Raw genomic sequence first — 228,967 nt, forward strand, 5'->3', positions numbered from 1 at the left:
AATATACCGAGTTGAAACAACCGGGGCCCTGAACCAATTGTCACACGGGGATTTTTCACTCCAAATACAATACTTACAATCAGATAGCCCATTTCGCGTAAAAAAACGACTGTGGGTAATATGATAAATGCCGAGATGGCTAATGAGAATAAGTCGGCTAAGCCGAACATCCAATTCCTCCTAAACATTATCTGCAGATGTACCCATTTAGAATGCCCGAGTTGCCGATGAACAAATCAGATTTATACAAATTAACTGGAAACAGTACAAGCGACAGAAGAAATTCGACCGCTTTTGTTGTATAGTTATTTAAAATATTACCTGCTTAGTTATCCTTTCCGAAATGAAGCAGAAAGCATATTCAAAACAAGCAAGATGAAAGTAGATGGAGGCGTTTACACGATAATGATTGTAAATTGATGGAGGGATTCGTAGCGGAATTTTTAAGTATGATGGCTGGTTTACCCTGTTATTAGGAGTTATTCTGCCGTTATTATACTTATTCCCGCCAATATAAAAATGATTTGGAGTGGAAATGAATGGCGCATATCATAATGGATATCGGTGTTTCAAATGGCCGGCTTGTGGTAAAAAACGGCAAGAATGAAAACCTTAGAAAGTTATTGGTAAAAATGCAGCGAAAACCAATTCCATTTTCTTACATAGGTCGATTTTCTTTGCATATATCTATCTGAAAAGGGAATAGAGGTATTGGATTGAAAAAATAGGATTGGAGTGAAGAATGATGAAAAAAAGGACATTAGGATTACAAGGTCTGGAAGTTTCTTCTCTTGGTTTAGGCTGCATGGGGATGTCGGATTTTTACAGTGGGCGTGATGATGAGGAATCAATCAAAACCATTAAGCATGCATTGGAGCTTGGTGTGACTTTTTTGGATACAGCTGATATGTACGGAGTCGGACAAAACGAAGAACTGCTTGGACAGGCAATAAAAGGCCGACGGGATCAGGTCATTATCGCCACAAAGTTTGGAAATGTGCGCGGTGAAGATGGTGCCTTTTTAGGTGTAAATGGAAGACCGGAGTACGTAAAAGAAGCATGTGAAAAAAGTCTGCGCCGGTTGGGAACAGATTATATCGATTTGTATTATCAGCATCGTGTCGATCCGAATATCCCAATTGAAGAAACAGTGGGTGCGATGGCAGACCTTGTAAAAGAAGGCAAAGTGAGATATTTAGGTCTTTCTGAAGCAGCGTCTGATACGATTCGAAAAGCACATGATGTACATCCTATTTCTGCCCTTCAAACAGAATATTCTTTATGGAGCCGTGATGTGGAGGATGATATTTTACCGGCAGTTCGGGAGCTGGGAATCGGATTTGTTCCATACAGCCCGCTTGGCAGAGGTTTTCTGACAGGCCAGATTCGAACATTTGACGATTTGGCAGAAGATGATTATCGCCGCTTTTCACCAAGATTTCAGGGAGAGAACTTTGACAAAAATATTGAACTTGTGAAAAAAATCGAAGAGATGGCAAAAGAAAAAGGATGCACGACTTCACAATTAGCACTTGCCTGGCTGCTTGCCCAAGGGAATGATATTGTGCCGATCCCAGGAACGAAAAAACGCAAGTATTTAGAAGAAAACGTAGAAGCGGTAAATGTGGCACTCTCAAAACAGGAGCTTGCTGCAATTAATGATATTGCGCCAAAAGGAGCGGCTGCCGGCCTTCGTTATCCGGAAAGCGGAATGAAAGGTGTTAATTTATAAAAGCCGATATTTCAATTAAAGATAGTATGAGATCACAAGAGAAGGGAAAGATAAGCTTGAATATGTACGAACACTTAGTAACGTTTAAATTTAACGAGCACATCACAGATGGAAAGCAGCAGGAGCTTCTTCAGCAGCTGTTAGCATTTAAAGAGAAGATCGATGGAATCGTCGAACTGACGGCTGGTTTAAATACCACCGAAGAAGTGGAGCAAATTCAAGGATACACGCTTGGACTGCGTATCACGTTTGAAAGTAAGAAAGCGCTTGACCGTTATTTGCCGCACCCGCTGCACCAGGCGTTTATTTCCTCTCTGGATGGTGTCATTGAGAATGTTATTGTTGTGGATTATGAGATTTTATAAGCCTGTTTGATCTTGATCAGCACTTAAAGAAATGGGATGAGATTGAGAAAATTCAAGTGAAGAAGCGTGAAAATATAAATGATACTGACATGTATGAACTAAAAAAGAAGAAGCTGTCTCCGTTTCGGAGGCAGCCTCTTTTGTATTTCAACGTTCACTTGAGTCGGATGAATATAAGGCGGCCAAACTCAAATGACGACGTATGGCACATTGAGTAAAAGAACGACTTTCTTAAACATTGACGGTACAAATTACAAAGTATTTTCTTCTATAGTAATATCGCTTTTCGCTCGTTCAATTCTGCGTTGTTTCAGTGTACCAGCGAGCAAAATGCCGGCAACAACAACAAGTTCGAACCCATACTTTACAAATGGATTGGTGAAATAATCATGCATAAACGGTTCTCCGACGATCATTTTAGACGCTGTCCAGCCGAGAATGCCGGCACCGATTGTGATGATAATTGGATACCGTTCGATCATTTTTAAAATAATGGTGCTGCCCCACATAACAATAGGGATTGAAACAAGCAGGCCGATCATGACAAGCAGGAAGTTTCCGTGAGAAGCGCCTGCAACAGCAAGAACATTATCAAGCCCCATTAATGCATCTGCAATAATGATCGTTTTAATGGCGCCCCATAATGAATCAGCGGCTGTTACTTCATGCTCTTCTTCCTCAATAAGAAGTTTGTAGGCAATCCAGATAAGCAGGATACCGCCGACTAAACGCAGGCCGGGAAGTTCTAATAAATAAACAACCAACAGTGTGGCAATCATGCGGATGATGATCGCACCGACTGCTCCCCAAAAAATCACCTTTTTTTGCTGTTCTTTTGGGAGTTTCCGCGCAGCGAGGCCAATTAAAATGGCATTGTCACCGGCGAGAACGAGGTCAATCATTATAATGGCAAATAAAGCGGTTAAAAATTCTGTTTCCATTCTCCCAGCTCCTTTTTTTCTCCAAAATAAAAGAGACCTCTGCCACATGAAATATGGCAAAGGTCTCGCTAAACACTAAATAAATTAGGTCAATAAAGCCGGCGGAAGGTATCCCACGTAATGACGACTTTATTTCAGTTCTCTGACGCTACTCCCCTTTACGGATGAAGGCGATATTCAGTTGGTTATACTTTATCTGTTTTATTATAGCAGGTGAGGGACAGGAAAAAAAGTATCTTTTTATTTGTTTTTATGTCTGGTGCTCATAAATTTACTGCTTTTTGCAGCTGTTGCTTGACTTCTTATATAATTTATTTTTATAATAAGTTACATAAAGTAACTAAAATAAAAAAGGTAACAAAAAGGAGAATCAAGCATGGATCGTTTTCATGAAAAACCGAATGTATTTGTTGGGGAAGTGAATATAAACGTGACGGATTTGGCACGTTCAATTGATTTTTATACAAACGTCATTGGATTAAATGTATTAAACCAATCGGAGCGGCAGGCTGTGTTGACCGCGGATGGACAAACGGTACTTGTAACGCTGGAGCAGCCGCACGGCGTTCTGCCGAAGCAGGGACGGACAGCCGGCTTGTATCACTTTGCAATTTTGCTGCCGGAACGGAAAGATTTGGCTGTCTTTTTGCGCCATTTGCTGCAAACGGGCCAGCGATTTGGCGCGGCGGATCATTACGTGAGTGAAGCGATTTACATTGATGATCCCGACGGCAATGGTATTGAAATTTATCGCGACCGGCCGTCTTCGGAATGGACGTGGAACGATGGATTTGTGGATATGGCAACGGTTCAGCTTGATGGGGACAGCCTTTTAGCGGAAAGCGACGAAGAATTTATCGGTCTTCCGGAGGGTACAATCATCGGGCATATTCATCTGCATGTCTCGAACATTTCAGAAGCGGAAAACTTTTATATAAAGGGGCTTGGGTTTCAAGTGGTCAGCCACTATCCGCAGGCGATTTTCACGTCAACGGGCGGCTACCATCATCACATTGCCTTGAATACGTGGCAAGGCGTCGGTGCTCCGCGTCCAGCCCAAAACAGCGTTGGACTGAATTGGTACACGCTTGTGTTTCCGAGTGAAGAAGCAAGAGAAGAAGCGGTGGCAAGGCTCAAAGGAATAGGAGCAGCCGTGACCGAGTATGTTACGGAAGATCCGTCCGGCAACCAAATTCACCTGATTGTGTAAGAAAAAGGTTCCTCCCAGCGGAGGAACCTTTTTATAAGGAAAGCAAGCATGTGCCATTAGACTTACCAAGAAAGACAAGTTTATAATGGGGAAAATAAAATAATAAGGAGCCTAATTAAGTTGGCTGGAAAAGAGCATGGAAGAATGAATGTGGATTACATTCTTTTAACGAGCAAGGAGAGAAACGAATGAAGAATTCTGGACATGTTTCACAGGCAGGCTTTCAGGATACAGGTATGATTTTTAAGTTTATACGTAAAAATAACGAATTTATCCATACATTTTCTGAAGGTGAATTACTTTATAAAATAAATTTTCATCCAGAAGGTCTTATTGGAAAAACATTATATGAATTGTATTCAGACAACATTGACATTGCCAATTCATTAATTACATATTACAAAAAAGCTTGGAAGGGTCACTTTGTCGAATATGAAAGTAACTACAAAGGGATACAGTACGTGACATATTTGAGGCCTTTGTTTTCAGAAGGAAAAGTCATTGAAGTAGTTGGAACTTGTATTGATATTACAAAAAGAAAAAAGATGGAAGAAGACATTTGCCAAAAAGAAAATTTATATCGCACAGTGCTTGAAACGATGTCTGAAGCGGTACTGATCGAAACAGGCGGCAAAATCACTACACTCAATGAAAGCGCAAACAAAATATTCGGGATTGAAATAGGTGATTTTACTGAAGCTTCTATGGCAGGATTAGAGCGGGAGTATATAAAAGAAAATGGCATTCCGATTCCTTATGCAGAGCTGCTAGATGTCATTACTCAGAAAGATGGCATTCCTGTTGAAAATTTTGTATTAGGAGTGAAAGATGAAAATAATGGAACACAGTGGTTTTCTGTCAATTCAAACCCGCTTAAATTACCGGATAAGTACGAGGAAGCAGCTCTTGTGACACTTTCCGAAATTACACTTCAAAAAGAACAGGAAAGAAAGTTAATAGATTCGTACGCTTTTCAGCGCAATTTGATTGATCAGCTGGACAGAGGAGTCATTGTGACAGATCGGGATAAAAAGATTAGCCTCATGAACAAAAAGTTTTATGAACTGTTCAGGTTAGAAGGCGGGATTGATTTATATATTGGACAGTATGCTCCGGATTTACATTCTCTTTTTGACAAAGAAATGGAAGAGGTGGAAATTGAAAAGCGCGGGGGTCAGCCAAGAATAACAAAAGAAATTGAAATCAACAAAAATACCATACTGTGCTACAACTGTGTTCCACTTAATGAGGGAAACGGGAATGGTGGATACTTGTGGGATTTTGAAGATATAACCGAGAGTAATAAAATGGAAAAAATGATTATCCATGCAAAAGAAGAAGCCGAAAAAGCAAATGCAGCAAAATCGGACTTCCTGTCTAAAATGAGCCATGAGCTTCGTACGCCGCTAAATGGCATTCTTGGCTTTGCGCAGCTTCTGGAAATGGAAGAGGACTTGACCGAAATACAGCATGACTTTGTACAGGAAATTTTGAACGGAGGAAGACATTTATTACAGTTAGTAAACGAAGTATTGGATGTATCGAGAATCGAAACAGGAAATTTGAAAGTTTCTATAGAGGAGGTTAACCTTCTTGCCGTTATGAACGAATGTATCAATATTGTCCAGCCGCTGGCAAAGAAAAAGAACATAAGTATAGATAACCAAATAAATCCCTTTCAAAACACCTTAGTTCATGCTGATCCGATTCGTCTTAAACAAATCCTTCTTAACCTTCTGGACAATGCCATTAAATATAATAAGGATTATGGAGAAATAAGCATCGCCTGCTGGCAGGAAGGCAGCGAGCAGGTTGTGCATATCGTGGATACAGGTATAGGGATTTCAAAAGAAGAATATCAAAAAGTATTTGTCCCATTTTATCGAATTCGAGACACAAAGGAAGCAGGTACAGGTATCGGCTTGTCTCTCGTTAAACAGCTCGTACACTTAATGGGAGGAGAAATCAGCGTGACAAGCACAAAAGGAAAAGGCAGTGACTTTTCTTTTTGTCTGCCTGTTCCCCCTAATTTAAAAGCTGTTATGCGGTGGGATGAACAGGTGGAACCTCCTGCAGCGAAAGATGAGAAGACAGATCACTATCGCTTGCTCTATATTGAAGATAACGAGGCCAATTTTCAGTTAGTGAGCAACATCATAAAATCGCAGCCGTCCTTTACGCTCCTATCAGCCCTTACTGGAAAAAAAGGAGTAGAAATGGCAGCGAAGGAAAAAGTGGATTTGGTTTTGATGGATATTAACCTCCCCGATATTCATGGGTACGAAATTTTTGACATGCTAAAAAGGAATGAACAAACAAAAGATATTGCCGTTATTGCTGTAAGTGCCAATGCAATGCCGCAGGATATTCAATATGCGTTAGCTAAGGGATTCGATAACTATGTGACGAAGCCTATAAATATAAAAGAGTTTTTGACAGTCATACGGGAAACGTTAAATAAAACAATTTATCAAAATATCCCGGATCATAAAATTTTAAGCACTGGACCGTATGGAGAAGAGGCTGTCTCAGCAAAAACACTTCAATTATCTTTAGAAGACTTGAAAAAAATTAAGGAAAAGAAATATAAGGCAGCCATCGCAATGCACTATGCCCGAAGTGATTGGTCAAGGTCTCAAGTGGAAGGGGTGAAAGCCACTTTTGAAAAAATGGGGATTAAGATCACAGCTGTAACGGATGCGCAATTTAATTGGGAACAGCAAGTAGCTGATATTGAAAACATTTTAACCAAAAAGCCGGATATTCTTGTGAGTATTCCTGTAAACCCGGCACGGATGGCAGGCATATATAAAAAAGCAGCTCAAGCCGATATAAAGCTGGTGTTCATGGACAATATACCAAAGAACCTGCAGCATGGAAAAGATTACGTTAGTGTTGTGTCCGCTGACAACTATGGAAACGGCATTGAATCGGCTCATGTTATGGCTGGAAAATTAGGTGGAAAAGGAATTGTTGGGGTTATTTACCATAAATATGATTTTTTTGCAACCAAACAAAGAACCGAAGCATTTGAAAAAACGATACAAGAAAAATATCCCGAAATTCAGATTGTGGAGCGTGTCGGAATTGAGGGGCCGAATGATGGGCAAAAAGCGGCTTCTGCCATGATTGTTAAACATAAGGATTTGAATGGTATCTTTGCTGTATGGGATGTACCAGCGGAAGGAGCTTTAGCAGCGGCCCGTGCTGCAGGAAGAAATGATTTGGTCATCACGACGGTCGATTTGGGCCTGAATGTGGCAGCAGAAATTGCCCGCGACGGACTAATCAAGGGATTGGGTGCGCAGCTTCCATACCAGCAGGGAGTCGCTGAAGCCATCCTTGCAGGGTATGCGCTTATTGGAAAAAAGGCGCCGTCCTATGTGGCAGTACCAGCTTTAAGAGTAACGAAAGAAAATGTCCTGGACGCCTGGAAACTAGTTTATAACGAAGAGGCGCCACATATCATTCAAAAAGCTGCGGATCAAGGAAATGCTTAAGAAAAAGGGGATTACCAGATGAAAGTATTAATCGCTGACGATGATGCTGCCTCCAGAAAACTGTTAAGGTATTTCATCGGCAGTTTACCTAATTATAAAATTATTGGAGAAGCCGCGAACGGTGAAGAGTTAATAAAGTATGTGACGAAAGAAAAACCGGATGTCGCTTTAGTGGATATTGGAATGCCTTTATTGAATGGGATGGAAGCAGTGAAAGCATGTAAAGAACTTTTTCCATCCTTGCAGGTTATTTTTATTACTGGCCATGATGATTATGCACTCGAAGCATTTAGTGTAAGGGCTGTTGATTATATTTTAAAGCCAATTGAGCGAAATCGTTTATATAGTGCTTTAGAGAGGGCCGCACAAGCTGGGAATATAAAAGCTGATAAAGAGCAGTCTGTTAAAAAGAATTTAATGATTAAACAACAGAAAAATATCCTTTTTATTCCGCTTGATGACATTATTTTTATAGAAAGAATAGACCGTAAATCTGTCATTCATACAAAGAACAATAATTTCGAAACAAATGAAGCGTTAGCCAGCCTGGAAGGGGCCCTTGACTCCAGATTTATCGCATCTCATAGATCCTATATCATTAACGTGGGGCTTTTAACCAAAATTGAAGCAGCGGGTCAAATGTATAAAGCATATTTTCAAGATTATAACAATACGGCAAGGGTTTCAAAGCACAAAATCGATGAATTGCAACGATATAAGTCATTATGAACCAATCAACTCAGCACACGCTGCTGGGTTTTTTTATTTTTTTAAATTTTTTGCTTTTTTTGTTTAAAAGGATAATTTTTAAGTCTGAAACTAGAAAATATCTTGTCGAGTGGAAGAAAATCATGTCTGAAAGCGGTTAGACACTAAATTTGAATGCGGTTACAATTCGGTTATAGCTAAATAAACAGCAACAAAAAAGAAAAGAGAATCCTAATATGTCAGGAATAAAAGAGGTAGCTAAACAGGCAAATGTTTCAATTGCGACTGTCTCAAGGGTGTTAAGCAAGCCAGAATCGGTAGCGGAAGAGACGATCAAAAAAGTATTAGAAGTCATTGAAGATTTAAACTATCAGCCTAATGCAGCAGCCCGCCAGCTAAGAATGTCCGAAACAACAACGATTCTAGTGGTTGTCCCGGATATTACGAATACATTCTTTTCCGATGTGCTGAGAGGGATAGAGTGTGTAGCTCTTGAAAATGGTTACCAGGTTTTGCTTGGTGACGCAGGCAATAATCTTGAACAGGAAAAAGGGTATTTGAACATACTTCGTCAAAAGAAAGCAGCAGGAATGATTTTACTGACCGCAGGAATTGAAGCGAACATCGTAGAAGAGATAGCCGCCCAATATCCGGTCGTTCTTGCATGCGAATACTTAGAGGGCGTCAATGTTCCGACAGTTTCAATTGACAATGTCAGCAGTGCACGAAAAGCAACCGAGTATTTGATTAATCTCGGGCATAAGAGAATAGGCTTTATCTCAGGTCCTATGAATAGCGTACTTGGCAGAGACAGGCTAAAGGGATTTTATCAGGCGATGGCACAATATAATTTGAAGGTTGAGCCCGACTTAGTGCAGGAAGGCAATTTTTCTTATAGAAGCGGCTTTAATATGATGCTCAAACTTTTAGCGTACAGCCACACACCTACAGCAGTGTTTGCGGCAAATGATGAGATGGCCTTTGGTGCCATCAATGCAATTGAACAAAAAGGATTAACTGTTCCGCAGGACATATCGGTTATCGGGTTTGACAATATAAAGTTTTCATCCATCTTCAAACCGGCACTAACGACGATCTCACAGCCCACTTTTGACATAGGCACAAAAGCGATGGAATTGCTGATAGGCCTCATGACAAAGCAGGAAATGGAGAAAACACAGTTCATTTTAGAGAACAAGCTTGTTCTCCGAGATTCATGCTATAAATGCAGCCGTTAAAAAATGAATTTTTAAAAGATGATGTAAACGTTTACGGAACGGATAAAAGAGCGTCAGTCATTGTTTTGCTTATAAGAGCTTTGATATACAGAAAAGCAGTAAAGCTGCAAATAAACTTTACAGATGATGTAAACGTTTACGGTGTGAGTAAAGCTTGAAAATAATTTATCCACAAGTTAGTTCGAAGTAAGAGGTTAAAAGAAAAGCAGAATTTAAAAAAGCAGACGATATGTAAACGTTTACGAGAGATTCTTTAATGAAAATTCTTGGTAATCCCGGGCTGCTCACTTTAAGGAGGTGGTGGAGCCACATTCGCAATCGATGTTGTACTTTTGAAAAATATTTCAAAACGGGGGAGAAACAATGAAACTTGGATATCAAACAAATACGTGGGGCGGGGTTGTAGGTCATCCTGCCGGAGTCACTTCGATAAAAGATCTTTATTACCTGGCGAACGGCTCGACCGAGGAAGCCTTGAAAGACATCGCGGAAGCAGGTTATGAAGGCTTTGAAATTTTCGATGGCAACTTAATGCAATATAAAAGCAATAAAGAAGAATTTAAGGAATTGCTGAAAAAGTACAAGTTAACATTGATCGGTGTCTACACGGGAGGAAACTTTATTTATCCAGATGTTTTGCAGGAAGAATTAGCGAAAATTGAGGAAGTCGCTGCCTTTGCTGCTGAACTTGGCGCCCGCCACCTTGTGATTGGCGGAGGAGCTGTCCGTTCGGGGGGTATTTTAGAAAGCGATTACGAAAATTTAGGAAAAGCATTGGATCAAGTAAAGGAGATTGCGGAAAAACACGGATTGATCCCAACGTATCACCCGCATCTTGGAACGACTGTTGAAGCACCGGATCAATTAGATAAGCTGATGCCGCTCACAACAATTGGTTTGTGTCCCGATACAGCCCATATTGAAGCAGGCGGGGGTGATCCGGTAGAAGTTGTGCGCAAATATGCGGACCGGATTAAATATATTCACTTTAAAGATTATGCGGATGGTGAGTTTCTTCCATTAGGAAAAGGCCATCAGAAATTTGATGAAATGCTCCACCTTTTAAATGAAGCCGGTTACGATGACTGGATTACGGTTGAGCTGGACAGCTATGATGTGCCAAAACAAGGAGCGGAAATAAGCCGCAGCTTTTTATCGTCATTTGAAAAATAATTGATGCCAGATTGAATGTAAAGGGGACGGAATGATGAAAAGAAAAGCTCCATTATTAACAGGTATGTTATTGAGCGGAAGCCTTTTGCTGGCAGCGTGTGGGGGGCAGCAGGCTGCGACAGATAAAGAACCAGCGAATAAAACAGTGGAAATGCCGGACACAGGTTCTTTAACGATTAATCCTGAAATTGAAGATAAAGAGATCCTGGGCAAAGGTCCTTTTGGTGAACAAGCTGTTTCAGCGAAAACATTGGAATTAACGGAAGAAGATATTGCGAAAATTAAAGAGGGCAGTTACACAGCAGCACTCGTCATGCATTACTCTGGCACTGATTACATGACTGCGCAGACAGATGCCCTAAAAGCAAGCTTTGAACGCATGGGTGTTGAAGTCATTGCAGTAACAGATGCTCAATTTAAAGCAGAAAAACAAGTTTCTGATATTGAAACAGTCACTGCGAAAAAACCGGATATCATTGTCAGTGTTCCTGTAGACCCTGTATCGACAGCAGCGGCTTACAAAAAAGCAGCTGACGCGGGCATTAAATTAGTCTTTATGGATGGTACCGCACAAGGACTGGAGCCAGGAAAGGATTTTGTCAGTATTGTATCAGGCGATAACTATGGAAATGGTGTAGAAGCTGCAGAGGTAATGGCGAAAGAGCTTGATGGCAAGGGCAAGATCGGCGTAGTCTTCCACGATGCAGATTTCTTTGTAACAAAGCAGCGTCAAACCGCTTTTGAAGAAACAATGAAAGAGAAATACCCAGATATTGAAATCGTCGCACATGGCGGCATTACAGGTCCGAATGATGGTGAAAAAGTAGCATCGGCTATGTTGACACAGCACCATGATTTAGACGGAATCTTTGCCATCTGGGATGTGCCGGGAGAAGGGGTTGTTTCAGCAGCGCGTACAGCAGGAAGAGATGATCTTGTTATTACAACAACGGACTTGGGTACAAACGTTGGGTTGGAAATGGCATCCGGAGGCACAGTAAAAGGACTTGGCGCACAGCTCCCATACGATCAGGGAATCGCTGAAGCTATTTTAGCTGGGTATGCTTTGCTTGGTAAGGAAGCGCCTTCATATGTAACAACACCAGCAGTGCAGGTAACAAAAGATAATTTGGAAGAGTCTTGGAAGCTTGTTTACCGCCAGGATGTTCCGGAATTAATTCAAAGCGCGATTCAATAATAAATTACACAATTAATGGAGGGTTATAAAATGAAAAAACTTAATGTAGGTATGATTGGCGGAGGATTTATGGGGAAAGCGCATGCACTTGCTTATGCAGGTATGCCAATGTTTTTTTGGCCGGCACCGGTTGTTCCGCATCGTCACACTGTAGTAGATGTAACAGATGAGCTTGCGAAAGATGCAGCTGCCCGCCTTGGGTTTGAACACTATTCGACTGACTGGAGAAAAGTAGTGGAAGATCCGGAAATCGATATTATCGATATTGTCACACCAAATGATTCTCATGCGGAAATTGCCATCGCAGCCGCAAAAGCTGGAAAGCACATTATTTCTGAAAAGCCGCTTGCGCGTGATGCAGCTGAAGCGAAAACAATGCTTGATGCAGTAAGAGAAGCAGGCGTAAAGCATATGGTTGCGTTCAACTATCGCAGAACACCAGCTGTTGCGCTGGCGAAAAAATATATTGAAGAAGGCAAACTAGGCAAGATCTTGAATTTCCGCGGTACGTATTTGCAGGATTGGTCGGCTGATCCGAATTCACCACTATCATGGCGCTTTCAAAAAGACCGTGCCGGCTCTGGCGCTTTAGGAGATATTGGTACACACGTGATTGACTTTGCACGCTATCTTGTCGGAGAGATCTCTGATGTAAATGCGGTCGCGAAAACGTGGATTGGCGAACGCCCAATTCAAAGCGGCGGCGTCGATAAACTCGGAACAGTAAAAGCAGATGTCGATGTACCAAAAGCGGCAGTTGATGTTGATGATGAATTTATGACACTCGTTAAATTTGAAAATGGTGCTGTTGGAAGTATTGAAGCAACACGCAACGCCTGGGGCCGCAACAACTTCTTAACATTTGAAATTCATGGTGAAAAAGGTTCTCTCGTCTTTAACTATGAACGCCGTGACGAACTTCAGGTGTGCTTCTCAGATGATCCAGGCGACAGCCGCGGCTTCAGAACCGTATACACAGGTCCGGCTCACCCATACGGAGAAGGCTTGTGGCCAATCCCGGCACTCGGTATTGGCTATGGTGAAACGAAAATTATTGAAACATATGATTTTATGAAATCTATTGCGGAAGATACAAAAGTTTCGCCTGACTTTGAAGACGGCTACCAAATCGCAGTTATTTCAGATGCGATTCTGGAATCAGCCCAAAAAAGCGAGTGGGTGAATCTTTCAAAACAAGGCGAAATGGTGAATCTTTCGAAATAAAGAACTTGAAAAAATAGATGGAGGCTGCAGCAGCGGCCTCTGTTATAAAGAAGGTGAATGAGATTGGAAAAGCCAATGCTTTCAATGAAAAATATCTCAAAAGCGTTTAATGGAATTACAGTACTGGATTCAGTCGATTTCTCTGTTGAAAAAGGTGAAGTTCATGCGCTTATGGGTGGAAATGGAGCCGGGAAATCAACATTGATGAAAATTTTAACCGGGGTTTATTCAGCTGATCAAGGCGAAATTTACATTGATGACCAGCTCGTTGAAATTAAAAATACAGATGATGCAAGAAAAAATTATATCTCAATGATTTTTCAGGAGTTTAGTTTAATTCCTACGTTAACAGTGGCACAAAATATTTTTCTTACTAGAGAAGATAAAACGTCATTCGGATTATTGAACGATAAAGAATGTGTTGAAAAAACAAGAAAGCTGCTTCAGGAGCTAGAGGTCGATATTGACCCGGACGAACTTGTCGGAAACCTCGGTGTAGGGTACTGGCAAATGACCGAAATCGCCAAAGCATTATCACAGGAAACAAAAATTCTCGTCATGGACGAGCCAACCGCTTCTTTAACAAAAAAAGAAACAAAAATTTTATTTTCATTTATTAATCAATTGAAATCAAAAGGCTACGCGATTATTTATATTTCGCATCGCATGGATGAGATTCTTGAAGTTTGTGACCGCGTTACCATTTTACGCGACGGAAAACATGTCGCTACTGAAGATTGCAAACAAATCGATCTCGATATGGTTATTCAGTACATTGTCGGATCGAGTATGAATAAAGCGTTTGAATGGAAAGAACGGGAGTATGCGACAGACGTTGCGCCCGTACTGGAAGTAAAGAACTTATCACTTGGATCAAAAGTGCAGGATGTGAATTTTAACCTGTACCCGGGTGAGATCGTTGGCATCGCAGGATTAATGGGAAGCGGCCGGACTGAAACAGTAAGCGCTATCTTTGGGACAGGTCCAAAAGACAGTGGCGATATTAGTGTAAATGGCCAGCCTGTAACAATTAAAAATGCAACGGATGCTATAAAAGCAGGATTGGCTCTTATTCCGGAAGACCGGCGTGTGCAGGGTCTTGTTCTGGAACATAGTGTAAAAGATAATATCATTCTTCCAATTTTATCAAAAATGCAAAAAGGTCTATTTATTGATAATAAAAAAGCCGATAAAGTGGCGAATGATTTTGTGAAAAAACTAAACATTAAAACAGATGATATTTATAAAACAACGAATCTATTGTCTGGGGGAAATCAGCAAAAGATCGTTTTAGCGAAGTGGCTGGCGAATGACCCGGCTGTACTTATGCTTGATGAACCGACTATTGGTGTTGATATTGGTGCGAAAACAGAAATTGTGGATGTTGTGCGAGAACTCGCAGACAGCGGAAAAGCCATTTTGGTCATTTCTTCGGAGCTTCCTGAGCTTCTTGCATTGAGTGACCGTATACTGGTCATGCATGAAGGACGAATAATCAAAGAAATGCAGAGACGTGAGGTTAACACAGAGGAGGAATTACAACATGCAATCCAAGGATTCTAATCTAAACGACACAGTTGTGGTGGGAAGCCACACGGTTTCACGCAAGAAAACGTTTGATTGGCGCAACTATATTGTTTATTTTGCTTTTATCGGCGTGATCATTTACTTCTCGGTCACTTTACATGATCAGGGGTTTGTTTCAACAGACAACTTGCTGAATATCATTCGCCAAACAGCGATGATTTCTTTAATGGGTCTTGCGATGACATTTGTTATCAGTACAGGGGAAATTGATTTGTCTGTCGGTTCGATTGCAGCGCTTTCTTCTTTAACAGCAGCGCTTGCACTTCAGGCGGGTTATGGAATGATCGGCGGGGTAGCTGTTGGTCTGGGAACAGGCCTTCTTGTTGGTTTAGTAAACGGATTACTATTAACAAAGTTAGGGATCCCATCCTTCTTGGTGACACTTGCTACGTTAGGAACTGTCGGCGGTCTCGCGATGTGGATTACTGATACAGCACCAGTACCAATTGTCGATGCAACGTTTAACTTCGTTTTTGGTTCAGGTGATATCGGCCCAATTCCGATCTTGTTAATCTGGACGATAGTGGCAACGATTATTGCCCACCTTTTATTACGTAAAACATCATTTGGAAGACAGACACTCGCAACAGGCGGGAATGAAAGTGCTGCAAGATTCTCAGGTGTTAATACACAGCGTATTAAGCTTCTTGTTTTCCTTGGTTCAGGTTTCATGGCCGGTTTTGCAGGCTTGCTTTATGCGGGCCGTATGCACGCAGGCCGTTTCACATTTGGTCAAGGCGATGAGCTTTCAGTTATTGCCGCGGTTATTCTTGGCGGAACGAGCCTTTTTGGCGGCGTGGGCACTGTAATTGGGACGGTAATCGGTTCATTAATGATTGGAACAATTAACAATGGATTGATCATCATGGGGCTGGATGTCAGCCAGCAAATGATGATTAAGGGATTGATTATTATTTTGGCTGTCGCATTTGGCAGAAAAGCGATTAAGCGATAAGTCAGGCAGGAGGGACACGGATGAAGAGAATAAAAGTGGGCGTGATTGGCACCGGCTTTATTGGACCCACTCATATTGAGGCGGTTAGACGGCTTGGTTTTGTCGATGTGGTTGCGATTGCCGCGCACGGACAGAAGTCGGCCGAACAAAAAGCCGAAGAGCTCGGGATTCCAAAAGCGTACGGTGACTATCGCGATATGCTAAGAGACGATGAAGTGGACGTGGTGCATAACTGTACACCGAACCAGCTTCACTTTTCGATTAATAAAGAGATTATTTTAGCTGGAAAACATGTGTTGTCGGAAAAACCGCTGGCGATGTCCAGTGCGGAATCGGCAGAACTTCTTGCTTTGGCAAGAAAACATAATGTTGTCCATGGTGTTAATTTTAATTACCGACAGTTTCCGATTGTGAAACAGCTTAATTCGATGATTCAAAAAGAAGAGCTGGGCAAAATCAATCTGGTGCATGGCAGCTACTTGCAGGACTGGCTATTATACGAAACAGATTTTAATTGGCGTTTAGCTCCGGAAGTGGGCGGGAAATCACGTGCAGTTGCGGATATCGGCTCGCATTGGTGCGACACGGTTCAATATGTAACAGGCAAAAAAATCGTCGAAGTGTTTGCAGATTTAGCGACGGTTATTCCGGTCAGAAAAAAACCGTCTTCAACACCAGAAACATTTGGCGGCCAAGCATCAAAAGAAGTCGAATATGAAGATGTTCCGATCAACACAGAAGATTATGCCTCAGTGCTTGTCCGCTTTGAAGATGGGACCAGAGGTGTTTTCACCGTCTCACAAGTGAGCGCGGGCAGAAAAAACAGGTTAAGTTTCGAAGTGAATGGGAGTAAGCACTCCGCCCAATGGAATCAGGAAGAACCTGAGAAACTTTGGATTGGCCACCGTGATAAACCGAATGAACTGATGCTGGCAGATCCCGCGTTATTTACATCGGAAGCAAAATCAGCTATACACCATCCGGGCGGGCATAACGAAGGATGGCCGGACGCACTGAAAAATATGATGATTAATTTTTACAGCTTTATCCGCGACGGCAAGGATGCTCACCGTGATGAAACACAATTTGCCACATTTGAAGATGGGCACATTTCCATGTGCATTACCGATGCTATTCTGAAAAGTCATGAACAGCAAAAATGGATAAAAGTGGAGTCACTTAGGGAGGTTTCATTGTGAAGCTAGGTGTGTTTACCGTTTTATATCAACAGCTGCCTTTTGAAGAAATGCTCGATAAACTAAATGAAATGGGCGTTGAAGCTGTGGAGCTGGGAACCGGAAATTATCCAGGAAACAGCCACTGTGATCCAGATGAGCTTTTAAGCAGTCCAGAAAAAATAAAGGCATTTAAAAAAGCAGTAGAAAGCCGGGGAATGACAATAAGCGGGTTAAGCTGTCACGGCAACCCGCTTCACCCGGACAAAAAATTCGCGGCAGAATCTCATGCCGTTTGGCAGAAAACCGTGAAACTTGCAGAACGTCTGGAAATCCCGGTTGTGAATGGGTTTTCCGGCTGTCCCGGTGATCATGCAGAGGCCAAATTTCCAAACTGGGTGACTTGTTCCTGGCCGCCAGAGTATGCGGAAATGCTGGACTGGCAGTGGAATGAAGTCGTTATTCCATATTGGAAAGAAGAAGTGAAATTTGCACAGTCGCACGGAATCAATCAAATTGCACTTGAAATGCATCCGGGTTTTGTTGTTTATAATCCAGACACTTTACTGAAGCTGAGAGAGCATGCAGGAGAAGCAATTGGTGCCAATTTTGACCCGAGTCATCTTCTCTGGCAGGGAATTAATCCGGTAGAAGCGATTAAAAAGCTTGGAAAAGAGAATGCAATTTATCACTTCCATGCAAAAGATACGTATTTAGATAGAGCGAATATTGATGTAAATGGCGTTCTTGATACAAAACACTACAGTGATGTTTTAAACCGTGCCTGGACGTTCCGTTCTGTCGGATATGGACAAAATGAAAAAATGTGGAAGGATATCATGAGTACTCTGCGAGCGGTTGATTATGATTATGTCGTTTCGATTGAGCACGAAGACATGCTTGCTTCTATTGATGAAGGTTTGGGAAAAGCGATTTCTTTATTAAAAGATGTCATGTTTAAGGAGCCCGTCGGCGAGATGTGGTGGGCGTAATTTTTATAAAGTAAGTGGAGGAGGGATATTAATGACAATGCAAGCGGTTATATTTCCAGGAGATAAAAAAGTAGAAATCCAGCAAGTTGATATTCCAACACCCGGTCAAGGCGAAGTACTTATTCAATTAAAAGCGTCAGCTATTTGCCGAAGTGATATGAGCTTGTATTATGGAACATCGGTTTTTGGCGACGGCAATAAAAAAGCAGCTATTATTCCGGGACATGAACCGGCGGGTGTAATTACAAAAGTTGGAGATGGCGTTACAACATATAAAGCGGGCGATCGCGTTGCTGTTTATTTAGCACTTGGGTGTGGTGAATGTGCATACTGTAAAAGTGGCTATAAAATGTTTTGTAAAGAATTTAAATGCATCGGCTTTGATGCCCACGGCGGAGACGCAGATTACATGGTGGCACCGGCTGAAAACTGCATGAGACTGCCGGATGATATGGACTTTGTGACAGCGGCTGTTTCTACAGATGCTGTTGGAACACTGTACCATGCTCAAAAACGTTTGAATATTTCCGGAAGAGATACACTCGTTATGTTTGGTCTCGGACCAATGGGCAATGCCGGGGTCATGATTGCAAAAGGTCTTGGGGCAACAGTTATTGCGGTCGACATGCTGGATGAGCGTTTAGAAATGGCAAAAGAATTAGGTGCTGACTACACGATTAACGGAAAAGATGCCAATGTATTAGAAGAAATTGCCCGTATTACAAACGGTCAGGGTGCAGATGCAGCCATTGATTGTTCAGGAAGTCCTTATGCAGAAAATGATGCGTTAAGCTGCGTAAGACCTCACGGGCGTGTAGCATTCATTGGTGAAAGTAAAGAAACAACGATTAAACCGAGTGAACAATTGATTCGTAAACAAATTACGGTAATGGGCTCATGGTATTTCCCAATCCATGAATATGATGAAATTGCGGATTTTATCGTGAAAAAGAATCTGCCTGTTGATAAGCTGGTTACACATACATTTCCACTGACAGAGGCAGAAACAGCGTTCCGTTTGTTTGACGAAAGAAAAACAGAAAAAGCCGTATTTATTTGGGAATAAAGAATAAGGAGCGAGATAAGATGAAAGGCATTTCTTTTAACACGTGGCCATATAGCGGTTTTCCGGTTTGGGTACCTTCCTATCCGCTGGATGACGTCATTAACCGAATCTCATCATTTGGTTATGATGCGATTGAAATCGGATGTGCAAGTCCGCATGCTTGGCCGGACTATTTGTCTCAAGAAAGAAGAAAAGAAATTGGCGCGCTGCTTAAGCAAAAGAATTTAGCTGTATCCGCTATGCTTCCTGCACCGGGCGGCGGACCGGGTGTGAATGCAAGTTCTCCTCTTGCTGAAGAACGTGCATTTACGGTCAACCATTATAAAGAAGTTGTCCGGCTGGCGAGTGAATGGGAATGCCCGACAGTAATCTGGGTAGCTGGATGGGTCGTTCACGGAACATCGCAGCAAGATGCATGGAACTACAGCCTTGAAGGTTTGGGGAATGTAGCAAAATATGCAAAAGAACTTGGCGTTACAATGGTCGTTGAACCAACGCCTGCTGACAGCAATTTAATTGAAACAGCAGATGACGCATTGCTTCTAAGTGAGCAAACAGGTGCATCAAACGTGAAAGTAATGTTTGATACATTCCATGCACTCTACCGAAATGAAGTGGCAAGCGATTATGTGTACCGGATGGCGGACAAGCTGCATCATGTTCATATTGCTGATAGTGACCGGCTGCCGCCAGGGCAAGGCCGATGTGATTTCCCGGCGGTCTTAAAGGCACTAAAAGAGATTAAGTACGACGGCTATTTATCAATGGAAGTTGGTTTCCATACACGCCAGGCTGAGCCAGATTGGTATGCGAGAACGTCTATTGAATATTTAAAAGCAGAATTAGCAAAGCTCGATTAAATTAATTTGAATCTGAAGAGTGAAGCCATGGGCAGCTATGGCTGCTCTTTTAGATAAAACAGAAAACGGTTACAAAATAAAAAATGGAGGAATTAAAATGAAAAAAACGTTTTTATTGTTCATCACAGTACTGTTAGGTACTTTTCTTGCTCTGGCGGGATGTGGAAATCAAAGCACGGGTACAGGTGAGGGAGAAACAAAACAAAAAGCAGCGGAGATTCCAGATTCAGGTGCTTTAACAATTAGTGAAGATATTCCAAGCGGCACGACGATTTTAAGTAAAGGACCGAATGGCGAAGAAGCGATTTCAGCCAAAACACTTAATTTATCAGAAGAAGATATTGCAAAAGTGAAAGAAGGAAAGTATAAAGCCGCAATCGTTATGCACTATGCGGGCAATGACTGGTCTAAAGCACAAATTGACGGGTTAGAGGCCGCGTTTAAACGGATGGGAATCGAAGTTATTGCCGTGACAGATGGTCAATTTAAAGCTGAAAAGCAAGTGTCTGATATTGAAACAGTTTTAGCGAAAGATCCCGATATTATCGTAAGTATTCCAGTAGATCCTGTTTCAACAGCCGAAGCGTATAAAAAAGCAGCGGCAGCAGGCGTGAAATTAGTCTTCATGGATAACGCACCACAGGGATTAGTAGCAGGAAAAGATTATGTCAGCGTTGTATCTGCTGATAACTACGGCAACGGTGTAGAAGCGGCAGAAATTATGGCTGCTCAGCTTGAAGAAAAAGGAAAAATTGGTGTTGTATTTCATGACGCAGATTTCTTTGTTACACGCCAGCGTACAGATGCATTTGAAAAAACGATTAAAGAGAAATATCCAAACATTGAAATTATTGCACGCAGCGGAATTACAGATCCAAACACAGGTGAAAAAATCGCATCTGCTATGTTAACAAAAAATCCTGACTTAGATGGGATTTTCGCTGTCTGGGATGTGCCGGCTGAAGGGGTGCTTTCTGCAGCCCGTACAGCAGGAAGAGATGATCTTGTTATCACAACCATTGATCTTGGGACAAACGTTGCGCTTGATATTGCGCAGGGTGGAATTGTAAAAGGACTTGGTGCACAGCTTCCATACGACCAAGGGATTGCTGAAGCGATTTTAGCAGGGCACGCATTACTTGGAAAAGAAACACCGCCATATGTGGCAGTACCTTCATTGAATGTAACACAGGAAAACATCTTGGAATCTTGGAAAATGGTTTACCATGCAGATGCACCAGATGTTATTCAAGAAGCAGCACAATAAATTTTAAAACAAAACAGGACCGACCCAAAGTCTATTCTCACTGCCTTTGGGTCGGTCCTTTGCTTTTCATCCTTTTATTTTTCAATATTTATCCTGAAAATACAGGGATTTAAATATTAGGATGCATAGTTGTAGTTACCAGGCTAATACGCTTACATTTATATTGGGTATTATGATATAATACAAAAAGACTACGATGTATGGATGGTGAAAATATGCCGAAGAAAAAAACACGCTTGCCCCGCAAGGAAAAAGAAGTAAAGGTACGAACAAAGAAAGGTGTTTCTTTTTTTAAAAATAAACGCATCAGCCAAAAATACGGTTCCGTTCTTGCAATCGTTATTTTACTATTTATTACTGCGACCGCTATCACATCATTTATTTTAAACGATTTGACGAACAAACTGGACGAGCTCGATCAAAAAGGAAACAATGCTCTTGCCCTCAGTGAAATGGCATCGTTATTTCGCCAAAAAGATATTCGGATAAGCGACTATATTTTATTGGAGGATCAAACGGCCATTGATCAGTATAATGAACAGAGCGAACAGTTAAATACATTAATAGAACAAGCAAGAGAGGCAGCGCCCGCCTCAGCGCGCAGCACATTGGACCAGGTTAAAGCGAATGACAGTGAAATGAATCGTATTTTTCTCGATCTGATTATTCCTTCTGTTCAACTGGGCAATGAAGAAGAAACGTTTTCTTCAAAACAACTGTCGGCTTATCTGCGGTCTCAGACAATTGACCATATTGACAGCCTTCAAGAAGATCTAGAAAATGATTATTCAGCTTCTGTTCAAGAAGCAAAAGAAGCGGCAAGACAATCCCTTGTTCTGCTCATTCTATCTGTAATCGTTGCATCCCTCGTGAGCATCATTTTCTCTAAATGGATCAGCCGTGTTGTTGAATTGAATTTGAAAAAAGTCGTACATGTCAGCACAAGTATTGCCCAGGGCAAATTAAATGTTGAACCGATCGATTACGACGGCAAGGATGATATTGGACAGCTTGCAGAATCAGTAAACAAAATGGCTGATAATTTACGATCGATTGTTTCACAACTCCTTACCGTTTCACAGCAAGTTGATACACAAAGCGGTACTTTATATTCAATGGCTATTGAAGTAAAAGACGGCAGCGAGCAAATTGCGAGCTCAATGGATGAATTGGCTCAAGGAGCAAAACAGCAGACAGGTGCCGCCTCCTCCATCAGTGAACTCATTGAATCCCTGAATCATCAAATTGCGGATACCCATAAAAGCGGCATTCAGCTTTCCGAGACATCAAACAGTGTACTCCGTGTTTCGGAGGAAGGCCGGATTCAAATGGAACAAACCGCCGGACAGATGCAGCATATTACTTCCCTCGTATCAGAGTCTGTTGAAAAAGTACAAGGACTTGAAAAAAGGACTCTTGAAATCTCTCATTTGGCAAATGTCATTCAGTCCATTTCAGCTCAAACAAACCTGCTGGCTTTAAATGCGGCCATCGAAGCAGCACGTGCAGGGGAACATGGCAGAGGTTTTGCGGTTGTTGCGGATGAGGTGCGAAAACTCGCTGTGCAAGTAGATGAATCCGTTACAGAAATTACCGGCATCATTAATGGTGTACAAAGTGAAACAGCCGATGTTGTTACATCACTTAATAATGGGTTTAATGAAGTACAAAAAGGCAGCCAGGCAATGCAGCGTACGACGAAAACATTTGCGGATATTATTCAGTTTGTCAACGAAATGTCAGGAAGTATTCAAACCATCTCCTTACGCCTTGATTCGATCAGCGAAGGAAGCGATAAAATCAGCTCCTCCAGCCAGGAAGTTGCTTCTGTCTCTGAGGAGTCTTCCGCAAGTGTAGAAGAAACGGCCGCGGCTTCCCGCCAATTAAATGCATCGATGGAAGAAATCAGTGAAAGTGCGCAGTCACTCGCTAAATTATCGAAAGACCTTGAACAATCCGTCAAACAATTTACACTGGCATAAAGAAGACTATCTTCGAAAGTACATGGGCTTTGTTTTTGGTATATTATGTATATGGATGACACGCGTCTTGCCGGGATGATACGGCGCGCCGATTATTACCGCAAGCTGCCGGTCGTTGGGAAAAAGCAGTGGAAGGGGATGGCCCGGCTTGTTTATTTTACGGTGTACGGAATTGAGAGTAATGTACGCGAACAGACAGCGCATGTGACGGTGGGAAATTCCGATCGATCTGCACGTTGTCGAAGCGAAAGCAGTCGATGTCTTTTCACCACGATCCATCCTATGAACAAAAGCTAGTGTCATTCATCCGAAAAGGGAGCGTTCGTAAAGTGAAAAAAATCGTTCAGACCGGTCCGGAAGATGGCGGGGTTCATCTGGAAATGGCGTATACGCTTAGCGATGTGTACATTCAGCGTCTAGAAGAATTGTCTGAAGTAATACAAGTGGAGCACCTGCTTCAAGATGCACTCTGCGCGTTTACAGAACGGGTGCAGCGGGCGAAAACATCATCTCTCTCGCCAATAATCGTCAAGTGTCAGCGTTATATTATCCAGCATGTTTACGATGAACTCAGTCTTGAGCGAATCGCTCACTATATAAAATTGTCTTCTTCATATGTCTCAATCCTTTTTAAAAGTGAAACGGGAATTACGATCAATGAAGCCATTCAAAGAGCGCGCATAGAGGAAGCGGAAAGTTTACTGCTGCTTTCTTCTCATCCGATCGCCGTTATTAGCGCCTGGCTGCACTTTACCGACCAAAGTCATTTTACGAAAGTATTTAAAAAGCATACCGGCCTGACGCCGAAGCAGTACCGCCAGTCTATTCGCACTAAGTAGACTGGTTTTTTGTATTTTCATTTGAAATACAGGGAAAATAGTCTTGAAATGTGCTTTATTTTTTAAAAAATGCCAAAATGATAGACCTGAAATGATTTATTGAAATAGACGACATGAAGTTTGATCACGTACGATGAAATAATGAGGAAATAAAGTAATTTCACTAATAAATGAAAGTTTTTTTCCATCATTTACCCTCATCGTTTCACGCTCAACCGGAGTAAAATGAAAGGAAATGTTTCGGATGGAGAGGGGCCTTTGGGTGTGACTTCATTTTCATTATTAATTGCGGATGCCAATGAAGCATCGCTGAGTCTGCTTCAGTCGTATATAACCGATCATCCGGATTTTCTGATCGTGTCGGTCTGTACAACAGAGCAAGATATTATCAAACAAACAGCCATAACTAAACCGGACGCTATTATTATGTCGATTTACATGCGGGAGCGGAGCGGGCTTGACATAATTGCGGCCTGTCAGCAATTTCATTCGAATGTGAGCGTCATTTTTATGGCGGATAACCGTGATTTTGCGGCAGATGCTTTTACGCTGTCAGCCGCGAACTACATCATCAAGCCGATTCAGCCGGAACGTCTGTATATGGCACTTGAAAAAGTGAAAAAAACGCTTTGCACAAGAACGGTTACAAACAAAAAGCTGCCGCTTAAATTTAACGGAACGAGCTACTACGTGCCGTTTCAAGATATTTTATTTATTGAAAAAAGCGGCAAGAAATGTTTCGTTTATACGAAGGAAGAAACATATGAAACGTATGAAAAGCTGACGGATTTGTTTGCCTGCTTGGATCAGTCGTTTTATTTGGCACACCGTTCCAATATCATTAATTTGGATAATGTGTTTTCCATTAAACCGAAAAACGAGACGTATTTTTTAGACTTTCCTAAACATGCACATATTTCTAGATTAAAAATAAAAGAAGTACAAAGAGGGATTGAGCAGTTATGTTAACCAATAATTTAAGAAAAATTTGGTGATAAATGATGGCAATCGTGATTGTGTGCAGCTTGCCTGCGGCACTGGCATATATGTTTTATTTACATAAGTCGATTGTGAGAATGGAAAAGCAGCTTCGAAAAGAATCTCTTTACCACCTGGCAGCGTCATTTGGGCATGAAATGCGCCAGCCGCTCACAGTCATCAGGGGAATGCTGCAGCTAATTCAGGAAGAAACGATCGATAAACAGCAGCGGGAATATATCGAAACAGCAATGGCTGAGCTGGAACGATCGGAACGAATGATCCGTGACTACCAATTGTACGCAAATCCATTTGGGGGGGAAATGGAGCCTGTACTGATTCGGGCAGAAATTCAAGATGTGCTCAGCCGGATGCAGCCGCTTATGGAACGGAATAATGTAGAGACACGTCTGCAGCTTGAATATGGTGCTGTTCTTGGAGAGCGCCTGCGGTTGAATCAGTGCTTCTGGAATATTTGTGAAAATGCAGTAGAATCAATGAAGAACGGCGGGACATTGGACATTTCCGTGCAGATGAAGACAAAAAGAATGGTTGTCACATTCTCAGATTCCGGTGAGGGGATGACAGAGGAGCAGCTCAAGCGTCTTGGGGATCCATATTTTAATTTAACGGAAAGTAAAGGAACCGGGCTCGGAATGATGACAGCCTGCCGCACCGTCGAAGGGATGGGAGGGCGCGTGCTTATTACAAGTGAAAAAGGAAAAGGGACGGTTGTGAAAGTCATGCTGCCGTCTAATGGGCCTGTCGAATGATTTTATCATGCGGCAGGCTTTTTTCGTGATATGATTGAACAAATTGTGAAAAGAACCCAAAAAAGACCGGATGAAGAGAGCAGATGAAGAGCATTTTAGATGAGACTATTTTATACTAAAAAGACATTGTGAATATTTTCACGTATTGAAAGGTGGATATAATAAATTCATGAATGAGCTTCGAAAATGGGCATCTGAACAAAAAGGAATCATGGCAGCGCTTTTGGGCTTATCAGTATTAATGGGAGCGGTGATCGTGGGCCAGGCATACTTTTTGGTCAACGTTGTGGATAGGGTTTTTTTGCAAAATCAATCGTTTGGAGCGGTTGTGCCGATGCTTGGTTTTCTCTTTGGGCTGATGGTTATCCGAGCAGGCATTACATATGCTAATGCCCGACTCGGTGTTAACATGGCGTCAAAGGTGAAGCAGCGCGTCCGTTCAATTTTGCTCCAAAAGTGGACGCAGAACCCAATCCAGACAGCCATTCAAGGCCAGTCTGGCGGAAAAGTGACGGTCATGATGGAAGCGGTCGACGGCATTGACAGCTATTACCGCGAGTATATGCCGCAAGTGATGAAAGCATCTATTGTACCGCTCATTGTCTTAGCGGCTGTATCGTATACACACATTTGGAGCGGGTTGATTATGATGGTGACCGCGCCGTTTATTCCGCTTTTTTATATTATTATCGGAATAAAAACACAGAAAAAATCGGAAGAACAGCTCGATAAGCTGGCAGCGTTCTCAGGACAATTTTTGGATACATTGCAGGGACTTCAAACGCTAAAGTTATTTGGCCGGGCGGGACGGCAGCGGGACGTGATCCAAAAAAGCAGCCTCGGATTTCGGGAAGCGACGATGGATATATTGAAAATCGCGTTTACCTCAACACTGATGCTCGAGTTTATTTCGACGCTCAGTATTGGGCTGATTGCACTTGAAATCGGCCTGCGTCTCGTTGTATTTGACAGCATTTCGTTCGTATCGGCGTTTTTCGTGCTCGTTTTGGCACCGGAATATTATACGGCACTGAAAGAGCTCGGTGCCGCGTTTCATACTGGAAGGGGAAGCCTCGGGGCGGCGGAAAAGATTAAAGCAGAGCTTGCAGCAGATGAGCAGCCGGTAAAGTGGGGCGATAGAGAAGTGCCGGCGCGGCCGTCTGTGGAACTGAAAAACGTGCACTTTCAATATGGAGAAGGTTTTTCATTGAAAAACGTGGATGTTCACATCCCATCTTGTGCACGTACGGCGATTGTCGGCGCGACCGGATCCGGCAAAACAACGCTGTTAAATGTGGCGGCAGGACTGTTTGATCCGCAGGAAGGAGACGTGTTCATTGACGGCCGTCCACGTGCTTCGTTCAGTGAATCGTCTTGGTTCCGGGAAGTGAGCTACATTTCGCAGCACCCTTATTTGTTTTCTGGAACGATTGAAGAAAACATCCGTCTTGGCGCGCCTGGTCATCCGGCGCGTGCGGAAGTCGAAGCAGCGGCAGAAAAAGCTGGATTGACGGAGTTGATTCGTGAGCTTGAAGACGGGCTGGATACAAAAGTCGGCGAGTCTGGACGCGGTCTTTCAGGCGGGGAAAAACAGCGTGTGGCGCTCGCTCGTGCGTTTTTAAAGAAGCCATCGTTTGTCCTGTTTGACGAGCCGACGACCGGGCTTGATTTAAAAACGGAGCAGATTTTGCAGCGGTCGATCAATGAACTGGCCCAAACGGCTTCGGTCATGACTGTCGCCCACCGCCTGCATACGATTCAACAGGCGGACGTCATTTTCTTGATGAACAACGGGGAAGTCGAAGCCGCGGGTACACACATGGAATTAATGAAATCGAGCGAGTCGTACCGCGCGATGGTGCAAGGAGGTGCAGCAGGGTGAAGAGGCTTGTGTCCATTATGATGGAAGAAAAGCGGGATATTTGGTTGTCCGTGCTGTTCGGCGTCCTTGCCGGATTAACGTCAGTAGCGCTGTTTGGTCTTAGCGGGTTTATGATCTCAAAATCTGTCCTGCAGCCTCCACTGTACATTATTACGATTATGACGGCGCTGTTGAAATTGTTCGGTGCGGCGAAAGCAGGGAGCCGCTATGCGGAGCGGTACGTTTCCCACCGGGCGACGTTTACGATATTAAGCAATTTGCGCGTGTCGTTTTATGAAAAACTAGAACCGCTCGCGCCGCAGATTTTCGGGAAATACCGAAGCGGGGACTTGCTGGCACGCATCGTTGGGGATGTCGAAACGCTGCAAAACTTCTTTTTGCGTGTTTTTTATCCGCCACTTGTGCTCGTTATTGTGTTTTTAAGCACTATCTTTTTTACGCTCTTTTACTCTGTCTGGATCGCGCTTGTGCTATTGGGTGGATTAGTACTGACCGGTTTTGTCATTCCTGGGTTACTTGCACTGCAGCAGCGGAAAGTAAAGCAGGGTGTCCGGGAACGACGCGCCGGTTTGTCAACGGAAGTGACCGAGCTATTATATGGATTTCGAGATTTAAAGCTGCACCAAAAGCTGGATGAAAAAGAAGAAAAGCTTTTGCAAATAGCCGACGCTTATGTACAAGAGCAAGAAAAAGAAAGCGTGCAGGCGGCTGCGAGCCAGTCGTTGAATGCCGCAGCTGCCTTGAGTGTTGCGTTTGTTGTGCTCGCACTCGGCGCCTATTTTGTCACGATTGGAGAGCTTAATGGCTTGTTTTTAGCGATGCTCGTGATGATTTCTTTAACAATCTTTGACAACGCGGTGCCGATGGCGGTTTTCCCAGCGCATCTCGAAGACACGAGACAAGCAGCAGGCCGGCTGTTTTCCGTTGTCGATGAAGAACCGCCAGCGCCAAAAATGGGCATGATCGAGCGGGATGACGCCTTTTCGATTGAATTGAAAGACGTGACATTTAGGTACCCTGGTGAAACGCGTCCAGCGCTTCAAAACGTCTCAATTTCCATTCCTGCCGGTTCGAAAACGGCAATTGTCGGGCCGAGCGGTTCAGGAAAATCGACCGTCATGCAGCTGCTTTTGAATATGTATACGGTGAATGCCGGAACAATTTTGCTTGATGGAAATTCAATGGGTGAGATTCAGGCGGAAAACATATGGTCGAAAACGAATGTCGTGCTGCAGGAGAACCACTTTTTCTATGGCACAGTGCGGGACAATTTGAAGATCGCAGGTGATGGTTTGACGGATCGCGAAATGGAAGACACACTGCGGCTCGTTGAACTGCCGTTTTCATTGGATGATCCGGTGCTTGAAAAAGCAGAAAACCTGTCGGGCGGCGAAAAGCAGCGGCTCGCGATTGCGCGGGTATTATTAAAGCGGGCGCCAGTCTGGCTGCTCGATGAACCGTCATCGTCACTCGATGTGCTGACCGAAAAACGGATCTTTGGCCATTTGCATGAGGCAGCACAAAAAGATACGCTTGTGCTGATCAGCCACCGGTTGACCGGGCTTGAAAAAATGGACCAAATTGTCGTCATGGAGCGTGGAAATGTGGTCGAAGCTGGAACGTTTAATGAATTGATGGAGAGAAAAGAATATTTTTATGAAATGAAGCAAATTGAAAAAAATGTGTTAGCGTAACGATAAAAGCAGAACCAAATAGCGAAAGAATGTTTGGTTCTGCTTTTTTACACCATTTTAGGCAGACTTGAATATTGTAAGGGTGAAGTTAAAATGTGAGGGAGGCTTTTGTGTTGATCGATCAGCCTGCAAACAATGAAGAGCAGTTTGGAATGCCTTTGGAACAAGGTTATGATGATGCATTAGAAGTGCAGCATCCGTATCCATACCCGTATTACCCGTATATGAGACCGCCATTTTCACCATTCTTGCCGTTATTTCCATTTTTTCCGTATCCTCCGTTCCATCCATATTTTCGCTACTATTGATGTGAGAGATAGGAGTGGGTCTCATGATTCAAAGGGCTGCCGGAAACAACGGCAGCCCTTTTTTAAAAACATTACGGCGACTTTAAAAGTGTTGAGATACTTTCTAAGCAAGCCTGCTTATAGAAATCATGCAAATCATCCTGACCGCACATGAGCCATTGAATTAAGCAGCCGTCAATCACGGCGCGCATCATTTTGGCTGATTTTTCAACGTCCAGATCGGAAGAAAAGATGCCTTCTTTTTTGCCGAGCGTAATAATTTCACGCCCAATTCCCCAGCAGTTTTCGTAAAAATGATAGTTGATCTCCTGATAGAGAGGATTCCTGCTCGCCTGCGCTAAAAAATCCATGTAGACCCGGTAAAATTTCTTGTTTTTCTCCGGTGAAAGAAAAACAGAATGAACGTAGGCATTTAATTTTTCAAGGGCTGTTTGTTTTTCGGTAATCGCCCGATGTTCTGCTTCATAAATTTTCGCTGTAATCGACTGCAATAATTGAGACAAGATCGTTTCTTTGTTTTGAAAATAATAATGAACGACCCCTTTGCTGACACCGGCCTGATCCGCAATATGCTGCAGGGTGACCGCATCAAAGCCATGGTCGGCCACTGCCTGAAAGGCCGCTTTTAATACTTGATCCTTTCGTTCTTCCGCTTTCTTTTTCATAAAAACCCTCCGCTTTTTGATTTAAATAAGTATACAACAAACGAAAGATTCGTTAAAATTATTCTGACCGGTCAGAATAATTTTTTTGAGCATACTACATACAAAGGGGATGTTGGCATGAACGAACAGTTTCACGCATTAATCGTGGATAAAACGGAAGATGATTTTTCAGTGGGTGTAAAAAAAATAGGGCTGGAAGAGCTGCCTCAAGGGGAAGTGTTGATTAAAACCGCTTATTCAGGGATTAATTACAAAGATGGTTTGGCCAGTATTCCAGATGGGAAAATCGTTCGGTCATATCCGTTTATTCCCGGAATTGATTTGGCAGGCGTCGTTGTCTCCTCATCGGATACCCGTTTTCAAGAAGGAGACGAGGTCATTGCCACAAGCTATGAAATCGGCGTTTCGCACTTTGGCGGATATAGTGAATACGCGCGCATTCCGGCTGATTGGGTCGTTCCGCTGCCGAAAGGTCTCACATTGAAAGAAGCAATGATCTTTGGCACAGCCGGCTTTACAGCAGCTTTGTCTGTGCAGCGCCTGGAGGAAAACGGACTGCAGCCTGATCAGGGAAATGTTCTTGTAACGGGTGCGACAGGCGGCGTCGGCAGTTTTGCCGTCTCGATGCTGGCCGGACGCGGGTACAATGTTGTGGCAAGTACGGGAAAAGATTCAGAAAAAAACTATTTGACAAAACTGGGCGCGAAAGAAATCGTCTCCCGCGAAGACGTCTACAACGGCAAATTAAAAGCACTAGATAAAGAACAGTGGGCGGGAGCTGTTGATCCGGTCGGCGGCGAGACGTTAGCCGCTATATTAAGCAAAATCAGCTATAAAGGCTCCGTTGCTGTCAGTGGATTAACAGGTGGGACAAATGTGCCGACGAGTGTGTTTCCTTTCATCCTCCGCGGGGTCAACTTGCTTGGTATTGACTCTGTGAATTGCCCTATGGAAACGAGACAGAAAACGTGGGAGCGCATGGCAACAGACTTAAAGCCGGAAGATCTCTCCACATTTGTACAGCAGATGGCGTCTCTTGAAGAACTTCCTGACATTCTCCCAACTATATTACAAGGGAAGATGCGGGGAAGGGTGATCGTAAGTCTTTAAATAGGTGAACACCTGAGTATATAGAGACAAATTCAAGAGAGTGTTTGTGAAAGTAGTCACCGCTGTTTTCAATACAGTACAGTAAGATTTTGTAAAAGCTGAGGCGCTTTAATGGCCTCAGCTTTTTGTCTGTAAATAAAAAGAAAAAAACGTAATTATATAACGTACAAATCGTATAGAGCTAAGAAAATTTAGAATTGTATAACTGGGTATAGGTAGGGTATTATCTTTTTAATTGTTAACCTAATTATTTTCAGGTTAACAATTAAAAAGATGGGAGTGTGAAGACAGATGTAAAAAGAAAAGCTAAGTTATGAAGAGTTAGCGGAAAAGAACAAGAAATATGTATGGCATCTCTTTACACAAATGAAAGAGTACGTGGAGGATGACCCGATTATTATTGCCAGTGGCAACGGACGGAAACTTCAAGATGCCCGCGGTAACGAATACTGGGATGGCGTCTCGTCTATTTGACTTAATGTCCATGGCCACCGCGTACCTGAATTAGATCGGGCAATCCACGATCAATTGGATCAAATCGCCCACTCGACATTGCTCGGAATGGCAAATATACCTGCGATCCTGCTGGCAGAAAAACTCATTTAATTAATGCCTTTAGGCTTAGCAAAAGTGTTTTATTCTGATTCTGGTGCAACGGCTGTTGAAATCGCGATTAAAATGGCCTTTCAATATTGGCAGCATAAAGGGAAGCCTGAGAAGCAACGATTTATTACGATGAAAGGTTGCAAATGCTCCATTTGTACGGGCTGAACTTTGCTGGTCAGAGGATCCGGAATATATGACAGGTTACGTTTCCTGCTTTGAGAAGGGGTATGTTCGAATTCCTCATTTAAAAGAAAAAGGAGATTTTAACGGAGGACGGGTGTTTTTTGTTTCAGAAGATATTGAGATCAATCAGCTTTTTCATTTTTCAGAGCAGAAATCGGTATTATTAGTATAAAAGTATGGTACATAACGCTTGGCATCGTCAAGCAATTGGAATGCACTCAATTTAATTGCTTAAACAAGAAAAACCTATACCAAATCTTGTATAGGTTTTATTTCGATTCACTAATAGGAAGGTGAATGGAGAAGCATGTTCCTTATGCCTGGACACCAGCATAATGGCAATAAATAAAAAGGAGTAGGAAATAAAGGGAATAATCAGTCCGTCACCGCCCGTAAAGAAGCGTGCGGTCAAAATCATTGACAGCAAAAAAATGCTTAATACCGGACCACCATATAACACGCCGAGTATTAATGAAATGCGCCGAAGATCCCGAATGAAATCGTTTTCTAGCGAAGCCGGAAATAGCATACAAAGAGCCACTGAGAGAATCGGGAAAATAGCAAACATCCAGTCTTCCAATTCTTTGAAGCGGTACGTATATTTCAGCAAGTAAAGAAGCTGCAGCAAACTGAGAGGAAGCAAGATAAACAAAAAGTTAATAAGCAGATCTTTTATTAAAAGGTCTATATACAGGCACCGAGCTTTCAATGGGCGTTTTCTTTCTATCTTAACGAATGCCTATCATTTCGACTATCTTTTTTAAAAAGATAGTTCAAGCTTGATTTTTATCAATAATTATATTATTATCAAAATTAATAACAAAGAGGTGAGAGCAGATGAGGGAATCGAAACTGAAGGTAATATTGCATCCAGTGAGAATGAAAATTATTCAATCGTTTGTGAATAAAAAAGAGCTGACGGTTCAACAACTGGCAGAGCGGATGACCGATGTACCGGCGCCTTCACTATACCGCCATATGAATACACTTCTTGACGCTGGATTTATCGAAGTCGTACAGGAAAATCCCATTCGTGGGACAGTCGAAAAAGTGTATGCATTAAAAAAACAGTCACCTGACGATATTTTGAATTTATCCAAAGAAGAACACCTTGAATTATTTACCGCTTTTTCGGTGCAGTTGATTGGCATGTTTGACCAGTATTTAAGTGGAAATCATGTCGATTTACAAAAAGACGGTGTGAGCTATCGGATGGCTGAATTGCATGTCTCCGATGAAGAATTCAAGGAGCTGTCCTTGAAAATGAGTGCGCTTATTATGGAAGCAGCCCGCAATGAGCCGTCGCCGGAGCGGAAAATAAAGCAATTAGCAACAATCATTATTCCTGAGGGGGCGAAGTCATGATTGAAAAAGAAGTCGTATTGGAGAAAGAGTTGTACGGAACGCTAGCAGCACCGGATCAGGAAGGAACGCATCCCGCCATTTTGCTGATAGCGGGATCGGGTCCGATTGACCGTAACGGCAACGGGCCAAAAGGAAAGTACCAAACCAATTTGTACAAGGACCTGGCTCACTTTTTCACAAGTCTTGGTTTTATGACGCTTCGTTATGACAAGCGCGGCACGGGGAAGCGGGGAGGAAGCTGGATGGACGCGGGCTTGTCAGATTTATTGGATGATGCAAAAAGGGCGGTTGCGTTTTTGCAGGCGCAGCCGAATGTGGATCGTGTCATCGTCTGCGGCCATAGTGAAGGGACGATTATTGCGACAGAACTTGCCGCAACGATGGACATAGACGGGTGTATGCTTCTGTCCGGCGGCGTTGATAACTTAATGGATGCGCTCCACCATCAGCGCCAGCAGGCATATCGTGAGCTGTTCGCGATGCCTGGCTGGAAAGGCTGGGTAAACCGGAAGCTGAAAATTGATGTGAAAAATGAAAAGAAGACTGAAAAAATGATGGGGAAAATGAAAGCATCTGACCGGGATACCATTCGTATTCAAGGGATGAAGCAGCCGGCGAAATGGTTTCGCGAGCACGATGCCTATAATACGAGAGCCGCTTTAGGCGAGGTAACGTGCCCGGTATTTGCGCTGCACGGCAATAAAGACCCGCTTGTCGAAAGTTCGGTTTTGGAAGAATTAGCTGGGCTTGTACAGGGAGAGAGTGAATATCATATTGTCGCGGATATGGAGCATGGACTGCGCGTGCAAACGGAACCGAAAAGTATTTTAAAACAGAAGAAATTAATGAATGTCGTGCTGAAGCGGCCGCTTCACGAAGAAGGAATCGAGAGGATGGAAGCCTGGCTGCAGCAATTCGCTGCAAGTGGACATAAATCCGCTTGAATGGATCCAAATTCGGATGAGTGGTCATAAATACCCCCCAACTGGACACAAATTTTCAGGAATGGACATCATTCAATAAAAGTGGACATAAACACGGGTTTGTGGACACAAATCGTCAATAAGCGGACATAAAAAATTCGCCGGACCAAGAAGTCCGGCGCTCATTTTTATGGATTTGTTGACCAAAGACCAGCTGATTTAATGAAAGTACGGCTGTTTAGTTTCAGCTGCGCCACAATAAATTCGGCAAGGTCTTCCGGCTGCATCACTTTGTCTGGATTGCCATCTGTTAAATTGTTTTCTACTGCAAGATCAGTTGCGACAGTACTTGGCGTCAATGCAGTAACACGGATGTTGTGCTTCCGTACTTCAAGCGCCAGTGACTCTGTCAAGCCAAGCACACCGAATTTTGAGGCGCTGTATGCGCTTGTCACCGGTGCGCCTCTTTGGCCGGCTGAAGAGGAAATGTTAATAATATCGCCTGATTTTTGCTCGATCAAGTCCGGCAAAACGGCGCGTGTGACGTTATACACACCCATCAGGTTTACATCGATGATTTTTTTCCATTCTTCTGGATCGAGGTCCAGAAAGCTGCCAAACTTCGCAATTCCGGCGTTGTTAATTAAAATGTCTACACCGCCGAGCTCGTTTTTCACTTTTTCAACAGCCGCTGCCACTTCGTCCAAATTGGACACGTCCGCTGCAGCATATGCTGTTTTAATGTCAGCTGGATTTGGAGACAAATCTTCCGCTACCGACCGTACGTTCTCTTCTGTCCGTCCGATTAAGCCAATATGAACGCCTTCCGCGGCGAGTGCTTCCGCAATCGCGCGACCAATGCCGCGGCCGCCGCCAGTGATAATGGCTTTTTTGCCTTGTAATGATTGTGCCAAAATAAAGTCCCCCTTTTTTGAAATAACTATGCTTTATCATATCAGCATGAAAGGCGGCTCACAATTTATTTGCTCTATTCAAAAGTTGGGGTACTGTTTAGACACTTGTTCGTATAAATTGGTTTTTTTCAAATATGTTTCCGGAGCTAGAAATGTGACAGTAACAACACCAGGATGGCGGCCGATTTCAATCGAGCCGGTAATCGTAGCGCGGTTCATGATTTCCGGTACAGTGACGGAAAAGAAACGGGCAGCCCTTTCCATTCCGTTCATTGTTGCTTCGTTTAATGTAGGGCCTGTACCAACAAAGGAAACTGGCAGTGAAACTTCCGGTTCTGCAACGTCCCACTTTTCGGCTAAACGCTTGGCAGCGGCTTTTTCTTTATCCGACAGCGGGCGGGCTGTGTAAGGAAGATCTTCTTCATTTGGCAAAAGAATGGGTCCTTCTATTTTGATTCCTTTTAACAAGTGAACTTGAAGATGAACGATACCGGATACGTCTGTCGTATGACCAGCAATTTCTCCGTCTCCCTGCATCGCGTGCATGTCGCCAAGATAGATGCCGCCGCCTGGCACTTTAACCGGGCAAATAAGCGTTGCGCCTGCACGGACCCGGCTAATGTCCATATGACCGTCTGTCCGGTGCTCATCGAGTTCATCTTGAGTCACCACGTAGTCATGCGGCGCACTGACCAGAAAAGAACCAAAGTCACCAGCATTATGTGAATCCGGGAGTGCTTTGGAAGGAGTGGTGCCGAGTTGTCCTAAAAATGGCCGCATTCGTGCAACGACACCAGTCAAATCGTGTGGCATAAACGTCACAATTGGGTTTTGCACAGAGTTTTCAGGCGTCTTCATGTAAAACTTACCATTTTCTGCAACTTGTTCAGCTTGTTCTTTCGGGAGCGTAATGCCTAACTGATCTTGTGCGCTGAATGCCATTGTGTAGCCATTTGTAAAAATAAATGGAGTCACATCTTCGCCACATTCCGCACAGCGGATTGCTTCAGGACCGGTTCCTTTAATAACGGTATCCGGATACATCGTGCCGCAGCCAGGACATTTTACCGCAACGAATGGATCGCCTAAAAAGCGGCCATCTACTGCTTGGTCGTTCCCTGAAGAAGTGGCGAGTGATGTCACTTGTATGGAATGAATCGTCACCGCAATCGCATCCCCAGGCTCCGCGCCTTCTACATAAACAGGCTTTGTCACCTCATGTCCGCCCCGCAGACAAGGCGTAATCATGGGGCCCCAGCACCCGGGGGCTGTATTCGCTAAAATATGGCCGCCGTCTTGTATAGGACCCAGCATATCCTCTGATGGATCCAAAATCCCGTTTGTAAACGTATTGACCATGATCGTTTGCTTTGCATCCATTTTCCACACTCTCCTTTTCTGAATATTCAATTCTATTATACTGCATTGGGTGTAAAGTTCGAAATCAAAGTGTTTTCTGCTGGAATTTGATACAATAAAAAAATTCATGTTAAAAGAGGGGATGCAGATGAGCGGTAAACGAGTGCTTCAGCTAAGGAAGTGACAGGCTCATCGGCTGGATGTTACCCCATAGTCAAAAGTTGTCTCACCGCCAGAATTAGCAGAGGCAGTGCGGAACGAGGCGTGGAAACTGGCCGGTGTGTATCAGCAGAAGCCGTTCAATAAAAAGTCTCAAGGTTGCGTGAATGTCCGTCCTTCGTTAAAGTAAAAGCAATGAGACTAATGGAGGAAACTGAATGCAATTTGTGGAGTATTCGCTTGTTTTTATTGCGGCCGCCATCCCGTGGATGGAAATTGCCCTCGTTATTCCGATCGGGATTGTACGTGGGCTGTCGCCTTTTTGGGTCATGGTGCTTGCCTTTACAGGTAATATGCTGACGGTGCTTATGCTGATCGCGGGTTTTACAAAAGTGGAAAAATGGATGAAAAAAAAGTTCGAGCATAAAGGCATCAAGCAGACGAAACAAATGGAGCGGGCCAGGCGGATTATGAATAAATACGGGCTGCCGGGACTCGCGATGCTGGGTCCTTTATTTATCGGGACCCATATTGCCGCGTTTATCGGGCTGTCGTTTGGGGCGAGTAAAAAGTGGACAACTCTTTGGCTGACGATCAGTATTGGCCTGTGGACACTTATTATCGGTATTGCAACGATGCTTGGCTTTGACTTTTTTCTACAACAAACGAAAGGATGATCTTACATGATTGAATTATTGAAATCACATGCGTCCGTCAGAAAATATACAGATGAACCGGTCACAGACGAGCAGCTTCATGAATTAATCGAAGCGGCTCAAAGTGCAGCTTCGTCTCACTTCGTCCAGGCGTATTCCATTATCGATGTAACGGATGCAGACAAGCGCGAGCAGCTTGCCGAGCTGTCGAAAAATCCGGTGCAGATCAAAGGAGCGGCGCGTGCACTTGTTTTTTGCGCGGATTTAAAACGGCTTGATTATGCGGCGAAAAAACACGGAAAAACGATTGAAGCCGGGACAACAGAAAACTTTATGGTGACCGTTATTGATACAGCGCTTCTCGCGCAAAATTTTGTCGTCGCAGCAGAATCAAAAGGTTACGGCATTTGCTATATTGGCGGTGTCCGCAACAATCCAGAACCAATCAGCAAGCTCTTACACTTGCCGGAACATGTGATCCCGATGTTCGGTTTAACATTCGGCGTGCCGGCGCAGACGAATGAAGTAAAGCCGCGTCTGCCGGTTGGAGCCATTTTGCACACGAATGAATACAATGAAACAAAGTATGAAACGCTGCTTGACGAATACGACGATGTAATCCGGGACTATTACGCGAGCCGTTCAACGAACAATAAATCAGCCGGCTGGACAGAAGGCATGGCGGATTATTTGTCAGAGCCGCGCCGCGCGTATATGCTCGATTTCATCAAATCAAAAGGTTTTTTGCAAAAGTGACCGGAGGAACAGACGATGAATGAACAATTACAGCAATGGGCAGACATGATTCAAGAGAAGTTTGGCCTTGAAGATTATACGTGCTTTGATATCGTAACGGCGTATGAAAAAAATGACTGGAACGAAACGGATTACCGTTTTACGACAGAATGGCTTCCGCCGGGCCATACGAGCCGGACAGAAGATGAATCCAACCCAAAAGGCACGGCGGTTATCGAGGTTGATGTGAAAACCGGCCGGCTGAAAAGCGCGATTTTTGTTGGCGGCACGGCACCGATACGGGGTCTTTCATTTTTAACCGGCGATCGGGATGAAGTGATCCGCTGGGTGGAGCAGGAAACAGGCTGGACGTACGGGGATCAGTTTATTGACGCTGAATCTGACTATACGTTTTCCTTTCGGACAGCGTATAAAGGCGTCCCCGTTATGCCAGATGGATATATTAACGTATCATTGGATGAACAAAAAAAGCTGACCTTTTTCTCTGTACAGGGTCTTGTGCCGGACAAAGCAAAAGAGTCTGCCTTTCAGTTAACGGTTGAATCTGTCAAAAATTTGGCTAACGAACGGCTCGAGTTTGTGGAATATCCATCCAAAGAAGAAGAGAAATGGCTGCCCCTTTTTATGATCGATGAGGTACTTGTGGATAATGAAACAGGGAAAGGCGTCGAAGAAAACCAGGAAATTCTGACATGGAAAACGGCTAAAAATAAAAAAGTAAGGCGGAAGCTTGTGCAAATGGCGCCTGCGGAATTAGATGAAAGCCGGCTGTTTGATTTCCCGCCTCATCCGGATACGCTGCCAATTACGAAAAAAGGCTATGCGAAAATTCGTGAAGCGAGTACGGAATTTTTACAGACGTACGTGCCGAAAGAAAGCGGCGAGTGGTCGCTCTCAAGCGTACGCAGAACAAATGGTATGATTGCAGCGAGACTCATGAATGTGAATGATGTCTCGGTTATCCCACGGATGTGGAAGCTCTTCTTTGATAAAGATTCCTATACCGTGGTCAGTTATGTGGATGACAGCAGCTGGATGAATGAAACATATGAAGATTATGAAAAAGCGGCCAAACCGTTGCTTTCAAAAAGTGAAGCATTTGAAAAAATAAAGCCGTATTTAGAAGTAACGCCTGTTTACGTATATGATGGAAACACATATCGCTTAAACGGAAAACTCGATTCTAATGTGGCAGTCCATGCTGTAACCGGCGAAATAGTACGTTTTTAATAGAAAAGCAAAGCCCGATTCGACAGGGCTTTGCTTTTTCTTATTTCATTCAGATCACATTTATTAAAATATGCTTATGAAATGTTTATAAAAAATGAATATGTTCGTTTTTGCTGGATTCCTGATATATAATGACGATATTAATAGATGATCAGGGGGAAAAGACATGACGAGGTGGGCATTTGTTTCTGATTTTGACGGCACGATTTCCAAAAGAGATTTTTACTGGCTCATCATTGATACATATTTTCCAGAAGGGCGCGATCTGTATCCGAAATGGAAAAGCGGCGAATGGAAAGACATTGATTTTTTGGCAAAAGTGTTTGCGTCCATTCATCAAAGCGAAGAGCAGATCGCTGAAGACATTTTATCGATTCCGATTGATGAGGATGTGCCGGATTTTGTCCGTGCCGTGCAGGAAGCAGGCGGCGACTTCTACATTTTAAGTGCCGGAACGGATTATTACATTAAGCCGATCGTGGCAAACCGCGGCTTGGAGAATGTCACGATTTTATCCAACAAAGGCGTATACCGTGATCAAAACATTCACCTCGACATTGACCCGGCACATTTGAGCTACTCTGAACGGTATGGCATTGACAAAGCAACTGTGATCAAGCGGCTGAAAGAAGAGTATGACGTTGTTTATTTTGCGGGGGACAGCGAGCCGGATTCGCATCCGGCGGCGTTTGCGGATCGGACGTATGCAAAAGAAGCACTCCCGGAGATTTTAGATGAAAAAGGCGTTCCTTATATCAAATTTGACCGCTTCAATGAGATTAAAGAGGATTTGATGAAAGAAGGAAGACTTGCGCAATGGACAGCGCTGTGACGAACATTCGGATCCGATCTTAAAAACGATCCTGAATTCATAGGACAAAAACGGTTGTTTTTTCGACAAAGATTATCTATAGTGATGGAGTAATAACATCTGTAAAGACAGGAGGTTAAATCAATGTCAGAAAAAACACTTTCGCAGAAAAAGCTGCTCGGTGTCGCGGGCCTCGGCTGGATGTTTGACGCGATGGACGTCGGGATGCTGTCGTTTATTATCGCGGCGCTGAAAGCGGAATGGGAGTTAACACCGGAGCAGATGGGCTGGATTGGCAGTGTCAATTCAATCGGCATGGCGGTCGGAGCGCTTGTTTTTGGCATTTACGCGGACCGGATCGGCCGAAAAAATATTTTCATTATCACGCTGCTTCTTTTTTCACTGGCCAGCGGCTTGTCCGCCTTTACGACGACACTTACTGCTTTTTTAATTTTACGTTTTTTCGTCGGAATGGGACTGGGCGGCGAATTGCCGGTTGCCTCAACACTTGTGTCGGAAAGTGTGCCGGCAAAGGACCGTGGCCGGGTTGTTGTACTGCTTGAAAGCTTTTGGGCGTTCGGCTGGCTGCTCGCCGCTGTTATCTCGTATTTTGTCATTCCATCGTACGGCTGGCAAATGGCGGTCATTATCGGCGCATTGCCGGCATTTTACGCGCTGTATTTGCGGCTGAAGCTGCCGGATTCGCCGGCGTTTTCACCGAAAAAAGCGTCCAAGCGCACGATTGGACAAAACATTCGTGACGTTTGGTCAAAAAAATACGCGCGTTCGACCCTTGTGCTTTGGACGGTCTGGTTCACGGTCGTGTTTTCGTATTACGGCATGTTTCTTTGGCTTCCGAGTGTGATGGTAATGAAAGGGTTCAACCTCATCCAAAGCTTTGAATACGTGCTCATTATGACACTTGCCCAGCTGCCGGGGTATTTTACGGCGGCGTGGCTTATTGAACGAGCCGGACGGAAATTTGTGCTCGTGACGTATTTACTTGGAACCGCGGCATCCGCCCTTGTTTTCGGAAATGCGGAATCAACGGCAATGTTGATCGGGTCGGGTATGTTTCTATCATTCTTCAATCTTGGGGCGTGGGGCGCGCTATACGCCTACACACCTGAGCAATATCCGGCGGTCATTCGCGGAACTGGGGCTGGTATGGCGGCATCCATCGGGCGGATTGGCGGGGTTTTAGGACCGCTGCTCGTCGGCTCGCTTATTGCGTCCGGCCAGTCGATCGGCTTTATTTTCGGCCTATTCTGTGTAAGTATTGTGATCGGTGTTGTTGTTCTGGCATTGCTTGGCCGTGAAACGAAGCAAATAGAACTTGAGTAGAAGAGAAGTTACTGCCTTTACAAAAGAAAGGCAGCTCAGGCTGTCGACAAAGTCGTCAGTCTTTTTTTGAAAGGGCCGATAGGTGAAGCAAAAAGGACTTCGCTTTCCGCGGGCAGTGCGTGAGCCTCCTCGTCGCTCCAGCTCCTGCGGGGTCTCACGTTCCCTGCTGTTCCCGCAGGAGTCTGCGTCCTTTTTGCTTCACCCCGTTTTTTGGCTGGTGTTTATTCGTGAAAAACGATTGGGCATCGTAACGGTCCCGTTTCGGCACTGCCGCCAGCGGAGCATGTTCGCATGAACCGGCTCTTTCATGCACTGCTCTTATAGAAACAGCGGCGGCGGGCTTGCGGCGAAGACTCCTGCGGGACTAGCAGGCCAGGTGAGATCGGTGGAGGCGCGCAGCGACGGAAACGAGCTCAGCGCCTGCCCGCGGAACGCGAAGCCGCGAGCCTGCCGCATTTCGGCTCCAATCAGAAAGCCATAAACCACCCTAACCAAAGAACAATGGTACATAAGAAAAAACAGATGTGCTGACAAAAGGTTTTATTTGTCTACAATCTGTGCTGCCTTTATAAAAGAAAGGCAGCTTTTTTCTTGTAGAAAAAATGGCGCAAACCGCGTAAAATGGAGAAAAAAATGAAAGAAGGCTTTTTCATGTTTTCATATATTGGACTTGCGGCGCTTTTGATTGTCGCGGCTGTATTTATCACCAGCCGGCCAAAGCGGCCATGAACAAATTTATTATCATGGGTATTGTCGTCCTGGCTATCTTTTTTTCAGTAATTGGCACAGCGCTATATTTCACCCTTTAATCAAATCGTAATGTAACTTAATCCCATTGTCATATGAGTGTAACCGCCCGGCGCTATACTAGTCTCATAAGATTACGTGAGAGGGGCATATGCGAAAAATGGACTTTTTTCTTTTCATGTTCGTAACATTTGTTGTTGCCATTGCGATCGCCAGCGGCGGGCTTCATTTGCTGTTTAAGCAGCTGAACCACTATTTAAACGAGAACGAAAGATAAGACAAAAACCGCCTTCACCAGGCGGTTTTTTTATGCTAAAAAAACAAAATAAAATGTCATAAAAAACGTAAGCGCGAATAAAATGACAAAGATGATACGCTGTGTCTTGCCCGCTTTTTTCATTAACACATCTTCAATAGTCATAAAGATTGCAATGACCGCAATAAGCAGCGCAAACCGGCTCCACCCATCCGGATAAGCTGCGACGCCGTAGACGAGTGCAAACATAATAAGAATAATCCGGTACATCAGCCGGAACTTGGAAGCTTTCAATCGATCACATCCTTTTCTGTCATTATTTTAATTGAAAAGCTTGAGTGTGTATAGGTTTTAGGCATAAAGGCTTATATATACGGAAGAAAATGTACATGATACAATAAAAGTAAAAAATGAATATTCAAAATGAGGGATCCCTTGTGGAATTAACCAATGACATTATGCATCCAAAAGTTGCACTAACGAAAAATACGGAATTAATAAGTGGAACACACATTTTATATTTGTATTCAAATTGGGACAAGTACTGGGATAATATTCTTTCTTTTGTCACGGCAGGTTTGGAGCTTCAGCATCGGGTCATTTTATTGGAATCGTCAGATATGCTTGCTGAAATGAGAAAACGCCTTTTTATAAGAGGATTTGGTCAGGAACAGATAGAATCAATTGTGTTTGTGGATCACCGTTTATTTTATGGAGCTCATCAATCCTTCGATATGGAAACCGTTTTAAAAACGCTGAAGAACTCAATTCAACATTATGTGGAAAAAGGTCTTCCCACTCGGGTATGGAGCCATGTGTTTTGGCATAAGGATGCCTGCTGCGAGAAAGAACTGCAACTCTACGAACAAAAAGCCGATGCGATCTTGAAGCCGCTTAATACGTTCACTGTTTGTTCGTATAATGCCGATGAAATTTCGGCAAGTTTATCAATGGGGTTAATGAAAGGCCATTCGCATGTTATGACTGATGACGAGTTAGCTGCTTCGATGTATTATAAAAGCGAATTGAAAACACCCTCATTGTTCATAGAAGACCGTCTGCAAGAAAAAGTGGGTCACTATAAACATTTAATCAATGAAATGCCTGATGCTGTTTTTATTGTGTCCGATTATCAAATCGTTTATGGAAATCACGCAGCTGCGAAAATGCTGAAATGCGAAACAGGTGACCTATCCAATGTATCAGCCTGGACAATTTTTTGCGAAGAATACCATGACGTCATACGACAGCGTGTTAAAAAGCTTCAACTAAAAGAAAAACTTTCACTGGCGGAAATGAAAATGAAGACGTATGAAGGAGATATTTTGGATGTTGAGATAGGCGTTTTTCCTTTTTCGCTCGATATAGAAAAAGACTCTACGGCGATTTTAATTATTCGGAGTATTCAAGAGCGAAAAGCGCATCAGCAGCTGACTATTAAGACTGAAAAACTGAGTTTAGCCGGGCAGCTTGCCGCTTCTATTGCTCATGAAGTACGCAATCCGCTTACGTCGATTAAGGGCTTCATCAAGCTCGCACGAGAAGACGTTATGCAAGACGCGTATTATACGATTATCGAAGAAGAAATTGACCGGATTGAAACAATTGCGAGTGAATTGCTCGTTCTCGGCAAGCCGATGTCAGTTGAAGTTGATGTATGTGACGTGGGAAAAATGCTGCGTGATGTCTGTATATTGCTGCAGTCGCAGGCGGTTATGCGAAAAATTGATATTCAGTTTCATAGTGCAGAGCCCGGCTGCTTTATCCGATGCAATGCCGGTCAGGTTAAGCAGGTGTTTATTAATATCATTAAAAATGCAACGGAAGCGATGGAAGACGGCGGGATCATCCGCGCGTCTGTCCGACCTGACGGTGAAACGGTTCAGGTGATAATAGAGGATGAAGGAAAAGGGATGCCGGAACATATCCTGCAGAAGCTTGGCGAACCCTTTTATTCAACAAAAGAAGACGGAACCGGTCTCGGCTTGATGGTTTGTTTTAATATTGTCGAGCAATACGGGGGAACGATTCGTATTGAGTCAATAGTGGATGAAGGCACGGTATTTACAATTCAGCTGCCGGCCGAGTCTAGTTAAAGGCGTCCTTTACAGGCGTCTTTTTTTTCGGTAGGAAAGTATAGACTTTGGACATTTCCAGCTCTAGGCGCCATCGGCTCGAAGGCTCACAGGATGTGAGTCACGAAGGCATGGCAGCAGGATGCTGCGCTCTTGGGCCTACATGATGTAGGTCACAAAAGCGTTGCGGCACGATGCCGCGTTCTTAGCTTTTGTTCCATTTATCCAGCCAAGCCCTTCTGGAGGCAAAAAGCGCCTCGGTCAGTGCTCGTCTTATGCTTGTCGCCGAAAGACGGGCGCCTTGCGCTTTTCTTTCACTCTTTTTTCATTAAAACATGATATAACAGAAGAAGTGAAAGGATGTGGACCGGATGAATATACTGCTTGCGGAAGACGATTTGCAGCTGGGGGAATTGGTCAGCTTTATGCTGAAGAAAAAAGGCGGCTATCAGGTAGAATGGGTAAAAACGGGAGAAGATGCATACGATTATTCATCTTCTGCTCATTACGACGTGCTGATCTTAGATTGGATGATGCCGAACGGGAACGGTGTTGATGTGTGCCGCGATCTTCGGAAAGAAGGCTACGGCGGGGCGATTTTAATGCTGACAGCAAAAGACGCGGTAGAAGACCGGGTTGTCGGACTTGATGCCGGCGCGGATGACTATTTAGTCAAACCGTTTGAAATTGATGAGCTCCTTGCGCGGCTGCGGGCGCTTACCCGCCGCAATTACGCGCCGATTGTCGAAGAAACGATCGCGATTCAAGGCGTTGAATTAAACCGGAACGGCCAGACGATTCAAAAGGACGGCAAATCGATTCAATTAAGCCCGCGTGAGTTTCAACTGCTTGACTTGCTTGTCCAAAATAAAGGACAGGTGCTGACGCGGGATGTAATGCTGGACCGGATTTGGGGGTATGACGCCGACGTGACCGCGAAAACAATTGATGCGACAGTGAAGCTGCTGCGCAAAAAGCTCGATGTGTTCGGCCGCCAGGATATCGTGCAAAGCGTGCGGGGAGTCGGGTATAAAGTTGAAGACTAAATGGTTTAAAAAAGGCGGCAGTGACCTGTTTCAAAAAACGCAGCGGCGGTTGACGATGCAGTACAGCAGCCTGCTTATGCTGTTTCTCATATTGTTTATTGTGGTCGTGTATACGTTGTTATATGTAGTGATTTTGCGCGATCAGCATAGGGAGCTTGAACATTTAACCCGGCAGGAAACGCGGATTATCAGTGATTATTTAGCGGAAAGCGCCCGGAACGAATTGCAGGGGCTCGACAGCCAGGAGCTTGTACTGGCGGGGGTGGATCAGTTTTTTTATTACGTGACGGATGCGAACGGGAACTTTGTGATGGGCAGCGAAACGATGCCGCACATGCGTGAGGAACTGTTTGATCTTGTGTCAGGCTGGATGCCGGAACGAAACCAGATTCGCGAAGAAACATTTAAAGTGACGTTTGACGAGCGGCGGATTGGCGGGCGGGAAATTGACGAGGCGCCAAAATCAGATACCGTCCGGCTCATGATTGACGGCAACCCGGTTTTCTACAACGATCAGTTTGTCGGCATGATTTACATTGGCAAAGATATATCATTTGCTTATCAGTTATTCCAGTGGCTGCTCATCGTTCTTGTCAGCTTGACGGTTTTGTTTGCGGGTGTAGCGATTTTCATGAGTTATATGATGTCGAAAAAAGCGATGGGGCCGATTTCAACCGCGTTTTACCGGCAAAAAGAATTTGTCGGCGACGCGTCGCATGAACTGCGGACACCGCTCAGTGTGATGCTGTCATCGATCGATGCGATGGAAATGACAGATGGCGTCGAGGAAGACCCATTTGCGCAAAAATTGCTGCGAAACATGAAGTCAGAAGTTAAAAGAATGACCGGACTTGTCAGTGACCTACTGGTGCTGGCCCGTGCGGATTCCGGCAGTGTGGAGCGGACGCTTGAGAACATAGATGTCCGGGCTGAAGCTGCGAATGTAATCGAATCGCTAACGCCGCATGCGGAATCAAATGGCGTTTCACTTTATTTGGACGCCACAGAGGACCTGCTTGTGACCGGAGATCGAGCGCGCTTAAAGCAGCTCATGTATATTTTATTGGACAATGCAGTGAAATATTCACCAGACGGCGGGCGTGTAGAGATGCGGCTGTCCAAAAGTGACCGTCACTGGACGGTGAGCGTGTCGGATGAAGGCATTGGCATTGATCCTGCTGATCAGTCCCGTATTTTTGACCGGTTTTTCCGATCCGACAAATCCCGCACCCGCACCGTTGGCGGGCATGGTCTCGGGCTGTCGATCGCCAAATGGATCGCCGGCATTCATGGCGGCACCATTACGGTCGAAAGCGAGCTCGGTAAAGGCAGTACATTCATTGTGCAGATTCCAAATGAACAGGTCGTTTCCACCTAACGTGGAAGCGGCTTTTTTTATGTAGATAAACACGGTAAATCTTCATTTTGCGTGACCAATTAATATCAAAATATCCGTCGTTTAGCAAAAAAACATGCTTTCCACTTCTTTTCACCGTCTTTTCACTTTTCTTTTTTACAATAAGGTTAATCAAGTAAACCATTACTCAAAAGGAGCGATTATATATGGAAACAGAAGAACGGTACACACCATCACCACAGCCTGAGAAAAAAGGAAAAGGCGGTCTCATGAAAGTAGCGGCCGCGTCATTCACAGGTGTGCTTGCCGGCGGGACGATGATGTTTTACATGGCACCGTCATTGCTTGAAACGAATGCGACGACAGTGGAGACAACAGCATCGGATTCATCAAGTGAAATAACCGTGCAGCCAACGTCGACAACAGCATCGTCCCAAACAGATCTTGTATCCGCGATTGATTCGATTGACGAAGCGGTCGTCGGTGTTGTGAACTTGCAGGCGGAGGAACAATTCAATCCTTTTGGCGGGCAGCCAATGGAAACAGCCAATGAAGCGGGGGAAGAAACGGAAGCCGGAACAGGATCGGGTGTTGTTTTCAAAAAAGGCGAGGATGTCAGCTACATTGTTACAAACAACCACGTTGTAGAAGGAGCGGATACAGTCGAAGTAGCGCTTGCAAGTGGCGAACGTGTTGATGCGGATGTCGTCGGGACCGATGCACTGACGGATTTAGCCGTGCTGAAAATTTCCAGTGATCATGTAACAGAAGTGGCCGATTTGGGCGATTCAAGCGCGTTAAAACTCGGCGAACAAGTGGCGGCGATCGGCAATCCGCTCGGGCTTGATTTATCAAGCTCAGTCACAGAAGGCATTGTCAGCGGGATTGACCGGAGTGTGCCGGTCACAACGTCCGCTGGCGAATGGGAACTAAACGTCATACAAACAGATGCTGCAATCAACCCGGGCAACAGCGGCGGTGCGCTTATTAATAGCGCCGGACAGGTTATCGGCATTAACAGCTTGAAAATTGCTGAAGACGGCGTTGAAGGACTCGGTTTTGCGATTCCGGCAGAAGATGCGATTCCGGTCATTGAAGAATTGATGGCAAATGGAGAAGTGGAACGTCCATATCTTGGTGTCGGACTTGAGGATGTCAGCGCATTATCGAGTCAAGTTGTGCAGAATCAGCTGAATTTGCCGGAAAAGGTAACAGAAGGAACCGTTATTTCGCAAGTAGAAACAGGCTCCGCTGCGGCTGAAGCCGGGTTTGAAACAGGAGATGTTGTTGTGAAAGTCGATGATACTGAAGTCACAAGCACAGCGGATTTTCGCAAATATTTGTACAATGAAGCGGAAATTGGCGATAAGGTAACGATGACTATTTACCGTGATGGCCAGCAGCAAAACGTTTCGATGACATTATCTACGCAAAGTGAATAACTTTCACCGGTTTTTCACCAAAGCCGGTTACAGTACAAACAGGGCAGGAAAATGCCACAACTATTGAGGAGGAAAATAAATGAAAAAAACAGTATTTAATTTTGTGATGACTGGAGCTCTTTCACTAGGCGTACTTGGTGCAGCCAGCCTGCCGGCGCTTGCGGCGAGTGACACGGCGCTTGACAGCGAGACAAAAGCAAAAGTGGAAACAATTATGGATAACTTACGGACAAAGCTTGAAGGCATTGGCGTCGATCTTCAGGAGCGTGGCGATATGTTTGCGAATTTAGATGACGAAACAAAAGCAAAAGCGGAAGCGATTATGAAACAAAAAGAAGCCGGTGAAATTACCGAAGAAGAAGCGAAGACGCAGCTTGAAGCGCTTGGTGTGACGATGCCGGAACGAGGTGCAGGCAGAGGCGGCGATCATTTGGCGCAGGATGTAGAAAATGCGGACTTGGATGAGGCCACACAGGCAAAAGCGGATGCCATTCTCGCAAAAGTGGAAGCTGGCACGGTTACACATGATGAAGCGGAAGAGCAGCTGACAGCGCTTGGCATTGAGATCAATGAACGCGGTGCAGGCAAAGGCGGCGATCATTTGGCGCAGGATGTAGAAAATGCGGACTTGGATGAGGCCACACAGGCAAAAGTGGATGCCATTCTCGCAAAAGTGGAAGCTGGCACGGTTACACATGATGAAGCGGAAGAGCAGTTAACAGCGCTCGGCATTGAGATTAATGAACGTGGTAGGGGCAAAGGTGGCGATCATTTGTCACAGGATGTGGAAAACGCGGACTTGGATGAAGCCACACAGGCAAAAGCGGATGCCATTCTCGCAAAAGTGGAAGCTGGCACGGTTACACATGATGAAGCGGAAGAGCAGCTGACAGCGCTCGGCATTGAGATCAATGAACGCGGCGGCAAAGGCGGACCGGGTCGTGGCGGCGATATACTGCAAGGATTGGATGACGAAACAAAAACAGAAGCGGAAAGCCTCATTGAAGATGCGGAAACACTGCTTGAAGACCTTGGCGTTGACAAAATGCCGTTTCATTAATAAATTGAATGATAAACAAAAAAGTCCTGGATACACCGGGGCTTTTTAATTATGGAAAAAACTTGTACAATAAAGAAAAAAGTGGAGGTTTTCTTATGAGTGACATCAATGCCGGGGACGTTTTCTTTCAACTGGTGATGCTGCTTTTTTTAATTGTTCCGGCTGTATTAATTTTCTATGGCGTCCGGTCGTGGCGGAAGCGGACGAAGCAGTTAGAGCGAATTGAACGGAAATTGGATGAACGGCGATGATTGTTGAAGGGTTTTACACAATGGGACTTGGTCTGTTGCTGGGGGTCCCACTCATTATTCTTATCGCAGCGCTTGTGAAAATTGGACGAAAAAGAAGCTGATGATATCGGCTTCTTTTTTATCTTGTTTTTGAACGTGTGCAATTCGGGTAGATAAGTGGAAGAAAGGTGGCGGAATCATGAATGTGACATCAGTCAGCCAGACGCCGGACCGAATTTCGTTCAGCTGGACGGGCGCGGGACCGGTACGTATTTTAAAAGATGGCCAAGAAGTATACAGTGGCAGTGATGATTCGTTTACGGATACAGGTCTTGAGCCTGGCACGATGTATTCTTATGTCGTCAAGGGCGATCAAACGCTAAAAATACAAACCTCAACAGCGGTGGAGCGCGAAGAAAAAAATGAAGATATCCCGCTTCAAGAGCTGATCATCACGACAGTCATTGCATCAGGAAAAGTCGCGATGGCCTGGGAGCCGATCCGTGGGGTGAAAGAGTATGAAATTTATCGAAACGGTGATTATGCTGGCACGGTAACAGAACCGGGTTTTCAAGACAAAAGTGTGGACACAAACGAGTCATACATGTATCAAATAAAAGGCATCCGTCCACTGGAGCTGGGAAGTGAAGAGGGAACGGAAAAATCGTCTCCGCTGGCCAAGGTAATTGATTTTCTTAAGGTCAAAAAAGATGAAGATGACATGCTGGTTGAAACATTTCTGATTGATAAAGACATCGGCCGGCCGGCCGATCATCTGAATGATGGTGTATCGTCACGCCCGTTGGAATACGTTCTGCGCTACACAACGTTTTTGGAAGATGAATGGGTGGAGAACCCGAATGTATTATCGAAAATGCGCTATTTTACTGGCGATGGACGTTCATTTGATGCGGAAGCGGACCGGTACCGGACACGTGCGGAAATAAAAGTGAACAGCCGTGAAGTCGTATTGACCCGTGATGTTGGTGCGTCAGAAGGTTACACGCGCGATAAAGAACTTGTTAAGCGGGAAGCAGCATCTGATGAAGGTATTGTCGTAAAAAGTGTTCAGACAGATGAAGAAAAAGTATCGTTTTTGCTCTATCATTCTGTCGGAAATCCACTTATGCCGTCACCGGATATTGTATACGAAGTGTACGCAGCCTTTTATCCGAACGGATTCATTGATATTAGCGGTGAGCATGATGAAGCGCCGCATCATGAAATTTATTTAAAGCACGGGAACGGAGAATGGAAGCCGCTGCATCGTTCCAAAACTCGGGGCTTGGAGCGTCTTGCACCCCAAACAGCCAACCGGTTTTGGCGATATTCGAATGTGAACTAAAGGAATGGACATAACGAATGGCGAGTAGACACATTTAATCTGGCAGCTTTCTTTAGAAGAAGGCTGCTTTTTGTCTTGAATTTGAAACAAGCTTGCTGAAATGGCCATGGAAGAAAAAATCAAGTTATCATAGGCGATGCAATATGAAAGCGGATATCAAAATCGACACACAGCATATTACGCCAATGAAAAAAGTAGTGCTAGGCAAACAAGTTAACGCTTCACCGGAAGAGCCGGCAGCAGATGTAAAACCCCGCCATTCATGCCCTATTTGTGCCGGGAATGTAGTATAATGGCACAAATAGGGCAGGGGGAGCAGTTTATATTATGACAGAACAAAAAAGGACGGGAAGAAGAAAGCAGCGCCACCTGAAGCGCTGGGTACGGCTGACGCTTTTCGGCTTGTTTTTAGCAGCTGCTGCAGCATTTGCGGCGAATTTAGTTGTGACAGAAGAGGCGCCGGAAGACGTAATGAAACAAATAATAGAGCCTGAAAAAGAGCCAGTTCGTACATCCATTACGATAAGTGCTGCGGGTGACTTTACACTCGGAACCGATGAGACATTTACATACGCAGGATCGTTCCCGGATGAAGTGGAGCGAAGCGGCTTGGCGCATTTTACGAAAGGGCTGGATGGCATTTTTGAAAACGATGATGTGTCGACCGTGAACCTGGAGACAACGCTGACCGAAGCCACGGAAAAAGCCGTGAAAAAGTTCCGCTTTAAAGGCGATCCCGCGTACACACAAATTTTGAATGATGCCGGCATTGAATCCGTGAATTTAGCGAATAATCATATTTTTGATTATTTGGAGCAAGGGTATGAAGATACAAAAGCAAATTTGAAATCGGCAAACATCGGGTATTTCGGCTATGATGATCAATATGTAACCGAGGTGAAAGGTGTTAAAGTCGGGGCGCTCGGCTACGAAGGCTGGGAAGACACAGCGGAAATCCGTGCTCAGGTAGAAACAGATATTGATAGACTGCGTGAAGAGGGTATGTCGATCATTGTTGTTCATTTCCACTGGGGAGTTGAACGCAGCTATGTGCCCGAAGAATCACAGCGCACCCTCGCCCAGTTTACGGTCGATGCGGGCGCGGACCTTGTTGTCGGACATCATCCGCATGTCGTGCAGGGCATTGAAGAATACAACGGCAAGTTTATCGTCTACAGCCTCGGAAACTTTATGTTTGGCGGCAACAGGAATCCGGCAGATAAAGACACATACGTATTCCAGCAGACGTTTCATTTAGAGGAAGGAAAATTGACGGATAAAAAAGACCTTAATGTCGTGCCGTTTTCCATCTCGTCGCGGACGGACCGGAACGATTATCAGCCGACACGGCTTACTGGATCAGAAAAAGAGCGTGTGATGGATAAAATTATCGATGTATCCGACCAAATTGAAGAATCGGATTGGGTGCAGTATATGAACAGCGAGCCGTCCAGCTAATGGGCGGTTTTTTTATGACAGGAAGTTTGAAAAAACGCATAAAAAGGTATACTTCCTTTTAGAACAGGAGGAAGACACCGACGATGAGAGAACAAACCGATCAATTCATTTTAGAGGCGTACAAAAAAGCAATTGAACTCAACCTGGAATCTGATTTTCTTCTCTTGCTTAAAGAAGAGCTGGAGCGGAGGAATTTGACCATAGAGGAAAAAAAAGTAAGCTAAAAAAAGGGTGTCTCAAAACGGGACAACCCTTTTCTGCTTTTTTGAAGCGAATCGGCTGAATAGACGTATGAGACTGCTAAGATTCATTACGTTTTATTGAGGCGTCCCGTACAACAGCCTGACTGTCAGAAATGTCATCTGTGTGCGCCGAACGGTTCAGTGGAAAGTCAGCCCGATGCACAACATTAAGCAGACACGCTTGTTTTTCTTTTTCTTCAAGCGCTGCATGAACATCCGGATAGTCCGCTTCGACATGCCACGTTACGAAGGGCAGCTTTTTTTGTGCGTGCTGCGACCGTTTGTTGACGAGGCGCGCTCCGATGAAAACCCGCTCAAGATGCAGTTCTTCAAAAGCAATCTGTAAAATCGCGTATTTTGAGGCGATATTGTAGCCCTGTCCCCAATAGCTGTGCCCGATCCATGTTCCGAGGCTGCATGACTTTTTCTCCTTATCAATAAACATGAGCGTGGTAATGCCAATCAAGTCATCAAATTCATTGAAAATCGCCCGTGACACCGTTTTGCCTTCCATTTCTTCCTGCATCACTGCCTGCAAAAAATCAATCGTGTTGTCCACCGTATCCACATGCAGGCCGAGCGCATTCTTTACTTCAGGGGCAGAGGTTAAGGCGAAAATACGGTCAGCGTAGGTGAGGCTATGTGGTTTTAATTGAATTTTTTTCAATAGCTCCATACCTCCTGTAATGTGCGGCGGAATAATTGGTTTAGCTGCTCAGTCGGATCGTCTATATGATGATAGTGAAGCTTATCGGCGTACCGGCGAAGCTGCTCAATTTCTGTTTCGAGAAAGTGATCAATGACCGGGATGTTGAGGCCTTTGTTTCCTTCATCTCCCGCTATTTTTTGTTCCAAAAGCCGTTGAATGGCATCAAATAAGTCGTGGTCCTGCACCACTTGGGTGAGCAGCGCATGAAAAGAAAGCGGCGGAATTTCCTGCCGCTGTGCAATCCATTTCGCGGCCAGTACCGGACGCAGGGCGTTAAAATACGTTTTAAGTTTGACCTCGTTTTTGCCGTCAATGGCACGATAATTGTTCGCGGCCATGTTAGTGTAATGATGAATGCATGAAGATGGAGAAAAGATATCCCGGCTCAGCTCTCTCATTTGTTCGGCCGCCCCATACGTTTCCTCATAGATAATATCCGAATAAAGCCATTCTAAAAGAGGCGGATTCGATTTGCGAAACAGCTTCAGCGCTTTCGTCAAATCCCAGCCGCTCACATCAAGCAGGTCGTGAATCGGCCGCTCAATGACATCCCGTTTTTTGCCTAAGCCAACAGGGTCAATGCTTAAATAAACATCAGGCCGGTGCACGTAGAAAAAGCGGACGTCGTAATCACTGTCTTTGGACGAAAATCCCCATGCGCGGCTGCCTGATTCACAGGCATAAAGCACCTTCACGTCATTTTCTTGTTCAATGTCTCTTAATGACTGCAAAATCTCTTTATCCATTGGAAAAACCTCCATTTGCGGTAGTGTACTTGGTTTTCCGGTTATTGTAAACCATAACTGAAGGTGAATGTTTAGGAAAATGCCTAGTCTTTATAAAAAAAGGCCAGGCATTTTTTTGCCTTTCACCGTTCTTTCAACAGTATTGCTATCCATTTTGAACGGGCAGCCGCTCATTTTGGGAAAAATCATCGCTACACTCGGCGGCATGGTGGTCACGTTTTACGGCAGCCGCTTTTGGGTGTTTGGACGACAAAGGAGGAATTCAGCATGACGATTAAAAAAGCAGTCATTCCTACGGCAGGCCTTGGCACACGGTTTCTGCCCGCCACAAAAGCGCAGCCGAAAGAAATGCTGCCGGTTGTGGATGAAGCGCCATCGATGATTGCTGTCATGGGCCGCTACGTGCTCAAACCGTCTATTTTTGACATCCTCGAAACACTGGACCCCGGTGCGGGGAATGAAATTCAACTGACCGACGCCTTGCGCAAGCAGTGCGCCGCTTCCCAGATCCACGCCGTTTGCTTAGACGGACAGCGCTACGGCATTGGTGATAAATTTGGCTACCTGCGCGTAAGCATCGAAATGGCGCTCGCCCGGCCCGAAATGCGCGGACAGGTACTGAATTATTTGGAAGGGCTCCGGGAGAAAATCGCTGTGAAGTGATTTTTTCATGTTTAGTGGGAAATGCTCACGCTAAGAATACGAATTTTAAAGGCTTGCCCTCATCCGGCAAGTCTTTTTGTCGGTGAATGGACAAAGTAAATGTCTTTACTTTATAATAAATAAGAAATATTTTCCTTTATTTTGCTTGTTTATAAGTAAGGAGATGAATTCGTGTCAAACCATCAGAATGCGGCGACGAGTTTATGCTTGACCCGGCGGCAGTTGGCGAAGAATTGGATGCGGTGACAGATACAGTGATTAAAAGGTATTATGGGTTTGAAAACCCGTTTTGATAAAAGGAGAAGAAATGATGTTGAAAATGGATCGAAGTGAAGTATTGTCTTGGATTAAATCGATTGTCCTGGCCATTGTTATCACGACAGCGGCCCGGTATTTTTCTTTACAGGTGTAATCGTGCATGGTGAGTCGATGGCGCCGACATTTGAAGAGGCAGATAAGGTCATTGCCACAAAGACAACTGAGATTGAGCGGTTTGATCAAATTGTGTTTGATGCGCCGGACGCTGACGAGACGTATATTAAACGTGTCATCGGGGTGCCAGGCGATTCGATTGAAGTAAGAAACGATGTACTGTATGTGAATGGGGCAGAGACAGAGGAGCCTTACCTTGACGCAAAGGATGGTTTATTGCCCGGACAAAAGCTAATGGGAGACTTTACGCTTTTGGAGAAAACCGGCTATGAAACAGTGCCGGACGGTTATTTATTTGTGATGGGAGATAATCGGCTCGTCAGCAAGGACAGCCGCACGTTCGGATTGATTCAGGAAGACAGCGTAATTGGCGAGGTGCAGCTGCGGTTTTATCCGTTCACTTCGATTAAAATATATTAAAAAGTCGTCGCCAGAAGTGAACTTGGCGACGACTTTTTTTATATGTGGTTTAGTCTTATACTTGTAAGTTAAATAGAATTATCGGCTCTAGCACTATCCGTCAGCTTAAACGTACTGGTTACTTCTTTTAATTCTTCAGCCATTGTGGCTAACGATTTTGCGGATGTACTGATTTCTTCCATTGAGGCCAATTGTTCCTCTGTGGAAGCCGCCACTTCTTCTGAACTGGACGCATTTTCTTGTGCAAGATTTGCAATTTCGTTGGCAGAAACAGAAACTTCTTCCACGTTTGCGGATATTTGCTGCACGGTAGCGGTAATTTCTTCTAGTTGCGGTGTTATGTTTCTTGTTCTCTCTATAATTTGCTGAAACTTCGTTGACGTTTCAATGGATACTTCGACACCCTGTTCCGCATTTTGCATAACATCACTCATGGTTTTCACCGAGTTTTCCATATCTTTTTGAATATGGTTGATCAAGTCGGCAATTAATTTTGTAGAGGATTGCGACTGTTCCGCTAATTTTCTCACTTCGTCAGCAACAACCGCAAATCCTTTCCCTTGTTCACCTGCGCGGGCTGCTTCTATCGCTGCATTCAATGCCAGCAGATTCGTTTGCGCGGCTATGCCGCTTATAACATCCAGGATCTTTCCTATTTCTTTTGAACGTTCCGAAAGGGATTTAATCACTTTATTGGACTCGCCAACTGATTCATGAATAAACTTCATCTGATTTAAGTTCTTTTCAACGGACTGGCCACCTTCTTCTGCTTCAGCCGCAGTTTCCCTTGCTATCTCAGCCACTGTTATGGATCTTTCTGAAATTCGTGTAACACCTGTCAATACTTCGTTCAACGAATCAGAATTTCTTTGCAGTTTCCCTGTTGAGGCTTCTGCCGTACTGGCAATCTCTTGAATCGCGGATGCCACATGTTCTGTCGCTGAAGTTGTCTGATCCGCACTGGCTGTTAACTGTTCAGATGATGCGGCTACTTGTTCGGCGGAGATGGCGACATGCTGAATTAATTTTCTCATACTATCCGTCATATTATTGAAATCGAAAGCTAGCTGGCCAATCTCATCTTTTGAATGAACAGCAACTTTTTCACCCGTAAAATCTCCATCAGCTACTTTGTTCAATTCTTTTCCAATAAGGATGATTGGTTTTGTCAGGCGGTTTGAAAAATAATTTACGGCAAAAGCGCCAATCAGGACAGCTGCAACCATAATAATGGATAAAAACAACAAGATACTGTTTGCGCCTTCACTAAATTCTGTTACATATGCTCCTGTTCCAACAATCCAGCCCCAATGAGGGTCCATTTCTACATAAACTACTTTTGTTTCTGCTTTTTCAGAGTTTGGAAGCGGATATTTATATGTAACATAACCGCCGCCACTTGCTCCTATTTCAAGAAACGACTCTCCAACCATGACCCCGTCTTCTGATTTAAGATCAATGATACTTTTTCCCTCGTTTGCAGGATTCATAACAGAAACTGCATCCTCATTTACAGCAAATACATAGCCGGTTTCACCAACAGTGTAGTCCGTATTGATCGGGCGTATATTCTCCGCATCTTTTTCGCCAAGTAACTCTTGACGGAGTTTTTCTTGTGCTTCTTCCAGTGTCAGCTCCCCTGCTTCCACTTCTTCATTAAGCAGATTGATCATCGCAAGGGTCATCTTCACCTGGCTTTTGAGCTGTGCTTCCCCGGATTGATCCAATTCATTTTTGGAAAGGTTATAGGAACTTAAGCCTATAATCATAGCCGGAACTATTAATATACAAAGGCACAAGACCACTAATTTTCCTTTAAGAGTATGCAGCTTCATTTTTAACAAATCTTCCCCTTTCACTAAAACGAATATAAGCTTTAGCATGATCTTTTATTGATTTACTTTTTGGATTATACAGACTATTCACATATTAAACAATGAAATTAGTAGTAAAAAAGCCCTTTAAAATCAAATTTTTTGTGAATCTTTCTTTATATCTGTACAGACATAATAAAGTCATTTATTTTTCAAAATTGAAAAGTAAGAATCTTTTTACATTTAGTTACATTAATTTTTTGTTTAATTTTAAAAATAGGACATCAAATGATATACTACGTTCATCAAGAAAGAAAAGAGGCGTCCCATGCTTACATTTGAAGAAAAAAAAGCGATTATCGATACATTCCCGCAGCTGACGGCGAAAGAGGTATCAATGAAGCGCGTGAACTATCATTTTGAGGAAAGCTTATATGAAAAAACGGTTGTCGTGTACCACTTGCATCCGAATGGAAATGGATTCGTGTTCGTTGGGGATTTGCCCGGCTACACGGTGGATTCAAAAGGACTTGTGAACATCCGGGATTTTTCGGAAACGGAATTGCGTGCTGTGATCGCTGATTCGATTCGGTTTTTATCGGATAAGCCCGAAGATGAAGTGATTGAGCAGGAAGAACTTGTAAAGCAAACCGAGTGGAAGAACCGCGAAGGCCAGACGCTTGTGCTTTCGAATGAAGACGAGCTTTGGAACGTGTACATCGGTATGAATTTGGAAGAAAGCTTTGAGTCGTTTAAAGAAGCGGAACGTTATTTAACAGAAGAAGGATTCCGCCCGCAGTCGTAATAAGGAAGAGCCGCTCTCATCACGCAGAGCGGCTTTTTTATTGATTGGCGGCTGGATTCGCTACGAAATGTAAACGTTGTTCATGGAAATGGCAACGAAGCGATGGATCAACCGAGCTTGTAATAGTCTTTTAAAACGTGCATAAACTCATGAAGTCCGGGTTCTTCGGCAAGATTGCGGAGCATACCGCGCAGGACAGCGGCACGCGGTGTACCGCTGGTGATTTCCTGCTCAATGACGTCGAGCGACACGTGAACATCATCTGTCCAGCTGCCTGCTTTCAAATCGGTCAGCCATAAAGTGATCATGTCTTCGTTTAGTTTTTCTTTAAACAGGCCGTTCATGGCGACAGGATCGATGATCGGCTGTTTGGCGCGCCGCTGGAATCCAGCCTCCATGTCATCGGCGCAGTCGAGCATAAATTCGGCAAACTGGCGGTAGTCGATTTCTACTTTATCCATCATGGACATGTGCAAAAACGAGTGTTCAATGCCTTGGAGCGAAATTGCCATATCCCAAAAGTACGGCTTGATCCGCTCGCCGTAAATGGCGAACAAGCGGTTATGGTAAAACCGATGCGTTTCCGTACGCATTTTGAAAATAAATGCTTCAATTTCATCATTAAATGGGATAGCATTTTCACGCGCCTGCATAATGAGAAACTCTTTATGCTGATGAATCTCGCGTACTTGGCATTCGATTTGTTTCACGAACTTTTCGCGTGGCGGAAGCGATTCTATCTCGATCGTATTTAATTTTTCAAAAAGCAGGTCAAAGTAATAATGCAAAATAGCTAGCAGCAGCGCTTCTTTTGATTTGAAATGTAAATAAAAAGCGCCTTTCGAGATGCCGCATGCCGTAGCGATTTCTTGTATGGATGTAGCAGTGAAGCCTTTTTGGGCAAACAATTTCATGGATGTTTTAATAATCATTTTTGCTTTTTCGTTCATAGTCTGTCACCTCTTCTTTCTATTATGACCCACTGGTCACGATTTTGAAACATTAAATTGATTGACGGCTGACCAGCTAGTCATATATATTTAAGTTAAAAATGACCAGTTGGTCAAAAAGGGGACTATGAATGAACGGGTTAATTAATTTCGTCTTGAAAAATAAGTTTGCTGTCTGGCTGATGACGATCATCATTACGGCAGCGGGCCTCTATTCTGGGCTTTCGATGAAGCTTGAGACGATTCCAAATATTACGCCACCGATTGTAACCGTCATGACGGTATATCCGGGCGCAACGCCAGAAGAAGTAGCGGACAACGTAACGGAGCCAATCGAAAAGCAGCTTCAAAATTTAAATGGTGTAAAAGTGGTCAGCTCGACTTCTTATCAAAACGCGTCGTCTGTGCAGGTGGAGTATACATTCTCGACTGACATGGAAGAAGCGGAACAGGAAGCGGCGGAAGCATTAGCAGACGTTGAATTTCCTGAAAACGTGCAGGAGCCGGACGTATCCCGTCTGAGCATTAACGCATTTCCAGTCATGGCGCTCAGTCTGTCAGATGAAAATTTGACACTTGCGGAACTGACGACGCTTGTGGAAGATGAGATTTTACCGGAAATTGAAGGGGTAGAAGGCGTTGCATCGGTGCAAATTTCCGGCCAGCAGGTGGAAGAAGCAACGGTTGTGTTTGACCAGGAAAAGCTCGCGCAGCTTAAATTGACGGAAGAAATGGTCACCCAAATGATTCAGGGCTCTGATGTGACAGCGCCGCTTGGGCTGTTTACATTCGGTGATACGGAAAAATCGGTCATGATTGATGGAAACATCACAACATTGGACGATTTGAAAAATATACAAATTGGACCGGTAAAGCTGTCGGATTTAGCCGAAATTGAGTTAACGGGCAAAGCCGAATCGATTTCACGGACGAATGGCCAGGAATCAATCGGTCTGCAGATTGTCAAATCGGCGGATGCCAATACAGTGGATGTCGTGAACGCGGTAAAAGAAAAAGTGGATGAATTTGAAAGCGATATTGATGGGCTGACGATTACGTCGACATTTGACCAGGGCGGCCCGATTGAAGAATCGGTGAAAACGATGCTGAGCAAAGCGTTGTTTGGCGCGATTTTTGCGGTTATTATCATTATGCTGTTTTTACGCGATGTGCGCTCGACGGTTATTTCGGTTATTTCGATTCCGCTGTCGATTTTAATTGCGCTTATTTTGCTGAAACAGATGGATATTACGCTGAATGTGATGACGCTTGGCGCGATGACTGTCGCGATTGGACGGGTTATTGATGACTCGATCGTCGTGGTGGAAAACATTTACCGCCGGCTTTCGCTTGACGGGGAAACGCTGCGCGGCAAAGAATTAATTCGGGAAGCGACGAAAGAAATGTTTGTGCCGATTATGTCGTCAACGATCGTCACAATTGCCGTCTTTTTGCCGCTCGGTTTGGTGGAAGGACCGGTTGGCGAACTGTTCTTGCCATTTGCGTTAACGGTGGTGTTTGCACTTTTGGCATCATTATTGGTTGCGGTCACGATTGTGCCAATGCTGGCGCATACGATGTTTAAAAAAGGTGTTAAAGCAAAAACGCACGAAGAAAAGCCGGGTAAACTATCGGCTTGGTACCGTTCTGTATTGAACTGGACGCTTAATCATAAGATCATTACCTTTGTAACAGCGATACTGCTCTTAGTCGGAAGCTTTTTCTTAGTGCCGAAAATTGGCGTCAGCTTCCTGCCGGGTGAGGAAGAAAAAATGGTCATCGTGACGTATGCGCCAGAACCGGGCCAGACACAGGAAGACGTCGCAAACATTGCGACGGATGCGGAAAGCTACTTTATGGACATTGATGACGTAGAGACGGTTCAGTATTCTGTCGGAAGTGAAAATCCGATGAACCCTGGACAGACGAACAGCGCGATGTTCTATGTGATGTATAATGAGGATACTGAGGACTTTGAAAAGAAAAAAGAAGAAGCTATTGCGGATTTGCAAGACTCTGTTTCAAACGGAGAATGGGCTTCGCAGGACTTCTCGGCAAGTGCCGGAAGCAATGCAGTTGCGGTTAATATTTATGGGGAAACGGTAGAAGACATTGAGCCGGTGGTCGCGGACGTGGAAGCGATCATGAACGACAGCGGCGATTTTAAAAAGGTTGAAACAGGTCTTGCCGATTCGTATGAAGAATACACGCTTGTCGCGGATCAGGAAAAACTTGCCGCAGCTGGACTCACGACCGGTCAAATTGCGATGGAACTAAGCCCGATGCGGGAACGCCCGGTGCTGACAACCGTTGAAAAAGACGGAGAAGATGTCAATGTGTACGTAGATGTTCCGGTACAGACGTATGACTCGATTGAAGATGTGACCGGTCGTTCTGTCAAAACAATGACAGGAGAATCGGTGGCCATTGGCGACGTGATGGCGGTGGAAGAAGGCGAAACATCCGATACGGTTTCCCGCCGCGATGGCAAAGTATTTGTCAATGTGAGTGGAGAGCTTGAAGGCGACGACGTATCCGCCGCATCTGCTTCGCTTCAGACGGAACTTGATAAGCTCGATTTGCCAACAGGCGTTGATGTGGAAATGGGCGGCGTGACGCAGGACATTAACGAATCGTTTAAACAGCTTGGCCTTGCCATGCTTGCGGCGATTGCGATCGTGTATCTTGTGCTCGTCGTCACGTTTGGCGGCGGCCTTGCGCCACTTGCCATCTTGTTTTCATTGCCGTTTACGATTATCGGCGCGCTTGTGGCACTTTTGATTGCCGGTGAAACAATCAGTATTTCGTCCATGATCGGCGCGTTGATGCTGATCGGGATTGTCGTGACAAATGCGATCGTCTTAATTGACCGCGTCATTCATAAAGAACGCGAAGGACTGTCAACACGTGACGCCTTGCTTGAAGCGGGCTCAACACGTCTTCGCCCAATCTTGATGACGGCGCTCGCCACAATCGGCGCGCTGTTCCCGCTTGCGCTTGGACTTGAGGGCGGCGGCTTGATTTCAAAAGGACTCGGCGTAACGGTGATTGGCGGATTGACCAGCTCGACCTTGCTGACACTTGTCATCGTACCGATTGTGTATGAAGTGTTGTCGAAATGGATGAAGAAAAAAGCATAACTTTAAGCAGCTTCCTAATGGGGAGCTGCTTTTTTGTGTGAAGAGATTGGTCACGAAATACTGCGTTTGGCCACGAAACAAATGCGACATACAAAAGAACGCCCGCAGCCGAGTGCGGGCGTTCTTTTATTCTATTAATGGCGTTCTTTTGACTCGCCGATTCGTTCCTGTACTTCGCCTTTTACTTTGTCTTTTTTACCGTCCGCCTGCATTCTGGCGTTGTTTGTCGCGTTGCCCACCTGATCTTTCACTTCACCTTTTGCTTTGTTGACAGCGCCTTTTAGTTTATCACTGAGACCGTTGTTGTCGTGTGCCATGTTCCAAAACATCTCCTTTTTATATGTGTAGTAAATGTTTACCCAGCACACAATAGATTAAACAAGGTCGTCGTTTTCAAGGACCGCGTACTGGTCATCTGCTTTTTCGGAAAAGCGGTTATAACGTGCTTTAAATAAGCCAAACATATACGTCACGAACACTTTTATGAGTGCGTATGTCGGCAGGCCGATCAACACGCCGACAACCCCATACAAGTGAGCGGCGGTCAGCAGGACAAAGATAATCGTCACGGGATGAATTTGCAGCGATTTTCCCATGATTTGCGGGGAAATGAATTTGCCTTCGAGCAGCTGCACAACCGTCCAGACAATAGCCAATTTCAGTACCATAAACGGTGATGTGACAATGGCAATAATGATGGCTGGTGTAATCGCGATCACGGGACCAAGATATGGCACGACGCTTGTCACGCTGGCAATCGCAGCCAGTAGAAGCGCATAGTCGAGACCGATGATTAAAAACCCGATATACATCATAATCCCGATGCACAGACTAACCAGCATCTGCCCTTGAATGTAGGAACGAAGCTGCTCATCCATTTCAATAAGCATCGCACCTGTACGCCCGCGCACTTTTGGCGGCAGCACATGCAAAAAGCCGCTGTATAATCTGTGGCCGTCTTTTAATAAATAAAACAAGATAAAGGGAACGGTGACAAGGGAGACGATAAAGTTTGTGAGCGTCGCGATCAGACCGGTCACACTGTCCAGCGTTTGGCCTGCCACATTGGAAAAGTTTTCCGTAATGGAACCGAGAAATTGTTCTGCATCGGTCTGCATATTTTTTGAGACTTCCATATATTGTGTTTCAAACGGTGAATTACGTGCCCACATGTCAATGTCCATGCCAAGCTGGCGTGCATAACCCGGGAATGAAGCAATGAGCGCTTCCGTCTGGTCCCGCAAAAATGGCAAAATGGTTGAAACGAGAATGGTAATGATACCGGACAGCGCAATAAACACGATTAAAATGCCCCAGCCGCGCTTCACTTTATAGCGCTGCAGTACGTTCACAAGCGGGCTCAATAAATAATAGCCGACAATGGATAAAATAACCGGGAGTGCGACGGTGCCAATAAATCCAATGATCGGATCAAAAATAAAGGAAACCCGGGAAAAAACCATAATAATGAGCCCAATCAAAAGTACAATGCTTAAGACAAAAAGGGCGGTGCGTCCGCCTAAAAATCGGACGAGCGGGGATTGCTCATTCATTCACGATCACTCCTCTAGCAAATCATAAGGGCGGAGTAAGCCGCCTTTGGTTCCTTTCATTATACAATAAGAAGAAAAAAAACATGCATTTTCCGCTTTTCTGAAAACACTATTTTTTAAGAAACTGCCAGTTGTTCTCTTATAATGAAGAAAAAAGGGGAGGCCATTTTATGCACATTTTGCTCATCTTAGCGGGCGCGATGCTTGTTGCCGTCGCTTACAACTTCTTTTTAATTCCACATGAAATTTTGAGCAGCGGCTTAAGCGGCATTGCGATTATGCTCGGTATTGTGTCACCGCTTAACACGGGGGTGCTGAACTTTTTATTGAACCTTCCTCTTCTCGTGCTTGGTGTTATGAAACTTGGCAAAAAATTCATTGCTTACACCATTTTATCGGTCGTTTCTTTATCTATTTTTCTTTATATTATTCCTGTCATGAAGCTTTCGACTGAACCGATTTTGTCTTCCTTGTTCGGCGGCGTGTTAACAGGGGCCGGTGTTGGCTTGACGTTTCGCGCCTCCGCATCATCCGGCGGCTTTGACATTATCGCCATGCTGCTCGCCCGCAAGCGTGACTTTCCGCTCGGCACGCTCCTGTCGATGATGAACGCGGTCGTTATTATTGCAGCCGGCTTCCTATTCAGCTGGGATGCCGCACTCAGCACACTGATTGCCATTTACGCGACCGGCAAAGTCGTCGATACAATCCACACAAAGCACATTAAACTGACGTTAAATATTGTTACGTCAAAAGGCGATGAGCTATGCGAAAAAATGCTGAAAAACTTATACCGCGGCATTACGGTGATGGACGCAAAAGGAGCATATTCCGGCGAAAGCCGTTCCGTGCTCATGACTGTCATTACCCGCTACCAGTTAAATGAAGTCAAACAGATGATCCACGAAGTCGACCCGCATGCGTTTGTGAATATCACACAGACGGTGGAAGTGATGGGGCTGTTTCATCGCGAATGATAAAAAACCGATCCGTTTTTATGCGGATCGGTTTTTAGGTTTATCGATTCTCAACGACCGGATTTTCAATAATTCGGTCGTTTCAGCCTGTTTTTCAGTCGATTTGAAAAAAACCGGTCGATGAACAATAACAAAAAGACCGCCCGACGAATCGGACGGTCTTCATTATTAAAAAATCTCGGTTACTTCACGGTCGATCAGGCTGGCGCCTTTTGCGGTAACAAATGAGCCGGTTGTAGCGATGAAAACATTGGATGCGATAATCGCGTCCATTGCCTGCTGGACCGCTGCAGCATTGACCGGTTCGACGGGCGCATCAACCGTAATGCTTGACGTGCCGCCGCCTGCTGTTGTGAATTGAAGCTGCAATGTTTTGGCCATGCAAAACTCCTCCTTATTTAAATGGGATGTTTTGACTTCTGCGTTGTGCACAGGACGTGCACGTTCTTAGCAGAAGATCCTTGCTTGAACAGGATGTTTTGACTTCTGCGTTGTGCACAGGACGTGCACGTTCTTAGCAGAAGATCCTTGCTTGAACAGGATGTTTTGACTTCTGCGTTGTGCACAGGACGTGCACGTTCTTAGCAGAAGATCCTTAATCATGAATCGTTAATGTGTCGTTTCGTTCAATTGATGCGAGCGGTATCGATGACAGTGTGGCGATGGCGGCGGCTGCAGTGCTGAATTGATCCGGTGTTGCGGCCGATTTTACGTTTGAATACGATTTCGATTTGAAAACCTGCTTGCCGTTTTCGTCAACCCCGTTGTCAAACACGAGGCGAAGCGATGAGTTCATTAACGTTGCTTGAGCCATTTTTTTCCCCTCCTTTCACTCCTTATGTACAGGAGAGAGGAGAAAATCGATACTCCTGTTTCAAAAAACTTTTTCTGCATAAAAAAGAGGCTTCTTAGAGGTCATCAATGCACCCTTTTAAGACAGCCTCTTCTTTTTTATTTTCGTTTCACGTAATCCCGCCATTGATGAACAGGCTGCCAGTTTAGCAGCTTTTTAGCTTTTTCGTTACTTAACAGGGTGCCGTATTCGGCCAGATCCCCCCGGATGTCAACGTTTGGATAAACGGTTTTCATGAGCTCACGGCTCGGAATGTCCATGCTTGTCTCATCAGATGCAATGTTGAGCGCGACGGAGCCGAGGCCGTTTGTCTCAATGGCTTTCATACAGGCAGCCGCAACGTCACGTGTATCGATATAGCTCCACAAAATGGTTGTGCGCTGCATCGGATCGTGAATGAAATCAGGGAAGTTCGCATACATTTCAGGCGCGATGACGTTGCCGAGCCGAAGCGAAACAACCTGCATGCCAGTGCGGCGGTGAATCATGTCGGCTGTCTGTTCATTAACGATTTTCGACAAACCGTAGCTTTCTTCCGGCAGCTGCGGGTGTTCTTCGTCAATTGGTACGTACTGTGGCTCGAGATTCTGCTTGGAGAAACAAATGCCGTATGACGATTCACTGGACGCGATGACGGCTTTTTGGATTCCAAGTCCAGCCGCTGCTTCAAGAATATTGTAGGTGGTCATGACATTGTTTTCAAACGTCACTTCATTCGGGAAAATATACGCCTGTGGAATAGCGGCTAAATGAACGACCGCGTCTGCCCCTTGCAGCACACCGTACGCTTCGCCTAAATTGGTTAAATCGGCGGTCACATTTTGCGCATCCGGCTGCGACGGTTTCACGCGGTCCACATTGACGACAGTATAGCCTGCCTCCACAAATTCATGGACGACCGACCGGCCGAGTAAACCGGTGCCGCCTGTGATCACGACTTTTTTCATTGTACTTCACCCGCTAAAATGGACTCGATTTGGGCCAATTCCTCGTCGGAAAAGTCGAGATTGTCGAGTGCTTTGACGTTTTCTTCAATTTGGCTTACCTTGCTTGCGCCGATTAATGCAGAGGTTACACGTTCGCCGCGCAGTACCCAGGCGAGTGCCATTTGGGCCAAAGACTGCCCGCGTTCTGCCGCCACACCGTTCAATGCGCGGATTTGCGCCCGGACGTTATCGTTAATGCGGTCTTCCTGCAGGGCGCCGGTTTCTTTTGCAGCACGGGAATCTTTCGGCACGTCATTTAAATATTTATTTGTTAACAGTCCTTGCGCAAGCGGGCAAAAGGCGATGGAGCCGACACCGTTTTCATCGAGTACATCCTGGAGGCCGTCTTCAATCCAGCGTTCAAACATCGAGTACATCGGCTGGTGAATGAGAATCGGCGTGCCAAGGTCTTTGGCGATTTTTACCGCTTCTGCTGTTTGTTCGGCTGAATAGCTGGAAATGCCGACATACAGCGCTTTTCCCTGGCGGACGAATAAATCAAGCGCGCCAATCGTTTCTTCAAGCGGCGTATCCGGATCCGGACGGTGCGAATAAAAGATATCGATATAGTCCAGGTTCATCCGTTTTAAGCTTTGGTCGAGGCTGGCCGTTAAATATTTTTTCGAACCCCATTCGCCGTACGGTCCTTCCCACATGTAATAGCCGGCTTTGGATGAAATAATCATTTCGTCGCGGTACGGGGCAAAATCGGTGCGCATCATGTCGCCAAACATCGATTCTGCGGAGCCTGCCGGCGGGCCGTAGTTGTTGGCAAGGTCAAAGTGGGTGATGCCAAGGTCAAATGCGCGGCGCAGCATCGCACGGCCATTTTCAACCATGTCGACGCCGCCAAAATTGTGCCAGAGGCCGAGAGAAATCACGGGCAGCAAAAGCCCGGATTTTCCGGTTCTACGGTATTGCATACTGCCTTTGTATCGATCGGGATTCGCTAAATAGGTCATCTGAAATCTCCTTTTTGTGAAAGTCTATCTTTAGTGTAACGCTTTCATTTTTGAATGGAAAGTAGTGAATTTTTTAAAAGGTAGTATGGTACGATATAGGTACTATAAAAAAGATACTAAGGGGGACCTAGATTGAAAAACAAAGAAATCGTCATTGAATGCTCCATTGAAAAAGCACTGAACATTATCGGATCGAAGTGGTCATTTTTAATTTTACGAGAATTGTTTTGCGGCACAAAGCGATTTGGGGAGCTTGAACGCGCCGTACAGGGCATCAGCCCGAAAGCATTAACCGACACGCTGCGCCACATGGAAGCGAATGACATCGTTGTGCGGGAAGTCTATCCGACGGTCCCGCTTCGGGTTGAATACACATTGACCGAAAAAGGACAGGATTTTCATAAGATTATTAAAGAAATGAAGATTTGGGGATCGAAGTGGGGCTAGAATGACGGTCGGAAAAAAAAGTGTAATGGTCGAATTCCGCACCGTGGCGGTCGGAAAAATCGTTTATCGACCGTGGCGTAAAAGAATTCGGCCGTCAGCGACATTTATTCGATCGTCAGCAAGACAAAAAGCTGTCTCTGCAAAAACCAAGACAGCTTTTTTTGTTGTTATTCTTTCATTTTTTCAGGCAGATTCTGAATGGACTGAATGACGCCATCGAGTTTCGTTTCAATCCGATACAGCAGGTAAAATGTGACAGCAATCGGAAATCCAACATCTTGAATAAGCGGCAAAATCGTTTCCATAAAGCAATCCCTCCTTTCTAGTTGTTATATACAGTGAATGCGCTGAAATCGAAACCGGACCGGGCAGATCAGTAGAAATAGTATGCATTCGTATAGAATCTATGAAGCGGTTCCGCTGCTGAAAAAGAAATTCAACGACTCGATCTCTATGGATAAACACAAAAATGCGAAAAGACACCGTGAAGCAGCTGTTCACGGTGTAATTGATTCATAGACTGTGGTCCGGGCACGTCCTTTTCGCTTCGAATAATAAAGTGCTTCGTCCGCTTTACGGATTAAAAGGGCCGGGTCGTCACCAAGATTCGGTATCAGTGTCGCGCCGCCGATGCTGACGGTGATGACCTTATCTTTCGCATCTTCGTGCAAAAGAGCGAGATTTTCCACAGCGCAGCGGATTTTTTCAGCGAGTCCGAAGCTTTCCACAGGCACGCCGGGCGGCAAAATAACGGCCAGCTCTTCACCACCGTAGCGCGCGGCCACGGTACCGGTTTCTTTCGCAATCATGTCAACAGTTTCCGACACACGCCGCAGCGCTTTATCGCCAGCATCATGGCCATACCGATCGTTGTATTTTTTAAAGAAGTCGATATCCAGCAAAAGCAGGGACATCGGCTTTTTTTGTGTAATCGCTTCTTCCCATGTCAGCCCCAGTACATCATCAAAATAACGCCGGTTGCCGATGCCGGTCAAACTGTCACTAAGCGACAGCCGCGTGAGCATTTCATTTGCCTGCCGCAAATTTTTTTCCGCTTGCTTTCGCAGCGAGAATTCTTGTTCAAGCGACTGGGCCATTTGATTGTAAGCGCCATTCAATGCTTTAAATTCGTCAAGGGACTTGGCCGCTGCACCTTCAGAGATTCGGTGCTTATAGTTGCCGAGACGGATGATAACCGTTGCTTCAAGCAGCCGGTGAATCGGAAACATAATTTGCTGCACCAAAAGATTAATGACACAGTACGCCAAAATAAATATAAACAATAAAATAGCACCCATCATCCAGATTGTACGCCAAAACGCCCCATTGATTTCTTTTGTGGCTACTTCGCCGATGAGAAGCCACTGACTGCCATGAAGCCATCGGTATTGACCGATTACATTTTCACCTGCCGCACTTTTGTAGGATCGGTCTATCGATTCACCGTTTTCTGCGAGACGGAATATGATGGCTTCCGCGAGTGAATATGGATCGGCTTCCGTTCTGCGTGACAAAACAATGCCGGTTTCATCCGTTAAATAAAAACGGCCCGTTTCTCCGTAGGATGTTTTATTGACGATAGACGCGATGGCCTCAAGTGTAACCGTTCCCGCCAGTACGCCGTCTGTTACGCCTTGTTCATTAAAAAGCGGGGCTGAAAAGACAATCACTGGCTCTTGGTCGCTGCGCCGTCGGATGGCACTGCTCGTAAAAGATTCACCGGCAAGCGCAGCCTGGAAATACTCACGATGCGCAGCATTCACTGTGTCAATCGCTTTCGGGTCATTGGTCGCATAAATAATTTGCCCGTCCATATTCAAAACAGACATATTATCAAACACCTGGTTATCACGATCCGTAAAATGCTGGATTTGCTTATAAAGGGATGAGCGTGACTGGGGGAGGGAAGCCATCACAGCTGCTTCTTCGGATCGTTCGTTCAGCCAGTTGTCCATCGCCTGCTGCTGCATATCGAGCACTTCATTCAAATGTTTATACGTTTCTTGTTCACGATCGTCGTAGACAAACGCGGCGAGCGGCAAAACAGCCAGCAGCCCGCCGACCAACAGCAAAAAGACAGTAATAACTAAAAAGCGGCCCTTAATTGTATTAGTGGACTGTAAATGAAACCGCCTCGCCAGCTCCAACACGCGCCACCCTCCTCCTTTATACCTCTTTTTATTTTACAATTATTATGAAAATTTATCTATTATATTTCCAAAATATTTATTTAAATAAGAAAAAAGAGCCACTAAAAAAGAATCAGGTCTCTAAAGGATTGATCGTTATTTTTCCGCGGCCGAGCTGTTTAGATTTGTACAATGCTTTATCAGCGTACTGAATAAGCAGCCGCGGGGACAGAATGGGAGATGGAGTCATTGTGGCGATGCCGACACTGACTGATAAAACGCCTGTCGGTGATGATATATGCGGGATGTTCAGCTGTTGAATCGCGGCTAAAAGATCCACACCAATTGTATGTACGTCCTTTTGGGATCCAGGTGGAAGAATCATTGCTAATTCCTCGCCGCCATAACGCGCAGTGAATAAGCCGTATTTTTGCGCTGTTTCATCCAGTGCCGCCGCCACAAGCTGAAGAGCACGGTCGCCAGTATCATGGCCGTAATGATCGTTATACATTTTAAAAAAATCTATGTCGAGCAGGAAAAGTGACAAGGGCTGTCCAGATTTAGATGCGGTATGAAACAGCGAAGCCAGCTTCTCGTCAAAATAGCGCCGGTTGCCGATGCCGGTCAGTCCATCGCTTAAAGACAAACGCCGCAGCTGTTCATTTGTCCGGCGCATGTCTTCTTCAGCGTGCAAGCGGAGGTCTTGTTCTTTTTGAAGATCACTTGCCATGTCATTATACGCTCTGCCCAGCTCACTGAACTCTTTTGCCGAATGGGTCATCGCGTTTTCGTCAATCCGATGATCATAATGACCTTTGCGCAAAATAGACGTTCCTTCAAGCAATGCCTGGATTGGCCTGGTTATTTGCTGGATTAAATGGCGTGTGAAAAAATAGGAAATAAAGAAAACAAATAAAAGAATGATGGCCATGAAAAACAGTGTATCGTGGAACGGCTGTTCAATTTCCGCTGTCGATACTTCACTGATCAGCACCCACTCTTCCTGATTGATCCACGTATACTGACCGAGCGATTCAACACCATTTGCATTTACATACGGTTCTGTCCGTTTTTTATGTTGAAGCGCATCTTGAAACAAGCCGGTATTTTTCATGGAAGCCGGAAATGTATTGGATGAAGCGCTGAGTATTAATATCGCGTATCAGCTCATCCTGCCATTCACTGAGGAGCTCACTTTGCATATGAAGCACTCCATTTAAATTCAGAAGTGCATCCTCTTCACGCTGCTCTTGAACAAAAATCAACAGCGGCAAAATAGACAGCAGTCCACCGAACAAAATTAAAAACGCAATGCCGGTAAAAAAACGTCCTTTGAGCGTCGTTAACATCCAATCATACATGCGTGAAACTAGCCTCATTTTTTCTCCTCCACCGCGTTTCTCTTTTTTATTGTAACAAATTCACTGAAAAGGTATCGTTTTCTCTTCATTTTCTGTATATGAAAAATAAAAGGGGTTTTCCTCATGTCAAAACTCATCCAACACGAACGGCCGCTCCTTATTTTACCGGAGCTTGCGGCTGAAATTGGGTTAAATGAAGCCATTATTTTGCAGCAAATTCACTACTGGATCGATAAAAAGAAACACGTTATTGAAGGAAAGAGCTGGGTGTACAATACATACGAAGACTGGCAGAAGCAGTTTCCCTTTTGGAGTGTGACGACCATTAGCCGGACGCTCAAAAGCCTGGAGAAGCAGGGGCTTATTTTAACCGGGAATTTCAATATAATGGCATTTGATAAAACGAAATGGTACACGATTCAGTACGACGCAATCGGTCAATTTGACCGGACGAATGAGCCAGAACGGCCAGGCGATGCAGCCACGTTGGACAGCCCTATACCAGAGAAGAACAAACAAAAGACTTCAACAGCAGATTCTTCTTTATCGGAACGCGCCAAATTTGAACAATCACTTGGAAAAGAAAAGGTGACCGAAGCGATTAGCATCGCCAAAGCAAAAGGGATTACAGCATGGGCATACGTAAGCAAAATTTTGTGCAATTGGGAAAACGATCGTCAACGCACAAAAAAACCAGTCCGGCAAGAAAAGCTGCCAGGCTGGTTTAAAAAACAAGAAACAATGGACATGCCGGATATGGATTTTGAAAAAGACCGTGAAGCGTTAAGGCGCGAGCTCGCCGCACGCTTCGAGCAAAAGGTCGACAATATGGACGGCACGGACGCTGTCTGATAAGCCTTCTCGTTCAATGCCAAGCTTCATTTGCAGCAGGCAGCCCGGATTGGCGGTGACAATCGTATGCGCATTTGTTGCTTTTGCTTTGTCCATTTTATGGTCGAGAATTTGCATCGACATCTCGCTTTCGACAATGTTGTAGATGCCGGCGGACCCGCAGCACGAGTCGGCATTGTCCATTTCGCGGTACTCTGCGCCCGTGATCGACTGCATTAACACACGCGGGGCGATATGGGTGTGCATGACGTTGCGCAAATGACACGAATCCTGGTACGTAATGACCTGTGGATTTACGTTTAGCCCAACGCGTTCATGGAAATTCAGTTCAAACAAAATTTGCGTAATGTCTTTAATCTTCGCTGTAAACGCTTTGGCGCGTTCGCTGTAGTCAGGATCGTCTTTTAGGAGGTGATCGTAGTCGATTAAAAACGCTCCGCAGCCGCCGGCGTTTGTAATAATAAAGTCCGCATTTGTTTGTTCAAACGCGTCGATGTTACGCTTGGCAAGTTCTTTGGCGCCATCCTTTTCGCCACTATGGCCGTGAAGCGCGCCGCAGCAATTCTGCCCGTCTGGAATAACGATGTCGCAGCCCGCTTTTTGCAAAAGCTTCACGGTGGCATTGTTTGTATCTAAAAACATGGTGTCCATTAAGCAGCCGGAGAAAAAAGCGACTGTTGCTTTTTTTTCAGCCAATGCAGTAAAAGAACGTCCGCGCTTTTTCATGTCGCTTCGCTTCGGTACAGCAGGAAGGGCGCGCTCCATCGCCTGCATGCTATCTGGAAACAGCTTCATAAAGCCGAGTTTTCGCGCTGTTTTTTGCAAGCCGCTCCGCTGGTAAATGCCGAGCAGGGTAACCGCGTGTTCCATCCGGTTTTGGTGTGGGAACAAGCCTTCAAACACCGTTTTACGGATTGCTTTTGTCTGCGGCTTAAATTCATTATGATCGGCGAAAATACTACGTGCTTCTTCAAGCAAATGGCCATAGTTGACGCCTGCCGGACAAACGGGCTCACACGCCCGGCAGCCGAGGCATAAGTTCAGTGACCTTTCGACTTCTTCGTCTGGTGCGATCAGTCCGTCATGGACCGCTTTCATGAGTGCGATCCGTCCACGCGGCGACTGGCTTTCATCAAAGCCGGTTTCGATGTATGTCGGACAAGAGGGGAGGCAGAAGCCGCATCGCATGCAGTTGAGGAGCTCGCCTTCGTCCATGCGCAGGCTGAATTGTTCTTGAATGGCTTTTTCGCGTACTGTCATCGTTGTCATTGTGTCACCACCACCCGTTTTCTCGTTTCTTTTGCAAACATTTTGCCCGGGTTCATGATGTTGTCCGGATCAAACGAATGCTTGATTGCTTTCATAATGGCAATGCCTTCCGGACCCATTTTCCATTCCAAGTACGGTGCTTTCATCATGCCGACACCGTGCTCGCCGGTAATCGTGCCGCCGAGTTCAATCGCTTTTGCGAAAATATCCGCAAATGCCGCTTCGACCCGTTCCATTTCATCATGGTCGCGTGCGTCAGTCGGACACGTCGGATGCAGGTTTCCGTCGCCGGCGTGGCCGAACGTGGCAATGCGTACGTTATGTTTTTCCGCAATCTCATTGATTGCTTTCACCATGTTGGCGATTTCCGAACGTGGCACGGTCGCATCTTCTAAAATCGTTGTCGGCTTTAGCCGGGCGAGAGCGGAAAGAGCGGCTCGCCTTGCGGTTGTAAGCGCCAGCGCTTCCGCTTCGGTTGCAGCAATCTGCACCGAAACGGCCTGCTCGCGTGTGCAGATCGCAGCCATCTTTTCTATGTCACGTGCGACAATTTCCGGTGGACCGTCTTGTTCAATGAGCAGCACGGCTTCAACATCCGTCGGCAAGCCGATTTGAGCAAAATCTTCAACGGCAATGAGTGTCGGCCGGTCCAAAAACTCAAGCGTCGCCGGAATAATTTTCGCCGCGATGATTTCACTGACGGACTTTGCCGCCGCATCCATGCTGTTATACAGAGCCAGCATCGTTTGTTTCGTTTCCGGCATCGGAATAAGCTTCAGCGTCGCTTCCGTAATGACGGCAAGCGTGCCTTCTGAGCCGACGAGCAGCCTCGTTAAATCGTAACCGGCCACGTCTTTGGCGAGCTTGCCGCCGGTCCGGATGATGTCCCCGTTTGGCAAAACCGCCTGGAGCGCCATCACGTAATCGCGTGTTACACCGTATTTTAAGCCGCGCAGGCCGCCTGAATTTTCGTTAATATTGCCGCCCATCGTCGAAATTTTCATTGAGCTCGGGTCCGGCGGATAAAACAAGCCTTTTTGTTCCACAGCTTTGATCATGTCGAGCGTGACGACACCCGGCTGCACCGTCACGGTTAAATTTTCTTCATCAATCTCTAAAATATTGTTCATATGTTTAAACAGAAGAACGATGCCGCCTTCAGAAGGAACCGTCCCGGCCGCGAGATTGGTGCCGGAGCCACGCGGGACAATCGGAATTTTTTTGTCGCGGCAAACGGTTACAATTTGCGCAACTTCTGCCGTGTTTCGCGGTGCGATAACGGCTTCTGGCATCGATTGGAAGTTCGGCGTCGCGTCGTATGAATACACAAGCCGGCCAGCGGATGACGTGATCACATTTTCCGCGCCGACGATTGTCTTGAATGTGTTAATCGTTTGAGTAGAAATCATGGAATTCGCTCCTTTTTTACTATCATAAGAGCTTTTTATAGCGATTCCTATAGAGATAAATGAAAAAAAAGCATTTTTTCTCGCTGTTATTTTGTGCGTTCATCCAAAAATTGCAGCGCGAGGTACGTAGAAACGGCGTCTTCTGTTTTTCGCACATTCTGATTAGTCAAGTCCTGCCATTTTTTCAGCCGGTAATGAAGGGTATTAATATGAATGTTCAGTGTCTCGGCCGTTTGTTTCAGTGACATATTTTGATCGAAAAAGGTCCGCACTGTGTGAATTAATTCATCATGTCCATCCGCTTTCTGCAAAATTCGTTTAATAAATTCCGCTTTCGTTTCAGGACGGATGTCATGGAGGCAAAGGGAAAGGCGGAGGTCTTGTTCATACACAATACAGCCAGGCTTCGCTGTAAGAAGCGCCCGTTCTGCCTGAGTAAATCCGATCGCTGCTGTTTCAGGCGTTACGATTTGCCCAACACCGATCCGTCCGCCGGTGAATCCGAGTAATTTTTCCAGCTTAAACCGAAGCACTGCCGCATCATCATGAACAGTATGAACGAGGAGTATACGGTCATGACCACGGTGGATGAAAAAATCCAGTCCGCGCCCATCATCCCATAAACGTGTCAGCTCGGTCACGCTGCTGTATGTAAAAGAGGACTTGATCAAAATAAACTGCTTGTCCCGCATGAGATCCACTCCGAAAATAGCTGCTCGCTCACGCAAAGGAGACGACAGTTCATCTGCTTTCAGCCAGTCATACACAAACGATTCCAGCCCGCGCATGCGCCACTGCCGTTCTTCAGAATAATAGCTTTCCTGCACCAATAGCTCGGTCATTTTCCGCAGCAGCTCCCCGTATGGCAAAATGGCTTTCGGATCACCGGTAATGCCGATGACGCCAATGACGCGCTTATCGAAAAAAATTGGCAGGTTGAGCCCGTTTTTGACTCCTTTCAGCCGTTTTTCATCTTCCTTATAAATAATCATTGTCCGGCGTTCTTTTGCACAAAGCAGCGCGCCCTCATGAAACGTGCCGACGCGTGATTCATCGGAACTCGCGATAATAATGCCGTCGATGGATACGATAATGATATCCTCATGAATAAACTTTTTCACATCCGTAATGATGTTCCGGGCCAAAAACGTTGAAAGCATGTGCTCACCTGCTTTTTCTTCCTAGTGTAGCACACCGAAATGTTCAAAAGAAAAGGAGGGATAAAAGCGGGCGTCATCATGTTTTGTCAAATATGCGAAATGTGCTTCGTATCGTTTATGCGTATAAAAACAGCCTTCTCTTGTTCGAGGGCTGCTTTCGGACATTAACCATTGCTTGTTTCTTTAACGATTGTGCCAGCAAACGTATCATGCGGGAACTGAGCGCCGTTTTGCGCTTCAAAGCGGTCCCGGTCCTTGAAATAAACAAGTCCGCTGACGGAATCGCGGTACAGAATGCGCTTGATAATCTGGCTGGAGGTCAGCGGCGAGCCGTCTTCACTTTCAAGGACAAGCCCCATTTTTTTATAGCCTGTTGTCTGCCCGGTCTTGCGCAGCTGAATGTATTCCATTCCCCACATTACCATCGTCGGGACGATGACAGAAGAGAGAAACTCGCTTTTAACCTGTTTTTTTCGGCGGAACGCCGCTCCAGCACCGGTAATGGCCAGGTTGTAAATCAGTTGGTCAATGAGTACTGCTTTTGTGCGCTTTTTCGTTACTTCCTTCATTTTTCTCCTCCTTTTCCAATTTATTTCTCTTTTTCAAAACAAAAAAACGCATACTGATTTATGAAAAAAAGTGTCCCGCCGGAAGCGGAACACTTTGATTACATGCGCCGGTTTTCGACGCTTTTCATTCGGTTTTGGTCGTCCGGTTCGCGGCTTTTGTCTTTAATGCGCTCGTTTGTTTCGATTTGTATTTGTTTAGTGTTTTTCACAAATGTTTCATCATATTTTTTTTCATCCATTAGGGATCACTCCTTTTCAGCAGTGTCCCCGTTTCCTGAAATCGTATGCGCGATATGCCGGCCATTTTGAATGCAGGCGCCGATGCCCACGCCAAAATACGAGCAGCCGGCGAGGTGGACGTTTGGATAAAACTTGTTCATTTTTTCTACGAGTTCTGCAACTGCCTGGCCGTGTCCTAAATGGTAATTCGGCATCAAGTTCGTCCACGGTGTCACTTCAACAGTCTTTGGCTTTTCCGTGATACCGAGGCTTTTTTCAAGATCTGCGAGAGCGGCTTTCACAAGCTCCGATTCGGTCATGCCGGCAAGTGCCGCGTAATGCGGATTCGAGCTTTTGTAAAATAACCGGACGAGCAGGTTTCGGTTTGCCGACGTGTGTGTCCATTTCCGGCTCGTCCACGTACACGCGTCACACGTTAAATCGGTGCCGTCCGTGACGATAAAACCGGTGCCGTCTGCAGGAAGCTGTTCATCCGGAATATCAAAGCCGAGATAAATACTGATGAGCGACGAATTTTTCAGTTCATTAAAATGTTCATCCAGCGCGGGTTCTGCCAGCATTTTTTGCGCCGCGTCATGCGGGATGGCGAGAACGACTTCATCCGCTTCAATGGATTCTCCTGTATGGAATGAAACCGAATAAACATTATCCTTCATTTCCAGATTCGTGACGGTGGTTCCTTTCAGCACGCGCGCTGACGGCGATTTTTCCGCGAGCCGGTCAATGAGTGTACCGAGGCCGCCTTGAAACGAGATAAACTTTTTGCGTGCTTTGTCCCCGAGAAACGTTTCTTTATTTGCTGAAAAGCCCTTGATAATGCTGCCGTATTCATTTTTGTATTCAAGCAAATACGGAAGCGTCGATTTCATTGTTAATTGATCGAGCTTGCCTGAATAGACGCCGGACAAAATAGGGGCGATTTGCTTTTCGACAATTTCGCGGCCTAAATAATACGTTAAAAAAGCGCCGACGGAATCATCTGGGCCAAATGGATTGTCCGTTTTGTCAAAGTCGGCAAGCGCTTCTTGTTTCCCTTCGTCGGTCAACAGTGTGCTTTCATTGAGTGATTCCACGCTGGTCGGGATGCCAAACACTGTTTCTTCCGGAATTTTATGAAGCATATTATCTGTATACAAATACGAAACACCCGTTTCGTTGTAAACGAGTTCATCTTGCAAGTCGAGTTCTTCCACAAGCGGCAGCACGCCGGTGTTCCGGGCGACAATTGAATCTGCGCCCGCTTCAATCGTAAAGCCGTCATATGTTACGGTCCGGATTTTGCCGCCAAGCTGTTCGTTTTGCTCCACAAGCACGATGTTCCAGTCCGGATGTTGATTGGTCAGGTGGTGCATCGCGGTTATTCCGGTAATGCCGCCGCCGATTATAACAACTGTTTTCATCTTGTCATCTCCTCAAGACGATGATAGCACTTTTTCAATGGATGCCTTCAACTCAATTTCGACATTTCCTTTAACAGCGCGGCTAATCATGCAGGATGTCTCTGCTTTTTCCGCAAGTTTGTGCGCTTTTTGAACATCTTTGTCAGTCGCATCCGCTTTTAACAAGACGCACGGCTTGTGAATAATTTTTTGATACGTGATAACGCCATTTGTCACATCCACTACACCTTCTGACGTCATCGTGAGTGATTCCTTTTGCAAATTATTTCGTTCCAGCATGGCGGCGAGCGTAATAATGTAGCATGTTGCGGCCGCCCCGAGCAGCATTTCATCCGGATTCGTCCCAATGCCGGGGCCGTCCATTTGGGGCGGAATCGACACCGTCGTGTTTAAATTCCCTACTTCAATTGTGCCGGTATCATTGCGGCCGCCGGGCCAGTTGGCCTGTAAAGTGAAAATATGCTTTGCCATTTCACGTCATCTCCTTTTTGTTCAGTGTAAATCATTTTAGAAAAAAGGGGGAATCGAACGTTTTGATTTCCTTTTTATGTTATATTTTGATGGACGGGGTGTCAGCCACCCGATGCTTTCACACGTTGAGGGACTGACACTGAAGGAGGCGGATAGAATGAAAAGATGGATAGTTGCTTCATGTCTTTTTGTTTTCTTAACAGGATGTGGAGACAGCAATCAAGCAGAGTTTAACGGTGAATTTGGGCAGGAAAAACAAGCAGCGTGGGATTTTTTGCAGGAACAGGACTGGACTGTGAAGGCGGAAGAGACGGCCACTGTGGATGTGACAAAAGAGGTGCAGGACGTGGAATGGGTTCGTTCGTCTGATTCAAAAGAGTGGGTGGCGGTGTCGTTTGCAGATGAAAAACCAAGTGTAGTAGGTGTACCTGTCATCCTTGTCGAGCCAGAAACGAAAGAAGTCGTCGGATATATACCGGGAGAGTGATAAAGATGATCTTAGTGAGCTCGTGCCTTGCGGGAATGAAGGTGCGGTACAACGGGACGGACCGGCTGGATGAACGTATTCGCCAGCTGGTCGAAGAGAAAAAAGCGGTGATGGTTTGTCCGGAGCTTTTAGGCGGATTTCAAACACCACGGCCGCCGGCGGAAATTATCGGCGGGACAGGTGAAGACGTGCTGGACGGATGGGCAAAAGTGGTCGATCAATTTGGTCATGATGTAACGGATATGTACGTGTCCGGCGCGATGGAAACACTAAAGATTGCACGGGAGGTCGGCGCAACAACGGTTGTCCTGAAAGAAAACAGTCCGTCGTGCGGCAGCGGATTTATTTACAATGGCACCTTTTCAGGAGAAAAAACCGCCGGAACCGGCGTAACGACCGCGCTGCTGCGGCGAAATGGAATTCATGTTTTGTCGGAAGAAGAATTTTGGTCGTGAGTGAGCACAAATTCTCCTGAATGGACACAAATTTAGATAAGTGGACACAATGGGGTATGAATGGACACCCGGTCTATTTTCTTTAAACCGGAAAGAGGAATTGATTGAAGAGGGAGTGATCGCCAAGTGAAAAAAAGAGCCGCGGCATCCATCATGATTTTCTTTCTGGCAGGCTGTTCGGCACAAACGGAGACCCTTGTCACCACCACAATTGGAAACCCAGCCGCCCAAGACGTGCTGAAACTTGAACCGGCCGCTGACATGTTTCAGCTGGACGACGTGATTTATCAAACGGATGTGGACTGGGTCGACCAGTTGTCGCTGACAAAAGGAGAAAAAGCGGGTGAAATTCAACAAAACGTAACCGTTCCAGAAGATTTCCGAGACGGTTCGGCGACTCACTTATCAAAAGGGACAGTTATTTTCAAAGCGGTTGAACAACAGGATGTTCTCATCGTGGATGTAAATGGAAAGGAAAAGTATTATTTGGCGATTTTAGAAGGATGATGGGCTTGAAAGGGACCAATCAATAGGTGCTGAATCGATAAGGAGGAAAAGGATTGAATCGGATTATTGGTACATATGAAACGGACGGACATGTGACCGAATATTCGGTGATTGGTGACGGAATACCGGTGATGGTGATGCATGGCGGCCATTCAAATTGCTATGAGGAATTCGGCTATCAGCACTTGCTGGATCATGGCTTCAAAATCATCACGCCGTCACGGGCGGGCTATGGTCTTTCCACAGCCGCTTCATTTCACGACGCGATCACCCGGTATGTGAAGCTGCTGGATCATTTAGGGCTGGACCGTGTGCATTTGGTTGGGATATCCGCCGGCGGGACGAGTGCGATTAAACTGGCTGCGTTGTTTCCGGAGAGAATCAACACGTTGACGCTGCAAAGTGCTGTGACAGGCAAGTGGCTGACAGCGGAACACACAGAATACAAAACGGCACAAGTGATATTCCGGTCTCCTATCGAACGATTGACATGGAGACTGCTGGCTGCTTTTGGCAATGCCAGCCCGCGTTTGTCGTTTAAGCCGATGTTCTCCTCTTTAAGCACGCTGTCCTATGACCAGGCGAAGCATTTAATTTGGGAAGAGGATATGGAAGATGTGCGGAAAATGAACAACCGCCAGCGGTCCGGCAAAGGATTTTTACTCGACCTGAAAAATTCAGCGCTGCTGCAGAAAGAGGATTTAGCCCGTGTGCAATGCCCGACACTGATTCAAGCAGGTATTAATGACCGTTCTGTCTCAAATGCTCATGCCTATTTTGCCAAGCTTCATATTTCTTCCGCTTCGCTGAAATTGTACAATACGTGGGGGCATTTAATTTGGCTTGGGGAAGGGTCAGAACAAGTCGGAAAAGACGTTATCGCTTTTTTGGAGGCACATCAAGAAAGCGGCAGGCAATTTTGAACATTATGGTAAATATATCCATCGACAATCGTGAAGTATCGGATTTGCGTGAGAAAGTCGGCTGGGACCGCCGTGATCAGGACTATCCGATTCTTTTTGAACGATGTAATTTTTGGGCAGGTGCCCGGCATCACGATGGAGAACTTATCGCGTTCGGCTACGTGTGCGGCATGGGGCTGCAGCATGGCTACATGGAGGACATTCTTGTTCATCCCGATTTTCAAGGGCAAGGAATTGGCCAAATGCTGGTGAAGCGACTGCTGGAGGAAGCTGAACAGGCTGGACTTGATATTGTTACGTTGACCTTTGAAGAAGAAAGAACAGGCTTTTATGAAAAATGCGGGTTTAAGATGAGCGGCGGGGGCGTGTGGCGTAAATAAAAGGAAGGCGATTTTTCTTTTCGTGCAGGAATAGAGAAAAAGCAGCGCTGCTTTGACGGGTCTCGGATGTCGTGAACCGGATGAGGTAAAGGAGAATGAAGGAATGCGTTTTGGAAAATGGCTTGTTTTGGTGATTTATTTACTCGTTTTGACAAAGTTTATTTTGTTTAAGCACGTCCCGTCGCTAAACTCTTTGCAGATGATGGATAAAAGCCAGCTGGTGCTTCGGTGGGAGTCAGCTAATCTCATTCCGTTTCAATCGATCCGCCTGTTTTTAGCGCCATCAAACTTAACGCCAGCGATCCGGATTCAAAATTTGGCCGGCAATGTTCTGCTTTTTGTCCCACTCGGTCTGTTATTGCCTCTCTGGTTTCGCCGCTGCCGCCGGCTCCTTTACGTGACAGGGGCAGCGGCTGTACTAAGCCTTTTCTACGAAGTGGTTCAGCTTTTATTCGGCTTCGGCAGCTTTGACGTGGACGATCTGCTCCTTAACACGATGGGCGGAATGATCGGATATGGGCTGTTTTTTCTTTTCAAAAAAAGAAGGAAGGACCAAACGTGAAAAAAAGAGCGGTGTGGATGAGTTGAAATATGACCTGACCACCGGGAGAATACCGGGGAACCATTAACGGCTTAGCCGCACTATTTGAAGTAGAGAATTCATAAGTGTTTAGCAGATAACAGCATCAGGAGGGGTTCGTTTGATTATTCTTGTGACCATCATTTTATTTATCTTTTTATTTGATTTCGCTAAAATAAGGCAGCAAAATCAAACGATTATTGACCAAAATGAAAAAGTCATTTCCTTATTAGAAGAAATTAAAAACAAATAGGATTATTCAACGGTGTTTTTTTCATTTTTTAAAATGAAGAAGCAAGTTAGCACTGCTTGAGCCGGTATAATAAAATTTGGGGCGGTTTCCTGTGCGCTAGGGCCGGTAAAATTTTTTACCGGTCCTGACACAGGAAATACCGGCCTAAAATAAAAAATACCGCCCTTAGCCAAGGAAACGGTCTTATTTTAGGACCGCTTCATTTATTCGAACCGGCTCATCGCTCACAAGCCACGGTTGTTCATATAGTTGAGAAAAACAAATCATTTTATGCGCCGTTAAATCTTTCCGTTCAAGCTGGCGGGTGTGCGCCATGTGCGTTTCTTTCAACACTTGAATATCTCCCTTGTATCTTTCTGTCATAGGACCGTCCGAATCATAGGAAACGGATTGATTAAAGGGATAGAGCCATGCCAGCCCGAGGACTACCGCAAGCAGCAAAATCCACCTTTTCCTGCGCTTCATTAAGAGCAGTCCCAGTTGTACCAGGCGTTTTCAAACTTTTTCGCTTTTAAATCTTCGGGTGAGATAAAGAAGTTGCCGATGCCGGCATCGCCCCACATAAATTCCCAGTCCTGCCCGCTGCCATAGCACGAATCAAGCTGGAACAACAGGAGGTCATGTTGTTTCCCGTCATTCAAATATTCACGTGGATCCGCCTGAGTAAAACTTGGATAGCCGCCAAGCTGTGTGCCAAAGCCAAGCATCTCTTCATATTTCTCATCGTACGGATCGAAGCCGTCAAACTCGTATTTTCCCGTGCCAAACGTCTGCTCAAATTCAACCGAATCCGTCAGGAGAATTTGTTTGGTTAGAGAGGGAATCATCGCCAGTTCCGTATCCACAATCGGAAACTTTTCTTCCTCCTGAAACGGTATATGCAGCGCCAGTTGTTCCTCTCTTGAATAACTTTCCGCATCAAATGATTCAAAATAAAGCACCCGATATCCCCCTTTATTGTCGTAATTATCAAAATCCGCCCCAATCAGGTCGTCGTAGAACCAGTCGCTGTCACAAAAGACACGATTCGCACTACTGTAGTAAAAGATGGCTATTTAACAGAAGAGCAGGTATATGGAAAATAAATGTGAAGGAGCCGTCTCAGAAGGAGACGGCTCCTTTTTTGATGAGCGGCAGAATTTTGAGATTGCATGGCTGAATAACGACTAGGTTTATCCAGATTCCGCCCTGCTGCCCGTCCGGCCGAAACCTTTGTTTAAATTTACATATTTTTCTTGAAATGATAAAATAGAGAAGAGGTGATTCGGTGAAAGCGGTGAAGATTACACTGTTTGTCATGACGCTTATCGTGTTTGGCTTGTTTATGATCGGTTTTTCGATGACACCGGCACCGGGGGCCTCATCCGGTAACGGCAACCCGGCCTTCTTCATTTTGTTTGCGCTTGTGCCGCTGTTTGTTGTGATGTCATTGCTTTGGTGGACACTGCTGCGATTTTATACCATTCGGACGTCAGCGTATGTGATCGGGACCGGTGCGATTTTGATCCATTTGGCCGCTGCGTTTTTGTACCGGCAGCATACGCTTAACGCGTACCGGGATGTCATCCGGCAGGCACTTGCCGATCGAGGCGGCACGGTTGATGGGAATTATCTTCAAAGCATAACAACCGGTTTATCTTTTCACATTAACAACCAGAATTTTAACGTGAATACATTTTTGATGTTTCTCACAGCGTCAATCCTTGCGGCAATTATATTTAGGCTTTCGGATCAATGGGACGGGCGGTCCAAAAGGAGAGCTGAATAATGGAGATCGTGATTGCTGGGCTGCTCCCTGTTTTAACAATTGCGGGCTGGCTTGTGGGATATTGGTGGCTGAGTTCGAAAGAACATGAATAATTAATGAGCTGGCTGATAGGGATCAGCCGGCATTTTTCACTGTATAAAAATTGGTTCTATTTCCAAAAATACTATATGATGGACCCATATCAGGGATGGAGAGGAGCAAGAGTATGCCGTATCTTTTTATTGCGATGATCATTGGAATCACTGCGTTTTTGATCATCAGAGCCGCCCGAAAGAGATCTTTGCCAAAAAACAACTACACGCCGCATGACGACATCGAGCTCGGTCGTCCGTTTGATTCAAAGCGGGATGAGCCGGGATCAGATACAAAACACAGTATTCAGTACGAAGAAAAACGGGATGACTAACCGGCGAAAGATATTCAACAGGCTAAAGCCGAAAACGATTTATGGAAAAACTGCCATGGCCTGTTTCGTTTATTATGTGGTACTCGGTGTGCTTTTTTTCCTGAATCCGCAGCTTTTTATGACCGCGTCGATCCTGCCGATAACCGGCGGGATCGCGTTTTTGGCGATTTTCACGGGCATTATGGGCGGCTGGAAAGAAGCGGATGACGCAAAAACAGTACCGATCATCGCGCTTTTCTTTAGTATACCGGTCTTATGCACCGCTATTTATTTGCGGGTTTATTGGACGTTTGGCGGTTGAAATTCAGATTAAAAAGGAGCATTTTTATGAAAAAATGGTGGATGTTATTTCCCGTTTTTCTTCTGCTTGCCGCCTGCCAAATGAGTCCGCCTTCTTTGTCTGTAAAAGCGGATGGGAAATCTTTGAAGGTGTATCAGGGGAGTTATTGCTGGCAGTCGATGGGGAAAGGCGAATGCGCGGATACTGGCGGACCGGCGGATATTATCGGGGAAGACGAACCAAAGACGGTGAAAGCAGGCAGTGAAGCTGTTCTTTCTTTTTGGGGAGACCCGGATCAGCTCTATATTTCGCTCGAAGGAAGACAGGAAACAGTGGAATTATCCATGAAAGACGGAAAAGCGTCTGTTTCTCTTCCAAGTGAGCCGGGCGTTTATCAATACGGTGTGCATGGGAACTGGGAGCAGGGTGATGCCACTTATGTTTTCCAGATCAAGATCGAATAGTGGAGGAACCGTGATGAAACAATGGGGAATGATGCTGGCAGCGGGAATCGTGCTTGCCGGCTGTTCAGAACAAGCAGGCACGGATCAAAGTCAGGATAAAACGGTGACCGTGCAGGCGGATGAATTATTCAAAGGGGAATTAAAAACGCTGCAGCTTGGGAAGCCAATTTTATTGAAGAAGATGGCATGGTCATTCAGCCGGGCGAACGGAAAGCCCTTTGGGGATACGGGATAAATGCCGGAAACGAAATGTCTGCTTCAACAGAAGAATCCATTCAAAACGCGGACTGGGGCGTTCTCGTCTATATCGAAGCAGCTAAGTGAGGTTTTATTTCATGTAAAGGAGAATCGATTATGCGTACATTTCGTCGTGTCCTAGTCTTTTTCATAATCGCCATCGTCGGGTTTACAGGCTACGATCAAGTCGTCAAAAGCCAAAAGCTCCCGCTTGAAATGACGGCGTTTAACAGTTTTACACAAGAAGAATTAAACAGAATTCCTGTCAGTCCAAAGGATTCGACCGTCAAAAACGTCTGGTATAAAGGGAAGATTGCCTATGAAATTACCTTTCATCATACCGAAACCGAATCAGCCGGCAATTTGATTGTGTACGTCGGAAGAGATCGTGAAACCGTTCTCGGGCAAAAAAATGAAGATTGATCATCATATTAAATACCAGGATTATTTTTTTAAGAAAATTCTGTACAAAAAGAAAAGGCTGTCTCGTTTTGAGACAGCCCTCATTCGTTAAGAAAGTAAAAAATCTCCTTCAAGCACAGTCGAAAAATGAACCCGCCACTCGGCCAGTTCATCAGGCGTCATTGGCTTGGCGTAGTAGTAGCCTTGAATAGTAAGAGAGCGGGCGGTCGTCACAAGAAAGCGGACTTGCTCTGCCGTCTCGACACCCTCAATGACAATCTGCAAGTTTAACGATTGGCCGAGCGTGATAATCGCATGTAAAATCGCCGAATCTTTTTGGGACAGCGGAACCCGGTCGACGAACGACTTATCAATTTTTAACGTTGTAATCGGCATTTGCCGCAGAAAAGAAAGAGACGAAACCCCGGTTCCAAAGTCATCAAGGGCAACCGAAAAACCTTGTTCCCGAAATAATCTGATCGCCCGGATTGCGCTTTCCACCGACTGAACAACACTCGTTTCGGTAATTTCGAGTTCGAGCTGCTTTGGATCGATTTGATAATGGTCGATTGTTTTCTTTAAAGCCGCGATCAGCCTTGCCGACGTGATGTATTCACCCGGAATGTTGACTGCAATTTTTTGGTCAGGTACGCCGCTTTTTTCCCATTGGCTAATTTGCCGGGCTGCTCGGTCAATTAGCCAATCAGTCACATCATCAATGCGGTGATTTTGTTCCAGAATCGGAATGAAAATCTCAGGCGACATCATGCCGTGAACCGGATGACGCCAGCGAATGAGCGCTTCAAAGCCATTTAACCGATGAGTATCAGCGAAAATTTTCGGCTGATAGACAAGAAACAATTCATCTTCTTTCATGGCACTGGCGAGACCGTTTAAAATTTCCTGCTGAAATGAAAAGGTATGAACAGTAGAATCATATAAAATGATGTCATGTTCATACTTGATTAACGGATGTTCCAAAACAGCCAGTGCGTTCGCATAAAGCTGGTGGTGCGTGTCCGCTCCTTTGACGAAGGAAATCGCACACACAGATGACAGCTCAATCCACTTTTCCTCCAGCAGCAAAGGCCCTTTCCATTTCAGCGCAATCGTCGCCATTGCCTGCCGGAAAATATCCAGGTCCACTCCTTGGACAAGAAACGCAAACCGGTTTCCTTCAATTCGATACAAATCTGTAAAATCCAGATCAGACTCCCGCAATTCACACGCTATGTGCTGAATGACCCGATCGCCAAATGAATATCCATATCCATTGTTAATTTTCTCCAAATTATGGAAATTCCAAATGGCCAGACTGCGGCTGTCGGACGACTTATTCAGCATTTTCTCAAACTGGCGCCGGTTCGGCAGGCGGGTGAGGCCATCGAAATAACTAATCTTGTAGTCAATGTACCGGTCCATGGTGCTTGAAAAAAGCAGTGTTGTGAGCAAAAAGAACATCCCAATGGCAACCGGTATAATAAGCATCGTCATGTCCGTATGGCCCGCGTGTTCCTCTATTATGAACTCAGGCGAAGTATAAAACGTCATCGCGGCCATACCTGTATAGTGCATGCTTGAAACGGCCATGCCCATTAAAAGAGCCGTAACTATTTTAATGACCCGTTTCTCCATGAGCCGCTTCAAGTTTGAAAAGACGAATAGCGCGACAAACGAAACAACAATGGCGATGGCAATCGACACAAGAAAAAGCCAGACATCATACCGGTACACGGCATCCATGACCATGGCGGCCATGCCGGTATAGTGCATGGATGCAATGCCAATCCCCATAGCAATACCGGCTAATGTAAATGAAAGGAATGACTGCTTGGGCCGGCTGGCTAAAGAAAACGCCATAAAGGAAGCAAGGATAGCTGGTACAATCGAGACAAATGTCCAAACGTGGTTATAGCGCATAGCCACAGGCAGCGAAAAAGCGCTCATGCCGATAAAATGCATCGACCATATCCCAAAGCCCATCGCAAGTGACGCCAAAATGAGCCAGATGGATTGATGAAAGAAGCTGTTTTTCCGAACCCGTTCATTTAGCGAGAGAGCAGTATACGAGGCCAAGCACGCAAGGAAAATCGAAAGAAAAACAAACGGCATCGAATGATGGCCGGAGAGTTCTATATATCCTGGTGGGGCAGAAGACGTAAACATAGTGATTCCTCGTTTCTACACAGTTCGTAGTGTTAATATCGGACAACGTTTCGGCATCTGAAGTATATCAGGCTAAAAAATATACATAATTGGACATAAAACGTCATCATTAGACAAAAAAGAGCGAATTGGACAAACGAAATGAGTAAATAGAGGATTATTTTCAAAAGTGAAGATAATATGTTGAAATATTAAAAAAAGATTTTTCTTTCTCATAAAACTCTCATAATAGAGGATTAAAATGGAAGAAAGGAGTGAGTAATTTGAAAAAAACAGCGATAGCACTTTATTTATCCGCCTTTCTTGCCGGCTGCCAGTCAGCCGGGGAACCCGCGACAAAAAAAGAAGAGCCGGATATCGAGCAGACGTCAAAGCAGGAACAAAATATCATTGCTGAACTAAAGCAGACAACAGAGGATACGGCGCTTCGTAATGCGGCATATGAAGATGTGCTGAAAAGTGATACGCTGACCGGCGGCTATTTGGGTGAAAACACACCGGAGCTGCAAGAAGATTTGGGCGTTCAGTCCATTGAAGCGGACGCGGTCATGCAGGTGATTGGTGCTGTATACGGAGATTTTTATGATTATGGCATTATGTATGGAAAAAATCAGACGTCAGGTGCTGCGGAACCAGGCATTTGGGTCGGCATTAAGAAGCCGGATGAAAAAGCGGATGAACTAGTGCGCCGATTGCAGAAACAAGCGGATGAAGGAAAAATTTTGGCGAAGTATATTCATCTTTTTGAAAGTGAGTACAGCGACAAAGACAATGAAGTGTTGATGTACAACGTGTCGAAAGCAATCAAGCCGATGAAAGACGCCATGCCGGAGCCGGACCGTGTGGCGCTTGGCGTGAGTGTGGATACGATCACCCGGACAATTGAAATTGGGCATGACTTTTTAACAAAGGAACAAATGACCGAGCTAAAGAAGCAATTTTCCAAATATGACCTGGCATTTACGCAAGAAGGGCGCATGCTGCCACTGCCAGGTGAACCGGATGTGGAGTATCCGGACGAGACGGTAACACGTGAGCTGTCGACAAAAGGAAGCTGGGTTATGAGTGTGTCAGAGGAGGAGATGCTTGTGATGGATGCAAAGCCGAATGATTTCTCAGCGAATGGCAGCGAAAAAGAGTCCTATGGAGCGGTATTCTTTCAATTTCCGAAAGCGGATGAAAAACTAAAAGTCGGCCAGCGCGTTACTGTTGAAGCGTCAGGACCCATCATGGAATCGTATCCGGGGCAGGGCGGAGCTAAATTTGTAACGGTCCTGCCGACGTATCAGCCGGATAACGCTGATTTAACGGAAGAAGAAGTTGTCCGGTCCGCTATCAGCCAACACAAAAGCAAGGGGTCTTTTGCGGCTATTCGAAGAGTTCAATTTGAGGAAGCATCTGACCAGTGGACCGTTACATTTGTTGACTCGATGCAGCCGGAGCCAAACGTGACAGATATCGTCGTCGCCGATCAAAAATAACTGGATACAAGCGGTTTATAATGGAAGAAAAAAAGGCGGAAGAAATGAAGAACCTGCTGGAAAGCAGCCCGTAACGACCGGTTTTTTCACTATAGAATGGATTCTCTTTTTATTTTTGGTTTATCATCCATATGAACGGCTGTTAAAGGGATAAGTCTTTTTAGGATATAGGAGTTTTGATGAATAAGAGCAACTCGGACAAGTGCCGTTAGACCCTGATAGCATACTAGTTTTTCCAATGTCTAGCGAACTATTTACGGTCTTACCTTTAAATGCTAAAATCAGCTGAACACATTTCAGATAGGAGATTAGCAGAATTGAATAAATACGCATTTTTTACAGCCGCAACAGCCGCAACAGTCACGGTCGCAAGCTTCTCAGCTCCTGCAAGCGCAGCATATGAGCATCCATTTACAGACGTTGGAGACCGCTACGGTGAAGCGGTTGACTTTTTATATATGATTGAAGCCATCAACGGCGTTTCTTCCACGAAATTTGGCACACAGCAAACGTTAACACGCGGAGATGCGGCGGTTATTTTGTCCAATATGCTTGGGCTGGATACAGAAAGCGCAGCGGACGCCGGATTTAAAGATTTAAACAGCAGAGTGAAAGGGTCTGTCAATGCACTTGCAGAATACGAAATTGTTTCCGGCGTGACAGCAACTGAATTTAAGCCGGGTGAACCGCTCAGCCGCGGGGCGATGGCAAAATTCCTCGTTACGGCGTTTGAACTGGAAGAATATGCGGTTGAAACACCGTTCACGGATGTCGGCGGAGTGTTCGAGCCGTACATAGAAGCCCTCTACGGAACTGGCATTACCAATGGTAAAACTGATACCTCATACGGCACAAATCAAAACATTACACGCGGCGAGTTCGCGAACCTGCTGTACGGCACCGTGTTGTTTGATATTGAAAACTCATATTATCCGGTTCCGGTCGATGCGACAGTAGCATCCGCCACATCTACACAAATCGTGCTTGAAGAAGCAGCACCGGAAGACTATACACCAACAGACATTGCCGACATGCTTTACTTCTCGATTGACTACGGCGATGGGACTGAAAACGATTTTGAACCGACGTCATATTCGCTTTCTGCTGATCGCACAACGCTGACGATTCAGCATAAAAACGAAGATTTGACGGGCAAAAAAGGCATTATGCTGATCAACGACTGGGAAACAATTCTTGAAGCGCCGTTTGACTTTACATCGGCAACGATTACATCAAGTGCTAATGTAGAAGGCTCATTTGAACAGCCGGCAGACTTGCCAGCAACAGAAGCAGCTCAATAAGTTTACGAGAGTGTCTCGAGTCATCGAGGCACTCTTTTTATTTTTTCTCAGCAAATGGTATAATATACATTATTTACATTGGATGCGAAAAGGAGCGTTGATCATGGACTTTTACGAATCGAAACGAAATTTGCGCTTTTTGGCTGTGTTTTGTATGGTTCTGGTTTTATTTTTCGGGGGATTTGCGTATTTGGCTTTTACCGAGGAGGAATTTTTTATGGCGGTGTTTTTCTTCTTGTTTACGCTGCTTATGATTTGGGTGGCCAGGCAAAGTGTGCAGAAAGTATTGGGACACGGTCCATACGCAACGACAACGAGTTCGCACCTCATTCTATACGTGATGCCGGATGAAAAAGTGGACATTCGCTGGGAAGATATTCTTGATTATTTATTTTATGAAATAAAAGGGAATGAGTTTCTCGGGCTCAAACTGGCAAATGAAGAAACGTATACGGCGAAAATGAAGCGGCTGGCTGGGCTGAATGCCAAAATGGGCTACCCGATGTTTAACATCAATTTTCGGCATATCACTGAAAAAAAGCAGCTGCTCGAGGAATTAGACCGTCGCAATCCGAACGTCACGATTCAGTTTGAAGAAGGATCGATCTAAATGGACATTCGCCTGCTTCATCCATCAGAAACACCACCATATGAGCTGCTGCTGCTTGCCGATCCATCACGCCGCATTATTGACGAGTACCTGGAACGGGGCGAATGTTTTTTAGCAGAAGAAAACAGCATGATTATCGGCGTATACGTACTGCTGCCGACCCGTCCAGAAACAATAGAATTGGTCAATATCACGGTGGTGGAAACGTATCAGGGAAAAGGTTTTGGGAAAAAAATGATTTTCCATGCCATTGAGCAAGCGCGTTCTAAAGCATATAAAACGATTGAAGTCGGCACCGGAAACTCCAGTCTCCCGCAGCTCGCTCTTTACCAAAAATGTGGATTTCGGATGACCGGTGTCGACAGCGGCTTTTTTATCCGGCATTACGAAGAAGAAATTTGGGAAAATGGCATTCAGTGCCGGGATATGGTCAGGCTGGAGATGGACTTATCATGACACGGTTTTATTATCTTTCTTCGAAGCAGCCTTTAGACACTGGATTCTTTGGCCAAATTCCTGCCAAATCCCGAAAAGCAAATGATGTGTTTTTAACGTTAGAAAAGGTTATAGTTAATTGGTCAATAAAGCAGGGGGAAAAAGAATGAAAAGAAAAAAAAAGACGTCTTTAAAACGAACTGTAATTGGGCTCGTTTTTGTGCTCATGATCGGTTTATTTATTGCCGCAAGCTCGTTTATGTACGTAAATATAAAGAAGGCGATTGATGAGACGGTTCGGGAGTCGACGATTTTGCACGCCGACCGGATTGCGGACAGCATCGATCCGGATGTATACGCGGCTTTTTTGGAAAATCCCGAAAAAAACGATACATATGAACAGCTGCGGGTTCAGTTAAATGAGTACCGCGAAAAAATCGGCGCGATGTACGTGTACACATTGCAGGCTGATGACAACGAATCGCTCGCCATTATTATTGATGGCATGGCATCAACAGAAGATACGGTTGATATCGGAGAGCCGACTACTGCTACAACGTATAAGGACGTTGAGTCGGTTTTTAACGGAAATACCGCGGCAACGGACATTGTCAGTGATCCGGATTACGGCGATTACATGTCCGCCTTTGCGCCGATCAAAGATCAAAACGGCACAATTATTGGTGTAATTGGCGTAGATATGGAAGCGAATTTAGTTAAATCCATCGCGAAAAACGTGTTAAATGAGACCATCCCGGTGTTCGTGATCGGGCTTTTAGCGGTGCTGGCGGCAGTGTTGGCCATCCTTTATGTGTTTTTAACAAAACGGCTGAATCCACTGGCGAAGCTAAACGAAGCATCGGCGCTCATAGCAGAAGGGAAAATTGGCCAGGCGAAGCAGAAAATGAATTCGCTTCGTGTTACCTCAAATGACGAAATTGGGGTGTTAAGCGGGTCAATTGGGAATATGATTGATACATTAGAAAGTATGCTGCAGGATATTCAAGCCCATTCAGCTGACGTCAAACAGCAAAGTGATGCGCTCAATCAAACGTCCCATGATATGAAGGAATCCAGCAGCCAAATTGCCGTAACAATGGAAGAAATGGCAACCGCTGTTGAGCAGCAGGCGCAAGCGACCGGGAGCATTTCAGATGAAATGAACCGTTTTTCAACGTTGATTTCCGCTGCCGTCCAACAAGGAGACGCGATTTCAGGTTCGTCCAATGTAATGATGAATCGGACGAATAAAGGGGAAGCCTTCATGTCTTCGTCAATTGGTCAAATGGATGAAACATACACGATGGTGCAGCAGTCCGTTCAAAAAGTAAAAGAACTTGAAACGAAAACGAATGAAGTGCACACGCTCGTTTCGTTTATAAGCGGTGTAGCGGACCAAACCAATTTATTGGCACTGAATGCAGCAATCGAAGCGGCACGCGCGGGAGAAGCGGGCAAAGGATTCGCGGTTGTAGCGGATGAAGTCCGCAAGCTTTCCGATCAAGTGTCGAAGTCCGTCCAGGATATTCAGCGTATCGTCCAAAGTGTCAATCACACGACCAATGAAGTGGCTGCTTTCCTTGAACAGGGATTGAAGCAAGTGTCAGAAGGTAAAAATAATTTGAGTCAAACAGGTGAAGCATTTCAAGCTATCACCAGTGAAATCCATTCGATGGACAGCTTGATCAAACAAATGCAGGAGCGGCTTCAAGATGTATTAGCCAGACAGGGACAAATGACAAACGCTTTATCAGACGTCGCGTCCATTTCCGAGGAAAGCGCGGCCGGCATTGAAGAAGTGACAGCAATGGCAGAGCAAATGACCCATCTGGCGTATACAACGCAGGACCAAGTCGGAAAATTGCATGACATGTCTGCGGAACTTGATCAATTAAACCGGCGATTTACATTTTAATAAAATGATTTTGTACGCAGCCTTTCCATCGGAAAAATGTACGTAACGGTCGAATAATGTTAAGTGATGGTCGAATTAATTTTATTTCGACCATCACTTTGAGGAATTCAGCCGTTAAGGCTCTTTTTCCGACCATCAAGAAAGAAAAACCCGCTTCCTGTTAGAAAGGAAGCGGGTTTTTTTTATTACTTTGTTGCCGCAAAGCGTTCTTGTTCTACTTTCAGCAAGTTATTCACTGCGCTGAACAATGCTTTAATGGAGGAGTTCATAATATCCGGATCGATGCCGCAGCCCCAGTACACGGTGCCGTTGTCGGATGTGATGCTGACGTACGAGACGGCATTGGCTTGTGAACCGATCGACTGGGCATGTTCTTTGTACGTTAAATCTTTATACGAGATGCCAAGCTCCGTTTGAAGCGCATTGTTGATGGCATCCAGGCGGCCATTTCCGGCGCCGTGCCATTTATTCGTGTCACCGTTTATTTTCACTTGAATCGTTGTTGTCGCTGTGTCTTTTCCTTCAAACGTGTAGTCCAACAGCTCAGCCGGCGAGTCGACGTTGACAAACTCTTTCATAAAAATGTCGTGAATTTCGTTTGTCATTAATTCTTTCTGATTGCGGTCCGAGACGTCTTTTACTTTGTAGCCAAGCGTTTCGCGCATTTTCGGCGGAAGCTCGAAGCCGTATGCCTGTTCAAGCAAGTAACCGATGCCGCCTTTGCCAGACTGGCTGTTAATGCGGATGACTTCGCCTTCATATTCGCGGCCGATATCTTCCGGGTCCACTGGCAAATACGGAACGGTCCAATGCTTGCGCTCCTCTTGTTCACGCCACTTCATGCCTTTGGCAATCGCATCCTGATGCGAGCCGGAGAAGGCAGTGAAGACAAGCTTTCCTGCATATGGCTGGCGGTCCGGTACCGTCATGCGTGTCACGCGCTCGTACACTTCCTGAATCGCCGGCAGGTTATCCAAGTTCAGCTTCGGATCGACGCCGTGCGTGTACATATTTAATGCCAAAGTTACAATATCAACGTTTCCTGTCCGTTCGCCATTTCCAAACAATGTACCTTCGACGCGATCCGCGCCGGCTAAGATGCCAAGCTCCGCATCCGCAACGCCTGTGCCGCGGTCATTATGCGGATGAAGCGACAAAATGACGTTTTCACGGTACTTCATGTTTTCGCTCATGAATTCGATCTGGCTTGCATACACGTGCGGCATAGACATCGATACCGTCGCCGGCAAGTTAATAATCACTTTGTTGTCCGCAGTCGGCTGCCACACGTCAAGGACACTGTTGCACACGTCAAGCGCAAATTCAATTTCCGTACCGGTAAAGCTTTCCGGCGAGTATTGGAATTTAAAGTTGCCTTCCACTTCCGCTGCGTATTTATTCAACAATTTTGCGCCGCTGACGGCAATTTCTTTAATTTCTTCTTTCGAGCGTCTGAATACTTGCTCGCGCTGTGCCAAAGACGTGGAGTTGTACAAATGAACGACCGCGTTTTTCGCACCGCGAAGCGATTCGAATGTTTTCTCAATAATGTGCTCGCGTGACTGTGTCAGCACTTGAATCGTCACATCGTCCGGAATCAAATCCTGCTCAATCAACGTGCGAAGAAATGTGTACTCCGTATCGGATGCTGCTGGGAAGCCAACTTCAATTTCTTTAAAACCCACATCGACAAGCACCTGGAAATACTCCAATTTTTCCTGAAGATTCATCGGGATAATGAGCGCCTGATTGCCATCGCGCAAATCAACGCTGCACCATGTCGGCGCTTCGGTAATGGACTCCTTTTGTGTCCATTTCAAGCTCGTTGCCGGCGGCATAAAATAATTACGCGTATATTTACTAACATTTTTCATTACAATCATCCTTTCGTTTTTAAATAAAAATAAAAAACGCCCGTCATCTCTATAAAGAGACGACAGGCGTTAACCTTCCGTGGTACCACTCTTGTTGGCTTATGTGTGCACATAAACCCGCTTGAAAGCTGATTACGGGGCGTCCGTCAAAGCTTACTAATCTTTCAGCTTTGCCGCTCATGGGCGAGTTGGGGAAGCGATTGACTGCCTTTCACCAGCCGGCAGCTCTCTTCGAACAATCACGATTCCTTAATGCTCCCAGTCGAAGCGTTTAAACGTTTAATTTTTACCATCGTATTACCGATTTGCCAGTTTGTCAATGTGAATTGAAGAAATTATGCAAAAATTGCTGAAATATGTACAGACAAAGGGCGTTATTTTGCTCCTTTTAAACATATCCAATGTTAACGTTGCAGCATCCACACACCGATCCAACTGAGGGCCAATACCCAAATGAATAAAACAGCCGCTCCCGCCACCCAGTTTTTCGGCTTCCCATTCTTAATGAGCTCTTCTGCTTTTACTTCACAATCCGCAATAACCGGTTCCGGAATCATTTTTAACGCAAGAAAAATCCCGAGCGGCACTAAAATAAGATCGTCTAAATAGCCAAGGACCGGAATGAAATCCGGAATAAGGTCAATCGGGCTGAACGCATACGCAACGACACAAGCGGTAAACACTTTTGCGTACCACGGCACCCGCTCATCCTGATAGGCAAAATATAAAACAAACAAACGGCGTTTCAACTGCTTCGCCCAATTTTTTAAACGATTCATCGCAAATCTCCTTTTTCAGATACATACAGTATATAGGAAACAGTGAATCAAATAGTATGAACAACTTGGATAAATGAATCATTTTTTAGAAAGGCTTGCTAATTTCTTTAACACCCACTAAAATGGAAAAAACAGAAAATTCAACGCGATGATGAAGAAGAGTATGCAGCCGGACCATTGCAGAGAGCGGATGGGTGGTGAAAATCCGTGCGGGACGGCTGCGGAATGGGCTTTGGAGCACCCCGCTGAACGATTAGTAGGCGGTGGCGGAAGGTCTGACCGGTAAAACAGACGAAGGATCGGTGTTATGTTCAACCGTCCGGATAAGTGTGTTCTGTAATGGAACGAACGAAGGTGGCACCGCGGGTCTCCCGTCCTTTTTTTAGGATGGGGGACTCTTTTATTTTATTTAAAAAGGGGATAGATGACATGCAAAAAGCGGGATTAGATTTAGAAAGAATCGTTTTTATCGGACGGACATTCGAGGAGTATAGGACGATGTTTTCTCTGTCGGTCGATGAATTAAAAGGGAAAAAGGTATTGGATTGTCCGGCAGGTGCCTGCTCTTTTACAGCGGTTGGTAGGGAAAAGGGACTGGATGTGACGGCTTGTGATATTGCGTATTACCATCCTGGTGAAGCGCTCGCCGAGAAGGGAAAAAAAGATCTCGAACATGCGATGGTAAGTGTTGAAAAAGCAAAAGCACAATATGTATTTGAGTATTTTCATGATGTGGCAGATCTCGCCCAGCACCGGACCCGTGCCTTGACGAACTGTGCGAAGGATATGAAAAAGAATCCGGATCGCTACGTCCCGGTCACCTTGCCGAAGCTGCCCTTTGAGGATGGCCAATTTGATGTGATCCTCTCCGCGCATTTTTTGTTCACATACGGCGGCCGGCTCGACAAACAATTCCATCTCGATACGATCAAAGAACTGCTGCGCGCTGCAAAAGAAGAAATTCGGATTTTTCCGTTGGTTGATTTGTCCGGAAACCGTTATGAGCATTTGGATGAAATTATTGAGAACCTGAAAGAACAAGGTCACCAGGTGGAAGAAATTCGTGTGCCGTACGAATTTCAGCGGAATGCGAATACGATGATGAAGATTCTTAAATAGGCCAGGTAAGGAGAAAAAATGTGGATATCATTGAACAGGTTCGTTCACAAAATCGTCTTTCACCTGGTCCTGTCAAATCTACGCCGTTAACCGGTGGTACGTCAAGCTTGGTGTTTCTGCTTGAAGACAGCACCGGTGCGAAATATGTGCTGAAACAAAATGAGCCGCATGTGATCGAAGCGGAAGCGGATTTTTTTCTGTTACGTGGATGCAGCTCTTTTGCCAAATCTTCTTTACAAAGAACCGTTCAAAATGAACGGCTTTTAAACGGGAACGTATTGATTGGGCTGTATCTTCGCCTGGCGTCTTGCGTGAAACACCATCCGGCTGATTGGACTGAATATGAAAAAGCATGGGTATATTGGAAAGACGTGATCAATCAAAAAAAGTAAAGATCGATAAAGGAGCAATGCGCATGTATTTTGTTGATGACCATCATGCCGTCAATTACAAGTTAACGCAGCTTCAGTGGGAATTCGCCAGCTATGATCCAGAGTATGCCGCGGCCTGCTATATTTTGGCCGTGCCGATGGTTTTCGAAAAAATCGTGCACGACCTTGACACACACGAAAGCCCGGTGGACTGGATCATCAACTGGGAAGAAGGTGATTCGGCATACGACCTCTGCAGCTCGGCGATTCAGCTCGGGCGGCTCGCGCTTCACTTATGGAACGGCTCGGAGTCATTTCATTTACTGCAATGTCTCGAAAGCATGCAGGGGCATCATTACGATGTCGTCAAAACCGCCATGGATGTGCGGATGGGGAGGCTGAGATAAAGATGAGCATTGAAGCAAAACTGAAAAACATGCCGGAGATGGAAACAGACCGTCTTTTATTGAGAAAAATCACACTCGATGATGTAGATGATTTGTTTGAGTTTTCTTCAGATCCGGACGTTTCTGGTTACATGAGATGGGAAACAAATGAGGCAAAAGAGGAGACGATGGCATTTGTCCGGGCAGTGATTCAAGGATATGGAAATGGAACGTCTGGAGACTGGGCCATCGTTCATAAAAAACACAAAAAAGTGATAGGCACATGCGCGTTTGTCAGCTGGTCCAATGAGCATCAAAAAGCGGAAATCGGGTTTATGCTGCACCAAGGTTATTGGGGACAAGGGTTTGCATTAGAAGCAGTCACTACGTTTATTACATACGGATTTGAGGTGCTGAAGCTAAACCGCATTGAAGGTCACTGTGATCCGGAGAATATCGGATCTGAGAAGGTGATGCGAAAAGCCGGCATGACGTTCGAAGGTGTTTTGAGAAAAAATGAGCGGATCAAAGGGGAGTTCAGTGATACAAAAATATTTTCGATTTTAAGGGAGGAATATAGGGGGAATTATTCAAGCTAAACGAAGGAGGACTAATACAAACGTGTTTTTTTGCTTCAGTTGATGGGTGTGGAAACGATCATTAGCCTGGAAAAAAGTAAATCGTTTGGCAAAGGATTATTTAAAAATTCTTTTTTAAAAAATGGAAATGAAATGTTTATCATTAATTCCTTCAGGGTATTAGAATGAAGTAACAGTTGAATGCAGGTTTTGGGCAGGATGGCAAAGGTGGCTGTCAGTGTATTTGACGTAGGTGGGGTCGATACGGGAAATTGGATACTCTTTATGATGGAAATTTTGTCGAGTTTTCTTTTATTCTTTCAGTAAGTTGCCCTTTGGATAAACTGAACTAAGAGGAGGAAAAAGGAAATGGCTTCGTTACAAGAACTTCATACTAGTGCAGCAGACATTCAGGCGATGAATATCCTCACAAAAATGGCAGCGGAAGATGACGCAGTCTACATTCTGGCCCGTGAACGTGACGTAACGAGAGCAGCAGCCGACAAATCCGATGATGAAAAACTAAGAGATCAATATATGTTGTTCAGCAGTTTATTTTAAGAGAGAATACAGGCTGATGTTTCAGAAGAAAAAAAGGGATGTCCGAATTTATATCGGACGTCTTTTTTTTGATTTTCGAACCGTTAAGCCGATTTACAAATCTGGTAAAATTGAAAATGAAAAAATCTTATGAAGGAGGAGAACGATAAACATTAGTTGAACAAGTGGTTATGCAGATCGATCAAGTTCATTTTGAAGATGCATCAGTGATGACCGGTTTTGCGTGGCGGTCCGGCTTTAACTTTAATTTTGGAGGCTTAACATGACATTAACCATTGGATTTATCGGCTTTGGAAAAAGCACAACTCGTTATCATTTGCCCTATCTGTTGATCCGGGAGAACATCGTCGTAAAAACGATCTTTAACCGAAAATGAAAGCCTGACTTGGAAGAGGAGAAAAGCTGGTAAGGGACCGTGAGCTGTTAACGAACATGGAAATTTTAGAGCGGGGTTTTGAAGGATCGGGTCCACAGGCAGTGGAACTGAAATAATGTGAACAGGCAATTGAGAGGGGCCCATAAGATGATACTAGAAGCGGTCATGCTGCAGGTAAAATCGGGAATGGAAGCGGAATACGAGGAGGTGTTTCGGAAAGCGTCGCCGATCATTGCCTCGATGAATGGCTATGTATTAAATGAATTGCAGCGCTGCATAGAAGTGCAGGGGAAATATTTGCTGCTCGTGAAATGGGAACGGCTGGAGGATCATACGATTGGGTTTAGGCAGTCGCCGGAATACCTGGAATGGAAGCAGCTGCTTTACCGGTTTTACGATCCATTTCCCGCCGTCGAGCATTTTCAGAAAGTAGGGGTAAGTTTATGAATAAACAATTCCCAATTGGTCCATTTGAATGGACAGATGCGGTGACGGAACGGGTCGCAGCTGAATGGATAAAAGAAATTGAGGAACTGCCCGCATTGCTGCACCGAACTGTTGAATCGTTGACCAATGAACAGCTTGATACGCCATATCGGAACGGTGGGTGGACGGTGCGTCAAGTCGTGCATCACGTGGCGGACAGCCATATGAATGCCTATATCCGCTTTAAGCTGGCACTGACGGAAGAACTGCCCGTTATCAAGCCGTATGACGAAGCCGCCTGGGCGGAACTTCCAGATAGCAGCATGCCGGTCGATGTTTCTCTTGTATTGCTGGAATCGTTGCACAAGCGGTGGACACGCCTTTTGTCTGAATTACAAACAGGCGACTTGGAAAAAACATTCATTCATCCGGACTCAGGAGAAGTGACGGTAGGTGAAAACATTGGAATGTACGCCTGGCACGGCCGCCATCATCTCGCACACATTACGTCATTATGTGATCGAAATGGATGGAAGTAGCCTGGATTTATCAGTCTGAAGCAGCTTATATGGCTGTAGTAAAGCGGAATGAGGTAAAAGAAACGTGCATTCAAAGTAAAACCTGAATGCACGTTTCTTTTATCCCTTTACATCAATTGAGTTTCCGAGCGTCGGATGCGGAGCCTGCAGCATTTGCACCATTTGATTGGCGTTTTGCTGGGCCATGTCCATCGTTTTTTTCGTCAGCGCCAAACCGATATTTTGGCCGAGAGAAGCCTGGCTCATTCCCATTGATAAAGCAGCAATATCCAAAAAAGTCACCTCCTTATTCTCTTATCGGTTCGTTCAATTGAAAGTATAGAAGGTTGGAAGAATAATGTGTTTTCACTCAATTAATCCAGATATTTTTCAATAAACGCCTGTTCTTCTTCAGCGGTCATTATGCCTGTTGCCTCGCCAATTTCGGCTTTTCTTTTTTGTTTTTATGAGAAAGAAATGAAAAGATATTATCGATATTTGTCGAATGAAAAAATTAGGTTTTTTCTTTTTTCTGTAGCAATATAGAATTATGTTACTTGATGTGTCATTAACAAAGTGAGTTTAGAATAGACTTTGCGCTCTTATGGTGCAACTTATCTATACATCGGAAAGGATATAACTGATAAAAGGGAGCAAACAGAGTCTCTTCTGCGAAAATCAGAAAAACTGGCAGTGGTCGGTCATCTGGCTGCTGGAATCGCTTATGAAATCAGAAATCCCCTCACGTCCATCAAAGGATTTATTCAGCTTATTCATGCTGAGACGGATCAGCATAAAGAATTTAAAGAAAAAGGAACAGGACTCGGGCTAATGACCTGCTTAAAGATCATTGAAAATCATAAAGGAGATTTTAAAATTTCGAGTAAAGTAGGCAAAGGCACAACGATCGAGGTTTTGCTGCCTGCCACCACACCATCCAGAAGAAAAAGAGAAAAGCAAATACCCTGGATTCTAAAATAAGAAGGAGCATTAGACAGTTTTATATAAATTGCATACTTGTATAGGGAAAAAGCAAAGTTCATCCAATACTAATAAAAGAGGAAAAAGTGGGTAAAGTATCTGCAGAAATAACTTTAGATATAGACATGCATGAGAGGAGCAGATCATATGGGAAAAATTGAAGTGGGCGACATTTTTACGTTGGTTGATGAAAATGACCAGGAGCAGGAAATTGAAGTATTAGGCACGTTAAGTATTGATGGAACAGACTATGCTGCTGTCGCTTTTACAGAAGAAATCGAGGAAGAATCGGACGTAGAGGTGAATGTCTTCTTTTTAAAAGGTGACAATAATGAGCAATTATCGGTTATTGATGATGATGAAGAGTTCGACAAAGTATCCGCAGCGTTTCAGGATGCCGAAGAAGAGTAAGGGTATGTGTAGAGCCTTTATTTTGTGCAGAGGCTTCAGAGTGTAGATAAAGTCAGAAAGCAGGCTGAAGCCTCTATTTTGTGTAGAGGCTTTTATCTTTTTGACGTGGAAACGATGAAGGGATTGCGAGTCATGCGTGATTTAGTGAAAAAAAGAAAAAGCCAAGTGCGGTACTGTGAAAAATTAAGCAATGGCCAATCCGTGCACGTGTATTTTTGGCGCGAAAAAGAGTTTGTCTCCGGTCAGATGGTATATGTCTGGAATGCAGCTGCAATTATCACCGACTCCAGGAAGAAAGCGAATAACTGGAAAAATCACAACCGGCGAGGCATAAAGGAAAAAGCCACGGGAAAAGCCGGGCTTGAAGGACTAAAGAAAGCACTTGATATCATTCTTGAATTCAAATATCGCTTAAAACCAAATGAATATTTATTTGTTGTTTTTGATGATGAAAAAAGAAAAAAGGCGTATCGATGGCTGGAGCGGTACGGATTTATGGAGTTTCACAAAAATGGAAAACTGATAGCGTACGGCACATTTAACCCATTGCTCGGACAGTGGACACAACAAGAATAAAATGAAGTGTTTGTCACGAAGCTGAACCGTCTATTATTGCAGGCGGTTTTTTCTTATTTTATTTTTACTTGAATAGTTATAAAGATGCGAGAAGAATGTCCATGCAGTCCTAAGGAAATGCGATTCGTGAGGGGGAAATGAATTGTTGACGCTAATTAAAAATGGTGAAGTGTATGCGCCGGCATACAGAGGAAAAAAAGATATGCTGCTCGCAGGGGGAAAGATCGTTGAGATGAAAGATGAAATTGATCTTTCAGGAACGTCATTATCCGTACATGAAATCGATGCGGAAGAAAAGCTGATTGTGCCCGGATTTATTGATGCCCATGTTCATTTAATTGGCGGTGGCGGAGAAGGGGGCTTTAAAACCCGGACGCCTGAAATTTCTTTAACGGATGCAACGCTTTCGGGGATTACAACGCTTGTCGGTGTACTGGGCACAGATGGGACAACGAGAAGAATGGAAAGCCTTCTGGCAAAAGCACATGCGCTTGAAGAAGAAGGAGTGACGTGCTTTGTTCATACGGGTTCCTACCAAATACCGGTGAAAACATTGACTGGCTCCATCGAAAGCGACCTGATCTTCATCGATAAAATTATCGGGGTTGGAGAAATCGCCATTTCTGATCATCGTTCTTCTCAGCCGACCTTCAATGAGCTCGTGAAAATAGCGGCAGCTGCACGAAATGGCGGGATGCTGTCAGGAAAAGCCGGGGTGCTGGAAATTCATGTCGGTGACAGTGCAGACAAACTCCGGCTGCTGGAAGAACTGGCGGCCAACACAGATATTCCGATTCGTCATTTTCATCCAACACACATAAACCGAAACAGGGAATTATTTGATGCTGGTATTCAGTACGCATTAAAAGGGGGGTATGTGGACTTCACGACAAGCAGCGCTGGCCAGTCTCGGAAGAAGGAGAAGGAAAAAGTAAAGTGCAGTAAAGCGCTTCGCCTCATGCTTGAGAAGAGAGTTTCCATTTCGGCCATTACCTTTTCTTCAGATGGACAGGGAAGCTTGCCGATCTTTCATTCAGACGGGGAGTATGCGGGTCTTCAGGTTGGGAAAGTAAAATCCTTGTATGACGAAGTGAAGGATGCCGTGAAAAACGAGGGGATTCCATTGGAAACAGCATTGCGGGTCATTACCTCTAACCCCGCGGAAATATTGAAATTGCATACGAAAGGAACGATTGAGAAAGAAAAAGATGCAGATCTAGTCCTGCTCGAGAAAGATAGTCTGACGATTCATAGCGTATTGGCGAAAGGACGCCTAATGGTTGAAAATAAACAGCCAATTGTCAAAGGAGCATTTGAATAAACGAACTAAATTCAACAAAAAAAGAGCAGACGTTCATATCTGCTCTTTCATCATTATTGCAAAGAAAATACGACCATGATGCGGGATGTTCATTTTCTTAAATACCCTGTATGCCTGCTGCAAGCGCGATGTTATTGGCTGCGGAACTCATCTTCGAAATAAAAGGTTGCTGAGTGTTCTTTTACCGTATAAGAGTACGCCTTCATGGTCTTGACATACTGCCATTTATTTATGGTTACTAATTCATCCGTTTCTTTTATTCTTACTACTTCCCCAGTACGGTACTTGTTTTTTTCTGCCATCTTTACACCTCTTTTTTTCAAAATAAATAAGCATGTTTAACGCTGCTTATTTATCATCTTTTGCTTTTTCTACTATCCGTATGCCAATTAGTAATTGTGTGGTTTGATACTTCAGAAACTCAATATCCTGTAACTTCGGGTCTAAATGTGAAATCTCCACTGTGCTTTCAGGATTTCGATGTTCGTGGTCTTGTTTAATTTGTTCCATTTTACGATCCAATTCCTTTTGGTTATTGGCGAAAGTAAGTTTAGTCATTGAAGTCATGTACCAACACTCCCTTTAAAGCGATCTGGTGTGAATAAATTTTTTTGTGACATACGGTGAGGTCATAACCAAGAGAAGGGCTCCTTAGTCAAGATTGAACGCTACTTCATCTCTGCTTTAAAATCGACTTTCTTTGCATTTATGCATCAGGTTAGTGGGTATTTTACATTTTTATACATAAAAAAACACCTTACGGGTAATAAAAGAAAGCAAGCAGGCTGACGGCCAAGACATTAATCATGTAAGGTGTTTTTAAAATAAGACATTTATTCAATCCCTTATCGTTAAGTATACCATAAAATACTCCATCTTCACGAACTGCGATGAAATTCGAAGTCATTTACATAAATGGCCGTTCCCGGGATCTCAATATCATAAGGGTCTTTGTTTTTCACAACCGCTGCGATTACCTCCTGAAAAATTTGAATAACAGCTCATTTTCTATGTTCAACGAAATAAAGCAAATAAACAACTATTTTGGAGTGATTCATATGCATTAAAAAAATCGTTCATTTAGAGAATTCTTTTGTTATAATGGGGATTTGATTGTAGGAAAGAAAGAAGGAAAGAAGGCCATGCGACGCAACAACAAGAAACAGCTGTGCCCTTTAGAGCATTCATTTCTAGATTCTGTTTTAAATAAGGGGCTAATTATAGTTACATCGAACGAACAGGGGAAAGAGTGCGAATTTGATTTCCATTTTCCACTTGCATTAAAACGAGAAAAGACCAGCTATTCTGATCGAACAAAAGAGCGGATTCACGATCACGTGAGCTTAACCGTTAAAACGCTCATTGATACAACGGTAATGCCTGTTGAAAGGAAAAATAATTAAGCTGGAAGGTAATGACGTTTTTGCTAGTCTCCTGCGCGGAGCAGAGCAATTAAAAAAATAGCGGAACCGGCTTACAGCTCGTTATTCCGCTACTTTTTCCAAATTTCCGTTTCGCTCCATTCTGAATTTTACAGAAGCAGGTACTTCCTCTGAAAAAACGACTAATTTCCGGGCACGCTCCATAATCTGCATGAGAGATTCATAATCCTCCTGCATCGACGTATAGCCTTCTTTTAAGTGATGAAGTTCTTTTTTCACGGCTTCAAGTTCACGTTGCAGCCGGCTGTTTTCTTCCTGTAAAGACGCGGCATTCTCCGCTGGTGCAATGGTTGTTAAGTACTGAATAACATCTGACATTGTTATATCATTCTCTGACTCTTTAGGAATGAAAAAAGGTAATTTGTTTGCCGTTTTCTTGCCGACTTGCCTGCTTTCTATGCGATTCCGCTGTTTTCTTTCTTTTTTAGCCATTTCCATGTCTGGAATATAATATTGGCGGACGACCGCATTCCAACGAAATCCGCAGGCAGCCGCAGTACGGTTTAATATCTCCCCCACTTCCTCAAATGCTTTCAATTGGGTACTTCCTACTTTGACATGTTTTAGTACGGCAGTGGCGAGAAGGAGATCATTTTCTTTTGACCAAGCATCCTGACGAATATTCAACATGTTTCACTCCCATCCATTTTTAATTGATATAGTAAAATCTAAATTACTCGCGCTAGATATAAAGAGTCTTTCTATTTTAATGTTAGTTTATTCACATCTATATAGATTTATGCTTTTAAAAATCATTGTGTTTTTTGAATGGCCTGCTTTGGCGTATGTTCCGGGTTGTTGATTGCAAAAGCGTTTTATAGGTTATAATAATTGAATTGACAGGGGAAAAGAGGAGAGTATAGATGAATTTGTTTTTGAATTTTTCTACTTACATTTATGAAAATATGGAGTCCTTAGCTATTGAAGTAGTTGAAGGTGTCTTGCACAGAATGAAATTAGATATTCCCGAATGGGAGAAAGAACAAGCGATTAACATGTATGTGGAGCTTTTACGATTTATGGGGGAATCGTTTGGGAATGAGGGAAAGGAATCAGTTCCTGAATTTTTTATCGATTGGAGTAAAAAAAATGCGGCCATGCAAATATCTTCAAGAGGGAAAATGTCAGAAATCGCCGTTCGTTATCCGCCAACAAGAGATGTTTTTACGGAAATCGTAACGGAAATCAGTATAGAGCTCGGTTTGTCTGTAAAGGAAAATGCACTCATTATAAAACGCATAAACAAATTGTTAGACATTAGCTTAAATGAAACGATTTTCGCTTTCGAGCAGCTTTTTGAGGAAGCCAGGGAAGAAACCCAAAAAGAGCTGGCAGCATTATCAGCGCCTATTATACCTGTTAAAGACGGCATCGTCATTCTGCCCTTGATTGGCGATATCGATACCTACCGGGCAAATTATATTATGGAGCATGTGGTGCCGAAAATAGCAGATATGAATATAAATTATGTGATTGCAGACTTTTCAGGTATTTATACGATTAATGTAGACATTGCCGAATACCTTCATCAAATAGGGAGCATGTTTCAATTAATGGGTATTCATGTACTGACTACAGGTTTGCGGCCTGAACTCGCCCAAATTGTCGTTAATAGCCATATTAATATCTCTGCTATCGATACATTTGCTAATGTAAAGAAAGCGTTAGAAAGTGTAAAGTAACACCGGACATGATGCAGCGGCTAATTGAAGTTCCTCTTTATTCAAGAAGAAGCTGGCTCAAGTTATAGATTGAGCCGGTTCTTTTTACATGAGTTTGATAGACTGGATACACATAAGGTTCCTTTGGTTCAGCAATGATTTTCCACGAGGTGATTTTCAGTATGGGCATCTCAGATCCATCATATTTAGTGAGTTCAATCGTTCCTTCTACTTCCAGCCACGTATCCTCCTGTTCCACAGTGGAGGCCCCGTCAAATTCTGCAAAACCCAATGCTGCTCGCATCCGCAATACAATGGGTAATGAGAAATCGTGTTAAGGCGAGCTGATTGGACTCGAAGCCATCCTCTTTATAAACAAATCCGGTCATCTTCACGGTGCGGTCCATGTATTTTTGAGGCTCGGTGCTGATCCGTCCTTAATAAGGCTCAAATACATCCTCTTCCATATGGATAACAGGATCATTTTCCAATTGATTCATGCTTTCGTCAAATTCACTTTGCTTTATTTCTTTTCGATCGACAACTACTTCTTCCTGGCCATAAAGAGACTGATTAGGTTGTCCATTTTCCTGTACGTGCGTTTCAGCGGTTTTCGATGTTAAAACAGTTCCTTTTTTAGCGGCAATCGAAGCGCCCAGCGTTTGAGGCGGCAATAAAAAACAGGTGATTAACGGGGAGGCCAAAATGGAATACGAAATGTTTTTTTACCAGGCGAGCCGAAATGACTGTGATCGTGACTGCATCCATGATGACAGTCGTGTTCCTGCTTATTCTTTCTGCCCCATATTCGAAAAAGCTGAATGAATCAAAGAAAGAAAAATACATAAGCCGCTGACTTCACGTTAAAGAAACTGATGAGCATGAATGTATTTTTTAAGTCGATCATTGGACCATAAATTAAAAAGGTAAGAATAGAGGAGGTGGGGAACAGATGACGGAAGGAAGTGCCAATAAACGCATCTGCTTCCGAACAAAGAGATAAAACGTACGCAAGCCCCATCATGACAAGTGTAGATGAAACCCAGCCTTCTCCGGCCTGCAAAAGAGATTGAGCAGCTACGTATGTTTGAACAAATGCAGCAAAAAAAGCCCCCAAAATCAAATATTTTCCCATGTCAAAAAATTCATCAATGGAGTGTTTAAGCATGTCCCAAATCCGCACCGAAAAAGAAGCTTTTTGCTTCGTTTCATGCATCACCTCTTTATACGGCTGTAATTTCAGCTGATTCTTTTTAAAAAACAGGCTGACAATTAAAGCGATAATCATTGCTGCCAGAAAACCGACACCCATCCGGAGTCCAGCTATTTTTATATCATTTCCAAAGGCCATATACGTAGAAAAAATCACAATGGGATTTATGAGCGGTCCCGTCAACAAAAAAACGACGCCCGCATAAATGGGAACGCCTTTCGCTGCAAGGCGGCGGACAATTGGCACAATTCCGCATTCACAGGCTGGAAAACAGGCACCGATCACAGAGCTCATCAAAACGGCTGCGAACTTATTTTTAGGCATCCACTTTGCCACTTGCTCTTCACTGACAAAGATTTGAATACAACCGGATTAAAGAGGGAAAGAAATTTGGGAAATACCTTATCCCTACGTTTGAGTTAACCGATAGCGATGTCCTTTTTGACATGATCAGCTAGTATGGGAAATCCTTTTAAAGCCGAAATCGGGACATCAAGGCAAAGGAATTGTCACTGTTGAAAAGAAAAGCATCAGCTGATGGAGGCAGGGAACAGCACCACTTACAAAAAAAGAAACTGCTTAAGTGGTTTTCTGACCACATCCAGCCAAATGAGTACATTGCACAGCCTTTTCTTTCTTGCCGGCTCAATACCGGCCATGTGTATGATTTGCGCCTGCATGTTCAAAAGAACGGGATGGGGGAATGGGTGATCACGTCTATTTATCCACGGATAGGCCCGATCGGGAGCATTACGTCCAACATGGGCAGCGGTGGATACACGGGGTACCTGGATGATATTTTAAAAAAGGAATTTCCAGATTCCTGGCGTGAGATGCAGACGGAGGTTGAGCGGTTTGCCATTGACTTCTCTACTCATTTCGAGTCTTTATATCATGATGTTTTATTTGATGAATTAGGGATTGATGTAGGCATTGATGAGAATCAAAAATTATGGTTATTTGAAGTGAACTGGAGACCCGGCGAACCGGTGATTTTTAATTGTGAATTGGATGTGGCCCGAAATACAATCCTGTATGCAAAATACTTGGCTGAACGAAAAAAGTGAAAATTATTCGGTCGTCAGGGGGGGTATGAAAACAAATACGTCGATTCTTTTTATGCAGGCCATTCGTTCGCCATCCCGTATAACAGGCCATTCATGATCAAGACCATTTGACGTTCGCAAAAGGGGAATTTTGGCCTTTGCGAATTTTTTTGTTTAAACGCGACGATTCATTGTTTCGCTTTGGAAAGCGTCAAAGAGAATGGAGCGGCACATTCATTGGCTATAAAAAAGCGGCCTGCCCGTTTGCGCATGCCGTTTCGATCTATCATATAGGATTATTTCGCTTTTTTCAGCATAAGCACGTCTGCTCTTGTTTCAAGCAGTTCATCAGACAGGATGGTCATTTTAGCATTGACTTTATCCAGCTTTTGTTCCAGTTTATCCATGCGGCTTGTCAGCCGTGATTCGGTTTCTGTTATTTGTTCTGACAGCCCCGCCACCTGTTTAGACAAATCCAAAATTGCCTGTAAGATTACCTTTTGATCGACTTCGCTCACGTTATTTCCTCATTTCTGCTGAGTGTTTCACAAGGCCGGTTTCTTTATCAACCTATTCATTTTACCATGTTCCGATCTATTTTAATAGAATCGAAAAGATAGGCTTTTTACCAATAATTTGAATAAGCAGCTCGTTTTTCATTAAGTCTGTGTTCTAAATGAAACCACTCTTATTGAAACAGCTGAATTAAAAAGAGGACAGGAAGAATCTTAAAAAGGCATAGATGAACATATATATTTCGCGATGAAAAAACTGCGTCCCAATTGTTATAGTGTGTTTAACAATTGGAATGCAGTTCAAAACGGGCGGCAGTTTTTAATCGCGCGGCAATTTGTTTTCTAAATCCCGGACTCTTTTTTCTAGTTTTTTTACTTTTGACTGTGCATCAAATACAAATGTTAACGCGAGTAACGCAAACACAAAACCGGTTACTTCCATTTGCTGCACCACCTTTAGGTATACATACGAATAAAAATTGAAATTGTTTCATATTATTGGTCTTCTTTATGAAGCCATCCGAGCAGTGTTGTGAGCTGCCTGTTTAACAAATCACGGTCATTAGGACTTGTGGCATTTGCGCTAAAACCGGCTTCTGTCAGCCCTGCCCGCAGCCGCTCCAGCTTTTTTTGATCACGATCGAATAAAGTGCGTGTTTTCTAGAGGAAAAAATCATCATAATAAAACAAAATAATGGAATGAAGCAAATGAAAAAAACGTCCGTCGAAACGGCCGGCTTGTTAATGTGCTTTTTCTAAAGCGAGCTTGATCCCAAAAGCGATGAGAACCGTGCCTGTTATGCCTTCCATAATCGTCTGGGTTTTTGGCTTGTTCATAAACACGCGAATGTGATCAAGCAAATAAATATAAAATAAAAACCAAACAGCAGTCAAAAGAATGTAAGTGATTCCCATTGTCAAAAATGGAAAAAACGTGGAAGTGCCGGCATCAACGAACTGCGGCAGGAATGTTAAGAAAAAAACCGCCACTTTCGGATTAAGCAGATTTGTTAAAAATCCCTGCTTAAAAAAAGAAGTTCCTTTTGCCGCATGAACCTCCTCAGTATCAGCGCAATCGTCTTTGCGCTTGTTACGAAGCGCCCATAATGTTTTCACGCCGAGATACATTAAATACACAGCGCCTGCATATTTGAAAATAGAAAAAACGAAAGCCGATTTTACGATAATGGCGGACAAGCCGACTACCGCTGCCAATGTGTGAATAAGCAGCGCGCAGCATGTCCCAATGACCGTTTTCAAACCGCCTGTCCGCCCTGATGTCAGCGTATTTTTCGTGGCGATGGCCGTATCCGGACCCGGCAAAATAATTAACAATACACACATAAACAAAAATAAATAAAAGTTTTCCAATTCTTCACGTCCTTTCAAATTAATGTACCATATCCTTTCAAACGTGCAAGGCTCTTTTTGGGAAACTTTGTATTGTATAATGAGAAAAGAAAGCAGGTGAAGAAATGCCGACGATTCAGCATGAAATCCGGATTAACGCGCCCATCCACATTTGTTTTGATCTAGCGCGAAACGTGGAGGCCCACGTCCGATCCACCGCGCGGACAAAAGAGCGGGCTGTCGGCGGTGTGACGTCAGGTTTACTGAAAGCAGACGATACGGTCACGTGGGAAGCATTCCATTTCGGTATCCGGCAGCGGCTGACCACAAGAATTACGGAGATGAACCCGCCGTCTGAATTTATAGATGTGATGGTAAAAGGCGCGTTTCAGTCGTTTACGCATCACCACAAATTTTTCCGAAATGGCGAGGGAACGGTGATGAAAGATACCTTTCAGTACAAAAGCCCCCTCGGTCTTGCCGGGAAAATCGCTGACCGGCTTTTTTTAGAAAAATATATGCGGAACTTTATTGTAACCCGTGCGTGCGAGCTGAAACGGATGGCTGAACAGAATTTAAGCGGCTGAATGAAGACGGAATTTTGTGGAAGGAGAACAAGGATGAGGACGATTTCACTTATCAGGCATGGCAAATCTACTTATGGAATACGCGGAAGAGCATCATGCTGTCGTATTGATTGGACACGTTTTTTTAATCAGCTGCTGGCAGAGGAACTAAGAGAAAAAAGGCTGGGCAGGACGAAAAAAACAAACACAAAACATTGGTATAGCACGACCTATTCATTTGGTTAAGGGAAAGGGGAAAGGTTTTGATAAAAGCGATTATTTTTGATTTTGATGGGCTAATTGTTGACACGGAGACGGTTTGGTATGAGGCTTATAAAGAAACGATGGGTTTTTATCAGGCTGATTTGCCGCTTGAACGGTTTGTTCACTGCATCGGGACAGATGATACGCTGCTTCATGCATTTTTCAGAGAACAGCTGGGGGAAAGATGTAACATTGACGAAATAGAAGCCAGGGCAAAATCTTTACACAAAGGAAAGATGAAAACTCCTCAGGCACGTGAAGGGGTGAGAGAGTATTTAGAAGAATCTAGAAATATGGGATATAAAATTGCACTTGCGTCCAGTTCCACAAGGGAGTGGGTCACCCATTATTTACATGAACTCAAACTGCTGCACTATTTTGACGTAATGATCACGCAAGACGATGTTCAGAAAGTAAAACCGGCCCCCGACCTGTATTTAAAAGCAATCGAGGTCTTACATATCCATTCTTCAGAAGCAGTCGCTTTCGAAGATTCCTTAAATGGATGTCAAGCAGCCGTAACGGCCGGATTAAAGTGCGTGATTGTGCCCAATCCGGTAACGGAATCTCTGCCCTTTGAAAAACATTCACTGCGCCTTGCATCCATGGCGGAAAAAAGGTTAATGGATGTCATAGAACTGATTAAGCCATCCTAAATAACGCGCCATCACAGCAGCAGCCAGGAGTCGGGAGCACGTAGCCCGCACATGATAACGATCGATCAGCTGAAGTGCGAAATCGGCCCAAAAGCAACCAATTTGCTTTTGACCATTATGAAAAGCGGTTCGCTCTTTTGTCATGAAGTGTGAACTCATTATTCGTGAATTGTGCGGGTTTCATGAGAAAAGAACAACTGTTTAAAACGATAGAAGGTGTTTAACCTCGTTCTATTCTGGTAATAGGAAATTAATGAAAAAAACAAAAAGGAGACGATATATAATGACGAAAAATGTGCAAATCGGCAAAACAGATCTTCATGTGAATCCTATCGGCTTTGGAGCGAACGCAGTAGGAGGTCATAACTTATATCCGAATTTAGATGAAGAAGCGGGCCGTGAAATGGTCCGGACGGCGCTTGATCACGGCGTGAATTTTCTTGATACGGCATTTATTTACGGTCCAAAGCGCTCAGAAGAATTGATTGGCGAAGTGCTGAAGGAACGCGGGAATCGTTCAGAAGCGGTGATTGCGACAAAAGCGGCACACGTCCTAGGCGAAGACGGCGAGAAATTCGACAATTCACCAGCGTTTTTGAAAAACTCAGTAGATGAGGCGCTTGGCCGCCTTCAAACGGATTATATTGATTTATTTTATATTCATTTTCCAGATGAGCGGACACCGAAAGATGAAGCCATTGGGGCGTTGAAAGAACTGAAAGACGCTGGAAAAGTCCGCCATATCGGCGTCTCAAACTTTTCGCTCGAGCAGCTGAAAGAAGCAAATAAAGACGGACATGTTGACGTGTTCCAAGGTGAATACAATCTGCTTACGCGCGATGCGGAAAAAGAATTGTTTCCATATTTAGTGGAACAAAATATTTCGTTCGTGCCGTACTTCCCGCTCGCATCTGGTTTACTGACAGGCAAATACGACAAAAATGCAACGTTTGATGACTTGCGCAACGGTCTTCCTTATTTCCAAAAAGATGTATTTGCATCGAACCTGGAAAAAGTCGAGCAAATTCGGCCGATTGCGGATGCGAAAGGGGTTGAGCTTGCACATGTCGTTCTTGCCTGGTATTTAACACGCGACGCGATCGATGTGATCATTCCGGGAGCGAAACGGGCCGACCAAGTGCTGAATAACTTGAAAACACTTGATGTTGAACTGACGGAAGATGAGATTAATAAAATTGATCGGGTTTTCCAGCCATAATGATTCGTTAAGGAAAAATACATTTATTTAGAAATATGAAGAAGAGATGTCTCAGTTTGTTTTGAGACATCTCTTTTTTATGTTTCATTATCTTCATTTAAGGCAGCTATTTGCCTTTTTTATCTAAAATGAAAAATTTTTAATAAAAAAATTAGAGGATTTTTATTTTGGATTCATAGGAACTTCATGACCGTGGGGTATTGTGTTCCTGTAAGACAAAACAAGTAATCAGGAGGAAGTTTATAATGAATAAAAAATTTTTAGTTCCTGCATTAGCTGCAACGATTCTTGGAGGAGGAGTTGCTGGTTCTGTATTGAATCTTTCTGCATTTGCAACAGGCAATACGGACAGCGCACAAACAGAAGTCTCTGAAAAAGACGAACAAAAACAACTGGAAAAAGAAGCAAAACTAACGAAACAGGAAAGCATTGATATCGCGTTGAAAGAAGTACAGGGCAGTGCGTCTGATGTAGAGCTTGAAAATGAAGATGGTGTTGTCATCTACAGCGTGGAAATTACAGATGATCAGGGTCAAAAACACGAGGTCGCGGTGGATGCGAATACAGGCAAAATTTTAAAAGTTGAAGCAGACGATGAAGAGTCAGACAAAGAAGGTGGGGAAGAAAATGACGCGGAAGAACAAAAGCGTCTTGAAAAAGAAGCAACGTTAACAAAAGATGAGAGTACAACAATTGCCCTTAAAGAAGTACCAGGCAAAGTAAAAGACGCAGCACTTGAAGATGAAGACGGCGTTGTTGTTTTTGCAGTAGATGTGATCGATGAATCAGGCCAGGAACAAGAAGTATTAGTGGATGCGAAAACAGGCAAGGTGTTACAAGCAGAGGCTGACGATGAAGAAAACGATGGCGAAGAAGACGACGATGCTGAAACAGATGATGATAACGAATAAGACAGCATGATCAGAATCCTATTTGCTGCAAGCAAATAGGATTCTTCCTTTCATTTTAATAAAAATGTCCGCCCCGAATAAACTAATTAGCTGAATAAATCCACAGGTGGTGGTATCGATATGAATGTAAAACATCAGCTTACATTTGCTTTTTTAGTCACGTTGCTATCCCTTCTCGCGTTTAGTTTTATAGCTGTTCAAATCAGCACAGAAAAAATTGGACATTTTGACCAATTGATTATAGCCTTTATACAAGAACTTGAGTCACCGTTTTTGACGTCAGGCATGAAATTTTTTACGTTTATTGGTTCTTACATGGGGGTTGTCCTGCTTACCGTTCTCATTTTATGTATTTTCTCAAAAATCGTGCACCAGCGTACTGAACTTATTTTATTTGTTATGGTCATTACGGGTTCTGTTGTTTTAAACCGCCTCTTAAAAGAATTTTTTCATCGTGCGCGGCCGGATTTGCACCAGCTTATTGAGATAGGCGGTTTTAGTTTTCCAAGCGGGCATGCCATGAACGCTTTTACGGTATACGGCATTTTGACGTTTTTGCTTTGGCAGCATATCCCCTCCAAATGGCTGCGCGTGGTGTTGATTTCTTTCAGTGTTTTCATGATTTCAGCCATTGGCATAAGCCGCATTTATTTAGGTGTGCATTTTCCAAGTGATATTCTTGGCGGTTACTTTGCCGGCGGGTTCTGGCTTTCAATCGCCATCGGATTCTTTCAGGATTACAAAGAAAAACGATCGTATTCAAGCAAGGCGATGGAAGAAGGGAGATAGAAGATGCAAACGATCTTAATTATAGAGGACGAAGAAGGAATATCAGAGTTTTTAGAGCTTGAACTCAAATATGAAGGATACACAGTTGAGACTGCGGATGACGGCCGGAAGGGGCTGGACATGGCCATCCAGCAGGACTTTGACGTTATTCTCCTCGATTTGATGCTTCCCGGGCTAAATGGAATTGAAGTGTGCAGAAGGTTGCGGACGGTCAAGGATACACCCATTATTATGCTGACAGCAAAAGACAGTGTCATGGACCGGGTGATGGGTCTTGATAATGGCGCGGATGATTATTTGCCAAAGCCATTTGCTATTGAAGAGCTGCTTGCCAGAATGCGGGTGATTTTTAAACGCCAGGAACGAATGGAATCAAATCAGATGAAATCATTAACATTTAAAGAACTGGAGCTGGATTTGGAATCGCGGCTCCTGTCAAAGGAAAATGAAACGATCGAGCTTACGAATAAAGAGTTTGAACTTCTTTCATTTTTTATGAAAAACATTAATCGAGTGTTAACGAGGGACAGGCTGCTCGAGCATATATGGTCGTATGATACGGCCGTCGAAACAAATGTCATCGATGTGTATGTCCGCCATTTGCGGACTAAATTAAATATCAATGAAAAAGAAGCATATATTCAAACCGTAAGAGGAGTCGGATATGTGATGCGGGAGTGAAGAAATGGAGAAATTATTATTCTGGTTTGCCGATTAAATGGAAGATAACCCTTTGGTCCTCTGCATTCATGTTTATTCTCTTTCTTTCTTATTTAATTCTGCAATACCTCATTATTGAGCAAAGAACGCTAAGCTACGAAAAAGAAAACGTCAATCATCAGCTGGAAGAAATTCTTGTCTTCATTGAATCGAGCAATGAGCCGCTTTCAGCAGAAGAAATACAACGCAGCGAAAACGACTTTTCAAGAATTAATAATGAAGATCAGCTCATGCGAATCATCGATGAAAAAGGAAATATCATTATCAGCGTTTCCAATGATTTGGCTGAAACGGATATCTCTCCTGCCTCTGTCAACAGCAAGCGTTTTGAAGTAATTCGAAATGGTGAAGATCCACTCCTTATTTTAAGAGCACCGGTCGCAAACGCTGAATTTACCGGAACGGTTGAAATCATCCGAAGCATGGAGATGTTTGATGACTTTATTGATAACATCTTCGTGATTTTAATTGCGGCAGGGGTTGGCGGTTTGCTGCTGAGTTTTCTTGGAGGAACCTTTTTATCCAAACAACTATTATCCAATGTACGGGCGATGACCGAAACGATGCAAAAGATTAAAGTGAATGGGCTTGAAGAACGTGTTCCCATTAACGAAACGAATGATGAAATTGCGCAGTTAGGAAAACTGTTTAATGAATTAATGGATGATCTGGAAGCATCCTTTTTGCAGCAAAAGCAATTTGTAGAGGATGCCTCTCATGAACTGCGAACCCCTTTGGCGATTATCCACGGCCATCTCGCTTTGTTAAACCGATGGGGAAAAGATGACCCTGAAGTGCTGGCAAAATCGCTCGATTCCAGTTTAAAAGAAGTTGACCGCTTAATTAAGCTTGTTCAAGAGCTGCTGGAGCTTTCAAGAGCGGAAGCGGGAACAGTCGGACCGATTGAGGCCGGTCCACTCATCCAAACGGTAAAACAAAACTTTGAACTGCTGCATCCTGACTTTACGTTTATCACACATATACAGGAAAACATCCCGTCCGCTGCGATACCAGCCCGTCATTTGGAGCAAGTATTGATTATCCTGCTCGATAATGCGGTGAAGTTCTCACGGGAGGAAAAGAAAATCGTGATTGCCTGTACGTTTGAAAATCAGGCCATCAGGATAATGGTAATGGACCGGGGAATCGGGATTCCTGAACAAGATATTCCTTTTGTTTTAAACAGGTTTTACCGGGTCGATAAAGCGAGAAGCCGTAAACAAGGAGGGCAGGGTCTTGGACTTGCCATCGCGAAACGCTGGATTGAAAAATATAACGGCACCATCGGTATTCAAAGCGGCGAGGGAGAAGGAACGACATTTACGATTGCGTTTCCAATCTCGGATCAGCGCGATTGAAGCAATTTTTCTAAGGAGCGTGAATATAGAAAACTGGATTACAGATTAAATGAGTCAATACGGATATATGGGGATTTTTCTCCTGATTGCATTAGAAAACATTCTTCCGCCCATTCCATCAGAAGTTATCTTAACATTTGGCGGATTTATGACAACCACTTGCAGGAAAAGCAGTACTGTGAAAAAAAAAAGAGAAGATGTCTCAGGTTTTTTGAGACATCTCCTTTGAATTATATTTCGGCACTTCCTGAATGAAAAAGGGCGTGAGCAGTCGTACCAGCGTCTGTTTTTCGTTTTATCACTCCCGTTTTCACTTTAACCGAGGGAGATTACTTTTTTTGCGTCCGCCATAAGTTCATCGGCTGTTACATATGGTTGATCAAGCTGAAGCATCCGGCGAATCGTGTGACGTGCCGCAGGGGAAAGCACAAGCTCTTCTTCCCAGCTTTTTTCTTTTTTTGACGCAGACTCGAACGTGGAATACAACAGGAACAGCGCAAAATGGCCGAGCGCGAAAAAGTCGCTTCTGACAGACAGCTCCCGAAACAGCGGATGCTCTTTTTTTTGTTTGCGGGGTGAAGAGGCGATCTTGCTGTCCAGTAACCGGGCCAAGCCGAAATCAATCACATACACGGAAGCGCCGTCCCATAAAATATTCGGGATGCGCAAATCGCGGTGGATAATGCCTTGCTTATGGAAGTATTGAATCACATTGATCACATCGAGCAAAATCAAAAATGTTTCTTTTTCGGTGTATACCTTGTTTTTGTTGAAAATCAACTCTTCAAAATTGGGCGCGTCGATGAAGTCCATGACAAGAAACGGAACTCCGTCTTCCTCAAACGTAGCCACAAACTGAGGGATAGAAGGATGTTGGAATTGCTGCAAAAAGTCCGCTTCCTGCCAGAAATATTGTACTTCTTCTGACTTGTGCCGTTTTCGTTTTCGCAGCTGCTTTACGACCACAGTCCTGCCTGTTTGAAGATCTTTCGCTTTATACGTAAGACCGTAGCTTCCTTTGCCGATCAAGCTGTTTAGCTTAAAGCGGCCGCGGACCAGGGTATCTGGTTTCAGCGGCCGTTCAAATAGCGCGGAGAAAATAATGTCCACTTTACTTAGCTGCTGTAAGAGCTGTAAGAAGATCCGCGTTTTTTCTTATAGTAATGATGCCCGTGCTTTGACGAGTGATGAGAATGCTTTCTAGACCGGTGATCACTGCTGGAATAACGGCGGCCATGAGAAGACTTTTGGTTTAGTAATTGTTTAAGGAGTTTCTTTAACATAAGATCCCTGCTTTCCTTTTTTTCTTATTTACGAATCAAAATGGAAATTGGTTTCATTTTAATTTAAAATCGCCATGTTTACTAGCTGGACCATAACTGATGGGAATGCACTTTTAGGTATTTAACAATATGGATATGCTTAAATAAGTGAAAGAAGACGGGGCAGTCGTCCGGCTTTATTCGAATTGGATGATTACGTCGTGGCGTCTGAGATCGAACGAACATAGTCATGACGCAAAAGAAGCCGTTTTTCACAACAGTTTCTTTTGTTTTGGAAAGAGCGCATCCATGTTTATTATTTCACCTGGGATGTATCTTGATTAAAGAAGTTCACAAATCGCTGCGTCTGAGTATTGAGAGACTGGGCTGAATTGGCGATTTTTATGAAGTCTTCACCGGCCTGTTGAATTTCGATTCGGCTTTCTTCGACATTGGTCTGAACGCGTGTCGTACCACCGGCGATTTTTTCAATTTCTTTTGTTATGGCTTCAATGTTATCGCGGATTTCAATAATGGATGATTCGACGTTAGAAGAGAGTTTGCGCACTTCTTTGGCGACGACGTCAAATCCGCGGCCGTGTTCGCCGGCACGGGCTGCTTCAATCGCAGCGTTGAGCGCCAGCAGGTTTGTCTGCGCGGCGATGTTACGGATCGTCTGGACAATGCCGGTGATTGATTCTACCTGTTTTTGCAGGTTAGTCAATGTTTCTGTATTTTCGATGGACTCACCGGTGATTTTTTGGATGCTTTTAAGCAGTTCGTTGCTGCGCTCAATGCCGGTTTCAGACCGGATGCTTAACTCACCGGCTACCCGCTGCAGTTCACCCGTTACCTGTGTAATCGTGTCGTGGTCTTCTGTAATATCAGTGGCGACTTTTAAAACGCCGGTGACGCGATTGCTGCCGGGATGAAAAATAGGCATATAGGTCGCTTCCAGCCAGATCGCCTGGCCATTTGCATCCATACGTTCAATTTTATCTTGAAACGTTTTTCCTGAAAACAGGCTTTTCCAAAATGTTTCATAAGCCGCACTATTCGCGAAGTGTGGGAAACAAAGTTCCTTGTGGTACATGCCTATCAGTTGTTCGGGTGTATAACCCACTGCTTTGGCAAAATGATGATTGACGTATTCGACCCGGCGGTCCAAATCGAAACGAATAACGGCCAGACTTGCTTCAATTGTCTTGCCGATAAGAGAATCATTAAACCCTGCATTTTCCGTCGTCATATTCTTAGTATCCTCCTAAAAACTGTTGAGAAATCTCTATATTTACAGTAAATACCGTTTTAATAGTTAAATACTATTGTAAGCAGTTGCTGAATAAGTAGCGATAAAATTCCAGGATCATAACGTTGGACACGTTCAGCAGAAAAACGAGTTCAATTGCTGGGCGATTTTGACAAAATCCGCTATACTGGTCATATTGTAAAGTGAAAGAAGGCTTTTGTTTAAATGGCTTCTTTGGTTTTGGGAGAAAGAGAGGGGTTTATAGTTTGGATGTAAGACGCAGCAGCAAGCGGACCCAAATGGCCATGCTTCTCGGGGCGCTTGGCGCAATGGGACCTTTTACGATTGATATGTATTTGCCGTCGTTTCCGACCATTGCGGATGACTACAGCACGACGGCATCGTTCGTGCAAATCAGTTTGACCGCCTGTTTAATCGGCCTGGCACTTGGACAAATTATCATTGGTCCGATGAGCGATGTGCGGGGGCGGAAAAAACCGCTTACTTTTTTCTTGTTTTTATACTTTATCGCATCCCTTTTATGCGCTTTTGCGCCATCGATTTACTGGTTTATTGCGGCGCGCGTGATGCAGGGATTTTCAGCAGCCGGTGGACTTGTCATTTCACGCGCAGTCGTTCGGGATATGTACAGCGGCCGGGAACTGACGAAGTTTTTCGCCTTGCTTATGCTCGTCAACAATTTAGGCCCGATTTTAGCGCCGATCATTGGCGGCGGTGTGCTGGCATTTACCGATTGGTCCGGTGTCTTTCTTGTATTAAGTGCCGTTGGCATTATACTAATGCTTGTCGTGATATGGAAATTGGATGAAACGCTTCCGGTGGAAAAGCGCCAGCCAAGCAGCATTACACAGACGTTCAGAAGCTTCGGTTCCCTTCTTGGCAATCGCGAGTTTATGGGCTATGCGCTGGCACAGGGCATAATGGTCGGCGGCATTTTTGCTTATGTATCCGGCATCCCTTTTGTCTATCAAAATATATATGGCGTGTCGCCGCAGGTATTCAGCTTTTTATTTGGCCTGAACGGAATTGGCATTATGATCAGCACGCAAATTGTGGGCCGGTTTTCGGACAATATTCCGACGGAGCGTTTTTTGCGGATCGGCTTGTTTATGTCTGCCGCTGCCGGGACGGTCTTGCTTGCCATGATTTTGATTCACGGCCCGCTTTACTCGATTGCGATCCCGCTCTTCTTTTTCGTTTCGTCCATCGGTATTATCGGAACCTCGGCATTCTCGCTCGCGATGGAAACGCAAGGGCACATTGCGGGCAGCGCTTCGGCATTGCTCGGCTTGCTTCCATTTGCGCTAGGCGCCATGACGTCGCCGCTTGTGGGCATTGCCGGAGAAAACACAGCCGTTCCAATGGGTCTGACGATCTTTGGGGCCAGCATGCTGGCAATGGTCGCGTATTTCGGGCTTGCCCGCAGTGCGAAAAGAAGCACACAACCTTAATCGGTCGTGTGCTTTTTTATATTTTGAGGTAGAGGCAGACAGCAACCCCCGAAATAAGGCTGGTAGATAACGGACAATGACCGGAAAGCCAGCCGAACAATTCTTCCTTAAAAGAATTGCATGCCGGTCCGGATTAAGAGGATAATGAGAACAGAAATCCCGCTGCAAGCGGATAGGAAGGATGGGTCAAATGTTAGCAGTCATTCAAAAAGGAAAATCAGGATATGTGGCGCGATTTGAGCGTCAGATGAATCATCCGGTAGAAAAGGTATGGGCGATGCTGACGGAGAATGAAAAACTGGCTTTATGGTTTTCAGAGCTTCGCGTTGAGAATTTATGTGAAGGCGGCACGATGGCATTTGATATGCGGGATGGGACATTTGGAAAATTCCCGATTACGGATTTTCAGGACCAATCTGTTCTTGCGTATACGTGGGGAGAAGACCATGTCCGGTTTGAACTGCATGACGCGGCCAATGGATGCCGGCTTGTTCTGGCCGAAACGATACAAAAGATTAACGATCATACAGCAAAAGATTTAGCTGGATGGCATGTATGTCTGAATGTGATCGAAGCCTTATTAGACGGAAGAACGGTTGTCTCAAGGCAAGACGACTGGAAAAACTGGTATAAAAAATATGTGGCTGCGGTCAAAGAAGCTGCGAGATAGAAGGGAGAAAATATAGAGACTTTGATAAAAAATAAATCTTCCTATATATAAGCAAAGCAGCCCATTCAAAGCTGGGCTTTTTTTTTTTTGAAAAAACTACCTTTTAGAATGAAACTTCTATTCTTACTATCACGTAGAGTTAGGTGATCTATATTTTGCCATGAAAGGAAGTTGAGCTTTTATATGGGAAATACAGTCATTTTTCTTATTTTCGTTCTTATTTTAGCGGCGGCAGGAGCGGCACTTTGGTACTTTTTCATGAAAGTGCGTTACCGGACCGCGAAATCAAATGAAGCGCTCGTCATTACGGGACCAAAGCTTGGTGATACCGAAAAAGAAACGAATATTTTTACCGATGATGAAGGACGTTCGATGAAAATTATCCGCGGCGGCGGATATCGTCTCCGTATGTTCCAGACGTCAACACCGGTCAATTTAACATCCTTTCAGCTGAAATTAACGACACCGCGCGTCTACACAAATGGCGGCGTACCGATCGTTGCGGATGCTGTTGCGATGGTGAAAGTAGCCGACACCCTAAAAGGGATTGCCAACTACGCCGAGCAGTTTTTGGGCAAAAAACAGGAGGAAATTGAAGTGGAAATCACGGAAGTCCTTGGAAGCAATCTGCGGGCGATTTTATCTAAAATGACGGTGGAAGAAATTAATGGCGACCGGGAAGGCTTTAACAAGCAGGTTACCGAAATTGCCCAAAAGCAGCTCGATGAAATGGGTTTTAAAATTACGTCACTCGGACTGACCGATCTGCGTGATTCAGATGCGAAAAACGGCTACCTCGACAACCTCGGGCGCCCACGGATTGCGGAAGTGCGCAAGCAGGCGGAAATCGCCGAAGCGGACAGCGAACGGGAAACACGTATTCATAAAGCGAAAACAGACCAGGAAGCGCGTGAAGAAGAATACAAGCGTGAAATCGCCACCGCCGAATCGAAAAAAGCAAAGGATTTAAAAGACGCGGCAATTAAAGAAGAAACCGAACGGGCACGGGCAAAATCCGAGCAGTCCTACGAGCTTGAAAGAGCAAAGCTTGCCAAAGAAGTAAAAGAAGCGGAGCTCATTTTAGTCAGCCGTGAAAAAGAGGAACAGCTTCGTATTCACCAGCTTGAGCGCGAGCGGCTTGTGACACTCGAAGCGGAAGAAACGAAAATCCGGAAAGCAAAAGCGGACGCTGATTTCTATGAAACAACGAAAAGGGTGGAAGCAGAAGCACAAAAAGCCCAAATCGACGGAGCAGCAAAAGCAAGAATTGTCCGTGAAGCGGGTCTGGCCGAAGCAGAAGTCGTCCTAAAAAAGGGAGAAGCAGAAGCGAAAGCCCGCCAGTTGCTTGCAGAAGCGATTGAAGAACACGGTGATGTCATCATTACGGAAAAAATCATTGAAATGTTGCCGCTGCTCGCAGAAAAAATCGCACAGCCGTTGAACAATGTCGACTCAATTAAAATCATCCAAACAGGCAGCGAGTCTGGCATTCCGTCCGTCAGTAAAGGTGTTACCGACACAATGCTTGGTATTCAGGATCCATTAAAGGAGTTAACAGGAATTGATGTAGCGAGCCTTCTAAAGGATTTTGCCTCTAAAGGAAAACGAGTTGAAACCGCCCCTGCTCCGATTAATCAAATGACTGAAACAATAAAGGAAGAAAATAAATAAAAAACAGCTCTCTGCCGAATCGGTAAGGGAGCTGTTTTAATCTTTTATTTCAAATGGCGCAGCGAGCTGAAATTCATCTGAATGGACTCCTGCGCCCTGTTCATTAATGGAGAATTCGCTGAATGATTTAACGATCCGGTAGCTGCCGCTAGAAAGTGGTCCTTCCAATTGGCCGAGATCGACGGTTTCCATCGTCTGTTTGCGAGGTGAGGCTAAAAGGCCAATGTCTTCAAAGATATTCATGTTTTCTTTAAATGGAACCACATACCACGTTTTGCCAATTTTCTGCTCGATCAGGAAAGAGCGTCCGTATGTAAATTCAGCGTTGCGCCCATTTTGAATGACAAGCGTAAGCCCGTTGCCCGACACATTTTTCACCGTCATCGAGAGTCCATTTTGTTCATTCGACAGGTCTTGAATCGGGGCGGTTTGCTCTTCCGGTGATTTGGGAGCCGGCTCCTCTGATTGGCAGCCTGATAACAGCAGCAGGGAGGCAGCTAATTGAACAATCCCTTTTCTCATGATTCTTTTGTGAGCTGAATGTTAAGGGTAAAATGAACGTCATCGCCGGCCAGCGCTCCCTGTATACTTTCGCCTTCCGCCAGCCCATAATCGCTTCGCTTCACTGTGCCGTTTCCCTTGAAGCTGCTTTTTTCAGGATTATCTGGATTTTCTGCTTCACCTTTAAAGGTGGCATAAAAGGACTCGGTCCGGGTTATGCCGTGAAGGGAAAATTCCCCAATCAATTCGTATTGATGTTCCTCATGCTCCAGAATATTGTTAGCGATAAAGCGCATATCCGGAAATTTTTTAACATCAAAGAATTCTTCGCTTACCAAAAGGGCATCCCGGTTTTTGTCACCTGTATCAATACTGTTCAGATCAACCATGAAAGCAATATTCGCTGTGACGAGGCTGCCGGGGTCTGACTCTACAACAGCTTCATATGAATGAAAGGAGCCTTTCACTTGATTGGCGTCAAAAATGATGCTGCTTTGCGACTCGTCTACTGTCCATTTGATTTTATCCATTTTCGTTTCCCCCTTCGTTTTCTCTTTTTTATTGTTTCCCTTCATTAGAATGAACAAAACAACAAATCAGCGCTATTTTAAACGGACATACTAGTCAAAAGGGGGTGAAGGATTGGATAAGGAAAAGAATTATCAAGAAATGACGAACGTGCAGGATCAGCAGACCATTATACCGGAAGAATTTCCGGAAGGGTCCTACGGGGCAGCGATAGGGGAAGAGGCAAAGGTGGAAAACAAAAGCACACCGTGGAAAAAGAATCAGCGAACAGCAAGTGCATTTACGTATGAATTCAGGCGGCAGCACGAAAATGTGCCGAGGCAATATCCAGGCGCGCATCCTACGCACGATGAATGAAATGGCTTCTTAATTCTTAAAACACCAGCTATCTGTAACGGCTTGAGCCGGTACAAATAAATTCACGGCGGTTTCCTATGCTTTATGGGCCGAAAAAGTTTCACCGCCTTAAGAAGAGTAAAGGCCGGTCCCAAATGAAAAGCAGCACCCCTAAGCGGTAAGGTTATTCCATTTTGGAACAGCCTTACCGCTTTATGTCTAACTGAGAATGATTCTTATTATTTTCGTTACTACTATAAGTTATCACTAATGGTTAGCATAAACAAAACCAACTTGACTTGTAGGAATAATAAGTCTACGATAAATGTATTATTATAGCGTTAAAAGAATTTCCTATATTATGTGAGGTGGATCGTGTTGCAATTTCAAGTAACGAACAGTCCGTTTAATGAGGAGCAGGCAGAACTCCTGAATCGTCTTCTGCCAACGTTAACCGAATCGCAAAAGGTATGGTTAGGCGGGTATTTAGCAGCTTCTCCATCTGCTGCTGTTTCAGCAGTGCCAGCAGCACCAGCTGCAACGGAGACAGCGAGCGCAGACGTTCAGGCACCGCAAGCTCCAGTCGTGTCGAAAGATGTCACCATTTTGTATGGTTCTCAAACCGGTAACGCACAGCGTCTATCTCAAAAAGCCGGCAAGACCCTTGAATCAAATGGTTTTAATGTCACTGTTTCGGCAATGAGCGACTTTAAGCCGAACAATTTGAAAAAAGTGCAAAACTTGCTGATCGTGGTAAGCACGCACGGAGAAGGCGATCCGCCGGATAACGCGATCACGTTCCATGAGTTTCTTCATGGCAAGCGCGCGCCAAAACTGGACGACACCCGCTTTTCTGTACTTTCTCTTGGCGACAGCTCGTATGAATTTTTCTGCCAGACAGGAAAAGAATTTGACCAGCGTCTTGAAGAGCTGGGCGGCGAACGTATTGCACCGCGCGTGGACTGTGACCTTGACTTTGACGAGCCGGCAGCAGAATGGCTTGACAATGTTGTAAACGGATTGTCCGCCGCATCAGGAACAGGAACGTCTTCATCGGCTTCCGCCGCATCAGAAGCAACAGCAGTTGAATCTGAGTATTCAAGAACAAATCCGTTTCACGCGGAAGTACTTGAAAGTATGAACTTAAACGGACGCGGTTCAAACAAAGAAACGCGCCACCTTGAAATCTCACTTGAAGGCTCCGGCCTCATATATAAACCGGGTGACAGCCTCGGCATTTATCCACAAAACGATCCGTTGTTTGTCGATGAACTCATTCAGGCGCTCGGCTGGAACGCGGACGAGACGATTACTATTAATAAACAAGGCGATGTCCGTTCATTACGTGACGCGTTTTTGTCTCATTATGAAATTACCGTTTTAACAAAACCGTTATTAGAAAAAATCGCCCAATTAACAGGTGTTGACGAGCTGCACGATTTAATTGGCAGCAGCGAGCAAGTGAAAGCGTATATAAACGGCCGCGATCTGCTTGATGTTGTCCAGCAATTTGGCCCGTTCGGCGTCTCACCTCAGGCTTTTGCGGATGTACTTCGCAAAATGCCGGCGCGTCTTTATTCGATTGCGAGCAGCTTAGAAGCAAATCCGGACGAAGTACATGTCACAATTGGTGCGGTTCGCTACAATGCAAACGGCCGTGACCGGAATGGTGTCTGCTCGATTCTTTGCGCAGAGCGGCTGGAGCCGGGGGATACATTGCCGGTTTATATTCAGCATAATGACAACTTCAAGCTGCCGGAAAATCCTGAAACGCCTGTAATTATGATTGGACCTGGCACAGGAGTAGCACCGTTCCGTTCGTTTATGCAGGAGCGTGAAGAGTCAGGTGCAGCCGGTCCCACGTGGATGTTCTTCGGTGACCAGCATTTTGTCACAGACTTCTTGTATCAAACCGAATGGCAAAAATGGCTGAAAGACGGCGTGTTAACAAAAATGGATGTGGCGTTCTCACGTGACACGGCCCAAAAAGTGTACGTGCAGCATCGCATGCAGGAAAGCAGCAAAGAATTATTCCAATGGCTCCAAGAAGGCGCAGCGGTTTACGTATGCGGCGACGAGAAAAACATGGCGCACGACGTTCATCATACATTGATCGATATTATTGAAAAAGCAGGCAGCATGAGCCGCGAGCAGGCGGAGCAATATGTAGCCGACATGCAGCAGCAAAAACGCTATCAGCGCGACGTATATTAAGTTTTTGATTGAAAGGGGACAAGCACAATGAGCAAAACGGTGAATGAACTGTTAACAGCACCCGCCGGCGCACCGAGTGACGTAGAAGAAATTAAAGAGAGAAGCAACTACTTGCGCGGCACGCTTGCAGAAGTGATGCAAGACCGGATTTCAGCAGGTATTCCAGATGACGATAATCGCCTCATGAAGCACCATGGCAGCTATTTGCAGGATGACCGTGACCTGCGTACAGAGCGCCAAAAGCAAAAATTGGAGCCGGCGTATCAATTTATGCTGCGCGTCCGCCTGCCGGGCGGCGTCGCGACACCGAATCAATGGCTGATGATGGATGAGCTTGCGCATAAATATGGAAATGGCACGTTAAAATTAACAACACGTGAAACGTTCCAAATTCACGGTATTTTAAAATGGAACATGAAACAAACGATTCAAGACATCCATTCGACGATGATGGATACGATTGCGGCATGCGGTGACGTAAACCGTAACGTGATGTGTACATCGAATCCGTATCAGTCAGAGGTTCATTCTGAAGTGTACGAATGGTCGAAAAAACTGAGCGATTACTTATTGCCGCGTACGCGTGCGTACCACGAAATTTGGCTTGATGAAGAAAAAGTGGCCGGCACACCGGAAACGGACGAACCAATGTATGGTCCGCTTTACTTGCCCCGTAAATTTAAAATCGGTATTGCGGTACCGCCGTCTAATGACGTCGATGTGTTCTCGCAGGATCTTGGCTTTATCGCGGTCATTGAAAACGACCAGCTTGTTGGATTTAACGTCGCGATCGGCGGCGGCATGGGCATGACGCACGGTGACACAGCGACGTATCCGCAGATTGCCAAAGTCATTGGGTTTGTCACACCGGATAAAATTTTGGATGTAGCAGAGAAAGTCATCACGATTCAGCGTGATTACGGCAACCGCTCTGTCCGGAAATACGCCCGCTTTAAATACACAGTAGACCGTCTTGGCCTTCAAACCGTAAAAGAAGAGCTTGAGCGCCGTCTCGGCTGGATGCTATCTGAAGCTCGTGAATTCCGCTTTGATCATAACGGCGACCGGTATGGCTGGCAAAAAGGCTTCAAAGGCAAATGGCATTTCACGATGTTTGTTGAAGGCGGCCGGATTGTTGACTATGCAGACTACAAGCTTATGACAGGCATTCGCGAAATTGCAAAAGTGCATAAAGGTGATTTCCGCCTGACAGCGAATCAAAACTTGATCATCGGCAATGTGTCTGTTCAAAGCAAGAAAAGAATCGATGCCCTTATTGATCAGTACGGCTTAACAGAAGGACGACACCACTCGGCAATTCGCCGCAGCGCGCTTGCGTGTGTAGCGTTTCCGACGTGCGGTCTCGCCATGGCAGAAGCAGAACGCTACTTGCCGACGTTGATGGACAAAATCGACATGATTATCGACGAAAATGGTCTTCGTGATAAAGAAATTACGATTCGTATGACTGGCTGCCCGAATGGATGTGCACGCCATGCTCTTGGCGAAATCGGCTTTATCGGCAAAGCGGTCGGCAAATACAATATGTATTTGGGCGCTGCGCATGACGGCAGCCGCTTAAGCAAAATGCACCGTGAAAATATCGGTGAAGAAGAAATTTTAAGCGAATTACGTGTTGTTTTGTCACGCTATGCAAAAGAGCGTCAGGAAGGCGAGCACTTTGGTGATTTCGTTATTCGTGCCGGCATTATCGAAGCGACAACAGATGGAACAAATTTCCATAACTAATAAAGATGTATAAGAGACAGGAATCCAATCCTGTCTCTTTTTTTGTTTAGTCTAAAAAGAGATTTTTACACATACGGATGGTAAAACACAAAGAATCAGGCGGCAGAAAGGAGAGAATAAATGGAGAAAAAAACGGTCGTTGGAGTAAAGTATGGGGACGTGACAGGAGACAGAGTGCCGGATATTGTCTATCTTACGGCCGTTCAAACGCCTAACAGTCCTTTTTTGCAGCAGATTACACTTGTTGTACAGTGCAGACGGACCGCTCAATCTTTCCGGATTCCACTGCGGGAAAATGCAGGATACCGTCCCACCATTTTTCTTGGGGATATGACGGGGAATAAGGTGAAAGATATTTTGGTCGTCATCAGTACTGGTGGAAGTGGCGGAACCATTTATGCATATGTTTTTTCGTTTCTAAATGGGCGATTTGCGCAAATTTTCGATGTGAATACGTTTAATGAAAAAGGGCAATACGATGTTCAGTATCAAAATAATTACAAGGCAGAGGTAACGAGTAAGGAGCCGGATAAACGGTACATACTGGATCTCACGACGAAGGGAAAGGAGTATTTAACCGAAATTTACAATTCGGATGGCACGTTGAAAAAGCCGATTCAAGGCTGGCTTTCGCCTCTGTCGGGGTTATATCCGATTAATTTTGAACGTGATGGCGTTTATGAGCTGGATGCTTATCAAGATATTGCGGGTCGTTACAATGCTGACCGGCTTGGTTATATGGAAAATGTGCTGAAATGGAATGGACGTACATTTGAGTCAGGCCGCCAATATGTAACAATCTTCGGCGAGGAACGGTAAGCGGCTGAGAAAATAAAACGCGCACCCGAAAATAAAGCGGCAAAAACCATTGTGGTTTCTCGTTTCAATTTTATGGGGTGCGCCTTTTAAGCAAACAGATAAGATGGATTAACGGCTAAGCTCCTGCTGAGCGAGGCGGACTAACCGCTTCGTTATTTCACCGCCGGTTGAGCCATTTGCCCGCGAAGCCGTGCCTGCACCGAGCGTTACGCCAAATTCGCTGGCAATTTCGTATTTAAATTGTTCTAATGCTTGTTCTGCACCAGGCACTAGAAGCTGACGACGATTATTGCTTGCCATGTTTTTTCACCACCTTTTTTGTTTGTTCATACTATTTGTTTTAAGCAGGTCAAACATGCAGGGAAACCGATAGCAAATGATATCGCTTTTGGAAAGATTCCACTTATGCATGACAGTGGAGAGTACGGTGATACTAAGGTTAAAATAAGATGTTTTGGAAGGTCTTGCTAAGGGTAAATGCTAAAGGCAGATCTATAATCAAAGGAGCGATTTTCATGCATCATGGATATCCAAAAGTGGGCGAGTCAATCCAAGCATTTATTAATGTGTGCGGGCAGCCATCACCTGATTCAACAAATAACATGATTTCATTTGACATTCCCGGCATTAATGCTAAATTGACATGCTGGATTGACGAAGAAAAGAACGTACATAAGCTGTCAAGCTCGATGCCGATGGGGGCACAAGCGGCGGTAGAATTGGCAAAGCGATTTTTGCCAGCTGATGCAGTACCAGCCGAAACCCATCTTGACACTGACTCTGCTAAATTAAACGCAACGGTTCAAACGTATGAACTGGAACAGAACCGGCAAAAAAAACAGGCGGTTATTACCGCCGATGAAACAGGTGCTTTTACTGTTTCCATTCAAGACTAAACGCTTCGGGCCATGGATGCCCCAAGCGTTTTCTTTTATGCGTGAAAAAGAGTTCGGTATAATGAGAAAAAAGGGGTCTGTGAAATGAAGACAATAGCTGACTTTGAAGCGGAATGGCAGGCGCGTATCCCGAACATCCAAACAGCTACATTAGGCATGGGCTGCTTTTGGAGCCCGGATGCCCGGTTTGGCGCCATGCCGGGCGTTATTCGGACTCGGGTTGGCTTTGCGGGAGGCACGACACATGAGCCGGTCTATCGGCAAATGGGCGATCATACAGAAACTGTGCAGATCGACTTTGATCCGTCGCTTCTTTCATTTGAAGATATTATCCGGACGTTTTGGGCGCATCATACGTCGACGCATCGTGTAACTTATAGAGAACGCCAGTACATGTCCATTCTGTTTTATCATGACCAACAGCAAAAACAGACGATTGATAAGGTGAAAAAAGAACTAGAACTGGAAAGGAAGGAAACGATTGAAACGGAGATTCAGCCGTTTACAGCATTCATACTGGCAGAAGACCGTCATCAAAAGTATCATTTGAAACGGTTTAAGCAAGCAGCGGGTATGCTGGAAACGTCTTTTCCGTCTGAAGCGTCTTTCATGAATTCTACGTTAATTGCCCGGTTAAATGGATTTGTAAAGGAATTTGGTACACTTCAAAATATTCATCAAGAAATAAAATTATGGAATATACCCGACTCTTCCCGGCATATACTACTTGATATGATGCAAAAGATCCGTTGGTGAAACGAGAAATAACGCTGTTTGAAAAACAATTAAACGCCCAGCTCATCGATTTTTTTGTTGATTGGGACTTTGATCAAGATAAAAGCACGATTTTATTCGTGCTAAAACCAACAGAATAACGGCAGCAATAAGCCAGGCATGGAACTGGATATAAGCCAAAAAGAAAAGGTGAATGGCCTTTCTTTTTGGCTTTTTTTATTTTTAGTGTAAAGGGGTTTGAAGACGTGGAAAAAAAGGCGACGGGTATCACAAAAAAACTTGTGGAAGCATCATGCCATATTGTGTACTGCTTTCATGAGTTGGAGACGTATGTGATGTATGCGGCCGCATACATCACGGCAGGTATGGAAAAAGGAAAGCATGTCCTGCTCGTAGAAAACCATAAAATCACACGGTTAATTGATCAAAAATTGCGTGCAGTATTAACCGAGGAGCAAAGGAAGCTGGTTCATTTGGAGACAAACGTGCGCATCCGGACATTCTCGTACCCGATTCAAAACGGCTACTTGTTTCTCGATTTAATGATTAATTAACAGAAATACGCCCTGCAATTAAGCAGGGCGTATTTCTGTTTGTTCCAGTGCTGCACCGATCGCTTTGATGGCTTCATATTCATCGAGTCCTTTTGCCGTTAACGTCATCTCATCTTTCATAGAGCCGAGCGACAAAATACCCATAATGGACTTTACGTTGATTTTCCGGTTTTGATATTCAAGGTAAATATCAGATACGTACTGGCTGGCCAAGTGGACGAGTGGTTTAGCGGTTTGCGGCGTAAAACCGCTTATATAAACAGTTTTGATAAACATGCTTGTCAAACCTTTCCTCGTAGAATAACAGTATTTAGTATACCCACTTCCATAAAAAATAGAACCCCTTTATTCATAATGAAATTTCCAAAAAAAGCATGCCTATCTACATATATATAGGGTAGAGAGTATGGTAACAATTGAATAGAAAAGAGGATGAATAAAAAGATGAAGAAGCTGTTGCTGTCAATAGCCGGGCTGTCTCTCTCCTTGAACCCATTTTCGGTGCAGGCGGAGGCAGGGACCCAAACGAAAGACCATGATGTGATTGTCATTTCATTTGATGGCATGCGGCACGATTTAACGAAAAACTATATGAAATCAGGAGACATGCCTCATTTGCAGGCACTGGTCGAAAAAGGTGTTTGGGCAAAAAAGCCGGAAACGATTATGCCTTCCTTAACAGCACCATCTCACGCTGCAATGTCAACCGGCGCGACACCGAATAAAACCGGCATTGTCAGCAATCAATTTCACGATTCTGATAAGGAATTTAACAATAAAGACGATGCTTTTCACACAACGATCAACGTGTCACCCATTTGGAGCGAAGCAAGCCGCCAAGGCAAAACAACCGCAACGGTTGCGTTTCCGGGTGCGAACCCCGATACAAAAAATCAGGCAGCGGACTATTCCGTCTTTTATGGTGATACGTGGGCAAAAAGCAGCTTAGAGCAGCTTTCATTCGAGGAAGCATCTGGCTGGATTGGCACCCCAAAAAGCTTTAGTCCGTTAAAGGACGCCACCTTTTCATTTAAGCTGAAAGACGCAAAAAATCGGACATTCTACATGCTTGCTGCGGATACAACGGACGATCAAAAAACGAACTATGACCAATTTATCCTCTCTGAAAACAAGCAAGTGGACGAATGGGATGGCAGGGCGAAAAGCAATGAATGGGGGGCGGTTCCACTGACGATGGACGGTGGAGAACAAGCAGGCTTTTCATTTAAAGTCAAACGAGAAACGACGGATTTGACAGAGCCTGTTCCCTTCTTCAAAACAGCGGTTACCTCCGGCTTATTGAGCGGACCGGACGGTTTTGAACAAGCGATTACCGATCAATTTGGCTTTTTTCCAGTTGAATCAGAAGATGAGGCATTTGAGAAAAAATGGATTACCCGCCGTGAATATGAAGAAATCAACGCCCGTTTCGTTACATGGATTACAGATGTTTCACTTTATATAAAAGAAACGTACGAACCGGATGCGCTCTTTTTTTACGGACCGCAAATTGACCACGAGGAGCATCATTATACATTGACCGACCCGCGCCAGCCCGGCTATACGAAGAACAAGGCGGACCTTTATGAAAGCTATGTGAAATGGGCGTATAAACTGGCTGATGATACTGTCGGCAAAACGATGAGCGCCATGGATGAAAATGACCATCTCTTCATTGTATCCGATCATGGCATGGAAGCAGCCCATACAATGCTCCAGCCGAACGCTGTATTAAAAAACGCAGGACTCCTTACAGTCGATCAAGAGGGCAAAATCGATTTTTCCAAAACGAAAGTGTACGCCGTGCCAAGTGGATCAGCCGCGCATGTCTACATTAACGCCAAATCAACCGAAAAAAATGGCATTGTGGCGGATAATGAAGTGGAATCCGTCCAGCAACAGGCAATCAACGCATTCAAGCAGGCCGAAGTAAAGCTGAAGAACCAGGACGCCATGCTCGAACTTGCGCTGGAAGCCGTTTTGTCCGAAAAAGAAGATGAATGGCTGTCAAAGCTTCCCGAAGCGGACATGAAAGATGTTTGGCAGGCGGGTATCAACAAGACCATTCATCCATATGAAACGATCATTTCGTCACCTGATCCTGAAGAGAAGCCGCTGGGCCATGCCCATTCCGGTGACATTTTGCTTATTGGTGCGCCCGGGTACATGATGGCGAATGGAACAGACAAAACGAGCAAGTCTGCAGTCGAGCTTGGTACACATGGCGGCGATTCGGCCAAGCAAGACTTGCGACCAGTGTTTACAGCCATTGGTTCTTCTTTTAAAGAAGGGGAAACAGTTGGGAAAATATCTACACTCGATCTTGCACCAACGATCTATGATTTGCTTGGTATTAAAGCACCAGCATTCATAGAAGGCGAAATAAAAACTAATTTATGGAAATGGAAAAAAGGGAAGGCTGCTTATTAATAAGCAGTCTTTTTTTATTGAAAATGTATTGACACTCAAAACAAAAAAGTGTTATTATAATAAATTTGAATAAAATATTATAGTGTGTTATCTTTAAAATAGGAACAATCCATGGAGGTGGATCATTTGTTTGAAATTGGCGACAAGATTGTATATCCGATGCATGGTGCAGGCGTAATCAATGCCATTGAGGAAAAAGAGATTCTAGGGAAAACGCAGCAATATTTCATTATGGCTTTTCCAGTAAAAAAATTGCAGCTAATGATTCCAATAGCGAAAATGGATAAATCAGGGATGCGGCTCGTACTGAATATGACCGCTATTGAAAAAGTAATGGACATGTTTCAGCAGGGAGAAATCGATCGGTCATTGACATACAAACAAAGATACAAGATCAACACCGACAAAATGAAAACCGGGATGACAAGAGACGGAGCTGAAGTCATCCGCGATTTAATGCTGGTTAAAAAAGAAAAAGCATTAAACTCAAATGAAAAAACGATGCTTCGAGATGCTATGCAATTTCTCGTCAGCGAGCTCAAACTAAGCAATAGCATGACGGAACCTCAGGCGGCTGACTTATTACATGACCGGCTTAACTGGGAAAAGAATGCCGGTTAAACAAATGCCATGATGAAAAAAGCTGAGAAGCTTTTTTTTATTTGAAAAAAACAGAAAACTCAAGAAGGAAAAATCAAAAATTATTTCTTTTCTAAGAAATTACATGTCAAAAGTCTTGAATGAAAGAAGATTGATAGTTGCAATGACCTATTCTCTTCCTCCATAATAAAGAAAGAATGTACCTTATAGAATGTGGAGGATCACTATGTTTCCTTTCCTTAAAGATAAAAAAGAAAAAGAATTTAAAGCCGTAATACAGTTTCCAGAAAAATCCGCCATTGCCGCTTCCGCAGACGACGGTTTAGCGCCACGCCTTTACTATATGGGTTATACGCAGGAGCAGGTGGACATGCTTCGGAAAATAGCACCGGTTATGAATGAAATCTTGGACGACGTGCTTGAAACGGTGTTGGATCATTTGGTAAAAAGCCCGGAAATGGCGCAAATTGCGCAGGATCATTCCAGCAGAGAAAGACTAAAAAAAGTATTCGCTGACTATTTCCGCAGCTTGCTGACAGGAAAAATGGATGAATCGTTTTTACAGATGCGCCAGCGTATGGGGCAGACTCATAATCGGTATTCTGTCCCGGTTACTTGGTTTGTAGCATCCTATTCTGCTTTTAACACACTCATTATTCCAAAAGTCGTTGAGCATTTTCAAGACGACCCTGAACAACTTTCAAAAGCTATTCAGGCGATTACGCATGCCATGAACTTGGATGCACAAATGGTGATTGATCAATATATGAACGTCCGGCTTCAAGAATTAAAACGGGCAAACGAAGCCAAAAGCACCCTTCAGCAGGAAATCGTCTCCGTCAGTCAGGAAGTTGCTGCATCTGTTGAGCAGACAGAAGCGGCTATTTCAGATACGAGTTCAAGAGCGTCGCAAATTTTGCAGGAAACCGGCCAAACAGAAAAAAGCAGTAAAAACCTGGTCGGGTTAACCGTCCAAAATGAAGAACAAATGCAAGAAATGGAAGGACAGTTTAAACAGTCGACCCAAAAAGTCAGCGCTTCTTTAGTAGGAATCAGTGAACTGAAACATACTTCAGAAGAAATTATCAGCATTACAAAAGGCATTGAAGACATCGCGGATCAGACAAATTTGCTTGCTTTGAATGCATCAATTGAAGCGGCACGCGCCGGGGAGCATGGCAAAGGGTTCTCGGTTGTTGCCAGTGAAGTACGGAAGCTTGCCGAACATTCCAAGGTGATGAGCAACAGCATCAATACATTAATCGGTCAAAACAATACGAACATCACCCGGCTTGTCGGCCAGATGGAAGAAGTAAATCAGTCAAATGAGCAGTCACAATTGAAACTACAGCAGGTCAAAGGCGGACTTTCTACTGTTAAAATGGAAATGGAAAACTATTTGACGATGTTTGGACGAAATAAAGAAGATCTTGATCAAATTGTCCTGTCTATTCAGGAAATTAGCCAAACGACAGAAGGACTGTCGAAACTGACAACCAATCTGCTCGAAAAAGCGGAACAAACGATGTAATCCACAAAAGAGTGTTTGAGAGTCTATCAACGGACTTCCGGATACTCTTTTTTTGTACAGTTAATGGAGTCATTGATTAATAGAACGAGTGAAACTATAATGGGAATAAGTGTTTGTGACGACATATGTGCTTCCGTGGATTGCGCTGTACTGGCTGGTCCGGCTTGCGAAAGCAATTGAGAAGGGAAGAGTTTAACATGACGATTCAATATTGTTTTGATACGGGCATTACAGCTGAAAAGTTATCCGAGGTGTTCCAATCATCCGGCATTCGCCGCCCCGCAGACGATCTGCCCCGACTGCAAAAAATGATTGATCATGCCGATTTGATTGCGGAGGCGTGGAAAGAAGACGAGCTTATCGGTGTAGCGCGTGTGGTGACCGATTTTTCCTATTGTGCGTATATATCGGATCTTGCAGTGAAAAAAGAGATGCAGGGACTCGGAATTGGCGCAGCGCTGCTTGAACGTGTGAAAGGCACGCTTGGTGACGAGGTGACGCTTGTTTTGCTGTCAGCACCGAATGCGATGGATTTTTATCCGAAGCAAGGGTATGAAAAAGCGGACAACGCATTTCGGATTATGCGGAAGAAGTAATCTAATTGGAAAAAGGGGAATTTGACATGACACATTTTTTGTTTAATCAATTAGCGTTTGTCCGCGGCCAGGCGTTAAAAGCGGCGAAAGACATTAGCGAAGAAACCTCGTTAATTGTACCGAATCGGTTTAACAACAATATTAAATGGAACCTTGGACACATTTATCTCGTGCAGGAGCGGTTTGCGTTTTATTTTATCGGAGAAGAAATGGTGCTGCCGGATTCTTTTCATGACTGGTTCGGCCGCGGAACAAAACCGGCAGACTGGCAGGGAGAGGTGCCAAAAACCGATGAATTGCGGGCGCTTTTAGAGCAGCAGACAGAGCGAATTGAGCGGCAGATCGGACACCGTATGTCAGAATCCACAGCCGAGCCGTTCGTGACATCAGCAGGCATGAAGCTGTCAACCGTTGAAGAATTTTTAACATTCAGCCTGTATCATGAGGGGCTTCATACCGAAACGATTAAATCCATTAAACGGTTTTTATAAAGCCAAAAAGCGGGTTTCCTATGAGAAACACGCTTTCTTCTACCCGTTAAAATTCCTGTATCATCAGGATGCTGATCAAAAAAGAAAGGACAAGGAAAAACGCCAGAACTGCACCGAGCAGCGTTTCATTGTGACCATCTTTGCCGGCCTGCACCTTTTTCAGCAATGAGGCAGCCGTTAGAAAAAACAGGACGGCTAGAATGGACGGGACTAAAAAAACAGAGGCAATCATTTAAAAACCTCTTTCTTATTGTAGTTTTAATTCCATTATTTGTTTGATATCATTGTAGCACGAATTATTTATCGGACAGGGGGGCAGTCGATGATTCAGCTTGCTTATTTCACACGTGATGATTTTGCGCAGTTGATGCAATGGATTCCGACTGAGGCATTTATGATTCAGTGGGCTGGTACCGGCTTTACATTCCCGCTTCATGTTCATCAGCTGGAAAACTATATAAAGGAAGCAAATCATTCAGGTGCGGATACGTTTGTTTACAAAGCGATTCATCAAGAAACCGGGCGTGTTATTGGTCATATTTCCTTAAAAATCGACCGGCGCAATGAGTCGGCGCGAATCGGGAAAGTGCTGATCGGTGATGAATCGATACGTGGGGAGGGAATGGGATTACACGTTATTGAAGCAGCAGTGGACATGGTCTTCAGCACATTCAAGCTGCACCGTGTCAGCCTCGGTGTATTTGATTTCAACCGTGCGGCGCTTGCTTGTTATGAAAAAGCGGGATTTCAAAAAGAAGGCCTGCTGCGTGATGCCCGCAAAGCAGGGAACGAATTTTGGAACCTATGGGAAATGAGTTTACTTGAAGAAGAGTGGAGAAAACGGTCTTCTTGAGACCGCATGAACAACGTTTGAAAAGAATGGACGTTATATACATGTGTTTCATTAACCAATTTTCTGTCATTAAGTGATCCTGAATTTAGAAAAACGAGTTGATCGCGTGTATCCAGCAACGTCTGTAACCGCTTTTTTATTTGGAAGCACGCCGAACAGAATAATGGATAACAATGAAGGGATGATTAAATGAGGTGAAAGCAAAACGCAAGAAACGGGTCTTGATTTTCGTTTTATTCTTACTTCTGCTGATTCCGTTTTCGTACGTTCAAAACAATATCTTGACGGTTACGGAAATCCAGGTTGAATCACGAGAGATTCCACTCGGGTTCGATGGATATCGGATTGTCCAGCTGTCGGACCTTCACAGTAAACTATTCGGAGACAATCAACAGGTGCTGGTGGAAAAAGTAAAAGCGCAGCGTCCGGATGTCATCTTTTTCACAGGAGACTTAATTGACCTTCGGCGGGGTAACGAACAAGCCGGATATAAACTGATGGAAGAAATGGTTAAAATCGCTCCGGTTTATTTTGTAACAGGCAACCATGAGTGGCAGGTATTTACGGAAAAAGAAAAAAGACTGCAAAAAATGAGTGTAAATGTTTTGCGAAATGAGCGTGTGAATCTTCAGCGTGAAGGAGACACCATTCATTTGATCGGCATTGATGATCCGTTAATAACTGAAACAGAAGAAGCGCTCAAGAAGTCGGCGCAGACAGGGGAAAAGCTGGATCGATACACGATTTTGCTTTCGCACCGCCCCGAGTTGTTTTATGACTATGTGGAAGCTGGCATGGATTTAACATTTACCGGCCACGCGCACGGCGGACAAATCCGCATTCCATTCGTTGGCGGATTGTTTGCGCCGGGGCAGGGGTTTTTCCCAAAATATACCGCTAGTGCGCATACGAGGGGCTCGTCGACGATGATCGTTAACCGCGGTCTCGGCAACAGTATGGCCCCGCAGCGTATCTTTAACCGGCCGGAAATTGTCGTAACAGAGTTGAAAAAAACACGCTAAAAAAAGCGGTCTGCTTGTGCAGCCGCTCCTTCTTATTTATTTCGAAACGCCATGCGCCCATTTAGTATTTGGTTCGGGCTTTTTAGTTGAAACATGCCTGCTTCTTGTGAATAGTCGATCTTCACTTCTTCGTCATAAAAAACCATTTTGGGTTTTTCCACTAAAATCGGCATGTCATTTGTTTGAAGCAGCACATCGTGATCGGCATCCGCCTCGTCCACGTACCAAAGAGTCGGGATGCCGTTCAGCACGCAGCCGTTCCCTTCCGTGTCCCACTTCAGTTTTAAAATGCCGTCTTCGCGATTTTTTAGCGCATGTATTTTTTCGGAAGCTGCTGGTGTAATCGTAATCTCCATCATATACCCGTCCTTTTTCTTTTCAGTATAGCATACAGCATGTCAGCCGTCTTTTTTTGGTTACTCGATTATCGTTCACATAAAAAGGGAAAGCGGTATAATAAGGAAAGAGGCGTGAGATAGGGGATGATGATATGGATCGAAAAGATCGGGCACTTTATGAAGAAATCAATGAAAAAGCAACAGATATAAGCAAAAAATGGTTTGATACTCGTCAAAAAATGGACGGATCCGTTTATGCGAAAAATGCCGATACAGCCATTGAAAAACAGCTGAGGGAACAGCACCTTTTTACAATTCAGACAATTGCGAGCGGATTTCTTCCAGATCAAGAATTGTTTGACGAAAACCTGTCTCAGTGGACAAAAATTGTGGTCCAAAGCCGGCTTGAATGGGATACGCCCATTTACGAAGTAATTGCCGCAATTAATAAAACGAGAAACCTTATTTGGGATTTTATTACAGATTACAGTCTGGTCCGCGAAGAAATTGAAAAAAAGGATGTATTACGCTGGAGTGCGATCTATCATCCGATTTTGGATATGCTCATTAGCGAATTTTCCACACAGTATTACCGGCTGACCCGCAGTCGATTAAAAGGGCAGGAAAGGCTGATTGAAGAAATAGACTCGCCCGTTATTCCCGTATCAAAAGGAATTGCCGTATTGCCATTAATCGGTATAATGGATGAAAGGCGTGCGGCGTCCTTATTTGAGTCCGTTCCGGTAAAATGTGTCCAAAAGCACATAACGCATCTTGTGATGGACCTTTCCGGCTTGAACAACATCGACACCTTTGTGGCCAATCAGTTGTTTCAATTAACACAATCACTTCAGCTGCTTGGAGTGGAAACCGTTCTTTCCGGCATTCGTCCGGAAGTCGCGCAGACCGCTATTCACTTAGGTTTAAACTTCAGCCAGATCAAAACGTTCCACGGCCTGCCTCAAGCGCTGGTTCATTTAGGATTTGGAAAATAAATAAGAAAGAGCAGTTCAGTTTTCGGTGCACCCCGGTTTTTGAACATCGAAACGGTTAACATCCTTCTTTGATTTATGCCAACCATCTTGTTCACACCAGTCATTATCGGATTATCTATTTAGTATGGAAAAAGTTTAATAATCGCAATAAAGCCCGGATCACATAATGATCCGGGCTTTTCATTTTCGTTATTCTGTTTCTTCTTCCGTTTCTGTATCTTCCATTTCTGTGTCTTTTGTTTCCGTTTCTTCCATGTCAGTGTCGGTATCTGTTTCTTCTTCCTCAGCGCCACAGCCCGCCAAAACACCAAGTGTCAAAAACGCAGCCATCCCGCCAGTAACGAACTTTTTCTTTAAAATAGAACCCAAACCGAAAACCTCCTCAGAAAATGTAAGATGAAAAGCACTATTCCATTTCCCGAATTCAAGAAGGGTAAACAAATTTTTGCTATATTTACATATTCTTTACATTACATTAAAACAAACAAAAAAGGGGGCGTTCCGGATGGGCATTCGGAACGCCAAACAATGCACAATGAATCGGTGGGGTAAAGCTAAAGTGATAATGATTATCATTACCGGTTACAACTATTATCTTATCCGCTTCTTCCAATTTTGTCAATAAGTAATTGAAAATGATTTTCAAGTAATTTAGAAAGAAAAAGAAAAACAGGCGCTTTCTTTTCTAGATAAGTTTGTTTCTTCATTAAAAGGAGACGTGGCTGAAAAAGCAAAACTGAATTTATCAACCTATGCAGAACAGCTGAAAGAGGAATGGATGAATAAAAAGTAATGCCAATATGAGCAATCATTGAAACAAAATGTTACTTCATTCGTATAAAAGAGGAGCGAATGGAGTGGATGATTGATGAAAAAAGAAATAAAAGAACCGGAACAGTGTATTTCCTCACGTGCAGTGGCCATGTGGCGGATGAGCCGGATGATTGGCCACGTTATTGCGCTGCTTATTTTGGCAGCACTGATCGGAATGGATATGGCGTTTCATTGGTGGAACTGGATCGGCTGGGTGCTGTATGGACTGGTTGGGCTCACGGTTTTATCCGGTATTTATTCGATTGGTGTGGAACCGGCCATTTTACAGAGCACGTGGCGCTACGATGTAAGCGAAGAGTACATACAGCTGAAGCATGGAGCGCTGACACACGTTCACGTGCTTGTTCCAATGACAAAAGTGGAATATGTCACGACTAATCAAGGGCCGATTATGCGGAAGTATGGATTATACAATATTCAAATTGGCACGATGGCATCGTCTCATCATATTCCGGCTGTGCCGGAATCAGAAGCGCTTGCTTTGCGGGAACAAATTGCCCGGCTTGCGCAAGTAAAGGACGGCGAATAGGATGAAAAAGCGTCTTCATCCCATTCGAATTCTTTTCTCAATGTCCTATATGGTGAAAAATTTATTTTTCCCCGCCATCTTTTTATTTGTTTTTCATTCGGCTGCTGAAGCGAAGTGGGTCGTTTGGGGCCGATATGGTTTTTTCATTTTTATCCTGTTCAGCATGATTGGAGCGGTTTTAACGTGGTGGACGTTCCGGTATGAATTTCGTGAGCAGACGCTTCACGTTCACAATGGCATTTTCGTGAAGTCAGAACGGCACGTGCCGCTTGAACGCATTCAAAACGCTCATCGGCACACATCCTTTTTTCACAAGCTGTTTCGTATGACATCTTTATCGCTTGAAACAGGCGGGGACGAAGCATCTGTAAAACTTGATATGATCCTGTTAAGAGAAGCAGATGGTATTGAACAAATGCTGAACGAGGAAATGGAAGAAGATACACGAACGGTTCATTTTAGCGTGACCAGCCGTGAGCTTTTCAAAGCATCGTTTACTTCGTTTAGTTTTTTTGCGATTATTCCGATTCTCGCTTCCGTTTATTTCACAATTGATGAATTCTTTAAGCTGAGTGGATTGACACGCGAAGTGGCTGATTATGTGATGGCGGCGCTTTGGCTGCTCGTTCCGATTATTTTCGCTTTTTTTGTATTCGGTGCGGCGGCTGGCATCATTACGACTTATTTACGCTATGGGAACTTTAAAATTATGTCGGATGAGGAACGGATTTACTTGAAAAAAGGTGTGTTGAATGAAACGCTTTTTACGATTACAAAAGAAAAAGTGCAAGCGGTAAAATGGAAACAATCGCTGTTAAAACGATGGTTTGGACTGGTCGAGGTGGAGCTGATCAGTGCCGGAAACACAGGAGAAGAAGAGCTTGAGACGAATTCATTGTTTCCATTTTTACCAGTGGGGGAAGCAGCGCGTATCGTAGAAGAACTGCTTCCGGAATATAAAATAGAAATGGAGATGGAAAAGCTTCCACGCGAGGCACTTTGGATTAAGCTCATGCGGCCAAGTTATCTATGGATGATTGCTACAATTATATTGCTTTGGTGGCAGCCGGCTTATTGGTACGGTTCGCCGATATTGCTTATGCTGCTGCTGTTTGGCAGATGGCTCGAGTTTAAGCAGGCCCGTTATTTAATCAATGGGTCCTTTTTGCAAATGAAATCCGGGATTTTCACAACGGAATTGCTGGTCACAACCCGTGAGAAAATACAGGAAATCGATGTGAAAGAAGGGCTGCTGCAGCAAAAGTGGAATTTGTCGACGATCCGTATTGCCAACCGGGCAAAGCCCGTCCATTATGCTGCCATGATGGATGTACCGGTTTCTGTTGCGAGCGCATTTTATGACTGGTATGCAAAACGGAAATAAAAAATCCGCCCTGGCTCAAGAGGCCGGGGCGGATTTTTTATCGAATAACGGCCGTTGTTAAGCCATTTTTCGCTGTCATTAAACGGGCAAGATAAGCGATGACAATGACCGCATAAATAATCAGCCATACATTGATTGTTCTGTGGATAATCGCCATGCCGAGGAATCCGGCAGCAAGCAAATAATATGTCATTGGCAGGAGGACACGGCGGATGAGCGCACCTTCTTTACCGATTAGTCCGACTGTCGCGGAAGCTGCGACAACATTATGCACGCAAATCATATTACCGGCCGCACCGCCGACAGCTTGAAGCGCCACAACAATGCCGGACTGCTGCACATCAAGACCGATATTGCCGGCCGCTCCAAATTGGAACAACGAAAACATCATGTTGCTGAATGTGTTGCTTCCGGCGATAAAAGCGCCAAGTGCGCCAACGGCAGGTGCCGCGATCGGCCAGAAATCACCGGCAACAATAGATACACTTTCCGCCAAAATAAGCGGCATGTTTTGCCCAGCTAAATACTCTGTTGCCGCATTAACTTTATCCGCCGCAAGCGACGTGTTCAAGAAAATTTTGATCATCGGGACGGCGAAAATAAGGGCGACTCCGGCTGAAACAGCCGTTTTAAATGAATTTTTCCACGCGGCTGTGTACGCTTTTGTGTTCATCTTATGAAGGAAAAAGGTCAAAACAGACACAACGATAAAAACAAAGCCCGGCAAAAAAAGCGGCGTTGACGTTGTTGTAATACCAGAGCCGAATGTATTTTCGAACACAAGAGTAGGCGCTTTTAAAGCCGCCGTTAAAGGCTCGACTGTACGCGATGCAACAAGCAGCCCGGCAACCAAAATGTACGGAAGCCACGACATGCCCATTGAGATTGACCGCTGTGATCCTTCTTCGCGTTCCGGCTCATGATTCAGCTTGCCGAACCAGTCTTCTTCCCACTGGCTTCTTGGCGCAAAATCAAATACTTCATCCTTTGGCATAAACAAGCCTTTCTTCGCAGCTGGAACAACGATCAACAACGCAACAAGTGCACCGAGCAGCGAAGGGAATTCCGGACCAAGAAGCACGCCGATGATGTAGTAAGGAAGAGTAAAGGAAATTCCGGCAAATAGGGCGAATTTCCATACTTTCAATCCTTCACGGAATGATTTATTTGGTCCAAAGAAACGAGTCAGTGTTGCTACGACAAGTAAGGGAATTAACGTTCCAACAATCGCATGAATCATTGCCACATTAGACGTTATGTACATTAAATACTCTGCATAGTTCATTCCTGTACCTTGCAGACCGGAAAGTACTGCAGGCTGATCTGTTAAGCCGGTGTTGACGCCAATCTGAATTGGTGTTCCGATTGCACCAAATGAGACAGGTGTACTTTGGATAATGAGTGACACCATAACGGCAGCCATCGCTGGAAAACCGATAGCGACTAAAAGTGGCGCGGCGATCGCAGCGGGTGTTCCAAATCCGGCAGCGCCTTCAATAAAGGAACCAAACAGCCAGGCAATTAAAATCGCTTGAATGCGGCGATCTGGTGAAATGCCGATAAACCCACGGCGAATCGTATTAATGGCACCGCTTTCTTTTACGGTGTTTAATAAAAGAACAGCACCAAAAACGATAAAGATAACTTCCAAAGCAGTAATGACGCCGTTAAAGGCAGCACCTGCAACAACATTGCCGTCCGTCCCCCAAACGAATAAGGCAAGGGCGGCTGTAACAACTAACGCAACAGGCATTGCACGGTTGGCCGGCCAGTTTAAAATAACTAGAAAAAACATAATGGTTAGTATGGGCACAATCGAAATAAGTGATAATGTAAGCAAGCTCATTCTTTTTTCCCTCCCTAAGTAAGCGATTTCAATTATAAATTGATTAGGTCATCAGATGACCTGTTTTGATTATACGGGTAACGTTTTCAAAAAATCAATAAAAATTTTTCTTTGTTGTGTATATAATAGACGAGAGGTGAGGTCGACGTTGAAATATAAACAAATTAAACCGAAAAAAATATATGAAGAAGTAGCGGACACGCTGCTTGATTCGATTCGCTCTGGTGAATTACAGCCGGGTGAAAAGCTTGATTCTGTTCAGCAGCTGGCTGAAAGCTTTCAAGTCGGACGGTCTGCGATTCGGGAAGCACTCACATCACTTCGAGCGATGGGGCTTATTGAAATGCGGCAGGGAGAAGGCACGTACGTAAAAGCATTTGAACCTGGAGGGATTGCCTTTCCGCTGCAACGTGCTCTTTTAATGAATCAGGCAGATCTGCAAAACTTGATGGAAGTACGCAAAATTTTAGAAACAGGCATTGCTGTTTCGGCTGCCAGACGGCGTACAGATGAAGATATTGCGGCGATGAATGAAGCTCTTTCCGACATGGTCGCTTATTCGGGCGATCCAGAAAAAGGAGAAAAAGCGGATTTGGCCTTTCATTTAGCGATTGCCTCATCAGCCGGAAACGATTTACTGCTCAGCTTGATGAATCATGTATCCGATATGACCGCCGAATCAATGCGGGAAACGCGGCGCATTTGTTTATACGAAGCGAGTGCCACAGTTGAACAGTTAAATCAGCAGCACGATGCTATTTTCAAAGAGATTCATGCAGGTAATCCGGAAGAAGCCCGTACAGCCATGGCCGCTCACTTGGACTATGTCGAAAACGTGTTGCGAGACTATATGAAAATGAATTGACATCGCACTATTTTGAGTGATTTCGCACAAAATTTATCAAAATCGCACCATTTCATCTGCTTTCGCACCAATTGTGAAAAAATTGCTCGTTAACCAGGTAACATTGCACCACTTTAGGAAAAAGCCGCACATAAGCCGGCTTTTTTTTGTATGCAAGAAAATCATTGGAAAATGAAAGCGTTTGTTGTATCATAAAAAGAAATCATATTATACAGGTCATCAGATGACCTTACTTTTGGGGTGAGCAACGTGAAGGTTACGCTTTTTATCACATGTATCGTCGATATGTTTCAAGCAGATGTGGGCAAAGCAACAGTAGAAGTGCTTGAGCGGCTTGGCTGTGACATTGAGTTTCCAATGGGGCAGGTGTGCTGCGGCCAGCCGGCATATAACTCGGGCTATGTAGAAGATTCAAAAGACGCGATGAAAAAAATGATTGCAACATTTGAAAACGCGGAAGTGGTTGTGACGCCTTCTGGTTCATGTGCAACGATGTTTAAAGAATACCAGTACATTTTTCATGATGACCCGGTTTGGCATCCGCGTGCGGAAAGATTGGCCGCGAAAACATATGAGCTGACTGAATTTATTGTCGACGTGCTGAAAGTGAAAAATGTCGGGGCGAAGCTGAACGGTGTGGCAACCTATCATCCATCGTGCCACATGACACGCCTTCTCGGTGTAAAAGACGCGCCGATGACATTGCTTCAAAACGTCGAAGGGCTTCAGTTTGTTCCTCTGCCAAATGCGCATAACTGCTGTGGCTTTGGCGGCACGTTTTCTGTAAAAATGGGCAATATTTCCGAGCAGATGGTTGACGAAAAAGTAGATTCAGCAGTACAAACAAAAGCAGACTTCTTAATTGGCGCGGATGGAGGCTGCTTAATGAACATCGGCGGCCGAATTGAACGAAGAGAAAAACCAATCCGCGTCATGCACATCGCGGAAGTGTTAAACAGCCGGTGAGGGGGATAATAACATGGCAATGAAAATCGGTGAAGGCAAATTTAAAGACAACGTCAATAAAAATATGGAAGATACGTTTATGCGCGGCGCGGTGGCCAGCGCACAAGAACGGCTCCGCACACGCCGGCTCGATGCGGCGGAAGAACTCGGCAACTGGGAAGAGTGGCGGTCGCATGGAGAAGAAATCCGCAAGCACGTGTTAGATAACCTGGACTACTATTTGCATGAGCTGACCGAAAATATTCAAAAGCGCGGCGGGCACGTGTTTTTTGCTGAAACGGCTGATGAAGCGAATTCGTATATTCGGGAAGTCGTCAACGGGAAAAATGGCAAAAAAGTGGTCAAAGCTAAATCCATGGTCACAGAAGAAATCGGCTTAAATCAAATTTTGGAAGATGAAGGGTGCGAAGTGATCGAAACGGATCTCGGCGAGTACATTTTACAGCTTGATGAGCATGATCCACCGTCTCACATCGTCACGCCGGCGCTTCATAAAAACAAAGAACAAATTCGCGACGTGTTTGCCCAAAAGCTTGATTACAAGCTCACATCAAAACCGGAAGAACTGGCGCTTCACGCTCGTAAAAAGCTGCGCCAGGAATTTTTAACAGCGGACATCGGCATCACCGGCTGCAACTTTGCGATCGCGGAGTCCGGATCTGTGGGACTTGTGACAAACGAAGGAAACGCGGGTCTTGTATCAGACATGCCGAAAACGCAAATTACGGTAATGGGCATGGAGCGGATCGTGCCGACATTTGAAGAATTCGACGTGCTTGTGAGCCTGCTGACACGCAGTGCAGTCGGTCAGAAATTAACAAGCTACATCACAGCCCTGACAGGCCCTCGCGAGGAAGGGGACGCTGATGGACCGGAAGAATTCCACCTTGTCATCGTGGATAACGGACGTTCGAAAATTTTAGGAACGGAATTTCAGTCGGTGCTGCAGTGTATTCGCTGTGCGGCGTGCATTAATGTCTGCCCGGTGTACCGTCATATTGGCGGCCACTCTTACAACTCGATTTATCCAGGACCAATTGGCGCTGTGCTCACACCACTTCTCGGCGGCTACGATGACTTTAAGGATTTGCCTTACGCATCAACGCTTTGTGCCGCTTGTACGGATGCCTGTCCGGTGAAAATTCCACTTCATGAGCTGCTGCATAAGCATCGGCAAGTTATCGTCGAGCGGGAAGGGCGCGCTCCGATTTCAGAAAAACTGGCGATGAAAGCATTCGGGCTTGGCGCAGCATCTAATCCGATGTATGCGGCCGGCTCTAAGATGGCCTCTGCGATGATGAAGCCGTTTACGAAAAACGACCGTATTTCAAATGGGCCTGGACCGCTGAAAGCGTGGACGGAAATCCGCGAATTTCCAGCGCCGAACAAAGAACGGTTCCGTGACTGGTTTAAAGAACATGAAAAAGGAGGCGGCGAAAAATGATCCACCACCGTGATTCTTTTTTAAATAACGTGGCCGCTCAGCTTGGCCGCAGCCGCAATACAAGCGTGAAGCCGGAGCGAAACTGGCAATTCCGTCCGCAGGATAAAACACTTGCGGACAAGTCACCAGACGAACTGATGAACGTGTTTCGCGACCAATGCCAGCTTATTCATACAGAACTTATTGAAACGACCGGCGAAAAATTAGCAGACGTACTGGAAGCGACGGTTAATTTATATGGCGGTGGCCCGGTCTCCATTTGGCAGGATCCGCGCTTTGCTGAGTTTGGTCTTGGCGGATTGATCAACGAAATGTGGCCGGCACGCAACGTTGAAGTAAACGAATGGGATGCTGCCCGCGGCAAGGAAAATGTGGCGGAAGCGGAACGAGCGAATATCGGCATTACGTTCAGTGACATGACACTTGCGGAATCCGGCACAGTCGTTTTATTTTCCGGTGCAGGAAAAGGCCGTTCTGTCAGCTTGCTGCCGCATAAGTATATTGCGATTATCCCGAAAAGCACGATTGTCCCGCGCATGACGCAGGCGGCGCAGGAAATTTCCCGCCGCGTTCAGGCAGGGGAAACCATTCCTTCGTGCATTAATTTCATCACAGGTCCAAGCAACTCCGCCGACATCGAAATGAACCTCGTGGTTGGCGTGCATGGACCTGTGAAGGCCGCTTATATCGTGGTGGAAGATTGCTAGGAAAAAGAAACGTCACAGCTATTCACGCTGTGGCATTTTTTTTTGTGGAAATTCCGTTTTACGATCAGATTGAAAACGATTACAATAAAAGAGGTTTTAGAAAGGTGGGTGACGAATGGGACGGATGAAAGAAAAGATGTTCTATTATTTTAAAGTAACTATTTTAGATAGCATTCAACGAAAACTAATGGGGACACTCCTGCTTGTCATGATGGTTCCGCTTCTCGTATTTATGCTAATCTCTACGCAAATTTCAAGAGGCACGGTCGAATCCTCGGAAATAAGCTCAAATATTTCGAGGATAGAACTGTCCGGCAGCTACATAGAGGAGCAGATTCGCTGGTATGATGAATTTTTATTCGATGCTATTGTGGATGAACAGCTGGTGCCCAGTATTTCATCAGTGGATAATATCGGTACGGCTAATGCGTTTAATACGCAATCCTATATTAAAGACAAGCTCTTTAGCTTGTTTAACGGGCGAGATGATGTCGCTGCAGCTTCCCTTATTTCGTTTGAAGCGAACCAGCTGTATAAAGTGGAAAACAACGATTTCTTCGTTTATCCTTATTTGGATTTGCCAGTTCGCCAAGAAAACAAAGATGCCATTTTTGGTGTGAACAAGGAAATAGGTACATTTTCATTCGAACGATACATTTATCGCTTCGAAGATCAAAAAGCAGTCGGGAAAATTCAAATTAATGTTAACTTTTCATTAATGGATCACATTGCGGAAAACCTAAAAAGTAATGAAGGAGAACATATTTTGCTTCTCGACTCAAATGGAACTGCCCTTTACAATCCGGATGAAATTAAATTCACGGAATCTTTCAGCCGTAAAATAGCGGAACAATCAGAACAAATTACCTATGCCAAAGAAGAAGAAAACTATTATTTTCTTCAAACAATGATGGACGGCGAATTGACACTTTTAAAAATGGTTCCAGAAGAAGTCATGATGGTGGGCGCTGTTCATATCGGCCGATCCGGCATCGTCATTCTAATTATTTCAATGATCTTAACGGTCATTTTGTCTATCCTTGTATCGAACCAAGTTGCGAAGCCGATAGTCTCATTAACGAAAGCTATGGAGCGCGTGGAAGAAATGGATTTTCACGTTAATATGAAAGTAGACCGTACAGATGAAATCGGCACCCTTCATCGCAAGTACAAAGAGATGATCGATCGAATACGGGATCTTATTGAAAAGAATTATAAACGTGAAATGGAAACGAGAGATGCGCAGTTTCTTGCTTTACAAGCGCAGATTAACCCTCACTTTCTTTACAATACACTTCAAGTAATTGGGGGAATGGCGCTTAAAAATGGGGCGGAAGAAATTTATAAAATGACGCAGAAGCTGGCGCTGATGTTCCGTTATATCACAAAAAAACAAGGGGATCTCGTACCGATGCGAGAAGAAGTTGACCACTTAAAAAACTATTTATATATTCAGCAAGTCCGCTTTGGAGAAAATATTTCAGTCCATCTGTTTGTAGATGAATCTGTAAACGAAGCATTGATTCCTCTTTTATCCCTTCAGCCAATTATTGAAAATTCGTTTAAGCATGGTTTTGAAACTCAGGTTGAGAAAGGTATCATCAAAATTGATATACAAGAAGTATTTGATGAAATTGATATAACAATTGAAGACAACGGGGCAGGAATGAGTGAAGAACGACTACTAGAAGTCAGAAAGAAGCTTGCCATGGAAGGATTTTCTGAACAGCGCAGCATTGGGGTGAAAAATGTAGATGCACGTATCAAGCTTTATTTTGGCAGAGGATATGGCATTGAACTGGACAGCACCGAAGCTCGATATACGAGGGTGACGATTCGCATTCCCTCAAAACTAAAGGACGTGAGAGCATGACAACGTTATTAATCGTGGATGATGAACGATGGACAAGAGATACGGTAAAGACGCTTGTTGATCAGGAATTATGGGGAATCACCCGTTTGGAAGAAGCCGTAAATGGAGAGCAGGCGATCAGGAACATTCAAGAGTCACGACCTGATATTGTCATTACGGATATGAAAATGCCGGGGATGGATGGAATTGGACTGCTTGAAGTGCTGGAGCGGGATTATCCGAATCTTCCGGTTATTGTGTTGAGTGGCTACCAGGATTTTATGTATACACGCCAGGCCATTAAAGCAAAAGCCATTGAATATTTGCCGAAACCAGTGGATGGAGAAGAGTTAAATCAAGCTCTTGGAAAAGCCATTATGGAAAAACGGAAATTAGAGCAACAGCAAATGAGCTACCCGCTGTTTGCGTCCAAGCAGCCAGAAATCACTTCACTATTAGATCCGTTTTACGGAACGCTGGCATTTTCATTAAAAGAGTTAAATGAAGCACAGTTTGAGGCGACCGTTCAGCAATTTTTAACGCAGATTACGCCCAAGCTTAAACAAAATGAGTCCCTTCACTATCGCCTCCATCAGCAATTTCTTTTGTTAATGGAAGACGTTATGAAGCAACATGACGTTACTATAGAAGATTTGGGATTTAAGCGAAAAGAATTTATGTATCACCCTGCGATTCCGGTTGAGACTGTATTGATGAACGTTCAAGTGATCGGGAAAACAGCTATACAGAAAATAAAAAAAGGAGCAAAACAAAAGACACGCGTCAACTTGGATGAAATTAAGCAGTACATTCAAGAAAACTATTCGTCCCCCGATTTATCTCTCGGCATGATTTCGAAAAAATTTTATATTAGCAAGGAATATTTAACTACCGCATTTAAAAAGAAATTTGGCTGCAATATTACCGAATTTATTATTGAATATCGGATGGAAAAAGCCAAAGAACTGGTTGAAACGACGACGCTTCAATACAAAACCATCAGCAGCATGATCGGATACGAGGATGTCTCTTATTTTTACCGATTATTCAAAAAAGTGTACGGGACATCTCCCGGGTCCATGAGGAAAGATTAATATAATACAAATGTAAGCGCTAATATTGTCAATTTATCAAGAGTGAAAAACCGACTATGATTAAAAAAAAGCAAAGGGGAGCTAAAAATGAAAAGAGCGTTTACATTACCACTCGCATCCGTTTTATTTGCTGGAATGCTGGCAGGTTGTGGAGGAGAAAGCAGTTCATCTGGCGGTTCATCATCAGGGGACTCTGATCAAGTAGAGCTGAAAGTTTTCATCGGACAGCCTCGTTTTAAAGAACAGTATGAAACATATATTGATCAATTCGTGGCAAAACAAAAGGAAGAAGGACGGGACGTTACGGTTAAACTTGAACTTCCAAGCGTAAATGAAGCCGATGAGCTGCTGAAAACGCGCCTCGCTTCAGGAGACAGTCCGGATGTATTTGCCCTCCATGCAGTCAACGATATTCCTGTATATGATAAAGCCGGATACCTAGAAGATTTATCAGGTGAGCCGTTTGTTGAAAAAATGTATGATACGGTCTCGCCAGCTGTCACTAAAGACGATCGTGTTCTGGCACTTCCGCTTGAAACGCTTCAGTGGGGATACATTTATAACAAAGATTTATTTGAAAAGCATGGCGTAGAGCTTCCGCAAACACTGACAGAAATGAAAGCGGTTGTAAAAACGTTTGAAGATGCAGGAGTGACACCATTTATTAGAGCTTACAAGGATTCCTATATTCCACAGCTGTTTTTGCCGCTGACAGTCGGTGCTCTTGAAAGCACGACACAAAAAGGATTTGTCGAAAAAATGAATGCAGATGAAGGGTCCTTTGCAGATTTACAAGATGAAATGTTTCCTATTATTGATTTAGTCCATGCCCATGGTACAGATCGTCCGTTTGAAGTCGGCCAGGATCAAGGAGCAGCCGCATTTGCAGCCGGCGAAGCCGCGATGTGGGTGCAAGGTCCTTGGATGGCTGAATCTTTAATGGCAACCAATCCTGATTTTAACTTTGGTGTAGCACCGCTGCCAATAAATGAGGATCCAAATGCCACTTTAATTGATTTGAGTACATCGACGTCACTGGCTGTATCGAAACAAAGTGAAGTGAAAGATGTAGCGAAGGATTTTGTGAATTATGTTTTGGATGAGCAGGATTCAAGCGAACTATATGAAAGCCTTGGCTTTAATCCGATTTCAGATGTTCATACATTTGAACCGTACCCGTGGCTTGCTGACTCTGCGAAATATGTAGAAGAAGGCAAAGTTTATCAAGATCCAACCATTCCTGCAGCTGTTAAATCAGCTTCCGAAAAACTGCTGCAAAGCTATTATGCTGAGGATGCATCACAGGATGAAGTCGTTGAAGGGCTCGACCGCGCATGGCAGGAATACAATAAGCTTAATAAATAATTAGTGAGAGAAAGACAGCCTCATAAGCTGTCTTTCCCTATATAAAGCAAGGAAAGGACTGAATCAGCATGACGGTAAAAGCCATTAACGACAAAAAAGAAACCTCAGTCAATGTGCGCAAAAAAGAAAAAAAATTAAGAACGAAAAGCAGTCGCTTAAGTTTAATTTTATTCGTACTGCCTGCCTTTATTTTTTACTTCATCTTTTTGCTTATCCCGATGCTTGGTGCGGGAGTGTACAGCTTCACCGATTGGAACGGGCTCAATCCTTCTTATAATTTTGTCGGATTTGACAATTATATCGAAGCCTTCAAGGATGATCCTGCGTTCCGCGACTCATTTTTCTTTACGCTTAAATATACAATCGTCGTTTTCTTCGTACAAAATATTGTGGCCTTGTTATTAGCCTTGCTGATTGAATCAAGAGTGAGATCCAAGGGCTTTTTCAGAACCATCTTTTTTATGCCAAATATGATCAGCTTAATTATCAGCTCGTTTATGTTTTCATTTATCTTCACAAACGTGTTCCCAGAGCTTTCTCAAAAAGCCGTTTTTTCGTTTCTCGATCAGTCCTGGATCGGTGACCCGGACGTTTCCTTTTATTCAATTGTCATCGTTTCACTCTGGCAGGGAATTGGCTACATGATGATTATTTATATGGCGGCACTGCAGGGTGTTCCGAAATCACTGACAGAAGCAGCGATGATTGATGGGGCAAATATCTTTCAGCGGCTGCGCCAGGTTACGCTGCCAATGATTATGCATGCCATTACGATTTGTTCATTCTTAACACTAAATGGGGCATTCAAAGTGTTTGACGTTGTTTATGCCTTAACACAAGGCGGTCCGGGAACATCCACACAGGTGATGGCGCTGAATATTTATCAGGAGGCTTTTTCAAATAACTTCCGGTTTGGCTACGCCAATTCAAAAGCGATGATCTTGTTTCTTGTTGTTCTTGTCATCACAATCATTCAAATCAGTATTTCAAAACGCAAGGAGGTCGAAGCGTAATGAAGGAAAACAAAGCTGCTTCATGGTCGGTCAATATCGTATTAACCCTTTTCGCTGTCGTCTCATTTTTTCCAATCTATATGTCCGTGGTCAACTCATTTAAAACACAAGGGGAAATTTTTGATTCGGTACTTGCTTTGCCAGAAAACTTTTCCCTTGATAATTACATTGGCGTGTTCCAGGAGCTGAATCTGCTCAGCAGTGCATGGAATACACTGATCGTCACCGTTGTCGGTCTTGCTGGTATTGTCTTTTGTGGCTCTCTCGCCGGTTATAAGCTGGCCCGTACGTCGGGGAAATTAAGCAATTTTATCTTTTTGATGTTTGTCGCATCGATGCTTGTCCCGTTTCATTCTATTATGATTACACTCAGTCAAATGGCGAAAGGTGTCGGGGCACAGGGTTCGTTAATCGGCCTTGGATTTATATACATCGGCCTTGGGGTAAATATGTCGGTCTTTCTTTATCACGGCTTCGTGAAAGCCATCCCGAAAGAGCTGGAGGAAGCGGCAAAAATCGATGGCTGCAACGACTTTCAAATTTTCACCAAAATTATTTTTCCGCTTCTAAAGCCGATTACGGCAACCATTTTAGTGTTAAACGTGCTGTGGCTGTGGAATGACTTTTTATTGCCGCTCATTATGCTGACAGATGTGAACAACTACACGTTAATGCTGTCGATCAACATGTTGTTCGGCCAATACGCAGCAGACTGGCCAAAAATACTTGCAGCACTTGTATTAACAGCCTTACCAGTCGTTGTTTTCTATGCATTCTTCCAGAAATATATTTTAGAAGGCATTGCGGACGGAGCTATTAAATAAAAGGTAGAAAGAGAGAGAACATACTGATGGAAAAGTTACTCTATGGTGTTGCGTATTATGATGAATATATGCCCTATGAACGGCTCCAAACAGATATACAAATGATGAAGGATGCCGGGATTAACGTAGTGAGGATTGCGGAATCCACATGGAGCACGCACGAGCCGCAAAACGGTGTTTTCGATTTCACATCAGTCAACCGGGTGCTGGATGCCATGCACAAAGCGGGCATTCAGGTCATCGTGGGTACACCGACGTATGCGGTCCCAACATGGATGGTCAAAGAACATCCGGAAGTGTTGGCGGAAACAAGGCAGGGTCCTGGAAAGTACGGAGCTCGTCAAATTATGGATATTACCAGCCCGGTTTATTTGTTTTATGCAGAGCGCATCATCCGGAAGCTGATGGAGCAGGTAAGCACCCATCCGGCTGTGATCGGCTATCAAATTGATAATGAAACAAAGCATTATGATACGAGTGGCCGGAACGTGCAGCTGCAGTTTGTGAAGTATTTAAAAGAGACATTTGGCACAACAGACGCGCTCAATAAAGAGTTTGGACTGACTTACTGGAGTAATAAAGTCAACGCATGGGAAGACATGCCGTCTGTTGTTGGGACGATCAATGGAAGCCTAGGGGCAGAATTCTCGAAATTTCAGCGTGGTCTTGTTAACCGGTTTCTGTCATGGCAGGTCGACATTGTGAAGGAATACCGCAAACAGGACCAGTTTATTACGCAAAACTTTGATTTTGAGTGGAGAGGGTATTCGTTTGGCGTGCAGCCGAATGTAAATCATTTTACAGCATCCGAACCGTTTGATATCACCGGTGTTGATATTTACCACCCGACACAGGATGACTTAACCGGCATTGAAATTTCATTCGGCGGCGACGTAGCCCGGTCCACCAAGCAGCAAAACTATTTGGTTTTGGAAACAGAGGCACAGGCCTTTTCCAACTGGACGCCATACCCGAACCAGCTGCGCCTGCAGGCCTTCAGCCACGTGGCCTCCGGAGCAAGTATGGTGGCGTACTGGCACTGGCATTCGATTCATAATTCGTTTGAGACGTATTGGAAAGGGCTGCTCAGCCATGATCTGCAGCCGAATCCTGTTTACAATGAAGCGAAATCCATTGGGGCTGATTTTAACCGCTTGTCTCCGAAACTGGTGAACTTAAAAAAAAGCAACAAAACGGCCATTCTAGTCAGCAATGAATCATTGACGGGAATGCAATGGTTTCCTTTCAACCAAAAGACGGAATTGAATTATAACGACATCGTCCGGCTCATCTATGATGAACTGTATAAGTTGAATGTGGAATGCGATATTATTCACCCCGGAACAGAAAGGCTTGAAGATTATTCATTGTTAATTGTCCCTTGTCTTTATGTGGCATCGGATGAACTGTTAGACCGGATAAATACGTATGTGGAAAATGGAGGGCATGCCATTTTTACCTTTAAATCCGGCTTTACAAATGAACATGTGCAAGTTCGCACAACGGTGCAGCCCGGACATATTGAAAAAGTATGCGGTGTACAGTATCAAATGTTTGTCGAGCCGAAAAACGTGAAACTAACGGATCACCCATACGAAGTCGAAACAGAGCAAAACGAGGTGCACACGTGGATGGAGCTTCTCGTTCCGACGACTGCGGAAACGCTGGCCCGCTATGACCACCCAGCCTGGGGAGATTACGCGGCTGTTACTGGAAATGAATGCGAAAAAGGGTATGCGACCTATATCGGCTGCATCGTTTCAAGTGAGCTGATGTCCAGCATATTAAAGCAGTCATTGAAGCGTGCGGGAATTTGGGAAAGTGAACAGACCTATTCATTCCCACTCATCATCAAAAGCGGAACCAATCAAGATGGCAAACAGATCAAGTTTTTATTAAATTACTCATGGGAACCTCAAACGATGCTTTCCCCTTATGGAGAAGCGATTGAATTGCTTTCTGGAGAAAACATAAAGGCTGAACAAAGCATGACAGTGGAGCCGTGGGGATTTTTGATTTTAGAGATTCAATAAAGGAGCAGGCATATTATGACAAACATACAGTGGATTTCCACAACGAAAGAGCAGTACTGGCAGGAAAAACAGCCAGAGCAAAAAGCGGATGCCTCAGTTAACTTAATCGTCACTGACGACGCAAAGCGGGTCATTGAAGGGTTTGGCGGGTGCTTTAATGAACTTGGGTACCACGCTCTGCAGCAATTGCCGGAAAGGGAGCAGCACAAAGTGTATGACGCTCTTTTTTCGCCGGACGGAGATAGCCGCTTTTCCATTTGCCGGCTCCCGATCGGCGCCAGTGACTATGCACTTGAATGGTACAGTCATAATGAAGCAGAAAATGATGTTGAAATGGACCATTTCAGTATTGAAAGGGACCGGCAGTATTTAATTCCTTATATAAAAGAAGCATTAAAAAGAAATCCAGATTTGCAGCTTTTCGCGTCACCGTGGAGCCCGCCGACATGGATGAAGTTCCCGAAAGCATACAATTACGGTACGCTTCGCTGGGAGCCCGCTATTTTAAAAGCATATGCGCTTTACTTTGTTAAATTTGTCCAAGCATATGCGGAAGAAGGCATTACGATTCATCAAGTGCATGTTCAAAATGAAGTGGTCGCGGATCAAAAATTCCCATCATGCGTATGGACAGGCGAACAGCTGCGTGAATTTATCCGAGATTATTTAGGCCCGGCTTTTAAGGAGCATGGCCTTGAAACAGAAATTTGGCTTGGCACTATTAATGGAATCGTGGAAGATTTGTTTGCCAAATCGGCTTCTGATTATGATTCCATTGCCGCACCATCTTTAAACGATCTGGAAGCAGCCCAGTTCATTTCAGGTGTCGGATATCAATGGGCAGGGAAATATGCACTGCAGCAAACGGTTCAAAGCTATCCGGACATGAGGTATATGCAGACAGAGAACGAATGCGGCGATGGGAAAAATACGTGGGATTACGCTCATTATGTATTTAACCTGTACCGTCATTATTTTATTAATGGAGTGAATGCGTATATTTACTGGAACATGATTTTAGAGCCGGAAGGAAAAAGTACATGGGGATGGAAGCAAAATGCGATGATGACGGCTGACGTGGAAAAACAAACGGTCCACTGCAATCCGGAATATTATGTTATGAACCATTTCTCGCGTTTTGTAAAACCAGGTGCTCGACGTATTGAAACGGTGGGACCGTGGACTGGCACTGCCGTCGCTTTTCAAAATCCGGACGCCACAAATGTAATTGTTCTTCAAAACCCGTTTAAAGATACACGTGAAGCAAATGTAACGATCAACGGAGAAATCTACACCTTTTTTCTGGAAAAAGAATCGTTTCATACGATTACATGGTAACCAAGAGCTGTTTTTAAGCCGGAATAATGATTTTTGGGCCGGAATCCATGGCGCCAAGGGCGGAAAAATATTTTTCCGGCCCAGGAGCACTGGAATCCGGCCCTCTTTTTTATATTTCAGCCCAAGCTGCAGAAGTTTATGCGGTAATGCCGTTAATAAACTGCTCGATCATCATCGAACACGCCCCAAGTGCCGGCGCATTCTTTCCAAGCGTTGAAGGCAGGAAGGCGCATTCTGTATCGAAGCGGACATTCATGCGGGATGACAGTGTGTTTTTCAACGCGTTCAGCACAAATGGATTGGATTCAATCAGCGGATTGCGTAAAATGACGGCTTCCGGATCAAATGTATTGGCAATATTAACGAGTCCGATGCCTAAATAATGACCAAAGTTTTCAAGCGCTCGGAACAGCTCAACATCATTTTTCTGAAGGCGGGAGGCGATTTCATCATCATTCCACTCTCTGGGCAATGACTGGCGGAACGCTTTTTCCGAAGCATACAGCTCCCAGCAGCCGCGATTTCCGCAATTGCATTTTGGCCCATTAAAATCAATGGTCATGTGACCCATCTCACCGGAAAAACCGTGGACGCCGCGGTACAGTTCATTGCCAAGGACGAGTCCGACGCCGATGCCTGTGCTGACACTGATATAAATAAAATCATCATATGCTTTTGCTGCTCCATATATATTTTCGCCATACGCGCCGGCGTTTGCCTCATTTTCAATCGTGACCGGTACGTTGAATGTACTTTCGACTATTTTTTTTAATTCAACGCCATTCCAGTGTGTATTTGGCGTTAAGACAATTTGTTCTTCACGGTTCACAAGCCCGGGCACACAAATACCAATGCCGATGAGGCCATATGGAGAAACGGGCATTGTATCGATCATCTGTTGATTCGTTGTTAAAAGAAGAGCGATCGTTTCATCCGGCGAAGATTGTTTTAAATCGAAATAACGTTCGGTTACAATCGATCCATCCAAATCGGTTAAAAGGACGGTCATATCATCCACACCAATGTCGACGCCGATGGCATAACCCGCTTGTTTATTAAACATAAGCATAACAGGACGGCGCCCGCCGCTTGACTGGCCCTGCCCGATTTCGAAAATGAATTTCTCATCGACCATTTCTTGAATTTGAGCAGACACGGTAGACTTATTTAAGCCGGTCGTTTTTGATAAATTCGCGCGTGAAATAGGAGAATGATGAATAACCTCCTGTAAAAGCCGCCGCTTATTCATTTTTTTCACTAAGTTTTGATCTGCAATCATCATATTTGCCACTCGCTTTGTTGTTTATTTAAATAAAGTTCTCTTTTATTATAACGAAAAGCTTGAAAAATGAAAGCGTATTCTGCTAAGATACTAATTAAGTTAGTTTAATCAAACAACAAACATAAAAAGGGAGGCATTACTATGTATTTTGAAAACGTAAATAAAGTTCAATTTGAAGGAGCCCATTCTAAAAACCCATTCTCATTTAAGCATTATAATTCGAAAGAAGTCATTGGCGGCAAAACGATGGAAGAACAGCTTCGTTTTTCAATCGCTTATTGGCATACATTCACAGCAAACGGCAGCGATCCATTCGGCGCCGCGACAATGCAGCGCCCATGGAATAAATATTCAGATATGGATCTTGCGAAAGCGCGTGTTGAAGCATCATTTGAACTATACGAAAAATTGGGTGCACCGTATTTCGCGTTCCATGACCGTGACATCGCGCCAGAAGGCAGCAGCTTAAAAGAAACAAATGAAAATCTTGATGTCATTGTATCGATGATTCAAGATTATATGAAAACGAGCAATGTGAAGCTTCTTTGGAACACCGCCAACATGTTTACGAATCCACGCTTCGTTCACGGGGCGGCAACAAGCAGCAATGCGGATGTTTTCGCTTATGCGGCGGCGCAAGTGAAAAAGGGATTGGAAACAGCGAAGCTTCTTGGTGCGGAAAACTATGTGTTCTGGGGCGGCCGTGAAGGGTACGACACATTATTAAATACGGACTTGAAACTCGAGCTTGATAACTTGGCGCGCTTCCTGCATATGGCGGTCGATTATGCAAAAGAAATCGGCTACGACGGCCAATTTTTAATTGAGCCGAAGCCAAAAGAGCCGACAACGCACCAATACGATACCGATGCGGCAACAACATTGTCTTTCCTTCGCCAATATGGACTCGACAGCCATTTTAAATTAAATCTGGAAGCGAATCACGCAACGCTTGCCGGTCATACATTTGAGCATGAGCTTCGCACAGCGCGCATTAATGGCATGCTTGGTTCGGTTGATGCGAACCAGGGTGACCCGCTTATTGGCTGGGATACAGATGAATTTCCAACCGATCTTTATTCCACTACACTTGCGATGTACGAAATTTTGCAAAATGGCGGGCTTGGCAAGGGCGGCTTGAACTTTGATGCGAAGGTGCGCCGTGCTTCCTTTGAAGCAGATGACTTGTTCTTGTCGCACATTGCCGGCATGGATGCATTCGCCATTGGTTTAAAAACAGCGCATCGATTAATTGAAGACAAAGCATTTGAAAACGCGATTGCAGACCGTTACAGCAGCTATACAACAGGCATTGGCCTTGAGGTCGTGGAAGGGCGCGCTGATTTCCATTCGCTTGAAAAATATGCACTCGAAAACAGCCAGATTCAAAATCGTTCAGGACGGCAGGAAAACTTAAAAGCGATCCTGAACCAGTATTTGCTGGGGAACTAAAATAAAAAAATAAAAGTGGACCGGAAAATCACCTAAGAGCTGGGGGAATCCGGTCCCTTTTTCAAAGGAGCGGAAAAAATGAAATACGTAATCGGGATTGACCTCGGTACTAGTGCGGTGAAGACAATTTTAGTAAATGCGGCAGGTGACATTTGCGCGGAAGCATCAAAAAGCTATCCGCTTTTTCATGAACGGGCAGGCTGGAGTGAGCAAAATCCGGATGATTGGGTAACGGGAACGATTGAGGCTCTACAGGAAATGATGAAGCAGGCGAATGTACCGGCGGAAGACATTATGGGTATCAGTTATTCCGGCCAAATGCATGGGCTTGTACTCCTTGATGGGCAGCATCAAGTTCTTCGAAAAGCGATTTTATGGAATGATACACGGACAACGAAACAATGCGAAGAGATCACCGAAACGCTTGGTCAAAAGATGCTGGCTATTACAAGAAACCGGGTACTGGAAGGATTTACGCTTCCAAAAATCCGCTGGGTGCAGGAACACGAGCCGGAACTGTTCCAAAAAGCGGCCCTTTTCTTGCTGCCAAAAGATTACGTGCGCCTGAAAATGACCGGAAACGCTCATATGGATTACTCGGATGCGGCAGGGACGCTTTTATTGGATGTCACGAATAAGGAGTGGAGTAAACCGATTTGTGAAGCATTTCATATTCCCTTTTCTCTTTGTCCGCCACTTGTCGACTCAACCGAGCGAACGGGTACACTTCTTCCGTCCATTGCGGAACAAACCGGGCTGCGCGCAGAAACGCCTGTTTTTGCGGGCGGCGCGGACAACGCGTGCGGAGCAATTGGCGCCGGTATTTTAAGTGCGGGGAAAACGATGTGCAGCATCGGCACATCAGGGGTCATTTTAGCGCATGAAGACGATTCTGCCCGTGATTTTGAAGGGAAGGTTCACTTTTTTAACCACGGTAAAAAGAACGCGTTTTATACAATGGGTGTGACGCTTTCCGCTGGTCATAGCCTGCAATGGTTTAAAGACACTTTTGCGAAAGATGAGTCGTTTGATGAGATGCTGGCAGGGGTTGGAGACATTCCGCCGGGCGCTGGCGGGCTCCTGTATACTCCTTATTTAGTCGGTGAACGGACGCCTCATCCGGATTCAGTCATCCGGGCAAGTTTCATTGGCATTGACAGTGCCCATACGAGAGCCCACTTTGCAAGAGCCGTCATGGAAGGTATTACGTTCTCTTTACAGGAATCTATTGAAATGTTCCGCAATGAAGGAAAAGTGGTCGACACGGTGATTTCAATCGGCGGCGGGGCGAAAAATGATGTATGGCTGCAAATGCAGGCGGATATTTTCGATGCCAAAGTTGTGAAGCTGCAAAACGAACAAGGGCCGGCGATGGGTGCTGCGATGATTGCGGCGGCTGGAAGCGGAATGTTTGACTCTCTCGAACAGTGCGCAGATGTATTCATTAAAGAAGGACAGACGTTTAAACCAGATTCGGAACGGGCAAAGCAATATCAATCACTGTTTTCTATTTATCAGAGAGTGTATGATCAAACAAAGGCAATTAACGAACAACTGCGGTCATTTCGCGCGTAAAGGAGTTTTCTTATGATTCAGCACGTACTATTTGATGGCATTGAGGCGATTCAAGCGTCTAACGATCATCTTCAACTGCTTCTCATCCCGTCGTTCGGCAGCAACGTCATTTCGTTGGTTGATTTGAAAACAGGACAGGAATTGCTCGTTAAACCGGATTCTTTTGCGGCGTTAAAAGAGAGTCCAATTTTGCACGGCATTCCGGTTTTATTTCCGCCGAATCGAATCGAAGGCGGGACGTTTACGTTTAATAATGTCATCCATGAGTTTCCGATCAATGAAATAGGCAAACATCATATTCACGGCTTTGTGTATGATCAGCCGTGGGACGTAACAGCGCAAAAAGAAGAAGATGGAATCATCACGATTGAAACAGCGATTGGGCTACATGAACCGGAGATTTATAAAGATGTGTTGATTCATTTAACGTACGAACTGAGTGGACAGGTGCTGCGCCAGAAAGCCATTGTAAAAAACAATGGCAGCGAGTCTTTTCCATGGGGCATCGGCTACCATACTGTTTTTCGATTTGATGAAGCAGTTTCTACGTTTTCTTTAACGAACAAAAGCCAGTGGACGTTAAGCGAAGAAGCGATTCCGACGGGGGAACAAGTACCGGGGGAGCCGTTTCACAATAAAAATATACAGGGTGTGCCGCTCGATGATGCATTTGCTGCTGTTGAACAAGGAAATGAAGCAGTTTTGACTAACAATGAAACGGGCCAAATGATTAAGTACCAGACCGATTCTTCGTTTAAGCATTGGGTCGTCTATAACGGAAACGGACATGAAGGCTTTTTTTGCCCCGAGCCGTACACGTGCATAACGAACGCATTCAACATGGATCTGCCGCATGAAACGACCGGACTGCGTGTTTTACAGCCGGGTGAAGAAGACCGTGTAATAGCCCAAATAGAGATAGCACATCCGCAGTGATCTTACTGCGGATTTTTTGGTACAATGAGGAAAAGAGCTGAAAGAAGAGGATGAAATGAAAAAATCACTCATCGAAACGCTTTTAAATGGAACGCCGCCGGATGATTACTTACAGAGAGAAGCGGAGGAGCTGAGCTGCGTGGAGACTGATCCTGACCCGCCAATCGTTCAAGCGGCAAAAGAATGGCTCGCGCCAGAACTCAAGGTGCTGCTCATAATGACGGGATTGACGGTCGGCATGATGGGCATCGGATATGTGCTGATCTTTTAAGGGGATTGAAAAATGAAATGGAATTACTTTTTTATGCTGGCGACAGTGTTCGTCGGCTTTCTTATTTTTGGCTTTTCGGAAAATGTAAAAGGACCGGCAATGCCGCGTATTCAAGCAGATTTTGAGCTCGATGCCTTTCAGGTTGGCACACTTCTTTCATTTAATTCGATCGCCTATTTGCTTGCGTGTACGTTTACCGCTTACTTAACAAGAAGATTTGGCATCAAAGTGGTGAGTGTGGCATCGTTCGGATTTATGACTTTATCTGGTATATTCATTTATTTTTCTAATACATACACCGGCCTTGCCGGGGCCTATTTTTTTATGTACGTCGGAAATGGCATGCTTGAAATTGTGTTAGCGATTTTAAGCGCACGCCTATTCGTGAAAAATACCGGGACGATGATGAACCTGGCGCATTTTTTCTATGGGCTCAGCTCGATTGTCGCGCCCATACTGGCCTCTGGTTTAATGAATGTGACAATGAGCGGAGTGCTGCTGGATTGGCGCGGCATGTATTTGATCGTGATGCTGCTTTCGCTTATTCCGATGATTCCAGCTTTCGCAAGCCGGTTCCCGGCAGATGATTTTCAAGCAGAAAATCGGCTGCCAATGCAAACGCTGATGCGGGATCCGGTTATTTGGCTGATCGTCCTTATTTTATCGTTTGGCGTCGTATCGGAAATGTCTGTCGGCGGATGGCTCGTCAACTTTTTAGAAAAAGCGTACGGCTGGAGTAACGCGGATGCGTCCAAAATGCTGTCGATTTTCTTTTTGTTTTTTACCTTTTCACGATTGTTTTTAGGACCGATTACAGATCGGATTGGCTTTACGGTATCACTCATTTTATTTGGAGGCTTATCCGCATTGTTAACTTTTATTGGGCTTGTGATCGGCGAGCCCGGTGCGATTTTGCTGGCAGCGGCCGGAATCGGTATTGCACCTGTTTATCCGACCGTCATGGCGATGATTGCCCGCCGGTATCGTGAAAACAGCGACACCGCAATTACGTTTGTTGTCACGTTAATGGGCATCGGCACAGTAGCCGGTAATTTTATCATTGGCGCGATTATCACCGGCATCAACCGAATCGTTGCCGAACAGGCGGGAGCAGAAATGGGTGTGGTGCGTGGTATGCAGGCGGGCTACGCATTTATTGGTATTTGTGCGCTTTTTTGTGCACTGTTCAGCTTCATTTTGTATGTTTATTTGTGTAAACAAAAGGAAGTTATATAAAAGACGGTTTTTGCAGTAAAGGAGAGGGAGCGAATGAAAGAATCAATAGTATCTTTAACACGAAAATTGGTTGAATTCCGAACGGTGGAAAAAGACCGGATTAACGCGGCCGCCGAATATTGTTCGGAATGGCTGGCAGCGAATGGTGTTCATGCGAGAGTCATTGACAATGAAGGGTTGAAAAGTGTCGTTGCCATCATCGGCAAAGAAGGGCCGACGATTATTTTAAATGGCCATTTAGACGTTGTACCGGCAGGACCGGATCAATTTATTCCATACGTCGCAGATGGAAAGCTTTACGGACGCGGGAGTTTTGACATGCTTGGTTCGATAGCGGTGATGATGCATGTGATGGCTGAGCTCGTTCAAGAAGAGCTGCCGTGCAAGGTGATGCTCGCTCTTGTGCCGGATGAAGAAAAAGGCGGGCAAAAAGGAACAAAGTATTTAGTAGAACATGGGTTAATTGGCGATGTCGTCATTTGCGGCGAAACGACAAACCTGGATATTGCTGTACAGGCGAAAGGTTTATTGCAGCTGGAAATAGAAATTGAAGGTGTCTCCGCTCACGGCAGCCGGCCGTGGCTTGGCGATAATGCGATTTTAAACGCCGTCGAGACGTATAAGAAGATTGAAGCACTGCCTATTTTTAATGTAAGTACGCCTTATTTCGAGCATCCGTCGCTTAATCTTGCCCGGATCCAAGCCGGCCAGGCCATTAATCAAGTACCGGACCGCTGTATTATGGACCTTGACATTCGCTATTTGCCGGGGCAGAATCCGTCCGTTCTGCTCAGTGAAATAAAAGGGGTGGTAAATGGGACGATTCGGGTGCTGAGTGAAGGGGAGCCTGTGCAAACAAACCCAGATCATCCATTAATCGTCCGGCTCCAAAAAGCGGCCGAGCGTATATGCGAACGAAACATTCAGCTGTTTGGCCAGCATGGAACAGCTGATACACGTTTTTATGCGGCACGCGGCATTCCGGCGGTCGAATTTGGTCCATGCGGCGCCAATCATCATGGGAAGAATGAATATGTTGATACAGCTTCACTGGTTACTTATAAAGAAGTACTAACCGAATACATTTGCGGGTTTTAAGTGAAAAAGCGGTCACCACGGTAAAAGGTGACCGCTTTTTTTATAAAATCGGTGACAACAGACGGGCAAGTGATTCACCGATTCGTTTTAGAAACGTGCGGTGCTCGTAACGTTCGCGGCTGACCGGAACGGAGTCAGCAAAGTCATGAAGAAAATCAATTTCAATTTTTTCAACAGCAGGTGTCCGGTTATATAAAAATGTCATCAGTTCATGATTCAACCGGAAACTGCGGACATCGAAATTGGCAGTGCCGACGATGGCATGCACATTATCAATTAATAAAACTTTAGCATGGATAAAAGAATCATCACGGTACGCAAACACTTTTACACCAGCGCTGAGTAAATCTTTAAAATACGAATTCGTTCCATAAAACGAAAGAGCCCGGTCGCCTTTACCCGGCACAATTACACGCACATCTTTACCGCTGCGGGCTGCAACACGGATGGCAGCAAGTGCTTCATCATCTGGCACGAAATACGGAGAAGCGATCCAAATCGATTTTTCCGCTGACTGAATCATTTCCATCATGGCATCGCGTACGTCGCGTTCCTCATTATACGGTCCGCCGTAAACGGTCTGCACCATTTGATCGGCTTCATGCACCTTTGAAGGAAAATACACTTCAAATCGAAATGGCTCTTTTAATTCATCCAACAGCGATGACTTGGCACCTGTCGCATGAATCCAGTCGGTAATAAAAGATTCTTGCAGCTGGCGGACAGCCGGTCCCTCCATCCGAATGTGAGTATCGCGCCACACTTCGAATTGAGGCGTATTGCTTCGGTATTCTTCTCCTACATTTAATCCGCCGGTAAAACCGGTGTGACCGTCGACCACAACCATTTTCCGATGGTTTCGCAAATTGGCGGTGCGCGTCAGCCAGGGCGATACAATGGAGTCAAAGGCATGCGCTTCGCCGCCCGCATCTCTGAGCGGTTTTAAAAACGATTTCGGCAGACCGGACGAACCGAGTCCATCAAACAAAAAGCGTACGTGCACATTAGCCTCTGCCCGTTCAATGAGCGCATCACGTATTTGCATAGAGATTTCATCATTCCTGAAAATATAATATTGAATATGAATATGGTGTTCTGCATGGCGGATCGCCTCTAAAATAGCAGGAAACGTTTCATCTCCATTTGTTAAAATATCTACTTTATTGCCAGCAAGCGCTTCAAAGCCCGTCATATTCCGGATATTTTTCGCTTCGGGAAGCTGTTCCGAAATGTCCCATTCTTTTCCGAGATGCCGCATTGTTGTAATAAATTTAACGGTTTCCGAAATCACCTGCTTCGGCAGCATCCGTCTTCTTGGATCGCGTCCGAATACGGCGTATACAACGGCACCGGCAAGAGGGAATGCGAGAACGAGCGCACTCCACGCTACTTTTGAATTCGTGCCCCGTGAATCAAACAGAAGGAGACTCAGCACGACAAACACCGAAATTCCACCAGCTAAATACGTAAACGCAACCGACAATTCGTTCGAATAAAAACGGATTGAAAAATAAACAAGACCAACACATGCAGCTAGGACAACTAATTGCACAATCTTTTCTCTCATGGCTGACACATCCTTTCACAAGGCCTGTCTCCATTGCATGAAGGCAATAAAGAACAAGCAATTCATCAACTTTCCACTAGTTTACCCGAAAATTTCCCTCATGTGACAGTTGAAATTTAAAAAAAGGTAGGGTATAGTGAAAATATAATAAATGAATGAGCATTCATTCAAGAGGGGGACACGAACGTGGTTCAGCACATCCATAAAGCGGCCGTGATCGGATCTGGTGTCATGGGGTCTGGCATTGCAGCGCACCTGGCCAATATAGGCATTCCATCCGTTTTGCTCGATATCGTATCGGATAAAGAAGAAAATCGCAATCATCTTTCTGAAAGCGCTATCCAGAAGTTGTTTAAGCAAAAGCCCGCACCGCTCGCCTCTAAACAAAATGAGGCGCTCATTACGGCAGGCAATCTTGAAGATGATTTGGATAAATTAGCGGAAGCAGACTGGATTATCGAAGTCATAGTTGAACGGCTTGACGTGAAAAAATCGATTTTTGAGCTTGTAGATGCCCACCGTAAAAAAGGCAGCATCGTTTCATCAAACACATCTGGAATCTCAATAAACGCGATGAAAGAAGGACGGAGCGACGATTTTAAAAAGCATTTTCTTGGTACCCATTTTTTTAACCCGCCCCGTTATTTAAAGCTGCTTGAAGTGATTCCGACAAACGATACAGATCCAGCTGTGACGGCATACATGAAATCGTTCGGTGAAAATATCCTCGGCAAAGGAGTCGTGCTGGCGAAAGACACGCCGAATTTTATCGCCAACCGGATTGGCACATACAGTTTATTGAAAACGATGCACGTCATGAAAGACATGGATTTGTCATTTGGCGAAGTGGATTCTATCACAGGTCCACTCATTGGAAGACCGAAGAGCGCTACTTTCCGGACGCTCGATGTTGTCGGCCTTGACACATTTATTCATGTAGCGAAAAACGTGTATGACCAGACATCAGGAGAGGAACAAGCTGTTTTTGATGTACCGGAAGTGCTTGTTCGCATGCAGAAAAAAGGCTGGCTTGGCGCAAAAGCGGGGCAGGGGTTTTTCAAAAAAGAAGGAAAAGAAATTTTAGAATTGAACGCTGGGACGATGGAATACGTTGAACGCAAAAAAATGAAAGCGAATTCAGTTGAAATGGCAAAGCAGCAAAAAGGGCCAGCCAAATGGAAAACACTCGTTTACACAAAGGATGAAGCAGGACAATTTCTTTGGGATATGCTGGCACCAACACTTCTTTATTCAGCTCAGCTTACTGGTGAAATCGCTGACGACATTGTGTCGATTGACCAGGCGATGAAATGGGGGTTTGGCTGGAACGACGGCCCCTTTGAAATATGGGATAAGATCGGTGTAAAAGAATCCGTCGAAAAAATGGAAGCGGAAGGGCTGGCTGTTTCCGGTTGGGTGAAGGAAATGAATGGTCCGTTTTACCAAGACGGGCAGTATTACGATCCTGCCTCAAAATCCTACAAGCCGTTCGCGAAAAATGAAAAAGTCATTCATTTGCGTAAAGGAACAAAAGTGATTAAAGAAAACAGCGGCGCGCGTCTGCACGATATCGGGGACGGGGTGGCACTGCTCCAATTTACTTCGCCAAACAACGCGATCGGCATGGATATTATTCAAATGATCAATGCCTCTATAGACGAAGTGGAGAAAAATTACAAAGCGCTCGTCATTGGCAATCAAGGGAAAAACTTCTGTGTCGGCGCGAATTTAGCGATGATTTTAATGACGGCACAGGATGATGACATGTGGGAAATTGATATGACCGTAAAGCACTTTCAGCAGGCGATGATGAAGATTAAATACAGCTCAAAGCCGGTGGTTGCAGCACCCTTTGGAATGACGCTCGGCGGCGGAACAGAAGTATGCCTGCCGGCCGCACACATTCAAGCAGCGCATGAAACGTATATGGGGCTTGTTGAAGTCGGCGTGGGTCTTATTCCTGGAGGTGGCGGCAACAAGGAGCTTTATATTCGCCATTTAAACCAAATGGCAGAGGGTGTGGACTATGATTTGCAGGCGGTTGCCAATAAAGTATTCGAAACGATTGCGATGGCGAACGTTTCCACATCTGCTGCGGAAGCGCGGGACAATCACTTTTTATATCACTCAGATGGCATTAGTGTCAATCAAGATCACCTTTTATACGACGCTAAAAAAGCCGCTCTTCATTTGGCGGATAGAGGCTATACGGCACCAGCCAGAAAAAAAATACCGGTCACTGGGGAAACCGGTTATGCGACATTGCTCTTAGGCGCCCAGTCGATGCATGCATCCGGTTTTATTTCCGACCATGACTTGACGATTGCCAAAAAACTCGCCTGGGTTATTGCGGGCGGCAACGTACCATTTGGAACGAACGTTGATGAAGAATACTTGTTAGAGCTTGAACGGGAAGCATTTTTGCAGCTTGCCGCAATGCCGAGAACACAGCAGCGCATGCAGCATATGCTCGTTAAAGGAAAACCACTTCGTAATTAAAGGGGAGAAATAAAATGAAAGAAGCGGTTATTGTCTCAGGAGCGCGGACACCGGTCGGCCGGGCCAAAAAAGGAACACTTCGTTATACACGTCCAGACGATCTAGGTGCACTGGTCGTGAAAGAAACGCTCAAGCGGGCAGGAAATTACGATGGAGAAATTGATGATTTGATTATTGGCTGTGCGATGCCGGAAGCGGAGCAGGGATTAAATGTAGCACGGAACATTGGCGCACTCGCCGGGCTGTCACATGATGTGCCGGCTATTACAGTCAACCGCTACTGTTCGTCCGGTCTTCAGTCGATCGCGTATGCAGCAGAGCGGATCATGCTTGGCCATGCAAGCACAATCATTGCCGGCGGAACGGAATCGATGAGCTTAGTGCCGATGATGGGCCATGTCGCCCGGCCAAACGTCAAAATCGCAGAAGAAATGCCGGGCTATTACATGTCGATGGGCCATACAGCAGAAGAAGTCGCTAAAAAATACGGCATTTCTCGAGCAGATCAGGATGCTTTTGCCGTCTTGAGCCATGAAAAAGCCGGCCGCGCGATTGCGGAAGGAAAGTTTGTGGATGAAATTGTGCCGGTGGATGTCACGTTCCGTCAAGTGGGCACTGATCATAAAATACATGAAGAACATGTGACGTTTTCGATGGATGAAGGGGTTCGCCACGGAACATCAATGGGAGGACTGGCAAAGCTGCGTCCTGCATTTTCGGTTACAGGATCGGTTACGGCAGGGAATGCATCTCAAACGTCTGACGGAGCAGCAGCAGTCATGGTGATGGAGCGGGAGCAGGCAGAATCACTCGGATTAAAGCCAATCGCCAAGTTTCGCTCATTTGCGGTCGGAGGGGTTCCGCCGGAAATTATGGGCGTTGGGCCGGTTGTCGCCGTGCCAAAAGCGCTCAAGCTTGCCGGTCTTGAGTTGTCGGATATTAATTTGTTTGAGCTGAACGAAGCATTCGCTTCCCAGTCGATTCAAGTCATTCGAGAACTCGGGCTTGATGAAGACAAAGTGAATGTGAATGGCGGCGCAATTGCACTCGGTCATCCGCTCGGCTGCACTGGAACGAAGCTGACGCTCACGCTGTTGCATGAATTAAAGCGCCGTAATCAGCAGTTCGGCGTTGTTACAATGTGTATTGGAGGCGGAATGGGAGCCGCCGGGGTATTTGAACTGATCAACTAATAAAAGGGGGAAATAATCATGGCAGCAAAAGGTGGTTCATTTTTAATAGAAGAAGTCGAAGCAAATGCGATATTTACACCGGAAGATTTTTCAGATGAGCAAAAAATGATTGCAAAAACAACGGAAGAATACGTGATGGGCAGCGTGATGCCGGAAGTACCGTACCTTGAAAAGCATGAATTTGACCGATCGGTGAAATTGTTGCAGGAAGCAGGAGAACTCGGGCTGCTTGCGGCGGATGTACCCGAAGAATATGGCGGGCTCAACCTTGACAAAGTCAGCTCTGCGCTCATTGCGGAAAAGATGGCAGTGGCAGGTGGGTTTTCAATTTCACATGGCGCACACGTCGGGATTGGGTCACTTCCGATTGTGTTATTTGGCAATGAAAAGCAAAAAGAAACATACTTACCGGATCTCGCTGACGGCACCCGCTTTGCGGCCTATGCGTTAACAGAGCCAGGTTCCGGTTCAGATGCACTCGGCGCGAAAACGACCGCACGTTTAAATGAAGCGGGCACGCATTACGTGTTAAATGGTGAAAAACAGTGGATCACTAACTCCGCTTTTGCAGACGTTTTTACCGTTTACGCAAAAATTGATGGCGAGCAGTTTTCTGCATTTATCGTCGAAAAAGGCTATCCAGGCGTATCAACTGGTGCGGAAGAAGAGAAAATGGGCATTAAAAGCTCTTCAACCCGTACATTAATTTTGTCCGATGCCGAAGTACCGGTTGAAAATCTGCTCGGTGAAGCAGGACGGGGGCACGTCATCGCCTTTAATATTTTAAATATCGGCCGCTACAAGCTGGGCGTCGGCACCGTCGGCAGCGCCAAGCGGGCACTCGACATTTCACTTAAATATGCGGCCGAGCGTAAGCAGTTTAAAACATCGATTGCCAATTTTAATTTGATCAAAGAAAAATTCGGCACGATGTCATCTAAACTATACGCGGCGGAAAGTGCCATTTACCGGACTGTCGGCTATTTTGAAGAGCGGATGAGCGCGCTGTCTGAAGAGGAACAAAAAGATGGCAAAGCCATTGCGGCGTCCATTGCCGAGTATGCAATTGAATGCTCGCTAGGCAAGTTTTTTGGCTCGGAAGTACTCGATTACATTGTCGATGAAGGCGTCCAAATTCATGGAGGCTACGGCTTCATGGAAGAGTATGAAATCGCCCGTATGTACCGCGATTCTCGCATTAACCGGATTTTCGAAGGAACAAATGAAATTAACCGGCTGCTCGTACCGGGCACATTTGTGAAAAAGGCATTTAAAGGTGAACTACCGTTATTTGAAAAAGCAAAAGAACTGCAGGGCGAGCTCATGACGCTTATGCCGGAAGAACCCGGCGGAGAGCTGCTGGCACAGGAAAAAATGCTCGTGAAAAACGCGAAAAAAATTGCGCTTCTCGCCGCTGGGCTTGCGGTGCAGAAATACGGCAAAGGGTTAGAAGCAGAACAGGAAGTACTTGCCAACATCGCTGATCTCGTTAACCTCGTCTATGCGATGGAATCAGCGGTGCTGCGAACAGAAAAAGCTATCGCGGTGTCCGGCGAAGAGAAAAACAAACAAAAAGTACTGTACACACAAATTTTCTGCCAGGAAGCATTCAACGAAATCGAAGTGCATGCGAAAGAAACGCTCGTTGCCATTGAATCCGGTGACAGTCTGCGCATGATGATGTCTGTACTGCGAAAGCTCGGCCGCCATACGCCGATCAACGTTATCGCGAAAAAACGTGAAGCAGCGGATCGTCTAAATGAATCATTGAAATACGTCGTTTAACGAGCGGGCGAGGCTGTCCCATAAATCAGATACATCTGGTTTTTGGGGACAGCTTTTTATTATTCACTCTTTCTCGTTAACGCCGGAATAGAAGGGTTAACGCCGGAATAAGAAGAATAAAGCCGGAATACTAGGCGTTAACGCCGGAAAATTGTTTTTTTCGGCGTTAGCACCTATCTTTTCGGCGCAATCAGAACTATATCGGCGTTCACTCATACTAGGCCAGCATACCGAATGGATAATAAACTTTTGGGACATCCCCGTTTTGAGCGTGAGCAAATCGTATTTAAAAAAGGATTTTTTGCAATCATGTCGAAATGGATGTCATGAGGTGAGAAATAATGAAATTTTACTGGTATCCGAAATGCGGGACGTGCCGTAATGCTAAAAAGTGGCTGGATGAGCATAATGTATCGTATGAAGCCATTCATATTGTAGAGGCGCCGCCATCAAAAGCGGAACTAAAGGAAGCATATGAAAAAAGTGGACTTCCGCTGAAAAAGTTTTTTAACACAAGCGGACAGAAATACCGTGAGCTTGGATTGAAAGATAAAGTAGCAACAGCTTCAGACGATGAGCTGATCGACATTCTTTCCACGGATGGAATGCTGATCAAGCGGCCGCTTGCAATTGAAGGCGAAACGGTGACCGTCGGCTTTAAAGAAGAAGATTATAAGCAAAAGTGGCAGTGATTTTCTTGCTTTCCGCTCAAATAATCAGTAAAGTGTAAAGTGTAAAGTGTAATTATTCTAATCTGGAGGTACATACACATGAACTTGCCTAAAGAGCTGCGTTATTCTGAAGAACATGAATGGGTAAAACAAGAAGACGGGAAAGTGCGCATCGGCATTACGGATTTTGCCCAATCGGAACTCGGCGATATCGTATTTGTTGAGCTTCCATCTGTCGGTGACACATTAACAGCAGACGAGCCATTCGGCAGCGTTGAATCGGTTAAAACTGTTTCTGAATTGTATGCACCTGTCAGCGGCACGGTTGTTGAAATTAACGAAGAGTTAGATGACAGCCCTGAATTCGTCAACGAATCACCATATGAAAAAGCATGGATGGTCGTTGTAGAGCCGTCTGATGCTGCGCAAATTGATGGATTAATGACAGCAGAGCAATATGAAGAAATGACAAAAGAAGATTAAAACCGGGACCGGCACTTTGCCGGTCTTTTTACTTTGCATTTTTTGTGAAAACACGTAACAATAGAGATTATAACGTGCAGCGAGGTGATTGGTGATGATGGTGGAAAAAACGATTATCGTCGAAGGGTCATCTGATCGAAAACGGGTGGCTGAAATTGTCAAAGAGCCAGTGGACATCATTTGTACGAATGGCACGATTGGCGTCTCGCGCCTTGATGAACTGGTGGATGAATTGTTTGAGCGCGACGTTTACATCTTGGTTGATGCCGATTCGTCAGGTGAAAAACTGCGCCGCCAGTTTAAGCGCGAACTTCCTCACGCCCGTCATCTCTATATCGACCGAGGCTATAAAGAAGTTGCTTCGGCACCGCATCGTTACTTGGCTTCTATTTTAATGAGTGCCAACATCGATGTGCGCGGTGAGTTTTTGCAGAAAGAAGGGATTTAGCAGTAAATGGAAACGATTAAATCGATACAAGCGTTTATTACAAAACCGAAAGCCGCTCTTTATTTGTATACGCCCATGTGCGGCACGTGCCAGGTGGCGGGGAAAATGCTTGATGTGGTGGAAGCGATGAATGTAAATGTTCCGCTCGAACGCATCAATTTAAATTATCAAGAAGGTTTGGCACGGCAATTTGAAGTTGAAAGCGTACCATGTTTACTTTTACTCGAAAAAGGGAAGCTTAAAAAGAAAATTTACGCTTTTCAGTCAGTTCCTTATATATATGAAGAAATACGTTCGCTTTTATAGATCCGTCGAATTTTGTCGAAATTTAAAATTGGGTTGTTGACACAATCATTGTGACGGTGGTAAAATCCAATTCATAATTAAAGAGACTCTTATCAAGAGCGGCAGAGGGAATGTGCCCGATGAAGCCCGGCAACCGTCTTTTAAAGAAAAGGTGCCAAATCACACGAAGCAGTATGCTTCGGAAGATGAGAGAAAGGAAATTTAAACACAAAGCCTTTCTGTCATTATGGGCAGACAGGCTTTTTTTGTGGAAAGGACGTGATCCCGTGATATTTATTGAGCAAGCAAAAAAGATCTTTCAAACGAAAAATGGTCCTGTGAAGGCTGTTGACAACATAAATCTTTCCGTTCAGGAAGGTGAAATTTTCGGCATGATCGGCTACAGCGGCGCTGGGAAAAGTACACTCATCCGCATGCTGAATGGACTTGAAACCCCAACAGAAGGGTCTGTAACCGTAGCAGGGCGGACAATCTCTACGATTAAAGGATCGGAACTTCGAAAAGCGCGGCAGGAAATCGGCATGATTTTTCAGCACTTTAACTTGCTTTGGTCACGCACAATACGTGAAAATATCGCATTTCCGCTTGAGATTGCCGGCGTGGCAAAAGCAGAACGGAACAAGCGCGTTGACGAATTGATAAACCTCGTAGGTTTGGATGGACGGGGTGATTCCTATCCGGCGCAGCTTTCAGGCGGTCAAAAGCAGCGTGTCGGCATTGCCCGCGCGCTCGCGAACAACCCGAAAGTGCTTCTTTGCGATGAAGCAACGTCCGCCCTTGACCCGCAGACGACGGATTCCATTTTAGAGCTTCTCGTTGATATCAACCAACGTCTTGGCTTAACAATTGTATTGATTACACACGAAATGCACGTAATCCGAAAAATTTGCCACCGGGTTGCGGTCATGGAAGAAGGCAAAATTGTCGAGCTCGGCCCGGTTCTCGATGTGTTCCGCCGGCCGGAGCAGCCGATCACAAAGCGGTTTGTTCAACAGGTGACCGAACCGGAAGAATCAAAAGAAACGATTCAGCATTTGCTGGCAGAGCATCCGGACGGAAAAATTGTTAAATTAACATTTGTCGGGGTGTCAGCCGAGCAGCCGGTTGTGACCGAACTGATCCGGTCGTTTAACGTCGGTGTAAACATTTTGCAGGGGAAAATTTCACAAACGCAAAACGGTGCATACGGTACATTGTTTGTTCAAGTAACGGGCGATCAAACTGAAGTTGCTAAAGCTGTAGCGTTTTTAGATGCCCAGCAAGTCGATTCGGAGGTGATTACATATGACTGAGCAGTGGTTTCCGAATGTCGACTGGGAGAAAATGTGGGAAGCAACGTATGAAACGCTCTATATGACGAGCATTTCAGTTGTCATTACGTTTATTCTCGGCATGCTTCTTGGCCTCTTATTGTTTTTAACATCAAAAGGGCAGCTATGGGAAAACAAAGCGGTTTACAGCGTGACAGCAGTCATTGTGAACGTTTTCCGCTCGATTCCATTTATTATTTTAATCGTCCTGCTGATTCCATTTACAAAAGCGATTTTGGGTACGATCATCGGCGAAAACGCAGCGTTGCCTGCGCTTATCATTGGAGCAGCACCGTTTTACGCGCGGATGGTGGAAATTGCGCTGCGTGAGATTGATAAAGGCGTTATTGAAGCAGCACGGGCAATGGGGGCTTCCACATGGACAATCATCCGAAAAGTCCTTATACCGGAGTCACTGCCGGCCCTCGTTTCCGGGTTGACCGTGACAGCCATTGCTCTTGTTGGATACACGGCGATGGCCGGTGTGATCGGTGCAGGCGGTCTTGGGAATCTTGCCTTTTTAGACGGTTTCCAGCGCAGCCGCAATGATGTAACCATCATGGCTACCATTGTGATTTTAGTAATCGTGTTTATTATTCAGTTTATCGGCGATACGGCAGTCCGTAAGCTTGATAAACGTTAATAAAATAAATTCATTTTTAGGAGGAATTCAGTATGAAAAAATGGCTTTTAGGCTTTTTAACAGCCGCCATTGTGCTTATTCTCGCGGCGTGCGGCGGCGGGGATGAAGCGTCAGATACAGGGTCAGATTCAGGTTCTTCAGAAGAAGACAAAACAATCGTTGTCGGGGCGTCCAATACACCGCATGCCGTGATTTTAGAAGAAGCAAAACCGCTTTTGGAAGAAAAGGGCTATGAGTTGCAAATCGAAACGTTCCAGGACTACGTTTTGCCAAACACAGCGCTTGAAGAAGAAGATTTGGATGCAAACTATTTCCAGCATCTTCCATACCTTGAACTTCAGGAAAAAGAACAAGGGTATGACTTTGAAAGTGCCGGTGCAATTCATATTGAGCCAATGGCTGTTTATTCAAAAAAATACAAAAGCTTGGATGAACTTCCTGACGGCGCAACGATTATTTTAAGCAACTCGGTTGCAGAGCATGGCCGTATCTTGATGATTTTAGAAGCGGAAGGCTTAATTAAAATTAAAGATGGCATTGATAAAACACAAGCTGCTCTTGACGATATTGCCGAAAATCCAAAAAACATCAAGTTTGACTATGATTACGAGCCGGCACTATTGACGCAAATTTATAATAATGATGAAGGCGATGCAGTCGTGATCAACTCGAACTATGCGATTGACGCCGGTATCAGCCCGACGGAAGATTCCATCGCGCTTGAAGGCACAGATTCACCATACGCAAACTTAATTGTAACGCGTGCAGGCGATGAAGATTCCGAAAAAATAAAGGCACTGGTTGAAGTGCTAAAATCAAAAGAAATTCAAGACTTTATTACAGAAGAATGGAACGGAGCAGTTGTTCCTGTAACAGAATAAATATACGAAGTGCCCGGTACTTTACCGGGCGTTTTCTTTTTATGCATTTTTCGGATAATTGCGAATTTAAGAGGATAAGGTTTATATTCTGAGATACGGGTATTATATGAGAGTATACCAGAGCTCACGCCATGTGAGCGGGAGAGAGGATGCCAGACAGCCTTTGCATCTCCCGGCTGAACCTTGTTATGATTATAGCGGAAGTTCCAGTTTCCAAAAAAAAACGAAAAGGATTGATTCCCCATTAGTAACTCACTTAATATGAAGCACACAGAAGGTATGGAAAAAGCGATGCACGCCAATTATGGTGTCGGCTATGCAGAGTACAGCCAGAAGCATGAAGTGAGAATGGAAGTTGAGCAGCGGCGCGAAGAGGACTATCAAAAGTCAATGCGCATGGTTGCTGATATGAACCGTAATTTTACGAACCACCTTTAATAATTGAAGAACAAATGCGCTGCGACATCATGCCGCAGCGCATTTGTGATCCACATCCTGTGGACCCGAGAAAAACCGGCCGAAAAGCTGGTTTTTCTTTGTTTATTTGAGAATACTTAATATAACTGATTTCCATGGTTGAATATAAATTCTATTTGTTATAAGATTGTAATGAGAATAAACTGAGAATAGACATAATCGGTCGTCTCAACCGATGAATACGGAGGGTAAAATATGCCACAATCAACGTTAACAGTCAAAGATCTTCACGTCTCAATCGACGGGAAAGAAATTTTAAAAGGGGTCAACCTTGAAATTAAAGGCGGCGAGTTCCATGCGATCATGGGCCCGAACGGAACAGGTAAATCAACCCTTTCTGCCGCGATTATGGGTCACCCTAAATATGAAGTTACACAAGGAACAATCACGCTTGATGGTGAAGACGTTCTTGGTATGGAAGTAGATGAACGCGCACGTGCCGGTCTTTTCCTTGCGATGCAATACCCAAGTGAAATTACAGGCGTAACAAACGCCGAGTTCCTTCGTTCCGCTGTGAATGCCCGCCGCGAAGAAGGTGATGAAATTTCATTGATGAAATTTATCCGCCAGATGGACGGAAATATGGACCTTCTTGAGATGGATCAAGATATGTCACAGCGTTACTTAAATGAAGGTTTCTCTGGCGGTGAGAAAAAGCGCAATGAAATTCTTCAATTGATGACGATTGAACCAAAAATCGCCATTCTTGATGAAATTGACTCCGGTCTTGATATTGATGCATTGAAAGTCGTATCAAAAGGCATCAACAAAATGCGCGGAGAAGATTTCGGCTGCCTGATGATTACACATTACCAGCGTCTCTTGAACTACATCACGCCTGACTATGTTCATGTTATGATGCAGGGCAAAATTGTTAAATCCGGTGGTGCAGAACTTGCAGAGCGCCTTGAAGCAGAAGGCTACGACTGGATTAAGCAGGAACTTGGCATCGAAGACGAAACGGTACAGTAATCGAGGAGGAGCAAATATGACTGAAACACTATGGACAGTTGACGAATCAGGAATCCGTGATTTTTCAGCTGCAAACAACGAACCTGAATGGCTGTTAAACGTGCGTCTTGATGCGTTTAAGAAAGCAGAAGACCTGCCTCTTCCGAAGCCAGACAAAACAAAAATTGATAAATGGAACTTTACGGAGTTCGGTACACATGCCGTCAAAAGCGCACCGTTTAACTCGTTTGCAGAGCTTCCAGAAGCAGCACAGGCTGTTGTAGGGCCAGAGAATGAGACGCAAAACGTATACGTGCAGCGCAACGGTGTACCATCCATTTTAAATATTTCAAATGAACTAAAAGAAGCAGGTGTTATTTTTACTGATTTTGCAACTGCTGCAAAAGAACACAGTGATCTTCTTCAAAAATATTTCATGACACAGGTAGTCAAAGCGGATGAGCATAAATTAACAGCTCTTCACGCAGCACTTGTAAATGGGGGCGTGTTTTTATACGTACCCAAAAATGTGGAAATTAAAGAACCGGTTCAGGCTGTGTTCATTCATGACGATCAAAATGCAGCGATCTTTAACCATGTCATTGTAGTGACTGAGGCGAACAGCTCAGTCACATATGTAGAAAATTACATTTCGACAGTGGAAACAAAGCAAGGTGTTGCGAACATCGTAACGGAAGTCATCGCTGGTAATAACTCACAAGTATCGTATGGAGCGGTTGATACACTTACAGAAAACGTCACAACTTATGTAAATCGCCGTGGTGTTACGGCGCCGAACGCACGAATCGAATGGTCGCTGGGCATTATGAATGATGGAAATACCATTTCGGAAAACGTTACGAATCTGATTGGCGATGGTTCGTTTGCAGACACGAAAATGGTAGTTGTTGGACGAGGCAGCCAGTCGATGAACTTCACAACGAAAGTCGTTCATTTCGGCAAGCATACAGAAGGCTACATTTTAAAGCATGGTGTAATGAAAGACGCAGCAAAAGCGATCTTTAATGGCATCGGTAAAATCGAACATGGTGCAACTAAATCAAATGCTGTGCAAGAATCACGCATTTTAATGCTCAGCGAAAAAGCGCGTGGTGATGCGAATCCGATTCTGTTAATTGATGAAGATGACGTTACAGCCGGACACGCAGCATCTGTCGGCCGTGTTGATCCGCTTCAGCTTTATTACCTGATGAGTCGCGGTATTGAGAAGCGGGAAGCAGAACGTCTTGTTATTCATGGTTTCTTGGCACCAGTTGTGAATAAACTTCCAATTGAGAACGTGAAAAAACAGCTAAAAGGTGTCATTGAAAGGAAAGTCCGCCAATGAACGCAGCAGAATTGAGAAAGCATTTTCCGATTCTTGATCAAGAAGTGAACGGCTATCCACTCGTTTATCTTGACAGCGCGGCAACATCCCAAAAACCGGTTCAAGTCATTGAAGCAGTGAATGACTATTACCGTCATTCCAATTCAAATGTCCATAGAGGTGTTCACACGCTTGGCAACCGCGCAACCGACTTATATGAAGGCGCCCGTGATAAAGTGCGCAAATTCATTAACGCGGCTTCAACAAAAGAAATTGTTTTTCTTCGCGGGACGACTACAGCGTTAAATCTTGTTGCCCAAAGCTACGGCCGGGCTAATGTTAAAGAAGGCGACGAAATTGTCATCACGACAATGGAGCACCATTCGAATATTATTCCGTGGCAGCAGCTGGCAAAGGTCACAGGCGCCACTTTAAAATACATTCCTTTACAGGAAGACGGCACAATTTCATTAGAGGATGTACGTAATACCATTACGCCGAACACAAAAATTGTTTCAGTAATGATGGTATCGAATGTGCTTGGAACGATCAATCCGATTGAAGAGATTACAAAAATTGCGCATGAAAATGGTGCTGTCATGGTCGTTGACGGGGCCCAGGCCGCTCCGCATTTAGCGATTGATGTACAAAAGCTAAACTGCGACTTCTTCGCTTTTTCGGGGCACAAAATGTGTGGACCGACTGGAATCGGAGCATTGTACGGGAGACAGGCTCTTCTAGAGGAAATGGAGCCGATTGAGTTTGGCGGCGAAATGATTGACTTTGTTGGTTTATATGAATCAACGTGGAAAGAGCTCCCATGGAAGTTTGAAGGCGGCACCCCTATTATTGCCGGTGCGGTAGGTTTAGGCGCGGCGATTGATTTTCTAAGCGAAATCGGTCTTGATAATATTGAACAGCACGAACATAAGCTGGCTTCTTACGCTATGGATACCCTGTCTGATATTCCAGGTATTGTCATATTCGGCCCGCAAAGAGGAAAAGAACGGGCAAGTGTGGTAACATTCAACTTAGATGATGTTCATCCACATGACGTAGCAACTGTTCTGGATGCAGAAGGAATCGCTGTCCGTGCCGGCCACCACTGTGCACAGCCATTAATGAAATGGTGCCAGGTGTCGGCAACAGCACGTGCAAGCTTTTATTTATATAACACGGAAGAAGATATCGACAGACTTGCCGCCAGCTTGTTAAAAACGAAGGAGTATTTCTCAGATGTCTTTTAATAATTTAGATCAGTTGTATCGCCAGGTGATTATGGATCATTACAAAAAACCGCGCAATAAAGGGGCCATTGAGGACGGCAGCGTAACCGTCGATATGAATAACCCGACGTGCGGCGACCGTATCCACTTGACGATGAATGTAGAAGATGGGATTGTCACTGATGCAAAATTTGATGGAGAAGGCTGTTCTATTTCGATGTCATCCGCTTCAATGATGACCCAGGCGATCAAAGGAAAAGATATTGATCACGCTCTAAAGCTGTCCAGTGTCTTTTCTGATATGATGCTTGGTAACGACTATCCAGATGACTTAGACCTTGGCGATATTGAAGCGCTGCAGGGCGTTGCAAAATTTCCGGCTCGCATTAAATGTGCAACATTGTCATGGAAAGCGATGGAAAAAGGACTGCAGAACGAGAAATAAACTAACAGGAGGAATGCAACATGGCAAAAAAAGCCCCTGAAATTGGCGATTACAAATATGGCTTTCATGACCGCGATGTATCGATTTTTCGTTCAGAACGCGGGTTAACGCCTGAAATCGTTAAAGAAATTTCAAAACTGAAAGAAGAACCACAATGGATGCTCGACTTCCGCTTGAAATCATTGGATCATTTTTATAAAATGCCGATGCCGCAATGGGGAGGCGATATGTCTTCTTTAAACTTCGATGAAATTACGTATTACGTAAAGCCATCTGAAAAATCAGAGCGGTCATGGGATGAAGTGCCGGAAGAAATCAAGCAGACGTTTGACAAGCTAGGCATTCCGGAAGCAGAACAAAAATATTTGGCAGGTGTTTCCGCTCAGTACGAATCGGAAGTTGTGTACCACAACATGAAAGAAGAGTTGGAAGACCAAGGAATTGTCTTTAAAGACACAGGTTCTGCTTTAAAAGAAAATGAAGATATTTTCCGCAAATACTGGGCAACGATCATTCCACCGACAGACAATAAATTTGCTGCGTTGAATTCAGCTGTTTGGTCCGGAGGCTCGTTCATTTATGTACCGCCTGGCATCAAAGTGGATACACCGCTTCAAGCATATTTCCGCATTAACTCGGAAAACATGGGTCAGTTCGAACGGACACTGATCATTGTTGATAAAGGAGCAAGCGTGCATTACGTTGAAGGGTGTACAGCGCCGGTTTATACGACGAACTCGCTTCACTCGGCAGTCGTTGAAATTGCCATTGAAGAAGGCGGATACTGCCGCTATACAACGATTCAAAACTGGGCGAATAACGTGTTCAACCTTGTAACGAAACGTGCAGTTTGTGAAGCAAACGCAACGATGGAATGGATTGATGGCAATATTGGTTCAAAATTAACGATGAAATATCCAGCTGTTATTTTGAAAGGCGAAGGTGCACGCGGCCTCACACTTTCCATTGCGCTTGCCGGTAAAGGACAGCATCAGGATGCCGGTGCAAAAATGATTCACCTTGCACCAAATACTTCATCAACGATCGTATCAAAATCAATCTCGAAACAGGGTGGAAAAGTAACCTACCGCGGCCAGGTCCATTTCGGACGTAAAGCAACCGGTGCCCGCTCAAACATCGAGTGCGACACGTTGATTATGGATAACAAATCAACATCTGATACAATTCCATACAATGAAATCTTAAACGATAACATTTCCCTTGAGCACGAAGCAAAAGTGTCGAAAGTATCCGAAGAGCAATTATTTTACTTGATGAGCCGCGGTCTTTCTCAAGAAGAAGCAACGGAAATGATCGTTATGGGCTTCATCGAGCCATTTACAAAAGAATTGCCGATGGAATACGCGGTTGAAATGAACCGTCTCATCAAATTTGAGATGGAAGGCAGTATTGGTTAAGAAATATATCAAAGCCTGCAGGGACCAGCCCTGCAGGCTTTTTTTATCATGAGCAGACTTTCCATCAAAACAAACACAGCGGCAAGGTGTCAAAGATTCACACAGTCTAAATAAATATGCTACACTCGTATTACGAGGTGATTCGGATGATTTATACAGGTGTAACTGGGTGGGGAGACCACGATACGCTGTATACGCAGGGAGTGGCTTCCCGTGATAAATTAACGGAATATGCAGCGCATTTTCCAACCGTGGAAGTGGACTCAAGTTTTTATGCGGTGCAGCCTGAGCGGAATATGCGCAAATGGACAGATGAGACGCCAGATGGGTTTCGCTTTGTTGTTAAAGCGTATCAAGGAATGACGGGACATGAACGCGGCGAGATTCCTTTTGAGTCGAAAGAAGAGATGTTTCAAGCGTTTAACTTATCGCTGACGCCCATGGTAGAAGCCGGGAAGCTTGCGATGGTCCTGTTCCAGTTTCCACCGTGGTTTGACTGCACGCGTGAAAATGTAACGTATATTCGATATTGCAGGGAAAACATGGGGCCAGTTCCGCTGGCAATTGAATTTCGTAACCAAACATGGTATAAAGCGAAATTTTTTGATAAAACGATTTCGTTTTTAGAACAGGGAAATTGGATTCACACTGTATGTGATGAACCGCAGGCGGGGGACGGATCGATTCCGATTGTTCTTCAAGCAACAAATAAGGAAAAAACATTAATCCGCCTGCACGGGCGCAACCGGGCAGGCTGGCGGAAAAATGGCCAGAAAAATTGGCGTGAAGTTCGTTACTTATACCGATACAATGAACATGAGCTGCGTCAATGGGTTGATTTTACAAATGAAATCCATAAGCAGTCAAAAGACGTATATATACTATTTAATAACAATTCCGGTGGCGACGCGGCAGATAATGCGAAGCAATATTTGGATTTGGCTGGAGTTCAGTATGAAAATTTGGCTTCGCGCCAGCTTGATTTATTTTAGGAGGCTTTGTCACGATGGAATGGGTTATGCTGCTGCGCTCGTGCCGGGCGCCTGGTTCGGGGCAAAGCTCGGCGCGTGGCTGAATGCACGGATCGCTTCAAAAACGGCTGTGCTGCTGCTCCGTCTCGTTTTGATTTTGGTCGGTGTCCGCCTAATATGGCAGGGCATTCATTAAAGGTGGAGTGAACATGAAAAAAACGATACATATTTATCATACAAATGATTTGCACAGCCATTTTGAAAATTGGCCGAGAATTGCACATTTTTTAAAAGAGCGCCGTAGTCTCCATGAAGAAGCGGGAGAATACTCGTTTGCTTTTGATATTGGGGATCACGTGGACCGGGCTCATCCTCTTACCGAAGGAACACTCGGCTCTTTTAATATCGAACTGCTGAACGAATCCCGCTTTGACGCAGTCGCGATCGGAAACAATGAAGGGATCACCATGCCGAAAGAAGCGCTAAACCGGCTGTATGACCATGCCTCATTTCCGGTTATTTGTGCTAATTTGTTTGAAAAAAACGGTGAAACCCGTCCGGACTGGGTTGTGCCGCATGCTTTTTTTCAAGCGGGCGGCACAACGATTGCTGTCACGTCCGCAACGGCCCAGTATACCGCTTTTTACGAGCTGCTGGACTGGAGTGTGACGCTTCCGGTAGACGAGCTGAAAAAGCAAATTTCCATGCTGAAAAAACGGGCAGATATTGTCATCGTGCTATCGCATCTTGGCATGTACGATGACGAAAAGCTTGCCGAAGAAACAGAAGCGGATGTAATCCTCGGCGGACATACCCACCACGTTTTTCATGAAGGGAAAATGGTCAATGGAACGCTGCTGGCAGCCGCGGGAAAATATGGCTACTTTGCCGGCCATGTGGAAATTGATCTCGATGCAGATAGTGATCAAATTGTGGCGAAGCGGGCGCGTGTATTTGAAACGAACCGGTCGTTGAAGGCGCCTCTTGATGAGCAGGAGCAAAAAGCGATGTTTGAGAGTCAAGGTAAAAAAGTGCTGTCAATTCCAGTTGTGCAGCTTGAAAGGGAGCTTTCAAGCGACTGGTTTGAGTCATCGCCACTGCCCCAAATGCTGACAGAAGCGCTGACTGAATGGTGCCAGGCGGACTGTTCGTTTCTTAACGCAGGTGTTGTGCTTGGAGATTTGCCGGCAGGAGAGGTGACGAAGTATGATCTTCATAAACTGCTCCCTCACCCTATTAATCCTTGCTTAATTGAATTAACGGGTGCTGAGCTTTCGGAAGTGCTGCGCCAGACACGTGATGAAAAATGGCCACATCTGCAAATTAAAGGGCTTGGTTTCCGTGGCAGTGTCATGGGGCAGTTTGTATATGACCGAATTGAAATGGAAGGACCACGATTTTTCATTAATGGGCAGCCAATTGATATGAAACAGACATATAAGCTTGCTACTCTTGATATGTTCACGTATGGTCATTATTTTGTGGAGCTTCATAGGGCACCTAGGAAAACATATTTTATGCCGGAGTTTTTACGGGACATATTAGAATGGAAATTGTTGAAGTTATGATGCCTCTTCCCGCATACAATGCGGAAAGGGGGTTTTTTTGTGAGGCGGAAAAAATGGCAAAGCAAGTCAAAATTGTCCATGCGCCATCGTCTTATGATGGCTTTCCTTTTGTTTATTATCGGTCTTGTATTTATTATCTGGCTGATTAATCGGATTCTTCAGCCCGTTCTTTTAAATTATGCAGACGCACAAACGGAAAAAATTGCGTCGATGGTGCTGCAAAAAGCAATCAGTAAAGAAATTACAGAAAATCTTGATATAAAAGATATTATGATTACAGATGAAAGTGAAGGTGGCTCAACCACCTTCAACGCACAAGTGATCAATAAAGTGCTCGCTGAAGTAACTGATCTTGCGGAGAAAAATTTAGATCAAGCCGAGGCAGGAGACTTGAAAGAACTAGAAAAAATGTCGGGTTTTGACATTGATGCAAAAAGGACGGCGCAAGGAGATGGAATTGCCTATACTATTCCATTCGGACAGATCACGAACAACGCGATACTCGGTAACATCGGACCGCGAATACCAATCCGATTTCATGCAATCGGGGACGTAACATCCAATGTGAAAACGAAAGTGGAACCGTTCGGGATCAATTCAGCTTATGTTGAAGTATACGTCGAACTCGAAGTCAATGTGCAAGTCATTGTGCCGTTTGCATCTGAGGTGAAGGTGGTCAAGCAAACATTGCCAGTAGCAATGGGGCTCGTACATGGCACTGTGCCAAACTATTACAACCCGGATTCGATTGGAGTGCCGGCCAAATAAAAGAGGGGATAGAAAATGTTCGCTTTTTAACACGGTGATCACGAAATGGAGCATAAGTGCGATGAACCTTATTGGTCATTGCTTTTTTTTGCAGGTAAATTGAAAAAAATAAATCAGCGCTCCTGTAATTTAGAACTTGTTTGACCCACACAGACAGGTCTTTTTGATTAGGGAAACGTATTCATCAGCTATTATATGAATTATTCTAAGAAAATGATAAATGGCACATTGTTTTTGCAAGGAAAACGCATACTTTTCCTCATAATATTTTTTTAATTCAACCCAATTGAGTTTAATGATAAGAGTTAAAAATGTGGATGAACCTGCATATTTAACTCTTATTAATTTCTTTTTTTGCCGCCAAATGATAGTTATGATAAAGTAGCGGTATATCGTAAGCTGATTGGAGATGGAAAAATGAGCACGAAAGAAGAATATTTGCGTAAACCGGAATGGTTGAAAATAAAGCTGAACACGAACGAGAATTACACTGGTTTAAAGAAAATGATGCGCGAGAAAAAGCTACATACGGTATGTGAAGAAGCGAAGTGCCCGAATATTCATGAATGCTGGGCGGTCCGCCGTACGGCGACGTTTATGATTCTTGGCAGTGTCTGCACACGTGCGTGTCGTTTTTGTGCGGTGAAAACGGGTCTTCCGACAGAGCTTGACCTAGAAGAGCCGGAACGCGTAGCGGATTCTGTTGTCCAAATGAACTTGAAGCACGTTGTGGTCACAGCGGTTGCGCGTGATGATTTAAAAGATGGCGGCGCATATGTATTTGCTGAAACGGTCCGGGCGATTCGCCGGAAAAATCCATTTACATCGATTGAAGTACTTCCATCTGATATGGGCGGCATTGAAGAAAATCTGCAGATGCTGATGGATGCGAAGCCGGACATTTTAAACCATAACATTGAAACGGTTCGCAGCTTGACGCCACGCGTCCGGGCTCGGGCAAAGTATGACCGTTCGCTTGAATTTTTACGCCGGGCGAAAGAAATGCAGCCGAACATTCCGACGAAATCAAGCTTGATGGTCGGCCTTGGCGAAACGAAAGAAGAAATTATCGAAGTGATGGACGATCTTCGTGCAAATAATGTAGACATTATGACGATCGGCCAATACTTGCAGCCGTCGAAAAAACATTTAAAAGTGCAGAAGTATTACCATCCGGATGAATTTGCAGAGCTTCGCGAAATCGCCATGTCGAAAGGATTCAGCCACTGTGAAGCAGGACCGATGGTTCGTTCTTCGTACCATGCTGACGAACAGGTCAATGCAGCGGCAAAAGCGAAACATGAACAGGGCGAGGCGCAGACAGCCAAATGATTACCATTCAAAATGACAGCTATGAAATTGTCGAAGAGCGGATGGAAGGCTTCAATGACGAAGCTTTCCGCGCCCGCTATAGCGACATTTTGTCCAAATATGATTACATTGTCGGTGACTGGGGATATGGACAGCTTCGGTTAAAAGGCTTTTTCGACGATATGAATAAAAAATCATCATATGACAACAAGTTTTCCACTGTACGTGATTACTTGCTTGAATACTGCAACTTCGGGTGCGGCTATTTTATTTTAAAAAAGCTGCCCATCACCCTAGCACCATCAAAAAAACCGGCTGAATGAGCCGGTTTTTTCTTTTACGGACACGCGTCCGAAGTCAGGTTACATCACTTCAGATAAAAACTCTTTTAGCTCAGCCGCTTCGTCTTCGCTCATATTAAACGCATATTCGATGTAGCCAGGTTCATCGAGGTCATCGCGTCCAATAATGGCGTACGTTTTGCCCTGCAGGTTAATGACAATCGATTTGCCATAATACCGATCCGTCTGCATAAGCGCCAAGTCGTACCGCGCATGCTCACCGGCGAAGCTGACAAATCGCGTTGTCGTTGTATCTTTTTCATCATAAAGAAAAAAACGTTCACTCATGTGCTGCCCTCCGCTGTCCATTTTCAACCATTGTACCACATGATACAATAGGAGCGGAAAGGATGGATGCCCTGTGTACTTTATTGACCGAAAAAAGATGGAAGCGACGCTCCGTTTTATGGAGCAGCAGCTTGCCCTGTTTGACTCGCAGCCTATTTGGGGCACTGCCATTGAAAAAGCAGCGCTCGAACGGATTGCTCAAACCGTTGTGGAATCTGTGATTGATGTCGGCAATGCGATGATTGACGGCTTTATTATGCGCGATCCCGGCAGCTATGAGGATATTATTGATATTATGGACGATGAAAACGTGATTTTGCCGGAACAGTCGGCGCCATTGAAAGATGTCATGGGTCTTCGAAAAACGCTTGTCCGTGACTACACCTCTATTTTACATGATGAACTGACGGCGGTGCTCGTCGCGAACAAAAAAGAACTGGCCGATTTTCCGAATCGTGTCCGCGTGTATTTGGAAAACGAACTCGGTCCCGTTTCTGCATTTTTACCGGAAGAAGGAGAATAATTAATGACACGTTATAAAGGCTATTTAATTGATTTAGACGGCACGATGTATGCAGGCACACAAGTTATCCCAGGTGCGCCGGAATTTATTGACCGCTTAAACGAGGCAGGTATTCCCTATTTGTTTGTGACGAACAATTCATCCCGGACGCCAGAGCAAGTGGCAGAGAAACTTGTCAAAATGGGTATTCGGACAACACCGGAAAATGTATTCACCACATCGCGCGCAACGGCTCAATTTATTCATGACGAAAAGCCGGGCGCAACAATTTATGTGATTGGAGAAGACGGTATTTTAGAAGCACTCACCGAGCAGGGCCTCGAAGTCGTCACTCATGAAAACCCTGATTATGTCGTCACCGGAATCGATCGAGGCATTACATATGAAAAACTGGCTGGTGCCTGCCTCTCTGTCCGAAACGGCGCCCGCTTTATTTCCACAAACGGAGATATTGCCATCCCGACGGAACGTGGCTTTATGCCAGGCAACGGTTCGCTGACATCGGTTGTTTCTGTTTCAACGGAAACACAGCCTGTCTTTATCGGCAAGCCGGAACCGATTATTATGGAGCAGGCAATGGCTGTACTTGGCACGTCAAAAGAAGAAACCATCATGGTTGGCGATTATTATGATACGGACATCCGCGCCGGCATCGGCATCGGCATTGACACATTGCTTGTTCATACAGGCGTGACCCAGCCGGAATTTTTAAAGAGATACGAGGTCCAGCCGACTCATACACGGAATAATTTAAATGAGTGGGAATTGTAAGAAACAGCAGCGATGCTGTTTCTTTTTTTTTGGCTAAAAATGGGCGAACCCGGGTATACAAAGAATATGATTATTTTTAGGGAGGGCATTATGCAAATTCCAAATCAATCAATATCCTATTGGAAAGATCACGGTGCACCACGTTCATTTACACCTCTGCAGACAAATTTAAAGGTGGACGTTGTTGTCGTTGGCGGTGGGATCACCGGTATTTTAACAGCATGGAAACTGTCGAAAGAAGGAAAGAAAGTTGCGCTTATTGAAGCAAGAAAATTAACAGATGGGACGACGGGTTTTACGACCGCCAAAGTAACGGCTCAGCACGGACTCATTTATGATGAGCTAATTAGTACGTTTGGAAAAGAAAAAGCCCTTCTTTATTACGAAGCAAATGAGGAAGCCATTTCGTTTTTAAAACAAACCGTAGATGAGCTGGAGGTTCAGTGCGATTTTACACCGCAGGACGCTTATGTGTATATCACAACAAATGAAATGAGACCGATGCTGGAAAAAGAGCTGGATGCCTATGAAAAGCTTGGCATTAATGGCGGCTTAGCCGGGGCATCCGCACGGATGAATTTGCCGTTTAACGTAGAAGAAGCACTTGTCATGCGGGATCAAGCGCATTTTCATCCCGTGAAGTTTTTAGAAGCGCTCGTGAAGGATATGGCGGATCGCGTCCACATTTTTGAAGAGACGCGGGCGGAAGCAATTGACGGGAAGGCAGTGAAAACAACAAACGGGCATAAGATCATCGGCGATCATATTGTCGTTGCATCACATTTTCCATTTAATGATTTTGACGGGGCCTACTTCGCCAAGCTGCATCCGGAACGGTCGTATGCAATCGGTGTGAAAAGCGAACATCAGCTTGAAGAAGGCATGTATATTAGCAAAGATAAGCCATCCAGGTCTGTCCGGTATGCAACAATGGAAAATGGCGAAAAGCTGCTTATTATCGGCGGTGAAAATCATCCAGCCGGACGCAGCGAACAGGAAACGATGCGTCATTACGAAGAACTGGCTGAGTTCGCGGACCGCCACTTCGGAGCAAAAAAAGTGCTTTATCGCTGGTCTGCGCAGGATTTAATTACGCTTGACCGCGTTCCATACATTGGGCGGGCACATGAAAATATATATGTGGCAACCGGTTACGCAAAATGGGGAATGACCAACGGAACGGTGGCAGCGAATGTGATCACTGATTTGATTATGAAGGGAGACAACCGATACGCTGAGTTATATGATCCGAAGCGGATGAAAGTAAAGCCGGCGGATGTGAAAACATTTGTCACGGAAAATGCGAAAGTCGCGAAAGAATTAATTAGCGGGAAATTGAAAAGCACAACAATAAATATTGATGCCCTGCTGCCCGGTGAAGGCGGCGTTGTAATGGTTGATGGGAAGAAAACAGGCGCTTACAAAGATGAACAGAGCCATTGCCATCTTGTTGATATAACATGTACACATATGGGCTGTGAAACGTCGTGGAATGATGCAGAGCGGTCATGGGACTGCCCGTGTCATGGTTCAAGGTTTTCTTATGACGGAGAGGTGCTTGAAGGGCCGGCGATTCAGCCGCTGGAAAAACGATAAAAAGAGGCAGCCTGTTGAAGGCAGCCTCTTTTTATCGTTTATTCGGTATTTGCCGCGCGGTGAGCAAGGCGGCTGGCGGCTGCTGCCGCAATGGCGCCAACGATATCATCTAAAAATGTGTGCACCTGGCCGGTTGATTTATCATTTAAAAACTGAAGGATGCCGGGTTTTTGTTTATCAATGTATCCGTAGCTTGTTAATCCAATCGTTCCATATACATTTATAATCGCTGTCGCAATCGTTTCATCAATTCCATAAAGCCCTTCATCCGTCTCAATAATGGATTGAAGTGGGTCATCCAGCTGCTTTTTTTCCGCAAGTATATCAAGCTGAATACCGGTCAAGACCGCATTTTGCACTTCACGTTTACGCAGAACGGCTTCCACATGTTCCATTGCTTCCACAAGTTTTAACTCAGGATGATATGGTTTTTGCAAATACACAACAAGTTCTGCGATATCTTCTAACTTGACGCCGCGCTCAGCGATCCAGCGGCGGGCTGTTTTTTCGGACATGCTCATGACGCGCTTTTCTTCAATAGTCATCCTCAACACACCTTTTTTTATCATTATATGTATTTCTCTTGTTCTCATACCCGTTTTCATTGTGACATACTCAGGTCGAAAATGATACAATAAGACGGAATAATCTGAAATGGGGTGCGCTGCGTGAAGCCATTTGTATATGTGACCAGAAAAGTACCAGATGACATTGTGGCAAGACTGTCTGCGTCCTATCACGTTGAGATGTGGACAGAAGAAGATAAAGCGGTTCCGCGAGAAATATTGCTCCAAAAAGCCGCGTCGGCTGATGCGCTGTTAACAGTTATTTCAGATGCCGTGAATGACGAATTACTTTCACACGCCAGCCAATTAAAGGTAGTGGCCAACATGGCCGTTGGTTTTGACAATATTGATCTTGAATCAGCTAGTCGTCATGGCGTGGCGATCTGCAACACACCCGATGTGCTGACAGATACAACAGCGGATTTAACATTTGCGCTCCTATTGGCCACAGCGCGCCGTATGACGGAAGCATCGGAATTTGTCAAAGAGGGAAAATGGACAAGCTGGGCACCTATGATGCTTGTCGGAACGGATGTTCATCATAAAAAAATCGGTATTGTTGGGATGGGCAAAATTGGAACGGCTGTCGCCAAACGAGCAGCCGGTTTTGATATGGAAATTCTTTATCATAACCGGAAACGTCATGAAGTTGCAGAAGAAATGCTTGGGGCTCAATACCGCAGCTTTGATGAACTTCTTGAGGAAGCGGATTTTGTTGTTTGTCTGGCCCCGCTCAATGAAGGGACACGAGGCTTATTTCAGCGGGAGCACTTTCAAAAAATGAAAAAAGAAGCGATGTTTATTAATGCAAGCCGTGGACCGATCATTAACGAGCAAGCACTGATTGAAGCGCTTGAAGCCGGGGACATCGCTGCGGCTGGTCTTGATGTATTTGACAAAGAGCCAATTCCTGCTGATCATCCGTTTTTATCCATGAAAAATGTTGTTGCACTTCCGCATATCGGCAGTGCGTCCAAAGAAACACGAATGGCTATGATGCAGACATGCTGTGACAATATTGAAGCAGTGTTTGACGATCGTCCGCCGAAAACACTCATCAATAAAGACGTGCTGCAGTTTTAAAGTGGAATAAAGGCTAAGAACGCGGCATCGTGCTGCAACGTCTTTATGACCCGCGTCGTGCGGGCCCAAGCGCAAGGCGTCCGTTTATCGGCGATCAGCATAAGACAAGCACCGACGGAGGAGCTTTTTGTCTCCAGAGGGGCTTATGGAACAAAAGCTAAGAACGCAGCTTCCTGCTGCAACGCTTTTGTGACCCACATCGTGTGGACCTCGATGACGCCTAGAGCTGGACATTAAAAAAAGAGCTGATCCTTGTTACGGATCAGCTCTTATCATTAAAATACTTGCTCAACTTCAACAATGCCAGGAACTTCTTCGAGCAATGCACGCTCAATTCCTGCTTTTAATGTAATCGTTGAACTAGGGCAGCTGCCACATGCGCCGAGCAGACGAAGTTTCACAATCCCGTCTTCAATATCAACGAGTTCGCAGTCGCCGCCGTCGCGAAGTAGGAATGGACGTAATTTATCAAGCACTTCCTGTACTTCACCATATATTTCTTGTTCTTGTGTTTGCATGAATCATCGGCTCCTTTCGATTCGTTACATATATTATAATGATTTTAAATTGAAAATGCAATTTCTCCTCTCAAGAAAGGAGAAATCAATCGGTTTATTCTCAGCACCAATGCGAGAAATGAAAAAAAAATGTTTAAAAAGCAGCGGTCAGTCAATAGAATAGTATATGCATTTAAAAAAGGAGAGGATCTTTTTGAAAGAATGGAGCATGTACATAAATGGCCAATGGGTGTCAGCAGATGAAAAAATAGAAATCGTGAATCCGGCGACTGGTGACATCTTCGCAACGGTTCCTAAAGGTGGAGCATATGAAGCGAAACAGTCAGTGGATGCAGCATACAAGGCGTTTAAAACGTGGTCAAAAAAGACAGCCGGTGAACGTTCCGAACTATTAATGAAATGGCACCGCCTCATTGAAGAAAACAAAGAAGAAATAGGACGAATTATGACCGAAGAGCAAGGCAAGCCGCTTCAAGAGGCGATTGGTGAAGTCGCTTACGCAAACAGCTTTATTTCCTGGTATGCGGAAGAAGGAAAACGCATTTACGGCGAGACCATTCCGGCATCTGATCCGAACAAGCGTTTATTTGTTTCGCGTCAGCCGGTGGGTGTCGTCGCTGCGATTACACCGTGGAATTTTCCGGCTGCGATGATTACACGCAAAGTCGGTCCGGCGCTTGCATCCGGTTGTACAGCCGTAGTGAAACCCGCTTCTTCTACACCGCTTACTGCTCTGAAGCTGGTTGAACTTGCTCATGAAGCAGGAATTCCAAAAGGCGTGCTGAACGTGGTCACCGGAGATTCAAAATCTGTTGCCGGTGCCTGGATGGAAGACAGCCGCGTTCGGAAAGTAACGTTTACCGGCTCAACAGAAATCGGGAAAGTGCTCATGAAGCAGGCGGCGGACACAATGAAAAAAGTATCGCTTGAATTGGGGGGGCATGCACCGTTTATCGTCACGGCGAACGCTGACATTGAAAAAGCGGTCAAAGGATTAATCGGTTCGAAATTCCGTAATGCCGGACAGACATGTGTCTGCGCGAACCGTGTGTATGTTCATGAATCCATTGAAAAAGAATTTATCGAAGCGTTTAAAGCGGAAGTGAAAAAATTGCGTGTCGGAAATGGAATAGAGGAAGGTGTCAACATCGGCCCGCTTATTGATAAGGATGCAGTTGAAAAAGTCCAAAGCCAGCTTGAAGATGCGAAGCAAAAAGGCGCTGTTGTCGAAATGGGCGGCGAAACGAATGGGAATTTTGTGACGCCGGCCGTTCTCACCAATGTAACCGATGATATGGACTGCATGGTGGACGAAACATTTGGTCCGCTGGCGCCGATTGCCACGTACCAAACAGTGGATGAAGTGATCGAGCGGGCTAATAACACACCATTTGGCCTTGCTGCTTATGTATTCTCAGACAATATTTCAGAAGCCATCGAAATAAGCGAAGGGCTTGAATACGGCATCATCGGCTTAAACGACGGATTGCCTTCCGTCGCCCAGGCACCATTCGGCGGTTTTAAAGAAAGCGGGCTTGGCCGTGAAGGCGGGCATCATGGAATGGATGAATTTTTAGAAGTGAAATATATTTCGCTCGGCTTATAACAGAAGCCCTCTCCTATTAAATGAGAGGGCTTTTCACATGGACACAGAGAGTGTTAAATGAATAGAAATGTGGCCGATTGGGCAACGATCATCCAAAAACCATGTCGCCTCCGGGCGGCATTTTTTAATACAATAATTCAGAAAGAGGTGCGGTATGGAGCACAACACAGACACGCTTTATAACACCATTGTTGGCGGGGGCTTATCAGCTCTCGCCTATTTAGTTGGAGGGGTGTACCAGTTGTTTAATGCGCTCGTTGTCATGATGATTACCGACTATGTGACGGGTATCATGATTGCTATTGATAATAAAACACTTTCTTCAGCAATTGGCTTTAAAGCGGGCTTTCCGCATGTCAGTATATTTATACAAATAATTATTCATTTTATGAATAAAAATGATTATCCAACCAATAATGTAAAGTTATTTAAAGGGTAATATATACATAAAAGGATGAATAATCAATTTTATGCGGAAATAGTGCGTGAAATTTGATAGGTTTATGCATCATGCGGAAAGTCAGTTCCTATGTGGAGAACCGGTCTTTTCCCATCTGTGCCAGGGACGTGGACGAATCTGCACATGTGCCGCGAAACAGATGCGCCATTTTTATTGGTTGAGTGGGGATTTATGACGAATACAGAGGATCTTGCCCTGCTTAAATCGGACAGTTACCGCCAGCGATGCGCCCTTGTGACAGCCTGTACAGTATGCAAATATTACGGCATCACATTCAATGCGGAAAGTACTTCACCAGCAGGTACTTCATCGACAAGTACTGCACCAAAAAAGGAGGAAGCTACATTGGCATCTGAAGTATATCAACGATCTAATACCGCAATTAAAAATTCAACTCGTATCGTATTAAATCGCCTGGCCAGTAAAGATCCAGGAGGCATCGACGAAAGCCATGTGAAAAAGCTGGATGAAGGTACGCTCACCACCAGCGATGCGCTGGGATTAATCTTTGTGGCCATTGAGCGCGGGTTAATCCAAGGAACAAAGGAATAAACATAACAAAGCCCTGGTCTTGGCCGGGGCTTTCATTAGTAAGATATTTACTGCATTTTAAAGTCAAGCACTCGGAAATACCCTTCGAACAGAGTCGCTAAATTCATCAAAGAACCCTCCAATGGGGTCGCCTGCTTTTATCCGATCAGCATAATCCTTCATTTGAGTGCTGAAATCTGGATCTTCCGAAACATACACCTTCTCAACAGAAGTATCTGCTTCTTTTACTTTTTCTTCGATTCTATTTTTCAGGTCATCATTTACTTCTGTGCCATTTTTTAAATTAACGGCAGCATAAGCAGTATGATCGGTTACAAGTACTGTCGCGTCATCTACTTCCTCTAGTTCTTTAACACGGTCAGCAGCCTTTTCAGCCACGTCTAAATTCTGGTCATCGTTGTTCGTGTTATTGTCTGCTTTTTGATCATTTGTGGACATGTTTTCCACTGGAGCATTATCCGCTTTGTCTGAAGCATTATTATCGTTATTCATACAAGCCGCGAGTAAAAGCATAGTCATAAAAGCTGTCACATAAATCGATATTTTCTTCACTGAAAGTCCTCCCTTATATCATTTAACAAAGGATATAATTCCTAATAAATCACTTTATATGCAATAAGACTGATAAAGAAGCAGCCGTTAATAAACAATGGCTGCTCCAGGGTGAAAGGGTTGACGAATAGTGTTCCCCATCTAGCTTAGGGCATACAGTAACTAGATGAATTATTTTTTATTCCTTTCGTGAATCAGCCAATAAATAAAAATACAGACCATAACTAAAACCGTTGCTATAGCTCCATATTGGAAAATCATTTCTGAATTTTTCATAGCTGCACCTCGAAATTATATTGCCCGAATAACAGGTGAACTAACACAAAAAAGACCGGCCGCAGCCAGTCAACTTGCCATTCCAATTACAATCTCATAAATATCATCAGAAGTTTGGACAGCAGGGAGCGGAGGGATGCCGGTTTCATCACAAAGTAAGAGCATGCTCAACGTGTATTTTCGAGATCTTTTTCATCTGCATACTTTTTCCACACTCGAGCGTAGACGGCCCGTGTTTCATCATCAAGTGCCTCTTTTAGCCGCATGCCTTCTTTCAACAATTTCATGTCCTCACCCCTTTCCTTCATTATAAAAGAGGAAGGGATGACATAATATTAAGATTCCGTAAAGTTGATGATTAAAAAGCTTAATTATTAAAATAGACCACATCAATAAGTGTGCATTCACTTTTAAAAAAGAGTTGCGGTAAATGGGAATGATACATTATTCTAGAGAAAATGACATTATTTTTAAAATTTATAAATCATACGAGAGTTTGGTGTAGTGATGGAACTGATAACAAGGGATCTGCTCATAAATTTTCTGTTTATCCTTCTGCCCTTATTCATAATGCAAATGTTTTACTTGTTGAAATACATATATCGACTTGAAAAGCTGAAAGAGTCATGGTTTGTGATTTTTCCTCTTATCTCTATTGTTCTATGTATGCTTTTTCCTTTTTCTTTGGATGATAACCTGACATGGGATCTTCGAAGAATCCCTTTTCTATTGGGTGTGTTATATGGGGGGCCAAAATACGGGATTGTTTTACTGCTCTGGCTTTTAATAGTTCGGTATCTGTTAGGCGGATCGGGCTTTTACGTAACCGTTTGCACATTTGGATCTATGCTTGTATTAACAACCCTTATTTCAACCTACTACATGAGCTTGACTTTAAAATATAAGTTAATAATAAGCGTCCTGCTGGTGTCCATTTCAACATTTATTACGTACTTTGCAGCTTTACATCTTACTGAAGTTAATTTGACAATAAGCATGTGGATTCAATATTTTGTAATTAATATTGTTGGTATGTTGATCGCGACAGCTGTGTTGGAAGTGATTAGAACTAATTTTGACGTATTGCAAAAGTTAATGAAAGCAGAAAAACTAGAGATGGTAAGCAACCTTGCAGCAAGCATTTCACATGAAGTACGAAACCCATTGACCACCAGCAGAGGATTTATGCAGCTTGCACATGAAAGTGATGTTTCGTCGGAAACAAAGTACCATCTTTTGATTGCGATTGAAGAATTGGATAGAGCGACAGAAATTATTAATGATTATTTAACATTCGCAAAACCAGCCTCTGAAGAAAACGAGAAAATCATGATTTATGAAGAGGTTCTTCATGTGGTCAATGTCCTAATTCCTTTAGCAAACATGAACAATGTTGAGATTGATTTATCCCTGGTAAAAAAAGAGTCTTATTATATCATGGGGGACAGAAAAAAATTAGAGCAGGCTTTGATTAACATCGTAAAAAATGGAATAGAATCAATGCCTAAAGGGGGAAAGATGGAGATCGGTATAGACTATTACCCTCATAGTCTGCGTATCAAAATCCGTGATCAAGGAAAAGGGATGACACAAAAGCAAATTGATCGTCTAGGTGAACCGTATTTTACAACAAAAGAAAAGGGGACGGGCTTAGGTATGATGGTTTCGTTCAGTATTATTCAGGGGATGGGCGGAAAGATTAATGTTAAAAGTGAGATTGAAAAGGGCACATACTTTTCGATCGAATTTCCAATTACCGATGTCTAAGCAGGTCCATTATAATCTTCTTTGATTTCTTAATGAAATTAAAAGAAGGGGACTCAAGGGAGGAAGCCCTATTCGAAGAGAATGCTGGGCTTTTTGTTTTTAATCAAGGTCATGTCCGTCATCTAATCGAACCGCCACAATATCTTTAATACAGTACGAGCTATCTGTTAAATATGCACTCGTTTAGGATTGCCGCTTAACGATTTTTGCTCATGATATGATTCCATGATGATCCTTTTCATCCCCTCCAACGCTCGTTCATCAAGTAGAGGGTGCTTCTTTTTCTCTTTTTTCGCTTTCTAATTTATTTTGTTCAGCATGTTCAGCAAGGATCAATCCTCGACATTTTAACATTCCGCGATCCTCATATAATTTCTTCACCAACATCACTCCTTAATGAGAATATTAGTTCGCATAGTGATTCCTCTACAGTATAAAACGGCAGAGTTTAAACTGTAAACAAAAAACGAAAATATGTTCCCGAAACACTTGTTTCTAAACGTTTGTTCGATATAATAGAATTAACAAAAAAAGGAGGCTGTTAAAATGAATGGACTGTTTCAAGCGTCATTAGAAGAACAAAAGCCCATTGTTATTATGTACATGACAGATGATCGCGTGATTACTGACCGCAATATCATTGTAAGAAAGATTCATCCTGAGTATATTCGGGCATATTGCATGAAATGCGGAGGGCTTAGGACGTTTAAGCAGGAAAACATTTTAGCAGTTGCGAAGCCGAAAAAGCGAAGAGAGGCTTATGCATAATTACCTTCTAACAAAGGCGCAAAAAAGAGTGCTGAATGAAATTGCATTATATATAGAAGAAAAAAATTATCCTCCTGCTATTCAGGATATATGTGAACGATTAAATTTAGCTTCATCTTCAACTGTAAAAGGTCATCTGGATTCATTAAAAGAGAAGGGGTATTTAACATGGGAGGAGGGCAAGCCAAGAACGTTGAGGATGCTTATATCAATAGAAGAAAAGCAAAAATAAAAATGGCGGGGAATCCCCCGCCATTTCCCCGCCCTAATTTGGGCGTTTTTTTATTTGTTTTTAGGAGTCATTTTTTAAAAACCTTGATATATCGCCTTTTTATAGGTGATATTAGCTAAGATTTTGAGTCATCCATTATGATATTTGTACATCCAAAGAACACCAGATTTCAAAAAGCGGGCGACGCGGCCGGTAATGGCACGGTCTGCCACAAAACCGAATCCCTGCTTTTTGCCGAGTGAGCCGAGAACGCCTTTTAATTTCATTTCCGGCATTGTTTCTGGCAGCGGCTCATTTTTCCAGCGTTTTTGAAGGACATCGACAATTTGCTCTGCTTGTTCTTCCGCAAGCTGGGCACTTGGGGCGTGCGGGAGACTGGCGCAGTCCCCGACAACATACACGTGTTCATTGCCGGGTATGTTATGATGCGGTGTCAGAACGACCCGGTCGGAGCGGTCTTTTTCCACATTCATTTCACGAACGACGAGAGTTGGCTGGATGCCTGCTGTCCAGACAACCGCATCCATTTCATACACGTCTTCGTGGTTGTAGATCCGGTCCGGTTCTACGCGTGTAATGTTCGCATCACTGACGACTTCTACTCCATGATCGATAAACCATTTTTCAATGTACCCGCTTAAACGCTGCGGGAAGTCTTTTAAAATACGCGGGCCACGGTCAAATAATTTGATGTTGAGGTCGGGACGGCTTTCGCGGAGCTCGCTTGCCAGCTCAATACCAGAAAGGCCGGCGCCGACAATACCGATTTTTGAACCAGCTGGCATATTGTTGAGCTTCTCATAAGTGGCACGGGATTTTTGAATGGACTGAATGCTGTATGTGTGTTCCGTGGCACCGGGAACGCCATGATACTTATCTTCACAGCCAAGACCAATGACAAGATCATCATAGCTAAGCGAACCGCTTGCTTTCAAGGCTACTTCTTTTTGGTCCAGGTTTATGGACGTTATTTCATCATAAACAATATTTAATTTCTCATGCTCAGGAAATGAAACACGGACTTCATGATCGGAAGCGGTTCCAGCCGCCAATGCATAGTATTCTGTTTTTAAACAGTGATAGGGAACCTTGTCAACCAATGTAATCGTGACGTCGTCTGGCAGATGATTCGGCAGCAATCGCAAAAGTACGCGCATGTTCCCGTAGCCGCCTCCAAGCAAAACTAAATGTCTCATATGTATGACCCCTCTGTTTCAGATTCGTATGTAAAGTTTATCTGTTTATTCATATCCGAGTATAGCGAAAATAGCCATATTATACAACACACATCAAGAAAACTTCCCGCTTTTTTCTGTGCTGAATTGGTAGTACAATAAATGGGTGAGGTGAAGAATAAAAATGAAGCCAATAATTGAATTTTGCGTCAGCAATTTAGCAAGCGGGTCACAAGAAGCATTTGAAAAGCTTGAGCGGGATTCTAACCTTGATGTAATTGAATACGGCTGTCTCAGCTACTGTACACGCTGTTCGGATTCCCCGTTTGCTCTTGTAAACGGAGAAGTTGTCGGCGGTGCGACGACAGAGGAGCTTGTTTCCAATATATATACATTTATTGATGAGACGTGGCTTTTTTAAACGTCTAAAAACCGGGTGCCACACTAGGCACCCGGTTTTTCTTATGCAGATTCTTCCTGCGTTTTCATTTGTTCACGTAGTTCATGCCATCGGTCGCGGGCCATTTCGATAATTTGTTTTTCGTTTGAATTGCGCTGGCGCTCAATGACTTTCGAAAAATACGTTACCGCTTTTTCCTTGCGTTCTAATTTCCGGTTTAACTCACCGAGCAAATACAACACTTTAATTTCAGACATTTTCGCCGTCACATCTTCTGTGGAAAACGCTTCTTCATATTCCCGGGCTGCAATTGATAAAAAACGTTTTTCCTCTTTTTTTCGGCTCATATCCCGGTAAATCCATGCCGTACGAAGTGCAAGACCGGCAAGGATTAAATGTTTTTCTTTTTTTAACACCCCTGAATAAAGAGCGAGCTTGTAGCTTTTAATTGCTTTCGAAGGGGAGCGTTCCCCGCTGAAGTCTTGCTCGACCCAATGATCAGAAACGGATGCTTTTAAGACATCTGCTGTTCCTGGCGCGAAATAAGGCGTAAAGTCTTCTGTAAACGAATACCCACAATGAAAGCAGACATGAACATTATAAAAAAGAGGATTGATTTGGCCATTTTCATAAAGCGGCTTCAAATCCGTATCCTGCCCGGTTACTTTAATGGTGCTCTTTCGGACTTTTGTCGTATTAAAGGATTGTTGGCAATGAGGGCATTTCATAGTTTTACTATAGAGTGGAGGGACGTTTGACATTGATAAAGCCTCCTTAGTTTGATTTAAAGGTCTTTTTGCTTATTTTATTATACAGGATTTAAGGGTAAAAAGAATTATTTTTACAAAAAAATCAGTGAGCGGTTCAGTTGAGGATTTTAGAATTTAGCCGTATACTAAAAGAAAATGAAAGGAGAGATTTCATTTGTCTGAACAACAAGTTGTGACTATTACGGAAGCTGCGGCTTTTCAAATAAAAGATATGATGAAACAAAACGAAGAAGAAGGTTCATTGTTGCGCGTAGCTGTCCACGGTGGGGGATGCAGCGGGTTATCATACGGAATGGGCTTTACACCGTCCGCTGAAGAAGGCGACATTCACTTAAACCAGCACGGCATTTCTATTGTCGTGGCGAAAAACGATGCAGCGATTTTAAATGGAACAATCGTTGATTACAAACAGTCGCTGATGGGCGGCGGTTTCACTATTGATAATCCGAATGCGATCGCCTCATGCGGATGCGGCTCATCTTTCAGAACGAAAACGAACGAAGGCGCACCGGAAAATTGTTAACGTTAGCCAACCGTTAAGTTAAACGGCGGGGCGGTTAATCACCGCAGGTAATAGGTGTGCACGGCGTATTTTATTCGACTAAACACAAGCGCAAATATGGCGGTTTAGGCTTATTTATAACGATCTTCTTTAACGGTTTATTCGTAATCCGTTGAGGGGGGGCGTTTTTTTGTGGCATTAAATTAAGAAGCGTTTGCGCACGGTTTGGAATGATATTTGAATGAGCTGTCCAGTGGTTACATGTTTTATTTGTTAACCATTGTGGTGGAAAAATAAACTGCACATAAAAAAGCCACGGAGGAAAACCGCTGCGTATGTTTAAAAAAAGCTGATTTATATAATATTCGTTATGTGAGTTGATCGCTCAATCGTGTTATAGGCTCTAGGAATAAATTATAGAATATCCAAAATAGTAGGAGGTATTGGCGTTGCCAGGAGCTGAAACTATGATTAGACGAATCGTTTATAGCCTTCCTGAAACAAAATACTTGAGAGTTTGGGGTCTAAGGATTCCGTGGGGAGTGAATTGGGTTGATCATAGGGTGGGAATTTATGCGGGTTTTGATTATCCGAGTGTAACGCCTGAAAATCAAGCATTAATTTACGAGTGCGCGTCTCTCGCTGGATTGGCCGCTGCAGCTCCTTTAGCTAAAGCTGTGGCAGCTTGTCAAAGTGGAGTTGAATGTCCGGATGCTATAGCGGATGGTTTACCGGCAGCTGATTCAATATTACGGGAAACATTCTTTAAATATATTGAGAGTTCAGGATTGCCGGATGACGTAAAAAAAAGAGTAGATATCGGTATTTATATAAGGGACGAATGAAGGAGGAGCTGATTAAAATCGCTTCTTTTTGTGCATAAAAACTGTCAGTGAGAAATGAGACGGGGCTGCCATTGACTAAACAATATATGTACAACTAGATCAACTTTACTCATTGGAGGTGTTAAAACGATGAAAAAACGCAAGAAGAAACGCAGCAAACTAGTACGCAGAAGTGAAAAGCCGGGTGAATGAAAAAAACAGACGCAAACAGTCGTAGCCTCAGCACCGGGCGAATATCTTGTAATGACCGGCATGTCCAGCTCAGACACAGCAGCGGAAGGGGCATGTTCAGCCGGAATCCGAAAGTGCGAAGGAGGGCCGGGGCATGAAACAACGGTGGAAAAGCTACGGACTGTGGATCGCAGTGGCCGCGCTTGTTGGTATGGTGCTGCAGGATTTTGGGGTAATGATCCCACCGGAAAGGTACGATGCTTACGTAGACATCTTGCTAACGATCGCAGTGCTCGGAGGCATCATCAACAACCCTGGCGGAAATGAACAACATAACTAGAGGAACACTAACGACTTTGACTCGCCATACACAAATGGCCATTGAAGTCCGAATGCGATCGCGTCATACAGATGCGGTTCATCTTTCAGAACGAAAACGAACGAAGACACATCGGAAAATGGTTAACAATATGTTCTTTTAATTAAAAAGCGTTCGCCAGTATCTATTTGGTACAGGCGAACGCTTTTTTATTAGTCCGTTTTCCTTTTTCGGGTAATCCATATTGAAATCAAAGGAATAACAATAAAAAAGGTGATAAAAAAAACGAAGATAAACTGTAAAAGCCAGAGATCATTATACAAATTGATTTCCTCCCGTACATCTATTTTTAATCTTAGTATGGACAAAGAGAAGAAGATCAATTCTAAAGAGCTTGATCATTTACAAAATCATTAAAAGGTTTTTATACCTATAAACATACATATGATATTTTTCCTATTTTTCCTATTTATTAAAGTTTTTTAAATTATCTGTAAAGATTCTATTTTACAATAGAAAGTAGATTACAATAAAGAAGGTTCTTTCCGGGACGACTAAACACATTTCAGAGAGGGGTTTTTTTATGAGAAAGATTGGACAAGTTTTATTTGCTCTTATACTCGTCATTGGCGCACTGCTTCCATTTCAGACACCGGCTAGTGCAGCTTCTATAACAGTTGCAGAAGCGGTTGCCAGTAATACGGGGACAGCGACGGTCGAAGGATATATTGTCGGTTTTGCCTTGTCAGGAAGTAATTATACGACAGATCCTGAGCGATATAAAAACACTAATATTGGCATCGCTGACGAAGCAGGAGAAACCGATCCGGCTAAAATCATGCCGGTACAGCTGACAACGTCTTTTCGTACTGGCATTAATTTAGCAGAAAACCCAGATAATATTGGTAAAAAAGTTCAAGTGACAGGCTCTCTAGAACCTTATTTTACTGTGCCGGGCTTAAAATCCCCTACGTCTGTCGTACTGCTGGATGATGACGGCATAGAAGAACCTGAAGAGCCGGTTGACCTTGTGAAAGAATCGATTTCAGCAGTCCGTCAAAAAGCGGAAGGTGCTGATGTGTGGACGTCCGGCACGGTGACGGCTGTTTTTGGAAACAACGTGTACATCCAGGATGAGACAGCCGGCATCGTGTTGTATGGCTCCGGCATGAATGTGGCGGTCGGTGATATCATTGAAGCAAAAGGGAAAATTGACGATTATAATTCCCTGCTTGAAATTGCAGTTCAAGCCGGTGGGGTTACGGTGACGGGCAGCGGCGATATGCCGGCTTCGTCGACTGTGACAGCCGCTGATTTAACAGAAGCTGCTGAAGGAACGCTCGTGAAAATAAACAATGTATCGGTCGCCAGCTTTTCAGGAGGCAACTATACAGCAACAGATAAAGACGGGAATGAATTTCAAATCAGACCGCAAGATGCAGCATTGGTAGCTGTAAATACAAACTATGATTCTATTACAGGTGCAGTAGGTTCCTACAATAACGTCTATCAATTAATTCCACGCGGTACGGAAGATATTGAAGCTGATTCATCGACTGTTCAAGCCGTGACAGCAAATCCAGCGGCGGGCGTAGTAGAAGCGGGAACCGGCGTCTCTCTTGCTTCATCGACAGAAGCTGCGGAAATTCGCTATACACTAGACGGCTCTGAACCAACAAAAGAAAGTACGCTTTTTTCAGACCCGATTGTCATCGACGAAAATAAAACGATCAAAGCGAAAGCATTTAAAGATGGATTAGCGGACAGCACCGTTTCTGAATTTACGTATGTGATACAAAAAGACATCGTCCGCATTCATGACATTCAAGGAGCGGGACACACGTCTCCATATAACAATTTAACAGTCGAAAATGTGGATGGTGTCGTAACACATATTGTGGACAACAATAACTTTTATATGCAAAGCATTGAGGCAGATGACGATGAAAGCACATCGGAAGGAATTCTTGTTTATAAGCGGGCACACGGCTTGTCAAAAAGCGACCTTGTCAGCGTGAACGGCACCGTAAAAGAGTGGGTGCTTGAAGGCTATTCAGAAAAACTGCAGACGGATCTTCCAGTCACGGAAATTAACGCTTCTATTGTGACGAAAAAAGAATCTAATCATGCGCTGCCTGAACCGATCATCTTTAATGAAGACCGAATGATGCCGAAGGAAGTGATCGACAATGACCGACTGGGGACGTTTGATCCGGCGCAAGACGGCATTGACTTTTTCGAAAGTGTGGAAGGTATGCTTATTCAAGTAAATAATCCGAAAGTCGTCGCGCCGCAAAACTACGGGGAAGTCGTGGTTGTACCGAATAACATTGAAACAAATACAACAGCCGGCGCACTGCGTATTACAGCAGATGACTACAACCCGGAGCGTATTCACCTTGATCTAAATGATGAAGATTTTGTTGCGAAAACAGGTGATTCGTTTAATGGCAATGTAACTGGTGTGGTCAGCTACGGTTACAGTAACTTTAAAGTGCTTGTCGATGAAGTACCAGAGCTGAATGATGGCGGTTTAACAGGTGAAGAAACAACACTCACCGCAACAGAAGACGGATTGACAATTGCTTCTTACAATCTTGAAAATTTTTCAACTGCTTCAGGAGCAGATAAAACGAACCGGTTAGCTGCCGGAATCGTAAACGGCATGAAGTCACCGGATATTATCGGTGTTACAGAAGTGCAGGATAACGATGGGCCGGCTGATTCCGGAACGACAGATGCTTCAGAAAGTGCGGTTGCGTTAATTGCTGCCATTGAAGCGCTTGGCGGACCAACGTATGTATACACCGATGTTGCACCGGCAGATAAAATGGATGGGGGGCAGCCAGGTGGAAACATCCGTGTTGGTTTCTTGTATAACCCCGAACGAGTTTCACTTGCTGAAGGCACAAAAGGAACGGCAACAGAAGCGGCAGCATACGTAGATGGAAAGCTGACGTTGAACCCGGGCCGGATTGATCCGGACAACGCGGCGTTTGAAGACAGCCGGAAGCCGGTTGCCGCACAATTTACATTTAACGGAGAAAAGGTCATCGTTGTCGCCAACCATTTTAATTCTAAAGGTGGAGATGAGCCGTTATTCGGAAAAAACCAGCCTCCATATTTAAGCAGTGAAGTGCAGCGAAAGCAAATTGCCGCCGTTGTCAACGGGTTCGTCCAGGATGTGAAAACAGCTGATCCTGATGCGAACGTAGTGCTTGTTGGCGACTTTAATGATTTTGAATTTACTGAATCACTGTCAATTTTAAAAGGTTCTCAATTGACAAATATGATCGAAAAAGTACCTGCAGAAGAACGTTTCACATACTCTTACCAAGGAAACGCACAAGTACTTGATCATATTTTGGTTACAAACAACATTGCGCCTTCAACAGAAGTGGATATCGTTCATACGAATTCACAATTCATGGAAGAGCACGGTCGTGCAAGTGACCACGATCCGGTTGTGATTCGGACGACATTTGCAGATGACGTTGTAGAAGAAGATATTGTCTATGTACCAGCATTGAAAAAGAAACAATTTGTGGTCGCGAAACCGGGAATCCATTTGGAATTTGATAAAGGAGCCCGTTTCAGTAAAGGCATTGTCGTCAAGCATTCTGCAACGCTTCAAGGAGCAGGGCTAAAACACAATACCGTTATTATCTCGACTCCTCAAAAAGGACAAGTCATTGATTTGCGCGGGGCAGAAGTAAAAGAAGTTCAAATTGATACAAAGCAGGAAGTCGAGATTATCGGCGTCCAAAATGTGAAGAAATGGATCGATTCAGAAGGAGAAGAAACGCAAAAACCTGCTGCTTAACCAGCAGATAAACCGTCCGGCAGCCGCCGGGCGGTTTTTTTGGTCGCGAAACGAGCAGCAAAAAACCGGCGTGCGCAGGCGGCCGGTTTTCCTGTATCTATATTCTTTTTAGCGCTTCGCCAATGGGTACATCGCCTTCTACGATTTCAAAGATACGGCTTTCAGTCTTTTCAGCAAGCAAGCTCTGAACGAGTACTTCCGCGACGTCAGCCCGCGCGATCGACTTTGTCCGGCCGGCGACTTGTGCGGCCGCTTCAATTTTGCCGGCCGCCGCTTCATTCTTAAGTACTCCCGGCCGGACAATTGTATAGGTCAGTCCGCTTTGCATCAAATGGGCGTCTGCATCGTGCTTTGCCTGCAAATAATGCTGCATGGACTCCGGGCCTGCATCCGGCCGGTCTGCCCCCATAGAACTGAGCATAACAAACCGTTCAATGCCATGAGAAACAGCAAGATCAATTGCTTTAATTGCCCCGTCCCGATCGACAGTGGTTGTTTTATCCGATCCGGTCGAGGAACCGGAACCTGCCGCAAAGATAACGGCATTTACGTCGTTCATCGCATAACTGAAATCCTGCTCTAAGTCTGCCAGTACAGGCTGGGCACCGAGCTTCTCCATATCCGTCATCTGATCGGTTTTGCGCACCATCGCCTTTACGTGATGCTGAATGTTCTCCGCGAGACTTTGGACAACGAGCCGTCCTGTTGTGCCGGCTGCGCCGATGACAAGTACATGCATGGTTGACCACCCTTTTTTACCTTTAGTTTACCCGTGGTAAAAAAATTAAAACAAGGAAGTGCTATGCAGCGGCTGAATTTTTGCAGAGGGATCAATGAATGCTTTTGCATTGTTGACAGCGGTCGGTGCTTCCCCGAATCCAGTCGCGATCAGTTTCACTTTGCCATCATACGTTGCCACATCACCCGCCGCATATACACCTTCAATGTTTGTTTCCATGCGGGAGTTAACCACAATCGAATTTTTCTCAATTTCCAGCCCCCAGTTTTTCATTGGACCGAGTGAGGAAATAAATCCATAGTTCACAACGAGATCATCAATTTCCAGTTTTTCAGTCCGGTCGCCTTTTACTTCTTCAAGCTGAAGATGTTGGCCATCAAATGATACAGGGACAAACGGCGTCATGACATTAACACGCGATTCATGCAAAAGTTCAACACTATGTTCATGTGCCCGGAATTTGTCGCGGCGGTGAATGATCGTCACGTCTTTTGCCGTATTTTCAAGCATCATTGCCCAGTCTACAGCTGAGTCGCCTCCGCCAAGGACAGCGACGCGGCGTCCGGCAAACGAGGACAGATCGTTGATGAAATAGTGGACATTGGGTAAAGTGTCTGCGCCGTCAATTTCCAGGCGGCGCGGCTGAAAAGCGCCATTGCCAGCTGTAATAATGACTGCTTTTGTCTCGTGCTTTCCTTTGTCCGTTTGCAGAAGAATCGTTCCATCCGGCTGTTTTTCAAGAACTTGAACGGCTTCTTCAAGACAAAGTTCAACCGGAAACCGATTCATTTGCTCGACGAGCCGGTCGACGAGCTCTTGGGCGCGAACAGCAGGAAAACCTGCTACATCATAAATAAATTTCTCCGGGTACAGAGCGGACAACTGGCCGCCCGGCTGCGGCAGGCTTTCAATGATTTTTACGGAGGAGCCGCGCATACCTGCATAAAAAGCGGCAAACAAGCCGGTTGGACCCGCACCAATAATCGTAATGTCTGTCACTCAAAATCCCCCTTTTTTTAAACCTGTATAAAGCAGGTCATAAAGACGATGTATAAGCCGTCTTTTTTTTTTATCATTTCTTATTTTACAGAATTCATGAAGGGAAGTCTCATTTGAAATTTCTTGTTGAAATAACTTGAAAAAAGGACCGAAAACGTCTATGATAAAGCTAGTTGTGCACATTGTTACCATTTTGTGACATAGTAAAGGGTGTTTTTTTACAATCATACGTGAAGAGTATCACATTCTTTGCGAGAATATTTTAATAGAGGTGGATAAAGATGACAGTGAGAAAGCCGAAAATTGTAGTATTGGGCGCCGGTTATGGCGGTCTTGTTACTGTAACACGTCTTCAAAAAGCATTATCAGTAGACGAAGCGAATATTGTGCTTATCAACAAAAATGATTACCACTATGAAACAACGTGGCTTCATGAAGCATCAGCAGGCACGATGCACCACGATCGCGTACGCTACGATGTTGATGCAGTCATCAACCGCAGCAAAGTAGAATTTATCCGTGCGGAAGTACAGGATATTAAACCTGAAGAAAAGAAAGTTATTTTAAATACAGGCGAAGTTGATTACGATTACCTCGTTGTCGCACTTGGCGGCGAGTCTGAAACATTTGGCATTGAAGGATTAAAAGAACACGCTTTCACGATTTCGAACGTAAACACTTCTCGTCAATTGCGTGATCATATTGAATTCCAATTTGCGACATATGCAAACGAAGAAGAGAAAAAAGACGAGCGTCTGACATTTGTCGTCGGCGGTGCCGGTTTTACAGGCATCGAATTCCTTGGTGAGCTTGCAAACCGAGTTCCTGAACTTTGCAAAGAATACGATATCGACTATTCAAAAGTACGCATCTACTGCGTAGAGGCAGCGCCGATGGTTCTTCCGGGCTTTGACCCTGAGCTTGTCAAATACGCCGTTGCCCAGCTTGAGAAAAAAGGCGTTGAGTTTAAAATCGGTACACCGATTAAAGGTGCAACAGAAACAGGTATCATCGTCGCAAAAGGCGAAGATGAAACAGAAGAAATTAAAGCTGGCACAGTCGTATGGGCAGCAGGTGTCCGCGGCAGCAGCATTATCGAAAAATCAGGCATTGAAAACATGCGTGCGCGCGTGAAAGTCAATCCGGATCTTCGTGCGCCAAACCAGGAAGACATTTTCGTTCTAGGCGACTGCTCATTGATCATCAATGAAGAAATTAACCGTCCGTACCCGCCAACAGCACAAATTGCGATGCAGCAAGGTGAAACAGTTGCACGTAACCTTGTGAAATTGGTGAAAGGGGAGACAGGTCTCGAAACGTTCACTCCTCATCTTAAAGGAACAGTTTGTTCACTTGGTGACGACGATGCAATTGGCGTTGTATTCGATAAAAAATTAACGGGTACAAAAGCGTCATTCATGAAGAAAATGATTGACAACCGTGCGCTCTTCATGATCGGCGGCCCTTCACTCGTCTTGAAAAAAGGGAAATTCAACATCCTGTAAAAAATCAGAAGGGCCTCTTTTCGAAGAGGTCCTTTTTTGATTGGCAGAAAGGAAGCATTTTATGAAGAGGGGAAAAGTGTGGCTCGCGGCGGCTGGTGTTGTGATTGACAGCAGCGGGCGCTGGCTTGTCGTGAAAAAATCATATGGCGGGTTAAAAGGGCAATGGTCGCTGCCAGCCGGTTTTGTGGATGCGGGGGAGACGGCGGACGAAGCTGCTGTTCGGGAAGTAAAAGAAGAAACCGGCATTGAAGCATCTGTATGTGGCGTCGCTGGCATCCGGTCAGGTGTCATCCAAAACGATGTGAGTGACACGATGATTATTTTTCATATGACACTCAATGAAGAAAAAGAACCGGAAGCGAACGCGGGAGAGCTGCTTGACGCACAGTGGATGAGGACGGATGAGCTTGAAAAAAGTGTAGATACATCGATTCTTCTTCGCAGCATTATTCAGCTGTTTGAAAAGGCGGGACTTGCCTGCCAGGACATTCCAGATCCAGGTCCGCAATTTGGCTACACGTCCTATCGGTTTTTTATTTGAGATTGAGAATTTATCAGAAAATTAAGATAATAATAAAAATAAACAAAAATGGTTATACTATGATGGGAAAGTTTATTTCCTTTTAAATAAGGAAATACCTTTATAAAGCATCGGATACGTATCCCCCTCGTATCCGGTGTTTTTTTAGGCCCGTAAGGTGCAGGTCACAAAGCATTGCAGCAGGACGCTGTGTTCCAGCCTTTGAACCTTTATACGTTTTATTGTCACATTTTCACTCATTGACCTTTTAAAGCGTGTTCAGTACACTTATAAGTATACAATTAGGGGGAATCGCTTCATGCACATCGCAACTGTACTCGTGTCAGCGCTGCTCTTTTTCGTGCTGTTTTTCGGCATCGGATTTATATTAAACATGCTGCTGCGGATGACGTGGATTATGGCTTTTGTTTATCCACTCGTCACCATTGCTATTGTAGACGGCATTAGTTCATTTGACTATTTATTCAACGCAGGAGAATCATTTCGTATTCTCGGTGATCGAATCACAGGTTTGCAGCCAGTAGACATTACGATTCTGCTGTGCGGTTTACTAGGCGCCGTTGCGAGCGGATTCGTTATGCGCCTGCTGCGCGCAAAAGGCTATCAAATGTTTTAACAAAACGACCTGCTCAAGGTCGTTTTATTTTTTGTTTAATAATTGATCCAGTTTCTCAAGACCTTTCAGCAGATTTGGTGAAGGCCGGCAAAAATCTTTTTCCTCCATCACAAAAATGGGTGTTTCATCATAACCTGGTCTCTTTTTTACGACATCTGTATTCACTTTCTCCGTCATGACTCCAACCCACGCCAGCAAAATAATATCGGGCTGTTTTTCCAATACCATTTCCCAATCTGTTTGCACGCTTGGCTCAGGATAATCTGAAAATATATTGATTCCGCCGCATAGCATGCTTATTTCAGTCAGCCAGTTTGCGCCTCCCGGAGTAAACAAGGGCTTGGGCCACCATTCCCAGTAAAGACGCGTACGGTCTGCCCATTCCCGCGACCTGTATGATTGGAGCGAGCGTATCCACCTGCTTCGGGCATCTTTTCCATCTATCCCGCATGCCCCGGCAATTTGCTCAATTGACACACCAATATCATTAAGTGAATGCGGATTGGTTACAATATGCGGAATGCCAAGCCGTTCTAGAGACTCCACATTTTTCTCCATTCCCGGTACGCTGAGTGATGCCAGCACGATGTCGGGGTTAAGACTAGCCAGCTTGTCCATATCAATGGATAAATCAGACCCAAGCCTTATCCGGTCTAAGTCGGAAAAGTCATCTACACCAACAATCTGATTCTCGATTCCAAGATATTCACACACTTCCGTATTGCTTGGGCAAATCGATACAATCCTCATCACAACACTCCTGTCCATTTTCCACTATAATAACATGTGAGGTGATGAAGATGTTTACAATCAAAAAAGAACCATTCATAAAAACAAAAGCGGATGCGCTGCTCATCGGGCTGTATGACAAACCATTGAAATTTGAAGGAGTATTACAGCCGCTCGATGACGCTTTTTCAGGACAGCTGACGGAACTTGTGAAAAATGGTGATCTTTCCGCGAAGAAAGAAAACACGTCCGTTATTCCTGCACTTGGCCACATTACGGCAAAGCGGATTGTCACCGCAGGACTTGGCAAGGAAAAAGAAGCGGACTTTCATGCGATCCATAAAGCGGTTAAAAAAGCCGCTAAACAGTCAAAGCAGTACGGACTGGAATCAATCGCCGTTGTACTCGATTCATTCGTAACCGAAAACATAACAGCTGTTGAAGCGGCGGAAGCCCTAACCGAAGCGTTCTTTATGGCGCATTTTGAGTATACAGGCTACCGGACCCCGGGGAATGAGCCGGAAAAACAATTAAAAACAATTGATGTGTATACAGAAGGAGATTCGGTGGAAATAAAAGCGGCGTGTAAGGTAGGAAAAACGATGGCTGATGGAACAAATACCGCCATCCGCTTAACCGCGACGCCGCCAAATATGATGACAGCAGCAGATCTCGCGCTACATGCAAAAAAACTGGCCGATCAATATGGTTTTGAGCTTGAGGTACTGGAACGCGCGGACATGGAGAAAATCGGCATGGGCGCTTTTTTAGCGGTAGCCCAAGGATCGGTGGAACCGCCAAAAATGATCACACTCAAATACAACCCAGCAGATTCATGGGAAGACGTGCTTACCTTTGTCGGAAAAGGTATTACCTTTGATACAGGCGGCTATTCCATTAAGCCGAAAGACGGCATTGTCGGCATGAAAACAGATATGGGCGGAGCAGCTGCTGTACTTGGCGCGATGGAAATTATCGGTGAGCTGCAGCCGGACCGTCCGGTGATGGCAGTCATTCCGGCAACAGATAATGTGATCAGCGCAAACGCATTTAAACCTGACGACGTCATTACATCATTGTCCGGCAAAACGATTGAAGTAAAAAACACCGATGCAGAAGGCAGGCTCGTTCTGGCAGATGCGATCACGTATGCCAAACAGCAGCGTGCCGGAAAAATTGTGGACGTAGCCACGCTGACTGGCGGAGTTGTGATTGCGCTTGGCAAAGATAAAACAGGAGCTATGACAAACAATGAGCCGTTTTTTGAAGAGGTGCTGGAAGCCTCTCATGAAGCAGGGGAAATGATTTGGCAGCTGCCGCTTACAGAATACGATAAAAAACGCATTCGAAGCAGTGATGTGGCGGATTTGAATAATTCACCGGGGCGTGATGGACACGCCATTATGGGCGGCGGCTTTATCGGTGAATTTGCAGAAAATACGCCGTGGGTTCATCTCGATATTGCCGGCAGTGCTGAATTAACACCCGGGGTTATGACACGGACACTGGCGATTTTAGCGCTGTCAGACCAATCTGAATAATTCGCCTATTTATTTACTGGAAAAGTATATTGACAAGCGGACAGGCAATTTGCTATCTTTTAATCGGTTCTTTAGTGATTTAGCAAATTAAAGTGTTGGAGGTATAAAAGATAATGAATGCAGTTATAATGGCGGTTCTCATTATGCTCGTCCTCAGCCTGCTCCGTGTCAATGTTGTTTTTTCTCTTATTACAGGAGCACTTGTTGGTGGACTGATTGGCGGGCTTGGGATGGACGGGACGATTGCCGCGTTTTCAGAAGGCGTAGGCGGCGGTGCAAATGTCGCGCTCAGCTATGCAATGCTCGGTGGATTTGCCGTGGCAGTATCGAGCACCGGGCTTCCGGAAGCGCTCGTCAATTTTGTGTTGAAGTTTATTGGGGATAAAGAAGAAGCACGTTCGAAAAAATTGCCGAGAGCACTTATTTTATTTGTCATTTTAATTATGGCGTGTTTTTCGCAAAACGTCGTGCCGGTTCATATCGCGTTTATTCCGCTGTTAATTCCACCATTGTTGAAAATTATGAACGAGCTGCAGATTGACCGGCGGTTGACGGCATCCGTTTTAACATTCGGTCTCGTCACACCGTATATGCTCCTGCCAGTTGGTTTTGGACAGATTTTCCATGAAATCGTTGTAACCAATATGGCAGAAAGTGGACTTGAAGTCGCGATGGATCAAGTGCCAAAAGCGATGTTTCTGCCAGCTGTAGGCATGCTTGTCGGTCTCTTAATCGCTGTATTTTTCTCTTACCGGAAGCCGCGTGACTATGATGAAGTTCAATTAACGGCTTCGGTTGAAACGAAATCGAACACAACAGATTATACTTCTTCCGGTCTTATCGTGGCGGGCATGGCAATTATTGCTGCACTGGCCGCACAGCTTTGGACTGAATCGATGATATTTGGTGCGCTTGCCGGGATTGTAGTCTTATACGTGTTCCGCGCAATCCGCTGGAGTGAGGCAGATCATTTGTTAACGAACGGAATGCGTATGATGGCGTTTATTGGATTTGTTATGATTGCCGCATCTGGTTTTGCGAGTGTTATGGGCGAAACAGGCGATGTTGAAACCCTTGTCCAAAATTCAGCAGCGGCAATCGGCGGTAATAAAGCGCTCGGTGCGTTATTAATGCTTGTTGTCGGTTTGCTTGTGACAATGGGCATCGGGTCTTCTTTTTCAACTGTTCCGATTATCGCGACCATTTTCGTTCCGCTTGCGCTTGAGCTTGGCTTCAGTCCGATGGCTGTGATTTCTCTTGTCGGAACAGCAGGTGCTTTAGGGGACGCCGGTTCCCCAGCTTCAGACAGCACGCTTGGTCCGACATCCGGCTTAAATGCGGACGGGCAGCATGATCATATTTGGGATACTGTTGTCCCGACATTTATTCATTACAACATTCCAGTCATTATTTTTGGCTGGATTGCGGCAATGATTCTATAATGAAAAAAGGTGCCTCACACAAATGGGGCACTTTTTATCAAAGGGGGATGACTTCATGGATTTTCAAACAGATAATACCCTCATCGCATCATTGGGTATGGAAATGGTGAAAATAGAGAAAGGAACCGTGGTGATGACGATGCCTGTTGACGAGCGGACGCGTCAGCCATTCGGTTTCTTACATGGCGGCGCATCGGTGGCACTTGCTGAGACAGCCGCAAGCATTGGATCAGCGGTTTTGATTGACTCTGAAACTGAACTCTGTTTCGGTCTTGAGATCAACGCGAATCACTTAAAGTCCAAACGTGAAGGTATTGTCACCGCAACAGCGAGTATTGTCCATCAAGGAAAATCAACGCATGTTTGGACCGTTGAGATTAGGGATGAAGACGAAGCGCTCATTTGCCTCTCGCGCTGCACGATTGCGGTCGTAAAGAAAAAATAACGTTTGATCTTTTTAACAGGCGGGAACACTTTCCAAAAAGGAGTGATTCGATGCCCTGGAGCAAAAATGATTACCCGGATTCGATGAAAAACCTGCCGGGCCATGTTAGAAACAAAGCGATTGAAATTGCCAATGCGCTGCTTGACGATGGTTATAAAGAAGGACGGTCCATTGCCATTGCGATCGACCGGGCAAGAAGTTCTGAAGGGAAAAACGATGAAGGGCGACCGCATTATGAAATAAAGCATAAAAATGACCAGTGGATATTGCAAAAAGAAAACGGCAAGCGCGCCATTCTATCCAAAGAAACAAAACAATCTCTTTTAAGCGAAGCAAAAGAATATGTAAAAGAGCATGAAGGCATATTAAAAATTTATCAGGAAAATGGCGATAAAGATCACACCTTATATGAATAAGAAGAGGCTGTCCGTTTTGGACAGCCTCTTTTGTTACCTATTTTTATCCTTCAAATCATCCCGCACGCTTTGGTCCCACATTTTCACACCGGAATTGTACGCAGCACGGCTGATTAAATGGCCGGCAACCGGCGCGGTGATAAAAAAGAAAGCAATTCCGAGCAGCAGGCGGGAACTGAACAGCCCATCTTCCACTAAGAAATAAAGAAATGTCGCCAGCAGAATACACATTACGCCAAGGGTAGCACTCTTAGACGCCGCATGGTTGCGTGTATAAACATCCGGCAAGCGAATAACACCAAAGGCCGCAATGACGCTTAAAAGCGCTCCTATAAGCAGCAAAGCAGCAATGAGAACCTCACTGATCGCGGTCATGTTCAATCACCTTACCCTTTTCTAAAAACTTCGCAAACGCAACTGTTCCAATAAAAGCCAAAATGCCTATTAGCAAAATAATATCGAGATAGTTGCTTGTACCAAGAAGCATTGAAAGGACGGCTGTAATTGAAACAAGATTGACGCCCATTGCATCAAGAGCTACAACACGGTCCGGAACAGTTGGTCCTTTGATCAGACGATAAATTAAGCCAATCATAGCAATGGCAAGCAGCAGCAGGGAAATTTGCAAAACCGTTTCAATCATCCGCGGCTCACCTCCATAATCGCTTTTTCAAATGAATTTTTAATGCTGTCAACTGCTTCTGATACATCACCGATATCGATCGCATGAATGTAAAGCGTTTTGTTGTCATCTGATACATCGACAACAAGCGTGCCAGGCGTCAGTGTAATTAAATTCGCCAGCAGTGTCACTTCCCAATCGGACTTCAGTTCTGTCTCCAGTGCAAAAATGCCTGGACGTATGTTCAATTTGGGGCGAAGGACGAGCTTTAACACATCAATATTCGCTTTAATTAGTTCTTTTAAAAACAATAGAAACAAGTATGTGACCGCCCAGACACGATGCAGGTAAAAACGCCCGTTAAAAAAGCGGCGCATGCCGATCATGACGATCAGGCCGAGCAAGTACCCGATAATAAAGGTCCGTGCGCTGAAAGACACTTGTAAAAACATCCAAAGGAACGCGAGAAAGACATTTAATAAAATTTGAAAAGCCATATTATCTACTCCTTCAATACGGCGTCAATGTAGATTTCCGGATGGATGAGAGTGTCAACAGCCTGCATCACATAAGGATAAACGACTTCTGTTCCAACACCGTATAAAACAGAAAGAATCACGAGCACTGCGGCCGGGATAAAGAGAGAAGCGGTTTGTTTCTTTGTTTCAGGCAGTGGTATTTCAGGTTTTTTCCAAAAGACGTCCATAAACAAATTCACAACCGAATACAGCACAGCAAGACTCGATAGGAGCACAACGATAGCCCCAACGTATTCGCCTGTTTCAAATCCTGCCCGAACGATCAGCAGTTTACCGGTAAATCCGGATAAGGGCGGAATGCCGACCAGTGCAAATGATGCAATGAGAAACGTCCAGCCGAGAGCCGGATACTGGCGGATCAACCCGCCCATCTTATTTAAATCAGACGTGCCCGTAATGTAAATCATGATGCCGCCTAGCAAAAACAGACCAGCTTTAATAATCATGTCATGAACAAGATAGAAAATGGTGCCCGCAATCGATTCCTCGGTCATGACGGCAATGCCGAATAATAAAACACCGACTGCGATAATAATGTTGTAAATTAAGATTTGTTTCACGTCTTTATACGCTAATGCCCCAATTGAACCAGCCACCATTGTGAGCAGGGCAAGCAATGCCAAAATGTCATGCGTAAACGGCTGGTCGTGGTAAAAGAACAGTGTGTACGTGCGTAAAATCGCATAGACACCTACTTTTGTGAGCAAAGCGCCGAATAAAGCCAAAATCGGTGCAGGCGGAGCAGCATATGAACCCGGCAGCCAGAAATAAAGCGGGAAGATACCGCCTTTTAAGCCGAAGACGATTAAAAAGAGGATCGCCAATACCGTAATGATCGGCTCGGCACTAATTTCTGAAATTCGTGTTGAGATGTGCGCCATATTCAAGGAGCCGGTAACCGAATACAAAAAACCGACCGCAATGACGAAAATTGCTGATGAAATGACGTTCACCAACACGTATTTAATGGATTCCCGCAATTGAACTTTTGTACCGCCGATGACGATCAAGACGTATGATGACATGAGCATAATTTCAAAGAAAACGAACAGGTTAAAAATATCGCCTGTCGTAAATGAACCATTTACACCAACCAGCAAAAACTGGACAATCGGGTAATAATAGAACGCTTCACGTCCGCTGCCAATGGAGCCGAACGAATAAAGAACAACACAAAGTGTAATAATTGAAGCAGTCAGGACAAGCAAAATGCTCAGCATATCCGAAACAAGCGTAATGCCGAATGGAGCCGGCCAGCTGCCCATATCAATCGTTTGAATGCCGTCTGCCTTAACTTTTAGCAGGACGACAGCCGCTGCAAGAACCGTCGCGGCAGAAGCAATAACGGATACGATTCGCTGCGCTTTCACACTTTTGGACAAAAACATTAACAAAACGGCAGCAACAAGTGGGAGGAGAATCGGCAAAATCGGTAAATTAATCATCCGTGTCCATTCCTCTCATTTGCTCCATATTATCTGTGCCAAGCTCCTGATATGCGCGGTACGCAATAACGAGGAACACAGCCGTGACACCGAAGCTAATAACAATGGCGGTTAAAATAAGCGCCTGTGGAATCGGGTCGGTATACGTTGCAGCATGTTCACCGAGAACAGGCACTGCCCCTGCTTTCAGTCCGCCCATCGTCAACAGCATTAAATGTGTTCCGTGACTAAGAAGCCCCGTGCCGATAATGATGCGGAGCAGGCTTTTTGAAAGCATTAAATAGACCGCTGCTGCAAAAAGCAGGCCAGCGACAATACACATTAAAATTTCCATTATTCACTCTCTCCAATCGTTTGAATAATGGTCATGGTTACACCAATGACAACAAGATACACACCTAAATCAAACAGCATTGCGGTGTGAAGCGATGTTTTGCCGAAAAGAGGCAATTGAAAGTAATCGTACGCGTGAGTGAAAAACGGCACATTAAACATTAATGAACCGGCTGCTGTCCCAACCGAAAACAAAAGTCCAAGGCTGATCAGCCATTTAAAATCGACCGGAAAGCCGCGTCGGACGGTTTTCATGTCATAAGCTAAAAGCAAAAGGACGATGGCCCCGGACGTAAGCAGTCCGCCGACAAAACCGCCGCCCGGATAATAATGGCCGGCAAAAAACAAGTGGACAGCGAAAAAGATAATCATAAAAAAAACGACTTTGGCGACAGTTTGAAAGATCACATCATTCGTTTTCATTCGTTTCGCCGCCTTTCTCCAACCGTAGTTTAATCAATCCGTAAATACCGAGTGCGGCAACAGAAAGCACCGAAATTTCGAACAATGTATCAAAACCCCGGAAGTCAACAAGAATAACATTCACCATGTTTTCGCCGCCCGCTTTTTCATACGTATTTTCGACATAGTACTCATTAATTGAAGGGAAAAACTTCGAACTGTGGGCTGAAATGCCGAGCAGTGTGACGATGACGCCTACACCAGCGGCAATGATCGCATTGCCCGCCTGAAAGCGTCGCTTTTCTTCATGGCGTGACAGCTTTGGCAGATGGTAAAAACAAAGCAGGAACAAGGCGGTTGAGACCGTTTCAATGACAAGCTGCGTTAAGGCCAAATCCGGTGCACGGAAAATGACGAAAAACAGTGATACGGTATACCCGACCGCCCCAAGCGAAATGATAGACGTTAATCGTGACTTGGCCATTAAAATAGTCAGTGTTGCGGCAAGAAGTACAACAATTAAGCAAACTTCATACAGTCCAATCGGCGCTGCGGCAGAGGCATCATAGCGAAACGCATCTTTTGCCCACATCGTAAAGCCAAGCGCTGCGATGAAGAAAGTAAAAATGTACACAAGGTAGCTGCGAATAAAGCCGGTCATATACGCGTTCGTAATTGCGTTTGATCCGCGCTCAGCCGCATAAAGCCCAGAATTATAAAACTGATTGAGCGTGACTTTCCCGGGGAAATGATCATATACACGACCCCATTTTGGCATGAATTTGAACAACAGAATACCAGCGGCAATGACACCAATCGTCATAAGCAGTTCCGCTGTAATGCCGTGCCAGAAAGAAATATGTACATCAAGCTGCTCGCCTGCTGGAATAATTGACGGCACAATAGCTGCGGCCGCTGGCTGAATGAGGCTGTAAGACAGCAAGTTGGGAAACAAGCCGAACACAACGACAAGAGAAGCTAAAACAATGGGCGAAATGAGCATGCCGATCGGTGCTTCCTGTGGTTTTTTCTCGATTTTTTCCGGCTGAAACTTTCCAGTGAACACGTTGAAAACAATGATCATGCTGTAAATAAATGTGAATACACTGCCGACCCAAGCCAGAACTGGGAAGAGAATGGCCCACGTTTCTATGTTAAATAAATTCAGTTCTATTAGCTGAACCATAGAAAGGAAAAACATTTCCTTGCTTAAAAATCCATTAAATGGCGGCAAACCGGCCATTGAAAATGCCCCGATGACAGACAACGTAAACGTAATTGGCATGAAGCTCATTAACCCGCCGAGCTTGCGGATGTCCCGTGTGCCTGTTTCATGGTCAATGATGCCGACGACCATAAACAAACTTCCTTTAAATGTCGCATGGTTAATTAAATGGAAAACGGCAGCAATGACCGCTGCTGTGAAAATGTTGTCGTCAAGCGTTTCAAAATGAAGCGACGCGGCCCCGATGCCAAGCAGTGACATAATCAATCCAAGCTGGCTGACCGTTGAAAAAGCCAAAATGCTTTTTAAGTCTGTTTGTTTAACCGCGTTAAATGAGGCCCATACCATCGTAAATAAGCCGACTGCCCCGACAATCCAAAACCAGTAGCCAGAAAACGCAAAAATTGGGCTGAACCGGGCAACAAGGTAAATACCCGCTTTGACCATCGTGGCGGAATGCAAATACGCACTGACTGGGGTCGGCGCTTCCATCGCATCAGGAAGCCATATATAAAATGGAAACTGTGCTGACTTGGTAAAAGCGCCAAGCAGGACCAGAATCATCGCCAGTAAAAAGAGCGGATGTTCATTTAATTCAGGTGCCCGAGCGGCGAGTTCTCGAATGCTGAACGTATTCCCCATAATTGACAAGACGAGAAAGCCGCCGAGCATTATAAGCCCGCCAAACACGGTGACCAGCATCGACTTCAATGCCCCATAGCGGGAACGGTCACGATCATACCAGTAGGCGATCAGCAGGAAAGACGAAATAGATGTGAATTCCCAGAACATGTACAAAGTAATGACGTTATCCGACAAAACCACGCCGAGCATTGCGCCCATAAACATAAGCAAATACACGTAAAAATGGTGCAGGCTTTCTTTCGTTTTGGACAAGTAGTAGATGGAGTACAACACGACGAGTGCGCCAATCCCGGTAATGAGAAGGGCAAACAAAAGGCTAAGGCCATCCATATACACTGTAAAATCAATACCGAGCGATGGAATCCAGGGTGCTGTTTGCATGACGGTGTTGTTATTCATCGTGACAGGAAGATATTGAAGAAATGTTCCAAATAAAACGATCGGCAAAATCAGAACAAACCAGCCTGTATGTATAAGCGCTGCTTTTTTTCGCAAAACAGGAACGAATACGGCCATTATAAAAGGAGCGAGAACGGCCCAATGAAGCAAAGACAAATGAATCCCTCCTTATGTTTTCGTGTACGCTTAAAATTATAGCGTAAAAAAAATGATTGTGCATTTCACAAAATCAGACGAGTATGAAAACTCAATCACTGATAATAAATATGAAGAGATACGATATTTTTGAGCAAAAAAAATTTAAAATTCGACAAAGAAGACATGCGGATTTTGACAGAAATTGTGCACATTTTCCAAAAAAAGATCGGAAATCACTTGTCATAACAATCAACCTCTTGCATAATGAACAATGACTGACTGTGACAGGGGAGAATCATGTTGATGAAAAACTCGTATTTAACCGGCTATATGCCGCTCTTATCCATTTTGCTGTTCAGCTTATCGCTTTCGATGTTTGGCCAAACGCTCATTGTCGATTTGCTGAAACAAGCAAACTTGTACAATACAATGCTCGACATTTTTACCAAAACGGAAATTAATCTCGTCGTGATCGGCGGGCTGATGGTTGTTTTTACAATGATCTTTGCCACGCTGAAGCTGCTCGCGAACACAGCGAATGAGCTGGCGCTGCTTTTCTTTTCAAAAGATGCGGATGGAGAATTGCTGAAAAAAACCCGTTTCGGCGCGGTCATCTTTTTTATCGGCGGACTGCTATCATTAATCAGCTTTTCATCCGCTGTCGGAACCGTTATTATTTTTCTCGTAACGGCTGTTGCGTATGTGGTGTACTTCGTTTATAAATTAAGCCCGCATATTACAACGCCGCAAATGATCGGTATTATCGTATTTGAAGCGATATTCTGGATTTTCTTCGGCGTATTACTTGCCTTGATTTTTATGAAACTATATAACGGATTACTAGCTTCCATTCCATTGTAAAAAACGGACTTCGTCTCAAGCGAAGTCCGTTTTTTCTTATTAAAAGAGTAAGGAGGTATAAGTTTTAAACGATGTCCAGCTCCAGGCGTCTGCCACTTTTCTTATGAAAACAGCGCAGCGATGTCACGCTCATTCGGTGCGATGACGCCCTTTTCTGTAATAATGCCGGTAATTAGGTCAGCCGGTGCCACATCAAACGCAGGATTAAATACAGCTACGCCTTCTGGTGCAACACGCATCCCGTTGACTTCTGTAATTTCAGTTGGGTCACGCTCTTCAATTGGAATCGCATCGCCATTTGGCGTGTCAAGATCAAAGGTGGATAGAGGAGCTGCGATATAAAACGGAATACCAAATGATTTGGCCAGTACCGCAAGGCCAAATGTTCCGATTTTATTGGCAGAGTCGCCGTTTGCTGCCACCCGGTCCGCACCTGTAATGACTGCGGAGATGTTTTTCGTTTTCATCGTATGAGCAGCCATGCTGTCTGTAATCAGCGTCACATCAACACCGGCCTGCATCAGCTCCCATGTTGTCAGGCGCGCGCCCTGAAAAACAGGGCGTGTTTCGCATGCAAAGACGGACAGATTGATGCCGCGTTCTTTTGATAAAAAGAACGGAGCGAGTGCCGTGCCGTATTTCGCTGTCGCAATGGACCCTGCGTTACAGATTGTCATGACATGATCGCCATCATTAAATAATGGAAGCGCATGCTCGCCAATTGCGCGGCATACGTCTTCATCTTCTTTTTGAATAGCGAGCGCTTCAGCCAAAACATTTTCTCGAAGCGAGTCGGCCGTAGGGGCAGCAACAACGACTTCATTCATTCGGTTCAAAGCCCAAAATAAATTAACCGCAGTCGGACGAGACTGGGATAAATAGCCGCTGTCGATCAATACCTGTTCCTTCACTTCATCAATATCATCAGATGGGTGATTGAGCGCGGACAAAGCGACACCAAACGCTGCCGCAATGCCGATTGCTGGTGCGCCGCGAACGGCAAGTGATTTAATCGCATCAAATACAGCTGGGACTGTTTGGAGCGTTAAATAGTGGGTTACGTGCGGCAGTTTCCGCTGGTCAAGCAGCCGGATGGAGCCGTGTTCCCAGATGACCGATTGTGGAATGTTCATTGAACGGCCTCCTTAACTGCTGCGACGAGCTGATCGGCAGACGTGTACGCTTTACGCTTTTTAACAAAATGAGCGCCGATGGACAATGAATGACGTTTTGCGTCCAGCCGTTTTTTCTCATCATCAATGCTGTCCAAATCTTTGACGTGAGCAAGCCCGATCGTCCGGCGGATCATTTCAAGTCCCATAAATCCTGTTGCCTGCTCAAAAATATCTGCGAGCAGCCAAGTTAAATAACCTTCTGTTTTTGCAAAAGCCTCGGTATTGTTTTCATTCCAAAGTCGGGTAAATTCACCTGTGAAAACATTCCATACCGTCACAATATGTTCGTAAAGCCGCTCTCGGCGGCTTTCTTCCCGCGACAAAGCATTCATGAACAAATTAGCAGTGAAATGCGCGATATCAAAGCCGAACGGTCCATAAAAAGCAAATTCCGGATCAATTACTTTTGTTTCCGTGCTGCTCGCGAAAATGCTTCCAGTATGAAGGTCTCCATGCAGCAGGGCATCTCCGGCTGTTAAAAACTGGCGCTTCAACTGTGCAGCATGAAGCTTTAGCTCGGCATCATTCCACAGTTTTTCCACATCAGCGCGAAGACCCTCTTCAAAATCATTCGTCTCCACATCAAAAAAAGGATCGGTAAACACGAGCCCTTCAGTAATATCACATAATTCCGGATTGCAAAATGTATGCTGCAGCTTCTTTTTTTCTTGTGGGCCCATGGCAAAATCAGACGTTCCATATAAAGTACGCGCAATAAACTCGCCCGTATGCTGCGCAATAAGCGGGTAATCCTCTCCGCCGATTAAACCAGTCCGCGCAATCTCTAAATGCGACAAGTCTTCCATAATGGTAATCGCTAAATCTTTATCAGAATAGTAGACTTTAGGTGTATAGTCAGGCGCAAACGTTCCTTGAAGACGCAAAGCGCGATTTTCTATATCCGCACGCTCAAGTGTTAAAGGCCAGCTTTCACCGACGACTTTTGCGTACGGCAGCGCCTGTTTGACGATAGCGCTTTTTTCTGTTCCTTTTATATGAAACACATAGTTTAAGTTGCCGTCCCCAATTTCATTCGCAGAAACCGCGTCAGACTCTGCAAACAAGCCCAACTTTTTGACGAGTGTAACGGCAGAATCTATCGTTAATGGTTCATAAGAAGACATGATCATTCCTCCAAATATATTTACAATTTGACCAATAATATATATATTTATTTCTGAAATTGCAAGAAAATTTTAAGTGGGTGAATAAATGAAGCAGTTTGATCAATCGAATTTATTAAAATCATTGCCCGACCAATTTTTTGCAGCACTCACAAAAAAAGCGGCGCATTATGTGAATGCCGGGCATGACGTTATTAATCTTGGACAGGGAAATCCGGACCAGCCGACCCCGGATCATATCGTCGAGTCATTAAAAGAAGCGGCGGATCGCCCGGATTTTCATAAATACCCGCCGTTTCAGGGACAAGCATTTTTAAAAGAAGCCGCAGCGGAATTTTATAACCGGGAATATGATGTAGATTTAGATCCGCAAACAGAAATTGCTATTCTTTTTGGCGGCAAAGCAGGGCTTGTCGAATTGCCGATGTGTTTAATGAATCCGGGTGACTACATGCTTGTGCCAGACCCGGGTTACCCTGACTATTGGTCCGGTGCCGCGATGGCCGGGGCAAAGATGGATTACATGCCGCTAATAGAAGAACACCGCTTTTTACCGGATTATAATGAAATTGGCGAAGAACGGCTGGAACGGGCGAAATTGCTCCTCCTAAACTATCCGAATAATCCAACCGGAGCACAGGCAACCCGAGGCTTTTTTGATGAAACAGTGGCGCTTGCGGACAAGCATGACGTTTGTGTGGTTCACGACTTCGCGTATGGCGGCATCGGGTTTGACGGGCAAAAGCCGCCGAGCTTTTTGCAGTCTAAAGGCGCAAAAGAAATTGGTGTTGAGTTGTACACTTTGTCGAAAACGTATAACATGGCAGGCTGGCGTGTCGCGTTTTTGGCAGGGAATAAAAGTATCATTTCAGCTGTTAATTTATTGCAGGACCACATGTATGTAAGTTTATTTAGCGCGATTCAACAGGCGGCTGCTACTGCGCTGACCGGCCCGCAGGATTGTGTGCGTGAACTATCTGACACATACGAACGCCGCCGGAACGTGCTCATTGATGCCTGCCAGGCGATTGGCTGGAATGTAACAGCACCAGCCGGATCTTTTTTTGCCTGGCTGCCTGTTCCGAAGCCGTATACATCAGTCGAATTTGCGGACTTGCTTCTTGAAAAAGCCCATGTG

Annotated in this window: 243 protein-coding genes, 5 pseudogenes, 1 riboswitch and 2 other annotated features (2 of these 251 running past the window's edge); of the genes and pseudogenes, 174 read left to right on the forward strand and 74 right to left on the reverse strand. The window is 44.6% G+C overall.

The window, feature by feature from the left end; all coding sequences use genetic code 11:
- Positions 1-170, reverse strand: partial view of a hypothetical protein gene (locus tag VQ00_RS01095; RefSeq protein WP_046178292.1) — the beginning only. Its footprint begins 436 nt before the window's first position; only the first 170 of its 606 coding nucleotides appear in the window; its start codon is at positions 168-170; its stop codon lies beyond the left edge, outside the window.
- Positions 171-745: 575 nt separating this feature from the next.
- Between VQ00_RS01095 and VQ00_RS01100 the strand changes: the two genes are divergently transcribed.
- Both VQ00_RS01100 and VQ00_RS01105 read left to right on the forward strand, forming a co-directional pair.
- On the forward strand, positions 746-1,732 hold the full coding sequence (locus VQ00_RS01100; protein WP_046178293.1) for an aldo/keto reductase: 987 nt from the start codon (positions 746-748) through the stop codon (positions 1,730-1,732).
- Positions 1,733-1,794: 62 nt separating this feature from the next.
- Positions 1,795-2,097, forward strand: a complete 303-nt coding sequence (locus VQ00_RS01105) for a Dabb family protein (protein WP_172645535.1) — start codon at positions 1,795-1,797, stop codon at positions 2,095-2,097.
- A gap of 251 nt (positions 2,098-2,348) precedes the next feature.
- Here the strand turns inward: VQ00_RS01105 and VQ00_RS01110 are convergent, their stop codons facing one another.
- Positions 2,349-3,038, reverse strand: a complete 690-nt coding sequence (locus VQ00_RS01110; protein ID WP_046178295.1) for a TerC family protein — start codon at positions 3,036-3,038, stop codon at positions 2,349-2,351.
- Positions 3,039-3,414: 376 nt separating this feature from the next.
- On the opposite strand from VQ00_RS01110, the gene VQ00_RS01115 reads away from it, so the two are divergent.
- From VQ00_RS01115 to VQ00_RS01215, 21 genes are all read left to right on the forward strand, one after another.
- Positions 3,415-4,248: a VOC family protein gene (locus tag VQ00_RS01115; protein ID WP_046178296.1), complete on the forward strand. Its 834-nt coding sequence runs from the start codon at positions 3,415-3,417 to the stop codon at positions 4,246-4,248.
- A 188-nt stretch (positions 4,249-4,436) separates the two neighbouring features.
- Positions 4,437-7,748, forward strand: a complete 3,312-nt coding sequence (locus VQ00_RS17575; protein WP_082091416.1) for a substrate-binding domain-containing protein — start codon at positions 4,437-4,439, stop codon at positions 7,746-7,748.
- Positions 7,749-7,766: 18 nt separating this feature from the next.
- Positions 7,767-8,477: a LytR/AlgR family response regulator transcription factor gene (locus VQ00_RS01125; RefSeq protein ID WP_046178297.1), complete on the forward strand. Its 711-nt coding sequence runs from the start codon at positions 7,767-7,769 to the stop codon at positions 8,475-8,477.
- Between the two features lie 215 nt (positions 8,478-8,692).
- On the forward strand, positions 8,693-9,694 hold the full coding sequence (locus VQ00_RS01130; protein ID WP_046178298.1) for a LacI family DNA-binding transcriptional regulator: 1,002 nt from the start codon (positions 8,693-8,695) through the stop codon (positions 9,692-9,694).
- 363 nt (positions 9,695-10,057) lie between these two features.
- Positions 10,058-10,867, forward strand: a complete 810-nt coding sequence (locus tag VQ00_RS01135) for a sugar phosphate isomerase/epimerase family protein (protein WP_046178299.1) — start codon at positions 10,058-10,060, stop codon at positions 10,865-10,867.
- A 31-nt stretch (positions 10,868-10,898) separates the two neighbouring features.
- Positions 10,899-12,065 carry a substrate-binding domain-containing protein gene (locus VQ00_RS01140; RefSeq protein WP_425388339.1) on the forward strand — a complete coding sequence of 389 codons (1,167 nt, stop codon included), beginning with the start codon at positions 10,899-10,901 and terminating at the stop codon, positions 12,063-12,065.
- 30 nt (positions 12,066-12,095) lie between these two features.
- Positions 12,096-13,289, forward strand: coding sequence for a levoglucosan dehydrogenase (locus VQ00_RS01145; RefSeq protein WP_046178301.1), 1,194 nt, complete (start codon positions 12,096-12,098; stop codon positions 13,287-13,289).
- Positions 13,290-13,346: 57 nt separating this feature from the next.
- On the forward strand, positions 13,347-14,852 hold the full coding sequence (locus VQ00_RS01150) for an ATP-binding cassette domain-containing protein (protein ID WP_046178302.1): 1,506 nt from the start codon (positions 13,347-13,349) through the stop codon (positions 14,850-14,852).
- Entirely contained in the window at positions 14,833-15,831 is a 999-nt protein-coding gene (locus VQ00_RS01155; RefSeq protein WP_046178303.1) for an ABC transporter permease, read from the forward strand. Before VQ00_RS01150 ends, VQ00_RS01155 begins: the two co-directional genes overlap by 20 nt.
- Positions 15,832-15,851: 20 nt before the next feature.
- Entirely contained in the window at positions 15,852-17,030 is a 1,179-nt protein-coding gene (locus VQ00_RS01160; RefSeq protein WP_046178304.1) for a Gfo/Idh/MocA family protein, read from the forward strand.
- Entirely contained in the window at positions 17,027-17,998 is a 972-nt protein-coding gene (locus VQ00_RS01165; RefSeq protein WP_046178305.1) for a sugar phosphate isomerase/epimerase family protein, read from the forward strand. The genes VQ00_RS01160 and VQ00_RS01165 overlap by 4 nt, the downstream gene beginning before the upstream one ends.
- 31 nt (positions 17,999-18,029) lie before the next feature.
- A complete protein-coding gene (locus tag VQ00_RS01170) occupies positions 18,030-19,064 on the forward strand; it encodes a zinc-dependent alcohol dehydrogenase family protein (protein ID WP_052728252.1) in 1,035 nt (344 codons plus the stop codon).
- A gap of 20 nt (positions 19,065-19,084) precedes the next feature.
- The gene (locus VQ00_RS01175; RefSeq protein ID WP_046178306.1) at positions 19,085-19,924 is read left to right on the forward strand and encodes a sugar phosphate isomerase/epimerase family protein; all 840 of its coding nucleotides are present in this window, start codon (positions 19,085-19,087) and stop codon (positions 19,922-19,924) included.
- Between the two features lie 97 nt (positions 19,925-20,021).
- Complete coding sequence (locus VQ00_RS01180; RefSeq protein ID WP_046178883.1) at positions 20,022-21,191, forward strand: substrate-binding domain-containing protein; 1,170 nt, start codon at positions 20,022-20,024, stop codon at positions 21,189-21,191.
- Positions 21,192-21,406: 215 nt separating this feature from the next.
- Positions 21,407-23,173 carry a methyl-accepting chemotaxis protein gene (locus VQ00_RS01185; protein WP_046178884.1) on the forward strand — a complete coding sequence of 589 codons (1,767 nt, stop codon included), beginning with the start codon at positions 21,407-21,409 and terminating at the stop codon, positions 23,171-23,173.
- A gap of 329 nt (positions 23,174-23,502) precedes the next feature.
- Complete coding sequence (locus tag VQ00_RS01190; protein ID WP_052728256.1) at positions 23,503-24,012, forward strand: helix-turn-helix domain-containing protein; 510 nt, start codon at positions 23,503-23,505, stop codon at positions 24,010-24,012.
- Positions 24,013-24,276: 264 nt separating this feature from the next.
- The gene (locus tag VQ00_RS01195; RefSeq protein WP_172645522.1) at positions 24,277-24,981 is read left to right on the forward strand and encodes a LytR/AlgR family response regulator transcription factor; all 705 of its coding nucleotides are present in this window, start codon (positions 24,277-24,279) and stop codon (positions 24,979-24,981) included.
- A 29-nt stretch (positions 24,982-25,010) separates the two neighbouring features.
- Positions 25,011-25,763: a sensor histidine kinase gene (locus VQ00_RS01200; RefSeq protein ID WP_082091418.1), complete on the forward strand. Its 753-nt coding sequence runs from the start codon at positions 25,011-25,013 to the stop codon at positions 25,761-25,763.
- Positions 25,764-25,932: 169 nt separating this feature from the next.
- The gene (gene cydD / locus VQ00_RS01205) at positions 25,933-27,645 is read left to right on the forward strand and encodes a thiol reductant ABC exporter subunit CydD (protein ID WP_046178309.1); all 1,713 of its coding nucleotides are present in this window, start codon (positions 25,933-25,935) and stop codon (positions 27,643-27,645) included.
- Entirely contained in the window at positions 27,642-29,339 is a 1,698-nt protein-coding gene (cydC, locus tag VQ00_RS01210; RefSeq protein WP_082091419.1) for a thiol reductant ABC exporter subunit CydC, read from the forward strand. Before cydD ends, cydC begins: the two co-directional genes overlap by 4 nt.
- Positions 29,340-29,452: 113 nt before the next feature.
- Positions 29,453-29,647 carry a hypothetical protein gene (locus tag VQ00_RS01215; protein WP_046178310.1) on the forward strand — a complete coding sequence of 65 codons (195 nt, stop codon included), beginning with the start codon at positions 29,453-29,455 and terminating at the stop codon, positions 29,645-29,647.
- Between the two features lie 71 nt (positions 29,648-29,718).
- Here the strand turns inward: VQ00_RS01215 and VQ00_RS01220 are convergent, their stop codons facing one another.
- Positions 29,719-30,312, reverse strand: coding sequence for a TetR/AcrR family transcriptional regulator (locus VQ00_RS01220; RefSeq protein ID WP_046178311.1), 594 nt, complete (start codon positions 30,310-30,312; stop codon positions 29,719-29,721).
- Positions 30,313-30,429: 117 nt separating this feature from the next.
- On the opposite strand from VQ00_RS01220, the gene VQ00_RS01225 reads away from it, so the two are divergent.
- The 3 genes and pseudogenes from VQ00_RS01225 to VQ00_RS17915 all read left to right on the forward strand — a co-directional run bounded on the left by VQ00_RS01225 (position 30,430) and on the right by VQ00_RS17915 (position 32,383).
- Complete coding sequence (locus tag VQ00_RS01225; protein ID WP_046178887.1) at positions 30,430-31,422, forward strand: NADPH:quinone oxidoreductase family protein; 993 nt, start codon at positions 30,430-30,432, stop codon at positions 31,420-31,422.
- A gap of 297 nt (positions 31,423-31,719) precedes the next feature.
- A pseudogene (locus tag VQ00_RS17910) lies at positions 31,720-32,163 on the forward strand (aminotransferase class III-fold pyridoxal phosphate-dependent enzyme); the annotation flags it as partial.
- A gap of 58 nt (positions 32,164-32,221) precedes the next feature.
- Positions 32,222-32,383 carry a 6-carboxyhexanoate--CoA ligase gene (locus VQ00_RS17915; RefSeq protein ID WP_245617986.1) on the forward strand — a complete coding sequence of 54 codons (162 nt, stop codon included), beginning with the start codon at positions 32,222-32,224 and terminating at the stop codon, positions 32,381-32,383.
- A 51-nt stretch (positions 32,384-32,434) separates the two neighbouring features.
- Here VQ00_RS17915 and VQ00_RS01230 read toward each other — a convergent pair whose 3' ends face one another.
- Positions 32,435-32,920: a LytS/YhcK type 5TM receptor domain-containing protein gene (locus tag VQ00_RS01230; protein ID WP_046178312.1), complete on the reverse strand. Its 486-nt coding sequence runs from the start codon at positions 32,918-32,920 to the stop codon at positions 32,435-32,437.
- A 128-nt stretch (positions 32,921-33,048) separates the two neighbouring features.
- Between VQ00_RS01230 and VQ00_RS01235 the strand changes: the two genes are divergently transcribed.
- Together VQ00_RS01235 and VQ00_RS01240 are read left to right on the forward strand one after the other, a co-directional pair.
- On the forward strand, positions 33,049-33,576 hold the full coding sequence (locus VQ00_RS01235) for a helix-turn-helix domain-containing protein (protein WP_046178313.1): 528 nt from the start codon (positions 33,049-33,051) through the stop codon (positions 33,574-33,576).
- Entirely contained in the window at positions 33,573-34,520 is a 948-nt protein-coding gene (locus VQ00_RS01240; RefSeq protein WP_046178314.1) for an alpha/beta hydrolase family protein, read from the forward strand. Before VQ00_RS01235 ends, VQ00_RS01240 begins: the two co-directional genes overlap by 4 nt.
- A 167-nt stretch (positions 34,521-34,687) precedes the next feature.
- On the opposite strand, the gene VQ00_RS01245 is transcribed toward VQ00_RS01240, so the two are convergent.
- Positions 34,688-35,413: a 3-ketoacyl-ACP reductase gene (locus VQ00_RS01245; RefSeq protein ID WP_046178315.1), complete on the reverse strand. Its 726-nt coding sequence runs from the start codon at positions 35,411-35,413 to the stop codon at positions 34,688-34,690.
- Between the two features lie 78 nt (positions 35,414-35,491).
- Positions 35,492-36,793 (reverse strand): acetamidase/formamidase family protein, encoded by a 1,302-nt coding sequence (locus tag VQ00_RS01250; RefSeq protein WP_046178316.1) that lies wholly within the window; start codon positions 36,791-36,793, stop codon positions 35,492-35,494.
- A gap of 356 nt (positions 36,794-37,149) precedes the next feature.
- Here VQ00_RS01250 and VQ00_RS01255 point away from each other — a divergent pair, with 356 nt between their 5' ends.
- From VQ00_RS01255 to VQ00_RS01275, 5 genes are all read left to right on the forward strand, one after another.
- Positions 37,150-37,608, forward strand: a complete 459-nt coding sequence (locus VQ00_RS01255; protein ID WP_046178317.1) for a small multi-drug export protein — start codon at positions 37,150-37,152, stop codon at positions 37,606-37,608.
- 6 nt (positions 37,609-37,614) lie between these two features.
- Positions 37,615-38,343, forward strand: coding sequence for an oxygen-insensitive NADPH nitroreductase (gene nfsA, locus VQ00_RS01260; RefSeq protein ID WP_046178318.1), 729 nt, complete (start codon positions 37,615-37,617; stop codon positions 38,341-38,343).
- 15 nt (positions 38,344-38,358) lie between these two features.
- Positions 38,359-39,573 (forward strand): hypothetical protein, encoded by a 1,215-nt coding sequence (locus VQ00_RS01265; protein WP_046178319.1) that lies wholly within the window; start codon positions 38,359-38,361, stop codon positions 39,571-39,573.
- Positions 39,574-39,739: 166 nt separating this feature from the next.
- Positions 39,740-40,405 (forward strand): MtnX-like HAD-IB family phosphatase, encoded by a 666-nt coding sequence (locus VQ00_RS01270; protein ID WP_046178320.1) that lies wholly within the window; start codon positions 39,740-39,742, stop codon positions 40,403-40,405.
- Between the two features lie 123 nt (positions 40,406-40,528).
- Entirely contained in the window at positions 40,529-41,728 is a 1,200-nt protein-coding gene (locus VQ00_RS01275; protein ID WP_046178321.1) for an MFS transporter, read from the forward strand.
- Positions 41,729-42,782: 1,054 nt separating this feature from the next.
- Here the strand turns inward: VQ00_RS01275 and VQ00_RS01280 are convergent.
- Positions 42,783-43,025 (reverse strand): hypothetical protein, encoded by a 243-nt coding sequence (locus VQ00_RS01280; protein WP_046178322.1) that lies wholly within the window; start codon positions 43,023-43,025, stop codon positions 42,783-42,785.
- A gap of 143 nt (positions 43,026-43,168) precedes the next feature.
- On the opposite strand from VQ00_RS01280, the gene VQ00_RS17580 reads away from it, so the two are divergent.
- The 10 genes from VQ00_RS17580 (at position 43,169) to sda (ending at position 52,968) form a co-directional block, all read left to right on the forward strand.
- On the forward strand, positions 43,169-44,827 hold the full coding sequence (locus VQ00_RS17580; protein ID WP_052728257.1) for an ATP-binding protein: 1,659 nt from the start codon (positions 43,169-43,171) through the stop codon (positions 44,825-44,827).
- A 350-nt stretch (positions 44,828-45,177) separates the two neighbouring features.
- Positions 45,178-45,852, forward strand: a complete 675-nt coding sequence (locus VQ00_RS01290; protein WP_046178323.1) for a response regulator transcription factor — start codon at positions 45,178-45,180, stop codon at positions 45,850-45,852.
- Complete coding sequence (locus tag VQ00_RS01295; RefSeq protein WP_245617987.1) at positions 45,842-47,230, forward strand: sensor histidine kinase; 1,389 nt, start codon at positions 45,842-45,844, stop codon at positions 47,228-47,230. Before VQ00_RS01290 ends, VQ00_RS01295 begins: the two co-directional genes overlap by 11 nt.
- Before the next feature lie 185 nt (positions 47,231-47,415).
- Positions 47,416-48,651, forward strand: a complete 1,236-nt coding sequence (locus tag VQ00_RS01300) for a S1C family serine protease (protein WP_046178324.1) — start codon at positions 47,416-47,418, stop codon at positions 48,649-48,651.
- A gap of 79 nt (positions 48,652-48,730) precedes the next feature.
- A complete protein-coding gene (locus tag VQ00_RS01305) occupies positions 48,731-49,711 on the forward strand; it encodes a putative sodium/potassium/calcium exchanger (RefSeq protein WP_046178325.1) in 981 nt (326 codons plus the stop codon).
- A 95-nt stretch (positions 49,712-49,806) separates the two neighbouring features.
- Positions 49,807-49,962 carry a hypothetical protein gene (locus tag VQ00_RS18375; RefSeq protein ID WP_156153938.1) on the forward strand — a complete coding sequence of 52 codons (156 nt, stop codon included), beginning with the start codon at positions 49,807-49,809 and terminating at the stop codon, positions 49,960-49,962.
- 178 nt (positions 49,963-50,140) lie between these two features.
- Entirely contained in the window at positions 50,141-51,286 is a 1,146-nt protein-coding gene (locus VQ00_RS01310; RefSeq protein WP_046178326.1) for a DUF3238 domain-containing protein, read from the forward strand.
- 143 nt (positions 51,287-51,429) lie between these two features.
- Entirely contained in the window at positions 51,430-51,579 is a 150-nt protein-coding gene (locus tag VQ00_RS18380) for a hypothetical protein (protein ID WP_156153939.1), read from the forward strand.
- A 34-nt stretch (positions 51,580-51,613) separates the two neighbouring features.
- On the forward strand, positions 51,614-52,744 hold the full coding sequence (locus VQ00_RS01315; protein ID WP_046178327.1) for a CapA family protein: 1,131 nt from the start codon (positions 51,614-51,616) through the stop codon (positions 52,742-52,744).
- Positions 52,745-52,827: 83 nt separating this feature from the next.
- Positions 52,828-52,968 carry a sporulation histidine kinase inhibitor Sda gene (gene sda / locus VQ00_RS17920; RefSeq protein ID WP_082091421.1) on the forward strand — a complete coding sequence of 47 codons (141 nt, stop codon included), beginning with the start codon at positions 52,828-52,830 and terminating at the stop codon, positions 52,966-52,968.
- Positions 52,969-53,044: 76 nt separating this feature from the next.
- On the opposite strand, the gene VQ00_RS01320 is transcribed toward sda, so the two are convergent.
- Together VQ00_RS01320 and VQ00_RS01325 are read right to left on the reverse strand one after the other, a co-directional pair.
- Positions 53,045-53,653, reverse strand: a complete 609-nt coding sequence (locus tag VQ00_RS01320; RefSeq protein ID WP_082091422.1) for a GNAT family N-acetyltransferase — start codon at positions 53,651-53,653, stop codon at positions 53,045-53,047.
- Positions 53,650-54,441: a nucleotidyltransferase domain-containing protein gene (locus tag VQ00_RS01325; RefSeq protein WP_046178328.1), complete on the reverse strand. Its 792-nt coding sequence runs from the start codon at positions 54,439-54,441 to the stop codon at positions 53,650-53,652. The genes VQ00_RS01320 and VQ00_RS01325 overlap by 4 nt, the downstream gene beginning before the upstream one ends.
- A 267-nt stretch (positions 54,442-54,708) precedes the next feature.
- Between VQ00_RS01325 and VQ00_RS01335 the strand changes: the two genes are divergently transcribed.
- Positions 54,709-55,104: a hypothetical protein gene (locus VQ00_RS01335; protein ID WP_052728260.1), complete on the forward strand. Its 396-nt coding sequence runs from the start codon at positions 54,709-54,711 to the stop codon at positions 55,102-55,104.
- Between the two features lie 429 nt (positions 55,105-55,533).
- The gene (lepB, locus tag VQ00_RS01340) at positions 55,534-55,956 is read left to right on the forward strand and encodes a signal peptidase I (protein ID WP_342666982.1); all 423 of its coding nucleotides are present in this window, start codon (positions 55,534-55,536) and stop codon (positions 55,954-55,956) included.
- A 68-nt stretch (positions 55,957-56,024) separates the two neighbouring features.
- Here lepB and VQ00_RS01345 read toward each other — a convergent pair whose 3' ends face one another.
- Positions 56,025-57,725 (reverse strand): methyl-accepting chemotaxis protein, encoded by a 1,701-nt coding sequence (locus VQ00_RS01345; RefSeq protein WP_245617990.1) that lies wholly within the window; start codon positions 57,723-57,725, stop codon positions 56,025-56,027.
- A 373-nt stretch (positions 57,726-58,098) separates the two neighbouring features.
- Between VQ00_RS01345 and VQ00_RS01350 the strand changes: the two genes are divergently transcribed.
- On the forward strand, positions 58,099-58,575 hold the full coding sequence (locus VQ00_RS01350; RefSeq protein ID WP_046178330.1) for a hypothetical protein: 477 nt from the start codon (positions 58,099-58,101) through the stop codon (positions 58,573-58,575).
- A 107-nt stretch (positions 58,576-58,682) separates the two neighbouring features.
- On the opposite strand, the gene VQ00_RS01355 is transcribed toward VQ00_RS01350, so the two are convergent.
- Complete coding sequence (locus VQ00_RS01355; protein ID WP_046178331.1) at positions 58,683-59,525, reverse strand: TetR/AcrR family transcriptional regulator; 843 nt, start codon at positions 59,523-59,525, stop codon at positions 58,683-58,685.
- 131 nt (positions 59,526-59,656) lie between these two features.
- On the opposite strand from VQ00_RS01355, the gene VQ00_RS01360 reads away from it, so the two are divergent.
- A complete protein-coding gene (locus tag VQ00_RS01360; protein ID WP_046178332.1) occupies positions 59,657-62,665 on the forward strand; it encodes an efflux RND transporter permease subunit in 3,009 nt (1,002 codons plus the stop codon).
- Between the two features lie 134 nt (positions 62,666-62,799).
- Here VQ00_RS01360 and VQ00_RS01365 read toward each other — a convergent pair whose 3' ends face one another.
- Together VQ00_RS01365 and VQ00_RS01370 are read right to left on the reverse strand one after the other, a co-directional pair.
- Positions 62,800-62,982, reverse strand: coding sequence for a CsbD family protein (locus VQ00_RS01365; RefSeq protein WP_046178333.1), 183 nt, complete (start codon positions 62,980-62,982; stop codon positions 62,800-62,802).
- A 57-nt stretch (positions 62,983-63,039) separates the two neighbouring features.
- A complete protein-coding gene (locus VQ00_RS01370; protein WP_046178334.1) occupies positions 63,040-64,218 on the reverse strand; it encodes an AI-2E family transporter in 1,179 nt (392 codons plus the stop codon).
- A gap of 170 nt (positions 64,219-64,388) precedes the next feature.
- On the opposite strand from VQ00_RS01370, the gene VQ00_RS01375 reads away from it, so the two are divergent.
- A complete protein-coding gene (locus VQ00_RS01375; protein ID WP_046178335.1) occupies positions 64,389-65,195 on the forward strand; it encodes a YitT family protein in 807 nt (268 codons plus the stop codon).
- Between the two features lie 168 nt (positions 65,196-65,363).
- Here VQ00_RS01375 and VQ00_RS01380 read toward each other — a convergent pair whose 3' ends face one another.
- The 4 genes from VQ00_RS01380 to mgrA form a co-directional block, all read right to left on the reverse strand.
- Positions 65,364-65,576 carry a DUF2922 domain-containing protein gene (locus tag VQ00_RS01380; protein ID WP_046178336.1) on the reverse strand — a complete coding sequence of 71 codons (213 nt, stop codon included), beginning with the start codon at positions 65,574-65,576 and terminating at the stop codon, positions 65,364-65,366.
- A gap of 214 nt (positions 65,577-65,790) precedes the next feature.
- A complete protein-coding gene (locus VQ00_RS01385) occupies positions 65,791-66,009 on the reverse strand; it encodes a DUF1659 domain-containing protein (protein WP_046178337.1) in 219 nt (72 codons plus the stop codon).
- A gap of 137 nt (positions 66,010-66,146) precedes the next feature.
- Positions 66,147-66,995, reverse strand: coding sequence for an NAD-dependent epimerase/dehydratase family protein (locus VQ00_RS01390; RefSeq protein ID WP_046178338.1), 849 nt, complete (start codon positions 66,993-66,995; stop codon positions 66,147-66,149).
- A complete protein-coding gene (gene mgrA / locus VQ00_RS01395) occupies positions 66,992-67,996 on the reverse strand; it encodes an L-glyceraldehyde 3-phosphate reductase (RefSeq protein WP_046178339.1) in 1,005 nt (334 codons plus the stop codon). Before mgrA ends, VQ00_RS01390 begins: the two co-directional genes overlap by 4 nt.
- 132 nt (positions 67,997-68,128) lie before the next feature.
- Here mgrA and VQ00_RS01400 point away from each other — a divergent pair, with 132 nt between their 5' ends.
- Complete coding sequence (locus VQ00_RS01400) at positions 68,129-68,443, forward strand: winged helix-turn-helix transcriptional regulator (RefSeq protein ID WP_046178340.1); 315 nt, start codon at positions 68,129-68,131, stop codon at positions 68,441-68,443.
- A 167-nt stretch (positions 68,444-68,610) separates the two neighbouring features.
- On the opposite strand, the gene VQ00_RS01410 is transcribed toward VQ00_RS01400, so the two are convergent.
- From VQ00_RS01410 to VQ00_RS01425, 4 genes are all read right to left on the reverse strand, one after another.
- A complete protein-coding gene (locus tag VQ00_RS01410; RefSeq protein WP_046178342.1) occupies positions 68,611-68,748 on the reverse strand; it encodes a YvrJ family protein in 138 nt (45 codons plus the stop codon).
- A 192-nt stretch (positions 68,749-68,940) separates the two neighbouring features.
- Positions 68,941-70,593: a sensor domain-containing diguanylate cyclase gene (locus tag VQ00_RS17585; protein ID WP_052728262.1), complete on the reverse strand. Its 1,653-nt coding sequence runs from the start codon at positions 70,591-70,593 to the stop codon at positions 68,941-68,943.
- A 112-nt stretch (positions 70,594-70,705) separates the two neighbouring features.
- Positions 70,706-71,671: a GGDEF domain-containing protein gene (locus VQ00_RS17590; protein WP_052728263.1), complete on the reverse strand. Its 966-nt coding sequence runs from the start codon at positions 71,669-71,671 to the stop codon at positions 70,706-70,708.
- Positions 71,646-71,951, reverse strand: a complete 306-nt coding sequence (locus VQ00_RS01425) for a hypothetical protein (protein WP_046178343.1) — start codon at positions 71,949-71,951, stop codon at positions 71,646-71,648. Before VQ00_RS01425 ends, VQ00_RS17590 begins: the two co-directional genes overlap by 26 nt.
- Before the next feature lie 105 nt (positions 71,952-72,056).
- Between VQ00_RS01425 and VQ00_RS17595 the strand changes: the two genes are divergently transcribed.
- Positions 72,057-72,785, forward strand: coding sequence for a DnaD domain protein (locus VQ00_RS17595; protein ID WP_052728265.1), 729 nt, complete (start codon positions 72,057-72,059; stop codon positions 72,783-72,785).
- On the opposite strand, the gene VQ00_RS01435 is transcribed toward VQ00_RS17595, so the two are convergent.
- From VQ00_RS01435 to VQ00_RS01460, 7 genes are all read right to left on the reverse strand, one after another.
- Positions 72,717-74,054 carry a (Fe-S)-binding protein gene (locus VQ00_RS01435; protein ID WP_046178344.1) on the reverse strand — a complete coding sequence of 446 codons (1,338 nt, stop codon included), beginning with the start codon at positions 74,052-74,054 and terminating at the stop codon, positions 72,717-72,719. The genes VQ00_RS17595 and VQ00_RS01435 overlap by 69 nt on opposite strands.
- On the reverse strand, positions 74,051-75,463 hold the full coding sequence (gene glcD / locus VQ00_RS01440; RefSeq protein WP_046178345.1) for a glycolate oxidase subunit GlcD: 1,413 nt from the start codon (positions 75,461-75,463) through the stop codon (positions 74,051-74,053). Before glcD ends, VQ00_RS01435 begins: the two co-directional genes overlap by 4 nt.
- Positions 75,464-75,549: 86 nt before the next feature.
- Positions 75,550-76,623 carry a CdaR family transcriptional regulator gene (locus VQ00_RS01445; protein ID WP_046178346.1) on the reverse strand — a complete coding sequence of 358 codons (1,074 nt, stop codon included), beginning with the start codon at positions 76,621-76,623 and terminating at the stop codon, positions 75,550-75,552.
- Between the two features lie 164 nt (positions 76,624-76,787).
- Positions 76,788-77,192: an RDD family protein gene (locus VQ00_RS01450; RefSeq protein WP_046178347.1), complete on the reverse strand. Its 405-nt coding sequence runs from the start codon at positions 77,190-77,192 to the stop codon at positions 76,788-76,790.
- 98 nt (positions 77,193-77,290) lie between these two features.
- Entirely contained in the window at positions 77,291-77,431 is a 141-nt protein-coding gene (locus VQ00_RS18385; RefSeq protein WP_156153941.1) for a hypothetical protein, read from the reverse strand.
- A gap of 6 nt (positions 77,432-77,437) precedes the next feature.
- Positions 77,438-78,832 (reverse strand): protoporphyrinogen oxidase, encoded by a 1,395-nt coding sequence (gene hemG, locus VQ00_RS01455; protein WP_046178348.1) that lies wholly within the window; start codon positions 78,830-78,832, stop codon positions 77,438-77,440.
- A 12-nt stretch (positions 78,833-78,844) separates the two neighbouring features.
- Complete coding sequence (locus tag VQ00_RS01460; protein ID WP_046178349.1) at positions 78,845-79,303, reverse strand: OsmC family protein; 459 nt, start codon at positions 79,301-79,303, stop codon at positions 78,845-78,847.
- 157 nt (positions 79,304-79,460) lie between these two features.
- On the opposite strand from VQ00_RS01460, the gene VQ00_RS01465 reads away from it, so the two are divergent.
- From VQ00_RS01465 to VQ00_RS19300, 7 genes are all read left to right on the forward strand, one after another.
- Positions 79,461-79,790, forward strand: a complete 330-nt coding sequence (locus tag VQ00_RS01465) for a hypothetical protein (protein ID WP_046178350.1) — start codon at positions 79,461-79,463, stop codon at positions 79,788-79,790.
- Between the two features lie 5 nt (positions 79,791-79,795).
- Entirely contained in the window at positions 79,796-80,245 is a 450-nt protein-coding gene (locus VQ00_RS01470) for a 2-thiouracil desulfurase family protein (RefSeq protein ID WP_046178351.1), read from the forward strand.
- 126 nt (positions 80,246-80,371) lie between these two features.
- Entirely contained in the window at positions 80,372-80,752 is a 381-nt protein-coding gene (locus tag VQ00_RS01475) for a hypothetical protein (RefSeq protein WP_052728267.1), read from the forward strand.
- Positions 80,753-80,805: 53 nt separating this feature from the next.
- On the forward strand, positions 80,806-81,675 hold the full coding sequence (locus VQ00_RS01480; RefSeq protein WP_046178352.1) for an alpha/beta fold hydrolase: 870 nt from the start codon (positions 80,806-80,808) through the stop codon (positions 81,673-81,675).
- A gap of 5 nt (positions 81,676-81,680) precedes the next feature.
- On the forward strand, positions 81,681-82,055 hold the full coding sequence (locus VQ00_RS01485; RefSeq protein ID WP_172645536.1) for a GNAT family N-acetyltransferase: 375 nt from the start codon (positions 81,681-81,683) through the stop codon (positions 82,053-82,055).
- Between the two features lie 103 nt (positions 82,056-82,158).
- Positions 82,159-82,617, forward strand: a complete 459-nt coding sequence (locus VQ00_RS01490) for a VanZ family protein (RefSeq protein WP_046178354.1) — start codon at positions 82,159-82,161, stop codon at positions 82,615-82,617.
- Positions 82,618-82,756: 139 nt separating this feature from the next.
- Entirely contained in the window at positions 82,757-82,888 is a 132-nt protein-coding gene (locus VQ00_RS19300) for a hypothetical protein (RefSeq protein WP_281175881.1), read from the forward strand.
- Between the two features lie 183 nt (positions 82,889-83,071).
- On the opposite strand, the gene VQ00_RS01495 is transcribed toward VQ00_RS19300, so the two are convergent.
- Both VQ00_RS01495 and VQ00_RS01500 read right to left on the reverse strand, forming a co-directional pair.
- The gene (locus VQ00_RS01495) at positions 83,072-83,353 is read right to left on the reverse strand and encodes a hypothetical protein (protein ID WP_156153942.1); all 282 of its coding nucleotides are present in this window, start codon (positions 83,351-83,353) and stop codon (positions 83,072-83,074) included.
- On the reverse strand, positions 83,353-83,943 hold the full coding sequence (locus VQ00_RS01500) for a DUF1963 domain-containing protein (protein ID WP_082091424.1): 591 nt from the start codon (positions 83,941-83,943) through the stop codon (positions 83,353-83,355). Before VQ00_RS01500 ends, VQ00_RS01495 begins: the two co-directional genes overlap by 1 nt.
- Before the next feature lie 212 nt (positions 83,944-84,155).
- On the opposite strand from VQ00_RS01500, the gene VQ00_RS01505 reads away from it, so the two are divergent.
- The 6 genes from VQ00_RS01505 (at position 84,156) to VQ00_RS01530 (ending at position 86,466) form a co-directional block, all read left to right on the forward strand.
- Positions 84,156-84,656 carry a hypothetical protein gene (locus VQ00_RS01505; protein ID WP_046178356.1) on the forward strand — a complete coding sequence of 167 codons (501 nt, stop codon included), beginning with the start codon at positions 84,156-84,158 and terminating at the stop codon, positions 84,654-84,656.
- A gap of 205 nt (positions 84,657-84,861) precedes the next feature.
- Positions 84,862-85,062 (forward strand): hypothetical protein, encoded by a 201-nt coding sequence (locus tag VQ00_RS01510; RefSeq protein ID WP_046178357.1) that lies wholly within the window; start codon positions 84,862-84,864, stop codon positions 85,060-85,062.
- 55 nt (positions 85,063-85,117) lie between these two features.
- Complete coding sequence (locus tag VQ00_RS01515; RefSeq protein ID WP_156153943.1) at positions 85,118-85,363, forward strand: hypothetical protein; 246 nt, start codon at positions 85,118-85,120, stop codon at positions 85,361-85,363.
- 26 nt (positions 85,364-85,389) lie between these two features.
- Positions 85,390-85,806: a hypothetical protein gene (locus VQ00_RS01520; protein ID WP_046178359.1), complete on the forward strand. Its 417-nt coding sequence runs from the start codon at positions 85,390-85,392 to the stop codon at positions 85,804-85,806.
- Between the two features lie 13 nt (positions 85,807-85,819).
- Entirely contained in the window at positions 85,820-86,041 is a 222-nt protein-coding gene (locus tag VQ00_RS01525; protein ID WP_046178360.1) for a hypothetical protein, read from the forward strand.
- Between the two features lie 119 nt (positions 86,042-86,160).
- A complete protein-coding gene (locus VQ00_RS01530) occupies positions 86,161-86,466 on the forward strand; it encodes a hypothetical protein (RefSeq protein WP_052728271.1) in 306 nt (101 codons plus the stop codon).
- 87 nt (positions 86,467-86,553) lie between these two features.
- On the opposite strand, the gene VQ00_RS01535 is transcribed toward VQ00_RS01530, so the two are convergent.
- A complete protein-coding gene (locus tag VQ00_RS01535) occupies positions 86,554-88,611 on the reverse strand; it encodes a bifunctional diguanylate cyclase/phosphodiesterase (RefSeq protein WP_052728273.1) in 2,058 nt (685 codons plus the stop codon).
- 263 nt (positions 88,612-88,874) lie between these two features.
- Between VQ00_RS01535 and VQ00_RS01540 the strand changes: the two genes are divergently transcribed.
- The 5 genes from VQ00_RS01540 to VQ00_RS01560 all read left to right on the forward strand — a co-directional run bounded on the left by VQ00_RS01540 (position 88,875) and on the right by VQ00_RS01560 (position 94,353).
- Entirely contained in the window at positions 88,875-90,092 is a 1,218-nt protein-coding gene (locus VQ00_RS01540) for a DUF3221 domain-containing protein (RefSeq protein ID WP_046178361.1), read from the forward strand.
- 317 nt (positions 90,093-90,409) lie between these two features.
- A complete protein-coding gene (locus tag VQ00_RS01545) occupies positions 90,410-91,393 on the forward strand; it encodes an S-layer homology domain-containing protein (RefSeq protein WP_046178362.1) in 984 nt (327 codons plus the stop codon).
- Positions 91,394-91,496: 103 nt separating this feature from the next.
- Positions 91,497-92,003: an STM3941 family protein gene (locus VQ00_RS01550; protein WP_046178363.1), complete on the forward strand. Its 507-nt coding sequence runs from the start codon at positions 91,497-91,499 to the stop codon at positions 92,001-92,003.
- Positions 92,004-92,459 (forward strand): GNAT family N-acetyltransferase, encoded by a 456-nt coding sequence (locus tag VQ00_RS01555; RefSeq protein WP_046178364.1) that lies wholly within the window; start codon positions 92,004-92,006, stop codon positions 92,457-92,459.
- 145 nt (positions 92,460-92,604) lie between these two features.
- Entirely contained in the window at positions 92,605-94,353 is a 1,749-nt protein-coding gene (locus tag VQ00_RS01560) for a methyl-accepting chemotaxis protein (protein WP_046178365.1), read from the forward strand.
- 185 nt (positions 94,354-94,538) lie between these two features.
- Here VQ00_RS01560 and VQ00_RS01565 read toward each other — a convergent pair whose 3' ends face one another.
- Both VQ00_RS01565 and VQ00_RS01570 read right to left on the reverse strand, forming a co-directional pair.
- Positions 94,539-96,227: a 2-isopropylmalate synthase gene (locus tag VQ00_RS01565; RefSeq protein ID WP_046178366.1), complete on the reverse strand. Its 1,689-nt coding sequence runs from the start codon at positions 96,225-96,227 to the stop codon at positions 94,539-94,541.
- Between the two features lie 52 nt (positions 96,228-96,279).
- Positions 96,280-96,502: a binding site (T-box leader), on the reverse strand.
- 129 nt (positions 96,503-96,631) lie between these two features.
- Positions 96,632-97,006, reverse strand: a complete 375-nt coding sequence (locus VQ00_RS01570) for a YkvA family protein (RefSeq protein WP_046178367.1) — start codon at positions 97,004-97,006, stop codon at positions 96,632-96,634.
- Between the two features lie 139 nt (positions 97,007-97,145).
- Positions 97,146-97,388, forward strand: a binding site (T-box leader).
- Positions 97,389-97,435: 47 nt separating this feature from the next.
- Here VQ00_RS01570 and VQ00_RS01575 point away from each other — a divergent pair.
- The 7 genes from VQ00_RS01575 (at position 97,436) to VQ00_RS01605 (ending at position 101,362) form a co-directional block, all read left to right on the forward strand.
- Positions 97,436-98,125, forward strand: coding sequence for a class I SAM-dependent methyltransferase (locus VQ00_RS01575; protein WP_082091425.1), 690 nt, complete (start codon positions 97,436-97,438; stop codon positions 98,123-98,125).
- Between the two features lie 20 nt (positions 98,126-98,145).
- On the forward strand, positions 98,146-98,517 hold the full coding sequence (locus VQ00_RS01580; protein WP_046178369.1) for a hypothetical protein: 372 nt from the start codon (positions 98,146-98,148) through the stop codon (positions 98,515-98,517).
- Positions 98,487-98,903 carry a DUF2538 family protein gene (locus VQ00_RS01585; protein ID WP_172645523.1) on the forward strand — a complete coding sequence of 139 codons (417 nt, stop codon included), beginning with the start codon at positions 98,487-98,489 and terminating at the stop codon, positions 98,901-98,903. The genes VQ00_RS01580 and VQ00_RS01585 overlap by 31 nt, the downstream gene beginning before the upstream one ends.
- A 2-nt stretch (positions 98,904-98,905) precedes the next feature.
- Complete coding sequence (locus VQ00_RS01590) at positions 98,906-99,481, forward strand: GNAT family N-acetyltransferase (protein ID WP_046178371.1); 576 nt, start codon at positions 98,906-98,908, stop codon at positions 99,479-99,481.
- 348 nt (positions 99,482-99,829) lie between these two features.
- On the forward strand, positions 99,830-100,021 hold the full coding sequence (locus tag VQ00_RS01595; protein WP_046178372.1) for a hypothetical protein: 192 nt from the start codon (positions 99,830-99,832) through the stop codon (positions 100,019-100,021).
- 523 nt (positions 100,022-100,544) lie between these two features.
- Positions 100,545-100,844 carry an antibiotic biosynthesis monooxygenase family protein gene (locus tag VQ00_RS01600; protein WP_046178373.1) on the forward strand — a complete coding sequence of 100 codons (300 nt, stop codon included), beginning with the start codon at positions 100,545-100,547 and terminating at the stop codon, positions 100,842-100,844.
- Positions 100,841-101,362 carry a YfiT family bacillithiol transferase gene (locus VQ00_RS01605; protein WP_046178374.1) on the forward strand — a complete coding sequence of 174 codons (522 nt, stop codon included), beginning with the start codon at positions 100,841-100,843 and terminating at the stop codon, positions 101,360-101,362. The genes VQ00_RS01600 and VQ00_RS01605 overlap by 4 nt, the downstream gene beginning before the upstream one ends.
- A gap of 99 nt (positions 101,363-101,461) precedes the next feature.
- On the opposite strand, the gene VQ00_RS17930 is transcribed toward VQ00_RS01605, so the two are convergent.
- Entirely contained in the window at positions 101,462-101,635 is a 174-nt protein-coding gene (locus tag VQ00_RS17930; RefSeq protein WP_082091426.1) for a YjfB family protein, read from the reverse strand.
- A 324-nt stretch (positions 101,636-101,959) separates the two neighbouring features.
- On the opposite strand from VQ00_RS17930, the pseudogene VQ00_RS01610 reads away from it, so the two are divergent.
- The 4 genes and pseudogenes from VQ00_RS01610 to iadA form a co-directional block, all read left to right on the forward strand.
- A pseudogene (locus tag VQ00_RS01610) lies at positions 101,960-102,322 on the forward strand (ATP-binding protein); the annotation flags it as partial.
- Between the two features lie 147 nt (positions 102,323-102,469).
- On the forward strand, positions 102,470-102,733 hold the full coding sequence (locus VQ00_RS01615; protein WP_046178376.1) for a DUF1292 domain-containing protein: 264 nt from the start codon (positions 102,470-102,472) through the stop codon (positions 102,731-102,733).
- Positions 102,734-102,847: 114 nt separating this feature from the next.
- A complete protein-coding gene (locus VQ00_RS01620) occupies positions 102,848-103,309 on the forward strand; it encodes a hypothetical protein (protein ID WP_172645524.1) in 462 nt (153 codons plus the stop codon).
- A gap of 142 nt (positions 103,310-103,451) precedes the next feature.
- The gene (gene iadA, locus VQ00_RS01625; RefSeq protein ID WP_046178378.1) at positions 103,452-104,630 is read left to right on the forward strand and encodes a beta-aspartyl-peptidase; all 1,179 of its coding nucleotides are present in this window, start codon (positions 103,452-103,454) and stop codon (positions 104,628-104,630) included.
- Positions 104,631-104,761: 131 nt separating this feature from the next.
- Here iadA and VQ00_RS18760 read toward each other — a convergent pair whose 3' ends face one another.
- Positions 104,762-104,932, reverse strand: coding sequence for a hypothetical protein (locus tag VQ00_RS18760; protein ID WP_172645525.1), 171 nt, complete (start codon positions 104,930-104,932; stop codon positions 104,762-104,764).
- Between the two features lie 46 nt (positions 104,933-104,978).
- On the reverse strand, positions 104,979-105,197 hold the full coding sequence (locus VQ00_RS01630; RefSeq protein ID WP_046178379.1) for a hypothetical protein: 219 nt from the start codon (positions 105,195-105,197) through the stop codon (positions 104,979-104,981).
- Between the two features lie 542 nt (positions 105,198-105,739).
- Here VQ00_RS01630 and VQ00_RS01635 point away from each other — a divergent pair.
- Positions 105,740-106,033, forward strand: coding sequence for a hypothetical protein (locus tag VQ00_RS01635; RefSeq protein WP_156153945.1), 294 nt, complete (start codon positions 105,740-105,742; stop codon positions 106,031-106,033).
- Between the two features lie 81 nt (positions 106,034-106,114).
- Here VQ00_RS01635 and VQ00_RS01640 read toward each other — a convergent pair whose 3' ends face one another.
- Positions 106,115-106,699: an RsfA family transcriptional regulator gene (locus VQ00_RS01640; RefSeq protein WP_046178900.1), complete on the reverse strand. Its 585-nt coding sequence runs from the start codon at positions 106,697-106,699 to the stop codon at positions 106,115-106,117.
- 236 nt (positions 106,700-106,935) lie between these two features.
- On the opposite strand from VQ00_RS01640, the gene VQ00_RS01645 reads away from it, so the two are divergent.
- Entirely contained in the window at positions 106,936-107,754 is an 819-nt protein-coding gene (locus VQ00_RS01645) for an STAS domain-containing protein (protein WP_046178381.1), read from the forward strand.
- Positions 107,755-107,791: 37 nt separating this feature from the next.
- Here the strand turns inward: VQ00_RS01645 and VQ00_RS17600 are convergent, their stop codons facing one another.
- From VQ00_RS17600 to VQ00_RS01660, 4 genes and pseudogenes are all read right to left on the reverse strand, one after another.
- Entirely contained in the window at positions 107,792-108,025 is a 234-nt protein-coding gene (locus VQ00_RS17600; protein WP_052728275.1) for a TIGR03943 family putative permease subunit, read from the reverse strand.
- Positions 108,006-108,140, reverse strand: a complete 135-nt coding sequence (locus VQ00_RS19465; RefSeq protein WP_425388341.1) for a TIGR03943 family putative permease subunit — start codon at positions 108,138-108,140, stop codon at positions 108,006-108,008. The genes VQ00_RS17600 and VQ00_RS19465 overlap by 20 nt, the downstream gene beginning before the upstream one ends.
- 30 nt (positions 108,141-108,170) lie before the next feature.
- On the reverse strand, positions 108,171-108,407 hold the full coding sequence (locus VQ00_RS01655) for a DUF1980 domain-containing protein (protein ID WP_245617992.1): 237 nt from the start codon (positions 108,405-108,407) through the stop codon (positions 108,171-108,173).
- A 152-nt stretch (positions 108,408-108,559) separates the two neighbouring features.
- Positions 108,560-109,318, reverse strand: a pseudogene (locus tag VQ00_RS01660) (permease); the annotation flags it as partial.
- 143 nt (positions 109,319-109,461) lie between these two features.
- Between VQ00_RS01660 and VQ00_RS01665 the strand changes: the two are divergent.
- A complete protein-coding gene (locus VQ00_RS01665) occupies positions 109,462-110,013 on the forward strand; it encodes a YheC/YheD family protein (RefSeq protein ID WP_046178383.1) in 552 nt (183 codons plus the stop codon).
- A gap of 275 nt (positions 110,014-110,288) precedes the next feature.
- Here VQ00_RS01665 and VQ00_RS01670 read toward each other — a convergent pair whose 3' ends face one another.
- The 3 genes from VQ00_RS01670 to VQ00_RS01675 all read right to left on the reverse strand — a co-directional run bounded on the left by VQ00_RS01670 (position 110,289) and on the right by VQ00_RS01675 (position 111,878).
- Complete coding sequence (locus VQ00_RS01670; RefSeq protein ID WP_046178384.1) at positions 110,289-110,510, reverse strand: hypothetical protein; 222 nt, start codon at positions 110,508-110,510, stop codon at positions 110,289-110,291.
- Between the two features lie 316 nt (positions 110,511-110,826).
- Positions 110,827-110,949: a hypothetical protein gene (locus tag VQ00_RS19305; RefSeq protein ID WP_281175882.1), complete on the reverse strand. Its 123-nt coding sequence runs from the start codon at positions 110,947-110,949 to the stop codon at positions 110,827-110,829.
- 299 nt (positions 110,950-111,248) lie between these two features.
- Positions 111,249-111,878: a LysE family translocator gene (locus VQ00_RS01675; protein WP_046178901.1), complete on the reverse strand. Its 630-nt coding sequence runs from the start codon at positions 111,876-111,878 to the stop codon at positions 111,249-111,251.
- A gap of 104 nt (positions 111,879-111,982) precedes the next feature.
- Here VQ00_RS01675 and VQ00_RS01680 point away from each other — a divergent pair, with 104 nt between their 5' ends.
- The 8 genes and pseudogenes from VQ00_RS01680 to VQ00_RS19005 all read left to right on the forward strand — a co-directional run.
- Positions 111,983-112,444 (forward strand): SRPBCC family protein, encoded by a 462-nt coding sequence (locus tag VQ00_RS01680; RefSeq protein WP_046178385.1) that lies wholly within the window; start codon positions 111,983-111,985, stop codon positions 112,442-112,444.
- 245 nt (positions 112,445-112,689) lie between these two features.
- Positions 112,690-113,343, forward strand: coding sequence for an HAD family hydrolase (locus VQ00_RS01685; RefSeq protein ID WP_172645537.1), 654 nt, complete (start codon positions 112,690-112,692; stop codon positions 113,341-113,343).
- A 283-nt stretch (positions 113,344-113,626) separates the two neighbouring features.
- Positions 113,627-114,562, forward strand: a complete 936-nt coding sequence (locus VQ00_RS01690) for an aldo/keto reductase (protein ID WP_046178387.1) — start codon at positions 113,627-113,629, stop codon at positions 114,560-114,562.
- A gap of 245 nt (positions 114,563-114,807) precedes the next feature.
- Complete coding sequence (locus VQ00_RS01695) at positions 114,808-115,473, forward strand: PepSY domain-containing protein (protein WP_046178388.1); 666 nt, start codon at positions 114,808-114,810, stop codon at positions 115,471-115,473.
- Positions 115,474-115,593: 120 nt separating this feature from the next.
- A complete protein-coding gene (locus VQ00_RS01700; RefSeq protein ID WP_046178389.1) occupies positions 115,594-116,262 on the forward strand; it encodes a phosphatase PAP2 family protein in 669 nt (222 codons plus the stop codon).
- A gap of 3 nt (positions 116,263-116,265) precedes the next feature.
- Positions 116,266-116,943, forward strand: coding sequence for a response regulator transcription factor (locus VQ00_RS01705; RefSeq protein WP_046178390.1), 678 nt, complete (start codon positions 116,266-116,268; stop codon positions 116,941-116,943).
- A 68-nt stretch (positions 116,944-117,011) separates the two neighbouring features.
- The gene (locus VQ00_RS01710) at positions 117,012-118,340 is read left to right on the forward strand and encodes a sensor histidine kinase (RefSeq protein ID WP_082091429.1); all 1,329 of its coding nucleotides are present in this window, start codon (positions 117,012-117,014) and stop codon (positions 118,338-118,340) included.
- Positions 118,341-118,389: 49 nt separating this feature from the next.
- Positions 118,390-118,497, forward strand: a pseudogene (locus VQ00_RS19005) (DedA family protein); the annotation flags it as partial.
- A 158-nt stretch (positions 118,498-118,655) separates the two neighbouring features.
- On the opposite strand, the gene VQ00_RS01720 reads toward VQ00_RS19005, so the two are convergent.
- Positions 118,656-119,450 (reverse strand): serine/threonine protein kinase, encoded by a 795-nt coding sequence (locus tag VQ00_RS01720; protein ID WP_046178393.1) that lies wholly within the window; start codon positions 119,448-119,450, stop codon positions 118,656-118,658.
- A 468-nt stretch (positions 119,451-119,918) separates the two neighbouring features.
- On the reverse strand, positions 119,919-120,851 hold the full coding sequence (locus VQ00_RS01725; protein WP_046178394.1) for a methyl-accepting chemotaxis protein: 933 nt from the start codon (positions 120,849-120,851) through the stop codon (positions 119,919-119,921).
- 266 nt (positions 120,852-121,117) lie between these two features.
- On the opposite strand from VQ00_RS01725, the gene VQ00_RS01730 reads away from it, so the two are divergent.
- From VQ00_RS01730 to VQ00_RS01740, 3 genes are all read left to right on the forward strand, one after another.
- Positions 121,118-122,323 carry a Bcr/CflA family multidrug efflux MFS transporter gene (locus tag VQ00_RS01730; RefSeq protein WP_082091430.1) on the forward strand — a complete coding sequence of 402 codons (1,206 nt, stop codon included), beginning with the start codon at positions 121,118-121,120 and terminating at the stop codon, positions 122,321-122,323.
- 181 nt (positions 122,324-122,504) lie between these two features.
- Complete coding sequence (locus VQ00_RS01735; protein WP_425388342.1) at positions 122,505-122,993, forward strand: SRPBCC family protein; 489 nt, start codon at positions 122,505-122,507, stop codon at positions 122,991-122,993.
- 183 nt (positions 122,994-123,176) lie between these two features.
- Positions 123,177-124,664, forward strand: coding sequence for a flotillin family protein (locus VQ00_RS01740; RefSeq protein ID WP_046178396.1), 1,488 nt, complete (start codon positions 123,177-123,179; stop codon positions 124,662-124,664).
- A 36-nt stretch (positions 124,665-124,700) separates the two neighbouring features.
- Here VQ00_RS01740 and VQ00_RS01745 read toward each other — a convergent pair whose 3' ends face one another.
- The gene (locus VQ00_RS01745; RefSeq protein ID WP_046178397.1) at positions 124,701-125,186 is read right to left on the reverse strand and encodes an immunoglobulin-like domain-containing protein; all 486 of its coding nucleotides are present in this window, start codon (positions 125,184-125,186) and stop codon (positions 124,701-124,703) included.
- The gene (locus tag VQ00_RS01750; RefSeq protein ID WP_046178398.1) at positions 125,183-125,695 is read right to left on the reverse strand and encodes a YceI family protein; all 513 of its coding nucleotides are present in this window, start codon (positions 125,693-125,695) and stop codon (positions 125,183-125,185) included. Before VQ00_RS01750 ends, VQ00_RS01745 begins: the two co-directional genes overlap by 4 nt.
- A 112-nt stretch (positions 125,696-125,807) precedes the next feature.
- On the opposite strand from VQ00_RS01750, the gene VQ00_RS01755 reads away from it, so the two are divergent.
- The 4 genes from VQ00_RS01755 (at position 125,808) to VQ00_RS01770 (ending at position 130,811) form a co-directional block, all read left to right on the forward strand.
- Positions 125,808-126,050, forward strand: coding sequence for a hypothetical protein (locus tag VQ00_RS01755; protein WP_046178399.1), 243 nt, complete (start codon positions 125,808-125,810; stop codon positions 126,048-126,050).
- A gap of 357 nt (positions 126,051-126,407) precedes the next feature.
- Positions 126,408-128,243 carry an assimilatory sulfite reductase (NADPH) flavoprotein subunit gene (locus VQ00_RS01760; RefSeq protein ID WP_046178400.1) on the forward strand — a complete coding sequence of 612 codons (1,836 nt, stop codon included), beginning with the start codon at positions 126,408-126,410 and terminating at the stop codon, positions 128,241-128,243.
- 27 nt (positions 128,244-128,270) lie between these two features.
- Positions 128,271-129,992 (forward strand): assimilatory sulfite reductase (NADPH) hemoprotein subunit, encoded by a 1,722-nt coding sequence (gene cysI / locus VQ00_RS01765; RefSeq protein ID WP_046178401.1) that lies wholly within the window; start codon positions 128,271-128,273, stop codon positions 129,990-129,992.
- A gap of 120 nt (positions 129,993-130,112) precedes the next feature.
- The gene (locus tag VQ00_RS01770; RefSeq protein ID WP_052728279.1) at positions 130,113-130,811 is read left to right on the forward strand and encodes a hypothetical protein; all 699 of its coding nucleotides are present in this window, start codon (positions 130,113-130,115) and stop codon (positions 130,809-130,811) included.
- A 108-nt stretch (positions 130,812-130,919) separates the two neighbouring features.
- On the opposite strand, the gene VQ00_RS01775 is transcribed toward VQ00_RS01770, so the two are convergent.
- On the reverse strand, positions 130,920-131,111 hold the full coding sequence (locus tag VQ00_RS01775) for an alpha/beta-type small acid-soluble spore protein (RefSeq protein WP_046178402.1): 192 nt from the start codon (positions 131,109-131,111) through the stop codon (positions 130,920-130,922).
- A 215-nt stretch (positions 131,112-131,326) separates the two neighbouring features.
- Between VQ00_RS01775 and VQ00_RS01780 the strand changes: the two genes are divergently transcribed.
- From VQ00_RS01780 to VQ00_RS01790, 4 genes are all read left to right on the forward strand, one after another.
- Positions 131,327-131,707 carry a hypothetical protein gene (locus VQ00_RS01780; protein WP_046178403.1) on the forward strand — a complete coding sequence of 127 codons (381 nt, stop codon included), beginning with the start codon at positions 131,327-131,329 and terminating at the stop codon, positions 131,705-131,707.
- A gap of 84 nt (positions 131,708-131,791) precedes the next feature.
- Positions 131,792-132,463, forward strand: a complete 672-nt coding sequence (locus VQ00_RS01785) for a peptide-methionine (S)-S-oxide reductase MsrA (protein ID WP_046178404.1) — start codon at positions 131,792-131,794, stop codon at positions 132,461-132,463.
- Positions 132,460-132,582, forward strand: a complete 123-nt coding sequence (locus VQ00_RS19310; protein ID WP_281175884.1) for a hypothetical protein — start codon at positions 132,460-132,462, stop codon at positions 132,580-132,582. Before VQ00_RS01785 ends, VQ00_RS19310 begins: the two co-directional genes overlap by 4 nt.
- Positions 132,583-132,687: 105 nt before the next feature.
- Positions 132,688-132,996, forward strand: coding sequence for a hypothetical protein (locus tag VQ00_RS01790; protein WP_156153947.1), 309 nt, complete (start codon positions 132,688-132,690; stop codon positions 132,994-132,996).
- Between the two features lie 18 nt (positions 132,997-133,014).
- Here the strand turns inward: VQ00_RS01790 and VQ00_RS01795 are convergent, their stop codons facing one another.
- On the reverse strand, positions 133,015-133,272 hold the full coding sequence (locus tag VQ00_RS01795) for an HPr family phosphocarrier protein (RefSeq protein ID WP_046178903.1): 258 nt from the start codon (positions 133,270-133,272) through the stop codon (positions 133,015-133,017).
- Between the two features lie 168 nt (positions 133,273-133,440).
- On the opposite strand from VQ00_RS01795, the gene VQ00_RS01800 reads away from it, so the two are divergent.
- From VQ00_RS01800 to VQ00_RS01820, 5 genes are all read left to right on the forward strand, one after another.
- Positions 133,441-135,426 carry an alkaline phosphatase family protein gene (locus VQ00_RS01800; RefSeq protein ID WP_052728281.1) on the forward strand — a complete coding sequence of 662 codons (1,986 nt, stop codon included), beginning with the start codon at positions 133,441-133,443 and terminating at the stop codon, positions 135,424-135,426.
- A 111-nt stretch (positions 135,427-135,537) separates the two neighbouring features.
- Positions 135,538-136,047 (forward strand): CarD family transcriptional regulator, encoded by a 510-nt coding sequence (locus tag VQ00_RS01805; protein WP_046178407.1) that lies wholly within the window; start codon positions 135,538-135,540, stop codon positions 136,045-136,047.
- A gap of 205 nt (positions 136,048-136,252) precedes the next feature.
- Positions 136,253-137,557 carry a globin-coupled sensor protein gene (locus VQ00_RS01810; RefSeq protein ID WP_046178408.1) on the forward strand — a complete coding sequence of 435 codons (1,305 nt, stop codon included), beginning with the start codon at positions 136,253-136,255 and terminating at the stop codon, positions 137,555-137,557.
- A gap of 197 nt (positions 137,558-137,754) precedes the next feature.
- Positions 137,755-138,153: a GNAT family N-acetyltransferase gene (locus tag VQ00_RS01815; RefSeq protein ID WP_046178409.1), complete on the forward strand. Its 399-nt coding sequence runs from the start codon at positions 137,755-137,757 to the stop codon at positions 138,151-138,153.
- Between the two features lie 26 nt (positions 138,154-138,179).
- Positions 138,180-138,644, forward strand: a complete 465-nt coding sequence (locus VQ00_RS01820) for a DinB family protein (protein WP_046178904.1) — start codon at positions 138,180-138,182, stop codon at positions 138,642-138,644.
- A gap of 46 nt (positions 138,645-138,690) precedes the next feature.
- Here the strand turns inward: VQ00_RS01820 and VQ00_RS01825 are convergent, their stop codons facing one another.
- Entirely contained in the window at positions 138,691-138,876 is a 186-nt protein-coding gene (locus tag VQ00_RS01825; RefSeq protein ID WP_046178410.1) for a hypothetical protein, read from the reverse strand.
- Positions 138,877-138,966: 90 nt separating this feature from the next.
- On the opposite strand from VQ00_RS01825, the gene VQ00_RS01830 reads away from it, so the two are divergent.
- A complete protein-coding gene (locus VQ00_RS01830; protein ID WP_046178411.1) occupies positions 138,967-139,497 on the forward strand; it encodes a GNAT family N-acetyltransferase in 531 nt (176 codons plus the stop codon).
- A gap of 194 nt (positions 139,498-139,691) precedes the next feature.
- Positions 139,692-140,519, forward strand: coding sequence for a metallophosphoesterase (locus VQ00_RS01835; RefSeq protein ID WP_046178412.1), 828 nt, complete (start codon positions 139,692-139,694; stop codon positions 140,517-140,519).
- A 32-nt stretch (positions 140,520-140,551) separates the two neighbouring features.
- Here VQ00_RS01835 and VQ00_RS01840 read toward each other — a convergent pair whose 3' ends face one another.
- Complete coding sequence (locus VQ00_RS01840) at positions 140,552-140,878, reverse strand: iron-sulfur cluster biosynthesis family protein (RefSeq protein WP_309143098.1); 327 nt, start codon at positions 140,876-140,878, stop codon at positions 140,552-140,554.
- A 131-nt stretch (positions 140,879-141,009) separates the two neighbouring features.
- Between VQ00_RS01840 and VQ00_RS01845 the strand changes: the two genes are divergently transcribed.
- Positions 141,010-141,852, forward strand: coding sequence for an STAS domain-containing protein (locus VQ00_RS01845; RefSeq protein ID WP_046178413.1), 843 nt, complete (start codon positions 141,010-141,012; stop codon positions 141,850-141,852).
- 189 nt (positions 141,853-142,041) lie between these two features.
- On the opposite strand, the gene VQ00_RS01850 is transcribed toward VQ00_RS01845, so the two are convergent.
- Positions 142,042-142,221 (reverse strand): hypothetical protein, encoded by a 180-nt coding sequence (locus VQ00_RS01850; protein WP_046178414.1) that lies wholly within the window; start codon positions 142,219-142,221, stop codon positions 142,042-142,044.
- A gap of 499 nt (positions 142,222-142,720) precedes the next feature.
- Here VQ00_RS01850 and VQ00_RS01855 point away from each other — a divergent pair, with 499 nt between their 5' ends.
- Positions 142,721-143,215 carry a PH domain-containing protein gene (locus tag VQ00_RS01855; RefSeq protein WP_046178415.1) on the forward strand — a complete coding sequence of 165 codons (495 nt, stop codon included), beginning with the start codon at positions 142,721-142,723 and terminating at the stop codon, positions 143,213-143,215.
- A gap of 1 nt (position 143,216) precedes the next feature.
- Positions 143,217-144,599 carry a PH domain-containing protein gene (locus VQ00_RS01860; RefSeq protein ID WP_046178416.1) on the forward strand — a complete coding sequence of 461 codons (1,383 nt, stop codon included), beginning with the start codon at positions 143,217-143,219 and terminating at the stop codon, positions 144,597-144,599.
- Positions 144,600-144,636: 37 nt separating this feature from the next.
- On the opposite strand, the gene VQ00_RS01865 is transcribed toward VQ00_RS01860, so the two are convergent.
- Positions 144,637-146,445, reverse strand: a complete 1,809-nt coding sequence (locus VQ00_RS01865; protein ID WP_046178417.1) for an L-lactate permease — start codon at positions 146,443-146,445, stop codon at positions 144,637-144,639.
- 148 nt (positions 146,446-146,593) lie between these two features.
- Here VQ00_RS01865 and VQ00_RS01870 point away from each other — a divergent pair, with 148 nt between their 5' ends.
- The 11 genes from VQ00_RS01870 (at position 146,594) to VQ00_RS01920 (ending at position 159,946) form a co-directional block, all read left to right on the forward strand.
- Positions 146,594-147,310 carry a FadR/GntR family transcriptional regulator gene (locus VQ00_RS01870; protein WP_046178418.1) on the forward strand — a complete coding sequence of 239 codons (717 nt, stop codon included), beginning with the start codon at positions 146,594-146,596 and terminating at the stop codon, positions 147,308-147,310.
- Positions 147,311-147,559: 249 nt separating this feature from the next.
- Positions 147,560-148,276, forward strand: coding sequence for a (Fe-S)-binding protein (locus VQ00_RS01875; protein WP_046178419.1), 717 nt, complete (start codon positions 147,560-147,562; stop codon positions 148,274-148,276).
- Between the two features lie 13 nt (positions 148,277-148,289).
- Positions 148,290-149,720 carry a LutB/LldF family L-lactate oxidation iron-sulfur protein gene (locus tag VQ00_RS01880; protein WP_046178420.1) on the forward strand — a complete coding sequence of 477 codons (1,431 nt, stop codon included), beginning with the start codon at positions 148,290-148,292 and terminating at the stop codon, positions 149,718-149,720.
- Complete coding sequence (locus tag VQ00_RS01885; RefSeq protein WP_046178421.1) at positions 149,717-150,427, forward strand: LutC/YkgG family protein; 711 nt, start codon at positions 149,717-149,719, stop codon at positions 150,425-150,427. Before VQ00_RS01880 ends, VQ00_RS01885 begins: the two co-directional genes overlap by 4 nt.
- Before the next feature lie 115 nt (positions 150,428-150,542).
- Positions 150,543-152,300 carry a sensor histidine kinase gene (locus VQ00_RS01890; protein ID WP_046178422.1) on the forward strand — a complete coding sequence of 586 codons (1,758 nt, stop codon included), beginning with the start codon at positions 150,543-150,545 and terminating at the stop codon, positions 152,298-152,300.
- Positions 152,297-153,373 carry a response regulator transcription factor gene (locus VQ00_RS01895; protein WP_046178423.1) on the forward strand — a complete coding sequence of 359 codons (1,077 nt, stop codon included), beginning with the start codon at positions 152,297-152,299 and terminating at the stop codon, positions 153,371-153,373. The genes VQ00_RS01890 and VQ00_RS01895 overlap by 4 nt, the downstream gene beginning before the upstream one ends.
- A gap of 87 nt (positions 153,374-153,460) precedes the next feature.
- On the forward strand, positions 153,461-154,738 hold the full coding sequence (locus VQ00_RS01900) for an ABC transporter substrate-binding protein (RefSeq protein WP_046178424.1): 1,278 nt from the start codon (positions 153,461-153,463) through the stop codon (positions 154,736-154,738).
- A gap of 68 nt (positions 154,739-154,806) precedes the next feature.
- Positions 154,807-155,751, forward strand: a complete 945-nt coding sequence (locus tag VQ00_RS01905) for a carbohydrate ABC transporter permease (RefSeq protein WP_082091432.1) — start codon at positions 154,807-154,809, stop codon at positions 155,749-155,751.
- Positions 155,751-156,575 (forward strand): carbohydrate ABC transporter permease, encoded by an 825-nt coding sequence (locus VQ00_RS01910; RefSeq protein ID WP_046178425.1) that lies wholly within the window; start codon positions 155,751-155,753, stop codon positions 156,573-156,575. Before VQ00_RS01905 ends, VQ00_RS01910 begins: the two co-directional genes overlap by 1 nt.
- A gap of 26 nt (positions 156,576-156,601) precedes the next feature.
- Entirely contained in the window at positions 156,602-158,608 is a 2,007-nt protein-coding gene (locus tag VQ00_RS01915) for a beta-galactosidase (protein ID WP_046178426.1), read from the forward strand.
- Positions 158,609-158,623: 15 nt separating this feature from the next.
- Positions 158,624-159,946, forward strand: a complete 1,323-nt coding sequence (locus VQ00_RS01920; RefSeq protein ID WP_046178427.1) for a glycoside hydrolase family 30 protein — start codon at positions 158,624-158,626, stop codon at positions 159,944-159,946.
- A 136-nt stretch (positions 159,947-160,082) separates the two neighbouring features.
- Here VQ00_RS01920 and VQ00_RS01925 read toward each other — a convergent pair whose 3' ends face one another.
- Positions 160,083-161,228 carry an ROK family transcriptional regulator gene (locus VQ00_RS01925; RefSeq protein WP_046178428.1) on the reverse strand — a complete coding sequence of 382 codons (1,146 nt, stop codon included), beginning with the start codon at positions 161,226-161,228 and terminating at the stop codon, positions 160,083-160,085.
- A gap of 141 nt (positions 161,229-161,369) precedes the next feature.
- Here VQ00_RS01925 and xylA point away from each other — a divergent pair, with 141 nt between their 5' ends.
- The 6 genes from xylA (at position 161,370) to VQ00_RS01955 (ending at position 167,796) form a co-directional block, all read left to right on the forward strand.
- A complete protein-coding gene (gene xylA / locus VQ00_RS01930; RefSeq protein WP_046178429.1) occupies positions 161,370-162,680 on the forward strand; it encodes a xylose isomerase in 1,311 nt (436 codons plus the stop codon).
- 78 nt (positions 162,681-162,758) lie between these two features.
- A complete protein-coding gene (xylB, locus tag VQ00_RS01935) occupies positions 162,759-164,255 on the forward strand; it encodes a xylulokinase (protein WP_046178430.1) in 1,497 nt (498 codons plus the stop codon).
- Between the two features lie 12 nt (positions 164,256-164,267).
- Positions 164,268-165,191: an aldose 1-epimerase gene (locus VQ00_RS01940; RefSeq protein ID WP_046178431.1), complete on the forward strand. Its 924-nt coding sequence runs from the start codon at positions 164,268-164,270 to the stop codon at positions 165,189-165,191.
- Positions 165,192-165,246: 55 nt separating this feature from the next.
- Positions 165,247-165,462, forward strand: a complete 216-nt coding sequence (locus VQ00_RS01945) for a hypothetical protein (protein WP_046178432.1) — start codon at positions 165,247-165,249, stop codon at positions 165,460-165,462.
- 12 nt (positions 165,463-165,474) lie between these two features.
- The gene (locus VQ00_RS01950) at positions 165,475-166,698 is read left to right on the forward strand and encodes an MFS transporter (protein ID WP_046178433.1); all 1,224 of its coding nucleotides are present in this window, start codon (positions 165,475-165,477) and stop codon (positions 166,696-166,698) included.
- A gap of 33 nt (positions 166,699-166,731) precedes the next feature.
- Positions 166,732-167,796: a M20 family metallopeptidase gene (locus VQ00_RS01955; protein WP_046178434.1), complete on the forward strand. Its 1,065-nt coding sequence runs from the start codon at positions 166,732-166,734 to the stop codon at positions 167,794-167,796.
- Positions 167,797-167,836: 40 nt separating this feature from the next.
- Here the strand turns inward: VQ00_RS01955 and cls are convergent, their stop codons facing one another.
- Complete coding sequence (cls, locus tag VQ00_RS01960) at positions 167,837-169,363, reverse strand: cardiolipin synthase (RefSeq protein ID WP_046178435.1); 1,527 nt, start codon at positions 169,361-169,363, stop codon at positions 167,837-167,839.
- Positions 169,364-169,549: 186 nt separating this feature from the next.
- Between cls and VQ00_RS01965 the strand changes: the two genes are divergently transcribed.
- From VQ00_RS01965 to VQ00_RS02060, 22 genes and pseudogenes are all read left to right on the forward strand, one after another.
- The gene (locus VQ00_RS01965) at positions 169,550-171,862 is read left to right on the forward strand and encodes a 3-hydroxyacyl-CoA dehydrogenase/enoyl-CoA hydratase family protein (RefSeq protein WP_082091433.1); all 2,313 of its coding nucleotides are present in this window, start codon (positions 169,550-169,552) and stop codon (positions 171,860-171,862) included.
- A 14-nt stretch (positions 171,863-171,876) separates the two neighbouring features.
- Positions 171,877-173,055, forward strand: coding sequence for an acetyl-CoA C-acetyltransferase (locus tag VQ00_RS01970; protein ID WP_046178436.1), 1,179 nt, complete (start codon positions 171,877-171,879; stop codon positions 173,053-173,055).
- A gap of 18 nt (positions 173,056-173,073) precedes the next feature.
- The gene (locus VQ00_RS01975) at positions 173,074-174,840 is read left to right on the forward strand and encodes an acyl-CoA dehydrogenase family protein (protein ID WP_046178437.1); all 1,767 of its coding nucleotides are present in this window, start codon (positions 173,074-173,076) and stop codon (positions 174,838-174,840) included.
- 341 nt (positions 174,841-175,181) lie between these two features.
- The gene (locus VQ00_RS01980; protein ID WP_046178438.1) at positions 175,182-175,532 is read left to right on the forward strand and encodes an arsenate reductase family protein; all 351 of its coding nucleotides are present in this window, start codon (positions 175,182-175,184) and stop codon (positions 175,530-175,532) included.
- A 78-nt stretch (positions 175,533-175,610) separates the two neighbouring features.
- Complete coding sequence (gene gcvH, locus VQ00_RS01985; RefSeq protein ID WP_046178439.1) at positions 175,611-175,994, forward strand: glycine cleavage system protein GcvH; 384 nt, start codon at positions 175,611-175,613, stop codon at positions 175,992-175,994.
- A gap of 94 nt (positions 175,995-176,088) precedes the next feature.
- Entirely contained in the window at positions 176,089-176,442 is a 354-nt protein-coding gene (locus VQ00_RS01990; protein ID WP_046178440.1) for a TOPRIM domain-containing protein, read from the forward strand.
- A 6-nt stretch (positions 176,443-176,448) separates the two neighbouring features.
- The gene (locus VQ00_RS01995; RefSeq protein WP_046178441.1) at positions 176,449-176,748 is read left to right on the forward strand and encodes a thioredoxin family protein; all 300 of its coding nucleotides are present in this window, start codon (positions 176,449-176,451) and stop codon (positions 176,746-176,748) included.
- A gap of 86 nt (positions 176,749-176,834) precedes the next feature.
- Positions 176,835-176,940: riboswitch (SAM riboswitch) on the forward strand.
- A 74-nt stretch (positions 176,941-177,014) separates the two neighbouring features.
- Positions 177,015-178,040 carry a methionine ABC transporter ATP-binding protein gene (locus VQ00_RS02000; protein WP_046178908.1) on the forward strand — a complete coding sequence of 342 codons (1,026 nt, stop codon included), beginning with the start codon at positions 177,015-177,017 and terminating at the stop codon, positions 178,038-178,040.
- Complete coding sequence (locus VQ00_RS02005) at positions 178,033-178,701, forward strand: methionine ABC transporter permease (RefSeq protein WP_046178442.1); 669 nt, start codon at positions 178,033-178,035, stop codon at positions 178,699-178,701. The genes VQ00_RS02000 and VQ00_RS02005 overlap by 8 nt, the downstream gene beginning before the upstream one ends.
- A gap of 32 nt (positions 178,702-178,733) precedes the next feature.
- Positions 178,734-179,582: a MetQ/NlpA family ABC transporter substrate-binding protein gene (locus VQ00_RS02010; protein ID WP_046178443.1), complete on the forward strand. Its 849-nt coding sequence runs from the start codon at positions 178,734-178,736 to the stop codon at positions 179,580-179,582.
- A gap of 261 nt (positions 179,583-179,843) precedes the next feature.
- Positions 179,844-180,020 (forward strand): YuzK family famiily protein, encoded by a 177-nt coding sequence (locus VQ00_RS18765; RefSeq protein WP_172645528.1) that lies wholly within the window; start codon positions 179,844-179,846, stop codon positions 180,018-180,020.
- Positions 180,021-180,254: 234 nt separating this feature from the next.
- A complete protein-coding gene (gene sufC, locus VQ00_RS02015; RefSeq protein WP_046178444.1) occupies positions 180,255-181,031 on the forward strand; it encodes a Fe-S cluster assembly ATPase SufC in 777 nt (258 codons plus the stop codon).
- A 16-nt stretch (positions 181,032-181,047) separates the two neighbouring features.
- Entirely contained in the window at positions 181,048-182,358 is a 1,311-nt protein-coding gene (gene sufD, locus VQ00_RS02020; protein ID WP_046178445.1) for a Fe-S cluster assembly protein SufD, read from the forward strand.
- On the forward strand, positions 182,355-183,584 hold the full coding sequence (locus VQ00_RS02025) for a cysteine desulfurase (protein ID WP_046178446.1): 1,230 nt from the start codon (positions 182,355-182,357) through the stop codon (positions 183,582-183,584). Before sufD ends, VQ00_RS02025 begins: the two co-directional genes overlap by 4 nt.
- Entirely contained in the window at positions 183,574-184,008 is a 435-nt protein-coding gene (sufU, locus tag VQ00_RS02030; RefSeq protein WP_046178447.1) for a Fe-S cluster assembly sulfur transfer protein SufU, read from the forward strand. Before VQ00_RS02025 ends, sufU begins: the two co-directional genes overlap by 11 nt.
- Before the next feature lie 20 nt (positions 184,009-184,028).
- Positions 184,029-185,426, forward strand: a complete 1,398-nt coding sequence (gene sufB, locus VQ00_RS02035) for a Fe-S cluster assembly protein SufB (RefSeq protein ID WP_046178448.1) — start codon at positions 184,029-184,031, stop codon at positions 185,424-185,426.
- A gap of 146 nt (positions 185,427-185,572) precedes the next feature.
- Positions 185,573-186,418, forward strand: coding sequence for a DUF72 domain-containing protein (locus VQ00_RS02040; protein WP_046178449.1), 846 nt, complete (start codon positions 185,573-185,575; stop codon positions 186,416-186,418).
- 25 nt (positions 186,419-186,443) lie between these two features.
- Positions 186,444-186,593: pseudogene (locus VQ00_RS18390) on the forward strand (sulfite exporter TauE/SafE family protein); the annotation flags it as partial.
- Positions 186,594-186,606: 13 nt separating this feature from the next.
- A complete protein-coding gene (locus tag VQ00_RS02045; RefSeq protein ID WP_046178450.1) occupies positions 186,607-187,965 on the forward strand; it encodes a bifunctional metallophosphatase/5'-nucleotidase in 1,359 nt (452 codons plus the stop codon).
- A 39-nt stretch (positions 187,966-188,004) separates the two neighbouring features.
- Entirely contained in the window at positions 188,005-188,733 is a 729-nt protein-coding gene (gene yunB, locus VQ00_RS02050) for a sporulation protein YunB (protein ID WP_245617995.1), read from the forward strand.
- Positions 188,734-189,150: 417 nt separating this feature from the next.
- The gene (gene lipA, locus VQ00_RS02055; RefSeq protein WP_046178451.1) at positions 189,151-190,065 is read left to right on the forward strand and encodes a lipoyl synthase; all 915 of its coding nucleotides are present in this window, start codon (positions 189,151-189,153) and stop codon (positions 190,063-190,065) included.
- The gene (locus VQ00_RS02060; protein WP_046178452.1) at positions 190,062-190,367 is read left to right on the forward strand and encodes a YutD family protein; all 306 of its coding nucleotides are present in this window, start codon (positions 190,062-190,064) and stop codon (positions 190,365-190,367) included. The genes lipA and VQ00_RS02060 overlap by 4 nt, the downstream gene beginning before the upstream one ends.
- Before the next feature lie 39 nt (positions 190,368-190,406).
- On the opposite strand, the gene VQ00_RS02065 is transcribed toward VQ00_RS02060, so the two are convergent.
- Positions 190,407-190,673, reverse strand: coding sequence for a DUF3055 domain-containing protein (locus VQ00_RS02065; RefSeq protein ID WP_046178453.1), 267 nt, complete (start codon positions 190,671-190,673; stop codon positions 190,407-190,409).
- A 73-nt stretch (positions 190,674-190,746) separates the two neighbouring features.
- On the opposite strand from VQ00_RS02065, the gene VQ00_RS02070 reads away from it, so the two are divergent.
- The 3 genes from VQ00_RS02070 to VQ00_RS02080 all read left to right on the forward strand — a co-directional run bounded on the left by VQ00_RS02070 (position 190,747) and on the right by VQ00_RS02080 (position 193,563).
- Positions 190,747-191,196 (forward strand): DUF86 domain-containing protein, encoded by a 450-nt coding sequence (locus VQ00_RS02070; protein WP_046178454.1) that lies wholly within the window; start codon positions 190,747-190,749, stop codon positions 191,194-191,196.
- 3 nt (positions 191,197-191,199) lie between these two features.
- Entirely contained in the window at positions 191,200-191,967 is a 768-nt protein-coding gene (locus VQ00_RS02075) for a TIGR01457 family HAD-type hydrolase (RefSeq protein WP_046178455.1), read from the forward strand.
- Between the two features lie 90 nt (positions 191,968-192,057).
- Positions 192,058-193,563 carry an FAD-dependent oxidoreductase gene (locus VQ00_RS02080; protein ID WP_082091434.1) on the forward strand — a complete coding sequence of 502 codons (1,506 nt, stop codon included), beginning with the start codon at positions 192,058-192,060 and terminating at the stop codon, positions 193,561-193,563.
- A 38-nt stretch (positions 193,564-193,601) separates the two neighbouring features.
- Here VQ00_RS02080 and VQ00_RS02085 read toward each other — a convergent pair whose 3' ends face one another.
- On the reverse strand, positions 193,602-194,108 hold the full coding sequence (locus tag VQ00_RS02085; RefSeq protein ID WP_046178911.1) for a phosphatidylglycerophosphatase A family protein: 507 nt from the start codon (positions 194,106-194,108) through the stop codon (positions 193,602-193,604).
- Positions 194,109-194,231: 123 nt separating this feature from the next.
- Here VQ00_RS02085 and VQ00_RS02090 point away from each other — a divergent pair, with 123 nt between their 5' ends.
- Positions 194,232-195,212 (forward strand): 2-hydroxyacid dehydrogenase, encoded by a 981-nt coding sequence (locus VQ00_RS02090; RefSeq protein WP_046178456.1) that lies wholly within the window; start codon positions 194,232-194,234, stop codon positions 195,210-195,212.
- A gap of 275 nt (positions 195,213-195,487) precedes the next feature.
- Here the strand turns inward: VQ00_RS02090 and VQ00_RS02095 are convergent, their stop codons facing one another.
- A complete protein-coding gene (locus VQ00_RS02095; RefSeq protein WP_045851782.1) occupies positions 195,488-195,730 on the reverse strand; it encodes a NifU family protein in 243 nt (80 codons plus the stop codon).
- Positions 195,731-195,938: 208 nt separating this feature from the next.
- Between VQ00_RS02095 and VQ00_RS02100 the strand changes: the two genes are divergently transcribed.
- From VQ00_RS02100 to VQ00_RS02110, 3 genes are all read left to right on the forward strand, one after another.
- On the forward strand, positions 195,939-197,336 hold the full coding sequence (locus tag VQ00_RS02100; protein ID WP_046178912.1) for an NAD-dependent succinate-semialdehyde dehydrogenase: 1,398 nt from the start codon (positions 195,939-195,941) through the stop codon (positions 197,334-197,336).
- A gap of 154 nt (positions 197,337-197,490) precedes the next feature.
- Entirely contained in the window at positions 197,491-197,775 is a 285-nt protein-coding gene (locus VQ00_RS02105) for a phage holin family protein (protein WP_052728285.1), read from the forward strand.
- Positions 197,776-197,865: 90 nt separating this feature from the next.
- Complete coding sequence (locus VQ00_RS02110; protein WP_082091435.1) at positions 197,866-198,348, forward strand: N-acetylmuramoyl-L-alanine amidase; 483 nt, start codon at positions 197,866-197,868, stop codon at positions 198,346-198,348.
- A gap of 63 nt (positions 198,349-198,411) precedes the next feature.
- Here VQ00_RS02110 and VQ00_RS02115 read toward each other — a convergent pair whose 3' ends face one another.
- Entirely contained in the window at positions 198,412-198,900 is a 489-nt protein-coding gene (locus tag VQ00_RS02115; protein ID WP_046178458.1) for a YhcN/YlaJ family sporulation lipoprotein, read from the reverse strand.
- 783 nt (positions 198,901-199,683) lie between these two features.
- On the opposite strand from VQ00_RS02115, the gene VQ00_RS02120 reads away from it, so the two are divergent.
- The 3 genes from VQ00_RS02120 to VQ00_RS02130 all read left to right on the forward strand — a co-directional run bounded on the left by VQ00_RS02120 (position 199,684) and on the right by VQ00_RS02130 (position 201,943).
- Positions 199,684-200,943 (forward strand): ATP-binding protein, encoded by a 1,260-nt coding sequence (locus tag VQ00_RS02120; protein ID WP_046178914.1) that lies wholly within the window; start codon positions 199,684-199,686, stop codon positions 200,941-200,943.
- A 546-nt stretch (positions 200,944-201,489) separates the two neighbouring features.
- Positions 201,490-201,711, forward strand: a complete 222-nt coding sequence (locus tag VQ00_RS02125) for a hypothetical protein (protein WP_046178459.1) — start codon at positions 201,490-201,492, stop codon at positions 201,709-201,711.
- The gene (locus tag VQ00_RS02130) at positions 201,704-201,943 is read left to right on the forward strand and encodes a LexA family protein (protein WP_046178460.1); all 240 of its coding nucleotides are present in this window, start codon (positions 201,704-201,706) and stop codon (positions 201,941-201,943) included. The genes VQ00_RS02125 and VQ00_RS02130 overlap by 8 nt, the downstream gene beginning before the upstream one ends.
- Positions 201,944-202,071: 128 nt before the next feature.
- On the opposite strand, the gene VQ00_RS02135 is transcribed toward VQ00_RS02130, so the two are convergent.
- Positions 202,072-203,139, reverse strand: coding sequence for an NAD(P)/FAD-dependent oxidoreductase (locus VQ00_RS02135; RefSeq protein ID WP_046178461.1), 1,068 nt, complete (start codon positions 203,137-203,139; stop codon positions 202,072-202,074).
- A 163-nt stretch (positions 203,140-203,302) separates the two neighbouring features.
- On the opposite strand from VQ00_RS02135, the gene VQ00_RS02140 reads away from it, so the two are divergent.
- Positions 203,303-203,539 carry a YuzB family protein gene (locus tag VQ00_RS02140; RefSeq protein WP_046178462.1) on the forward strand — a complete coding sequence of 79 codons (237 nt, stop codon included), beginning with the start codon at positions 203,303-203,305 and terminating at the stop codon, positions 203,537-203,539.
- Between the two features lie 41 nt (positions 203,540-203,580).
- Here the strand turns inward: VQ00_RS02140 and VQ00_RS02145 are convergent, their stop codons facing one another.
- Positions 203,581-204,279, reverse strand: a complete 699-nt coding sequence (locus VQ00_RS02145) for a DUF2225 domain-containing protein (protein ID WP_046178463.1) — start codon at positions 204,277-204,279, stop codon at positions 203,581-203,583.
- A 163-nt stretch (positions 204,280-204,442) separates the two neighbouring features.
- Between VQ00_RS02145 and VQ00_RS02150 the strand changes: the two genes are divergently transcribed.
- The 4 genes from VQ00_RS02150 (at position 204,443) to VQ00_RS02165 (ending at position 209,948) form a co-directional block, all read left to right on the forward strand.
- Positions 204,443-204,811, forward strand: a complete 369-nt coding sequence (locus tag VQ00_RS02150) for a HesB/IscA family protein (protein WP_082091437.1) — start codon at positions 204,443-204,445, stop codon at positions 204,809-204,811.
- A gap of 428 nt (positions 204,812-205,239) precedes the next feature.
- Complete coding sequence (locus tag VQ00_RS02155; protein ID WP_046178464.1) at positions 205,240-205,635, forward strand: hypothetical protein; 396 nt, start codon at positions 205,240-205,242, stop codon at positions 205,633-205,635.
- A 325-nt stretch (positions 205,636-205,960) separates the two neighbouring features.
- Positions 205,961-206,146 (forward strand): hypothetical protein, encoded by a 186-nt coding sequence (locus tag VQ00_RS02160; protein ID WP_046178465.1) that lies wholly within the window; start codon positions 205,961-205,963, stop codon positions 206,144-206,146.
- A gap of 562 nt (positions 206,147-206,708) precedes the next feature.
- Positions 206,709-209,948 carry a DUF6359 domain-containing protein gene (locus VQ00_RS02165; protein WP_046178466.1) on the forward strand — a complete coding sequence of 1,080 codons (3,240 nt, stop codon included), beginning with the start codon at positions 206,709-206,711 and terminating at the stop codon, positions 209,946-209,948.
- Positions 209,949-210,045: 97 nt separating this feature from the next.
- Here VQ00_RS02165 and VQ00_RS02170 read toward each other — a convergent pair whose 3' ends face one another.
- Positions 210,046-210,687, reverse strand: coding sequence for an SDR family oxidoreductase (locus VQ00_RS02170; protein WP_046178467.1), 642 nt, complete (start codon positions 210,685-210,687; stop codon positions 210,046-210,048).
- 45 nt (positions 210,688-210,732) lie between these two features.
- Complete coding sequence (locus VQ00_RS02175) at positions 210,733-211,686, reverse strand: NAD(P)/FAD-dependent oxidoreductase (protein ID WP_046178468.1); 954 nt, start codon at positions 211,684-211,686, stop codon at positions 210,733-210,735.
- Between the two features lie 287 nt (positions 211,687-211,973).
- Between VQ00_RS02175 and VQ00_RS02180 the strand changes: the two genes are divergently transcribed.
- The 3 genes from VQ00_RS02180 (at position 211,974) to VQ00_RS02190 (ending at position 214,348) form a co-directional block, all read left to right on the forward strand.
- Positions 211,974-213,191, forward strand: a complete 1,218-nt coding sequence (locus VQ00_RS02180) for an NAD(P)/FAD-dependent oxidoreductase (RefSeq protein ID WP_046178916.1) — start codon at positions 211,974-211,976, stop codon at positions 213,189-213,191.
- A gap of 61 nt (positions 213,192-213,252) precedes the next feature.
- Positions 213,253-213,732 carry an NUDIX domain-containing protein gene (locus tag VQ00_RS02185; protein WP_046178917.1) on the forward strand — a complete coding sequence of 160 codons (480 nt, stop codon included), beginning with the start codon at positions 213,253-213,255 and terminating at the stop codon, positions 213,730-213,732.
- 298 nt (positions 213,733-214,030) lie between these two features.
- Positions 214,031-214,348, forward strand: a complete 318-nt coding sequence (locus VQ00_RS02190) for a YuiB family protein (protein WP_046178469.1) — start codon at positions 214,031-214,033, stop codon at positions 214,346-214,348.
- Positions 214,349-214,372: 24 nt separating this feature from the next.
- Here VQ00_RS02190 and VQ00_RS02195 read toward each other — a convergent pair whose 3' ends face one another.
- Positions 214,373-215,098 (reverse strand): cobalamin-binding protein, encoded by a 726-nt coding sequence (locus VQ00_RS02195; protein WP_046178470.1) that lies wholly within the window; start codon positions 215,096-215,098, stop codon positions 214,373-214,375.
- 50 nt (positions 215,099-215,148) lie between these two features.
- On the opposite strand from VQ00_RS02195, the gene VQ00_RS02200 reads away from it, so the two are divergent.
- The 4 genes from VQ00_RS02200 to VQ00_RS02215 all read left to right on the forward strand — a co-directional run bounded on the left by VQ00_RS02200 (position 215,149) and on the right by VQ00_RS02215 (position 218,921).
- On the forward strand, positions 215,149-216,618 hold the full coding sequence (locus VQ00_RS02200; protein WP_046178471.1) for a leucyl aminopeptidase: 1,470 nt from the start codon (positions 215,149-215,151) through the stop codon (positions 216,616-216,618).
- A gap of 113 nt (positions 216,619-216,731) precedes the next feature.
- Positions 216,732-218,060: a Na+/H+ antiporter family protein gene (locus VQ00_RS02205; protein WP_046178472.1), complete on the forward strand. Its 1,329-nt coding sequence runs from the start codon at positions 216,732-216,734 to the stop codon at positions 218,058-218,060.
- Between the two features lie 55 nt (positions 218,061-218,115).
- Entirely contained in the window at positions 218,116-218,505 is a 390-nt protein-coding gene (locus VQ00_RS02210) for a PaaI family thioesterase (RefSeq protein WP_046178473.1), read from the forward strand.
- Between the two features lie 50 nt (positions 218,506-218,555).
- Positions 218,556-218,921 carry a DUF2188 domain-containing protein gene (locus VQ00_RS02215; protein WP_046178474.1) on the forward strand — a complete coding sequence of 122 codons (366 nt, stop codon included), beginning with the start codon at positions 218,556-218,558 and terminating at the stop codon, positions 218,919-218,921.
- A 33-nt stretch (positions 218,922-218,954) separates the two neighbouring features.
- Here the strand turns inward: VQ00_RS02215 and mnhG are convergent, their stop codons facing one another.
- Genes mnhG through VQ00_RS02250 form a run of 7 tightly spaced genes read right to left on the reverse strand, consistent with a single transcriptional unit; the run spans position 218,955 to position 224,687 of the window.
- On the reverse strand, positions 218,955-219,296 hold the full coding sequence (gene mnhG, locus VQ00_RS02220) for a monovalent cation/H(+) antiporter subunit G (RefSeq protein ID WP_046178475.1): 342 nt from the start codon (positions 219,294-219,296) through the stop codon (positions 218,955-218,957).
- A complete protein-coding gene (locus VQ00_RS02225; protein WP_046178476.1) occupies positions 219,280-219,564 on the reverse strand; it encodes a Na(+)/H(+) antiporter subunit F1 in 285 nt (94 codons plus the stop codon). The genes mnhG and VQ00_RS02225 overlap by 17 nt, the downstream gene beginning before the upstream one ends.
- Complete coding sequence (locus VQ00_RS02230; protein ID WP_046178477.1) at positions 219,561-220,040, reverse strand: Na+/H+ antiporter subunit E; 480 nt, start codon at positions 220,038-220,040, stop codon at positions 219,561-219,563. The genes VQ00_RS02225 and VQ00_RS02230 overlap by 4 nt, the downstream gene beginning before the upstream one ends.
- 5 nt (positions 220,041-220,045) lie before the next feature.
- A complete protein-coding gene (locus tag VQ00_RS02235) occupies positions 220,046-221,527 on the reverse strand; it encodes a Na+/H+ antiporter subunit D (RefSeq protein WP_046178478.1) in 1,482 nt (493 codons plus the stop codon).
- Complete coding sequence (locus tag VQ00_RS02240; RefSeq protein ID WP_046178479.1) at positions 221,520-221,861, reverse strand: Na(+)/H(+) antiporter subunit C; 342 nt, start codon at positions 221,859-221,861, stop codon at positions 221,520-221,522. Before VQ00_RS02240 ends, VQ00_RS02235 begins: the two co-directional genes overlap by 8 nt.
- Entirely contained in the window at positions 221,861-222,283 is a 423-nt protein-coding gene (locus VQ00_RS02245; RefSeq protein WP_046178480.1) for a Na(+)/H(+) antiporter subunit B, read from the reverse strand. Before VQ00_RS02245 ends, VQ00_RS02240 begins: the two co-directional genes overlap by 1 nt.
- Complete coding sequence (locus VQ00_RS02250) at positions 222,270-224,687, reverse strand: Na+/H+ antiporter subunit A (protein ID WP_046178481.1); 2,418 nt, start codon at positions 224,685-224,687, stop codon at positions 222,270-222,272. Before VQ00_RS02250 ends, VQ00_RS02245 begins: the two co-directional genes overlap by 14 nt.
- Before the next feature lie 279 nt (positions 224,688-224,966).
- On the opposite strand from VQ00_RS02250, the gene VQ00_RS02255 reads away from it, so the two are divergent.
- On the forward strand, positions 224,967-225,530 hold the full coding sequence (locus VQ00_RS02255) for a DUF5366 family protein (RefSeq protein WP_245617998.1): 564 nt from the start codon (positions 224,967-224,969) through the stop codon (positions 225,528-225,530).
- Between the two features lie 101 nt (positions 225,531-225,631).
- On the opposite strand, the gene mtnA is transcribed toward VQ00_RS02255, so the two are convergent.
- Both mtnA and mtnK read right to left on the reverse strand, forming a co-directional pair.
- Entirely contained in the window at positions 225,632-226,663 is a 1,032-nt protein-coding gene (mtnA, locus tag VQ00_RS02260) for an S-methyl-5-thioribose-1-phosphate isomerase (protein WP_046178482.1), read from the reverse strand.
- Positions 226,660-227,829 (reverse strand): S-methyl-5-thioribose kinase, encoded by a 1,170-nt coding sequence (gene mtnK, locus VQ00_RS02265; protein WP_082091438.1) that lies wholly within the window; start codon positions 227,827-227,829, stop codon positions 226,660-226,662. Before mtnK ends, mtnA begins: the two co-directional genes overlap by 4 nt.
- Positions 227,830-227,917: 88 nt before the next feature.
- On the opposite strand from mtnK, the gene VQ00_RS02270 reads away from it, so the two are divergent.
- On the forward strand, positions 227,918-228,967 hold the 5' portion of the coding sequence (locus VQ00_RS02270; RefSeq protein WP_046178484.1) for a pyridoxal phosphate-dependent aminotransferase. It continues 144 nt past the right edge of the window; the window shows 1,050 of its 1,194 coding nt (coding positions 1-1,050); its start codon is at positions 227,918-227,920; its stop codon lies beyond the right edge, outside the window.

Source organism: Domibacillus tundrae, assembly GCF_000970675.1.
Lineage (GTDB): Bacteria > Bacillota > Bacilli > Bacillales > Domibacillaceae > Domibacillus > Domibacillus tundrae.

Excerpts from the sequence above, each read along its gene's own strand:
- VQ00_RS01250 (WP_046178316.1), bottom strand. The coding sequence starts at position 36,793 with ATGGATGCAAAGCAAACGATCATGGTCAATACGTTTACAAACGGGATT.
- mtnK (WP_082091438.1), bottom strand. The coding sequence starts at position 227,829 with ATGTCTTCTTATGAACCATTAACGATAGATTCTGCCGTTACACTCGTC.
- VQ00_RS01945 (WP_046178432.1), top strand. The coding sequence starts at position 165,247 with ATGAAAAAATCACTCATCGAAACGCTTTTAAATGGAACGCCGCCGGAT.
- VQ00_RS02140 (WP_046178462.1), top strand. The coding sequence starts at position 203,303 with ATGAAGCCAATAATTGAATTTTGCGTCAGCAATTTAGCAAGCGGGTCA.
- VQ00_RS01680 (WP_046178385.1), top strand. The coding sequence starts at position 111,983 with ATGCCGACGATTCAGCATGAAATCCGGATTAACGCGCCCATCCACATT.
- VQ00_RS01725 (WP_046178394.1), bottom strand. The coding sequence starts at position 120,851 with ATGACGACGGAAAATGCAGGGTTTAATGATTCTCTTATCGGCAAGACA.
- VQ00_RS02040 (WP_046178449.1), top strand. The coding sequence starts at position 185,573 with ATGATTTATACAGGTGTAACTGGGTGGGGAGACCACGATACGCTGTAT.
- mtnA (WP_046178482.1), bottom strand. The coding sequence starts at position 226,663 with ATGAACATTCCACAATCGGTCATCTGGGAACACGGCTCCATCCGGCTG.
- sufU (WP_046178447.1), top strand. The coding sequence starts at position 183,574 with ATGTCTTTTAATAATTTAGATCAGTTGTATCGCCAGGTGATTATGGAT.
- VQ00_RS02215 (WP_046178474.1), top strand. The coding sequence starts at position 218,556 with ATGCCCTGGAGCAAAAATGATTACCCGGATTCGATGAAAAACCTGCCG.
- VQ00_RS01345 (WP_245617990.1), bottom strand. The coding sequence starts at position 57,725 with ATGATTATAGGCTTAAGTTCCTATAACCTTTCCAAAAATGAATTGGAT.
- VQ00_RS02205 (WP_046178472.1), top strand. The coding sequence starts at position 216,732 with ATGAATGCAGTTATAATGGCGGTTCTCATTATGCTCGTCCTCAGCCTG.
- VQ00_RS01925 (WP_046178428.1), bottom strand. The coding sequence starts at position 161,228 with ATGATGATTGCAGATCAAAACTTAGTGAAAAAAATGAATAAGCGGCGG.
- mgrA (WP_046178339.1), bottom strand. The coding sequence starts at position 67,996 with ATGACCTATTTAGCGAATCCCGATCGATACAAAGGCAGTATGCAATAC.
- VQ00_RS02165 (WP_046178466.1), top strand. The coding sequence starts at position 206,709 with ATGAGAAAGATTGGACAAGTTTTATTTGCTCTTATACTCGTCATTGGC.
- VQ00_RS01695 (WP_046178388.1), top strand. The coding sequence starts at position 114,808 with ATGAATAAAAAATTTTTAGTTCCTGCATTAGCTGCAACGATTCTTGGA.
- VQ00_RS01180 (WP_046178883.1), top strand. The coding sequence starts at position 20,022 with ATGAAAAAAACGTTTTTATTGTTCATCACAGTACTGTTAGGTACTTTT.
- VQ00_RS01840 (WP_309143098.1), bottom strand. The coding sequence starts at position 140,878 with ATGATGGAGATTACGATTACACCAGCAGCTTCCGAAAAAATACATGCG.
- VQ00_RS02010 (WP_046178443.1), top strand. The coding sequence starts at position 178,734 with ATGAAAAAATGGCTTTTAGGCTTTTTAACAGCCGCCATTGTGCTTATT.
- VQ00_RS01300 (WP_046178324.1), top strand. The coding sequence starts at position 47,416 with ATGGAAACAGAAGAACGGTACACACCATCACCACAGCCTGAGAAAAAA.
- VQ00_RS18760 (WP_172645525.1), bottom strand. The coding sequence starts at position 104,932 with ATGGCAGAAAAAAACAAGTACCGTACTGGGGAAGTAGTAAGAATAAAA.
- VQ00_RS01510 (WP_046178357.1), top strand. The coding sequence starts at position 84,862 with ATGCCGTATCTTTTTATTGCGATGATCATTGGAATCACTGCGTTTTTG.
- VQ00_RS01895 (WP_046178423.1), top strand. The coding sequence starts at position 152,297 with ATGACAACGTTATTAATCGTGGATGATGAACGATGGACAAGAGATACG.
- VQ00_RS02120 (WP_046178914.1), top strand. The coding sequence starts at position 199,684 with ATGGAACTGATAACAAGGGATCTGCTCATAAATTTTCTGTTTATCCTT.
- VQ00_RS01255 (WP_046178317.1), top strand. The coding sequence starts at position 37,150 with ATGCAATTTGTGGAGTATTCGCTTGTTTTTATTGCGGCCGCCATCCCG.
- mnhG (WP_046178475.1), bottom strand. The coding sequence starts at position 219,296 with ATGACCGCGATCAGTGAGGTTCTCATTGCTGCTTTGCTGCTTATAGGA.
- VQ00_RS01355 (WP_046178331.1), bottom strand. The coding sequence starts at position 59,525 with ATGAACGAAAAAGCAAAAATGATTATTAAAACATCCATGAAATTGTTT.
- VQ00_RS01990 (WP_046178440.1), top strand. The coding sequence starts at position 176,089 with ATGATGGTGGAAAAAACGATTATCGTCGAAGGGTCATCTGATCGAAAA.
- VQ00_RS01860 (WP_046178416.1), top strand. The coding sequence starts at position 143,217 with ATGAAAAAGCGTCTTCATCCCATTCGAATTCTTTTCTCAATGTCCTAT.
- VQ00_RS01745 (WP_046178397.1), bottom strand. The coding sequence starts at position 125,186 with ATGAGAAAAGGGATTGTTCAATTAGCTGCCTCCCTGCTGCTGTTATCA.
- VQ00_RS01900 (WP_046178424.1), top strand. The coding sequence starts at position 153,461 with ATGAAAAGAGCGTTTACATTACCACTCGCATCCGTTTTATTTGCTGGA.
- VQ00_RS02195 (WP_046178470.1), bottom strand. The coding sequence starts at position 215,098 with ATGAGGATTGTATCGATTTGCCCAAGCAATACGGAAGTGTGTGAATAT.
- VQ00_RS01915 (WP_046178426.1), top strand. The coding sequence starts at position 156,602 with ATGGAAAAGTTACTCTATGGTGTTGCGTATTATGATGAATATATGCCC.
- VQ00_RS02130 (WP_046178460.1), top strand. The coding sequence starts at position 201,704 with ATGCATAATTACCTTCTAACAAAGGCGCAAAAAAGAGTGCTGAATGAA.
- VQ00_RS02170 (WP_046178467.1), bottom strand. The coding sequence starts at position 210,687 with ATGCATGTACTTGTCATCGGCGCAGCCGGCACAACAGGACGGCTCGTT.
- VQ00_RS01555 (WP_046178364.1), top strand. The coding sequence starts at position 92,004 with ATGGACATTCGCCTGCTTCATCCATCAGAAACACCACCATATGAGCTG.
- VQ00_RS01560 (WP_046178365.1), top strand. The coding sequence starts at position 92,605 with ATGAAAAGAAAAAAAAAGACGTCTTTAAAACGAACTGTAATTGGGCTC.
- VQ00_RS01145 (WP_046178301.1), top strand. The coding sequence starts at position 12,096 with ATGAAAAAACTTAATGTAGGTATGATTGGCGGAGGATTTATGGGGAAA.
- VQ00_RS01740 (WP_046178396.1), top strand. The coding sequence starts at position 123,177 with ATGGGAAATACAGTCATTTTTCTTATTTTCGTTCTTATTTTAGCGGCG.
- VQ00_RS02080 (WP_082091434.1), top strand. The coding sequence starts at position 192,058 with ATGCAAATTCCAAATCAATCAATATCCTATTGGAAAGATCACGGTGCA.
- VQ00_RS01410 (WP_046178342.1), bottom strand. The coding sequence starts at position 68,748 with ATGGAAACGATTTTGCCGCTTATTCAAGATGTTGGATTTCCGATTGCT.
- VQ00_RS02240 (WP_046178479.1), bottom strand. The coding sequence starts at position 221,861 with ATGGAAATTTTAATGTGTATTGTCGCTGGCCTGCTTTTTGCAGCAGCG.
- VQ00_RS18375 (WP_156153938.1), top strand. The coding sequence starts at position 49,807 with ATGAGTGACATCAATGCCGGGGACGTTTTCTTTCAACTGGTGATGCTG.
- VQ00_RS01335 (WP_052728260.1), top strand. The coding sequence starts at position 54,709 with ATGACGATTAAAAAAGCAGTCATTCCTACGGCAGGCCTTGGCACACGG.
- VQ00_RS18765 (WP_172645528.1), top strand. The coding sequence starts at position 179,844 with ATGAAGCACACAGAAGGTATGGAAAAAGCGATGCACGCCAATTATGGT.
- VQ00_RS01535 (WP_052728273.1), bottom strand. The coding sequence starts at position 88,611 with ATGTTTACGTCTTCTGCCCCACCAGGATATATAGAACTCTCCGGCCAT.
- VQ00_RS01920 (WP_046178427.1), top strand. The coding sequence starts at position 158,624 with ATGACAAACATACAGTGGATTTCCACAACGAAAGAGCAGTACTGGCAG.
- VQ00_RS01200 (WP_082091418.1), top strand. The coding sequence starts at position 25,011 with ATGATGGCAATCGTGATTGTGTGCAGCTTGCCTGCGGCACTGGCATAT.
- VQ00_RS01620 (WP_172645524.1), top strand. The coding sequence starts at position 102,848 with ATGAAGGGATTGCGAGTCATGCGTGATTTAGTGAAAAAAAGAAAAAGC.
- VQ00_RS18380 (WP_156153939.1), top strand. The coding sequence starts at position 51,430 with ATGAAAGCGGATATCAAAATCGACACACAGCATATTACGCCAATGAAA.
- sufC (WP_046178444.1), top strand. The coding sequence starts at position 180,255 with ATGCCACAATCAACGTTAACAGTCAAAGATCTTCACGTCTCAATCGAC.
- xylA (WP_046178429.1), top strand. The coding sequence starts at position 161,370 with ATGTATTTTGAAAACGTAAATAAAGTTCAATTTGAAGGAGCCCATTCT.
- VQ00_RS01100 (WP_046178293.1), top strand. The coding sequence starts at position 746 with ATGAAAAAAAGGACATTAGGATTACAAGGTCTGGAAGTTTCTTCTCTT.
- VQ00_RS01550 (WP_046178363.1), top strand. The coding sequence starts at position 91,497 with ATGGACTTTTACGAATCGAAACGAAATTTGCGCTTTTTGGCTGTGTTT.
- VQ00_RS01360 (WP_046178332.1), top strand. The coding sequence starts at position 59,657 with ATGAACGGGTTAATTAATTTCGTCTTGAAAAATAAGTTTGCTGTCTGG.
- VQ00_RS01485 (WP_172645536.1), top strand. The coding sequence starts at position 81,681 with ATGGTAAATATATCCATCGACAATCGTGAAGTATCGGATTTGCGTGAG.
- VQ00_RS01450 (WP_046178347.1), bottom strand. The coding sequence starts at position 77,192 with ATGAAGGAAGTAACGAAAAAGCGCACAAAAGCAGTACTCATTGACCAA.
- VQ00_RS01910 (WP_046178425.1), top strand. The coding sequence starts at position 155,751 with ATGAAGGAAAACAAAGCTGCTTCATGGTCGGTCAATATCGTATTAACC.
- VQ00_RS02190 (WP_046178469.1), top strand. The coding sequence starts at position 214,031 with ATGCACATCGCAACTGTACTCGTGTCAGCGCTGCTCTTTTTCGTGCTG.
- VQ00_RS01750 (WP_046178398.1), bottom strand. The coding sequence starts at position 125,695 with ATGGATAAAATCAAATGGACAGTAGACGAGTCGCAAAGCAGCATCATT.
- VQ00_RS01690 (WP_046178387.1), top strand. The coding sequence starts at position 113,627 with ATGACGAAAAATGTGCAAATCGGCAAAACAGATCTTCATGTGAATCCT.
- VQ00_RS01710 (WP_082091429.1), top strand. The coding sequence starts at position 117,012 with ATGTTTATTCTCTTTCTTTCTTATTTAATTCTGCAATACCTCATTATT.
- VQ00_RS02065 (WP_046178453.1), bottom strand. The coding sequence starts at position 190,673 with ATGAGTGAACGTTTTTTTCTTTATGATGAAAAAGATACAACGACAACG.
- VQ00_RS01970 (WP_046178436.1), top strand. The coding sequence starts at position 171,877 with ATGAAAGAAGCGGTTATTGTCTCAGGAGCGCGGACACCGGTCGGCCGG.
- VQ00_RS02025 (WP_046178446.1), top strand. The coding sequence starts at position 182,355 with ATGAACGCAGCAGAATTGAGAAAGCATTTTCCGATTCTTGATCAAGAA.
- VQ00_RS01305 (WP_046178325.1), top strand. The coding sequence starts at position 48,731 with ATGAAAAAAACAGTATTTAATTTTGTGATGACTGGAGCTCTTTCACTA.
- VQ00_RS01820 (WP_046178904.1), top strand. The coding sequence starts at position 138,180 with ATGACACATTTTTTGTTTAATCAATTAGCGTTTGTCCGCGGCCAGGCG.
- VQ00_RS01390 (WP_046178338.1), bottom strand. The coding sequence starts at position 66,995 with ATGAAAAAAGTCGTGATCACAGGCGGCACCGGTTTACTCGGCCGGTCG.
- VQ00_RS01845 (WP_046178413.1), top strand. The coding sequence starts at position 141,010 with ATGGATCGAAAAGATCGGGCACTTTATGAAGAAATCAATGAAAAAGCA.
- VQ00_RS01140 (WP_425388339.1), top strand. The coding sequence starts at position 10,899 with ATGATGAAAAGAAAAGCTCCATTATTAACAGGTATGTTATTGAGCGGA.
- VQ00_RS01460 (WP_046178349.1), bottom strand. The coding sequence starts at position 79,303 with ATGGCAAAGCATATTTTCACTTTACAGGCCAACTGGCCCGGCGGCCGC.
- VQ00_RS01125 (WP_046178297.1), top strand. The coding sequence starts at position 7,767 with ATGAAAGTATTAATCGCTGACGATGATGCTGCCTCCAGAAAACTGTTA.
- VQ00_RS02095 (WP_045851782.1), bottom strand. The coding sequence starts at position 195,730 with ATGCAAACACAAGAACAAGAAATATATGGTGAAGTACAGGAAGTGCTT.
- VQ00_RS01810 (WP_046178408.1), top strand. The coding sequence starts at position 136,253 with ATGTTTCCTTTCCTTAAAGATAAAAAAGAAAAAGAATTTAAAGCCGTA.
- VQ00_RS01885 (WP_046178421.1), top strand. The coding sequence starts at position 149,717 with ATGATCCACCACCGTGATTCTTTTTTAAATAACGTGGCCGCTCAGCTT.
- VQ00_RS02200 (WP_046178471.1), top strand. The coding sequence starts at position 215,149 with ATGTTTACAATCAAAAAAGAACCATTCATAAAAACAAAAGCGGATGCG.
- VQ00_RS01110 (WP_046178295.1), bottom strand. The coding sequence starts at position 3,038 with ATGGAAACAGAATTTTTAACCGCTTTATTTGCCATTATAATGATTGAC.
- VQ00_RS01890 (WP_046178422.1), top strand. The coding sequence starts at position 150,543 with ATGGGACGGATGAAAGAAAAGATGTTCTATTATTTTAAAGTAACTATT.
- VQ00_RS01270 (WP_046178320.1), top strand. The coding sequence starts at position 39,740 with ATGACGAGGTGGGCATTTGTTTCTGATTTTGACGGCACGATTTCCAAA.
- VQ00_RS02135 (WP_046178461.1), bottom strand. The coding sequence starts at position 203,139 with ATGAGACATTTAGTTTTGCTTGGAGGCGGCTACGGGAACATGCGCGTA.
- VQ00_RS01775 (WP_046178402.1), bottom strand. The coding sequence starts at position 131,111 with ATGGCAAGCAATAATCGTCGTCAGCTTCTAGTGCCTGGTGCAGAACAA.
- VQ00_RS01235 (WP_046178313.1), top strand. The coding sequence starts at position 33,049 with ATGAGGGAATCGAAACTGAAGGTAATATTGCATCCAGTGAGAATGAAA.
- glcD (WP_046178345.1), bottom strand. The coding sequence starts at position 75,463 with ATGATTTCTACTCAAACGATTAACACATTCAAGACAATCGTCGGCGCG.
- VQ00_RS01115 (WP_046178296.1), top strand. The coding sequence starts at position 3,415 with ATGGATCGTTTTCATGAAAAACCGAATGTATTTGTTGGGGAAGTGAAT.
- xylB (WP_046178430.1), top strand. The coding sequence starts at position 162,759 with ATGAAATACGTAATCGGGATTGACCTCGGTACTAGTGCGGTGAAGACA.
- VQ00_RS01800 (WP_052728281.1), top strand. The coding sequence starts at position 133,441 with ATGAAGAAGCTGTTGCTGTCAATAGCCGGGCTGTCTCTCTCCTTGAAC.
- VQ00_RS02005 (WP_046178442.1), top strand. The coding sequence starts at position 178,033 with ATGACTGAGCAGTGGTTTCCGAATGTCGACTGGGAGAAAATGTGGGAA.
- gcvH (WP_046178439.1), top strand. The coding sequence starts at position 175,611 with ATGAACTTGCCTAAAGAGCTGCGTTATTCTGAAGAACATGAATGGGTA.
- VQ00_RS02100 (WP_046178912.1), top strand. The coding sequence starts at position 195,939 with ATGTACATAAATGGCCAATGGGTGTCAGCAGATGAAAAAATAGAAATC.
- VQ00_RS01105 (WP_172645535.1), top strand. The coding sequence starts at position 1,795 with ATGTACGAACACTTAGTAACGTTTAAATTTAACGAGCACATCACAGAT.
- VQ00_RS01830 (WP_046178411.1), top strand. The coding sequence starts at position 138,967 with ATGATTCAGCTTGCTTATTTCACACGTGATGATTTTGCGCAGTTGATG.
- VQ00_RS01155 (WP_046178303.1), top strand. The coding sequence starts at position 14,833 with ATGCAATCCAAGGATTCTAATCTAAACGACACAGTTGTGGTGGGAAGC.
- VQ00_RS02255 (WP_245617998.1), top strand. The coding sequence starts at position 224,967 with ATGTTGATGAAAAACTCGTATTTAACCGGCTATATGCCGCTCTTATCC.
- VQ00_RS02210 (WP_046178473.1), top strand. The coding sequence starts at position 218,116 with ATGGATTTTCAAACAGATAATACCCTCATCGCATCATTGGGTATGGAA.
- VQ00_RS01605 (WP_046178374.1), top strand. The coding sequence starts at position 100,841 with ATGAATAAACAATTCCCAATTGGTCCATTTGAATGGACAGATGCGGTG.
- VQ00_RS01525 (WP_046178360.1), top strand. The coding sequence starts at position 85,820 with ATGAAACAATGGGGAATGATGCTGGCAGCGGGAATCGTGCTTGCCGGC.
- VQ00_RS01815 (WP_046178409.1), top strand. The coding sequence starts at position 137,755 with ATGACGATTCAATATTGTTTTGATACGGGCATTACAGCTGAAAAGTTA.
- VQ00_RS02060 (WP_046178452.1), top strand. The coding sequence starts at position 190,062 with ATGATTACCATTCAAAATGACAGCTATGAAATTGTCGAAGAGCGGATG.
- VQ00_RS01705 (WP_046178390.1), top strand. The coding sequence starts at position 116,266 with ATGCAAACGATCTTAATTATAGAGGACGAAGAAGGAATATCAGAGTTT.
- VQ00_RS01150 (WP_046178302.1), top strand. The coding sequence starts at position 13,347 with ATGAGATTGGAAAAGCCAATGCTTTCAATGAAAAATATCTCAAAAGCG.
- VQ00_RS01905 (WP_082091432.1), top strand. The coding sequence starts at position 154,807 with ATGACGGTAAAAGCCATTAACGACAAAAAAGAAACCTCAGTCAATGTG.
- VQ00_RS01630 (WP_046178379.1), bottom strand. The coding sequence starts at position 105,197 with ATGACTTCAATGACTAAACTTACTTTCGCCAATAACCAAAAGGAATTG.
- VQ00_RS02235 (WP_046178478.1), bottom strand. The coding sequence starts at position 221,527 with ATGATTAATTTACCGATTTTGCCGATTCTCCTCCCACTTGTTGCTGCC.
- VQ00_RS01530 (WP_052728271.1), top strand. The coding sequence starts at position 86,161 with ATGCGTACATTTCGTCGTGTCCTAGTCTTTTTCATAATCGCCATCGTC.
- VQ00_RS01315 (WP_046178327.1), top strand. The coding sequence starts at position 51,614 with ATGACAGAACAAAAAAGGACGGGAAGAAGAAAGCAGCGCCACCTGAAG.
- VQ00_RS02110 (WP_082091435.1), top strand. The coding sequence starts at position 197,866 with ATGTGGAGAACCGGTCTTTTCCCATCTGTGCCAGGGACGTGGACGAAT.
- VQ00_RS01350 (WP_046178330.1), top strand. The coding sequence starts at position 58,099 with ATGCTTACATTTGAAGAAAAAAAAGCGATTATCGATACATTCCCGCAG.
- VQ00_RS01325 (WP_046178328.1), bottom strand. The coding sequence starts at position 54,441 with ATGGATAAAGAGATTTTGCAGTCATTAAGAGACATTGAACAAGAAAAT.
- VQ00_RS01290 (WP_046178323.1), top strand. The coding sequence starts at position 45,178 with ATGAATATACTGCTTGCGGAAGACGATTTGCAGCTGGGGGAATTGGTC.
- VQ00_RS02245 (WP_046178480.1), bottom strand. The coding sequence starts at position 222,283 with ATGAAAACGAATGATGTGATCTTTCAAACTGTCGCCAAAGTCGTTTTT.
- VQ00_RS01470 (WP_046178351.1), top strand. The coding sequence starts at position 79,796 with ATGATCTTAGTGAGCTCGTGCCTTGCGGGAATGAAGGTGCGGTACAAC.
- VQ00_RS01365 (WP_046178333.1), bottom strand. The coding sequence starts at position 62,982 with ATGGCACACGACAACAACGGTCTCAGTGATAAACTAAAAGGCGCTGTC.
- VQ00_RS01590 (WP_046178371.1), top strand. The coding sequence starts at position 98,906 with ATGAGCATTGAAGCAAAACTGAAAAACATGCCGGAGATGGAAACAGAC.
- cysI (WP_046178401.1), top strand. The coding sequence starts at position 128,271 with ATGAGCAAAACGGTGAATGAACTGTTAACAGCACCCGCCGGCGCACCG.
- VQ00_RS01645 (WP_046178381.1), top strand. The coding sequence starts at position 106,936 with ATGAATTTGTTTTTGAATTTTTCTACTTACATTTATGAAAATATGGAG.
- VQ00_RS01825 (WP_046178410.1), bottom strand. The coding sequence starts at position 138,876 with ATGATTGCCTCTGTTTTTTTAGTCCCGTCCATTCTAGCCGTCCTGTTT.
- VQ00_RS01170 (WP_052728252.1), top strand. The coding sequence starts at position 18,030 with ATGACAATGCAAGCGGTTATATTTCCAGGAGATAAAAAAGTAGAAATC.
- VQ00_RS01435 (WP_046178344.1), bottom strand. The coding sequence starts at position 74,054 with ATGACAACGATGACAGTACGCGAAAAAGCCATTCAAGAACAATTCAGC.
- VQ00_RS01785 (WP_046178404.1), top strand. The coding sequence starts at position 131,792 with ATGAAGACAATAGCTGACTTTGAAGCGGAATGGCAGGCGCGTATCCCG.
- sufB (WP_046178448.1), top strand. The coding sequence starts at position 184,029 with ATGGCAAAAAAAGCCCCTGAAATTGGCGATTACAAATATGGCTTTCAT.
- VQ00_RS01225 (WP_046178887.1), top strand. The coding sequence starts at position 30,430 with ATGAACGAACAGTTTCACGCATTAATCGTGGATAAAACGGAAGATGAT.
- VQ00_RS02105 (WP_052728285.1), top strand. The coding sequence starts at position 197,491 with ATGGAGCACAACACAGACACGCTTTATAACACCATTGTTGGCGGGGGC.
- VQ00_RS01615 (WP_046178376.1), top strand. The coding sequence starts at position 102,470 with ATGGGAAAAATTGAAGTGGGCGACATTTTTACGTTGGTTGATGAAAAT.
- VQ00_RS01805 (WP_046178407.1), top strand. The coding sequence starts at position 135,538 with ATGGAGGTGGATCATTTGTTTGAAATTGGCGACAAGATTGTATATCCG.
- VQ00_RS17595 (WP_052728265.1), top strand. The coding sequence starts at position 72,057 with ATGTCAAAACTCATCCAACACGAACGGCCGCTCCTTATTTTACCGGAG.
- VQ00_RS01700 (WP_046178389.1), top strand. The coding sequence starts at position 115,594 with ATGAATGTAAAACATCAGCTTACATTTGCTTTTTTAGTCACGTTGCTA.
- VQ00_RS01980 (WP_046178438.1), top strand. The coding sequence starts at position 175,182 with ATGAAATTTTACTGGTATCCGAAATGCGGGACGTGCCGTAATGCTAAA.
- VQ00_RS01940 (WP_046178431.1), top strand. The coding sequence starts at position 164,268 with ATGATTCAGCACGTACTATTTGATGGCATTGAGGCGATTCAAGCGTCT.
- VQ00_RS01600 (WP_046178373.1), top strand. The coding sequence starts at position 100,545 with ATGATACTAGAAGCGGTCATGCTGCAGGTAAAATCGGGAATGGAAGCG.
- sufD (WP_046178445.1), top strand. The coding sequence starts at position 181,048 with ATGACTGAAACACTATGGACAGTTGACGAATCAGGAATCCGTGATTTT.
- VQ00_RS01515 (WP_156153943.1), top strand. The coding sequence starts at position 85,118 with ATGGCCTGTTTCGTTTATTATGTGGTACTCGGTGTGCTTTTTTTCCTG.
- VQ00_RS01175 (WP_046178306.1), top strand. The coding sequence starts at position 19,085 with ATGAAAGGCATTTCTTTTAACACGTGGCCATATAGCGGTTTTCCGGTT.
- VQ00_RS01795 (WP_046178903.1), bottom strand. The coding sequence starts at position 133,272 with ATGTTTATCAAAACTGTTTATATAAGCGGTTTTACGCCGCAAACCGCT.
- VQ00_RS01735 (WP_425388342.1), top strand. The coding sequence starts at position 122,505 with ATGGGTCAAATGTTAGCAGTCATTCAAAAAGGAAAATCAGGATATGTG.
- VQ00_RS17915 (WP_245617986.1), top strand. The coding sequence starts at position 32,222 with ATGACAGGTTACGTTTCCTGCTTTGAGAAGGGGTATGTTCGAATTCCT.
- VQ00_RS01275 (WP_046178321.1), top strand. The coding sequence starts at position 40,529 with ATGTCAGAAAAAACACTTTCGCAGAAAAAGCTGCTCGGTGTCGCGGGC.
- VQ00_RS01495 (WP_156153942.1), bottom strand. The coding sequence starts at position 83,353 with ATGAAGCGCAGGAAAAGGTGGATTTTGCTGCTTGCGGTAGTCCTCGGG.
- VQ00_RS02225 (WP_046178476.1), bottom strand. The coding sequence starts at position 219,564 with ATGATTGAAACGGTTTTGCAAATTTCCCTGCTGCTGCTTGCCATTGCT.
- VQ00_RS02145 (WP_046178463.1), bottom strand. The coding sequence starts at position 204,279 with ATGTCAAACGTCCCTCCACTCTATAGTAAAACTATGAAATGCCCTCAT.
- hemG (WP_046178348.1), bottom strand. The coding sequence starts at position 78,832 with ATGAAAACAGTTGTTATAATCGGCGGCGGCATTACCGGAATAACCGCG.
- VQ00_RS01880 (WP_046178420.1), top strand. The coding sequence starts at position 148,290 with ATGGCAATGAAAATCGGTGAAGGCAAATTTAAAGACAACGTCAATAAA.
- lipA (WP_046178451.1), top strand. The coding sequence starts at position 189,151 with ATGAGCACGAAAGAAGAATATTTGCGTAAACCGGAATGGTTGAAAATA.
- VQ00_RS02185 (WP_046178917.1), top strand. The coding sequence starts at position 213,253 with ATGAAGAGGGGAAAAGTGTGGCTCGCGGCGGCTGGTGTTGTGATTGAC.
- VQ00_RS17575 (WP_082091416.1), top strand. The coding sequence starts at position 4,437 with ATGAAGAATTCTGGACATGTTTCACAGGCAGGCTTTCAGGATACAGGT.
- VQ00_RS02045 (WP_046178450.1), top strand. The coding sequence starts at position 186,607 with ATGAAAAAAACGATACATATTTATCATACAAATGATTTGCACAGCCAT.
- nfsA (WP_046178318.1), top strand. The coding sequence starts at position 37,615 with ATGATTGAATTATTGAAATCACATGCGTCCGTCAGAAAATATACAGAT.
- VQ00_RS01160 (WP_046178304.1), top strand. The coding sequence starts at position 15,852 with ATGAAGAGAATAAAAGTGGGCGTGATTGGCACCGGCTTTATTGGACCC.
- lepB (WP_342666982.1), top strand. The coding sequence starts at position 55,534 with ATGGCGCCGACATTTGAAGAGGCAGATAAGGTCATTGCCACAAAGACA.
- VQ00_RS18385 (WP_156153941.1), bottom strand. The coding sequence starts at position 77,431 with ATGGATGAAAAAAAATATGATGAAACATTTGTGAAAAACACTAAACAA.
- VQ00_RS01465 (WP_046178350.1), top strand. The coding sequence starts at position 79,461 with ATGAAAAGATGGATAGTTGCTTCATGTCTTTTTGTTTTCTTAACAGGA.
- VQ00_RS01240 (WP_046178314.1), top strand. The coding sequence starts at position 33,573 with ATGATTGAAAAAGAAGTCGTATTGGAGAAAGAGTTGTACGGAACGCTA.
- VQ00_RS01385 (WP_046178337.1), bottom strand. The coding sequence starts at position 66,009 with ATGGCTCAAGCAACGTTAATGAACTCATCGCTTCGCCTCGTGTTTGAC.
- VQ00_RS01380 (WP_046178336.1), bottom strand. The coding sequence starts at position 65,576 with ATGGCCAAAACATTGCAGCTTCAATTCACAACAGCAGGCGGCGGCACG.
- VQ00_RS01865 (WP_046178417.1), bottom strand. The coding sequence starts at position 146,445 with ATGAGCTTGCTTACATTATCACTTATTTCGATTGTGCCCATACTAACC.
- VQ00_RS01425 (WP_046178343.1), bottom strand. The coding sequence starts at position 71,951 with ATGAGGCTAGTTTCACGCATGTATGATTGGATGTTAACGACGCTCAAA.
- VQ00_RS02230 (WP_046178477.1), bottom strand. The coding sequence starts at position 220,040 with ATGGCTTTTCAAATTTTATTAAATGTCTTTCTCGCGTTCCTTTGGATG.
- VQ00_RS01995 (WP_046178441.1), top strand. The coding sequence starts at position 176,449 with ATGGAAACGATTAAATCGATACAAGCGTTTATTACAAAACCGAAAGCC.
- VQ00_RS01770 (WP_052728279.1), top strand. The coding sequence starts at position 130,113 with ATGGAGAAAAAAACGGTCGTTGGAGTAAAGTATGGGGACGTGACAGGA.
- VQ00_RS19305 (WP_281175882.1), bottom strand. The coding sequence starts at position 110,949 with ATGGAAGTAACCGGTTTTGTGTTTGCGTTACTCGCGTTAACATTTGTA.
- cydD (WP_046178309.1), top strand. The coding sequence starts at position 25,933 with ATGAATGAGCTTCGAAAATGGGCATCTGAACAAAAAGGAATCATGGCA.
- VQ00_RS01565 (WP_046178366.1), bottom strand. The coding sequence starts at position 96,227 with ATGAAAAATGTTAGTAAATATACGCGTAATTATTTTATGCCGCCGGCA.
- VQ00_RS01375 (WP_046178335.1), top strand. The coding sequence starts at position 64,389 with ATGCACATTTTGCTCATCTTAGCGGGCGCGATGCTTGTTGCCGTCGCT.
- VQ00_RS02085 (WP_046178911.1), bottom strand. The coding sequence starts at position 194,108 with ATGACTATTGAAGAAAAGCGCGTCATGAGCATGTCCGAAAAAACAGCC.
- VQ00_RS02125 (WP_046178459.1), top strand. The coding sequence starts at position 201,490 with ATGAATGGACTGTTTCAAGCGTCATTAGAAGAACAAAAGCCCATTGTT.
- VQ00_RS19465 (WP_425388341.1), bottom strand. The coding sequence starts at position 108,140 with ATGGACCGCACCGTGAAGATGACCGGATTTGTTTATAAAGAGGATGGC.
- VQ00_RS01595 (WP_046178372.1), top strand. The coding sequence starts at position 99,830 with ATGGCTTCGTTACAAGAACTTCATACTAGTGCAGCAGACATTCAGGCG.
- VQ00_RS01955 (WP_046178434.1), top strand. The coding sequence starts at position 166,732 with ATGAAAGAATCAATAGTATCTTTAACACGAAAATTGGTTGAATTCCGA.
- cls (WP_046178435.1), bottom strand. The coding sequence starts at position 169,363 with ATGAGAGAAAAGATTGTGCAATTAGTTGTCCTAGCTGCATGTGTTGGT.
- VQ00_RS01310 (WP_046178326.1), top strand. The coding sequence starts at position 50,141 with ATGAATGTGACATCAGTCAGCCAGACGCCGGACCGAATTTCGTTCAGC.
- VQ00_RS01445 (WP_046178346.1), bottom strand. The coding sequence starts at position 76,623 with ATGCTTTCAACGTTTTTGGCCCGGAACATCATTACGGATGTGAAAAAG.
- sda (WP_082091421.1), top strand. The coding sequence starts at position 52,828 with ATGAGAGAACAAACCGATCAATTCATTTTAGAGGCGTACAAAAAAGCA.
- VQ00_RS02075 (WP_046178455.1), top strand. The coding sequence starts at position 191,200 with ATGACACGTTATAAAGGCTATTTAATTGATTTAGACGGCACGATGTAT.
- VQ00_RS01265 (WP_046178319.1), top strand. The coding sequence starts at position 38,359 with ATGAATGAACAATTACAGCAATGGGCAGACATGATTCAAGAGAAGTTT.
- VQ00_RS01220 (WP_046178311.1), bottom strand. The coding sequence starts at position 30,312 with ATGAAAAAGAAAGCGGAAGAACGAAAGGATCAAGTATTAAAAGCGGCC.
- VQ00_RS01975 (WP_046178437.1), top strand. The coding sequence starts at position 173,074 with ATGGCAGCAAAAGGTGGTTCATTTTTAATAGAAGAAGTCGAAGCAAAT.
- VQ00_RS01575 (WP_082091425.1), top strand. The coding sequence starts at position 97,436 with ATGCAAAAAGCGGGATTAGATTTAGAAAGAATCGTTTTTATCGGACGG.
- VQ00_RS01135 (WP_046178299.1), top strand. The coding sequence starts at position 10,058 with ATGAAACTTGGATATCAAACAAATACGTGGGGCGGGGTTGTAGGTCAT.
- VQ00_RS01370 (WP_046178334.1), bottom strand. The coding sequence starts at position 64,218 with ATGAATGAGCAATCCCCGCTCGTCCGATTTTTAGGCGGACGCACCGCC.
- VQ00_RS01950 (WP_046178433.1), top strand. The coding sequence starts at position 165,475 with ATGAAATGGAATTACTTTTTTATGCTGGCGACAGTGTTCGTCGGCTTT.
- VQ00_RS01185 (WP_046178884.1), top strand. The coding sequence starts at position 21,407 with ATGCCGAAGAAAAAAACACGCTTGCCCCGCAAGGAAAAAGAAGTAAAG.
- VQ00_RS01520 (WP_046178359.1), top strand. The coding sequence starts at position 85,390 with ATGAAAAAATGGTGGATGTTATTTCCCGTTTTTCTTCTGCTTGCCGCC.
- VQ00_RS01490 (WP_046178354.1), top strand. The coding sequence starts at position 82,159 with ATGCGTTTTGGAAAATGGCTTGTTTTGGTGATTTATTTACTCGTTTTG.
- VQ00_RS01780 (WP_046178403.1), top strand. The coding sequence starts at position 131,327 with ATGCATCATGGATATCCAAAAGTGGGCGAGTCAATCCAAGCATTTATT.
- VQ00_RS01855 (WP_046178415.1), top strand. The coding sequence starts at position 142,721 with ATGAAAAAAGAAATAAAAGAACCGGAACAGTGTATTTCCTCACGTGCA.
- VQ00_RS02160 (WP_046178465.1), top strand. The coding sequence starts at position 205,961 with ATGAAACAACGGTGGAAAAGCTACGGACTGTGGATCGCAGTGGCCGCG.
- VQ00_RS01130 (WP_046178298.1), top strand. The coding sequence starts at position 8,693 with ATGTCAGGAATAAAAGAGGTAGCTAAACAGGCAAATGTTTCAATTGCG.
- VQ00_RS01570 (WP_046178367.1), bottom strand. The coding sequence starts at position 97,006 with ATGAATCGTTTAAAAAATTGGGCGAAGCAGTTGAAACGCCGTTTGTTT.